The following is a 197,396-nucleotide window of genomic DNA, read 5'->3' as shown; positions in this document are numbered from 1 at the left end:
CACAAAACAAAGCTGATCCGCAACTGGTTCGTCAAGCGGCCACGCTGGCATGTTCACTACACACCCACCTCAGCGTCTTGGATCAATCAGGTCGAACGTTTCTTCGCTTTGTTGACAGATCGAGCCATCAGACGCGGCGTGTTCCGCTCCGTCGCAGAACTCGAGCGCGCCATCACAGCCTATATCGATACCAACAATGCCAATCCAAAGCCGTTCAGATGGACCAAGAGCGCCGACGATATCCTCGCCTCAATTCAACGCTTCTGCCTGCGGTCCCTCACAAAAATGCCCAAAATGAAGACAAATTCCGAATCAGGACACTAGAAGGGAGGCATGAGCTTCGTGCTTGAACGATTTGGCAATGCAATAGCCCGGGGGAAGCCCTCTCACGAAGAATACAGAGGGAGATAACCCAAATCCGTCGATTGACGGCCAGATCTGCTGGTTGGTTATGGCATGCTACCCGACCCATCCTCCTTGACGCGCATCCGCCAGCGATGTGCCCCCCTTTTGCTGCGCTGGCGCTATACTGCGCTTTTGCACCGCTTGCCCCGACGGCACCATTGGACCAGCCAATACGGTACATAAGGATGATTTACGCCCTAGGGCCCTACATTATGCGAGCTTTTCACGAACTAAATTCTAGATGTAAAAGATATTCGCTTGCTTGGTGACGGTCATCGGAACGGAAAAGTTATAACGTCTGCCTTTACTAAACTTTAAGGAGGAATCTTAAGGCGTACAAATTTCTCCGATTTTCCACGCGACTTAGTGGCTTAAATTCGCCAGCAGCACCGCTCCAAAAAAGCCAACCGCCAATGCCGGACCAAATGGAATCATGGTCTGTCGCCCCTGCCCGCGCCACAGCGCAACTGGCAGGGCAACCGCTATCCCTAAAAGCCCGGCCATAAGCAAAATACCTGGCAATGCCGACAGCCCCACCCATGCGCCAGCGGCGGCCAGCAGCTTTGCATCACCTTGCCCCAGCCCATGGCGGCCGCGCAGCCGCAGATAAAGCAAATCCAGCAACCTAAATGCGGCATAGCCAATGCCCACCGCCAACGCGTGATCATATATTGCCCAAGGCGCATTGAGCCACGTAACCACCAACCCTGCAAGCAATAAGGGCAGCGTTATCACATCAGGCAGCCAGTAATGCCGGGCGTCAATCCAGGCGGCGGCCAGCAATGCCCAGCCAAGCGCGGCATAAACCCATATCCCCCACCCCTCCGGCATAACCCAGAACACCATCAGCGCCACAAGAAGCGAAGCCAACTCGATAGCGGGATGAAACCAGCCGATCCACGCTGTACAATGAAAGCATCGGCCGCGTTGAAAAACAAAGCTCAGTAGCGGGATCAACTCACGGGCGCTCAGCGCATGTCCACAGCTTTCGCATCGTGACCGCGAAATTACCAGCGTTTTTCCCACAGGCAAACGGTTGATCACAACCCCAAGAAAACTGCCGATAACAAGCGATATCGGCAGTATTATCCAGCCGGGCGGCGCTATCATGTCATGGCGCCTCTATCTCATCCGCCTTTCTGCTTATAGCCATCGGTGAGAGTTTTCAGAAACGCTACGATATCATTAACTTCCTGGCTCGTCAGCGCAGGCTTTTCCCCCAGCTTCCTGTTCAAAGGTGGGTCGGTATGGTCGATATTTCCCCAATATTTGTGTGGCAGATCATTAAATTTCTCCACCTTGCCATTCGGCCCGGTCGGGTAAATCTTACCCGGCTCCACATCACGAAGATTGTAAAACTCCACGACATCATGAAGGTTATGATAATATCCGTTATGGAAGAATACATCGCGCGTGGCCACATTCCGTAGCGTCGGCGTTAGGAACATCCCGCAATATTGCGTCTGATTCTTCAAATCTGTGCGGTACGGTCCGCATAGGCCCATGTCGTAATAATTCGGGTTCTTGTTGGCCGGAATATGCGGATTCCGCGGCACGCCCAGGGCCTCATACTGCGTATCCGTAAATAATGGCGGCCGGTGATCAGGCGTCGGCTGGTCCAGATGGCAGGCTCCGCAATCTCCCTTCTTAGGATTATTGAACAGCATATAGCCGCGCATCTCCGCCCACGTCATCCTGGCTTTGCCTTCCAGCCAATAGTCATACTTGCTCGTGAACGGATGAAAGTCTTGATTCTCAATCTGATAACGCGCTACCGCGAACATGGCTTCCGATACCGTAAGCTGAGGGTCACTAAAAATGCCATTTCCGAAAAGTTTCTTGAACATATCCGCATAAGGCGCGGCCTGCAGCTTGGCGGCAACGGCTTGAATCGTGCCGCCATCCATTTCAAACGGGCTAGTGAGCGGCCCCATCGCCTGCTGTTGCAAGGTATTGGCACGGCCATCCCAGAACAAACCACCCGCAGGCACAAAATTAGAGACACTCTGCGCTGTATCATGCGCGGTTTTGGCAATCCGGGTAGAGTGTATTGCAGCTTTTGCCACCTGCGGTAATGTGGGCATTACATCGAAATCACCCGGCGGCTCGGGGCCGATATAAAAATTACGCTGAAAATTCAGATACGCCAGAGATGGCACGGCCCGCACGCCAGGGCTTTTCAGATCTGGGCCGCCATAAGCAACCGGGCTGGCGGTCGGCGGACCATAATGTTTCGCCGGATCGTGACAAGACGAACATGAAAGCTTTCCGGAACCAGACAGGCTTGGGTCGTAAAAAACCTTTTCCCCTAGTTCCGCCATGGCTGAAAGCTGTGTTGGCGGAACAGGGCGAACAAGCTGAATGGGATTGGGGTTTTCGCCCTGGGCAAGCTGAAAGCTCGCCGCAGGGTTGGAAAGCCAGTACGACACGGGAATGGGGCCTCGCAGAACCCACACCCCCGCAGCACAGACGCCAAGCGTCAAAACGAGAACGAGACTTGTAAAGATACGCATGGCGGCTGTGTATAACCTTGGGCTTAGATTTTAGAACTGGAAGTCATCGTGGTCGTGATGGTGATCGTGGCCGTGATGGTTGTCATCGCCATGATGCCCCCAAGCCTGACCAACAATCTCACCCGTGCTGGCACTCAGGATTAGACGATCCTCAGACGGACGGTGAGACGAGAAATTAAACATATCCATAATCGATCCAGCGTCGGCATCGAAGGAACCGCCGCCAAGACGCTCGCCATGCAGCCAGTTATCCTCGATGAATTTCACGATGGACGCCTGGGAGATCAGCGTATGAGACACAAAATCCTGACGGGCATAAGGCGAAATCACCAGGAACGGAATGCGCGTGCCAGGGCCACAACGGCCATGCACGGGCTTGCCAGACAGACCGTTCGGCTCAGTACCGGAACCGCAAACATTGGCGCCGTTCAGCTCATCCAGCGATCCGTAGGAGGAAGTGGTCGGTGTTACGAAGGCATGGTCATACCAACCGTCGGAGTCATCGTAAGAGATGATGATGGCAGTCGACTTCCACTCAGGCGACTTCATGATTTTATTAACCAGCTCCACGATGCCGGTCTGTGCGTCGAGCGGATCGGAATAGCCCGCATGTTCATCCTGATAAGCGGGCATCTTGATGTAAGATACAGCCGGAATCATGTTCATACGCAGAGCGGTTTCAAAATCCCGCAGGCCGTATTCATGGTTCGCCGGGTCAGCAGCCCCGTTCGGCTGGAAGGAGAAGCCGATATCACCGGCCCGCGCCGGACGGGCATGGGTATAGTTGGCTGTAGAAGCGTAATACTGGAACCAGTTATGGTGCGGAATGTAATCCGTAACCGTCTGGTTCACCGTGGTGGATACGGTGGAGCGCCCACACCCGGTGGTACCATTGGCGTTAGTCTGGTCCAGATTGAACCCGCCCATGAAGCCGCCCCAGGTAATCTTGGAGGCATTCAGCAGATCGCCGATATTATCGCCGGTCATCTTCACGGTTCTGGTGGTGCTGGAACACACATCATAAGCAGGATCCACGTCACCATCCAGCGTGTAGCCGCCCTGGCCGTCGGACACTTCACCAGTGGACGAGCCAAGCACCGGCACCACACCATTGGTCTGGCCGGAAACCGCTTCCAGAGCCCCAGGGGTGGAGGGGCCATAGGTATCGGTATACGCATTATCGCTCATCGCGTAATACTGCGCATAGTGCCAAAGGGCGGTAACGATATTGCCATCAAAATAGCCCATAACCTGGCCCTTGGTGCCAAACGCGCCAACGCCGCCGGAAGTGCCCGCACCCGTATATTCGGGGAACAGATCCATCTTGCCGCCGTCAAACGCCTGCTGCTCGGCCTGATAGCCATGGTTTTGGTCAGCCGTGGCGGCTTGGGTACGATCAAGACGGAACGGGTCAGCTGCGTTCGTGCCGTTGGCTGTGTTGGTCTTGTTCGGGTTATTGGTCAGCAGATTGTTGTTAGATAAGTTATTAACCGCATTTTCTTTAATGTTACCGCCAATGCTGATTGGGCGCGGACGAGGATTAAAGGCAGGCTCCCCAGCCGGATTCGTGGCATGCGGATAGGTAGCGAAATAATGATCAAAGGAGACATTCTCCTGATAGATCACGACGACATGTTTAATTGGCGTCGCTGTATGCAAGTGATCAGTATATTCAGCAGCCCGCTCAATATTCCGCGGCGCCTTCGCACCGTTCACATCGGTTGCGGCAACGGCTGGGGCAATAGCAGAAAATACTGATGATACGCAGAACGACGCGCACATAAGGGATCGGCGTAAATTCATGACTTTCACCTGTTTGATTCTTTTGGAGCGTTTAAAAAACGCGACGCCTCGTAATCGATTGAGCGGCGTTTGCGTGTGACGCAATTGTGATTTCTTAACGTTCTACAACTTTATGCAAAAGACCGTAACATGAGCGAGCTTTAGCAAGAGCTGACACGATACTGTCACTTGCAGTTCGCCGGGACGCACCTGAAAGAAGCGGGCATGGACGTTCCCGCCAGCCATTCCGCCTCTTCCACCGAATCTATACTTAACTTTCTTGCCGCCGAAGGCGCCTGTGATTCGATGGCTCTCGAACGGGCTCGCGCCGTTGCTCGGGAAGCTCGAATAAGCCCGGCGCAAGCACTCGTTCAACTCGGACTTGTATCTGAGCGCGTCTTGGCAGAAAGCTGGAGCCGCGTCCTTAATCTGCCTCTGGCCGGTCCGGAGCGTTATCCTGATTCGCCCTTATTGCCGGAGCGTTTGCGCTCGCGCTTTCTCCGCGCCGCGCGCTGCCTGCCAGTGGCGCTAGAAACCTCACCTGACGGTGCCACAACCCTTTCATTGGCAATGGCCAATCCGCAGGATGAATTTGCTGCCTGCGCCATTGGACTTGCTTGTGGTGCCAGAATCAACCGGGAAGTCGCCACTCCGATCGAACTAGAAGCGGCCCTCACCCGTCTCTACCCGGAGGAAGAACGGGATAACTCCCCCCAAGACGCTGACATAACAGTAGAAGACGACACTGAGCGGCTCAAGGACATGGCCAGCGAAGCACCAGTTATCCGCCTCGTCAACCAGATCATTGGCCGCGCGGTGGAAAGTATGGCCTCCGACATTCACGTCGAACCGTTCGAGGACCGTGTCCGCATCCGCTACCGCTATGACGGCGACTTGCAGGATGCTGAAACCCAGCCCGCGCGGCTCGCCCCCGCCATCATCTCGCGCCTCAAGATTCTCGCCAAGCTGGATATCGCCGAACGCCGCCTGCCGCAGGATGGCCGCATCCGCATCGCCGTACGCGGGCAAGAGGTTGTGTTCCGCATTGCCACTGCCCCCAGCCTGCATGGCGAGATCGTCGTGATGCGCATTCTGGACCGCTCCTCGGTAACTTTCGATTTCGCGGCCCAAGGCCACGATGAACAGGTGATCACTCGCCTGCGGACCGCTCTCGCCGCGCCCAACGGCATCCTGCTCGTCACTGGCCCCACAGGTTCGGGCAAAACAACCACACTCTACACCGCCCTGCTCTCCCTCAACGCGGAGGAAACTAAGATCATCACGGTCGAGGACCCGATCGAATATCAGCTCCCCGGCATCAACCAGATCCAGGTAAAACCCCAAATCGGGCTGGATTTCGCAACCTTGCTACGGTCCATCGTCCGGCTTGATCCCAACATCATCATGGTGGGCGAAATCCGCGATCTTGAAACAGCGGAAATCGCCGCGCGCGCGGCGCTCACGGGTCATCTCGTGCTTTCCACCTTGCACACCAACTCCGCCGCCGCCGCCATCACCCGCTTGCGCGATATGGGGATGGAGGATTACCTCATCGCCGCCGTGTTGCGCGGCATTCTGGCGCAACGCCTGGTCCGGCGGCTGTGCGAGGATTGCAAAACCCCCATGGAAACGCCAGCAGAATTCCGTACACGCTACAACATCAAAGCGGATACTATTTTCCGCCCTCATGGATGCCCCGCCTGCCGCAACACAGGCTATCGCGGCCGTCAGGCCATTGCAGAATTTCTTACGCCAGATGCCGAAATCGAACGTCTGCTCTTCGCCAAGGCTGATCAAAGTGCCATCGAGCGCGCCGCCATTCAGGCAGAGATGAAAACCATGCTGATCACGGGCATGGAGGCTGTGGCGCGCGGCGACACCACGGTTGAAGAGATTCTCCGCGCCGTGCGGGCGGACGACTAATGCCCCTCTTCACTTACCGCGCCCTAGAGCCGGACGGCACTGTACAAAGAGGCCGTCAAGACGCCCCCAGCGCCGCCGACCTCGCAACACAACTGCAAAAGCGTGGCGCCATGGTGCTTGGCATTAGCCCGGTCGGGCGCAGCGGCGGACTCCTCGCTCTGGAACTCGGCGGCACCTCCTTGCGGCGCGGAGAACTAACCGAGGCCACGCGCGAACTCGCCAGCCTTCTCACAGCCGGACAAGATATAGACCGCGCCCTGCGGCTAATGGCAGAGGAAGCCCCCAATAAACGCATAGGCGCCGTGCTTGGTCGAGTCCGCGATTCGGTACGGGACGGCATGCCCCTGGCCAAGGCTTTACAGCGCGATCCTAAGAGTTTCCCGCGCCTCTATATCGGGCTCGTCCGCGCGGGCGAAGCCGGGGGAGATCTGGCGGGTACGCTGGAACGCTTGGCCGGGCTATTGGAGCGCCAACGCAGCCTCACCGCCGCCGTGCAATCCGCCATGATCTATCCGGCCATTCTGCTGCTCGCCGCTATCGGATCCATTGTGCTGCTTCTCACTCAGGTGCTGCCGCAATTCGTACCTTTGTTCGCGGAGAACGGCCTCGCACTGCCCGCCTCCACGGCATTTCTTCTAGGAATGGGCAACGCCGTCTCCGCTTATGGCCTCTACGGCTTGCTGGCCATGGCAGCGCTCGGGCTGGGGCTGCGTCAGGCTCTCACCCGGCCTGAAATCCGACTGGTTTGGGACAGGCTGATGCTGCGCTTGCCGCTCACCGGCCCCATCGCGCAGGAAATTTTGGCCGCCCGCCTCTCCCGTACGCTCGGCATGTTGCTCATCAATGGTGTCGCGCTGCTGCCCGCCCTTGCCATCGTGCAGGAGGTTCTGGGCAACAAAGCAGCGCAAAAAGCGCTGGGCACCGCCGCAGAAAGCGCAAAAGGCGGCCACGGCATGTCCCGCGCACTAGGGGCAACGGGCATTTTTCCAAGCCGCCTCATTCATCTTCTCAAACTGGGTGAGGAAACCGCGCAGCTCGGCCCGCTTTCTCTGCGCGCCGCTGATATGTTTGAGGAACGCACCCGCCTTGCTTTGCAAAGACTGGTGGCTCTGCTGGTCCCGGCCATCACCATCTTCATGGGCGCGACGGTAGCGGGAATCGTCTCGTCTTTGCTGCTCGCCATGCTCAGTCTCAATGACGCCGCCCAGTAAAGCCACATATGGCTTCACGCTGCTGGAAATGCTCATCACCATCGCGGTCATGGGCCTCGCCATGCTGCTCATCACCTATTACGCCCAGCCCCACAGCCGCAAGCTGGAGGCTGACCGCGCGGCACAGCATGTCGCCGCCATCATGCGCCAAGACCGCGGCCTCGCCATAGCCACAGGCCAGCCTGTGCGTTTCGCCCTCCCCACTTTACCCAGTTGGCTCAGCGTCTCGGCCCAGCTACCCAAAACCGGACTGGTTTTTGAGCCAGATGGCAGTTCCAGCGGCGGCACCGTCCTGCTTTCAGCTCCAGGCATGAGCAGCCAGATCCGCGCCGATTGGCTAACCGGGCGCGTGAGTATCCATGCAGGCTGAATCAGGCTTCACCTTGCTGGAAGTGATGGTCGCCTTCATCATCGCCGCGCTGGCTTGCCTCGTGCTCTACAAAGCCGGCTTTTCCGGCGTGGGCGAGGGCCTCACCGCCGCCCGTTATCAGGAAGCCGTGGTCCGTGCGCAGTCGCATCTCGCGGCTCTTGGCCCGCTGACAAAATTGCAGCCCGAACATCTTAGCGGCAATGATGGCAGCGGGTTTCACTGGCAAATCCGCATTTCCCCTGGTCCCAGCGTCGGCACGCTGACGTTATACAATCTGCAGGTCACTGAGCGTTTCGGCAACCGCGCCGTCACGCTCTCCACCAAACGCCTTGGCCCCAACGCATGAAACGCGGTGAGGCTGGTTTCACGCTGCTGGAGATGCTGGTGGCCCTAGTGGTGTTCGGTCTGGTCATGGCCGGAATAGCCCAGGCTTTCCGTTATGGTTTCACGGCTCTAGCCACGGGACAACGTGCCATTCAGGTCCCCGAAACGCTGGCCGCAATGGATATGGCACTCCGACGGATGATCGAACAAGCCCAGCCCGACAGCATGAAAGGCGGGCCGTTTTCCCTGGCCTTCACTACCCGCCTGCCGCAGGGCGCGGGTCCGGTCGGCGGATTGCAGGATGTCGCCCTGCAACTCGCCCCCGGCGGTCTGCTGGTTTTACGTTACGCGCCGCATCCGGCAGGCTTACCGCTTAGTCCCGCCCCAGAGCCCGAAACTGACATTCTGGCCACTAACGTGAAAGGGGTGCGATTCAGCTACCTGCATGCTTCGCCCGGTTCAGCCCCTGTCTGGGAAGATGGTTGGTCCGGAACAAACCTGCCATTGCTTGTTCGGTTGCACCTGACGCTGGCCAACCGTTTTTGGCCGGACCTGGTTGCGGCACCCGCAGCCCACAAAAATTAGGGCGACGAAATGACGCCAAAGCTTCATTGTTCAAGTCCTGAAGAAATACTTAACCAGCCTGCCATGAATTTGTCATGGCCTTGCCGGGCACGAAGCTGATGCTGGCTGAATTTCTCTCATGGTGGCTCAGCCAGATGCGCCCCCTGGCCGCTAACATATTAGGTCCCGCGCAGGCGCCTGACGCCTTGATTATCAAAATCGACGAGCCAGGTCCGCCCCCCAGCGGTGCCCTGTTGCTGCGCCAAAAGGGGCAGGAACACCACTTGAGCGGTCTGCAAGCCCCGCAACGCCGCTCGGCACCGCCTGCCCTGCCGGTCTTTCTGCGCCTGCCCCAAAACCTGCTGCTAAGCCGCGACATCACCCTGCCCCTCACCGCCTCACGCGATGTACGAACCATTTTGCAGTTCGAGATGGACCAACTGACCCCCTTTTCAGCCGATGAACTTTTCTGGGGTTTATCCTCGCAATTTCAGGATCGAAAACAAAACAAATTGCATCTGCGGCTCGCCATCGTACCGCGCGCCAATCTGGCTCCCACACTCACCTGGCTGGCATCGCAAAAGCTTACCCCAGGCTGGATCGAGCATAAAGATGGACGGATCCCGCTTAATATAAGTACCTCGCGCCCGCGCCGCCAAGCCATACTTGCCGCCGCCTGCATTGGGCTGGGTGCTACATGTCTGGCGCTGCCCTTTATCCGTCAGCAGTTCGCATTGCAGGAGGCCGCATCCCTGGTCGCAGCCCGCGCTCCAGCCGCTCATATAGCTGAAAAGCTGCGCGCCCAGCTCGCCGCAACGGCATCGGGGCGCGCAGCCATTGAAGCCGCTCGCCGCCAAGGCGACGCCTTGCAGATATTAGCCGCACTCACCAAGGCCCTGCCGGACGACACTTGGTTGGCAGATCTATCCTTGAAATCAGGTATCCTCACAATGGATGGCCAATCCGCCAACGCCGCAAAGCTGATCGCCCTGCTTTCAGCTGTTCCAAAGTTGCGAAACCCCAGCTTTACAGCCCCCGTTACCAGAACCAACGATGGCAGGGCCGATTTGTTCTCCATACGCGCCGAGGTCACAGAATGACCCTCGCACCGCTTTCATTACCTGATGGGCGACGCGGCCAAATTCTGGCTTTGGGCGTCGCCCTGGCTGGACTTTTGTTGCTTTGGCTCGCCGTATTCAGTCCGCTTCTGGGATGGTATCAGCAACGCGCGGAATATTTGGCCCAGCAACGCGCCCTGGCCGCGCACATGGCAGCGCTGGCACAGGAAATTCCAGCCCTTCGCAGAGCCGTCTCCACTCAAAAGCCCGAGGATGAAAGTACAACCTTGCTTCTGCAAGGCGGCAGCGACGCCATTGCCGGTGCCAATTTGCAATCCGCATTGCAGGACCTAGCCACCAAATCTGGCGCCAGCCTGGACAGCACCTCCCTGGCACCTGTTGTGGCCCAAGGGGGGCTGCGCAAGATCGGGCTGGAAGTTAGCCTGACGGCGAGCTGGCCCGCACTGATCAAACTCCTGGCGGCTATAGAAATATCCAACCCGCGCATGGTCGTAGACGGCTTGAATCTCAGCAATGCTGGACCGCAAAGCACAGATAATGCGCCCCCCGTGCAGGCCAGCTTCACCGTCAGCGCCTTCCGGGCCGCAGGTGGCGCATGAAACTTCGTTTGCCTAATCCCCGCCAAAAACTGCCCAGCTGGATAACCCGGCTCAAACCGCTCCCAGTGCTGGCTGGGGGCCTTGCCTTACTTCTGCTGATTGAGCTGTTACCGGGTAACGCTACGTCCCCTCATTCCATCAGTCCGGCCTTGCCAGGAAAAAGCGCCCAGTTGGCAGAGGCAAACATTTCAGGCTGGACGCAAACCATTCTGGCCCGGCCCTTGTTCAACCCAAACCGACGCCCCACAGCCAGTGATGACGCGGGCGGCGATGGCCTGCCCCGTTTGTCCGCCATCATCATCGGTCAGGGCATCACCAGCGCCATTTTCGCCATAGTAGGGCAGAAGCCCTTGGTGGTGGAGATGGGAGGAACCGTGAACGGCGACAAGGTCAAGAGCATTAACGCCGACAGCGTCGTGCTGTTGACAGCCAACGGCCCTATCAGGATACGCCCGCAATTTATTGAACGCACGAAGGCCCCCGTAGCGTCGGCTATGCCAACCATACTTGTTTCGCCCAAAACCGGCCAGCCGGAAGAGTCCACTACCACCGCCGGCCCTTACGACAATGAGTGACAATGCGTAAAACCCAGCTTCCCTGTTTGTTCGGCCTGCTCGTTCTGGCCTCCTGCCACAGCGCGCCACCGCCGGTTGCATTAACGGGCGCGCCGCTGACACCCGCCCCGTTATCGGCCAAGGGCAGCACGTCCTCCGCACCTCGCGTCAGCGGCCCCGTCGCCGGACAAAGCGCACCCCCAAGTCCGGCGGCCTCCTACGGCGCACTCGCCACCGGCACTTCAACCAACCCGGGAACAGCCCAAACCAACGGGCAAGGCAATATTAGTTTCAACTTTGCCGACACAGACATACGCACCGTCGTCGCGGAAATTCTAGGGAATATCCTGCATGTCAATTACACAATCGATCCGGGTGTTTCAGGTACGGTAACCCTGCACACCGTAACACCACTCACTCTCAACCAAGTCTTGCCCACCCTGCAGACGCTGCTGGCCCAGAACAATGCGGTGCTGGTGCATACAGACGGCCTCTATCGCGTCATGCCCGCCTCAGATAGTGGCGGCGCAGCGGCACAAACACAGGTGATCCATCTGCGCTATGCCAGCGCCACCCAGCTTGCCGCCGTATTGCAGCCTTATGTCGCCAAAGGCGGAAAGCTGGCGGCAGACCCTAACAGCAACGCCATCGTGATCCAGGGCGACCCGGAAACTCGGGCAGCGCTGGCAGGACTTGTCTCCGCGTTTGACGTCGATGCCTTGGCCGGACAATCTTATGAGCTGTTTCCCGTTTCCAGCGGCGATGCCAAGGAATTCGCCTCAGCTTTCACAACTGCTTTGGGCAAACAGGCTGGCAGCAAAGGGGCAGCGGCGGTCTCGGTGGTGCCCCTAGATCGCATAAGCGCGGTGCTGGTTATCGCGAAATCAAATAACTATCTGAATGATGCCGCCCGAATTTACGCCGTGATCAACAAGGTGCAGATGGAAACGGTGCGAAGCTGGCATGTGTTCTATCTTCGCAATAGCCGCGCCAACGATGCTGCCTATCTGCTGCAACAAGCCTTCACGCCGGACAACGTAACCGCACAACCCACCGCAGCCGCGAAGCAAACCGTCTCCGACATGATGGGCAACAACAGCAACACCACCCCTCCTACAAGCACCAGCAGTGCCGAAAGCAGCAGCACCAGCATTTCAGGCGGCACGGGAGGCGGAAGCGAATCAAGCCCCCCCAACAGCGCCAATACCGGCAGCGCCAGCGCACTGTTGGGGCCGCTCACGTCCAATTCAACTAGCACGAATACAGACCAGATGCGGATTATTCCCGATACGCAGAACAACGCCGTGATGGTTTATGCCACCGCTCAGGAGGATGACCAGATCGCGGGCATGTTGAGCAAGATCGACATTCAGCCCCTGCAAGTACAGATCGACGCCACCATCGCCGAAGTTGATCTGACCGGGCAGCTTCAATACGGCACTCAGTTCTTTTTCAAATCCGGCGGTATCAACGCGGTCCTTAGTGAATCCACCACATCGGCGTTATCAACCAGCTTTCCCGGCTTTGTTCTCTCCGGCCATGGCAGCGACGCTGCCCCGTTGGCGCTCTCGGCACTGGAGGCTGTAACCAAGGTGCGGGTGCTTTCATCGCCGGAGCTCATGGTTCTGGACGGGCAGACCGCGAGCCTCAAAGTGGGCGACAGCGTGCCTTATCTCACGCAAACCTCACAGAGCACCGTCACCTCCACCTCTGATGTGATCCAGTCCATCAACTACCGCGACACAGGCGTGATCATGAAGGTCACACCGCATATCGGCGGTGACGGGCTGGTGACCATGGATATCAGCCAAGAGGTCAGCGGCGTGTCGCCAACCTTGACGACCACAGGCATCGACTCGCCAACCTTCACCGAACGTACGGTGACATCTCGCGTTGCCATTCAGGACGGACAGACAATCGGTCTCGCCGGGCTGATCTCGGACAATGATTCGAACAAAAATGAAGGTCTGCCATGGATTAAGAACGTGCCCGTGCTGGGCGCGCTGTTTGGCACCCAGACCAATAAACGTGTGCGAGAGGAATTGCTGGTTCTGATTACCCCGCATGTTGTGCGTAATCAGCAACAGGCTCTGGATCTGACACAGGACATGGAGCAACAGCTTCCCAATGCCGCGCTGGTGCCCGGCGCTCTGCAAAGCCAGCCTTTCACTGGCTCGGCCGACCCCAACCAGAAGGTACGGGCAGACCTGACCAAATGAGCCCGCCGCGCGAACGAGGGTTTGCATTGCTCATCGTGCTGTGGAGCATGGTTCTGCTGGCATTGATTCTAACCAGTTTGCTGGCCAATGGCCGCAGCGCAGTCGCGCTGGCCGCGAATATACGTAACGCCGCCATGGCCCGTGCCCGCGCGGATGGCGCCATTAACGAGGCACTGTTTCATTCTCTGGCCAACGGCCCTGCCCATTGGTCGCCGGATGGGCAATGGCATGAGCTTCCCGATAACCTGCGGGTGCGCGTGCAAACACTTGGCGGGCTGATCAATCCCAACGAGGCTTCCACCAATCTGCTAGCCGGATTTATTCAAGCCTGCGGCGCCAGTGAGACAAAAGCGCAAAAGCTGGCCGCCGCAATCATAGACTGGCGCACCCCGCCTTTAACCCCGCAAGCGGAAGCCGCTCGTCAACAGCTCTATCGCCAAGCAGGGCTGCGTTTTGCGCCGCCAGGCGCGCCATTTTCTGATCTTGCAGAATTGCAGGACGTCCTGGGCATGACGCCGTCTCTGCTGAAAACCATGCTACCTTACATGAGCCTTTACCAGACCGACGACCCGGATCCAGCATTGGCCAGTCCGCTGGTGCGGCGCGCCCTGCAACTGGCCCACGATCCCGGCAGCATCCACAAAGGCTTTACCGGAAATTTTCCCGTGGTTGAGATTGAAGCCCAGGCACATGGACCCGGACGGGCTTATGTGGTCCGACGCGGTGTGTTCAGCCTCGCCAGTCCAGAAGAGCCGCATCCTTACACCGTTTTGCAACTCACCGGCGGATGAACTCAGGCGGATATCTCGGCAGGCAACTTACCATCTGCCAAGGCTTTGGCGAGCGAGGTTCCATCCAGCTCATTGGCAATCGCGTCCCGGACACGGCGCATAACGCGCCTGATCTCACATGCTTGCTCGTCCCGGCATTCATCGCAGCGGCGATAATAATTCACTGAAACACAGGCCAGAGGGGCCAAAGCGCCGTCCATAATTCGGATAACCTGGCCAAACGTAATCAAATCGGCCGGCTTAGCCAATGCATATCCGCCTCCCCGGCCACGGCGAGAGCGCACTAAGCCGTTCCGGTTCAACTCGAGCAAAATTGCTTCCAAGAATTTTTTGGGCAGGTTTTCGCGCTCCGCGATCTCAGACACTAACAAAAGCTGGTCGGAATTCTCCCTGGCGAGGACCATTAACGCCTGCAGGGCGTATTTGCACTTCTGGGACAGCATGAATCTACTCCTCGGCCGGGCGAATTTACCATAAACATCTATATTATAGTTGTAAGATAGGAAATATACTTAAGCAAAATTTTTCTTAAACTCTATAGAGTTACAGAAGAAGGCTTAAGAACCCAATCTTTACACAGAGATGCTGTTGAAAGACACGCAACAAGCAAGCGTATTCAACCTTCATACTCTATGACAGTTCTTAAAACGGCTTTAAGCTGGCTTTTGGGAGCGCTCGAGCGGATTTATCCCTGGCCGATCAGGCTTTTCGAGACCGCTTCGGCAACCTTGATCCCATCCACACCGGCCGAGAGAATACCCCCTGCATACCCAGCCCCTTCGCCAGCGGGGTAAAGCCCTTTGACGTTGAGAGAACAGAAATCCTTGCCTCGAGTAATGCGTACTGGGGAAGAGGTCCGGGTTTCCACTCCGGTCAGCATTGCATCCGGCCTGTCAAAGCCATTGATCTGTTTGCCAAAGGCGGGCAGCGCCTCGCGGATGGCGACGATGGCGTAATCGGGCAATGTGGGCGCCAGATCCGTCAGATGTACGCCAGGCTTATAAGAAGGCAGAACCTCTCCAAGCGCCTTTGAGGGCTGGCCCGTAATAAAATCACCAACAAGCTGGCCTGGGGCTTTGTACCCGCCCCCTCCGGCAACGAAAGCGGCACTCTCCCACCGGCGCTGAAACTCTACCCCCGCCAGGACGTGGCCAGGATAATCGTCAGGGGTAATGCCGACGACAATCCCCGCATTGGCATTGCGCTCGGCCCGGGAATATTGGCTCATCCCGTTGGTCACAACGCGTTCGGGCTCAGAGGTGGCGGCCACCACCGTTCCTCCAGGGCACATGCAGAAACTATAAACGGAACGACCATTTTTAGCGTGGTGAACCAGCTTGTAATCAGCCGCGCCCAGAATGGGGTGACCCGCAAAAGCGCCAAAGCGGTATTTGTCGATCATGCCTTGCGGGTGTTCAATGCGGAACCCGACCGAGAAGGGTTTGGCTTCCATGAACACGCCACGCTCATGCAGACGGAAGAACGTATCCCGCGCAGAATGGCCGATGGCAAGAATAACGTGGTTGGTTTCAATCCGCTCGCCATTATCTAGGATCACGGCGTTGATCTGGCCGTTCTGGATGTCGAAATCATCTACTCGGCAGCCGAAGCGGTATTCACCGCCCAGAGACGTGACTTTCTCGCGGATCGATTCAACCATGGAAACCAACCGGAACGTGCCGATATGGGGCTTGGCGATGTAGAGAATTTCCTCCGGCGCACCGGCTTGGACAAACTCCTCCAGCACCTTGCGGCTCAAAAAGCGCGTGTCTTTGATCTGGGAGTACAGCTTGCCGTCAGAGAAGGTTCCGGCGCCGCCTTCGCCAAACTGCACGTTGGAGGTGGGGTTCAACTCGCCCCTGCGCCAAAGACCCCAGGTGTCCTTAGTACGTTCACGCACCACCTTGCCGCGCTCCAGGATCAGCGGGCAGAAGCCGGCCTCGGCCAGGATAAGAGCCGCCAGAATGCCGCAAGGCCCGGTACCGATGATAATCGGGCGTTTTTCCAGGCGGTGAGTGGTGGTAGCCGGGAATTTATAGCCCATGTCCGGAGTGGGTTCGCCTTTGCCGGTCTCGGCCGCCAGTGCCGCGTCGATGGTGTAAACCAGTATGATCTGCGATTTTTTGCGCGCATCCCAGGCACGGCGATGCACATGCCAAGAGAGAATGGCGGCCTCTGGCACGCCAAACCCGGCGGCGATGGCGGCTTTCAGCTCCGTGTCCGTATGGTTGATGGGTAGGCGAAGTTCTGTGAGGCGGCGCATGGGGGGAAGTTCGGAAACCATAGTGAATGTGGGCTGTAGCCTGACACAGCCTCCACGCCAATCTCCCAAGCGCCATTTTATCCACAGAGACCTTGATAACCTTGTGGATATGTGTGTGGAGCAAGTCGCAAAAGTCTGGACAAGCTGAAATTTGCGTCTTGCTGGCAGGTTCTTTCATACCGCTGTTGACCTGTGGCCCGGTCTCGGGTTTCGAAAGGGTATCAATAAGCGGAGCCGCATTCGTGAAAGTTTTTCCTTGGTGGAGTCTGTGCTTCCCCGTCATCGCTTGGCTACTGTTGGGCGCTAATTCGGCCCTGCATTTCAACGGCGCCGCCCTTCTGCTTCTGGTTTTTGCCTTAGGCGGCACGGTTTTTTCCGCGGTTCATTATGCCGAGATTGTCGCGCACAAGGTGGGCGAGCCTTTTGGTACGCTGGTTCTGGCCGTCGCGGTAACGGTGATCGAGGTGGCGCTGATCGTCTCCGTGCTGGTTTCCGACGGCAACCAGAATCTGTCAGTGGCGCGTGACACTATTTTCTCTGCGGTGATGATTGTCTGTACCGGCGTGGTGGGGCTGTGCGTGGCTGTGGGCGCCGGACGGCACATGGAGCAAGGACTGAATATCCGGGGCGCGACCGGAGCCTTGGCTGTAATGATGGCGCTTTCCGTGCTGACCCTGGTCCTGCCTGATTTCACGGCCGCTCCCGGGCCGACCTTCAATACACGGCAACTTGTATTTGTCGGCGTGGTGTCTTTGGTGCTGTATTGCATCTTTGTCTTTGTGCAGACCGTACGGCACCGGGATTACTTTTTGCCGGAAACCGGCGGGCCGGAGGCCCACCACGCACCGCCGCCTACAAACAAGACGTTGATATCCCTAGGGATATTGCTGGTTTGCCTGGTGGCCGTGGTGGCGCTGGCGAAGTCTCTTTCCCCGACGATTGAGGCACTTGTCGATCAATCCGGCGCACCAAAATCGGTGGTTGGGTTGGTGATCGCCGGTTTTGTGCTGCTGCCGGAAAGTCTGGCGGCGGTACGGGCGGCGCTGCATAACAAGCTGCAAACCAGCTTGAATCTCGCATTTGGCTCGGTCATTGCCAGTATTGGCCTGACCATACCGGTTGTGGCCGCTGTTTCCGTCTGGCTGGGCCAGCCCCTGACATTGGGACTGGACCCGAAAGAGATCGTGCTCCTGTCCTTGACGCTGCTGCTAAGCATGATGACCGTTCAGACTGGGCGTACCACCATTCTGCAAGGGGCGATCCATTTGACTGTATTCGCGGTTTTTTTGTTCTTTGCCGTGGTGCCCTGACGCCGACCCTGCAAACTAATCCGAGGATATTCAAGCTCTTATGTGCACCGTGATTTATTTGCTATGCCCATAGACACGGCGCATGATGTCCCTGGAATGACGCTGCACGTACCCAGTGTCGACGTGCAGTTATCCGCCCGCAAGAGCAATAACGCACTACCCACGCGAGCTTCCCCACCATCAATCTGATGCAAAGCGCGTCATATCAAACAAGATAGGGGAAGCCGGACATAAGATAATTAGCCTCTGGGGCGGTTGATATGATCGGCAGTGCTGACAATTTCGAGCGGGCGGCCAGCTTTGGATTTTGGTGGCATGACCGGATGGGGCGTGGTGCGGATGGAGCCATGTGGAACGTTACGGGCTGCTGGCTTACGCGGCGCCGCGGGCGCCGATGTCCTTTCCTTACCGATCTCGAAGCGACCGATCAGCGCCGCCAGTTCATCGGTCTCCTTCGCCAGACTGTGGCTCGCCGCTGTGCTCTGTTCGACCATTGCCGCGTTCTGTTGCGTCACCTGGTCCATCTGGTTCACTGCAGCGTTTACTTGATTCAGCCCCGTCGCCTGCTCCTGCGCCGAATTGGCGATCTGCACTACTACTTCGTTAATCTCGCTGATCTGCCCGACGATCTGTTCCAGCGCGCTGCCTGTCCGCCCCACAAGATCGACACCCGAACCCACCTCCTGACTGGAGGCGGAGATTAACGCCTTGATCTCCTTCGCCGCCTCCGCCGAGCGTTGCGCTAACGCCCGAACCTCAGAGGCTACTACCGCGAAACCGCGCCCGGCATCGCCCGCCCGCGCCGCCTCGACCCCCGCGTTCAGCGCCAGCAAGTTGGTCTGGAAAGCGATCTCGTCAATCACCCCAATGATGCTGCTGATCTGTTGCGACGACGCCTCGATCCGGCTCATCGCTGCAACCGCGTCGCCCACCAATGCACTGGACGTCTTGGCATTAGACTGCGCCGTCCCGAAGACCTCGCGCGCATGTGCTGCCCCTTCCGCCGTCTGGCGCACCGTAGCGGTGATCTCATCCAGCGCCGCCGCCGTCTCCTCAAGGCTAGCCGCCTGCTGCTCGGTCCGGCGGCTAAGGTCGTCTGCCGCTGCCGAGATCTCCCCAGTGCCAGAGTGGATCACCGAAGTGGCGCCGACGATTACCTTCATCGTGTCCTGCAGGCGCTCCATCGCCGCGTTGAAATCGGTGCGCAGGCGCTCGTATTCCGGAGCGAAACCCTGATCCAGACGAAAGGTCAGGATTCCTGCCTCTAGCTTCTTTAAACCCAAAGCCAATGCCTCCACCACGAGGGCAAGCTGTTTCGCACCACTTTCCCGTTCTGCTTCCCGGCGGCCACGTTCTTCCTCATTTGCACGGCGCGCCGCCGCCGCTTCATCCTCGAGCCGAACCTTTTCCAGTCCAGCATCCTTGAATACCTGAACCGCTTTGGCCATCCTGCCGATTTCGTCTACGCGGTCGGTTCCGATCACATCCACAGTCAGATTGCCTTGCGACAGCTCTCCCATGGTGTTTTCCAGTTTGTTGAGGGGCTTGATTATCCAGGCTTGCACCGCGAGGAAGCCGCCAGTCAGGACCGCTACCATGCCTAGAAGGATAATCGCAAAGGTCATGAAAATCGTATGATCTGCCGCCTTGCTTAGCCTGATGTCGGTGGAATGTATGATCGACAGCAAATGTTGGGTTGCCACTCGAGAGGTCTCAGATACATCTGCAAATTTTGGCCTGCATTCGGAGAAATAGGCTGTCTGAGCGACCGAGCGTGAGACGCTCGGATTTGATGCCAAGGCAATGGCATTGGCACATGTTGTTTTAACCAAGTCAGTTTCGGCTGCCTCGACCGCGGCGATTTCATCCGCCACGTCTGGGGCAAGATGCTCGGCTTGATTGACCAAAGCGCCGAACTGATCCTGCCTTTGGGCAATGAAATCGCTGTATTTCTTGTCCTCGGTAGCCGATGTCGCTCCAAGCATATCCCCTATGCCCGCATGAATGTCAGAAAGTCGACGATTGGCTTTCTGCATATCGATAGCCGCAGCAACATGACCTCGAAGCAAAGCTGTATATGAGCTGGACGTACGAGCAAGCTGCCCCGTCGCGTAGATAGCAATACCTATGGTAAAGGCCGCGAACACTCCGAGTACGGAGAGAAATTTTAAGTTAATGGAAACGCTCTTCACCATTTTTCTCCAACGGAATGTCTGGTTCTATTAGGCATTGAAGATTTCAATGGAGTTAAGCCTAACCGTAGGTCATCTACCGTATGCTATCGGCCACAACTTCCGCAGCCCGGTGAATGCAGCAGGTCTGACAATATAACGGCAGCCCTTAGCCGCCCCTTCTCGATGACATGGAAGATGGCGCGATGAACGCTGGCCCGCTGGCGACAAAAACGTCTTTCGGACTTGTTGAAAAAGTTGGGAAGGCGGTTCGCAGTCGTTGGTCAGGCGCAAACTGGTCTTTCCTGCCTTACCGCATAGGTCATGCTAGACGTCGCGTTCGGCACCGGTATCGGGAGCAGCACTCATCTACTGAGCATATCAGGCAGGTTAAGATGTAAGGATCCAAAGGGAACTATCCAGCTAACGAAATCGGCACCAGATTTGGTGAATTGGTCTGACCTGACATCCGGACCACTTTGCTCTTTTCCGCACCGAAGTATGGACTTTGCACCGGAAGGCGCTCTGTGATGGGCGATTTCGCTTGTCCACGTAACCGCAGCAGGAACATGTCTGCGACGTGTAGGCCGGGTTCACCTCTTCCGAGATGATTCCGAAACGATCATGGAAATCGGACAATTTGGCTCGAATGATGGAGCGGCCGCAGTTCTGGATGATGCGGTTCAGCCGCCGCGATAGCGCCGGGTTCTGGAAATTCAGTCGTTCCAGAGCGATGGCAGCAGGCCGCTTGGCGACGACGAGGACGGTCAGGACACGTCCGACTTCGGCTCTGATCCGGCCACGAAGAGATGCAACGGCTTTCCGGTATCGCGCGCTGGCACGCGGCCTGCGACCGTGTGCCGCTGCTGCCCACAAGCAATTCTGGTAATGCGTTGGTCATAAGCGCGAAGCGCCTTGAGCCAGCCCTTGCCGCGAAGTTGTCCTTCGTGCCCGGCGAACAGCGTGGACAGACCAAAATCCAGCGCCGTGATCTCGCGCTCGGGCTGGTAAGCGGCGCGGCTAGCCTCGCAGTCTGCACCGATGTCGGAGACCACGCCGAACGACAGAGTGCCGTTCTCCCTGTCCTCGGTGACGAGCACGCCATTGCACAAGCGGCCACCGCGCTGTTCGTGCCGTTCGTAGGCCAGAAGCGGAACTGCGATCTTGGCCCCCTTGGTCATGGTAGACATGTTGATCAACCAGCCGACACGATCTTGTTGAGTCGCCTTGGATGGTGGCTCTAAGCACGCAGCACGGTGGTCCAGCCGCATCGAAATATGATGCATGTCTGGGCGTCGATGCTGTCGCATGACGTGCCGCATGATCGAACGCGCTAGCTGACGGATAGCATCCGGTACAATCTCGCCCGTTTCCTTCCTGGAAACATCTCATTGAAGGCGCGAAGGGACATGGTCACACTTTGTTCTACAGCTAGTCATCTATTTAGTAAACTTAATAGTTCCGGATTCAATTACCTATGGGTCAACTACGGAAGTATTTCCGCCGCCTAGCGAACCGGCTTAGCTTACGCTTGCAACAGATATGCCCCCTTGAGAGATCGCCGTTTCATTGATTACAGCCATGCCCTCTTAAGCTGCCGATTGTGTCACCCATCCAACGCGAGCTTACGCAGAACTCATGCCCACCCCTTTTAAGCATGGCGGCGCAGATCTAGGCAGCGGGGATATTCAGGGCCTTCTACAGGCAACGGCTGAGCGCTAAGGCCCGGCGTGTGGCCAAAAGGCCAGAAACGGGAGCGGCGGCGGGCCTCGGCGGAATTGGAATTCACCGGAAAATCCTCATAAGCGCGCCCGCCCGGATGCGATACATGGTGCGTCATCCCGCCGATGGAACGGCCCGTCCATGTGTCGTATACGTCAAATATTAAAGGTGTCTGCGCTGCGATGGTGGGGTGTAGTGCCGAATATGGCTGCCAAGCCTTGAACCGCACGCCCGCGACATATTGCCCTGGCGTCTCAGTGCGCTGAAGCGGCATGGCAGCGCCGTTACAGGCTAGCACATAACGCTCATCTACCCAGCCATCCACCTTTACCTGCAGGCGCTCGACGGAGCTGTCCACGTAGCGGGCGGTGCCGCCAGAATTCTGCTCCTCTCCCAGAACGTGCCAAGGCTCCAGCGCATGACGGAGTTCAAGCTGAATATCCCGCACCGTAACATCGCCCAGTTTGGGGAAGCGGAATTCAAGATGCGGGGCAAACCATGCGGCGTCCAGCGGGAAGCCGTAACCGGCCAACTCTTCCAGGCAATCCTTGAAATCCGCCTTGCAATAATGCGGCAGCAGGAATTCATCGTGCAGGCGAGTACCCCAACGAACCATGCGGCGCTCATAAGGGCGTTCCCAGAAGGCCGCGATGGCGGAGCGCATCAGCAGCACCTGGGCAGCGGACATTTCAGCATGGGGCGGCATTTCAAAGGCGCGAAACTCGACCAGACCACGTCGACCAGAGGATGAGTCCGGAGAGTACATCTTGTCGATGCAAAATTCCGTGCGATGACCATTGCCGGTCATATCGCAGAGAATGTTGCGGAACAGCCTGTCCACCAGCCATGGCGGTGTCTGGGTCTGACGGGTGACCTGACGGAAGGCGATTTCCAGTTCGTTGATCGAATCCTCCCGCGCCTCGTCGATTCGTGGATGCTGGGATGAAGGCCCAATGAATAGCCCGGAGAACAGAAAGGAGAGGCTAGGATGGTTATGCCAGAACCCAAGCATGGATTTCAGCAGATCCGGCCGGCGCAGGAAGGGGGAGTCAGTGGGAGAGCTTGCACCCATTACCACATGGTTGCCGCCCCCGGTACCAACATGTCGCCCATCCAACATAAACTTCTCTGCCGCCAGCCCAACTTCCCGCGCGGCGTCGTAGAGCTGGCCGCTGCGTTCAACAAGCTGTGCCCAGGAGGATGAAGCCGGGATATTGCACTCAATCACACCAGGGTCTGGTGTGACCGAGAAATTGACGATGCGCTCATCCTCAGGCGGGAGGTAACCTTCCAACATCACCTTGCGGCCAAACTCAGCAGCAGTTGCTTCAATGGCTGCTGTGAGTTCCAGCCAATCCGCCGCGTCGTAGAGCGGCGGATAGAAGATGTGAAGCCGCCCGTCCCGCGCTTCCACGCAAAGGGCGGTGCGGACCACTCCGGGCTCCTCCCGTCCCACCACGGGCAAGCTCTGCGGCACGGGGCGGAAATTCTCTATGGCACCCGCTCCTTCACTAGTACCGGTGCGGTAGCGCGCGAACTGGAACGCATCGCGCCGGGGTAGATTGGTCTTGGGCGCGAACGGATCGGCTTCGTAATCCTGCTCGATATTGTCCGGGCTGGTCCAGGGCAGGCTTTCCAACGGGAGGCGCAGGCCGATAGGGCTGTCCCCTGGGATCAGGAACATCACATCGTCCTTGAAGAACCAACGGCCAGATTGCCAACAGCGCCGACCATCCATGATGACACGGCGCAGCGGCAGCACGGCACCGACACTGGACGCCAACCCTTGGCCAAAAACTTTAGCGAGACGCGCGCGTTCGAGTGGGTCGCGCAGCTTGGCGTCCTCGGTAACAACATTGGCAGGAAGGCGTTTTTCGCGCCAGAGATAATAATGGATGTCCTCGAACGCGGCGTTCACAAGGCCAGGATCTACCCGTAAACGCTCGGCCAAGGCTTGGGCGAAGGCAGTGGCGTCTTCGGCAGTGGCGTCGTCATGATCATCATCCGAGGCAAGGAAAGACGGGTCTTTCCAAACGGGTTCGCCATCGGCGCGCCAATGGGCATGAATAGCCCAGCGAGGCAGTTGTTCTCCGGGATAATGCTTGCCCATATTGTAGGTTAAAGCTGCGCCCTTGCCCCAGAGCGGCGTGAGCTTCCGGATGAGCCGCCCAGCATAAGCACGCTTAGTCGGGCCTAGCGCGTCTATATTCCACTCCGCGCCCTCATGGTCCGTGACCGAGACAAAGGTAGGCTCACCGCCCATTGTCAGGCGGACATCGTGCTGAAGCAAAGCACGATCCACCTGGGCGCCACGGGCCAGAATATCCTGCCATTGCCTGTCGGTATAAGGCTTGGTGACGCGCGGGGTTTCGGAGATGCGACGGACTTCCATGTGGAAGTCGAATTCGGCTTCAGTGCCGTCCTCTGCCGTGAAGCCACCAGAAATGGCCGCCGCGGATTGCGGGGATGGGGTCGCTGCAAGCGGGATGTGACCTTCTCCGGTCAGCAAGCCGGATGTTGCGTCCAGCCCGACCCAGCCAGCGCCGGGCAAATACACCTCGGCCCAGGCATGAAGATCTGTGAAGTCAGCATCCGGGCCGGCCGCTCCGCCATCAACGGGCTTCTGGTCCGCTGTAAGCTGAATAAGATAGCCAGAGACAAAACGCGCCGCATAGCCAAGATGGCGCAGCAGATTCACCAGCAGCCAACCGGAATCTCGGCAGGAGCCCTTGCAGAATGCCAGCGTTTCCTCAGGCGTGTAAACGCCGGGTTCCATGCGCACGACGTAAGAAATGCGTTCATGCACGACGCGGTTGATTTCAACCAACATATCGACCGTACGCGTCGGCTCGCCCGAGAATTTGGCCTTTACCTCATCAATGAGTCCGGCAAGCAACGGGCCTGGTTCGTTAAGGATACGGAAAGGCGCAAGTTCCTCCCCAAGCACGGGGTCATAGGCGAAGGGGTAAGTTTCAGCTTCGGGTTCCAGAAAGAAATCGAACGGGTTGATCGTGGCCATGTCGGCCACGACATCCACAACGACCTCGAAGCTGGTAACGCGCTCGGGAAAAACAACGCGAGCGAGGAAATTTCCCTGCGGGTCCTGCTGCCAGTTGAGGAAGTGTGGTTTGGGCAGAACCTGCAAGGAATAGGAAATGATCGGCGTGCGCGCATAGGGTGCCGGGCGCAACCGAATGGTCTGCGGCCCCAGCGAGACAGGCCGGTCATATTTATAGGAGGTGCGATGCGTGATGGCGGCGTGAATGGACATGCAAACTCCTCGGATACGCGTCTAGGCCAGCATGCGCAGGCATGTTTCCCAACGCAATAGCAACCAGAGGTGAAAGCGAGGATGAAACAGCAGTGATTGCCAGAGCATACGCGTAATGCGAACATTCTGTGGGCAGGGTGCTTTTTTAGCGGGCACAGTATGTGCCTAGTGAAATTCAAGGACTGTGCATCAACGGAGGCAAGGCGCAGTTCTTCACGGACGATACGGCCTGTCTGTCGCTCGCCTCGGTTGAGGCGCGAAGCGGGGCGGTTTTTGAAGTCTCGCTGCGTTTGAATTTCTGCACCCCATATATGGGGGCTATGGCTCGAGACGGGATTTCAGCAACATATCTCGCATTATCAGAATGTTTTAAAGCCCTGGCACCTCCCTGAATGGACCTCACGTTATGGCAAAGGGGGTGTCCAACTTTTGCCTAGGCACTCAACACCTCGTCCTGACCAGATTTCGTGACGCCGACTTTAGCCTTGGCGCAAATCGCCGGGTTTGAAACAGCTAGGGCGACGCGACATGTGTCGAAAGCTGCCCTGGCTATGCATATTGCCGACGTAACCACACCGGCACTCCACTTAAAGACCTATATACCTGCGGGATACCTGGAGGGGCTCAGGCGTTACGCAGACCTGACCCCGCTCTAAAAGAACAGTCTGGGCAAGGGCTGTTACGCTACCTTCACCAGCACATGCTGCTTCTTGCCCGCCGAGAGTTTTTGCTCCGGCTTAGGCAGGATGAGCTGTGCTTCATCAACGATCACCGCATCATCCAGCCGCGCACCACCACCGCGGATCAAGCGGCGGGCCTCACCGTTTGAACCAGCCAGACCAGCCTTCACGAACAAGGCGAAGGCTGGCAACCCCTCGCCGAATTCCGCAGTCGTGAGGGTAATGCTTGGCAGCGCTCCTGCGGCGACTCCCTCGGTGAAGAGCTTGCGGGCGGTCTCGGCGGCTTCCTCAGCGGCCGCGCGCCCATGGGCAAGGGTGGTCGCCTCGGTCGCGAGAATGATCTTGGCTTGGTTGATCTCCGCACCGCCCAGAGCTTCTAGACGCGCAATTTCATCCAGGGGAACATCCGTGAACAGACGCAGGAAGCGGCCTACATCCGCGTCCTCAGTATTCCGCCAGAACTGCCAGTATTGATACGGGCTCAGCTTCTCAGCCGAGAGCCAAACAGCTCCCGCGGCGCTCTTGCCCATCTTTTGCCCGGAGGCGGTGGTGATAAGCGGCGTAGTAAGGCCGAATACGGATTTCTGGTCCGTCCGGCGTACCAACTCGATACCGGAGACAATATTACCCCATTGGTCAGAACCTCCCATCTGCAGCACCACGTTCTGGCGCCGGTTGAGCTCGCGGAAATCATAGCTTTGGAGAATGGAGTAGTTGAATTCCAGGAATGTGAGGCCCTGCTCACGGTCCAGGCGGCTCTTCACGGAATCAAAGGAAAGCATACGGTTGACGGAGAAATGCACCCCAACCTCGCGCAGTAGGCCAATATAAGAGAGTTGGTCCAGCCAGTCTGCGTTATTTACCAGAATGGCGTCATTCGGTCCCTCACCGAAATTGATGAAGGCTTCCAGATTTTTGCGGATACCGACGAGGTTCTTGGCGATCTGCTCGTCAGACAAAAGCTGGCGGGCTTCCTCACGGAAAGATGGGTCACCGATGCGGGTGGTGCCGCCGCCCATGAGCGCTACCGGACGGTGACCATGGCGTTGGAAAAGGCGCAGCAACATGATCGGAATCATGTGGCCGACATGCAGGCTATCGGCCGTCAGGTCGAACCCGGCATAACCTGCAATGGAACCGCTCGCGCAGGCTTCGTCCAAAGCCGCCTCGTCCGTGCATTGGAAGATGAAGCCGCGGGCCTTCGCCTCGACCAGAAATTCGCTTTTCGCCATGGTTCTACTCCTGTGCCGGGGCGGGTAGCACAGGCGGACGGGCTGGCAAAGCCAAGGACGTGCTCTTGATGCCATACGCCTTGCGCGCCTACCACGTGGCACATGACAATTAACGGCGGGACGAAACGCATACGGGCCATCGGGCTGATGTCGGGCACATCGTTGGATGGGGTGGATGCCGCGTGGATTGAAACTGATGGTGAACGCATCAGCGGCTTCGGCCCGGCGGCCACGTTACTCTATGAAGAAGGATTACGAGCGGATCTGCGACGGATTCTTGATCTGGCCCCTACCCTGGCGTCGGATGATCCGTTCCTGCGCGACGTGGAAGAGCGTCTCACCCGAGACCATGCGCTGGCCGTGGCAATGATGGGGCAAACGGCTGATATCATTGGATTTCATGGTCAGACTATCCTGCATTCGCCTACGCAGCGCCGGACCTGGCAGATTGGTGATGCCGCATTGCTCTCGCGCCTTACCCGCCTACCTGTGGTGTATGATTTCCGCAGCGACGATGTGAAAGCTGGCGGCGAAGGCGCCCCGCTAGTGCCCGTGTTTCATGCGGCCCTGGCGCGGGAGATGGAAAAGCCGCTACTGATTGTGAATATTGGCGGGGTGGCGAATGCTACATGGCTGGGACCGGATGGTGAGGTACTGGCCTGCGATACGGGCCCCGGCAACGGTCCGCTAGATGATCTCGCGCAGGTGCATCTCGGCCAGCCATACGACAAGGACGGCGCACTGGCGGGCTCAGGCCAGGTTGATCTAAGTAGGCTCGACGCTCTGCTGGCTCACCCGTTTTTTGCGCGGCCCGCGCCGAAATCCCTGGACCGGCTGAGCTTCTCAGGGCTGATCGCGGAAGCAACGGAGGGGTTGGCGGCACCGGATGCGGCGGCGACACTGGCAGCGTTTATCTGCACCGCCATTGCACAAGCCCCTTGGCCCACTCCGCCAAAACAGGTTCTGGTGACAGGCGGAGGGCGGCATAACAGCACCTTGATGAAAGGTCTGGCAGAACGGTTTTCGGTGTCAGTACGCCCAGTGGAGGATGTTGGATGGAATGGCGACGCGCTGGAGGCACAATGTTTTGCCTTTCTAGCGGTGCGTTCACTACGCGGGCTGCCACTGTCTCTGCCCACCACAACCGGCGTTGCTGCTCCGCAGAAAGGCGGACGACTTTACGGAACGATCTTATAAAGCGTCCAACCATCCTGATTATGGCCAACGGCACGCAGCCAAACAGGCTTTTTACCCTTTTCCAGCGCATCCCACAACGTTACCGGCGGCAGGTCTGCCACGAGGGCGTACCGGCCCGGTTTGGGGCAAAAGAGCACATAACTTGCCTTTGTAGCGGCTACGGCAACGGGCTCTGTGGTGCTTGGCGTGGAGCGCCACGCGGCGCGATCCCTCATGAAGCCCGCGATGGCGTGATGATAAAGTGAACCGACCGTAAGGATGTGGCTGCGATAGAGCAGTTCAGGCGTATCCTCGGGTTGGGCAAGAACGACTTTTCCCGCCGCTTGGGCAAGTAACGGGCCGATATTATGCAGGCTGCAAGAGAGATGCTTGCGCCCCGTCGTCGCCATGGTGGAGGGCTTTGCCCCATGGGCGGCTAGCAGAGGGCAAAGCAGCACCAGAGCCAGCAATGCGATACGTTTCGCCATGGCCAAGGCCCCACCAGCGGCATCTATACGGCTGAGGGCGACCGGCAGAAGGGCCGTCGCAAAGAGAGCAGAGAAAGAGGTAAAGAGTAGATAACCTGCCCCTAGAGCCAATGCGATGGCGGCGCAAAAAGTGATATAAGCCCAGGCCAGAGGTATCCGAACCGGCGCCGCGAGAAATAGATCGCCCTCCAGATTAACGGCCTCTGGCTTGCTCTCCCGCCAAACGCGCCATCCGGCATAAAGCACCGCCCAGACGCCCGGGAGTAGAAACACGATCAATTCCAGCCGACGGGGGGGCTGTTGCTCTATAATTTGGCTGAAAAATGCCGCTGCTTGATTGTGAGGCAGCAGGCCGGACGGCCCTTCAATCACACCTGGAAAGGCTATGATCCACCCCAGCAACGGCACTCCCATGACCGCCAGCCCCAACGGGCCACGCCACCTTTTTGAGCGCGCCTGCACACGCAGCAGCAGCGCCGCGCTGGCCAGCAGAATAAGGCCCATTGAGACGTAAACATAGGAAAGACGGTCTATCTCGGGCACGCCATAGCCACCCGCGGGTGGATCAACGAAAAACCCGAAGCCCAGAACATCGAAACACCCGGCGGCAACCGCGAGCAGGGTGTTGGCATTAGGCGCATAAAGCCAACGCAACGCCAGACCAGCAAAGGCGAACAGCACGAAGGGCATGGTCTCCGGCGTCATCCAGATGGCGAAGCCGCCAAACACACCCGCAAGGAAGCCGAACCATGTATCCTCGCGCAAGGCGCGCAGCACGCATCCCGCCGTGAGCGCGATGAGCACCAAAAGCGCCACATGGTAATGCACTACGCCCGGCAAGGCGATGCTGGCCATGGCTGGCAGCAAAGCTGCCGCCGCCGCGGCGGCCCAGAGGTGGCGGCGCAAGGCAAACGGCTCCACGGCCCAAGCCAGGGATGTGCCAAGCGCGCCCACCCCCAACGGCCCCAGCGCCACACCCGCTGCAAACAGCGCCTTATGCCAGCCCAAAAATGGCGCCAAGGGTGCGGCGAGCAGCCAAATGATCATGTCGAGCAGTCGGGACCACTCCACCATCACCCCTGCCCCGGACTGACCGCCTGCAACCGTGGTTACAAGATGCCCGGCCCGGATTCCCTGCTCGATACGCAAAAGGCGCATATACGAGTCAGGGTCTTGCAGGTTTCCCGCCAGCACATACGGCCATTGATGCAGCCCAACCAGGATATTCAGCCCTGCTGAAAGCAGAAACAGCAGCAGATAGATCAACTGGACTGAGCCCGGAATCCAGCCACGCCATTTTCCATTGCGGTAACGTACTTGGGGGCGAACTTGCTGGCATCCGTAAGGCCGCAGCTATGGGCGATGATCTCTACCTCGTCGCGCATCTTTAACGCGTAACGCGAAACCCGCACGGCTTTATCTGTTGGGTCCAGCCCACGAATCAGGCGCGGATCCGCCGAGGTAACGCCGGTGGGACATCTGCCGGAACCGCATTTCATCGCCTGGATACAACCCAGCGCGAACATAAATCCACGCGCGGAGGACACGAAGTCCGCCCCCATGCAAAGCGCCCACGCTACCTTGTCCGGCGTAATGAGCTTGCCGGACGCGATGATACGGATGCGGTTCTGCAGGCCATGTTCATTACGCAACGCGGCGACATAAGGCAGGGCCTGGGTGATCGGCAGGCCGACATAATCGGCCAGCGATTCCGGCGCCGCACCAGTGCCGCCCTCGCCGCCGTCAATCTGCACGTAGTCAGGGCAATGCTCGGGGTTTTCGGCGCAGTCGCCGAACCATTCATCCAGAAAAGCGGGATCGCCCAGCACGAACTTCGCTCCCACCGGCTTGCCAGTGATAGTCCGCACGCGGTTAATAAATTCGCCCAGTTCCTGAATATTACTGATATCCCGGTGACGGTTAGGGGAAATGGAGTCCCGACCGGCCGCGATGCCGCGAATCTCAGCGATTTCAGCGGTCACCTTGGCACCGGGCAGAATCCCGCCCTTGCCGGGCTTTGCCCCTTGCGCGAGCTTTACCTCGAACATCTTAACCTGCTCATGGGCAGCGATCTCACGCAGCTTATCCTCTGAGAGATTCCCATCGTTATCGCGCACCCCATATTTTGCGGTGCCGATCTGCATGACGATATCCGCGCCGCCTTCCAGATGGTAACGGCTCAAACCGCCCTCGCCTGTGCTCATCCAGATCCCCGCGAGCTTGGCCCCACGGGACAACGCAGTAACCGCCGTATGACTGAGCGCGCCGTAAGACATGCCGGAAACGTTGAAGAAACTCTGCGCGGGATAAGGCGATTTGCAAGAGCCCGGACCCGTGGCGATGCCGATAAGCTTGCCGGGGTAGGTTTTCTTATCCTCATCCAGAATTGGGAAGGGGGCGTTACGGAAAACAAAAGCGGGCACCGCTTCCGAACCGAAGCTGATAAAATTCGAAACGCCCTTGGCGGAGCGGTAAACCCAGCTGCGTTCCAGGCGATTAAAAGGACGCTCTACCCAGTCCGACAGATATTGGTACTGGCGCATATATTCGCCCCAGGTTTCCGCGAAATAGCGGAAATGCCCGATAACGGGAAAATTGCGCAAAACGGTGTGGCGGGTCTGCAGCTTATCATGGATATAGACCACAATCAGGCCAATGATCAGCACCATCACAACGATGGCCAAGATGGTCATACTCTCCCTCCCCTTACTCTATCCAGCACTCTTAGCCGCGAATACCCGGTCTGTCTTTGCCTAGCGGCTTGGGCCGGGGAGCCAGACTGTAAAAACCGTGCCTTGCCCAGGCTCGCTTTCAATTACCAGCTTACCACGATGCCGGTTGACTACATGCTTGACGATGGCAAGCCCAAGCCCAGTTCCGCCAATGCTACGTGAGCGGCCTTTATCAACCCGGTAAAAACGCTCCGTGAGGCGCGGTATATGCTCACGAGGGATGCCGATGCCGTCATCAGCTACGGAGACGATGATACCGCCAGGTGGAAAGCGGGTATCGGGCTGGTCCGTGGCGACGAGTTTGATCTCTCCTCCCGGCTTGCCATACTTCAAGGCATTATCGAGCAGGTTGGTAAAGACTTGCGTAAGCTGATCGGCATCCGCCTGGATCTGCGGCAGGTCGGCGGGGGCCGCAAAAACCAGTTGCGTTCCCTGGGCTTTGAGCATCGGCTCCATACCCGCCACGATACGCTCCAGCAGAAAAGGCAAATGCTGCATTTCTTTTGGCGGGGAGTGTTCGGAGATCTCGATCTTCGACAGCGACAGCAAATCCCCAATAACGCGCTGCATACGCGCTGCTTGCTCGGCCATGATGCCCAGAAAATGCTGCTGGGCTTCTGGGTCGTCCGCCGCTGGGCCGCGCAGTGTCTCGATAAAGCCGATCAGGCTGGCCAAAGGCGTCCGCAATTCATGGCTGGAATTGGCGACGAAATCGGCGCGCATTTTTTCCAGCGCGCGTTCGCGGGTGCGATCGCTTACCAGCATGTAAAGCGGCTCGCCTACCGGGATAATGGTGATTTCAAGGTCACGCGTCACGGGCGCGGAGAGCATGATCTCCCGGCGTACCGGCTGGCCGTCCGCCTGTGCTTCGGCTAAGGCGGCACGCAGGTCCGGGTGGCGCATCAACGCCGCCATGTCACTGCCAAAGGCGGTGATCGCGCTGTTATTGCGCCAGACAACCCGCCCATGCCGATCCAGCTTCAGCAGCGGGTCGGGCAGACGCTCAACCAGGGCGCGGTCTTCAGCTGCGCTGGCTTGGTTGCGGGCACGTGAGAGACGCTCGGCATGAATCAAGCGCAACGCTTCCGCGCCAAGATCGCTCATACCCGGAACAAGCAACTGCCGGTCCACGGGCAATGCCCCTGGGGCAATCCGTAAGGCGCGCACAAGCCGGGTCATCACCGCGACATCCCGCCCCAGCAGCAGCGCGAAAGCAATAGCAACCAAGCTGCACACCGCCCAGGCGGCCAGCGCCATGAACGGCCTTAACTCGCCCAGAAACGCCAGCAGCGCGAATACCGCCGTTGGCACGGCCGCAAGCGCCAAAAATAGCGCAAAGGCGGCGGGGCCGGCTTTTTCCCATGTCTCCTCAGACCCCGCCATGATACCTCAGGGTTGCTTAAAGTTGGTCGGCGCAGGAGAGGCGATTGTAGGCTGACCATGCGCGATAGCGAACACCGCCAGACCGCGCTTCACAGTACCATCCGCCTGCAGCACCAAGAGCCCATCGGTGCCGGTGAAGCCTGAGGGGGCGGTCAGTACGTTGGTTGTATAACCACCGGAGGAGGCAGCAAGTTTTGCCAGAGCCGCGGCATCAAAGGCGATATTTGCGATACCGGGCGGCGTGCTGCCATAAGCGGCGCTGTATTTGGCCTCGAAGGCACTGGCGTTCGCCGGGTCCGGCGCGGCATAAATGGCACCGATCAATGCTGGCTGGCTTCCCATGGCGGAGGCCAAATTGGCCCACAGGGTGGGGCCCATCAGCTGCACCTGAGACGGCAGAACGGCATAATAAGGCAGGAAGTTCGCCACTTCAGCCAGAGTGTTCGCGTCTGTCGCACCAATGAACATGGCATTGAAGCTGGGAGGCGCAACCTGCTGGCGACGCAGTTCACGCGCCTTGGCCATGCCAGCCTGCGTGTCCTGATCCCGGGCGGCTTTAATCTGCGCCGTAAGGGCCTGACCGCGGGCGTCCCAGTCGGAAACCTCCCGGACCGCTCTGTTTATGCTGGAAAAGCTCTTGTCGTAATAAACGATCTGAGGCGTGGGCTCGCTAAGGTCCGACGCTTCCTGCTGCAGAGCCTGCGCCAGGCTGTGACCGAATTCAGTATCCGGCAGCAATCCGGCAAGCTGGGTATGGCCGGCATCCGCGGCGGCCTGGACCACGCGCTTCACCTGTTGGCCGGGCGTGATGCCCAACGGCCATACGCCTGGGGCCGCGACTGAACCATCGTTAGTGAATGCCAGCACATTCACGCCCGCCTGTTTAGCGATGGGCGCGACGGCTTTGGTATCCCCCGCCGTGAGAGGGCCAAGAATAATGCCATCTCCAGCAGCCAGCCCCGCTTGCGCGGCGGCGGCGGCCCCTGTGGGTGTTCCGCCAGTATCACGAACATCCAGCTTAGGCGAGCTGCCAGCCGGGAAAGCCAGCTTCGCGGCATTGGCCAACACTTGACCCACAGGGGCCAGCGGACCGCTCAAGGGCACAAGCAGCAATACGTTGCCACTGGTTTTACCGGTATTCGGTGTGCTGACGCTTCCAGGAATGAGGGCTGAAGGCAGCCCGACCTGAGGAAGTTCACCCGAACAGCTTGCCAGCGCCAAAGAGGCGCCTAAGAAAAGGCATGAACGAAGATACGGCAGAAGGCGCACGATATAATCCTCCATCGGGGGCGCCTGCATTGGCGCAAGCCGGACTGGTACTGCCAGCCCTTGTGCTGGTTTCCACGCCGATCGGCAACCTCCAAGATCTATCTGCACGTGCAAAACAGGCTTTAGCGGCTGCCGACGCCATATTGTGCGAGGACACACGGACCAGCGCCGTATTGCTGCGCGCCCATGGAATCGGCGGCAAGTGCATCGCCCTACATGAGCACAACGAAGCTGCTATTTTACCGAAATTAATCGAGTCAATGCAAAGCGGCCAGCGATTCGCACTAATTTCCGACGCTGGCACGCCCTTGGTGTCCGACCCCGGCTACAGGCTGGTGCGCGCCGCCATTGAGGCGGGGTTAAGCGTCTCAGGCGTACCGGGGCCAAACGCCGCTATATTGGCGCTGACCCTCTCGGGCCAGCCGCCGCAGCCGTTTCTGTTCACCGGCTTCGTGCCACCCAAATCCGGCGCACGCCAGGGGGCATTTGCCAAATTGCGCGGCGCGGAACTGGCGGGGCTGAGCGCGACCCATGTTTTTTACGAGGCGCCGCACAGGCTGGCAGCGTTTCTTGAGGACGCGCTAGCGGCGTTTGGCCCGCGCCAGGCAGCGGTCTGCCGGGAGCTGACCAAGCATTTTGAGGAAGTCCGGCGCGGTACCCTCGCTGAACTTACGGCGCATTATATGGCAGAACAGGCGCGTGGAGAGATTGTGGTAGTAATTGGCCCGCCCGGAGACGAAACGACAAACGCCGAGTCGCTCGACGAGGCGCTCATGACCGCGCTGAAATCCATGAGCGTAAAAGACGCCGCCGCCGCTGTAGCGGCGGCAACAGGGTTGCCAAAAAAGCAGGTCTATAAACGCGCCCTGGAGTTGGCGGGGAGTTAGGGGTAGAGACGTCCGGTTTCCCAGCTCTGGCCGTCAAGCCTAAAGATCACCCGGTCGTGCAGACGGAAATCCACACCTTGCCAGAACTCAAAATAATCAGGTTTCAACCGCCAGCCAGACCAGAAGTCTGGACGCGGCACGGGTTTGCCCGCGAAACGCTCTTCCATTTCGTGCAGCCGTTCCTCGAACATAGCGCGTGAGGCCAGAGGGCGGGATTGCTCAGACGCCCATGCGCCCAACTGAGAGGTGCGTGGGCGTGTCGCGAAATATTCATCGGCCGTGGTCGCCTCAACCTGGGTGACCTGCCCTTCGATGCGAATCTGCCGTTGCAGGCTCTTCCAATGAAACAGCAGGGCCACGTTGGGGTTTCCGGCCATGTCCCGCGCCTTCCGAGAGCCCAGATTGCCGTAGAAAACAAACCCTCGCTCGTCCCAACCTTTGAGCAGCAATGTGCGCGCCGCGGGACGCCCGCCTTCCCCGATTGTAGCCACCGTCATGGCATTTGGGTCGCTCGGCTCGGTGCGGCTTGCTTCCGCGAACCAGGTGCCGAATTGACGGAAAGGATCCTCGCTCATGTAACTTCACGCTCCTTGATATTTGCGAGCCTTGATTGGTTCACATACTCTATGCCACCAGCCCAACCCCAAGACGATAGCAGCACGGAGAATAGCCCCCATGCCCGAGACCGAGACTGAGACCGCCCTGCCCCAGGGCAACCTGATGCAGGGCAAGCGCGGCCTGATTATGGGCGTGGCGAATAACCGCTCAATCGCTTGGGCCATTGCGCGGGCCGTGGCGGCTCAGGGGGGCGAGCTTGCGTTCACGTATCTGGGTGACGCGCTGGAGAAGAGGGTGCGGCCCTTGGCAGCATCCGTCGGCTCTGACTTCGTGGTTCCTTGCGATGTGGGCGATGATGCCGCGATCGACGAAACTTTTGAGGCGATCAAGCAGAAATGGGGCAAGATCGACTTTCTGGTTCATGCCATCGGATTCGCGGACAAAAATTTCCTTCGCGGGCGGTTTGTGGATACGCCACGTGCCGTGTTCCAGCAGGCGCTGGATATCTCCGCCTACTCCTTTGCCGCCGTCTCCCAGCGCGCTTCGGCGCTGATGCCGGATGGCGGGTCGCTGCTAACGCTGACTTATCTGGGTGCTGAGCGCTGGATGCCGCACTATAACGTAATGGGCGTGGCCAAGGCGGCGCTGGAGGCCAGCGTACGCTACATGGCGGCAGATCTTGGAAAAGATAATATCCGCGTAAACGGCATCTCCGCTGGGCCTATCAAGACGTTGGCTGCTAGTGGCATTGGGGATTTCAGCTACATCCTGAAATGGAACAAGCATAACTCCCTCCTGAAGCGTAATGTTGAGCTGGAGGAGGTGGGAACCTCCGGGCTGTATCTACTTTCTGATCTGGCCAAGGGCGTGACCGGCGAGATCCATCATGTCGATTGCGGCTATCATGCCGTTGGCATGAAGCATCCCGATGCGCCGGATTTCTCGATTCTGAGCGAATAAGCCATGTCCTTCAACACGTTCGGGCAGCTTTTCCGTGTCACCACCTGGGGCGAAAGCCATGGACCAGCAATTGGTGCGGTGGTGGATGGCTGTCCGCCCGGCATCGAACTCTCGGAAGCCGATATTCAGCCTTATCTGGACAAACGCCGTCCTGGCCAGTCTCGTTTTACCACGCAGCGACAAGAGCCGGATCAGGTGCGGATTCTCTCGGGCATTTATGAGGGCAAAACAACCGGCACGCCGATCTCGCTGATGATCGAGAACACGGATCAACGTTCAAAGGATTATGCCAACATCACCGCGCGCTACCGGCCAGGTCACGCGGATGTGGCCTATGATATGAAATATGGCCACCGGGACCCACGAGGCGGCGGTCGCTCATCCGCCCGGGAAACTGCGATGCGCGTGGCGGCAGGGGCAATTGCCCGCAAGGTGCTAGGACCGGATGTCGTGATTCGCGGCGCCATGGTTGCCATGGGCGCCCACAAGATCGACCGAACCCGTTGGGATTGGGGGCAGGTGGATGAGAATCCTTTCTTCTGCCCGGATGCCTTGACAGCAACCGAATGGGAAGCCGAGTTGGATGCCATCCGCAAGGCCGGCTCTTCCATTGGCGCGGTGTTGGAGGTCGTGGTGGAAGGCGTGAAGCCCGGGCTGGGCGCGCCGCTCTATAGTAAGCTGGACGCGGATATCGCGGCAGCGCTGATGAGTATTAATGCCGTGAAAGCGGTGGAGATTGGTGACGGCTTCGATGCCGCAGCGCTCCGCGGCGAAGAAAATGCCGACGAGATGCGCATGAAGGAGGGGAAGGTAGAATTTCTCTCCAACCACGCGGGCGGGATTTTGGGCGGCATTGCGACCGGCCAACCTATTATTGCCCGATTTGCTGTAAAGCCAACGAGTTCTATTCTAATTCCCAAGCGATCTATTAGCGCGGATGGTGAGGAGGTTGAGGTGATGACCAAAGGGCGCCACGACCCCTGTGTGGGAATTCGCGCCGTGCCGGTAGGCGAGGCCATGCTGGCTTGCGTGCTGACTGACCACCTGCTGCGTCATCGGGGACAAACGGGACGTTAGGATAGTTAAGAGTCCGTTAACCAAGCGAGTTTTAAGAGCGGAATTATGACCCATTCGCAGCGTTCGGATTCGGCACAGGTTCCCTTTCATCAGCAACAAGGCGCCGCTTGGCTTAGTGTCGCCGCCATGCTGGCCGATCTGGCCTTTGAAACCGATCCACTAGGGCGCTTCACAGCCTTTGGACCTGGGCGGGTGCTCGGGCGCGCGCCTGCGGAAATGCTCGGGCAGGAGCTGGCCGGACTGATCGCGGGCGGCAAGGCAGAAGATACCTTGGTCAGCACCACTGAATTCAGGCAGATCGTCACCACAATCTGCGTGGAGTGCGTGGCTTGGCACGGGCAGATGCGTTTATCCTGGGATGGGAGCCAATCACGACTGTTCAGAGTTTCACTGGCGCCGCGCTTCTCAAACGGCAACATTGTCGGAACCTATGGCCTGCTGTTCGATCTGGAAGCAGCGGAACTCGCATTGCCCGGACGCGATAACGAGGGCAAAAACGGGCCACAAAGGGCTTCCATCCTAGATGTGGAAACCGGGTTGTGGACGGCTCCTTTCTTTGCCAATGAAATATCGCGGCGCCTTGACCGGTTGGATGTGGAAGAACGGCCGGGGACGCTGATTTATCTCGGTTTCTCACGCAGCACGTCCAAACTGCGCGCCGCGGTTGCTATGCGCCTAGCCGAGGAGTTGCGGGATATTGTCCGTCCGACGGATCTGCTGGGCAGGATCGATGAAACCACCATCGGGCTGTGGTGCGATGGCATGGACCATCTGACTGGCGGAGAGAGAGCGGCGAAATTCTGCACCACCCTGCCCTCGCTTTTGCCCGAGCAAGCTTTGTTGACAGTAGGCGTTGCACCACGCTGGTCAGGCAGCGGGGAAGATGCCGGCATAGTAATGGAACACGCGGCCGTAACGCTGCGACTGGCAGATTTTGCCTGCCAGCGTCAGGAGCCAGGGACCGAGCCAGCAAGTGCTTGGCGGGTGTGGCAAACTGACTGATGGTAGCCGGCGCCGGCATAGGCCCATTGCGCAGGAACGTCTTGCCTGGTCGCAACAGGAGCGCAATGCTGGGCAAAATGCTTCTGGAGCTTCACTTTGAAAATTCTGACCGCCGCTGCGCTGGGGTGTCTGCTCGCTGGTCCCACCTGGGCAAGGCAAGACCCTAAACCCAAGCCTTCGGGAATCGTGATCCATCTTTTCGGTCCCGCGGAGACTTCAACACCAAACGTGACGACGAATGGCAAAGGGCAAATTGCAACGGATACTAGCAGCGCATCCGACCAGAGCGGCCAGAATCCGAGCTGGGGTGATGTTCTGCACCAGATGTTCGTGACAGGGGACCCGGCACAAGATAGCAAACCGAGCTTTCCCACGGGGCGGCAGGGATCCCACTAAGGGCTGAAACGGTAAATGACTGAGCCGGGACGCTTTCACGCCCCGGCTGTTTTCAAATCATTGATCTTTGGCGCGCAACTCGTCGGCGCGCTTTTCCAGATGCTTGGCAAATTCATCAAGACGCCAAGCCTGGATGTCGTAAAATGTTACGTAGCCCTTCTTGTTGGCGTCGATCTCACTGAAATGCTCAACAACGGGTTTGAAATTGGCAGCCTTGGCCTGGGCCAGGGTCAAATGCCCATCATGAGATGTATTTGCCGCATAAAAGGCCATCAGTATCTGTTCTGGGCTCATCCAGTGATGCCTTTTGCCCTGATGTGACCAACCGGCGCCAGGGCCACCTATGCCTGAGGGCGGCAGAGGAGGATTGGCATTGTCATCCGCCCCCTGAGCAAAAGCGACGGCCGGCGCCAGAGCAAGGACGGAGGCAAGCAAAATACGGCGCATAAACAAACTCCAATTCAACGTGTAGGAGGCTGATTGGTATGCAGCGCCTGTAACGACACCATCTCGATGATGTGACAAAGAAAAACGGCACCCGAAGGCGCCGTTTCTATAATCCGCCCAAAAGCAGAGAGATTAGCGGGAGTAGAACTCGACCACGAGGTGCGGTTCCATCTGCACCGGGAAAGGCACATCCGCTAGCTTGGGCGCGCGTAGATAGCGGCCCTTCATCGCGCGGTGATCAACCTCAATATATTCCGGCACGTCACGCTCAGCACTCTGCACGGAGTCGAGCACGATTGCCAACTGCTTGGACTTCTCGCGCACTTCGATCACGTCCTCATCCTTCACGAGGTAGGAGGGGATGTTCACCTTCTGGCCGTTAACGAGCACGTGACCATGAGACACGAACTGGCGGGCAGCAAACGGGGTGATCGCGAACTTCATGCGGTACACAACCGCATCCAGCCGGCGCTCCAGAAGACCGATCAGGTTCTCGGAGGTGTCACCCTTACGACGCACGGCCTCTTCATAGTACTTGTAGAAGGTCTTTTCGGAGATGTTGCCGTAATAGCCCTTCAGTTTCTGCTTCGCCATGAGCTGCACGCCGAAGTCCGACGGCTTCTTGCGACGCTGGCCATGCTGTCCAGGGCCATACTCGCGCTTGTTCACGGGAGATTTAGCGCGGCCCCACAGATTAACGCCCAGACGGCGGTTAATCTTATACTTGCTTTCATTGCGCTTGGTCACGGCGCGTACACCTTTCTTGTTCAAATTCCGCCAGTAGTCTCTTTTCCGTTTTCACGGCAAAGAGCGGGCGCGAGCGACCACCGCCCGTCCACGTTCCCGGCAACGTCGCGGGGCTCTATAGGGTTGGAGAGGAGCCGTCAATGGCTTTGGCTTGATTTTGGGTTGGAAAAGGCAATTGGGCTCGCAGCTGGCTTTACGGCACGGCAACGATTGGCAGGCTGATAAACCATCGCGCACAGGGGCAGAAAAGTTTCGTGGGACGGTCGATCCATATGCCTTCATCACCCAAGGCGTGGCCTCCCCTCACCCCCACGCCTCCCCCCCAATACACGCCAGGAGACGACTTATCTTTCGAGTCTGGGGGGTAACGACCAGGGCCGCGGTGAGACAAAGCAGCGTGATGTGGCGACCGGGCTCTGAAGAGCTAAAGGCGGTATAGCGCCAGCGCCCCTGGAGGGTAAAACAAAACAGAATACTATAGCGGCCGCCGACCGGCGTTTCAGACCGATATCGAAAGGCTGGCGCGCAAACTGAGCAAGGATAAAAGGCTAGTTTGCCCATCAACTTCGCCAAATTTCCCGGGAACATTGATTTCTATGCCAGCAATCTCAGAAGAAGCCTCTTCTAAGCAAAGTAAACCAAAGCAATTCAAGGGGTTAATGTTAGCTCATAAGGCTTAATTAGAAGCCTCCCAACCCTCACAGCCACCGGTTACCTGAATCTAACAAACAATCAATGAGTCATACCTCCAGGAACGATATGAATGATCTAAACAGTAAGGGCATGGTCGTAAGCGCTCCTCAGCCCCATACTGGGAATTATGAAGACTAGGCATAAGCAGACCAAGCCCAAACCCCTGAAACCCGCTAAGGAAGCGCGGCGTGCAACGTTGCCCACCCGCGACGCGGTGAAGCGTTTTCTGTCTGAGGCGGAAGGCGTGCCGCATTTTCGGGATGTGGTCCGCGCCTTTTCCGTCGCGCCGGAGGACCGCAAGGCGCTGCGGGGCATCATGAAATCTCTGGAGGTTGATGGGCACGCCGAACGCGCAGGACGCAGGCGCTATGTTGAAGCGGGGCGCTTGCCGGAAAACGTCATGGTAGAAGTCACCGGTATCGACCGTGATGGAGAAGCGATCGCCCGGCCGGTGACATGGGACGCTGTTGGAAAGCCGCCCGTAATTTTCATGCAGCCGGAACGCAAGGGCGCGGCCGCGCTAGCTCCAGGGGCAAGGGTGCTCGCTCGGCTAAGACGTATTGGCCCGGACAAGTATGAAGGGCGGACAATCAAACGTGTAGAAGGCCAAAGCGGCAGCATTGTCGGGCTTTTTCATAAAACCCCGCATGGCGGACGAATCGAGTCCACAAACCGGCGGCAGAAAGGCGAATGGATAATCCCGGCCAGCGAAACAATGGATGCCGAGGAGGGCGAGATTGTCCGCGCTGAACCGCTGCCCGGCAAGCCCTTCGGCCCCAAACCTGCGCGCATCACCGAGCGTCTAGGCAATGCCAACGATGCACGCTCGGTCAGCCTTATCGCCATCGCTCAGCACGGGATTCCAATGGATTTCCCCGAAGCGGCGCTCAAGGAAGCCAAACGCGCCCGGAATGTAGCGCTGGGTAAGCGCACAGATCTGCGCGACCTGCCGCTTATTACCATCGACGGTGCCGACGCCAGGGATTTCGACGACGCTGTGTTTGCCGCCCCTGAGCCACACGGCTATCGGCTGATTGTCGCCATTGCGGATGTGGCACATTATGTAAAACCGCGCAGCGCGCTGGATATCGAGGCGCGACTGCGCGGCAATAGCTGCTACTTCCCGGACCGCGTAGTGCCGATGCTGCCAGAAGCCCTCTCCAACGGCCTCTGCTCCTTAAAGCCGGATGAGGAGCGCGGCTGTTTGTTCGTCGAAATCCATATCGACGTACATGGCACCAAGCTGAACCATAAATTCGGGCGTGGGCTGATGCGTTCCGCCGCACGCAAGACCTATGACGAGGTTCAGGCAGAGTTTGAGGATAATCCTGAAAATCACGGACATCTCTTCGCGGCGTTTCATGCGCTGAGCGAAGCACGGAAACGCCGCGGCACGCTTGACCTCGACCTGCCGGAACGCAAGGTCACGCTGGATGCGGCGGGGCAGGTGCAGAACATCGCCCCGCGCCCACGACTGGATGCGCATAAGCTGATCGAGGAATTCATGATCCTGGCGAATGTCTGCGCTGCGGAAGAGTTAGAGCGTCTGAAGCTGCCTTGCATGTACCGCGTACACGCCCCGCCCTCACCTGAGAAGCTGGACAATTTGCGGAGCTTTCTCGCCACACTCGATATTTCTTTGAAGCCCGGCGACCAGTTACATCCACGAGATCTTGACGGGATCTTGAAGCTGGTAGAAGGCACGCCATCAGCCACAATGGTCAATGAAACGATGCTGCGCGCCCAAAGCCAGGCTGAGTACGCCCCTGATAATATTGGACATTTCGGTCTTGCTTTAACGCGCTATGCGCATTTCACATCGCCCATCCGCCGCTACGCCGACCTTCTTGTGCATCGCGCGCTAATCAAGGGGCTAAAGCTGGGACGAGATGGTTTGACGGATGAAGAAATAGCTGCCTTTGCCGACACCGCCGAACAGATCACCGCCACGGAACGCCGCGCCACTTTGGCTGAACGCGATTCGATCGACCGTTATCTTGCGCTGTATTTGCAACACCGTGTGGGAGAGTTGTTCCATGCCCGGATTTCGGGGGTGACGAAATTTGGTCTATTCGCCACTTTAACGGAAAGTGGTGCAAGCGGGTTCTTGAGTATGGCGAGTCTGCCGGACGATGCGTGGGTTTATGATGAACGCGCTCAAACCTTGTCCGGCCGTCGGAGCCGCGTTGTGTTTTCCCTCACGCAGGAGATTGAAGTTCGGCTGAACGAGGCAAAACCCATAACAGGTGGGCTGCTTTTCGGCCTGACCGGGATGCCAGAAACCCAGGCCGTCCAGCGGCGCACGGGCAACCGCATGAAGCCCGTGAGACAAGCTAAAGCCCAGCAGAAGAAGCGGCGGTGAAGCGGAAGGTTATTCTCTTTCTGCTGTGCCTGTTGCTGCCGGTGGGTTTGTGCGCCCGCCCGGCAGAAGCCTCGACAACAGCTTTTGACAGCGCCGCCGCCGCCAGCGTGTGGTCTGCGGCGCTAGCCTATATTGCACCGCGCGCGCTGAACCCAGTGACCATTCCGCAAATGACATTGTGGGGACTTAATGGCCTCGCGGCGCTGGATCCCAACCTGAACACCAAGCTGCAAGATGGTGAAATTAGGCTTTATGGGCCGGACCGGCTGCTTTTGGCGGTGCCTGCCCCAGCCGCCAAGGATGCCGCTGGCTGGGGGCAAGCCGCCGGCAAGGTTGCGGCGGCGGCCTATGCGGCCTCTGTGCCGTTACAACAGGCCGGGACGCAGGGGATTATCAGCAATTTCTTCGACGAGCTGTTCAACCATTTTGACCCATACTCCCGCTATGAAGGCCCGGTGCAGGCCGCTCAGGACCAGTTGATGATTACCGGTCTGGCGGGCACAGGCGTGACGTTGACCTCGAAGGAGGGCCGGGTTGTGGTGGCAAGTGTTGCAGCAGACAGTCCGGCAGCAAATGCTGGCTTGCAACCGCAGATGGTTGTTTCCACTGTTAATGGCCGCAAAGCCTATCCTGGCATGGTAGAGGCGCTGAACAGAGGTATGGCCGGGTTGCCTGGCACCGCTTTTTCTATCTCCATCATTGATCCAACGGATGGCACCGATTCAAATCCCCAAAACTTCACGCTGAAACGCGGCTTTATTCCGCCTGAGACCGTCTTTGTGGAGCCACCTTTGGGCACGGGAATCGCGGTTCTCAAGATTGATGGATTCAATAAGGGAACAGGCGATCAATTTGCGCAGGCATTGGCCAGCGTAATGGCACAAACGCCGTCGCCCAACGCGCTGGTACTGGATTTGCGCGGCAACCGGGGTGGCGTGCTGCGCCAAGCGGTTCTCGTCGCGGATACGCTGCTGCAATCCGGCCCGATTGCCGAAACAAACGGACGCGACCCCGATGCCGACCAACACTTCACGGCAGAAGGAGCGGATTTGACCGAGGGTGCCAAAATAGCCGTACTTGTGGACGGCCAAACCGCCAGCGCGGCGGAAATCCTGTCCGCCGCTTTGGCCGATGACGGGCGGGCCGTAGTAATCGGCTCGGAAACGCTGGGCAAAGGGCTGGTGCAAACAGTCACCTCCCTGCCCGGCGGCGGAGAACTTTTTGTGACCTGGAGCCGGGTTTTAGCGCCACGCGGCTGGCCGCTGCAAGGGTTGGGGCTAATGCCGCAGGTCTGCACCAGCAATGGCCCCGATTCTCTCAACCAGCAACTTGCCGCGCTGGCAAAAGGGCATAATTTGCTGGCGCCCGTGCTGGCCAAAGCCAGGGCTATGCGCCCGCCAGTGAGCATTGACGCGATGCTGGCCTTGCGCGCGAACTGTCCAGCCGATATTGGCGGGGAGCTGGATGAGCAGGCGGCTGCCGCGATCCTGAGTAATGATAAAATGTATCAAGCTGCACTGCTGCATTGACGTCAGGCGCTTGACGAAACCTGGAAAACTGGGCCATACGGCCCGCTCTCGGAGATTCTTATTATGGCCAAATCGAACGTCGTCCAAATCAAGCTCGTGTCCACCGCCGATACCGGCTACTTCTATGTGACCAAGAAGAATGCCCGCGCGCAGACGCAGAAGCTGGAACTGAACAAGTATGACCCCGTCGTGCGTAAGCACGTGAAGTTCAAGGAAGCGAAGATCAAGTAATTCGCGGCCTTAGCTGCAAATGGCTGAAACTTCACACAAATTTCAGCCCATATGGGTCTAACATGCCCTTCAATTCAAGACTGAATTGAAGGGTTTTTCGTGCGTCTGTTTCTCTGCAAATCTTGCGGTCAGACATTGTTTTTCGAGAATAATGTCTGTGGCAGGTGCGGTTATGCCCTGGGCTTTTCAGCGGATACATTGTCTCTGCTGACATTGGAGACGCTGGAAGCGGGGCTTCAGCCGCTGGGTGGTGGACAGCTTTTTAGCTATTGCCGGAACGCGGGGCATGGCGTCTGCAATTGGTTGGTACCGAAAGCCGCGGCACACCTGGATGGGCTTTGTATCGCCTGCCGTCATAATCAGACCATTCCTGACCTTACCATTGACGAAAACCTGACGGCTTGGCGTGTCACTGAAATTGCCAAGCATCGTTTATTCTACTCGCTACTACGGCTGAAACTACCCCTGAAGAATCTTGCTGACGCGCCTGTGCTAGGGTTTGCATTCAACTTTCTATCCGACCCGCCAGAACCTGGCCCGCGCATTCTGACGGGGCATAATGAAGGGCTGATCACCATCAACCTCAAAGAAGCCGACGATGCGATGCGGGAGCGATTCCGCAAGGAGATGGGCGAGCCTTACCGTACCCTGCTGGGACATTTCCGCCATGAAATCGGCCATTATTATTGGAATCTTCTGGTCCGCGATGGTGGGCGACTGCAAGCCTGCCGGGCCGTGTTTGGGGATGATACGCTCGATTATGCCGAGGCCCTGCAAACACATTACGAACAAGGCCCGCCGCCAGAGTGGGAACAGAATTATATCTCAGCCTATGCCAGTTCACACCCCTGGGAAGATTTCGCGGAGAGTTGGGCGCATTATCTACACATTGCCGACACGCTGGAAACCGCCTCGGCCTTTGGGCTGGGGATTCATCCGTACCGGATGGATGAGAACCTGCTCCACGCTGACATCAATTTTGATCCTTATAAAGCCAAGACTGTCGGTCAGCTTATCCAAGCTTGGTTACCACTTACATTTGCCATGAATGCGCTGAACCGCTCCATGGGCCATGCGGATTCATATCCGTTTGTTCTGTCGGAAACCGTTATCGGCAAGCTCAGCTTCATTCACCACCTTGTGCAGGGGCAAATCGGCGAAGAGGCATTAAAAATGCCGCCAGCCCAAGTCTGAAAGGCGGAGCGGTTCGCCCGAACCGGACACGACCTGCACGGTGCTTCCGGCTTGAAACATGCCTATTTCCGTCACGGGCAAAACCCCACAGGCTTCGCGGAGGGCCGCGATATGTTGCGGCGGCACGGCCAGCAGCAATTCGTAATCGTCACCGCCGGTCAGGCGCGTTTCGAGATAGGCCGGGCCAAGGGCAGCCGCTTCAACGGACAGTGGGACTTTTTCAGCTTCGATAACAGCGCCAAGTCCGCTGCCGCGGCAAAGATGACCGAGATCTTGCACCAGTCCATCGGATATATCGATGGCAGCTGAAACAATGCCCGCTAGGCGGAGCCCCACACGAGGGTCCGGCAGCAAGGAGCGCCGGGTGAGCCAGCCCGAAGGGTCCGCCAGTCTACCCTGCCGCGCTTCCAGCCCCAGCGCGGCATCGCCGATAGTGCCGGTGACGAAGATCCTGTCGCCTGCCCGCGCCCCATTGCGCGGCAGGGCCTGGCCCGGCGCAACGTGGCCTATAAGGGTGGCGGTGAGGCCAATATCCGTGCGCGACGAGGAAGTGTCGCCGCCAAACAGCCCGATACCAAATATACTTTGGTCCTGCGCCAGCCCCGTTACAAACGCCGTCAGCCAGGATTCAGGAACCGTTTTTGGCAACGCCGTGGTGAGCAGGTAGCCCAGAGGCAAAGCCCCCATTGCCGCTAGGTCAGATAAATTCCGGCGAAGCAGCTTCCGGGCCACCAACGCTGGATCGTCGGCCGGAAGGAAATGCACGCCTTCCAGCATTTGATCCACTGTGAGTACCAGTTCACGCCCTGGTGGGGGAGCCAGTACCGCTGCATCATCCGCCAGCCCCCTGCCCGCTTCCGCTGCTAAAGGAGTAAAATAAGCCGCGATCCTCGCGAATTCGTCCATCAGCCGGCAGAGGAAAATTCCGCGGGGCGGAGCAGATGCGCCAGCTTGTCCAGAACACCGTTGAGCATGCGCGGCTCATCCCCGGAGAAAAAGCCGTGCGCAACGTCGAGATATTCATTGATCACGACCTTGGCCGGGGGGCCATCGGTCATCCACAACTCGGCACCGCCCGCGCGCAAGGCGGCACGCAATACAGGGTCAAGCCGCGTCATGGGCCAGGCTTCCGGCAAGGCTTTGGCAATCATGCCGTCCACCACGTCCTGCTGCTGCGCGGCCGTGCGGACGATGCGTGTGAAAAGCGGTACGTCTGCTTCTGGCATATTGCCCTCCTCCAGCCCGCCCTGCCAAGGCAGGCTGTGGATACGGTGCCGCACGAACTGGTCGATAACGATTTCCGGATTCACCTCGGCATGTTCAGCCTGATAAAGCGCTTGCACCGCCGCGACGCGGGAGAATGTGCGGGGGCGGCTCATGCTGAAAACCGGCGCTTGAGGGCGATTTGCTTCAGACACGCGACGGCAGCTTCAGCCCCTTTATTGGCCCCGGTCTCACGAGAGCGGGCCATGGCTTGGGCCAGTGTATCCACCGTGAGCAGGCCGGTGCCGAGCGCAAGACGGTCCGTGACGGCAACCCGCATCAGCGCGTCCATGGCGGAGGTGCATACAAATTCGTAATGGTCCGTCTCACCGCGCACTACGCAGCCAAGAGCAATAAAACCATCAAAAGCCTCCTGACCGGAGGCCGCGATGGCCAGCGCCTGGGGTAGCTCAAAGGCTCCCGCGACCTCAATCACGTCCAGCTTTGCCTGAACCTGATCAAAAATCTGCCTAGCGGCGTCTAACATACCCACCACCACATCGCGGTAATAAGGCGCGCTGATAATAAGGATTTTGGGGACGGGCCCGGCAATTTGCGGGGCCACGGGCAACGGTGCGTCTGCGGTGCTCATTTATGTAATAATCTTTAAAATAGGGCTAAATCAGTTGGTGCCGGAAAGGCCGCGCTGCTCAACAACGTTCAGCCCATACCCCTCCAGCCCGATGATGTTGCGCTTGTGGTTAGAGAGCAAGACCATGTTCTTGACCCCGATATCCAATAGAATCTGAGCGCCGATACCGTAATCACGCAGATCCCGGCTCTCGCCCGGCCCCTCCAGCAAGGCGCGCAGACCGGCGGACATGGCTTTGTTCCGCGTTTCACGCACAATCACGACAACGCCGCGCCCCACTTTGCCGATCTCCTGCATCGCGCCGTGGAGGGCTTCCATATGCCCATTGCCAAGTACATCGGCGATCAGATCCATGCCATGCATACGGACCAGCACAGGCTCTTCACCAGATATGTCACCTTTCACCAAGGCCAAATGCTCAACGCCATCCACCTTGCTTTCAAACGCGATCATCCGCCACGAACCGCCGTCGCGGGCGGTGACGTTGCCTTGTTCGAGGCGCTTGACCAGCTTCTCATTCGTACGGCGATAGGCAATGAGGTCCGCGATGGTGCCCAGTTTTATGTTGTGACGCTGTGCAAAAGCCACCAGTTCCGGCAGGCGGGCCATGGTGCCATCGTCGTTGATGATCTCACAAATCACACCCGCAGGGATAAGCCCTGCAAGACGCGCAATGTCCACGGATGCCTCAGTATGGCCCGCGCGCACCAACGTACCGCCATCACGCGCCATAAGCGGGAAAATATGCCCGGGCGAGACAATGTCATCACGCCCCAATTCCGGGTTGATTGCAACGGCAACGGTACGGGCGCGGTCTGCGGCGGAAATGCCTGTGGAAACACCTTCCTTCGCCTCGATTGAGATGGTGAAGGCAGTCTCGTGCCGGGTGCCGTTGGCCTGGGTCATGAGCGGCAGCCCCAGCGCCTCGCAACGGGACTTGGTCATGGCCAAGCACACCAACCCGCGCGCATGCTTGATCATGAAATTGATGGCATCCGGAGTTGCGAACTGAGCGGGAATAACAAGATCCCCTTCGTTCTCACGGTCCTCATCGTCAACCAGAATGAAAATCCGCCCGGCACGCGCTTCTTCGATAATCTCAGCCGCCGAAGATATATAGTCGTGCAACCCGTTGGTGGCGAGCGATTTCAAGCCGTCCATGATAAGCGATCCTTTCCCGCTGGAACGCCCAACCTTGGCGTTAGCGGAGTTTAAATAAGTCTATCTTACGAGTTCTTAAAGCTAAGTTGCCGCGCGAGATAGCGTGCCAGCATATCGATTTCGACATTGACACTATCACCGGCCCGCAGGGATGCGAAATTTGTATGCTCGGCGGTATGGGGAATGATGTTGATGCCGAACCTGAGGCCATCAACCTCGTTCACAGTGAGGGAAACGCCGTTGATGGCGATGCTGCCCTTCGGCGCCACAAAAGGAGCCAGCTCAGGCGGCAACTCAAACAACCAGCGGGTGGAGCCATTCTCTGGCGTGGCGGAAACAACGGAGGCCAAGCCATCGACATGGCCGGAGACAAGATGCCCGCCCAGTTCATCCCCCAGCCGAAGCGAGCCTTCCAGATTGATCTGTGCACCCTTGCGCCAGCTTGCGAGTGTGGTCTTGGACAAAGTTTCGGCGGAAACCTCAACGCTGAACCAGTCTGACCCGGCTTCGATCACGGTGAGACAGACGCCGGAACAGGCGATGGAGGCCCCGAGCTTTTTCTCAGCATTCCGCCATGTTTCATTATCCGGTGTTGCAATGGTGAAACGGGCATCCAGCCCGTTTCCGAGGGGAGTGATATCCTGAACCGTGCCAACACCTGTGATAAGTCCGGTGAACATAAAGAATCCTTATGGCAGGGCGCGAGTAAATTGGGAGAGCATGTCTGAGCCCAAATGCTGGCTGGAAACCGGCATGAATCGCGGCATTTCATTCAGGCTGGTGATGCCAAAGGCTTGAGCGGCCGGAAAGCCGTCTCCGCCAATGACGCAAGGGGCATGGAACCAAGCCAGCCTATCCACCAGCCCAGCCCGCAGCAGCCCCGCGGCCAGCGTTCCGCCGCCTTCAACGAATATTCGCGTCAGGCCATGCTCGGCCAAGGCTTTCATGCCAGCGGTCAGGTCTACACCAGCGCTTGAAGCGGGCAGTTCGATCAGCTTAACGCCCGCGCGTTCCAGCGCCTTACGGCGGAGCTTATCGGCACCGTCACGATGCAAAATCCATAGCGGATTTTGCGCCGCGCCACGCACCAGCTTGGAGAGCAGAGGCGTGCGCAAATGGCTGTCGACCACTACACGGATCAAGGGAGTTTCACGTAAGCCTTCAATTCGGCAGGTCAACTCCGGGTCATCGGCCAAAACGGTTCCAACGCCGGCTAGCACGGCATCGTGGCGCCCGCGCATGGCATGCACTGTGCGGCGGGCCGATTCACCCGTAATCCATTGTGATTCACCACTTGCGGAAGCGATCCGCCCATCCAAGGACGTGGCGAGCTTGAGCCGCACCAAGGGACGGTGCAGGCGTTGCACAGAGGCAAAGCCAGCGATAACCGCCTCACATTCCGGCCGCAGCACGCCAACTGTGACGCTCACGCCAGCTCCCCGCAACCGGGCAATACCGGCGCCGTCTACACGTGGATGGGGGTCTTCTGCACCGATGACCACGCGGCCGAGGCCCGCTGAGATTAGAGCCTCCGTGCAAGCACCTGATTTTCCGGTAAAGCTGCACGGCTCCAAAGTGACATAAGCGGTGGCGTCGCGGGCATGTTCGCCAGCCATCTTAATCGCGTTGACCTCCGCATGGGGACGCCCGCCTGGTGAGGTAAAGCCGCGCCCGATAACGCGGCCTTGTTTGACGATGACACAGCCAACAGACGGATTAGGGGCTGTCTGACCTAGACCGCGCCGCGCCAAAGCCAAGGCGCCGCGCATAAAATCCTCATCACTCATTTTTGCGGCGTCTCCGGCTGTGCCAGGGGCGCGCCTTCCATGCCTCCGAGGAAAGTTTTAAAATCACCAGCTTCACGAAAATCCCTATAAACAGATGCGAAGCGGACATAGGCCACCGCATCAATCTCTTTAAGAGCTTCCATCACCGCTTCGCCGATTGATTCGCTTTTCACCTCGCCATCGCCGCTGGCTTCCAACTTACGGACGATTCCGTTGACGATCCGCTCCTGCCGATCTTCATCCACCGGGCGTTTGTTCAGCGCGACACGGATGGAACGGGCCAACTTATCCCGGTCGAAGGCGACACGGCGGCCATCTGCTTTCAGCACGGTCAGTTCGCGCAGTTGCACGCGCTCAACCGTGGTGAAGCGTTGCCCACAGCCGGCGCAGAAGCGCCGACGGCGGATGGCGCTACCATCGTCCGTGGGGCGGCTATCCTTCACCTGGGTGTCGGAGTCTCCACAGAATGGGCAGCGCATTAAACGTTCCTTGTTACCTGTAGATCGGAAAGCGGGCGCACAGAGCCTTCACACGGGCGCCTACGGCAGCTTCAGCCGCATCGTTAGTACCGTCGTTGGACTTGGCGAGACCATCGAGGACCTCACCGATCATCTCGCCGATTTCCTTAAACTCGGCGATGCCGAAACCCCGCGTCGTGGCGGCGGGGGTCCCGAGGCGAATACCGGAGGTGATGGCGGGCTTCGCCGGGTCAAACGGAATCGCGTTCTTGTTTACTGTGATGTGGGCGTGCTCAAGCGACGCCTCAGCAGCTTTGCCGGTGGTGTTCTTGGGACGCAGATCAACCAGCATCAAATGGCTGTCCGTCCCGCCAGTCACGATGGCAAGGCCCTGCTCCACCAAGGTTTCCGCAAGCGCCTTGGCGTTCGCGGTAACGGCCTTCTGATAAGCCACGAAGTCCGGCGTCAGCGCCTCGCCAAAGGCAACAGCCTTGCCCGCGATAACGTGCATAAGCGGACCGCCTTGCAGGCCCGGGAAGGTCGCGGAGTTGATTTTCTTGGCGATGTCCTCATGGTTGGTCAGAACCATTCCTCCGCGCGGGCCGCGCAGGGTTTTGTGGGTGGTGGTGGTGACCACATGGGCGTGCTCAATAGGGCTGGGATAGATGCCTGCCGCAACCAGCCCCGCGAAATGGGCCATATCAACCATGAAGAAGGCGCCGACTTCATCCGCCACCACGCGGATACGGGCGAAATCAATGAAACGCGGATAGGCGGAACCGCCCGCGATGATCAGCTTGGGCTTATGTTCGCGGGCGAGACGCTCCAGCTCCTCATAATCCAGCAATCCATCGTCAGCACGCACGCCATACTGAACGGCGTTAAACCATTTGCCAGAAAGATTCGGCGCGGCGCCATGGGTCAGGTGACCGCCAGCGGCCAAGGACATGCCGAGAATGGTATCGCCAGGCTTCACCAAGGCCAGCAGCACAGACTGGTTGGCCTGAGACCCGGAATTGGCCTGCACATTGGCAAATCCACAACCAAAGAGCTTCTTGGCGCGCTCAATGGCCAGGGTTTCAACCTCATCAGAGGGGCCGCAGCCGCCATAATAGCGCTTGCCGGGATAACCCTCGGCATATTTATTGGTGAAAACAGACCCCTGGGCGGCCAGAACAGCGGCGGAGACGATATTCTCGGACGCGATCAGCTCGATGCCATCCTGCTCGCGCGCCATTTCGCGGCCAATGATAGCGGAAACTTCCGGGTCGATTTCCGCCAGAGGGGCGGTGAAGAAGCGTTGCAGGCGCGGGGCAAGAACCTGGTCGTTCATGGCGTGTGTTCCGTGGGCTGATAAAGTTTGGCGAGGCGGCGTTCATGTCGCCCACCTTCGAAATCCGTGTTGATGAATACGCGCAGGATATCCAGCGCGACCTCCTCACCGATGATCCGCGCGCCGAGGGCAAGCACATTGGCGTCGTTGTGCGCGCGGGTCAGGCGGGCGGTGGTGACGTCATGTACCAGCCCGCAGCGAATACCTGAATGACGGTTGGCAGCGATGGACATACCTATGCCGGTGCCGCAGACCAGAACGCCTAAATCGGCCCTCTTCTCCTCAACGGCAGTGCAAACCGCCTGAGCAAAATCAGGGTAATCGACGCTGGCCGTGCCGTCCGTGCCGTAATCTTGCACCTCATGCCCGGCTTCGACGAGTGCTGCCGCCAGCCGGTTCTTGAGTGCCACGCCACCATGGTCGGCGCCGAGCGCCAGGATCAAAGAACGAGTCATGGGGCCCCCTTATCATGTAGATACGACGGTTGAAACCATTGCTTTCTCATGTCTGACCTCTTGGAGGCGGCCAGTGGCACAACTGCCCGCTAATGGCGGCGCTCGGCCCCGTCGCCATCGGGAATAAGTTGGAGTAGCTTCTCGCCATGCTTGGACAGAAATTCCCCCTGACGCGCCTGCGCCGTAACCGCTTTGATGATGCAACCCGCCGGATGGTGGCCGAGCATAAGCTCTCGGTCGATGACCTGATCTGGCCAATTTTCATACGCGAGGGCGATGGCGCGCCCACGGAAGTCTCCGCCATGCCGGGCGTATTCCGCGTTGGCTTGAATGGACTGGCAAAGCATGTCGAGGAGGCGGCGAAGCTGAATATCCCAGCATTGGCGCTGTTTCCTGCGACGCCTGCGGACCTCAAGAACGCTGAGGGCACGGAGGCCCTGAACCCCGAAAACCTGATGTGCCGGGCAGCGCGGTTTTTAAAGAAAGAGTTTCCGCAGATGGCGCTCGTCGGGGATGTGGCGCTCGACCCTTATACGGACCATGGGCATGACGGCGTAATTCGGGATGGCTATGTCGTGAATGACGAGAGCGTGGAGATTTTAACCAAGCAGGCGCTTAATCAGGCGGCGGCGGGCATCGACATCATCGCGCCGTCGGACATGATGGACGGGCGCATTGCCATGCTGCGCGAGGCCATGGACGGGCAAGGCCTGATCCATACTCGGATTATGAGCTACGCCGCAAAATACGCCTCCGCTTTTTACGGGCCTTTCAGGGACGCCATCGGCAGCCTGGGAGCGCTGAAGGGCGACAAGAAAACCTACCAGATGAATCCGGCCAATACCGATGAGGCGCTGCGGGAAGTGGCGATGGATATTGCCGAAGGCGCCGACATGGTGATGGTGAAGCCGGGCTTGCCGTACCTAGACATCATCCGCCGGGTGAAGGACGAGTTTGGCGTGCCGGTATTCGCCTATCAGGTATCCGGCGAATATGCGATGATTGAAGCCGCCGCGCGAAATGGCTGGCTGGACCATGATAAGGCGATGATGGAAGCCCTGCTATGCTTCAAGCGGGCAGGCTGCTCGGGGATTCTCACTTATCATGCGGTGCAGGCGGCGCGGATATTGGAGGAGGAATGAGCCTCTGGCCCAACGCGCGGCTTCCTGATCTTTCCGGCCAGACGGCGGTTATCACGGGCGCTAATAGCGGCATTGGCTATTATGCGGCTTTGGAATTCGCCCGCGCCGGGGCTGATGTTATTCTGGCCTGCCGCAGCGTAGAACGCGGCAAGGCGGCCCTGGCAGGAATCGAAGTGCAGGCCCGTGGGCGCGCGCGGCTCGAATTGCTGGATCTGGCGGATTTGGAGTCGGTGCGGGCGTTTGCTGCGCGTATTGCGGCGCGACAGGAAGCCATCGACATTCTGCTCAATAATGCCGGCGTGATGGCACCGCCCACCCGGCAGACAACGGCGCAGGGGTTTGAATTACAGCTCGGGGTGAATTTTCTCGGGCATTTTCTACTGACCGCCTTGTTGATGGAGAAGCTGAGGAAGACACGGGCAACGCGAATCATTCAGGTCTCGTCCATCGCGCACCGACAGGGCCGCATGGCTTGGGAAGATTTGCAATCCGAGCGGCAGTACCGCGCCTGGAACGCGTACCGGCAAAGCAAGCTCGCCATGCTGATCTTCGCCCTGGAATTGGGGCGGCGGGCCGAGGCGGCGGGCCTGAAGGCGCTGTCACTCGCGGCACATCCCGGTATTGCGGCGACAGAGCTGGTGCGCAACGGGCCGGGGCGGAACAGCCTGATTGGTGTGCTACAAAATCTGGCGGCGCCGCTTATTCAACAGCCCGGTGACGCCGGGGCCTGGCCGCTGATTCTCGCCGGAATCGATCCCGCGGCGCGGCAGGGGGCTTATTATGGCCCTCAGGGCTGGCTGGAATGCCGGGGCCTGCCCGGTGCCGCCAAGGCCGAACCCAAAGCCCTGGATAAAGACGCAGGACAAAGACTTTGGGATGCCGCCGAACAGCTGACGGGCACGGCCTTCAGACTCTACCCGTAAGGGCGGCGCGTAATACGGACAAACGGTCCTGAACCCCCCTTGGCGCGGCGGAATGGCCTAGATCTCGCCGAACGAAGGCGGCGGGCGCCCAGGCGGCGAAGGCACCACGAGGCGGTTTGGCGTCCAGGAGCTTTCGAGCTTCGGCAATCAAATGCTCAGGCGGCGTGCCGTCGGCAGGGAGCAGCGAGCGCTCCTGGCGGGCCAGAAACGGAGCAGCGCGCAATATGCCGGAAATCGCATAGGCTGTGCCTAAATCCTCGATGACTGGGCTGTCCACGCCTAAGACCTGGCCCGCGATACGCGCCAGTTGCCCGCCTGTGCCGCGCGCATAGCTGAGAAAAGCCGGTAGATTTTGGATCCGGTCGTCAGCCTCGGTCTCGCGGGCGCCGATCAGCGCCAAAAGCGACTGACGCGGGAGCGCCCCGGCATCCAGCACTTCGGCCAGCGGAGTGGCAAGTTCATGCTTTTTATGTTGGCCCTGCACAACCTCCCGCCACCATTGCAGGCGGATGAGGGCCAGCATCGGGTTGCTTGCAACCTCACGCGCCCGGGCAAGCTCATGATTAAAAAGGTAAAGCAAGCATAAAGGCGTACGCCGGGCAGCGGGGGCGAAAAGTGTGGCGAAATGCCGGTCCGGGTCGGCACGGCGGAGGCGGGATAAAAAGCTGTCATCGCTTGACGGAGGCATGAACACTCCATAGCTAATCGAGGCGGCGAAACAAATTGGAGTGTGCCAACATGGCGTTCGAACTGCCTACCCTCCCCTATTCCACCTCCGCTCTGGCCGAAGCCGGCATGTGCCAGGAAACGTTGGAGTTGCACCACGGCAAGCACCACCAAGCCTATGTGACAGCGCTAAACGGCTTTGTTGAAAAGAATGCCGACCTGCAGGGCAAATCGCTCGAGGAGATTGTGCAGCTTGCTTATAACAAGCCGGACATGGCTGGGGTGTTCAACAATGCCGGTCAGCATTGGAACCACATTCTGTTCTGGCAGAATCTGACCCCCACCGGCGGCAAGCTGCCTGGCAAACTGGAAAAGAAGATCACGGAGGATTTTGGCTCCGTTGATGCCTTCAAGGACGCCTTCAAGGCAGCGGGCATTGGCCAGTTCGGCTCTGGCTGGGCTTGGCTTGTTCTAGCTGCTGACGGCAAACTGAAAGTAACCAAGACCCCGAACGGCTCTAACCCGCTCGCCACCGGCGAGGGCAAGGTGCTGCTGGCGCTGGATGTGTGGGAGCACAGCTACTATCTGGACTTCCGCAACCGCCGGCCGGATTACATCACCAACTATCTGAACAAGCTGGCGAATTACGAATACGCTGAAGCGCAGCTCTAAGCTGAGTTTTTCTAGAAAACCCCCGGCGCCCCTGGCTAGGGGGTTTTCTTTTAAAGCTCCTTGACGAAATAGCGGACCGTTTTACCGGTCCCCTGCAATGAGGCGCTGCCCGCTTGCACGAAGCCGAGCCGTGCGTGGAATGCATCCGACGCCGGATTGGGGGGGCGCTCATTCACCTCACAGACGGCAAGCGTATGGCCCGCCGCGCGAGCGGTTTGAAACAGGGCCCCATACAGAGCTGCGCCATAGCCACGCTCCCGCGCGGCGGGAGCCGTGACGACGCGGTCAATATAGACGAACTTCAGGAACCTGTCCCGAAACCAGAGAAAATTCGGTGAATCATAGTCAGCATCCTGATCGAAGGCGATGAGAAACGCCTCGTCCTCATAGATTGAAGCCGCGAAAAAAGACCGCTCAAGCAACAGGCTGAAACGGTCTTCATCAGCATACGAAAGCTCCTGCGCGTGGTCATTATTGAGCTTGCGCAAAGCCTCAAAAGCGGGGGCTGCGGCGGACAATCTGGTTAGCATGACCGTTCCGTCGCATAGCTGCCGGATGCTTGCAAGGCGGGGATTTCTCAGCCGTAAGGAGTCACCTCAACAATCAAGGGTGACCAGCCGCTCCCACTCGGACAAGTGAGCGGCATAGGCATTCCACTCGCCATGTTTGAGCTTGGTGTAGGCACTGACAAAAGACTGCCCCAGAATGGAGGTCAGGGTTGCCGAAGCTTCCAGGGCGCGAAGCGCGTCCAGCAGATTGAGTGGCAGACGCTTAGCGTTGGTGACCGTATGGCCATCAATGTACATGTTAATGTCCAGCCGCTTGCCTGGGCTTATCTTCTTCGCAATGCCGTCCAAACCGGCCGCAAGAATCGAGGCTTGCAGCAGATACGGGTTCACCGCGCCGTCCGCGAGGCGCATCTCAAAGCGTCCCGGTTCAGGAATGCGGATCATGTGCGTGCGGTTATTGCCGGAATAAGTCACCGTGTTCGGTGCCCAGGTAGCGCCCGAGATGGTGCGCGGGGCATTGATGCGTTTATAGCTGTTCACAGTGGGGTTGGTGATGGCCGCGAGCGCATCAGCATGCTGTATAACGCCACCGATAAAATTATAGCCCAGCGCCGAGACTCCCAGCTCACCCGCCTCATCCTCGAAGAGATTTTCCTCGCCCTTCCAGAGCGAGACATGGCTGTGGCAGCCCGAGCCCGTCAGGCCAAGGAACGGCTTGGGCATGAAGGTGGCGCGTAAACCGTGTTTTTCAGCAATCGATTTGGCCATGAATTTGAAAAAAACGTGACGATCCGCCGTGATCAAAGCGTCGTCATAATTCCAGTTCATTTCAAACTGACCGTTCGCGTCCTCATGGTCGTTCTGGTAGGCGCCCCAGCCCAGTTCCAGCATGGAATCGCAGATTTCGGTGATGACATCATAGCGACGCATCAGCGCACCGGCATCGTAACAAGGTTTGGCGGCGGTATCGAGCTTGTCCGAGATCTCGGTGCCATCTGGCAGGGTCAGGAAGAACTCGCACTCAACGCCGCTTTTCATCTGGAACCCAGCTTGGACCGCCTGCTCCATGACGCGCTTCAGTATGTTACGCGGCCCCTGCTCGACTTTCTGTCCGTCCATATAAAGATCAGAAGCCAGCCAGCCGACGTCTTTTTTCCAGGGCAGCGGCGTTAGGCTCGCCGGATCCGGAACCGCGAACATATCAGAATCGGCCGGCGACATGTCCAGCCATGTCGCGAAGCCCGCAAAACCGGCGCCGTCTTTCTGCATTCTCGTAATAGCGGAAGCCGGCACCAGTTTGGCGCGTTGGCTGCCGAAAAGGTCCGTGTAGGAAATCAAGAAATATTTTAGTCCGAGTTCTTTTGCCTTTTCGGCCAGCTCAATCGCCATCTTCGTGCCTTTTGTCCTATTAGATCTTGTTGAAGCATGCCGTGTGCGATGTTGTTTCCGTTTCGTCTTTTTGGTTTTGCCGTGTCAGAATGTCTTACCCGGTATCCAGTTCGTTCCGGCCAAGGGTACCTGGGCCATGGCGGAAGCCTCCAGCGTCAGCGCCACCAGATCCTCTGGCTCAAGATTATGCAGATGGCTCTTGCCACAGGCCCGCGCGATGGTTTGCGCCTCCAGCGCCAGTACCGAGAGATAATTGGCGAGACGGCGCCCGGCTTTTACCGGATCAAGCCGCGCGGCGAGGGCCGGGTCCTGGGTGGTGATACCGGCGGGGTCGCGGCCCTCGTGCCAGTCATCATACGCGCCCGCCGTGGTGCCGAGCTTTTTATACTCGCCTTCAAACTCAGGCGCATTGTCCCCCAGCGCGATAAGCGCCGCCGTGCCGATGGCCACGGCGTCCGCGCCCAACGCAATCGCCTTAGCCACGTCCGCCCCGGTACGGATGCCGCCGGAAACAATAAGCTGTACCTTGCGGTGCATCCCCATATCCTGCAACGCCTGCACGGCAGGACGGATCGCGGAGAGAATGGGAATGCCCACCTGCTCAATAAACACCTCCTGCGTGGCAGCTGTGCCGCCTTGCATTCCATCCAGCACCACCACATCAGCGCCTGCTTTCACCGCCAGGGCAATGTCGTAGTACGGGCGGCTTGCTCCGACCTTCACATAGATCGGCTTTTCCCAGTTGGTGAGTTCGCGCAGTTCAAGGATCTTGATCTCAAGATCGTCCGGGCCTGTCCAGTCCGGGTGGCGGCAGGCGGAGCGCTGGTCAATACCTTCCGGCAGATTGCGCATCTGGGCCACGCGGGCTGAAATTTTTTGCCCCAGAAGCATACCGCCACCGCCCGGCTTGGCCCCCTGCCCCACAACCACCTCAATGGCGTCAGCCTTGCGCAGGTCTGCCAGATTCATACCGTAGCGGGAAGGCAGATATTGATAAACCAAGGTCTGTGAGTGCCCCCGCTCCTCCGGGGTCATGCCGCCATCCCCCGTGGTGGTGGACGTGCCGACCGCGGTGGCTCCACGCCCCAGCGCCTCTTTAGCATTGCCGGAAAGCGCGCCAAAAGACATGCCCGCGATGGTGACGGGGATTTTCAGATGAATCGGCTTTTTGGCGAAACGGGTGCCGAGCACAACGTCTGTGCCGCATTTTTCCCGGTAGCCCTCCAACGGATAGCGTGACATGGACGCGCCCAAGAACAGCAGATCATCAAAATGCGGCAGCTTGCGTTTGGTACCGCCGCCCCGGATATCATAAATGCCCGTCGCGGCGGCGCGCTGGATCTCGGCGATTGTGTGTGGGTCAAAGGTTGCAGAGAAGCGGGGCAAGGTCTGCGGGATATGGGAAACGGGTGTGTCGTTCATGGTCAGTACGCACCTGCGTTATCGACATGGAAATGATAAAGCTTACGGGCGGAGCCGTAGCGGGTAAACTCCTCGACATTGGCATCCACCCCGGATTTATCGAGAAGATCCGCCAGGATGAGTTTATCTTCCGCCGTCATCTCCTTTTTTTCACAATCCGCGCCGAGGCTTTTCACGCTGCCTTTCACGAAGATGCGCGCTTCGTAGAGTGAATCACCGAGCGCATCGCCAGCATCGCCGCAGACAACAAGGCTGCCTGATTGCGCCATGAAAGCGCCCATGTGACCGACATTGCCTTTCACAACGATGTCTATACCTTTCATGGAAATTCCACAGCGGGCGGAGGCATTCCCGTCAATCACCAAAAGCCCGCCATGGGCTGTGGCACCGGCCGACTGGCTGGCGTCGCCTTTTACATGCACATAGCCAGACATCATGTTTTCAGCCACACCCGTTGCGGCATTGCCGTTGATGATGATGTTTGCGCCATCATTCATGCCCGCCGCATAATAGCCGGCGTGACCGTCTATATTGACCCGTACCGGCGTGGTAATTCCAACTGCCAGAGCATGTGCGCCACGCGGATTTTTCACGACCCAGCTGGTCTGATTAGTCTCGGCGGGCAAACTCTGAAGCATGGCGTTCAAGTCCCGCAAGGACGATGTGGAAAGGTCAAAAACAGAAGATTTTTCCATGGATTTTTGTAACATCGCGCTCATTCCGCGCGCTCCCAGAAATAGACACGGCTTGGCTCAGGCTCAAACAAATGCGCAGCTTCAATCCCCGGCAATTCTGCTAGAGCGCGATATTCTGAAGCGAAAGCCACATAGTCATTCGTTTCGGCCATGACCGCGGGCTTGCACGAAACAGGATCACGCAACACGCCAAAGCCATTTTCCGTTCCGACCACAAAATTGTAGAAGCCGTCCAGATCTTTGAGCGCGGCTTTGAGGGCTTCATCCAACTTCGCGCCCTCGCGCAGCTTATGAGACAAATATCCGGCGGCGACTTCGGTATCGTTCTGGGTCGCAAATTTAATGCCCTCGCGGATCAGGGTGCGGCGGACATCATTGTGATTGGAAAGCGAGCCATTATGCACTAGGCACTGGTCTGCGCCGGTGGAGAATGGATGCGCCCCATCGACAGTTACAGCGGATTCGGTGGCCATCCGGGTGTGGCCGATCGCGTGTGTTCCTGCCATGCCGGAGAGACCAAAGCGCCTGCCAACATCATCCGGCAAGCCGATGCCCTTGAACATCTCAATGCGTTTGCCAACAGATACGATCACGATTTCCGGCAGAGCTTCCAGCTTGGCCTTGAAGGAAGCCGCCCTGCTTTCAGCCACGCTGACAACAGAATGGTCGCCATACAGGGCCGCGCTGCCACCGAATGTCTCAGCAAGGGCCAGGAAATCGAATGCCTTAGAGCTACGCAGTGTAAATTTTACTTGATCAGGCTTGCCCGCACCATAAATCGCAAACCCGGCTGAATCTGGACCGCGCTCGGTCAAAACATTCAGCATCGTGCTCATCAGCACGCCCAGTTGCGGCTCCAGAGCTGAACTTTTTAGGAATAATCCGGCAATCCCACACATGCTGCGTCCGCTCTCCTCTCGACTTCAGGCAGATTAGCGAAGCTCCGTTTGTCTTGTCAACTAATAAGAATAAAGATTTCTTTTTAGGAAACACACTGCACATCGTGACAATGGCTATCACTACCCGTTGAAACCCCGCCGAGGCTGCCAATATGGTTGACGCGTTTAAAATCCTGGAGACTTCCATGTTAATTTGTACAGGTTATGGTGCCACCAGCCCTTCGGCTGACTTGGCTCCTCTCACTTTTAACCGCCGCGATGTTGGCCAGAATGACGTTGAAATTGAGATCTTGTATTGCGGGGTCTGCCATTCAGACATCCATTTTGCCCGCGATGAATGGCATTTCACGCAATATCCGGCCGTGCCAGGGCATGAAATTGTTGGCAAGGTAAAGAGTGCAGGCTCAGGCGTTTCCAAATATAAAGTTGGGGACCTCGTTGGGGTTGGCTGCATGGTCAATAGCTGCCGCACCTGCTCCGCCTGCCAGGAGGGATTGGAGCAATATTGCGCCGACGGCCTGACCGGGCAAACCTATGGCGGCACCGATAAGGTAATCAACGAACCGTCCAAGGGCGGTTATTCAGACCGAATCGTCGTGGATGAAAATTTCGTCCTACGGATGCCGGAGAATCTTGATCCCGCCGCCGCAGCACCTTTGCTCTGCGCCGGAATCACCACCTACTCCCCTTTGCGCCATTGGGGCGCTGGCCCGGGCAAGAAGGTGGGTATTATCGGACTCGGCGGACTCGGTCACATGGGTTTAAAACTGGCGCACGCGATGGGGGCACAGACCGCATTGTTCACCACTTCCGCCAGTAAGGTCGAGGATGCCAAGAAACTCGGTGCGGACGTCGTTATTCTCTCGAAAGACGAAGCCCAGATGGCCGAGCATGCCGAGACCTTCGATCTAATTATCGACACGGTTTCAGCCTCGCATGACCTAGCGCCGTATTTTGGCCTGCTGAAGCGAGATGCCACCATGGTGCAGGTTGGAGCGCCTGAGCATCCTCTGCCGATCTCAGTCTTTCCTCTGCTGATGCGCCGGCGCAATTTTGCTGGTTCGATGATTGGCGGTATCAAGGAAACGCAAGAAATGCTGGATTTCTGCGGTGAGCACGGAATTACCGCTGATGTTGAGATGATCCCAATCCAGAAAATCAATGAAGCTTATGAGCGGATGCTCAAGAGCGATGTGAAGTATAGATTCTGCATCGATATGAAGAGCCTACAGGCTGAAGCCGCCTGATCCTGAAAACTCCTCCCTCAGTCGGGGGGAGTTTTTTATTGCAAACCATTTCAGCGCGGTGCGCTAAAATCTTCTTACAGAAATCGGCCGTACCACGCTTGACTTCAACCCGTGAAAAATGGTTTTTGCAGCCTCACCGAGACGCGGCTTGCCGCTAACGGTCGCTTGGAGAGAGCCTGTAGCTCAGTGGTAGAGCAACCGACTTTTAATCGGTTGGTCGTGGGTTCGACCCCCACCGGGCTCACCAAGCCAAAGCCTGCTTGATTTATCCCTCTGGAACTTTAAATGAATCGTGCCAGGATCGGCATTGTTACAGGCTTGCAGGCGGAAGCCAAGTGGCTGGACCGGGCAGGCTTCATGGTTAAAGCCGGTGGCGGCTCCCCAAATGGCGCATCGGAAGCAGCTAACACCCTGGTTGCCGCAGGGGCACAAGCCCTCATTAGTTTTGGGTTGGCTGGCGGATTGAAGCCTGGTTTGAAACCGGGAACCCTGCTGGTGCCTTCAGCAGTTATTTATGGCACCCGTACTTTCCCTTGTGACTACCGACTGATGGAGTTTCTGGGCGGAAGCACGTCTGAGACAATTCTGGCAGGCCAAAAAATCGCAGCCTCGACGCAGGATAAATCTCTTTTATATCAACGCAGTCACCCCGCCGCGATCGACCTTGAGTCAGGAGCGGTTGCTGAGGTGGCCAAAATGCATAAATTGCAGTTTGCTGTATTGCGGGCTGTGGCGGATTCTGCCGAGCGCAACCTCCCTCCCGCCGCGCTGGTGGCACTGAAGGACGATGGGAGGCTAGATATTCCTAGCCTCATCAGTTCCATTGCCAGCCGCCCTTGGCAAATACCTGCGTTGATCGCCGTAGGTCGTGACGCAAAAGCAGCCCGCAAAGCCCTTATGGAAAGGGTGGCAAAGCTGCCCCCCAGGCTTTAGGCGCCTGGGAGGGCGTGTTTCTTACTCCGCGGGAAGCGCAGGCTGCCGGGCCGCTTTGGCCTCATGGATTTCTGCCATCTTGCTCTCCACATGCCTGGAGAACACGTATTCCGCCTTACGCGCTTTATCGAGCGGAATGTCTTTGGCCATAGCACCTTCTGTTTTAATGCCGCCGAGAGCCACTTTAGCGATCTTCCAGGGATTCTTGATGGAATCCATCACCGCTGTGGCTTCAAAGCCGGAATGCACCATGCAATCGGAGCATTTTTCGTAATTGCCCACACCGTACTTATCCCAGTCAGTGGTTTCCATGAGCTCCTTAAAGCTCCCGGCATACCCTTCACCCAGCAAATAACACGGGCGCTGCCAGCCAAACACGTTGCGCGTTGGGTTACCCCAAGGGGTGCAAGCATAGGTCTGGTTGCCAGCCAGGAAGTCTAGGAACAGCGGAGACTGGGTAAATTTCCACTTTTTACCGCGCTTCGCACTTTCCTTACCACGGCGGAAGATGGCGCGGAACAGCTCCTTGGTGCGCTGGCGGTTGAGGAAGTGTTCCTGATCCGGGGCACGTTCGTAAGCATACCCTGGTGAGGTCATCACGCCTTCAATATCTAGATCTGCAACCGTATCTAGGAAGGCGGCAACCCGATCCGGATCCGCGCCGTCGAACAAGGTGCAGTTAATGGAAGTGCGGAAGCCCTTGGATTTGCTGAGCTTGATAGCGTCCACCGCGCGCTCATAAACGCCCGCCTGGTCAACAGAGCGGTCGTGCATCTCCTTGTCACCGTCAAGATGGATGTCCCAGCAGAAGTTTTTGTGCGGCTTATACTGCTCGATCTTTTTTTCAAGCAGCAACGCATTGGTGCACAGGATCACGAATTTACCCATCTTCAGATAAGCTTCGACGATCTGCGGCATTTCTTTATGTAGCAACGGCTCACCGCCAGCGATGGCGATAATGGGCGCGGGACATTCCTCAGCGGCGTGAATAGCATCCGCCACTGAGATGCGCTGGTTCAAAATCTCATTTGGATAGTCAATCTTGCCGCAGCCCTGACAGGCCAAATTGCAGCGGAATAGCGGCTCCAGCATGAGCACAAGCGGGTAACGCTTATTGCCCTTTAAGTGCTGCTTGAGAATATAGCCCCCAACGCGGAGAGCCTGATTCAGCGGTACACCCATTCTGTGTTTATCCTTAAACTTCAGCTACTTCAGCGGGCAGCTTGAATTTGACATCTTCCGGCGTACCGGAGAGCAGCTCGATATCGACACGACCGAACTGCTTCAGTCCTTCGATCACGCCCTGCACCAGCACTTCCGGCGCCGAGGCACCTGCGGTCAATCCAACCTTGGTAACCCCGTGAAACCACTCAGCCTGAAGTGCGCTGGCATCGTCGATAAGATAGGCCGGACGGCCTAGCTCGGTGCCGATCTCACGCAGCCGATTGGAGTTTGAGGAATTTTTGCTTCCAACGACCAAAATCAAGTCCACCAGAGCAGCCAAATGATGCACGGCCTCTTGGCGATTTTGGGTCGCATAGCAGATATCTTTGACATCCGGCCCCACGATCTCAGGGAAACGCAATTTAAGGGCAGAGATGATGCCCCGCGTGTCATCCACTGACAAAGTCGTCTGGGTAATGTAAGAAAGCTTTGCAGGATCTTGGACTTGCAGCTTTTCCGCGTCTTCAACCGTTTGCACGAGATATACGGTGCCGTCGATCTGGCCGATTGTCCCTTCTACCTCTGCGTGTCCCGCATGACCGATCAGCACAATCTCTCGACCTTGGCTGGCATAACGCCGCCCTTCGGCATGGACCTTGGCCACCAGAGGGCAAGTAGCATCAATCACGGGCAAGGTGCGGTCTGCAGCGGCCTGCACCACCTTGCGCGCGACACCATGCGCAGAAAACACGGTCCAAGCGCCCTCTGGCACCTCGTCCAGTTCATCCACGAACACCGCGCCGCGGGCCCGCAAATCCTCGACGACATGGCGATTATGCACGATTTCATGGCGCACATAGATCGGCGGGCCAAACTTGTTCAGTGCCCGTTCGACAATGTCGATTGCTCGCTCCACCCCAGCGCAGAAGCCGCGCGGCTGCGCCAGAATAACCCGCAATGCTTTGGGGGGCTGTGAACCGTCCATTCTATCTCAATCCTGTTGCCTGTGCGTCACGGTGGAGCGCATTTCTATAGCAGCAATAGGTCATTGCTTCTACAATTCGCAAGGTTAGGTATAAGGTAATCCTTACATTAAGCGAAAACATAGGTGCCCAGCAGGCATGCGTTGGCCGCTCGCTTCTGGCTTTTCCGGTTATGGTCGCCTATGTGTGCAGAATGAGCAGCTTATCGGCCATAAGCCGAATCGGGTGTTGGCGTATATGAATAGTTTAGATCGGATGACGGGGGCAAAAATGGGGGCAAAAGCAATGCGGCACAATGGAGAACGCATCTGATGCCGTCGAAGACCCCTCTGCTGGATAGGGTTAATATCCCTGCTGATCTGCGTAATTTTTCCACGGATCAGCTGAAGCAGGTGGCGGACGAACTGCGTGCTGAGACCATCGACACAGTTTCTGTCACGGGCGGACATCTTGGCTCCTCGCTTGGCGTGGTGGAGCTTACGGTTGCCATTCATGCCGTGTTCGACACACCGCGTGACCGATTGATCTGGGATGTCGGCCACCAATGCTACCCGCATAAAATCCTCACCGGCCGACGTGACCGGATTCGGACCCTGCGCCAGCCGGGAGGCCTTTCAGGCTTCACCCGCCGTTCGGAAAGTGAGTATGACCCGTTTGGAGCGGCGCATTCCAGCACCTCGATTTCCGCAGGGCTGGGCATGGCTGTTGCCCGGGATCTGAAGCAAGAAGAGCCCGCGCGTAATGTGCTTGCAGTGATCGGTGACGGCTCGATGAGCGCCGGCATGGCTTATGAGGCAATGAACAATGCCGGGGCAATGAAGTCCCGGCTGATTGTTATCCTCAACGATAATGACATGTCCATCGCCCCACCCGTGGGCGCAATGAGTGCCTATCTCTCTACGTTGATCTCCTCGCGCAGCTTCATGTCACTGCGGGACTTCGCCGCGAAAATGGCCAAGCGATTCCCCCGGCCGATTGAGCGCACTGCCCGCAAGGCGGAGGAATATGCACGCGGCATCCTCACCGGCGGGACGCTCTTTGAGGAGCTGGGGTTCTATTATGTTGGTCCAATTGATGGTCACAATCTGGAACATCTGCTGCCGGTTTTGCGCAATTTGCGTGATTCGGATGCGGCGGAACCGGTGCTTCTGCATGTCGTGACGCAGAAGGGCAAGGGCTATGCCCCGGCCGAGGCCGCAGCGGACAAGTACCATGGGGTACAGAAATTTAATGTTATCACTGGTGAGCAGAAGAAAGCCCCTCCAGGACCACCCTCTTATACTTCTGTTTTCGCCAAGGCCCTGATTGCCGAAGCCGAGGTCGATGAAAGTATTGTGGCCGTGACTGCCGCCATGTCTCCGGGCACGGGCCTCGATAAGTTCGAAGCCAAATTCCCCAGCCGGATGTTCGATGTCGGTATTGCGGAGCAGCACGCCGTAACCTTCGCCGCCGGCATGGCGACCGAGGGGCTAAAGCCGTTCTGCGCCATCTACTCCACCTTTCTCCAGCGTGGGTACGATCAGCTGGTGCATGATGTTGTGTTGCAAAGCCTGCCCGTGCGCTTCGCCATGGACCGTGCTGGCCTAGTTGGCGCGGATGGTGCGACACACGCAGGCGCATTCGATCTTTGCTATCTAAGCCCGATGCCCCGCATGGTGATCATGGCCCCCTCAGACGAAGCAGAATTGATGCATGCCGTGGCCACTGCCACAGCCATCGATGACCGCCCCTCCGCGTTCCGTTATCCGCGCGGGGAAGGTGTTGGGGTTGAGCTGCCCGCCCGTGGCACGCCTTGGGAAATCGGCAAGGGGCGGATTGTACGTGAAGGTGGCAAGGTTGCCATTTTGGTACTTGGAGCCCGGCTGCGCGACGCGTTAACCGCCGCCGATGAGCTGGCCGCGAGGGGCTTCCCAGCTACGGTGGCCGACGCTCGCTTCATGAAGCCGCTTGATACCACCTTGGTGGACCAGTTGGCCAAGGACCATGAAGTGCTCATCACGATTGAGGAAGGAGCCGCCGGTGGCTTTGGGGCTGCCGTTGCGCATCATCTCTCCTGGAGCGGCGCTTTTGATAAGGGGCTAAAATTTAGGCCGATGACGCTGCCCGACCGGCTGATCGACCATAATACACCCACCGCACAGCTTATCGAAGCGGGACTTTCCGCTCAGCATATTGTCAGCCACGCGATTACGGCACTCGGCGTCCAATCGCTCCGCGATTTTGTCGCAGTTCCGGCACAATAAGGAGCTTATATAAGGAGCATGAAACACCATCCTCTTCGCTCCCCCGCTCTGGCGCTTGCCGTCAGCCTGATGCTCGTACCGGCGGCATGGGCTGACGGCACAGCCGCCAGCGCGCCCGTGGCCGCACTTGACAATGCCTTGATCGCTACCATGAAGTCAGGCTCCGCTGGGCAGGATTTCCAGGCTCGGTATAAGGCCCTTGCCCCCGTAGTGGAGCAGTCTTACGACTTGCCCGAAGTGACAAAGAACTCGGTCGGCTTTCTCTGGTCCACACTCCCGGCGAGCCAGCAAAATGAACTGATCAACCTTTTCACGACCTTCACGGTTTCCAGCTACGTCTCACAGTTTGACAGCTATAATGGTCAAAGCCTGACCATTATGCCGAAAGAAAAAGTGCTGGGACAGAAGAAGATCATCGAAACCAAGCTGACCCCTAAGGATGGCGGCGGCGTGGTGATTGATTACGTTGTCTCAAATGAGAAAAACGGTTGGAAAATCAATGATGTGCTTTTGAACGGCACAATCAGCCAAGTAGCTATCCATGCTTCCGATTTCGCGTCCTTGGTGAAATCCGGCGATGCCTCGCAGCTGATTGCCGCGCTCAAAACCAAGATTAATACACTGCAAGGTAGCTAAGCCTTGTCGGGCCATCCCTTGCTTTATAATTGCCGCTGATCCTTGCAGGTATTGATTATCCTTTTTGCTGTGCTGGCCCTTATAGGGGTGATCCAGCAGCTTTATGGCGCTCATCTGGTGGAGCGGTTTTGCGCCGCTTCACCTGCCACGCCAAAGCAAAGGCCGAGCGTCAGCATCCTTAAGCCGCTGCACGGTGTTGAGCCGTTAACTGAACTGGCGCTCGAATCCTTTTTTCTACTGGATTATCCAGACTATCAGCTTGTGTTTGGCGTGCAGAATGAAAATGACCCCGTGTTGGGGGTTATTGCCCGGCTGCGCGCCCGGTATCCTGAACGCGATACGGCATTGATGGTGAACGACACACCGCATGGCAGCAACCGCAAAGTTGCCAACCTTATCAATATGCGCCCGTTGGCCAAGCATGAGATTCTCGTCATCGCTGATGCCGACGTGCATGTTCCCCCTTATTATCTGGAGCGCGTGGTCGCGGCTCTGGAGACGCCTGAGACTGGCCTGGTCACCAGCCTTTACACAGGCTTGCCTGGGACGGCTGAGTTGCCTGCGCGGCTTGGCGCCATGCAGATCAATCAGACCTTCCTGCCCGGCTTTCTGATGGCGCGGCAGCTAGGGCGACAGGATTGCACGGGTGCTACCATGGCGATTCGGAAGCTACTTCTAACCCAGCTTGGGGGGCTAGAGGCATTGTCCGGTCATCTAGCTGATGATCAGGTGCTTGGGCGTCTGGTTTTGAAGGCAGGGCTCAAAATAAAGCTCGCCAACGTTATTCCCGCGACCACGATACCAGAAGCCGATTTTGCAGCGCTTTTCAGGCATGAATTGCGGTGGGCCAGAACCATCCGCGCGCTGGTGCCGCTTGCTTATGCGGGCAGTATCTTGCAAATTCCGCTGCTCTGGGCCGCTCTGGCGCTGGTTTGTTCGGGCTTGGAGCTTTGGAGCGTGTTTTTGTTCCTAGGCGTCTGGGCCGTGCGGGTCGTGGCGGGCTGGCGTACCGAAACCTCGCTGCGCCTACCCCGCACAGGAGAGTTCTGGCTTTTCCTGTTGCGCGATTGCTTCTCCGCGATCATTTATATCGCAAGTTTTACGGGCAACCGGGTCAATTGGCGCGGGCAGTCCATGACGGCCGATTCAGGTCGGTCTGACCCTGGTTGAGAGAGTGAGTGACAACATGACGATGAAAACCCTGTTTCTGCAGCCTCCCTCATTCGATGGGTTCGACGGCGGTGCTGGCTCCCGCTATCAGGCACGGCGTGAAATCAAAAGTTTCTGGTTTCCGACCTGGCTGGCTCAACCGGCCGCGTTGCTGCCTGATTCCACTCTAATCGACGCCCCCCCTGCCCGCCTGACCATGGCGGATGTACTGCCGCACGCGAAAACCCACCAACTGCTTATTATTCACACCTCCACCCCTTCCTTCGGGAATGACGTGAAAGTGGCCGAGGAGTTCAAGAAGCTGAACCCCTCCATGAAGATTGGCTTTATCGGCGCCAAGGTGGCTGTGCAGCCGGTGGAATCCCTGGAACGCGCGGCAGTGCTGGATTTCGTCTGCGGAAATGAGTTTGACTTCACCATCAAGGAAATCGCGGAAGGCAAGCCACTTGCCGAGGTGCAGGGCATTTGGTGGCGTAACGAAGCCGGTGAGGTTGTCAAGAACGAGGACCGGCCGCTGCTAATGGATATGGATCAGCTGCCCTTCGTTGTGGATGTTTATAAGAAACATCTGAAGATGGAGGATTACTTCATCGGCTATCTGAAGCATCCTTATATCTCCATCTATACCGGTCGTGGCTGTAAGTCCCACTGCACCTTCTGCCTCTGGCCGCAGACCGTAGGCGGGCATAAATACCGCACCCGCTCAGTTGAAAACGTGATCGCCGAGGTAAAGCGCGCCATTGAACTGTTCCCGACCGTGAAGGAAATTATGTTCGATGATGATACCTTCACCGATAACCTTCCGCGCGCCGAGGCTATCGCGAAGGAGATGGGCAAGCTTGGTATCTCCTGGTCATGCAACGCCAAGGCAAATGTGCCTTATGAAACGCTCAAGGTCCTGAAGGAAAACGGGCTGCGGCTGCTGTTGGTTGGCTATGAGTCCGGCAACCAGCAGATTCTACACAACATCAAGAAGGGCATGCGTATTGAGGTCGCCAAGCGCTTCACAGCGGACTGCCACAAGCTTGGTATCATGATCCACGGCACCTTCATTGTCGGCCTGCCTGGCGAGACCCGCGAGACGCTGAAGGAAACGATCGCCTTCGCCAAGGAGATCAACCCGCACACTATTCAGGTTTCTTTGGCTGCACCTTACCCCGGAACCTTCCTGTATAATCAGGCCGTTAAGGAGGGCTGGCTGGATATTGAGCACGCGGAACTGATCGACGATCATGGCGTGCAGATTGCGCCGCTACATTATCCGCACCTCTCCCATCAGGAGATTTTTGATGCAGTGGAAGAAATCTACCGACAGTTCTATTTCCGCCCATCGAAGATTCTGTCAATTTTGAAGGAAATGGCGCTTTCCCCGCAAATGCTGGTGCGTCGCTTGCGTGAAGGCGTGGAGTTCTTTGCATTCCTGAAAGAACGCCAGACCACTAAGGCAGCGTAATCAACGCCCGACATTTACCATAAAAAACCCCAGAAAGCGTTGAGCCTTCTGGGGTTTTTTGTGCCGCCTCGGAGAGACCACACCCATTTTCATAAAGCTTTAGGCGACGACCATCTTGATGATGGAATCCGGATCCTGAACAACACCGCCTGAGCCAGAGCCTTTTTTGATCTGCTGCACTGCATCCATGCCTGCCGTCACTTGGCCAACGATCGTGTATTGGCCATCCAACCAGCTGCACGGATCAAAACAAATGAAAAACTGGCTATTGGCGGAATTAGGGTCCTGCGTACGGGCCATGCCGACCGTGCCTGTCAGGAAGCTGGCATCGTTGGTGAATTCCGCTGGCAGATTCGGCAGAGAGCTACCGCCAGTGCCGGTGTTTGTCGGGTCGCCGGTCTGCGCCATGAAGCCCGCAATCACACGGAAGAACTTGCAGCCATCATAAAAACCCTGCGCCGTCAAAACCCGCAGGCGTTCTGCGGCCAGCGGTGCAAGGTCAGGACGCAGCGTAATGGTTACTTCACCATATTTCAGCGTCATTTTGAGAGTGTTGGAGGCCGGTGTGTCGGCCGTAGCTTCGCTCATGGTAGCTCCCGTTAGCAATGTGGCAGTGGCGGCAGTTATGAAGGTGCGGCGGTTTGTCATGCGTTCCCTTTCAGTTTCGCCTTGGTTTTCTCGTTAGTGAGTTGTGGGACGAAAGAAGAGATATCACCGCCAAAAGCCGCGATATCTTTCACAAAGCGCGATGAAATAAACTGGTGACGCTCGGTAGCCATCAGAAATACCGTTTCGATTTCAGAATCTAATCGGTAATTCATCCCAGCCATCTGGAACTCGTAATCAAAGTCTGAAACGGCACGCAGACCACGGACGATCATTTTTGCACCAACATCCCGCGCAAAATCGATGAGCAAGGTTGAGAAAGGATGCACCTCAACTGTGATGCCCGCTTTCGCGGCGACGGGGGCAACTTCCGCCTGAACGAGCTCGACACGCTCCTCCAGGGAAAAAATTGGCCCCTTTCCAACATTCACGGCGACACCAATGACCAGCTTGTCCACCAGCCTGGCGGCGCGGGTAATGATATCGATATGTCCGTTGGTGATAGGGTCAAATGTTCCCGGGTAAAGCGCGATTCGCTCAACCATCTTCATTCGCCTCGGGCTCCTGGTCATCCTCAAGCACCGGAAACACGCTCGTCACGCGCTCATCATCATCGAGTCGGAAAAGCGTGACGCCCATGGCCGCACGCCCCGTGAGACGGACCTGATCCGCGGGCACGCGAATAAGACGGCCGCCATCGGTAACCAGCATCACATCATCACCGGGCCGCACCGCAAAGCTTGCAGCCACGGCTTTTCCATTACGGCGCGGGTTGAGGGTGATGTTGGCAACACCTTGGCCGCCGCGCCCGGTAACGCGATATTCGTAAGCCGAGCTGCGCTTGCCAAAGCCGGAATCCGTGACTGTGAGAATGATCTCTTCCCCATCGGCGAGCTCACTGACACGACCTTCGGACAGGGTCACTTCATCCACAGCTTCTTCGGCGTCTTCCGCTGCTGCGTCATCTTCATCCGCGCCGCTATTACGTTGCTTGAGATAAGCACTGCGTTCTTCCATGCTGGCTTCCACATGGCGTAGCACACATAGGCTCATCACCTCATCATCCTTACTCAGTTTGATGCCGCGCACGCCTGTAGAATCACGACCGGAGAACACACGGAGCGTCTCGTCCGTAATTTGGAAACGGATGCAACGCCCGAGCTTAGTTGCGAGGAACACGTCATCTCCATCACGGCAGGTTGCAACGCCAATGAGATGATCGCCCTCATCCAGCTTCATCGCAATCAGGCCGGAAGCGCGGACATTCTTAAAGTCCGCCAGCCGGTTACGGCGCACATTGCCTGACGAGGTGGCAAACACGAGATGTAGGTTCTCCCAAAGCGTTTCATCCTGGGGCAAAGGCAACACGGTGGTGATTTGATCGCCCCCTAGATCCGGCAGGAGATTCACCAACGCCCGGCCTTTCGTATTGGCGGCCGCCTCCGGCAAACGCCATACTTTTTCACGATAAACCTTGCCGCCTGAGGAGAAGAACAGGACGAATTGATGCGTATGAGCATTAAAGCTGCGGGTGACAATATCATCCCCGCGCGTTGCCGCCGCTGAGCGCCCACGCCCACCCCGATTCTGCTGTCGGAAAACTTCCAGCGGCGTGCGCTTGATAAAACCATCACGCGTCAGCGTGATTACCATCTGGCCGGGTTCAATCAGGCTTTCATCGTCAAGGTCAGCGTCCACATCCTCAATGGAAGATTTGCGTGGGCTTTCGATCTTGGCTTTGGCCGCGACGACCTCCGCCTGCATCACCTCAAGACGGCGGATGCGGCTGCCAATGATCTCCAGAAACTCCTTGATCTTTTCAGAGACTTCCGACAGCTCAGCCTGAATTTTCTCACGCTCGAGGCCAGTCAGACGAGCTAGGCGCAGTTCCAGAATACCACGCGCCTGCGCATCTGTTAGTTTGATGGTGTTGTCTTCGGAAACAATATTGCCTGCATCATCCACCAACGCGAGCAATGGCAGAATATTCTCAGCCGGCCAGTCGCGTTCCATGAGAGCTGCACGAGCGCTGTTGGAGTCCGGGGCACTGCGGATGATCCGAATCACCTCGTCTATATTCGCAACCGCGATTCCCAGACCGATTAACAAATGCGCACGATCACGGGCCTTGTTGAGATCAAACCGCGCCCGGCGGAGAACCACCTCTTCGCGGAACTCAATGAACAGACCAAGTAACTCTTTCAGCCCCATCTGACGGGGCTTGCCGCGGTCCAGCGCGAGCATGTTGATGCCGAAGCTCTGCTGCAACTGGGTTAGACGATAGAGCTGGTTGAGAACGACCTCCCCCGTGGCATCGCGCTTTAGCTCGATAACAATGCGCATACCTTCACGGTCAGATTCGTCACGCAAGTCCGCGATGCCTTCGATATCCTTGGCACGGACAAGTTCCGCAATACGCTCCAGCAGCGTGGATTTGTTCACCTGATACGGAATTTCCGTAACGATGATGGCGTCGCGGTCTTTACGAATTTCCTCAATCGTCGCCCGTGCCCGCATGATGATGGAGCCCTTGCCCGTCTCGAACGCATTACGGATGCCAGAGCGCCCCAGGATAATGCCAGAGGTCGGAAAATCCGGCCCGGGCACGATCTTCATCAGCTCTTCCAAAGAAATTTCCGGATTGGCGATCATCGCCAACACCGCGTCCATAATCTCTGTTGGATTATGCGGCGGAATATTCGTGGCCATACCCACAGCAATACCGTTGGAACCATTGATCAGCAGGTTTGGAAACGCGGCAGGGAGGACGCGCGGCTCCTGCTCGCTTTCATCATAGTTCGGCTGGAAATCGACAGTATCTTTGTCGATATCCTGCAACAGCAGCATTGCTGCAGGCGCCAGACGCATTTCCGTATAACGCATCGCAGCGGGCATATCGCCGTCGATGGAGCCAAAATTCCCCTGACCGTCGATCAGCGGCAAACGCATGGAGAATTCCTGCGCCATACGCACGGCTGAAAGATAAATCGCGCTGTCACCGTGCGGATGGTAGGTACCCATCACGTCACCGGTCATTCGCGCGGATTTACGATAAGGCTTTTCCGGTGTGTTACCGGCTTCATTCATCGCATAGAGAATACGACGATGGACCGGCTTCAGCCCGTCCCGCGCGTCCGGCAAGGCGCGCGAAACAATGACCGACATGGCGTAATCCAAATAGGATTTACGCATCTCCTGTTCGATGGAAACAGGCTCCTGCCCGCGTGGAACCAGAGGACCCGCACCGGGTTCGTCAGTAATATCGGTCATATCAGCTCAAAGAGTCGCGGTTATGGCTTGCGGCGAGCGCCGCATACAGCCCCAATAGATTGATTTTACAGGCAAAAAAAATCCGCATTCTAAGCGATTTATAGCATGCGTACAGGGGCTTTACAAATCACGACCCCGCGCTGGAATGCTTACCCTTCGACTGTCTGGCGTTTAGTTTGCAATCGGCTGGCTCGCAGGATGGCACGAATATCCGCGAGAGCTATATCAAGGTCACGGTTTTCGACGATATAGTCGAACTCCCCGGCATGGCTGATTTCAGCCTCTGCGTGAATCATGCGGTTGGCGACTTGTTCAGCGCTGTCTCCGCGCTTGACCAAACGGTTATGCAAAACTTCCAGGGAGGGCGGCCTGATAAATACGCCGACCACATCATCCCCCAAGGCAGCGCGCAACTGCCTAAACCCCTGCCAGTCGATATCGAACATCACGTCCCTGCCAGCCTTTAATGCCTCTTCAACAGGGCCACGGGGCGTGCCGTAAGAGCGGCCAAACACACGCGCATATTCCAACAGTTCGCCTTGTTCCACCATCTCGTCAAATTTTTCCTGTGAGATGAAGAAGTAATGTTTACCCTCTTTTTCCCCCGGCCGACGGTCGCGCGTGGTGACGCTGACCGAAAGGGAAAGCTGATCATCAATCTCCAGAAGGGCCCTGGAAAGGGTGGTTTTACCGGCCCCCGAGGGGGCGGCCAGCACCAAGCAGAGCCCGCGCCTACTCAACGTTCTGCACCTGTTCGCGCAGCTGCTCGATAGCGGCTTTGAGGGCAAGCCCCAGGTTGGTGAGTTCCGTGGACGCTGATTTGCTGCATAACGTGTTCGCTTCGCGATTAAATTCCTGCATCAAGAAGTCGAGCTTTCGGCCGACCCCAGCACCATCAGCCAGCAAGGCTTTCGCGGTAGCAATATGGGCCGCCAACCGGTCTAGCTCCTCCCGCACATCGGATTTGGTGGCCAGCATAGCGATCTCCTGTGCCAGACGGTCTTCAGGGAGCCCCTGGGTGTTTCCGAGCAGATCCGCAAGCTGGGCGGTTAGCCGAGCGCGATGCAATTCAGGCTGCCTCGCGGCCTCGGTGCAGGCCCGACAGTATAAGTCTCCGATTTCGTCCAGGTTGATTTTGGCAATCGCGGCTAGTTTTTGGCCTTCGGCCGCGCGCGCCTTCGCCAAGCCATCCAAGGCTTGTGCAAAAGCCTGCTTTACCGCATTCGCCATGGCTGTGCGTTCGTCTTCGCTTTCATCCTGAGTACAGGCGGTGCGCATCACCCCTGGCAGTCCCAAAAGCAACTCCGCCCGGGGCGGCAAAGCGCCGGGAATTGAAGCCGCCAGCTCAACGGCCAACCGTTTGACCTTCTCCAGCACCTCCAAATCAGGTTGAATCGCACCCGCCACCTCACGCTTGAGCGTGAGGGAGCCGGAGATGTTTCCGCGTTTGAATATCTTCGCCGCCATCTCGCGCAAGGGAAATTCCAGCCCCTCGAGCCCCGAGGGCAAGCGCAGCTTCACATCCAGCCCACGCCCATTTACGCTACGCAGCTCCCAGATGAAGCTATTGGGGCCATACTCCCCCTGTGCACGGGCAAAACCCGTCATCGAGACAATCCGCACTAAACCTGTCATGGGCCAGCTTCTTAGCAGTTGAATGGTAAAGTCACCATATGCTCCCTCTTCCTTCGAAGCGCTGGCTGACTTGGTGCATAGCCAAGTATACCAGCGGCGCGACATGGTTGTTCAACGCAATCCGGGACGTAGCTGCGGAGTTATCTCCAACACAGCCCCTGCAAAGCGCCTTTGTTGAAACATGCTCACATCTAGCAAAGCTGCCTGCCGGCAGGGCTATTATTAATTGCCATGCCCGCTCACCAGGGCTGGCGAGGCTTCTTGAAATCTAGTCAGCGCGACTCATGGTCAGGATTCGCGAACCCAAAGATGCCGTCACCTCGCTCATGCAACATATGAGAAAAATTTTAAGAACACCCTGGAACGAGTGGAACATTCCGCCTGCTTTTGCAGCCGGTATACAGCGCATGTGAGAGCGCTCTTAATTGCCTTACGAGACCGGGTTTACCAAAGCCAACGAGGTTTTCGATCAAATTGTGGGATGTTTTGGTCATCACTCTCCACTGCACGCCGGAATAGGCTTTTCACCGCCACAAGGCGGGGGTAGCCATCGAAAGTCATATTTCTCAGCTCGACAAGCTGGTTCAACCCCAATAATGGCGAGCTGCTCGACAAAAGCACTCAATGGCGTTCGCACCATGCCCGCCGGACTGGCGAGACGGGCAGATGGCGCCAACACGGTTAAATTGCGGAATCAAAGCAAAAACTCTGATCTCGCAACCCGATTTAAAGGCAAAAAATTTCCATATTTTTTAACAATCACCGGCTAACTTAGAATAAATTTACTCCATAAAAGAGAATTTAACATTTCCGTCTATATTCCAGCCAGATGAAATCCCCTATTACGCAGGGAACGCGCACAACTTTAGGGTTAGAGAGGCAGTTTTCATGAATAGCCACGCTTTAAATGGCTTAACCCTTTGGGCCGTGCCACGGTTCCGGCGGGTAGACCATACGGTCACTCTCCGTGACCCACGAAGCTCAGCCCCCAACTCAACCGGTCAAACTGAGGCACAACCCCAGGCTGAAGCCGGAAAAAGGGAAAAAGCTGACAATGCGCTTGCTCTAACGAAGACGCATTGAAAAGGTTTGCCGACGTGGGCGGGGCTACTTTTAGGCAACCCCTGCCCGCAACAGGTCATGAATATGCAACAAGCCGATTGGCTTGCAGTCCTGAACAACGAACATACAGGTAATTTGAGAATCGCTCATGCGAGCCAAGCCCTGAGCGGCCATGCTATCCGCCGTAATCGTCTGGGGAGCGTGGCGGCGCCCCATGGCATTATCAACAATCATATCGTGAAAGCCTGCCTGAAAGGCGCGTCGTAAATCACCGTCCGTGAGCACCCCAATTAAGGCGCCCGAGCTATCGACAACCCCAGCGATACCAAAGCGTTTTGATGTCATTTCCACTATAGCTTCGCTGAGCATCGTGCCCAAACGCACAAGAGGAATCTCTTCCCCTTTATGCATCAACTGACGCACCGTCAAAAGCTGAGCGCCAAGTTTACCGCCCGGGTGATAGCGGCTAAAATCATGCGCTGAAAACCCCCGGCGTTCCAGCAGCAAAACCGCCAGGACATCACCCGCGACAAGCTGCATGGTTGTGCTCGTTGTGGGCGCCAGACCATTCGGGCAGGCTTCCTTAGCCTTTGGCAGGAAAAGCCCGATATCCGCCGCACTTCCCAGCGCTGACTCGGGCTGGGCCGTTATGGCAATCAGCTTATTCCCAAACCGGCGTGTATAGGTAATGATATTGGCCAGCTCCGGCGCCTCGCCGGACCAGGACAATGCGAGCACGACATCCTGCGGGGCAATCATCCCCAGATCACCATGGCTGGCTTCAGCTGGATGCACAAAATGGCTGTGCGTGCCCGTGCTGGCCAAGGTAGCTGCGATTTTACGGGCGATATGACCAGACTTGCCCATGCCCGTCACCACAACCGAACCACCGCTTTGCTCAATGGCCAGAACAGACTGCAGGAAAGCATCGGCCAGACCGGAATGCAGCGCTTGGCGCAAGGCGGCGAGCCCAGCCTGCTCAGTGTCGATGGTCTTGAGCATCCGTTCTAAGGCAGCTTGTTTGTCTGATGCGTTAACTCCAAGCTCGATAGTTGTGCCGCTCAAGCCTGCAGCCCCTTGGCAATACGGTCAAAGGCCATCAATCCTTTTACCAAGGCTTCAAAGTCTTTGAGCGCGATCATGTTCGGACCATCCGAGGGGGCATTGTCGGGGTCGGGGTGCGTTTCAATGAATAATCCAGCAACGCCAACCGCCACGGCGGCGCGCGCTAGTACGGAAACAAACTCACGCTGCCCACCGGAAGACCCGCCCTGCCCTCCCGGCTGCTGCACGGAATGAGTAGCGTCAAAAATCACCGGCGCGCCGTAAGACGCCATGACCGGCAAACCTCGGAAATCAGAAACAAGCGTATTATAACCAAAGCTGGTACCGCGTTCAGTCAACATCACGCGCGGATTGCCTGAGCCTGTGATCTTGGCCACGACATTCTTCATGTCCCATGGGGCCAAAAACTGCCCCTTTTTCACATTCACAACGGCGCCTGTTTCAGCGGCAGCAATCAGCAGATCCGTCTGGCGGCAGAGAAATGCGGGAATTTGAAGAATATCAACTACCTCCGCCACAGGAGCACATTGCTCGCGCTCATGCACGTCAGTCAGAAGCGGTAGGCCGAGCTTTGCTTTAATGTCAGAAAATATTTGCAGCGCCGCATCAAGCCCTACGCCGCGGGCGCCGGAGAGGCTAGTGCGGTTGGCTTTGTCAAAGGAAGATTTAAAGACCAGCCCAATACCCAGCCGCTCTCCAATCTCTTTCAGGGCGCTTGCACATTCAAAAGCATGGGCCGAGCTTTCAATCTGGCAGGGACCGGCAATTAACGCCAGGGGTAAAGCGTTGCCGAATCGAACACCCCCCACAGTCGCAATCGACTCGGGCGCGGTTGGCATTTTGCTCATCTCAGTCCTTAACGGGCTATAGCCAGCCCGGTTACTTCATCCGGCATGACTATTCCGGGTTAGTGGGTCCAGTTCTCCTTGCGGCCAGCCCGGAAGTTATCCGCATAGGATTTTGGCTTTTTAATACGAGCCGAAGGAATTTCCACATCATAGGGAATTCCTTCCGCCTCGGCATAAGCAATCGCCGCTTCTCTAGTCTCGAAAGTCAGCCGAATCTGCTGGCGCATGTCATCAGACCCCGTCCAACCCATGAGAGGGTCGCGGATCTTTGCCCTTTCCGGCTCATACTGGAGAACCCAGCGATGAGTCCTGGCCAAGCCTGACTGCATGGCCGATTTGGGAGGAAGAAAGATACGAGCCCGCATACATAACCACTCCAGACTGGTCGGGGCGCCCGGATTCGAACCGGGGGCCTCTTGTACCCAAAACAAGCGCGCTACCAGGCTGCGCCACGCCCCGAATTGCCTTGGGATTAGCTCCCCGAGAAGGGCTTGGCAATCACCTGATCACCAACATTTATGTTGTATTTAGCTGTTATGCCCCCTTGAAGCTCCAAAGTCGCCTTAACGGGCACGCCAGAAGAAATGTTTTTAAGCGAGTAAGGAACGGTATTTTCCGCGATTGCGACAATTTTTCCATCCGCGCCGATAAAGACCATGTCTTCAGGCACAGGACAGTTTTTCATCCACATCTGCGAGACTTGCGGCTTGGTCCAGACAAACAGCATCCCCTCGTTGGCGGGGATAGATGTACGGAACATCTCGCCCGTCGCCTGCTCCTGCGGAGTCGTGGGCAGTTCCACGGTGAAGTCGTACGTCTTCCCAGTGACGGTTTTAATCTGAAGGGGCTCGGTTGGCAGCTTGGGCTGCGGACCTGTGGGATCGTCATTCACCGTTTGCGCAAAAGCCAGATGCCCAACGAACAAACCGGCCACAAGGGCCGGAGTAAAAATCTTCATGCCAGTCCTCCGTGCCGTGCCTATGTGCCGAAGGGCACCTAGCAAGGCAAGCGTAGATCGAGCGCAGTTGCTATTCTCTACGCTTAATGATTCAACTTATAATGTTGATTTAAAATGTTTTTATAGAAATTGCACTAGATAAATACACAGTTCATTCTTTTTCAGACTGAACCGACATCAAAGGGTCTCGCAGAATGTCCTCCAACTTATAAAAGGCCGACTCAGCATTCTCCGCAGCTGTACGGAGGCCGCTATGCGAGAAAAAATTTCTTTCTCTCAGAGCCGCGATACCAGCTAGCAAGCACCTTGCGCGGATGGAGTGAGCAATTTCAACCATTTCCTGTGAAGCTTCGGCAGAAACAAGCTGCTCCCCCACAAACTCTAACCCAACCTTACTGCCAGCGGACCAACGCTGCTTGGCTTTTCGGGCAACGCCACCAAAAAGCTGCAAAATTACGTCTTCTGGCAGGCTGCACGCCATGCCGAGGTCAACCAACGCACCATCATTCGACTCATCCAGCACGAGGCAATTATAGACAGCTTGGCTATATCCCTGGCCCACAAGCAGCTTGGCGCTCTTGATAACCGGTGTTCGAACAGTCCCACGTCGTTCCGCCAGCATGGCGCTTGTCATCTCCCCGGCTTTAAAAGCTGACGGCGGTAATTTGCTGGAGAGCATCAGCCTTCCTTTGAGACCTTACGTTAAACACCAAACCAAGCATCAAGCCTCGGCAAGACGCCAACCCATTCTTGGCCACAAAACAGTTAAGGAAGATTGAAGGACTTCACGCATTACATGCGGAGCCTTGATGCAGGTCAATGAAGAATAGCCGCGAAACGCCCAAGCGGAACCTGTTTAAAGGGAATTTTGAGCATGCCAATTCTGGACCTGGGGGCTTTCCGGCGTACAGCCATAACCGCAACGCCGTTTAAACATATGGTTGTCAGCGGATTCATAGCACCAGACCGGGCGGCGGATACGTCGCGGGACTTTCCCACTATTGAACATGCCGGTTTACTGCCCGTTGAAGCCACCCGGCCGGGGCCCGCATTCAAAGAACTTATCCGTGAATTAACCAGTCCAGAAATGACAGACGCATTTTCTGAAAAATTTGGCCAGGATCTGAGAGGCCGCCCCACAATGGTCACGCTTCGGGGCCGAGCGCAGGAGAAAGATGGGCGTATCCACACTGACAGCGAAGCCAAGCTGGTAACCGCCCTGCTCTATTTTAATGAAGACTGGCAAGCCCAGGGCGGACGGCTCCGCTTACTGCGTAACGGCACGGACCTGAATGACATGATTACCGAAGTGCCGCCCGCCTTGGGCACTCTGGTGGCCTTTCAACGTTCAAACAATTCCTTCCATGGGCATGAGCCCTATGTCGGGGTTAGGCGCTATGTAATGATTAATTGGATGGCAAACACCTTGGCTGCTCAACGCGAATTGATGCGACACCGGCTATCCGCCCAAGCCAAGAAGCTTTTGAACTATGCCTGATTCACTTTCCACACAGAACGCGCTACTCGCCAGCCTTGAGGCTGCCAGCGCCGATACCACCCCATATCCGCATTGGTTGCTGAATGATGTTCTGCCCAACGCGATGGTGGATGAGATCACAGCCCTGCCCCTGCCAGTTCCCGCCATTGCGGACACCAAAGGACGGCGGGAGACGCATAATTCCACCAGACTGTTCTTTAACCTGGATACACAGGAAAGCTTCCCAGCTTGCGCTGCTTTAGCTAAAGCGCTGCAAAAACAAAGCACTATTCAAGCCCTAAAGGCCCTGACTCAAGCCAACCTCACCGGCAGCTTTCTAAGGATCGAGTATTGCCAGGACACGGAAGGATTTTGGCTGGAGCCTCATACGGATATTGGCGCCAAATTCTTTACCATGCTGATTTATCTAAACGATCCCCCTGCTGGCGAGAATTGGGGAACAGACATTTACGAAACCCCGCAACGCCACCTTGGCCCAACCAGTGCGGGCCGTAATCACGGGCTTATCTTTGTACCGGGGCAAAATACCTGGCATGGCTTTGAGAAAAGACCCATTACCGGGGTAAGGCGCACTTTGATCGTGAATTATGTGACGCCAGAATGGAATGCCCGGCATGAATTGGCTTTTGCGGACACGCCCGTGGCCTGAACTCAATTGCCGCGTAAATATGCCTCACGGTGGATAGCGGTCCAGAGCACGCCCTCCTCATCTGTATACCCGCGATACATGCCGGAACAGTTGAAGACCAAGACGGGCGCACCTTCAGCGCCGACCGTGATCATTCCCCCTTCCCCATCCCGCGCGCCCAGCTCAGCAATCAGCCGGGATGCGGCTTCGTCCAATTTTTCTCTGCCCAGCCGGACGCGTGCCGCCAGTTCAGCCGAGGCCGTATAGCGGATAAAAACCTCTCCGCTACCTGTGCAGGAGACCGCACAGCTTGCATCATCCGCGAAGGTACCCGCGCCGATAACCGGCGCATCCCCTACGCGGCCCGGCCGCTTTGCGGTGTAGCCGCCTGTTGAAGTTGCCGCCGCCAAGCCGCCATTCACGTCACGGGCCACCGCCCCCACCGTGCCATGACGGTCAGCGTCAGTACGTATATCCGGCGCACCACTGGCGCGGCGCGCCAACTCCAACTCAAGAGCGGCACGGCGGCGTGCTGTCTCAAAATAAGAGGCAGGAAGAAATTCCATTCCCACTTCACGCAAGAAAGCCTCAGCCCCCTTGCCCATCATCAGCACATGGCCGGATTGCTCCATAACCAGACGAGCGGCCTCTACCGGGTTGCGCGGGCCGCATATACCAGCCACTGCCCCCGCAGCGCGGTCACTGCCACGCATAATTGCCGCGTCCATCTCAGGGCGGCCGGCGGATGTCAGTACCGCACCGCGCCCGGCATTAAAGAGAGTATCATCCTCGAGCGCCTTAACCGCAGCCATCACTGCGTCAAGGGCGGGCGCACCGGCGTGAAGCAACTTCCAGCCTGCACGAAGTGCTGTACGCAGACCTTCATGATAAGCGGCACGGCTTTCATTATCGAGCTGATGGGCCGGAACGGTGCCAGCACCACCATGAATGGCCAAAGCAGGGAGTGTTTTCGTCATAAGGGTCTTATGCCTGTAGTACCAGATTTCAGGACAAGTGCGGCGCAACCTGATGCCAGCCTTCCCAAATCATATGGAGGGCCACATAGAACACGATGGCAATGCCAATCCAGGCCACCCAGGGGTAACGCTGCATAAGGCGGGCCACCAAGCTGGCGGCAACTCCCATCAAGCCAACCGAGACAATAAGCCCGATGGCCAGCAATACAGGGTGGTCGCGGGCCGCTCCGGCAACGGCCAGCACGTTATCCAGGCTCATGGACACGTCCGCCACGACGATTTTCCAAATCGCTGAACCCAGGCTGGCCGGGGCTGCGGTGTTACCTTGGTCTTCCTCCCCCGCCTTGCTTTGCGCATAAAGTTCCCGCGCAGATTTCCAAACCACCCAGAGCAAGAGAATACCGCCCGCAAGCATGAGGCCCACAATGGCCAGCAACTGCAGGGCGATGATGGCGAACGCCACCCGGATAACGGTGGCGCCAATAACGCCGACCAATATGGCCTTACGCCGTTGCTCCGGCTGGAGCCGGGCAACGGCCAACCCAATGACAATGGCGTTGTCGCCAGCCAGTACCAGATCGATCAACAGGATCTGGACCAGAACAATGGCAAAGCTGAGAATGTCCATGAGTTTGAACTGTCCCGCCCTGCTCTGGCTTGTCAATGAGGCCACAGTTGATTAGGCGAAGCGACAGAATTTTGCCGCCAGGAGTACCCGATGATCCCCCGCTATACCCGTCCCCAGGCCGCCACCATCTGGACTCAGGAAAATAAATACCGGATCTGGTTCGAGATCGAAGCCTGCGCTTGCGAAGCCATGGCGGAATATGGGGCAATTCCGGCTGAGGCAGCAAAGGTGATCCGCGAGAAAGGCGACGTGGCGATGGCCGCCTTCACCGAAGCCGACACCGCCGAAATTGACGCCATCGAGGCCGAGACGCGCCATGACGTTATTGCCTTCCTGACTTGGCTCGCCAAGCGAGTGGGTGAGGAAAGCCGTTTCGTGCATCAAGGCCTTACCTCCTCTGACGTGCTGGATACCTGCTTTGCCGTTCAACTCACCCAGGCCGCCGACCTGCTGCTGGAGGATTTGGATCGGGTGCTGGCCGCGCTGAAGGCCCGGGCTATCGAGCATAAATACACGCTGACCATCGGCCGTAGCCACGGTATCCACGCCGAGCCGACTAGCTTTGGCCTCAAGCTTGCCGGGCATTATGCGGAGTTCGCCCGCAACAAGCAGCGTTTGATCGTGGCGCGCGCCGAAATCGCGACCTGTGCGATCTCCGGCGCGGTGGGTACGTTCGCGCATGTTGATCCGCGCGTGGAAGAGTCGGTTGCGAAAAAGCTGGGGCTGGCGGCTGAGCCTGTCTCCACCCAGGTGATTCCACGTGACCGGCACGCCGCGTTTTTCGCCGCTCTAGGGGTGATTGCCTCCGGGGTTGAGCGTCTGGCAACCGAAGTGCGGCATCTGCAGCGCTCCGAGGTCCGCGAGGCGGAAGAGTTCTTCCATGCAGGGCAGAAAGGCAGCTCCGCCATGCCGCATAAGCGCAACCCTGTGCTTTCTGAGAATCTCTGTGGCCTTGCCCGGCTGGTGCGCGCCGCGGTGATCCCGGCCATGGAAAACGTGGCGCTCTGGCATGAACGGGATATCTCCCACTCCTCCGTGGAACGCGGCATCGGGCCTGATGCAACCGTGACCCTGGACTTCGCCCTGGCCCGCTTGGCAGGGATGATGGAGAAACTGACTGTTTATCCTGAACAGATGGCGGCGAATGTTGAAAGCCTGGGGGGTGTAGTGCATTCCGGCGAAGTCCTGCTGACCCTCACCAAAGCGGGTATTTCGCGCGAAGACGCTTATAAGATTATACAGCGTAACGCGATGGCAACCTGGACCAAGCTTGGTCAGCCGGATGCCAAGAACTTCCGCGATAATCTGCTGGGCGATCCGGAGGTGGCTGGCCGCGTCTCCGAGGCCGTGATCGACAAGGCGATGAGCGCAGAGATGCATCACGCCCATGTGGACACCATCTTCCGCCGCGTCTTCGGCTGAGGCGCAGGACTGTTTTGTCAAAAAAGGACTGGCAACATTTAGCAGACTGGAGTTTAGGAGGGGCCATGCGCTTGCCTCTTCTCGCCACTCTGGCCGCTTTCATCGCCCTGGCTCTCGGTTTGGGCTTCGCCGGTATGCCGGTTGTTCCCGCCGGCGCGGATAGCCCTTTCCGAGTATTGGCTGGCTCGTCCTTGCTTGGGCGCGGTATGCTACCTGCCTTGCTTTTTGGCGGCAGCTTCGTGGCGATACCAGTGGCTCTGATTATCGGCGGCGTTCTGGGGATGGCCCGTAATGCAGCCCCACGCACGCCACGGGCGAAACGCCGCCTGAGCCGCACCAAAACCGCTCAGACCGAGACCAAGCAACTGCAGACGGTTTGACGCACCGGCCCCACCAGATATGGTCGGGATATGGATGAGATATTCATAGACCATATGCTGGCCGAGCCGGAATTGCAGGCTGAAATCATAGCTCGCTGCGCGGCTGGCCATTTTCCGGATGAACCCACGGACGTCGCCAATAGTCTGGGCGATTTACGCCTTCCAAACGGGCGTGAGGTTGGCGTGTGGCTGGTTCATGCGGCGGATAGCGTTTTGCTTGATGATCTGGGCCAGACCATTCTGATTACCCGGCTGCATAATCCGGGGCGAGGCAAAATGGCGTTGCCCGGCGGCCTTTTGGATGCTGCCAACGGGGGCGTAGAAGCCTCCCAGTCTGCCGCTCTGCGCGAGGCCACAGAGGAAACAGGGATCGATCCGCTTTTATTGTCCAAGGCTAAAGTGATCCAGCTTGGACATCGGCAGCACCTTCGTCCTTTTGATATCCGCCGTGCGTGGAACAACCTGCCAGGCACACCAGTGCGCAAAGGCGAGCTGTTTACGGTTTCAACGTTGGGCTTCCTGGTCAGGCTCCACGGCAACCTGCACGATATCGCCTTCAAAGCCGGAGATGACGCTACTGCGGTGAATATCGTCCAGGCCCGATCGGTCCAGGCGAACGATCTAGCGGTACCGGACCATCTCGACATGATACACGCCGCTCTAAATGTGTAGCATCATTCTGCATATAGCCGCCGACGGTGTATTCATCGCCGCAAACCGGGACGAAATGCTGAACCGCGCTTGGGACGCGCCCGCTGAATATTGGCCCGGAATTTTTGGCGGCAGGGACAGGCTGGCTGGGGGCACCTGGGCAGCGTTGAATCGGTATGGCGTGTTTGCTGCCTTGCTGAACAGGGAAGGCACGCTTGGCCCAGAAGCAGGCAAGCGCAGCCGCGGCACCCTGCCGTTGCGTGCCTTGGCACTTGAGGAGGCAGCGACCGCCGCAAATTCTTTGGCGGGGCTGGATACGAGCCAGTATCGCAGCTTCAATCTGGTTATCGCCGATGCCACCAGCGCTTTTCTTTTATACGGGCAAGAACAAGGTCAGCCGCATATTGCCCAACTCGATGCTGGTGTGACGATGATTACTTCCGGTGCGCCAAACGACATGAAGATACCGCGCATTGCCCGGCACTTGCCGCGCTTCCGAGCAACGCCTGTATCCGAGTGGGCACGTCTGCTGACTGATAACAGCGGCAGCCGGGCTGAGCAGCTTAACCTATCTCCGCCAAATAAGGGGTTTGGCACTGTTTGCTCGCTCTTGGTGCGCTTGCCAAAAGCCGGGATAATTCAACAGTGGTTCGCGAAAGGAGCCACCAACATAGAGCCGTTCACACCGCTCGACTGGTAATTTCCGCATATTATCCCGTTACAATATCTTGCAAAACAGCTTGCGCAAGATCATCTCTCCGCCTGCTTCATGGAGGGAGTTTCATGATCAGAATTTTATTCCTGATCGTATTCGCTATTTCGCTTTGGGTTCCCGCGTTTAACCGGATCAACCCAACTTTTTTCGGCTTTCCATTCTTCTACTGGTATCAGATCCTGGTCGTGCTGATCGCCTCGGTTCTCATCTGGATTGTTTACAAAGTTGAAGACAAAAAGGCGGCAAGAAAATGAAACATCTTGTTGCTATCATCGTTTTTCTCGTTCTTATTGCCGCTGTCATCGTCATGGGATTCATGGCGGGCCGCTGGAAGGGCGGAGATCTGGCACATATTGAGGAATGGGGTCTCGGCGGGCGCCGCTTTGGAACTCTGATCTCCTGGTTTCTTATTGGCGGTGACGCTTATACCGCTTATACTTTTATCGCGATTCCAGCGCTGATGTTCGGTGCCGGTGCTATTGGCTTTTTCGCAGTACCCTACACGGTTGTTTGCTACCCTATCCTTTATCTGGTGTTTCCGAAGCTGTGGAAAGTCGCCCATAAATACGGCTACATCACTGGGCCGGAATTTGTGCGGGGACGCTATGGTAACCGCTGGCTGGCACTGGCTGTTGGCGTGACCGGCATCGCCGCGACCATGCCTTACATCGCACTGCAGCTTATTGGCATGCAGGTTATCATTGGCGCTCTGGGCATCCCTGGACATCTGCCGCTGATTGCGGCATTTGCGGTTCTGGCCGCCTTTACCTGGACATCCGGCCTGCGTGCGCCAGCGATGATTTCCATCGTCAAGGATCTGCTGATTTACCTCACGGTTCTGGTGGCCATTATCGTCATCCCTGTGGAACTGGGGGGATTTGGGCATATCTTCGCAAAAATTCCATCCAGCAAGTTACTGCTGGCCGTACCACCTTCAGGCAGCTTCGGGGCTTATTCCGGCTATGCCACTCTGGCACTTGGTTCAGCCATGGCGCTGTTCCTGTACCCGCATACCACGACCGGTATATTGTCTTCCGCTGGCCCAAAAGTGCTACGGCGTAATGCCGCCTTATTGCCTGCCTATACGGTGCTTCTCAGCCTTCTGGCGCTACTTGGCTTTATGGCAGTGGCCACCGGGGTTGATAAACTCCCGCAGTTTGCGGCTGGATTTGCGCAATATAAATCCAGTTTCGCCGTACCGGCCTTGTTCCTGCACGAGTTTCCGGACTGGTTTGTGGGGATCGGATTTGCCGCCATTGCAATCGGCGCTCTGGTGCCCGCAGCGATCATGGCGATTGCTTCCGCCAATATTTTTACGCGCGATATTTATGAGCCTTTCGTCAGCGGCTCTAAAGGCAGCGCAGAAACTCTGGTGGCCAAGCTGTTTGCGATGGTCATGGTAATGGGGGCGCTGGTCTTTATTGTCGCCATCCCGACAAAGTTCGCGGTTCAGCTGCAGCTTCTTGGTGGCATGTGGGTGATTCAGACCTTTCCAGCCATCGCCTTTTCGGTCTTTACCCGCTTCTTCAATGGCTGGGCGCTACTCATCGGCTGGCTAGTTGGAGTTGTGTCCGCCACCTGGTTGGTGGTCCACAACATTTTTGGCGCGGTCTGGGCTTTTCATGTCTTTGGCTACACCGTGCCCAGCTATATCGCACTGGCAACCGTGGTGTTGAATGCTGTCGTGGCCTTCCTGCTCAGCATCCCGCTGAATGCAATGGCCAATGACCGCCATAAAGACGAAACCGAAGCCGCTGACTACGCCTGATTTCAACCGGTGCGGGAAAATGTGTCCCGCACCGCCAAATAATCTGTTGGGTGAACTTAAAACAGCCGGTCGATGACTTCCTCACCGATACCGAACCCCGCGCCCATTTCCAACGCGCGGCCAAAGCCGGAATTGAGGAAATTGCCCAGAATGCCACCGCTCTGCTGCTGCGGATACGCCGGATAAGCTGGCTGCGGCGCGTAGCCTGGCGCGTTCCCCCATGGGGACGGCTGGGCCTGATTTGCGACGAAGCCATGCAATGCCTGCAGCAGGTTCGCCACCTGATTTTGTTCCGCCTGGATCGCCAAGGCGATGCTCTTCAAATCCAGGAACCACTCCCTGGCATTCTGATCCCCAGCTTGGCTCGCGGCTTGCAGCTTACGGGCCAGGGTTTGCAATTCCGTTATGGTCTGCTGTGCCTGGGACTGAAGCTGATTATATTGATTATCAATGGTCTGGATGTCCATTTAACCCTCCTTCTACCGGCGAGGATATAAGCCGTTTAAGGTGACATATCGACCGGCGACAGCACCCTAAGCGGCTCTTGTTGCAATAAATAACGAAAGAGGGCCTGCGCTCCCTTGCCTTAAGCCGCCATTCTGGCAACGTGCGCCGCCGCACAAGCCTCACCGAACGCCTGGAACAAGCGCAACCGGTCAGGGAAATGGATTGCCTCCCATTCGGGATGCCACTGCACCGCGATGGCAAAGCTTCTCGCCGCCTCAACCCGTACAGCCTCAATGGTGCCATCCGGCGCAACAGCCTCCACCACCAAGCCCGGAGCCAGTTGGTCGATCGCCTGACCGTGTAGGGAATTTACCTGAATGCTAGATGCTCCTGAAATGCGCGCAAGTTCCCCAGAAAGCTGAACCTCATGCTGCAGCCTGAAACGGAATTCATTGTCTCCCTCCCCGGAACGGTGGTCCATCCGGTCGGGGAGTTTATGGACCTCCTGGAACAATGTACCACCAAGGGCAATATTGAGTTCCTGCATCCCACGGCAAATGCCGAGCATGGGGATGCCGCGCTCCAGGGCTGCGCGTATCATGGGGATGGTCGTGGCGTCCCGGTCCATATCGTGTTCGTCCGGCGTTGCGTCATAATCAGCGCCGTAGAGTGTCGGCATGATATTGGAGGGAGACCCGTTGAACAGGATTCCGTCCACACGCTCCAGCAAAGGCAGCATCCGCTCGCCTTCCGGCGGAATCAGGACCGGTACGGCATTGGCGCCTTGGATTAGAGCCTGGCTATAACGCGCAGGGGTTGCGTGCTGGATGTAGCCTGAAATCAGTTTCGTACAGGCCGGAATTCCGACCAATATGGGATTTTGCATTGCTTGTTCACTCCGATACCCTGAATTCTAGCCGTGGGCGATATTTCGCGGCAACCAAGGCGATTGCAGCGCAGACCAGCATTACAAGCGCCATGGGGCGTGCTGTGCCATCGGCCAGAACACCAACCCCAAGCCCAGCAATGGCACCGCCGCCATATTGCAGCGTCCCGAGCAGCGCCGCGGCTGAACCGGCATGGGCCTGGTGGCGGGAAAGTGCCCCGACCATGCAGCAAGGAAGCAACAAGCCAAACGCCGCCTCACAAAGTAGCAAGCCCCCCGCCAAGGGCAAACCGCCTTTGGGAAACACCGCCAGCGCAACCAGCAGAACAGCGCAAAGCATCTGCCAGACCACCATCGCGGTAATCACCGGCGCGATGCCAAAGCGACTCACCAAAATGGGGTTGAGTTGGCTGTAACCAATGTAAGCCATTGAATTCAATCCAAAAAATATAGCATATTGCGTGCTCGACCATCCAAAGGAGCCCTCAAAAATCTGTGGCGAACCGCTGAGATAAGCGAAGAGACAGGCGGCTACGCAGGCATTGATAACCGCATGGGACAGAAACGCTGGCTCACGAAAAATATCGACATACCGGGCCAGAACCCTAACGGCGCCAACCCTAGAGCGTTTCTCGGACGGCAGCGTATCGGGTAAATACACCCACGCAAATCCCAGCGCGACAACACCATACAATGTGCAAAGCCCGAATATGAAACGCCAGCTGGCGAACATCACGCAAACAGCGCCAAGCATCGGCGCGCAAATTGGCGCCACCCCCATCGCCAGCATCAATTTGGACATTAATTTGGCCGCTGCCGGGCCATCAGCTAAATCCCGTACCACCGCCCGGGGGATCACCACGCCGGCAGACGCCCCTAACGCGGCCAGGAACCGGAACACAACGAGGGATGACGTACTCCAGCTCGCAACACATCCCAAAGAAGCGAAAATATAGAGCACCAGCCCCGCCAATAGCGGTGTACGGCGGCCGAGCGCGTCGGATAAAGCGCCTTGTGTCATTTGGCCAATCGCCAGCCCCAGGAAGTAAGACGCGAGGGAATATTGGGGCGCGGCCTGATTATGAAGATCTTGCGCCAAAGCCGGAAAGGCGGGCAGATACATATCCGTGGAAACCGGCCCCACCGCGATAAGAAATCCCAGCAGAATCGGCAATGTAGGCGTAATTTGTTGGCGCATCAGCCAGATTTAACTGTCCCTCCGGGGGCGTGATAGCCACTTAACAGCATTGGTGCATTGCCAGAGCGGATATCTGCGGATTCAGTCTTTTGCGCTGCAAGTCTCTGGTGTAGGGCAGCATTATGACACGCATTACCTCTCTGAGCCGCAAGACAAACGAGACCGACATTATCGTCACCGTCAATCTGGACGGTACCGGTAAGACAGACATCGATACCGGGGTCGGTTTCTTCGATCATATGCTGGAGGCTTTCGGGCGCCATGGGTTATTCGACCTGAGCGTTATCGCCAAAGGAGACGTGCATATCGACGCCCACCACACTGTTGAAGATGTGGGGATCGTACTTGGCCAGACCATTGCCAATGCGTTGGGTGATAAGCGTGGCATTCAACGTTTTGGCCAAGCGGCCGTTCCAATGGATGAAGCGTTGGTGGAGGCGGTTATCGACCTGTCCGGCCGCGCGTATGTTGCGTGGGGCGTGAATTTTGAGCGCCCAATGCTGGGCGAGATGGACACGCAGCTTGTGGAAGAGTTTTTTCGTGCCTTTGCAGGAAATGGGTTTTTTAACCTGCATGTCAGACAGCTTGCCGGGCATAATGCCCACCACGTTGCAGAAGCCAGCTTTAAGGCCGTCGCCAGGGCGTTGCGGGCTGCCGTGGCACCGGAGCCGCGTATCGCAGGGCAAATTCCGTCCACCAAGGGTACGTTATGAGCCTTCGGGTCGCCGTTATCGATTATAAGAGCGGCAATCTCGCCTCGGCGGCCAGGGGGTTGCAACTCGCGGCCTCTCGGAATGGCATCGCTGCGGATGTCTTTATCACGTCGCGCCCTGAAGAACTGAGGCAGGCGGACAAAATTGTTTTGCCGGGCCAAGGCTCCTTTGCTGATTGCGCCGCCGGTCTTGCAGGGGTGGACGGGCTGGAAGCCGCCTTGATGGAACGTGTTGAAGCTGGCGCGCCTTTCCTGGGCATCTGCGTCGGTATGCAGCTGATGGCTGAACAAGGGTTGGAGCATGGTATAACCCCCGGCTTTGGCTGGATTCATGGCGAGATTTCCAAGATCCCCGCAAGCACGCAGCGCCTGCCCCATATGGGGTGGAACGAGCTTCACTTTGAACCGGGGCGCCACAAACTGCTCGATGGTTTGAAGCCTGGAGACCATACTTATTTCGTCCATTCTTACGCGTTGTCCGGCGGGTGGCCTGAGGAAATTCTGGCAACCACGGATTATGGCACAGAGATTGTCGCCATGGTCGCAAAGGGAAACCGTGCGGGCACGCAGTTCCATGTTGAAAAGAGCCAGGAGGTTGGCCTGACGATCCTGGGCAATTTCCTGTCTTGGTCCCCTTGATCCGCCGCGCCTGACGCGCGATGAGGCAGGCGTGAAACAGGCTCTTCCTACCCCTACCAGCATAACGGCCGAACTTGTTGAGACCTTTGCTGATGAGAACGACGTCCATGCTCTGGCTGAAGCGGCAACAGCAGCGGTTTTGGACGGAGGCGGCTTTGGCTGGATAAAGCCCCCCACCGCCGCGGCTGTGGAACAGTATTATCGTGGCGTGCCCCTGGTGCCTGAACGCGAACTTATCGTTGGCCGGATGGATGGCGTGATTTATGGCGCTGCCCAACTGCAAATGCCCTCACGCAATAACGAGGCGCAGTCTTTCGCCGTGCAGTTGATGCATCACTTCGTCGCCCCTTACGCACGCGGACATGGGCTTGCGCGGTTGATTCTAAGAAAATCGGAAGAGCGGGCAAAGTCTCTTGGGTTCCACGTGCTCAATCTGGATGTGCGATCGACCCAAAAAGGTGCCATATCACTCTATGAGGCTGAAGGTTTTGTGCATTGGGGTACACACCCCGCCTATGCCCGCGTGAAAGGACAGCTTATCTCCGGCCATTTCTTCTATAAGGCGCTGAAATGACTCTAACCCTCTACCCTGCCATTGATCTAAAAGACGGGAATTGCGTTCGGCTGCTGCGCGGTGAGATGGATCAGGCCACCGTTTTTGGAACGGATCCTGGCGCGCAGGCTGCGGCATGGCAGGCAGCGGGGTTTGGATGGATTCATGTCGTGGATCTTAACGGCGCCTTCGCGGGCCGCACCGTAAACCAAGAAGCCGTGAAAGGCATTCTTTCGTCCGTCTCCGTTCCCGTGCAACTTGGCGGCGGACTACGGGACATGGCGGGCATTGAAAGTTGGCTTGAGGCTGGAATCACCCGCGTGATTTTAGGTTCCGCCGCAGCCAAGAACCCTGCTTTGGTGAAAGAGGCGGCGAAGGCGTTTCCGGGTAGGGTTGCCGTTGGCATCGACGCCAAGGGCGGCATGGTGGCAACAGAAGGTTGGGCGGAGACCTCCGACATCGCCGCGACGGACCTTGCCCGGCGCTTCGAAGATGCCGGCATAGCCGCCATCATCTACACGGACATCGCCCGTGATGGCATGAAGACCGGCCTTAACCTGGATGAGACAACCGCCCTAGCGAAAGCGGTTTCCGTGCCCGTGATTGCCTCTGGCGGCGTGGCTTCGGTCGCTGATATCATCGCGCTCAAAGCGGCTTCTGCTGCGCAGTCCAATTTGAATGGCTCTATTCTCGGCCGCGCCCTCTATGATGGTAGCCTGAACCCGAAGGAGGCATTAGCCGCATGTTGAAGCTGCGTGTTATTCCTTGTCTCGACGTCAAAGACGGGCGGGTTGTGAAGGGGGTAAATTTCGTCTCTCTGCGGGACGCCGGAGACCCCGTGGAGCAGGCCGCGTTATACGACCAAGCGGGCGCTGATGAGCTAACCTTTCTTGATATCACTGCCAGTTCCGATAATCGCGATACGATTCTGGACGTGGTTCACCGCACGGCTGAAAAGGTTTTTCTGCCGCTTACCGTAGGGGGTGGTATCCGTAGCGTGCAGGATATGCGCCGCTTGCTACTGGCTGGTGCGGATAAATGCTCTGTCAACTCCGCCGCTATCTCTCGCCCGGAGCTCATTTCCGAAGCGGCGGAGAAGTTTGGTAGCCAATGCGTTGTGGTGGCCATCGATGCACGGCAAACCGCCCCCGGCAAATGGGAAGTATTCTCCCATGGCGGACGCACGCCAACTGGGCTGGATGTGTTGCAATGGGCCAAACAAATGGAAGAGCGGGGGGCCGGTGAGATCTTGCTGACATCCATGGATCGGGACGGAACCGGCCAGGGCTTTGATTTGGAGTTATTGCGCTTCGTGTGCGGGGCAGTGAAACTCCCTGTTGTTGCATCCGGTGGGGTTGGTGAGTTGCGGCATTTCGTTGAAGGCGCACAGGCTGGTGCCACCGGCTTGCTGGCCGCAAGCGTCTTTCATTTCGGCCAATTCAGCATCGCACAGGTCAAACAGGCATTAGCTGAGGCCCGCTTGCCGGTGCGGCTTGCACGCGCGATATAGCAGCAGTTCCAAGGAGTCTGATTGCGAATCATGGCAAAGAAAACGGCCAAAACCCCCATTGCTGCGCCTAAGAAAAAACCCGCCGCCAAAAAAGCCACGACGACGCGCCGGACTATTTCTGTCCCGCCGCCGGTTCATGAAGCGCCGGATGCACGTGTGCTGGATAGACTTTGGGGAACCGTGCTCTCGCGCGCGTCCGCCAACCCAAATGAGAGCCATTCAGCGCGACTGCTCTCCCGTGGGACTGAGAAGGTTGCGCAGAAATTCGGCGAAGAATCTGTGGAATGTGTGATCGAGGCCGTCGCCAGGAACAAAACCGCCCTGATAGGCGAGAGCGCCGATGTACTCTACCACTTGATGGTGCTCTGGGTTGATGCCGGTTTGCGCCCCGAGGAAGTCTGGACAGAATTGACCCGGCGCGAGGGCATGAGCGGCATTGCCGAGAAAGCTTCCCGCAAACAAGCTCTCCCTGGTTTTCCGACCAAAAAAATCCCGTGAGCAGGTGGCAGCCATGAACTATGATGACAAAAACATCTTTGCGAAGATTCTCCGCGGCGAAATTCCCACCAAAACCGTCTATGAAGATGAATATGCCCTCGCCTTCCCAGATATTAACCCTCAAGCACCCGTGCATATTCTTGTCATCCCCAAAGGCCGCTATGTTTCCGCCGCCGATTTCGGCGCAACAGCCAGCCCTGAGGAGATCACGGGATTCTATCGGGCTGTTTCGCATGTGGCAAAGCAACTGGGCGTAGAAGATAGCGGCTACAGAATCATCTGCAATATCGGCCCTGACAGTCAACAGATGGTGCCGCATTTCCACGTGCACATCCTGGGTGGCCACAAAATGGGCCATGTTCTCGCACCTTCGGACTGAATAAGATCAAGAAGGCAGGGGTCAGGCAGAAAACTGAATAACCTCCCGTACCAAGGGATATATCTCATTTTCCCAACGTCGGCCTGAGAACACGCCGTAATGTCCAACACCGGTTTGAACGTGATGGCGCTTTAGCACTGGCCGAAGATTGGAACACAAATCCAACGCCGCGGCGGTTTGGCCAAGCCCGCATATATCGTCACGCTCCCCTTCTACCGTGAACAAGAAGGTCTTACGAATAGCCGAGGGGCGAACTGGTTTGCCCTTATAGGTCAGTTCACCAACCGCCAGTTGATGCTGCATGAAAATCTTCTCGACCGTTTCCAGGTAAAACTCGGCTGGCAAATCCATAACCGCGAGGTATTCATCGTAAAAATTGCGATGCGCCTCGGCTGACGATCCATCCTGCACCGCCAGATTTCTATATTGGCGCATATGGGCACTGATATGCTTGTCGAGATTCATCGAGACAAACGCGGTTAATTGCATAAATCCTGGATAAACGCGCCTGCCGCCCCCTTTATAGCGCCAAGGCACAATGCCAATCATCTTTTCTTCAAACCAATCAATTTTTTTGGTTTTAGCTAAAACATTGACGTGGGTTGGATTACGGCGAGTATCGATCGGCCCGGCCATCAACGTCATGCTGCGCGGCGTTGCGGCGTCATCCTCTTCAGCCATTACCGATACGGCGGCCAAAACGGCCACAGTTGGCTGGCACACGCCAACGATATGGCTGCGCGGCCCCAGAACGCGAATAAAATCAATCACATGCTCGACATATTCATCAAACCCAAAGCGGCCCGCAGATACAGGCACATCGCGGGCATTGGCCCAGTCCGTGACGAAAACATCATGGTCGCGCAGCAAAACTTCGATTGTATGCCTCAGCAAGGTGGAGAAATGCCCGGATAGCGGCGCGACCACCAAAACCTTAGGTTGCTTCCGATCACTATCTTTTTTGAAGTGCAGCAGATTTGCGAAAGGAGTGGAGTGGACCACCTCCTCCGTCACAGGTACTAAACTGTTCCCTATTGGGACACCTTTGATCCGATAGCTGGGCCGCTGATGGGAGGTTCCCGAATGGCCAAACACTTCCAGGGCCGCGTTGAAGTGACGAAGAAAGATACCATAAGGAGTCTGAGGCGTTACAATACGCAATAAGCGACTGGTATTGCGAGCTATTGTCCGCAACGGGTCAACAAAGTCCGCCTGCGCCTGGTAGATCTGATAAAGCATGACTAAATCTTAACCCTAAGCCCCCTGCAAGTCCCCAAAAATATCACAACGCTCCAAAAGTCATCAATTCGTTGTGCATAGAGCACTGTTTTGATAAACTTGGGGTGATTTCCAAAAAATGAAAGGGTGAACATGACCGAAGCGACCCTGTTAATAAGCAGTAAGAATTATTCTTCTTGGTCACTTCGGGGTTTTCTACTCGCCAAAATTTCCGGCATCACTTTCAAGGAAGAGCGCGTTTCTCCGGATGACCCGCGCGCTAAGGAAGAGTTGTTGATGCGCACGTCATCAATCCTTGTTCCTTGTCTTCTTCATGGCGATATCAGCATCTGGGATACGATCGCCATTGCCGAATATCTCAATGAAAAATTCCCCGAGGTTGGAATGTTGCCGCGCGATCCGCACGCTCGCGCGCGCTGCCGTTCAATTTCCGGTGAAATGCATTCCGGCTTTGCCGCGTTACGCTCTTCGCTGCCGATGAATTTGCGGTTCCGTAAGCCCGGTTTTACCGTATGGTCATCTGCTCAGGCTGATATTGACCGTATCACCTCGATTTGGCGGGACTGCTTAAGCACATGGAAAGGCCCATTTTTATTTGGGCGGATGCCAACAATCGCGGATTGCATGTATGCCCCCGTTGTTACGCGCTTCCAGTCTTACGACGTCAACGTTGGCCCTCTATGCCAGGAATATTGCAACACCATCCTCTCCTGGTCACCCATGAAGGAATGGATATCCGAGGCGAAAGAAGAACCTCAAGAGATCATCGAACTCGACTTGGATTTCTAAGGTCCGGGAGGCTGGCTTTACCTGGGCACCGGAGCCATGCGCCACCTCAATAATCTAAGCCGTTTTCCATGGCGTTGGGTTGGGTACCACACAAGGCCCATCAACATCGACAGTGCCAAATGCCGCCGGTGACGTTATTTCAAGATATTCCATATCAGGAGAATAATCGAACAGATAATGGGTAATTCCCGGCTGCTGGTGGACACAATCGCCAGCGGAGACAAGATGTTCCTTGTCTCTATACATAAAGCGCGCCCAGCCTTTCGTCATATAAACAATATGGAACTCAGCAACATGCTGGTGCCAGCCTGTCCCCGCCACGGGCGGGAAATCTGGGTTGGCTTTGACAAGTTGAGCAATGACGCGGCCACCAGTTGCATCAGCTACACCAAGGTCCCGATAAAAGAAGAAGTTTCTCAACCCATCTGTGCGCCAGCCAGTATCCTCCGGTTTGATATGGGAGAAAAGATTCACAAACGGCGGTTCAAGCATTGGTACAATCCTTTTCTGTCCGTGGAGAAGAACGAAAGGTTGCCACAAACTATATAAAAATCACTAGACAAATTTTGCGCTGCACAAATTTATGCGAAGCGCTACTCGTCGTCCCTTTCCGCCCGAACCAGAACCTCGCGCTTACCCACATGGTTGGCCGGCGAAACCACCCCTTCTTTCTCCATCTGCTCGATCAATTTGGCCGCCCGGTTATACCCAATGGTCAAGCAGCGCTGGAGGTAGGAGGTACTTGCTTTACGATCCCGCGCAACAATGGCAACCGCTTGATCATAGAGGGCATTTTCGCCAGTCGTGTTACCGCCGATGGCCCCACCCCCGGCGGATGGGCTTTCCTCATCGTCAGAAGGTTCAGTCACCTCATCGAGATAATTCGGCTCACCCTGCTCGCGCAGATAATCGACGACCGCTTCCACCTCTTGATCTGAAACAAACGGGCCATGAACGCGGGTAACGCGACCGCCCCCCGCCATGTAAAGCAGATCGCCCTGTCCCAAAAGCTGCTCAGCACCCTGCTCACCCAAGATAGTCCGACTATCGAACTTTGAAATCACCTGGAAGGAGATACGGGTCGGGAAGTTGGCTTTAATTGTGCCCGTGATCACGTCCACAGACGGGCGCTGTGTGGCCATGATCACATGAATCCCGGCCGCGCGGGCTTTTTGAGCCAAACGCTGGACACAAATTTCAATCTCTTTACCGGCCACCAGCATCAGGTCGGCCATTTCATCGATAAACACAACAATGAAAGGCAAAGGCTCAAGCGCCAAGGGCTGTTCTTCAAAGACCGGCTTTCCGGTCTCGGAATCAAACCCAGTTTGAACCCGACGGGTGACAACTTCGCCACGGGCACGCGCTTCGTTCACACGGTCGTTATAGCCACCGATATTCCGCACAGAGAGTTGGCTCATGGCGCGATAACGGCGGTCCATCTCGCGGACAACCCATTTCAATGCCGCGACTGCCTTTGGCGGTTCCGTCACCACCGGCGTTAAGAGATGCGGAATGCCGTCATATACAGACAATTCTAGAATTTTTGGATCAATCATGATCAACCGGCATTGTTCAGGCGAAAGCTTGAACAAAAGGCTCATGATCATGGCATTCACGCCAACGGACTTACCCGAGCCTGTCGTACCCGCAATCAGCAAATGCGGCATACGCGACAGGTCGGCAATAACAGGGGCACCCGAAATATCTTTTCCCAAAGCCAAGGACAAGGCGCCAGTCTGAGCGCCCCAATTAACCGCCCCGATCAGTTCAGACAGATAAACAGTTTCCCGCCGAGCATTTGGCACCTCAATACCGATTACATTCCGTCCCGCCACAACGGCAATGCGCACCGATATGACAGAAAGCGACCGTGCTATATCTTCCGCCAATCCAACGACTCGGGCGGAGCGGATTCCGGGTGCAGGCTCAAGCTCGTAAAGCGTGACAACGGGGCCTGGTCGAATTTCGACGATCTTGCCCTGCACGCCGTAGTCTTGCAGCACCGTCTCCAGCAAACGGGCGTTATTTTGGAGTGCATCGGCACTTGGCCCCGCCTCTGCACGAGGGGGCGCTAGACGTAGCAAATCTAAGGAAGGAGGCTCCCAACCAATTTCCGGCAACGGCAATCTTTGCTGTTGCGGGGCGGAAGGTCTTGTTGCCACAGCCGGTTTAACAGTGGGCTTGCCACGCGATGGCAAAGAAGGGGCTGAGACAACCGGCTGTAAGAACTCATCATCCGCATCGGAGGCCGCGCCGCGAAGAGGCACCCAAGCCTGTGACGTGTCGTTAGATTCGATCTCGGGGGCCGAGGCTGAAACGGTCTGCAATAACGGCGCCAACCAAGAGGACATAGCTTCAGCACCGCGCTTGCCATGCTGCACAGAGGCGCTGGCCGCCAAAATGGCCCGACGCCCGCCGGTCCGCCATTCACCTGGCGTGAAACCCAAGGCAAAGCCAAAGCTGCCCAGCGCCAGCAACAAGGTTAATAGCAAAACGAGGCCGCGGCCCAGCTTACCCAAAACAGAGCTACCCGCCCCTGTAGCGAAGCCTGACAGAATATCACCCGCAGCGCCGCCAGGGCCAGCGGGAACAGGCCAAGCTAGGCTTCCGCCCGGAATAACATGGAATGCCATGGCCAAAGCAGCGGCAGTTAAGGGCATTGAAACAGCCGCCAGCACGATTCTGCCCCGTAGATGACCAATTTGACCACGAACCCCAAGACGATAGGCCCAGGCCAGCAGCACAAGAACGGGTATAAATCCAGCCATGCCAAAGGTTTGCAGCATCAAATCGGCAATCGCCGCGCCTGTCATTCCGGCGAAATTATGGACCGGCCCCGAACCTATCGTGTCAAAAGACGAATCCGCGGGATGGTATGAAACCAGCGCCAAGGCCAACGTCAAAGCGACCAGGGCAATTAGAATGGCTGATAGCTCGCCTGCCCTCCGCCGCATTTGCGCGCGAATAGCTGGAGAAATAAAACGCCGTGCTCCCAGATCGACTGCCATGCCATAAACTATAGATGGGAGCGACTGATTTTCAAAGTTTTTTACTCTTCATTCAAGCCCGCCAAAATGAGCGGCCAAAGGCCGCTCAGAGACAAATCGTACTCACTACGATTTATTAAAGTACGGCAATCGCCGCGGTCGCCTTAGTAAGCGCAGGCGCCTTGTTATCCGGCAGCGCCAGCCCCTCGGCGCGGATGAAAGTTACATCCGTCAAGCCAATGAAGTTCAGCAATGCTGTCAGATGCGCTTCCTGATGGTCCAACCCGGCCGCCGGATTTCCGGGGGTATAAAGACCACCACGGGAGGACGCGACAATGACCTTCTTACCCGCGGGCACCAACCCGACAGGCTGACCGTTCTCTCCATATTTGAATGTCTTACCCGCCACCAGCAGGCGATCGAACAGGGCCTTGAGCTGGCTGGGCACACCAAAATTATACATCGGCGCGCCGATAACGATGATAGCGGCGGCAAGCAGCGTCTCAACAAAGGCCGCGCCCCGCGCAATATCAGCCTTGGTAGCCTCGTCCTCAGGCGGATGGCCGAACATCGCGCCCACATGCGCAGAAGACAGATGCGCCAGGGGATCTGCAGCCAGATCCAGATACGACACTTCAAGCGCAGGATTCTTGGCCTTTTCATGTGCCACAATCTCAGCCGTCAACTGACGCGAAGCGGAATTACCCCCGAGAACACTCGAGTCGATTTGCCAAAGTTTCATCTTAAAGCTCCTATTAAGGGCGCGCGTTGCAGCGCGTTTCGCTGCCACAAATAAGGCTGTCACTGTCCGGCCAAAAGACTATATATAAAGATGGATACCATCTTTATTTTCGATGGATTGAAATGCTTGAAGGGGTAACATTCGACCAACTCCGCTTCTTTGTAGCGGCCGCCGAAGAAAAGAGCTTTTCTGCGGCCGGACGGCGTTTGAGCCGGGCACAATCCGTTATCAGCCAGGGCATCGCCAATCTTGAAGGGCAGTTGGGCGTTGAGCTTTTCAAGCGCGAAGGTCGCTACCCTGAACTGACCCAGGCTGGCACATTATTGCTGGGCGACGCAAAGGCAATGCTAGGCGGCATGTCGTTGATGAAGTCACGGGCGCGCGGCATGGCCGCTGGACTGGAAACGGAGCTATCCGTCGCTGTTGACGTTATGTTCCCCATGTCGATTCTCACACGCGCCGCCGCCGGCTTCGGCGAGAAATTTCCACTGACGCCGTTGCGCCTTTATGTCGAAGTTCTGGGCGGGGTGGCACAGTCGGTTCTTGATCAGCAATGCCAGATCGGTATCATGGGGAGCCTGCCCCTGTTGACCGATGACTTGCTCAGTGAACGGCTGCTGGCCGTGGAAATGGTGTTCGTGGCGGCGCCTGAGCATCCTTTGAGCCTGAAGAAGACACCTTTGACCGATTGCGATCTAGCGCAACATGTTCAACTGGTTTTAACCGACCGCACCGAACTTTCAGTCGGGCGAGAATTTCGTGTTTTATCCCCCCGCAACTGGCGGTTGGCTGATTTGGGGGCCAAACACGCTTTTTTACTAGCGGGGTTGGGATGGGGAAGCATGCCTGTTGAAATGGTCGAGCGAGACCTCAAAGAAGGACGTTTATGTGAACTACAACTTTTGGACCTGCCAAAACGCGAACAGATGACGATGTCCGCGACATATCGGATAAACGCGCCACCAGGACCGGCGGGGCGTTGGTTTGTCGAACAACTCAAATATTTTACAGGTACTATGCCCGCTTTAACGAGTCAGGATTAACCCCATGAAAACGCTGATTGTTCAGATAAAATGCGAACTAGGGCAGGCATATGATGTAGCCGCTTACATCATTGATAACGTCACCCCCTGCCATATTTACTCGATCTCAGGAGCCTATGATCTGCTGGCGATCATCAATTTGGAAGACGAGATGGACCCTGGGGTTTTTGTAACCAAACATTTGCATAAGGTACCGGGGATCAGAGACACATCCACCATGATTGCCTTCAACGCCTTTACCCCTGGAGGGCAACCCCCAGCTTAGCCACCATCAGCATCCAGTCCAGCAGCCGTAATACCAGCAACTGCCGCCGCTTCATCATTGTCCGAAGTGTCACCGGAAATACCGACGGCCCCAATCACTGACCCCGCTTGCCTGATGAGAACCCCGCCCGGCACAGGGATCAAGGACCCGCCAACGGCCGCACCAACCGCATTGATGAAATAGGGCTGCTGTTCGGCCCGCTTCATCAACGCCCTAGTTCCCAAGCCAAGGGCCAAAGCACCATTCGCTTTCCCAAGAGCAATTTCCCCACGCCTCAGAGATGTACCATCCTGGGCGATAAAAACCTTGAGAGCACCACGCGCATCCACAACAGAAATCGCCAACGGTTTCAAGCTTTGTGCTTTGCCATAGGCAAGCGCGGCAGCAAGAATTTTTTGAGCAACATCAAGAGACAGAGCCACGCTCATCCTTCCAATTCCGAATCCCAATATAAAAAGTCACGCCAGCTTTCATGCAGATAGTTTGGTGGAAAATGCCGGCCGCGTTCCTGCAGCTCAAAGCTGGTTGGGCGGCGCGGTTCTTGGCGCGGGATCATATTACAATCGCGTGGCATTTTCGAGCCTTTGCGAAGATTACAGGGCCCGCACGCTGTTACGACGTTTTCCCAACTAGTACGCCCACCCCGGGCACGAGGAATCACGTGGTCAAACGTGAGTTCTGGCGTTGCGCGGCGATGGTTGCAATACTGGCAGGTAAAGCTATCGCGCAGGAACACATTAAAGCGCGTGAAGGCTGGCGTCCGCACCGAGGGGATGAAATCCCGCAAGGCAATGACACTTGGCAGACGCATGGAAAAGCTTGGCGACCTGACTTCCTGCTCATACTCCGAGAGAACGGAAACGCGGTCCAGAAACACCGCTTTCACGGCATCCTGCCACGTCCAAGTCGACAACGGAAAATAGGATAGCGGGCGGAAATCCGCATTCAATACAAGCGCGGGGAAGTGCAACCCGCCGTCAGGCATTACTTTGCCTGCCCCACATGGGAACAAGATTTTGAGGGGCAGCCACGAAACTCTGCCACATGATGTAGGCTGTTCGAGTCATGCCAACTTTATGACAAAGACGAGCAGGGCCTACAAGCTTCATGCACCGCTTGTCGCTCATTTGTCATGTTCCGGCGACGTTTCGCACTCTCTGGCTTTGCTCTTAACAACAGCCTATTGCAAGTGACTTGACATGACTATCATCTCCCGTTTCGCTCCCAGCCCCACGGGCGAACTGCATTTAGGCCACGCTTATTCCGCATGGCTTGGCCGTCAGCGTGCCGACATATGGCATCTTAGACTCGAAGATATCGATACAATACGTTGCAAACCCGCCTTTTCCGCCGCCATTCAGGAGGATCTTTCCTGGCTGGGACTTGCCTGGGACGGGGACATCCGAATTCAATCAAATCATTTCCCTGACTATACGGCGGCGCTGGAAACACTCCAGGCGGACGATTTGCTTTACCCATGCTTCTGCACCAGGGCAGAAATTGCCCGTGCACAGTCAGCTCCCCATGCCGTAGAGGGTGTTTACCCTGGAACATGCCGACATTTACCCCCGCAAGACCGGAAAAAACGCATAGAGTCGGGCCAAACCTATGCACTCCGACTGGACACTACTTTCGCAAGCCACAAGACTGGAAATTTAAGATTTTTCGATGAAAGCCTTGGTTGGGTCACGGCGGAGCCGCAACGCCTGGGAGACGTTGTGCTGGCCCGGAAGGATACGCCCAGCAGTTATCATCTCTGCGTTGTTCATGACGACGCCCTCCAAGGGGTGACGCACGTCGTCCGGGGGGACGATCTGCGCGAAGTAACGCATATCCAGGTACTGTTGCAAGCGTTGCTGGGCTACGCAACTCCTGTTTATGTCCACCACAAACTTCTCCTCGACGCTGCGGGTAAACGCTTAGCAAAGCGAGATAAATCCCGAACCTTGCGACATTTGCGCCAGCAGGGCGCCGATCCTGCGGCGCTGTTGCGGCAGTTTGAAAACATATAGCTGCCTCGCCTTGGCTATTACCGAATGGGTAATTTGGCAGGCGGGCATGTTTTGGAGTAAACTTAGCAGACTATCGGGTTGGAGATGAGTTCATGGGTGGTTTAAGCATCTGGCATTGGCTGATTGTTCTGGTTGTGGCCTTGCTGTTGCTCGGCGGCCGGGGCCGCGTAAGTTCAATGATGGGGGATCTCGGCAAGGGCATTAAGAGCTTTAAGCAGAGTATGGCCGAAGACGAGCCGGCAAAGCCGGAGCAGGACGCCAAAATGAGCGAACCGGGCGCTCTAAATGCTCCGCTTCCAGAGCAGAACAGCAAGACGACCGTCAATCACCAGGGCTGAGCATGGTTCCCGCTGATGTGGCTGAGGCGCTGGCGGAAGCCGGGCGGCGAATGGATTCGCATGGTTGGGTGCCGGGTTCCGCCGGCAACCTTTCTGCGCGTCTGGACGATAAACATATCGCCATTACCCGCAGCGGTGTCCATAAAGGAAGGATGGTCCCCCATACCGACATTATTGCTGTCGATTTTGAAGGTCAGCCTCTAGTCGATGACCAAAAGCCTAGCGCGGAAACATTGCTGCATTGCCAGCTTTATCGCCTGTTTCCTCCAGTGGGAGCTGTTCTGCACGGGCATTCCATTGCTGCGACCGTCCTTTCCCTCGAGGGGCCAATTACGTTCTCTAATTATGAGTTGTTGAAAGCCTTTGGCTTCACCACCCACGAACTTGATATCCCCTTGCCCGTTTATAACAACGACCAGGATATTGCCCGTTTGGCGCAGCTGATAGAACCTGACCTTCAAGCTGCTCCACCAATTGGGTATGTCATTGCTGGGCACGGCGTTTATGCCTGGGGTACGAATGTTGAGCACGCTTATTGGCGCCTTGAGGCATTGGAATTTCTGATCTCTTGCGAGCTGGAGCGGAGGCAAATGAAATGAGCCGTTTAATCGTTTACGAAGACCAGAATCCCGGTAAACCGATTTTTGACAGTACGGACCCTGCTCTGGTAGCCACCGAACTGAAGCAGATTGATGTTGGCTTCGACCGTTGGGAAAGCCCCGTTCAGCTTGCACAGGATGCGTCGTCCGATGCTATTTTGGAGGCTTACCGCCCTTACCTGGACGCTCTTATGGGTGAGACAGGCGCTGGCTCGGCTGACGTTATCAAGCTAACCCCTGATCATCCCCAGGCAGCTGCGTTGCGGGAAAAGTTCCTATCAGAACATACACATAGCGAACCTGAAATCCGCTTTTTTGTCGCGGGCTCAGGCCACTTTGTGATGCATGCCAGGGGCCGCGTCTATGATGCGTTCTGCGAGCAGGGCGATCTGATCCATGTGCCAACCGGCATCAAGCACTGGTTTGACGCCGGCCCCAAGCCCAGCTTCACGGCCTTGCGCGTATTTACCGATCCCTCCGGATGGGTCGCGGAATTTACCGGCGATGACATCTCCAGTCGGTTTCCGGTCGCGTGATTCACTCAATCATCACAGACATTGAGGGCACCACAACACCAATCAGCTTTGTGCATCGTGTTCTGTTTCCCTATGCGCGGGAGAGACTGGCGGGATTTCTTGCACAATCGCCTGACCATCCCGCTCTGGCGGACGTACCTGCGCCCAAGCTTGAAACACTGCTGGGCTGGATCGACCGCGACGAGAAGATTACTTCTCTCAAAACCATACAAGGCGAAATCTGGAAGCAGGGCTATGAATCCGGTGAGCTGCAAGGCGAAATTTACCCTGATGTCCCCCCTACCTTGCGGCGCTGGGCCCGTGCCGGAATCAGGCTTTTTGTCTACTCATCCGGCTCCGTCCCGGCCCAAAAGCTGCTTTTTGGACATACGCCGGAGGGGGACCTCACGCCCCTCTTTCAAGCTTATTTCGATACCCGTGTCGGGCAAAAGCGCGACTCTTCAAGTTACGCAGCAATAGCCCGCGCCATTGGCGGCACCCCTAAAGAAACGCTGTTCCTGTCAGATGTCGAGGCTGAACTCGACGCTGCCGCCTCTGCAGGTTTGGCCACATGTCAGTTGGTGCGCCCGCAAGATGCCCCCGTCCCAAGCAAACAGCACAAAACAGCCTCCGACTTCGATGGCGTTGCAAAGGCATTTGGACTGCCCGGCGCCTGAGAAACGCAAAAGGCTTCTCAGCCGTTTGTCTGAAAAGCTGAAAAACTCCCCGCTGATGCGGGCTTTTTTATGGGGCGCCCTTGCCGCCGCGGCCCTACCGCCCGTGCATCTGCTGCCGGTGCTTTTATTTTCTGTCCCTGCGTTGCTGCGCCTTACAGAAGAAGCGCCAAACTGGAAACGCGCAGCTTTTATTGGCTGGTTTTATGGGTTTGGCCTAGGGATGGCGGGGCTCTATTGGATTACGGAACCGATCCTCACAGAAGCCCAAACCTTCTGGTGGCTCGTGCCTTTCGCCGCACCACTGCTCTCAGCTGCAGTGGCTTGCTATACCGTGATTCCAGTTCTCGCTGCGCGGCTTGTGCCGGCTGGCCTGGGGCGCATCTTGGTGTTTGCCGGAGCCTGGCTTGCCTCCAACCTTGCTCAACAATTTCTATTTACTGGCTTTCCTTGGAATTTCTGGGGCACTGATTGGGCCATCCCCGGAGTTTTGGGAAATATTTTCCTGCAACCCGCTGCAACTATTGGCGTTTATGGGCTCACCCTTCTCACTGTGCTTCTCTCCGCCATGCCACTTTTCGGCAAGCGCGGGCTTGTCATCCTGGTTTTCGGCGTGGCTGCCTGGGGAGGTTACGGCTACCTCAGATTGCAGATCCCTGAACAAAATACCGCGCTCAAAGTTGCTCTGATTCAACCCGACTTTCAGGAGCCGCCTGACTATTCACGCCCCGCCCTTATCGCAAATTGGCGGCGCCTTCTAGAAATGAGTCACGCCGCGCTTCTCAATGGAGCGGGCGCTATCATCTGGCCCGAGGCTGCAAGCCCCTGGCTTTTGGCGTCCGACCCTGTCGCGCGCCAGCAACTTGCCGCCGTTACAGGCACCACCCCTGTGATTGCCGGCAGTTTGCGGATGGTCAGCCCCACTGATTTTCGGAATTCCATCGTTGTAACCGCGGGCCCGCAACCGCCTCTAGCCACTTATGATAAATGGAAGCTGGTTCCTTTTGGCGAGTACATGCCCAAATGGATCCCGATAAAAATCATTCCCAGCATGGTTGGCCGTGGCTTTACCCCTGGCACCGGCCCTAAAACCATTTCCAATATCCCCGGCGTCCCCCCTTTCGGGGCAACGATTTGCTACGAAGCAATTTTTACTGGGCAAATTATCAACGAACACGACCGGCCAGACTGGATTGTTAACGTAACTGACGACGCTTGGTTTGGTAATACCGCCGGGCCCCGCCAGCATTTCGCGGACGCAAGGCTGCGCGCGGTCGAAGAAGGGTTGCCACTTGTACGCAACGCCAATTCCGGCATCTCAGCGGTAATTGACCCCTTTGGGCGCGTGGTCGCCTCTATGCCCTTGAACTATCAAGGTGTTTTAGTCGCCAATCTGCCCAATCCACAGCCAGTTACAGTTTACGCGCGATGGGGGCTGCGTATCCCGTTTATGCTAGCGCTGACCTTTGTCTTGTTGGGTTTGATCTATGGAAACACGCGCCGGTTGTCTAACAAGTGATCACCCAACATTTGCGTCTATTTAATAATCCAATTTCAAAAGTTTTGTATTGCGTCGGTAGTTAACGCCTGTTAACTTGATCATGGGTATTGTGAATCAGCCTTTTTGATATTGTAGGTTGTTCATGGGAGCTTCCCCTCCGATGATCGGCGCAAAACAAATGGCGGATAAGATACCAGATGCTGGAGAGTTGAAGTTTTATGACTGTAGAGAAAGCTGAACGTCCGGAACGCGAAAGCCGCCCCAGTCCAATTGATATTCATGTAGGCTCCCGCATCCGTCTCCGCCGCACGCTGTTGGGCATGTCGCAGGAGCGGCTTGGTGATGCACTTGGTCTGACATTTCAGCAGGTCCAGAAATATGAGCGCGGTATGAACCGCGTTGGGGCATCGCGATTGTTTGATATTTCCAGAGTGCTGGATGTTCCCATCTCCTATTTCTTTGATGATATGCCCGAGGGCATGTCTGAAAGCCCGATTTCGGGCCCCCGCGGTCGGACTTATGGCTTTTCTGAACAACAAGAACCCTTCAACGCTGGCATTGATGATCAATTGACCAAACGTGAAACGCTTGAATTGGTCCGCGCTTATTATCGGATTTCCGATCCGACCATGCGTAAACGAATGTTCGATTTGATGAAATCCCTCGCAACTCCGGAGCCAAGCTTCGAGGCAAGCTAAGCACAAACAGGAGCTAGAAAATGGATCGGGGCTGAATTTTCAGCCCCTTTTCTATAGCCGGCAGGCCTTGCTCTGCCCAGCTCTCTTCTTAAAACGAGAAAAATTTGCTTTATTTATAAATATGAAACGCCATAGCGAGGAGATCTGACCCATGGGCAACCAAGAATTGAACCTGCCCATGCTGCAAGCCATGGCTGAGCGCGGCGAGATCGACACAATCATCATGGCGGCTCCTGATATGCAGGGCCGCCTTCAGGGAAAGCGTGTCATGCCCCGTTTTTTCTTCGAGTCCGTGGCACAGGACGCACTCGAAGGATGCGCCTACCTCTTAGCTACGGATGTCGAGTGCCAACCCATCCCTGGCTATAGTTTAATGTCCTGGGACCAAGGGTTCGGTGATTTTATTCTAAAACCTGATTTATCAACGCTGCGCTTGGCGGCATGGCAGGTTGGCGCCGCTATTGTACTTTGCGACATTGAACTATCCGGCCATCAACCAGCGCCCATGGCGCCACGAACAATTCTGAAGAACCAGCTTAACCGTCTCAAAACACATGGATTTACAGCCTGGGCAGCGACTGAGCTAGAATTCATCCTATTCAAGGACAGCTATGAGAGCGCTTGGGGCAATGCCTATCGAGACCTGACTCCTGCCAACCAATATAATAATGACTACTCGATCCTAGGTACAGCACGGGTTGAACCACTCATCCGCCGTATTCGTAACACGATGGAAGCGTCTGGCATCCAGGTCGAAAATTCAAAAGGTGAGTGCAATCTCGGTCAGCATGAAATCAATTTCCGCTACGGCCCCGCACTGACAGCTTGTGACAAACATGTAATTTATAAGGAAGCTGCCAAGGAAATTGCTGCTGAGGCCGGACAAGCCCTAACATTCATGGCAAAATTTAATGAACGCGAAGGGAATAGCTGCCACACTCACCTTTCCTTATGTGATGAGCAAGGGAGTTCTGTTTTTTTGGATTCCGACGGCCATTCGCCGTCCCGGCTGTTCCAGCAATTCATGGCCGGAATGCTACGCCATGCCGCGGAAATCATGCTGTTTTTTGCACCCAATATTAATTCTTACAAGCGCTATGTTGCGAGCAGCTTTGCCCCAACAGCTCTTGCCTGGGGAATGGACAACCGAACCTGTGCTTTTCGCGTCATGGGGCACGGAAAATCTATCCACATCGAGAACCGTCTCCCTGGCGGCGATGTAAACCCCTACCTCGCCCTTGCCGCAATGATTGCCGCTGGACTTGCCGGTATAGAGGGTGACTATGACCCCGTGCCTTTATTTATAGGAAATGCTTATGAGGCAGACCTTCCTAGAGTACCGCACACCCTAAGTGACGCGAGGCAACTGTTTGCCTCGAGTAAATTTGTTTGTACCGCATTTGGCGCGGATGTCGTTGCCCATTATTCCAACATGGCAAAGGTTGAAATAGACGCCTTCAACGCAGCGGTTACCGATTGGGAACGCTTCAGGTCGTTTGAACGCATGTGAGGCACGCCCAACCATCAGCGGCTCATGTATAACGAAACTGTCTTACAAAGGTTTTTGCATAATCACGACATCAAGCTCTCGATCAAATTTTGAACCGACTTTTCTGAGTGTGCCCGCGTGCTGGAACCCCAGACTGGCATGCACCCCGATAGAGGCCGTGTTCTCCGAATCGCCAATGAGAGAGAGCATCTGGCTAAACCCAAAGGCCGTCGCGGCCTCCAGCAGAGCTGCGACGATGGCCTTGCCAACCCCCTGCCCCCGGACATCTTCCCTGACATAGACGCTATCCTCAACGATTTTGGCGTAAGCAGCCCGGGCTCTGAAGGGACCGTAGTAGCCAAATCCCAGAATGCGCCCTCCTTCCTCTGCCACCACCCAAGCAAAGCCATCGGCTTGATTGGATAAAAAACGCCGATTCATTTCCTCAAGCGAAGGGGGGATATATTCAAAAGAGCCTGTGCCGTGGAGGACATGATAAGCGTAGATCGCCTGCATCTGCGCCAGATCATCAGCTGTTGCGTTTCGTATATTCATGCCCTGCCCTGTTACTCCATATTGAGGCCGCTAACCGCCAAAGCTTTGCCTCCAAAGGGGAAGCCGCGGGAGAGTAACAGAGTTTCATAAAAAGTTATAATTTAACGTTTTTTTGATTAACTCTTCTGCAATCGAACCCTGCCCCATAAAGTTGTGTTATAGGACGTTTTTAAGGCATAACCGTTTTGGGTCTCATGGGTAAAACCAGAAATCCGAGGCCGCCGCTTTTATAGAGGGTTGAGACCAAATGAACGATTCGCCGCACCCCCCAGAGTCTGGGCCTGAGGACATGCGGGAAACAGCCAGTCCTGATGTCGCTGTTCTTCATGACGCTCATCTCCACCTTAACCCACCAGATGAAGCCCGCTTGGCGGCTATTCTGAATGTAGCCAGATATCACGGCATAGAAATGGATATAGAGGCGCTCAAACTGCGCTCAGGTGATCCAGCCCCCAACCCGCCTGAATTAGTTCAGTGGCTACGTGAAGCGGGTCTCTGGGCCCGTGGCGTGAACATGAATTTTAGGCAGTTGATGAAAGTTAACACGCCTGATCCTATTATTCTCCTCTTGGAAGATGGTGGCGCTGCGCTCGTGGTCGGCCGAGATCTCAGCCGGCAAGTGCTGGTTCTCCGGGACCCCAGAAAACCAGCGTCCGCCGTTCCGGTGCTGGTTGACGAGCTACGGTTAAAGCAAGTCTGGAATGGCGCCACATTGCTTATCCGAGCAAGCCGTAAAGGCGCGATTGAAGAACAGCCATTCAGCCTCGGCCTTATCTCTCGGCTTGTGTGGAGCGACCGCAAAATTTTGCGTGATATCGCTATTACATCGGTAACACTGACTATTTTGAGCCTTGTCCCAATCCTTGTGGTGATGCGCACCATTGGGCAAGTACTCCAATATCACGGAACCGCAACGCTTAATCTCATCATTCTGTTGCTTTCTGTATCCATTATTTTTGAAGCGATCCTAACGTGGTCACGGAAAATGATGGAGGTGATACTGGCTACAAAGCTAGACGCCAGATTGAATCTCATGGTCTTTGACCGTCTGGTGTCGCTGCCGATTGATTACTTTGAACGCGAACAATCCGGTAAGGTGGCTTATCAGATAGCCCAGACTAACCTTATCCGTGAGTTTCTAACGGGCAAGTTGATGAATGCTTTCATTGACGTGTTCATGCTCATTTTTCTACTACCGATCCTTTTTTATATGAGCGCCACCCTTGCGTGGACTGTCTTGATCGCCGCGGCTTTAATTGCCGCCATTATTGCTGTCTTCCTGCGCCCAATGGCGATCATGACCGGCAGAATTATCGAAGCTGAATCTTCAAAGAGCTCTGTTTTGATTGAAACCATTTTCGGCATTCGTACGGTTAAGGCGCTAGCCTTGGAAAACACACGGGCCGCTCAATGGGACACCAGAGTTGCTGAAGTCGCCGATTTAAAAGTAGCGCAAAGCCGTTTGGCGAATTGGCCGACAACCCTGGCTTTGCCTCTTCAGAGATATTGTATGTATGGCGTCATAGTGCTCGGTGCCTACATCGCCCTACATTCACAAAACCCAACAGAAGGCTCAACGCTGTTTGGTTTCATGCTGTTGAGCGGCCGCGTTGCCGGGCCTCTCATCAGTTTGGCTGGGCTTCTTGAAGAAGTCGACAAAACCCGTGCCGCCGTTCTGATGGTTGGACAAGTACTTAATCGTTCAAATGAACGGCACGCTCTTACAAATGGTCTACGACCTCGTTTTGAAGGCTCAATCGAGTTCAACGATGTAACCTTCCGTTACGAAGGGTCTAAGACGCCTGCGCTCGACAAAATGTCGTTCAAAATTCCGGCAGGAACGATGCTCGGCCTCGTTGGTCGTTCAGGCTCGGGCAAGTCAACGGTCACCCGTCTTCTGCAAGGCATCAACAGAGACTACACTGGAGCGATCCGTATTGACGGTACCGATATGCGCGAGATCAACCTTCGGCACATCCGCAAAAATTTTGGCATGGTGCTTCAGGATAATTTCCTGTTCCGCGGCTCTGTCCGGGATAACATCATTGCCGGCCGCCCAGGCCTTTCATTCGAAGATGCTGTCCGAGCCGCAAGACTGGCCGGGGCGGAGGAGTTTATCGAACGCCTGCCGAATGGCTATGATACGTTTATTCAGGAAGGATCACCTAATCTTTCAGGCGGACAGAAGCAACGCTTGGCGATTGCGCGCGCTCTGATTTCAGATCCGAAAATCCTAATTCTTGACGAAGCGACCAGCGCGCTTGATCCGGAAAGTGAGGCGTTGGTGAACGCCAATATCAAACGCATCGCTGCTGGACGAACGATGGTCATCGTTTCTCACCGCCTCTCGTCCCTGCTAGACTGTAATCTGATTATGGTCCTCGATCGCGGTCAGACAATTGATATTGGTACACATTATGAATTAGTCGAGCGTTGTGCCATCTACCGCCATCTATGGTTCCAGCAGAACCGCCACCTTGCGCCTGAAGGGTTTGACGATGCCGAAGCTCAGCAAGCTATTACCTAAACCCTCCAGGAAGTCGCTTGCCGCAGCGAGTTCTAACGAAGGTTTGCCCTTGCCGGCTTTAGAGTTCCAGTCTCCAACATCAGCGGTGATCGCAACACCGCTGCCTCCTATCGCTCGTTCAACTAGCTATATCCTGGCTGGACTTGTTTTCTCCCTTTTGGTGATCGCTGCGATTGTCAAAGTAGACAAGTTGGTCGTGGCAACAGGCGTGCTCAATGCGGCAACACCCAATATTAGCGTGCAGGCCTTTAATTCGTCGTCCATTGTGCAGGATATAAAGGTCAGTTCCGGTGAAGTTGTAAAAAAGGGACAAATCCTGGCGACTCTGGATCCCACTTATACAGCTGCCGATCTAGCATCTCTAACACAACAGGAGCAAAATTACTCTGCTCAGGTTGCTCAGCTACAGGCACAGGAGGAAGACAAGCCCTACGTTCCTGACCCGTCTAATCCCTCGTCTGCTTTGATGCAGCAAACTTATAATCAGCAGATGGGGCAATATCACTACACGCTTGAGAACTATGATCAGCAGATCAAGCAGTTAGAAGCCCAAATTAAAGGGTATCAGCAGCAGGCCGATTATTACCAACAACGGTTGAAGATTGCCACCAAAGTTGAGGATATGCGCAAAAGGCTTCAGCAGCTTCAGGTTGGCAGTCAGCTCGACACAGAAGCAGCGACGGATGACCGCGTTAATATTCAGGCTCAGCTGGCTTCGGCGACATCACAAGCCGCTGCTGATGAGCGTCAGCTTGCTTCTGTGCAAGCTCAAAGAGATAGCTTTGCTCAACAATTCAAAGCCCAAACCTCTACTGATTTGGCAACAGCCCTCAATAACTTGGCGCAGGCGCGCCAAGGTCTGGCCAAAGCGCGTCTGAATCAGAATTTAGTTGATCTTCAGGCACCTCAAGATTCTATCGTCCAAAGCATCGCGCCTGTATCGATCGGTTCCGTTCTTCAGGCCGGCCAGGAGTTAATGGAACTTGCACCAATTAATGCTCCCTTTGTTGTTGAAGCCGATATTGATGCCGATGAATCCGGCTTTGTTCACGTTGGTGACAATGTTAACGTTAAGTTCAACACGTTAGACCCTCTCGAATATGGATCAGCCAAGGGCACGGTGGTTTCAATTAGCCCTGAAAGCATCAATCCGCTTGATCAACAGAGCAACTCTGCCATGAATGCCCCCCTGCCAACAACGCCGAGAGCGCTTTACTATAAGGCCAAAATCTCCCTGGACGTAATCAATCTACACAATGTACCTCAGGGCTTTCGGCTAGTACCAGGAATGCCTTTGGAAGCCGATATTGTTGTTGGCAAGCATTCCATTCTTTCTTACTTCTTCTCTCGCCTTGCACCCGTGGCCTATGAGAGTCTGCATGAGCCTTGAGATAAAATGAGCGCCAAATTTTCCATTACCGACAAGTTCTCGGCCCGCACACCCCAAAAAGCCCTTGAGCGCGCCAACGAATTGGCCGCCCAGGGAGAGCATGAACGTGCATTCAAGCTTTATGCTATAGCTGCGGAGAAAGGCGTGACCGCTGCTCAGCGTGAGCTGGGCCTGTATTACCTGCGCGGTGATGTCTCGGGCTTCCGGAGCGCGGTGGATGCTGCGCAATGGCTTACAAAAGCCGCTGAAAAAGGCGACACCAAGTCACAAAGTGAGCTAGCCGCGCTTTATGCTGGCGGCTTTTCGGCCAAGTCCGCCGATGAACTTTTTTCTGAAGCAAAAACTGAAAATACTGATTTTAAAACCGCGTTAAAATGGGCTTTATTAGCGGCGGAAGCGGGCAATGCTGATGCTCAAGCGCTGGCAGGCTTTCTGTACACAACCGGCCCTCAAGACATTAGGGATATCGACCGCGCCAAACATTGGTACAGCAAAGCAGCTGAAGCAGGCATACCACAAGGGCATCTCGGGATCGGCACAATTCGACTGCTTGAAGCAACGACGGATGAACTTACCTTTTCTGCCGTTGAACATATTCGTTTTGCCGCTGAGGCTGACCTCGCAACCGGCCATTATTACCTCGGCCTGATCTATGAAAAAGCCATTGGCGTTCACGCGAATCTCGGCAAGGCAGCTTCACATTATGAGCAAGCTGCTCAAAAAGGTATTCGTGACGCCAAATTCCGCTATGGCATAATGCTGTTCAATGGCATTGGCGTTTCAGAGAATAGAACCGAAGGTGAAACTTGGCTGCGGCGCGCCGCGCTTGAAGGCGAACCTGAAGCAGCCGCACTAATTGGTGAACTTTATGCCCGAGGCAGTGATGGATTGCCGCCCAATTACGCTGAAGCCACAAGTTGGTATAAAATTGCCGCTGATGCAGGGCACCAGCAATCCGCCAGGACGCTAGGTCTTCTGTACATGACCGGGGTTGGCGGTGGCGCTGTTCCACGCGACCCGGATGAAGCGGCAAAGTGGCTGAAAATTGCGGCAGAGAAGGGCGACAACGTCGCTCAGTCCGACCTCGCCACTTTGCTTCTGAGGAAAAAGACTAACCCCAACATAACTAAGGCACCTCCAATCCAGGATTGGTTCGAAAAAGCTGCCGAATCAGGTGATGCGATTGGCGCCTATAATTTTGCCGTGTGCTTATCCGAAGGCATAGGTGTGGAACGCGACGATGCCCGGGCAGCGTATTGGTTCCGCCGCGCGGCAGATAACATCGTTAATGCGCAATATCGTTATGGGCGCCTTCTCGCCGAAGGAAAAGGCGTTCAGCAGGATCTAGAAGAAGCTCGGCGTTGGCTGCAGGAAGCTGCCGACAAAAACATGCCGGAAGCGCTGCTTGACCTTGCGTCCTTGAGTCTACAAGGCCTTGGAGGACCAAAAGACGATGATATTGCCCGGCAGCTATTCGAACGCGCAGCCGCTCAAGGAAATGCAGAAGCCATGTTTGCGCTTGGGGCTCTTTATGGCGGCGGGCATGGAATCGAAACTGACCGTGAAAAATCATTGGCATGGTATCGGCAGGCTGCATCTCTTAAACACCCAAGGGCGACGCTTATGCTTGGGAGGTATCTCCGCATGGGCATTGCGACTGAGCAGAACATCGAAGAAGCCCGGAGTTGCTTTAATTTCGCAGCCAAAGCCGGTTTAGCTGAAGCCGAAGCTGAATTATCAAGTCTACCTCCACCTGCCGAAGCCGCAGAATAAGGCCAACTCGGCCTTATGACATTGTCGAATCGCACCAACTATATTGGTTCAGCAACTGAAGCCTATTTACGCGGACTGGAAGATGGTCCCGACAGTCTATTTTGGCTTAAGCGCGCCCGTAGACTGGCACCTGAAGATCCGCGCATCTTGTTGGATATAGCCCGCAGGGAATTGTCCGCCGGCTATCCAAAAGCTCAATCCGCATATGAGAATTTTCAGCATCTATCCGAACAGTATGACATCGCGCCTGTATGGATTGGTCTGGCCATCGCTGCGCAAATGCTCGGTGACGCCGCCTCCGCTGCCCGGGCTCTACACTCTTTCCTGACGCGCCACTGTTTACCAGACGACCCGAGTTTTCCAGGATTTGCTCGCGATATTGCCATCTCTGCGGGCTATGATGGCTGGCAAGGCTATGAAGCTGACTGCACTTTGGTTTCTGAAGGCAGCGGCCGCCTGCTGGGTTCAAACCCAGACTTAACGGCCTTGACGCAGGTGGAAGGGCTTGTTGAATGGAAAAAATCTGGTCTCCGCGGCTGGGCAGCACGCACTGCATGCCCTGACTATCCACCACACCTGATACTCACAGATGAATGCGGCGAGACCCTAACGGTGAAATGCGGCAGCCCATTACCGTCGGACGAGACAGCACCTTTCCTTGTCCGATACAAATTCAACATTCCCTTCACCAGGCTCAAGGATCTAACACCTCCTTTCAAGCTTTCTGGGGTTAAGGGAAAGCCTTTTATGGGCTCGCCCATAGATCCTCGGTCATACCAAACTATTCCTGTTGCTGCTGAAAAAAGAGGTCCCTCACTTAGAAAGCGTCCACCCAAAGCTCCTCTCGCTCTTGTTATGCCTGTCTATCGCGGGCAGGAAGAAACGCAGGCTGCGATCAAATCTGTTCTTAAATACGCCCCACCTGAAACACGTTTTATCGTGGTAGAAGATGCTTCTCCGGACCTCAGTTTGCGCAACTGGCTTCAGCGCCTCGCCCAAACCAAGAAGATCGAACTTCTTCAGCACGCTGAAAACCAAGGATTTTGCGGCGCTGCAAATACTGGCCTTTCTGCGGCTAAGGGCCATGATGTTCTTCTTTTGAACAGTGATATTTTGATGTCTGAGTCCGCGATTCAGACAATGCGTGAGGTTGCTTACGCTGATCCCGCCACAGGAACCGTAACACCTCTCTCAAATGAGGCGACAATTTGCAGCTATCCAGATCCACGCAAAACCAACCCAATGCCAGATCAGGCACAGACCAATCTTCTGGATAGATTGGCAAAAAAGGCAAATGGCTGTGCCGCTGTGGAAATTCCAACCGGCGTAGGTTTCTGCCTTTATATCAGACATGATTGCTTGGACCGCACTGGGCTTTTCCGGAAAGACCTCTTTGCCCAAGGTTATGGTGAAGAGAATGATTTTTGCCTGCGCGCCCGGCATATAGGTTACAACCATAAGGCAGCCATGGGCGCTTACGTTGCGCATAAAGGCGGCGTCTCCTTCAAAAGTGCCACAAAAGCTCTCAACCATCGAAATTTGACGATCTTGAACAATCTGTTTCCGGGTTATCAGGATTTGGTCATGGCCCATATAGACAGCGACCCCGCCAAGCCCTTCCGCTCAACCTTGGACAAAGCCAGGCTGCTCCATCAGCAGGGCAAACGCTCGTCGGTACTTTTGATTAGTCATGCTCATGGCGGTGGTGTGGCTAGGCAAGTTGATCGCGTTGCTCAGAACTACCGCGCTAAAGGAATTACGCCGCTTATTCTGACAACCAAATTTCCTGCTAATCCATCGCGTACTAAATACCCTTGGCCTTCTCTGCTCTCTGCTGGGGAAGCTGGCGATTTCCCGAACTTGTCATTTGTCCTCCCAGAGGCCATGGTAGAATTGCTGACGTTGTTACGGCAACTCAAAACCACCAAGGTGGAACTCCACCACATGCTCGGCCAACATGAGACAGTACGCGGCATTGCTTCTGCGCTCGGCGTTCCCATGGACGTAGTGGGACATGACTACGCCAGCTTCTGTCCTAGGGTAAATCTACTGGCTCCCCCAAGTGGCAACGCCCCACGGCGCTACTGCGGCGAACCCGACATCTCAGGATGCGAAACCTGCTGCCGGCAAAGCAAGGTCGACCTACATGAACGCATCCCGGTCAAGCGTCTGCTGGCGCGTTCAGAACATGAATTCGCATCAGCAGACCGTATTATTGTGCCATCAACCGATATGGCCCGGCGCCTTTCTCGTCACTTTCCTAAAATTCATCCACAGGTAATACCGTGGGAAGACGATACGCTCCCCATGACTTTAAACAAGCCTCGCTCTGGTCCACGGCGCATCGGAATATTAGGAGGCATAGGCTATTCTAAAGGTTTTGATGTCCTACTTGAGTGCGCTCAAGACCAACAAAGGCGGCAACTTCCGTTAGACTTCATTGTTATCGGCAGTAGCGCCGATGACGCTAAACTTCTAAAATGTGGCGTCAAAGTGACGGGTTTTTATAAGCCTCATGAATCTGAACTATTAATCCGTGAAAGTGCCCCTGACTTGATTTTCCTGCCTTCAATTTGGCCGGAAACGTGGTGCTTTGTTCTTAGTGAGGCTTGGCGAGCGGGGCTTTATACCGTGGTATTTGACCTTGGCGCCCAAGCTGAACGCGTTCGCGCAACCGGACGTGGTGCCATTTTACCCTTGGGCCTGCCACCAGAACGGATAAACAACTCTTTGTTAAGCGTAACATTTTAAGTCTCGAACCCCGGAAATGGTCTGGCAACTTTTTGCAACTTAAGTTACTTGTTCTCCGGTTTGCCTGCGCAGTTGCTTTTGCTGCAATATGAGCAAACAGGTAGATAAACCGCCCGCTAAGGAAATAAGATGGCCGCTGCTAAAACCGCCTCCGCTCTCTCCAATAAGGCACCGGAGACAGCGCCCAACAGGCGAAACCAAGCGCCCAGGTTCAGGAGTTGAAGGTTACCGGCCATCTGATGGCTCTGCCCCCCGGCCTTTTCTGTTTTGTAAACGAGATGAACCACAACGCTGCTTTGCATAACGGCTTACCGGGCGTGCGTGTTTCCCCTCCTCCCATCGGCGGGCAAAATGTTGAAATTTCAGGATTTCGTTCGGATGGTTGGCTCAATGCGGAAGGGGATGCGGTACTTGTCCGCATCAAGAACCAGCCTTCACAGGTCCTGGTAACCATTTACCAGCTCGCTAACCTGCCGGACGCCTCGCCTAAGCTCCAGGTTCGTCAGCTATTGGGTGAACCCAATATCGCCGCAAACTCCGGGCCGACGACCAAAAACGATACCTCCAATCCTTCCTCTGCTAAAAACGCGAACATTGTGGCGCACATCCAAACGCGCGGCGATGTCGGAGGAGCGTTTGGCGAGTGGATTGGTGAAAAAGGCAGCAAGAACTGGATTGAAGGTTTTACCGTTACCTCCCCCGAAGGCATTGCTGCTGAAGATCTGACATACCAGGCTGTTCTTGGTCGCGGGTGGCTATCCCCCTGGGTGGAAGCCGGTCAATATTGTGGTTCACGCGGCATGGCCCTCCCCTTGCTTGGCCTGCGCATTCGCCTGAGCGGTGCGGCAGCGGAGAAATACGACATTAGCTATTCGGCCAGCTTTGTCGGCGGTGCCTCATCCGGGCCAGTTAGTAACGATGAAACCTGCGAAGCTGAGACCTTAGCGCCGCTCGAAGCATTCCAGGTTACCCTCACCCCGCGCGGACGAAAAACCGGTAAGTCCAGGAAGTAATAGCGTAGAGGCAGCCGTGAACTTTCTGTTCGTTCACCAGAACTTTCCTGGGCAGTATATCCATTTGCTGAGAAACCTCCTGGCCGATAATGCGGCTAGGCCGGGAACTCACGAAATCGTCTTTATGACGGAGCCTAACCAAAACTATATCGAGGGTGTCAGGAAGGTTACTTATTCCCGCCCGCCGCCGCCGCCTCAGGCCCTGGTTGCTACGGCACGGGAATTCGAAATGGCATCGGTGCGCGCTCAGGCTTGTTATAATGGCGCGCTTCAAATCAAGGCGCTTGGCTTTAAGCCAGACATAATCATCGGACATCACGGCTGGGGTGAAATGCTGAATTTGTGCGATGTCTTTCCTGGCGTTCCAATCTTGGGATATTTTGAATTCTACTATCGCATTCATAACTCAGACGTGAATTTTGATCCTGAATTCCCGATGGAAGAATCGCGGTTCGGGGTTGTTAGAGGCAAAAATACGATCAACCATTTGGCGATCGGCCTTGAGCAATGGGGGCAAACGCCTACTCGCTGGCAATATGATACGTATCCAGAATGGGCCCGGCAAAAAATCAAGATTATCGAAGAGGGTGTCGATCTTGATATCTGCTCACCTGACGCTGCGCTCTATAAAAAGACCGTTAAAGTTGGCCCATTAAGCGTCAGCCCCAGACAAAAACTGCTGACATTCGTCTCACGGAATTTGGAGCCCTATCGCGGGTTCCATACCTTGATGCGCGCCTTGCCGGAAATTTTGAAAGAACGGCGTGATCTCCTCGTTTCCATCGTTGGAGGAGATGAGGTGAGTTACGGTGCTCCACCTCCTAATGGCGGCTCATGGAAAGACGTTCTGCTTAAAGAGGTCGGTAACAAGATCGATCTTTCCCGCGTGCATTTCATGGGCAAGGTCAAGTACGATGACCATTTGACACTTTTGAAGCGTTCAAATGCGCATGTTTATCTTAGCTACCCATTTGTCGCGTCTTGGTCACTGCGTGAATCTTTAGCTTGCGGCTGCCCGATTATTGGCGCTGATAGCGTTACGGTCGCTGAGTTCATCCAGAACGAGCAAAACGGCATCCTCACACCAACCTTGGACTCGAATAAATTGGCGAAGAATGTCCTGCGCGTTCTCGGTGATACCAAACTGGCATCCAAACTAAGAAAAGGTGCCAGGGCATATGCTGAGGCAAATCTCGGCATGGACAACTATATCCAGCGATACCGCGCTTACATTGAGGAAATTGTCGGCAAGAAGATGCTGCCCAAGACGAGGCCCACACCCGCTTCCGCCCGGGCTACACGCAAGCCTGAAAGGGCGGCAAAAGCGGGCTAAAACTCCGCCTGCGGCGTCTTTTGGCGCCGCAGTTCCCTATTAGCGGCAATAATCGCCGCCAGAGTAATGACAGTTGCGATAATAAGGTACAAAGCTGGACTGCGCGGATCACCCGTAAGAGCAATCAGCCACGTAAAAATGAAGGGCGCCGTGCCGCCAAACAGTGCAATACCAATTGAATAGCCGGTTGAAAGACCAACTCCCCTTCCGCGTATTGGAAAGACCAGCCCCATAAACCCATTCAGTGGCGCTATATAAGGCAGTGCCACTAGGTTGAAGAGAACCGGCAGGCAAAACAACGTAATACCCCCTGGCCAATGCTCCAAAATCGCAAAAGCCGGGTAGCTTAGCGCCGCCATCAATACGCAAGACAGCACCATATAAAGACTGTTTTGCCCTGCATCGAATAGCCTGGCAAAAAGGAGCCTGAATGGGACAATGGCCATCAAAATCATATAAAGCAAAAAGATATCCGCCAATGCGGTATGGGCCTGCATATGTAGCTGATTGGTCGCATAGGTCGGCAAATAGAGCGCCAGATAAGTTTGGACCGTACCAATTGCCACCATACCCGCGGCAATAATAATCGGTCCGAAGGGCACTGGATCCCGCTTCAGCGATACTTTTTTCTGTTCTTTAAAAGAAGGCGCATCCTCGAGCTTTCTGCGGAGAATCAAAACAGCCAGACCTGCGACAGCTCCAAGTCCAAATGCAATGCGAAAATTCTGAATTCCAAACCAGCCTTCTGTATGGAAGGATAATATCCAAGCAACACCCGTCGCAAGCAAACCTGCTACATTCTGGCTGACGCCTTGGAAACTGGCAGCATGGGCCTCTTGGCCCGCTGAATGTTCAATCATCAAAGCCGTGGAACTGCCAAACTCGCCACCAAGAGCGAAGCCCTGCACCAATCTGGCAACCAAAATACCTAGAGGTGCCACCAGACCAATCTGATTATAGCCAGGCCACAATGCCATCATCAGCGAGGCAAAACTCATCAGACAAACAGCCACGATCATGCAGAACGCCCGCCCCTTGGTGTCAGCGAGCTCGCCAAGAAGCAGCGCACCAACCGGCCGGGCAAAAAACGAAACACCAAACGCGCCAAAGGTCAGCAGCAAACGGCTTGTCTGATCGTGTCCTGGGAAAAACGCTTGCGCCAAAGCGTTTGCAAAAAAGCCGTAAACAATAAAATCGTAAAATTCTAACGCATTTCCCGCCGAAGCCGCGGCAATCATTTTTACGCGTGCCCAACCACTTTGCTGCATCACCATCAAACCATGTTCCTTGTTGGCTCATTGATATATGGCAATGGAACAGTTTGGATGCAAAAACGGCGCCTTACAGCGCCGTTTCCAATTTGGCTAAACTGAAAGATCAGGCTTCAGCCTGCGCCTCTTTCTTGCCCTTGTTGGTACCGACCTTATCGGTAATGTCCTCACCAGTCTCCTGATCGACAACGCGCATAGAAAGCTTCACCTTGCCGCGATCATCAAAACCAATGACCTTCACCTTCACCATGTCGCCCTGCTTCACCACGTCCGTGGTCTTAGCTACGCGGCCCTGTGCCAGCTCGGAGATGTGGACGAGACCGTCCTTAGCACCAAGGAAGTTGACGAAAGCGCCAAAATCAGCGGTCTTCACAACCTTACCGGTATAGATCACGCCCACTTCCGGCTCCGCCACGATGCCTTTGATCATGTCCAGCGCGGCCTGGATCTTCTTGTCATCGGAGGCGGCAATCTTCACCGTGCCATCATCACCGATATCCACCTTGGCGCCGGTCTTCTCGACAATATCGCGGATCACCTTGCCGCCAGTGCCGATCACGTCGCGGATCTTCTCCTTCGGTACGGAGGTGGTCACGATCTTCGGCGCGTTGGACGAAACGCCCTCGCGCGAACCGGTGATGGCCTTGGCCATCTCGCCCAGAATATGCAGACGCCCACCCTTCGCCTGCTCCAGAGCAATCTTCATGATCTCCGGCGTAATGGAGGTGATCTTGATGTCCATCTGTAGCGAGGTCACACCATTCTCTGTACCGGCCACCTTGAAATCCATGTCGCCGAGGTGATCCTCGTCGCCCAGAATATCGGAGAGCACGGCGAAGCCCTTATCTTCCTTGATCAGCCCCATGGCGATACCCGCCACCGGCTGCTTCAGCGGCACACCGGCATCCATCAGAGCCAGCGAGGTGCCGCAAACAGTCGCCATCGAGGAGGAACCGTTGGACTCGGTGATCTCAGAAACCACACGCAGCGTGTAGGGAAAGCTCTCCTTGGTTGGCAGCAGCGGATGAATCGCGCGCCATGCCAGCTTACCATGGCCGATTTCACGGCGGCCTGGGGAGCCCATGCGGCCGGTCTCACCAACGGAGAACGGAGGGAAGTTATAATGGAGCATAAAATGCTCTTTGAACTCACCCTCTATAGCATCCACCACCTGCTCGTCCTGAGCAGTGCCCAGCGTGGCAACAACCAACGCCTGCGTTTCACCACGGGTGAAGAGCGCAGAACCATGGGTACGTGGCAGCACGCCCACTTCAGCCAGGATGGGGCGCACGGTCTTGGTGTCGCGGCCATCAATGCGTAGGCCAGTGTCCAAAATGGAGTTGCGGACGATGTTTGCTTCGAGCTCTTTAAAGAGCCCTTTGGCAGCGTCAGCATTCAGCCCTTCCTCGATCAGCTTCTCAGAGGCAGCCTTTTTGGCTGCGGCCAGCTTCTCGTAACGGACCTGCTTCTGGGTTTCCTGATACGCTTCAGCCAAGGCTTCCCGGGCCAGCGCATCAACGCGCGCCTTCAGGGTCTTGGTTTCCTCGGTTTCCTCCGGCAGGTCCCAAGGCTCCTTAGCAGCGACTTCCGCGAGCTCGATGATCGCCTGGATCACCGGCTGGAAGTTTTCATGACCAAAAGTCACCGCTCCCAGCATTACCTCTTCAGAGAGCTCAGATGCCTCGGACTCAACCATCAGCACGCCTTCAGTCGTACCGGCGACAACGAGATCTAGCACACTGTCAGAGCACTCGCTCACGGTTGGGTTAAGGACATACTGGCCGTTAATATAGCCAACGCGCGCTGCAGCCACAGGGCCGAAGAACGGAATACCAGACAGGGTCAGCGCCGCAGACGCGGCAACCATCGCAACAACATCTGGGTCGTTATCCAAATCGTGGCTCAGCACGGTCACGATCACCTGAACCTCATTGCGGAACCCTTCCGGGAATAGCGGTCGGATCGGACGGTCAATCAGACGAGAAACCAGAGTCTCGCGCTCAGTCGGGCGGCCTTCACGCTTGAAGAAGCCACCGGGAATACGACCCGCGGCGTAGAACTTCTCCTGGTAATTCACGGTCAGTGGAAAGAAATCCTGCCCTGGCTTAGCGGTCTTGGCGCCAACCACAGTGGCCAGCACAACGGTGTCACCATAAGAGGCAACAACAGCGCCATCAGCTTGGCGTGCAACCTTACCCGTCTCCAGAATCAGGGTCTTGCCACCCCATTCCATCTCTTTGCGGAAAAATTTATCGAACATTCATGTACTCCGAAGCGGCAAAACGGAGCATGGCTAAAAGGATGAGGCGCGAACTGCCGGGTTTTCGGGCGGCGCCTCGGGCGGCATGGGTCTGGCTGGGGATTGGGACCCGCAACCACGGACCATGTGGCCGGAAACGCCGCAAAGGTTCAAAACCGGCGGCGGCGCGGAACATCCCGATGGCTTTTGCCACGGTCTGACGCTTTATCTATACCGCGCCACCATGGCGCGGTGCAGTGTCTTACTAGGTTTTCGCCTTTATGGCTAGAAGCTAAGCATCTTGCAGGCTTTAGCCTGGGCTCCGCGCCAACGGCGCCACAAACTGTGGTTCCGTGTCCCAGGGAAATAAAATCCAGGTATCCTGGCTGACCTCGGTAATAAAGGTATCCACAACCGGCTTCCCCTGCTCCTTCGCATAGATCGTCGCGAAATGCGCCTTCGGTAGAAGGGCACGCACATGCCGGGCGGTTGTGCCGGAATCCACAAGATCATCAATAATCAGCCAGCCTTCACCATCGCCCGCAGCGACGGCAGGCTTGGTAACCTGTGGCTCGCCACGCTTTTCGTCATCATAAGTGACGACGCAGATGCTCTCAACCAGCCGGTTTTCCAACTCCCGGGCAATAATGGCGGCCGGAATCAACCCACCGCGCGTAACCGCCACAATGCCTTTCCAAGGCCCCTGAGTATGCAGGCGCCAAGCCAACGCCTTGGCGTCTCTGTGCAACTGGTCCCAGGTAACGGTGAAGTAATGCTTTGCCATGGCGCATGCCATTACTGAAGCACGCCCCTTGCGTCTACTCTCGCAATCGCAGGAAAGCCATCGAAAGACAGCTAAAGCCACACAAATCAGACAGTAAACTGCTCTGAGATAATGCGTTCGGACAAAGCGCGATCAGGGTCAAACAACACGGTTCCCCCCACACTTCTATCCTCATTCACAGCCACGGATATCACGTCCCTAACTTCCGTGAAGTCAGCCACCGCCGCCACGGGCCGTTTATCCGGCTCCAGAACCTCAAACAGCACATCAACATTGGACGGTAACAGCGCCCCCCGCCAACGCCGCGGCCGAAAGGCCGATATTGGCGTCAAGGGCAGCAAATTAGCGGTAAGCGGCACAATCGGGCCGTGGGCTGAAAGATTATAGGCCGTTGACCCTGCAGGTGTCGAAATCAGTACGCCATCACAGATCAGCTCACTCAACCTTTCTCGATGATCCACCGAGATGCGAATTTTCGCAGCCTGACGTCCCTCACGTAACAGGGAAACCTCATTCAAGGCCATTGCCTCTTCCACCACCCCCGAGGCAGTGACGGCGTGCATCCTCAAAGGATGCAAAATCGAAGGCAAAGCCTTGCCAATCCTGACAGGCAAGTCGGCTTCATTATATTCATTCATCATAAAGCCGACTGATCCACAATTCATGCCGTAAACAGGCATGGAACTGCCCAGAACCTGATGCAAACATTCTAGCATCAAGCCGTCGCCGCCCAGAGCGACGATAACCGCCGCTTCTTTTACCGGGCAGTCACCATATCGTTGGACAAGCCGTTGCCGTGCGGCCGAGGCTCCAGCCGTTTGCGCTGCGATAAATGCGAGTTTCATACCAATTTACGATGTTCAAGCACCGGCATATTCGCACGCACTCTTTCGGTCACACCGTGATCTATAATGGCTGAGGCCCAGCCCGTCCCATCCGATGCCTTGGCCACAACATGCCCCCACGGATCAACAATCAAGGAATGACCGTAAGTATAACGCGGCTCCCCATCTGGCTCCCGATGCATACCGGTACAAGCGGCCGCCGCCACCCAGCATTGCGTCTCAATTCCCCGTGCACGAAGCAGCACCTCCCAATGATCCTTGCCCGTCTGCAAGGTGAAGGCCGCCGGAAGCAGAATCAATTCAGCCCCCTGCCGGCGTAGCTGTAAAAACAATTCCGGGAATCTGAGATCATAACAAATGGCAAGCCCAACCTTCAAGCCGTTAATCTCACACGTCACCACCTGCTCACCAGCCCCGTAAATGGCGCTTTCTCGGTATCCTTGTCCGTCTGGCGTCACAATGTCGAACAGATGAATTTTACGGTAACGCGCCAACTCCTCGCCTTTTGAGCTAAACACAAGGCTGGTGTTGAACAGCTTATCGCCCGCCAGTTCACCAATAGACCCGCCATGGATGTGAATGCCATTCCGCACCGCCACTTCGCGCAAGAATTCATAAGCCTCCCCCCCAGCCATCCCACGTCGAGGCAAAGTTTCGGCCGCGGCAAATTTCTGGGCACGCGTCCCACCCAGGCAGGTCCAGATTTCAGGTAAAACAATAAGATCAACCGCTTCCCTGGAGGTCACAGCCTCTATCAAGGCGCGCGCCTGGGCAATATTACGCGCCTTATCGGCGCCCGGCGACATTTGAATTACAGCAACGCGCATTTCGGCTCCTTCGCTAGCGGCCAGCTAACACCAACGTTACAGTGCTTTCAATTCCAGCCTTCAGAAGAAGGCGCTCAGCATCAATTCTAAGGCAAAGACGGAACAGAATAGATGCTCGCGCCGTCCATGAATTTGACTGGCCATTGAAGCGAGCGGAGACCATCCACCAGCCGTTGATCAGTGCCCGGCATAACGATCAGGTCGTCCACATGAGTGGTCTGGCAGTACACGGCCAACGCCTCAACCACACCAGGGTCGATAAACCCAAAAAACAGCCGCATTATTTTTGAATTGGTTTGTACACGCTTGGGCGGGAAGCCGAGATACCCGCCCGCCTGAGAGAAAGCAAAACCGCTCTCCATTTGCCAGAACATTGACGGACTAAATATGCCAAATGGTAGAATTAGCACATTCTTATCGTGACCAATGGCCTTTTGGATCTGCCCCGGCTGAAACAAAGGCTGAAACGGAATCACTTTTACCGCCGACTGCGCTGGCCAAAGGAACAATACCGCCAACGTCGCCACGACCCAACGCCAGTGCCGCGTTGTTTCGGCAAGCCAGAGCGAGACAATGATTGCCGCGACCAAACTAGCATAAGCCATCAAACGGGCAGGAAGCGCGTTGCCGATCAAAGGCAACCGCATCATGAGCCCCCAAGGCAGGGGGATTCCCATTTCTCGCCCACCCCAAATGAGCTCAGGTCCACAGCTTGCAAGCAATATCCCACCAAACAAGAGAGGCAAAAACCAGCCGCCTTGCCTAAGATAACGCCACAAAATAAATAGCAGAGGCAGTCCCAAATACGCCCCTTGCTCGCATACTAATCCAATATAACGGCTGCTGACGGGTAAAAAGAAATGCCCCCCAAGCCAGGTTGCCTCGGTTGGAATGAAGAAATTCAAGGGAGTGGTAACATAAAACGCAGGCCATAATTTGGGCAGGTGCATATCATGCGGCTGTCCGAACATTGCGAAAAGCATTGGCACCATCAAAACAAACGTAATGGGGGCCGCAAGGGTAATGTCTGCCGCAATAACAATTAAGCGGGGACGCATTGGCCTTACAGTAAACCACGCCAAACCCCAGGCAAAAGCAGCCATAACAATCAGCGTCGCAAAAACTTCCAAAGAAAACCCAGATTGAGCAACGAGGAGCAAACTTAAAGCCAGAACCGTAAACAAACATCCAGAATGATCGTTTATACGCCTCAACCCCACCCAAACCAAAAGGGGCAGCAATGCGGTCCATTCCAAATTCAGCTGCTGGTTGAGATGAGCCGCCGCAAAGCTGGAAAAGCCAAAGAGCCAGCCGCCAATTATTGCGGCCATTGGCCTACGGGAAATATATAGACATAGCCCATACGCCCCCATACCGGCACAAACAGGCGCCATAAGCATTAGCACATCATATGCTAAAACCGGCCCGGCCGTGACCGTTAAAGGCAAAGCTACCAGTGCTAACGTCGGTATGGATGTGGTCCAGCCTAAATTCAGCCCTCCAGGCGTCCATACCAGATGTGTAAAGAAGGGATTGAGATGGTGCTGAAGCGCGTAAGGCCACCAAGCCAAAAACCAAGTATATGCGATAGGATCAGATCCTTCGCCCAGCAAACGGGTACGCAAATTCGTGCCATGCCAGGATACCGCCAAAGCCGTACCCAGATAAAACAGAAAAGCCAGAACATGCCATGGCCAGGCTTCCACTTTCCAGACAGCTTTCCCGGCAGGCCTAATGTCCATCATCGCCTTATCAGCCGCGTGGCAAGTCCAACCCGGCTGCCCTAATTCTGGCAGCTTCCTCATCCCAGCCTGGCCGTTCAACAACGCGCAGGAAGAGATCCACCTTTGTATCCAAAAGCTTTTCCAACTCCCGCCGCGCCCTACTACCGATTTCCTTGATTCTTGCCCCTTTGGCACCAATCAGAATCGCCTTATGCCCTTCACGCGCAACATAGATCACCGCGTCAATCCGAATGGCACCGTTTTTCTGCTCTTTGAAACTCTCCGTTTCAACAGTGGTGCCATAAGGCACCTCATCACGCGTTTGCAAAAAAATCTGTTCGCGCACAATCTCCGCGGCCAGTTGCCGGTCAGGCAGATCAGTCATCTCATCTTCTGGATAGAGGAACGGGCTTTCCGGCAAACGGGTCGCGCAGAAATCCAATAATTCCTCAATCCCGTCGCCCGTCTGCGCGGAGATCATGAAAACCCGCTCGAAAGGCGCCAACTTTGCCGCTGCCTCGGCAAGAGGCAAAAGTTGCTGACGCTCCACAAGGTCGACTTTGTTCAGAATCAAGGAAAGCTTGGCGCCTGTCTCCACCAACTGTGCCGCAATCTCACGCACCGCATCGGTGAGTCCCAGCTTGGCATCAACCAGCAAAAACCGCAGATCCGCTTCCCCAGCCCCATTCCATGCGGCTTCAACCATGGCCCGATCCAGGCGTCGCTTAGGGGCAAATATCCCTGGTGTATCAACAAAAATGATCTGCGCCTCATCACGCACCAGAATACCGAGTACACGCGCCCGGGTCGTCTGTGCCTTGGGGCTGACAATGGAAATCTTGGCGCCGGTCAACCGGTTCAACAGCGTCGATTTTCCAGCATTGGGAGCGCCAACAAGCGCTACAAAGCCGCATTTGGTCATTCGGGCAAGGTTCCCAGTAAATTCCGCGCCGCTTCTTGTTCCGCGGCCCGCTTGGCGCCCGCGGTCGCGATGGCGCTGGATTTGCCCACACTCACCCGCACAATAAATTGTGGAGCGTGAGAAGGGCCAGATCGATCCAATATTTCATAGAGAGGCAACGGCAAGGCGCGCTTGAGCGCCCATTCCTGCAAAGCTGTTTTGGGGTCTTTTGGTGGTGCCGCCTGCGCATCAACCACATCAGCCAAAACGCGATGCACAAACGCTCTGGCGGCTTCCAGGCCGCCATCAAGATACAAGGCGCCAATCATCGCCTCAACCGCATCGGCCAAAACGTTTGGTTGAGAACTTACCCCTCGTTTAGCCTCGCCCGGCGCAACACTCAGCATCGCGCCTACATTATGAGCTTCAGCAACCGCCGAGAGAGCCGGCTTTGAAACCAGCGCGGCTAAGCGCGGCCCCAACTTCCCCTCTTGCTCATTCGGGAAACGCTCGATCAGCCACTCCGCGACAATTAGACCCAACACCCGGTCGCCGATAAACTCCAGCCGTTCGTTAGACCCAACTCCCTTGGCACCGGCAGCTGAGCGGTGCGTGAGCGCCTCGGCCAGCAACGCAGCGCTTTTGAAATCGTGCCCCAGGAAAGCGGACGCCTCTTCAATCCTGCTCAATGGATGATCTTGAACATCCGCCCCCAGCGGATTTCGAACGGCCACTCCCAAACCTCCCAGAACGGATGCGTCAAATTAATGGAGAAAAAGATTATATCGGCTGGCCCAACGACATTCTCAATCGGCACATAGCCAACCGGACCATCCAGAAAACGTGAGTCCTCAGAGTTATCCCGGTTATCGCCCATCACGAACAAATCACCCGGCGGCACGGTGTAGATAGGGGTATTGTTCGGATCCAACCCGCCTACATCCTCAGGTCCGTTCGTGACCTTGATAATCGAATGTACCACGCCCCCAGGCAGGCTTTCCTTGTAGGCGTGCGTTACCACCGGCGCTCCCGAGCTGGTATCGACATAATCACCTTCAGCGACTCGGGGTACTTCCTTGCTGTTGATATACAGCTGGCCGCCGATCATCTGCACCGTATCCCCCGGCAGGCCAATCACACGCTTGATATAATCCTCGCTCGGATCTCCCGGCGGACGAAACACAATAACCGTACCGCGCTTGGGCGTGCTGCCAAAAATACGGCCCGAGAACCAGTCCGGCGAAAAAGGCAACGAATAATGGGAATATCCATAGGCAAACTTATTAACAATAATATAGTCGCCCACGAGAAGCGTCGGCACCATTGAACCCGACGGGATATAAAACGGCTCAAACAAGAAGGTATGAATACCCACCGCAATCAAGCCAGCATAAACGATTGTCTTAAAGAACTCGATAAGCCCGCCTGCATTTTGATCGCGCCGTGCCATTTAACCTCTATTCCCTGCAGATTGGCTGCATCAAACCCGCATAAGGCCCGTTGTCAAGAAAGCCGCCAATTGTAACCGTAAAACCACCTGCCCGTTACAAGCCGTTAATCGATACCAGCTTGCGGTCTGGCCGCAATCGGGTGCAGAGAGACCGCATTATTCAGCCTGGAGTATAGAGTCGCCCATGATGAAAATGTCTGGCTTGTCACGGATCGCTCTCGTTGCCTCCCTGGCACTAGCCTCTCCTGCCTTGGCCGCAACGCAACACCATACCGCCGCCGCGGCTTCAGGAGCAAATACCGGGAAAATCGGGGCCACCCCAGTGCCAACAGCCCCAACCCCTGTTCCGACAAGCCCGGCGGGCGACAAATCAACCCCTACGCCGCCCACTCTGCCGGATATGACCGCCTATGTGCTGATGGACGCAAAAACCGGTGCCATCCTGGCTGAGGCCGCCCCGCATCTGCAGCTTCCCCCCGCCAGCCTGACCAAGCTGATGACCGCACATCTCGTCTATCAGGCCATCCACCATGGCTCTCTTAAGATGGATCAGGTTGTGCCTGTCTCGGTCAAAGCCTGGCACCAGCCTGGTTCGACTATGTTCATCCAGCCGAACTCAGTGGTCACCGTAAACCAGCTTCTGCACGGGCTGATTATCGATTCCGGTAACGATGCCGCCGTGGCTCTGGCTCAGCAAGTCGCTGGCAGCACGGATGTTTTTGTTCAAATGATGAATAGCGAGGCCAACAAACTCGGGCTTTCGGACACCCACTACGCCAACCCTACCGGCCTTCCTAACCCGGATCTTCATACCTCGGCGATGGATGTAGCCAAGCTGACGCGCACCATCCTGCACGATGAGCCAGAAATTCTGGATATCTCGAAGCTGAAAACCTATACTTATGACAAAATCACCCAGCGCAGTTGGAACCCTGTTCTGTTCAAGGACCCCACTGTTGACGGGCTTAAAACCGGCCTGACTGACGAAAGCGGCCATTGCATCGACGCAACCGCCTTGCGTGGCAATATGCGTCTGATTGCCGTTGTCACCGGCGGACCAACCTGGCCGGCAAGTACCGCCGCGATTGAAAGCCTACTGGATTATGGACAGCGCTTCTTTACTGACGCGCAAATCACCACCGCTGGCCAGCAGATCGACACCTTGAAAAGCGACGCTCTGAATAGCGGCGAAGTGCCCGTTGGGGTCAGCAAGGATGTGACCGTTACCCTGCCCGTCGACGCTGAGAAAGCAATCACGCACAACATAACCTACACGGCCGACCTCACTCCCGGCGTGACCAAGGGCGAGGTTCTGGGTACCGTAACCTACAGCGCAAAAGGCAAGACGCTGGCGACAGTGCCTGTCATCGCTCTGGCTGACTCGCCCCGCGCGACCTTCTTTACCAAACTCAAGAACAAATTGCGGAAAATGCTATGACCGACACGCCGCCCGATCGCCTCTCCATTGACCCCGCCAGCAAGTTCTTTGATGAACCTCTGCTGGAACGCGGCATTGGCATCCGTTTCAATGGCACGGAAAAGAACAATGTCGAGGAATATTGCGTTTCCGAAGGCTGGGTTCGGGTTGCAGCTGGCAAAGCCGTTGACCGTAAAGGCAAGCCGCTGACGGTCAAGCTGAAAGGAACTGTGGAAGCCTATTTCCGGGATCAGCCGGAATAAAAACTCTCGATCCTAAGACCAACGGAATAGGCCCGGATGCATCAATCCGGGCCTATTCCGTTTTGGCTGCATGCCTCTGCCACCAAAGGTGCCAACGTTCTATATTCTCCGCTTCTCGGGCTTCCAGCCCTCCAGGCCAAGCCTAAGCTGCGCCAGCCTTCCGCGCCTTCCAGGCGGCGTATCTCAACATCAGTACCGGCTGCCAAACCGGCATCAACAGCCAATCTCGGGACAAGCGTTACCCCCAGCCCGCCAGCGACCATCTGAATAAGGGTATGCAAAGACGTGGCCGCGAAACGCTGTTCTCTTTCCCGCGCTAAGGACGTGCCGCAAACGGACAAAACCTGATCGCGAAGACAATGACCGTCCTCCAAAAGCAAAAACTGTTCGGACGCCAAATCCGCTAAAGGAATAGCCTCCCGACTGGCCAACACATGCCCTGGCGGCAACGCGACAAGAAAATCATCTCTTGCCACATTCAGCACTTCCGCTTCACCGCAAGCGCAAGGATGCGCAAGAATTAAAATATCCAACTGCCCGGCATCAAGCTGATCCAAAAGCCGCTCTGTCTGGTCTTCTCTCAAGAACAACCGCAAGGCCTTATAGCGTTCACGCAACGCAGGCATCAGGCGCGGCAGCAAAAACGGCCCGATCGTCGGAATAATCCCCAGTCTTAACGGCCCGGACATTGGGGCCCGCGCCGCATCGGCTGTTTCTGCCACATCCGACAAAGCCGACAAAGCCGACCGCGCCTTCGCAACCAGTTCCAACCCCAGAGGCGTGAAAACCGGATGCTTTGCTGCGGCACGATCTAGAATCTGTGCATCCAGAGCTCTTTCAAGCGCCAGAATACCAGCGGAAAGCGTCGATTGCGAAACAGCGCAGGCCGACGCAGCCCGGCCAAAATGCCCCGTCTCAGCCAGCATAACCAAATAGCGAAGCTGTTGAGGCGTTGGCAAATAGGCCATGGCGTTCCCTTACGCGGCCTGCGCGTCTGCAGGCTGCAGGCGAATAAGATAGTCAAACGAGGAGAGCGCCGCCTTGGCCCCCTCACCCGCCGCGATGATGATCTGCTTATACGGCACCGTGGTCGCGTCACCGGCCGCAAACACACCCGGCAAGGATGTTTCACCGCGCACGTCAATTTCAATTTCACCACGCTGGGTCAGAGCCACGGCGCCCTTCAGCCATTCCGTGTTCGGCACCAGACCGATCTGGACGAACACGCCATCCATCGGCACTTTATGGATCTCATCGTTTTTGCGGTCCTCATAAGAGAGCCCCGTGACCTTCTCACCATCGCCATGCACTTCCGTGGTTTTCGCGGACACGATAACGCTAGCATTCGGCAAGCTCCTGAGCTTGGCCTGCAGCACCGCATCAGCACGCAACTGGCTATCAAACTCAATCAGCGTGACATGAGACACCACGCCCGCAAGGTCGATCGCCGCCTCAACGCCAGAGTTACCGCCACCAATCACCGCCACGCGCTTGCCCTTAAACAGCGGGCCGTCGCAATGCGGGCAATAAGCCACCCCCTTATTCCGATACTCCTCCTCACCCGGCACATTCATGGTGCGCCAACGGGCGCCGGGCGAAAGCACCAGCGATTTAGACTTCAAAGATCCGCCATCGGCCAGCTTCACCTCATACAAACCGCCTTTATAAGCCGGGGGCACAATGGCGGACGCTTTCTGCCCCTTCATGATATCCACATCATATTCCCGGGTATGCTGTTCCAGCGCCGCGCCCAGCTTGGGGCCCTCGGTATGGGCGACGGAAATAAAATTCTCGATGGCCATTGTGTCCAGCACCTGCCCGCCAAAGCGTTCAGCCACCATACCAGTACGAATCCCCTTGCGCGCAGCATAAATCGCCGCCGCCGCACCCGCGGGGCCAGCGCCAACCACCAGCACGTCAAAAGCTTCCTTGGCTGACAGTTTCTCAGCCTCACGGGCAACCGCGCCGGTGTCGATCTTAGACAGGATTTGCTCAATCTCCATCCGCCCCTGACCGAATGGCTCGCCATTCAGCAGCACCGTTGGCACCGCCATCACTTTCTCCTTCTTCACCTCATCCTGGAAAGCCGAGCCATCAACGGCGACATGGGTGATGCCAGGGTTCAAAACCGCCAGCAGATTCAACGCCTGTACAACATCCGGGCAGTTCTGGCATGACTGTGAGAAATAGGTGACGAAATGGAACTCGCCATTCAGTTCTTTTATCTGAGCGATAATCTCCGGGGCGACTTTCGGCGGGTAGCCGCCAGTCTGCAACAGCGCCAGCACCAAGGAAGTAAATTCATGCCCCATTGGCAGCCCGGCGAAACGCACGCCACGGGTAGCCCCCACCTTGCGGATCTCGAAGGAGGGCACGCGTTTATCCGCGCCATCCAACTTCAGGGTAATCTTATCACTTTGGGCCGCGATATCTTCCAAAAGCCCCTGCATTTCCTTCGACAACGAACCGGCATCCAAAGAAGCCACCAGTTCAATCGGCTCCGCCATGCGGGCAAGATAGGTATTCAACTGGCCTTTCAGGCTGTCGTCCAACATAAGAGCTCCATTTTTTTCAAAATAAAGCGCTGCCTGCCAGGAATCATGCACGAGGCCAGGTAGGCGCTTGATAAAATAAGGGGATACTTCCGCCAGAGGACTGGCGGAAGCGAAAAAAGTCTTAGATCTTGCCTACGAGGTCCAGAGACGGCGCAAGCGTCTTCTCACCTTCCTGCCACTTGGCGGGGCAGACTTCGCCCGGGTGCGCGGCCACATACTGGGCAGCCTTCACCTTGCGCAGCAGTTCCTTGGCATCACGGCCAATGCCGCCAGCGGTGATCTCAACGATCTGGATCTTGCCTTCCGGGTCGATCACGAAGGTGCCACGATCAGCCAGACCGGCTTCCTCGATCAGCACTTCAAAATTGCGCGAAATCGCCTGGTTCGGGTCGCCCACCATCACATAATCGATCTTGTTGATCGCATCGGAGGTGTCGTGCCAAGCCTTGTGACAGAAATGCGTGTCAGTGGAAACAGAGAAAATCTCAACCCCGAGATTTTTGAACTCAACATAATTGTCGGCCAGATCTTCCAGCTCCGTCGGGCAGACAAAGGTGAAATCAGCCGGGTAGAAAAACACCACAGACCACTTCCCCTTGAGGTCAGCCTCGGTCACGGTGACGAACTTGCCGCCATGATAGGCTTGCGCGGTGAAGGGCTTCACTTCGGTGTTGATGAGAGACATTAACGAACTCCTCTTAAGTATGTTGCGCCGCAACGAGCTTAGTTAGCCACATTATGGCGATCAAGGAAATTGATTTTATTTAAATTGCTGATCGATAAATTCGATCACGCACTGCACAAAAAAGGCCCGGCGAACCGGGCCTTTTTCATACCATTGATCTAGCTTAGCCCTGACGTTCCAGCATCAACTGCTTCACCTTACCAATCGCCTTGGCGGGGTTCAGGCCCTTGGGACAGGTCTGGGTGCAGTTCATGATCGTATGGCAGCGATAGAGCTTGAAGGGGTCCTCCAACGCATCCAGACGCTTGCCAGTGGCTTCGTCGCGGGAATCTGCAATCCAGCGATAAGCCTGCAACAGCACGGCTGGGCCAAGATAGCGGTCGCCATTCCACCAATAGCTTGGGCAAGATGTGGAACAGCAGAAGCACAGAATGCACTCCCACAGACCATCCAACTCCGCACGCTCTTCCTTGGACTGCAGGCGCTCACCGTCAGGCGGCGCTACGGTTTCGGACTGCATCCACGGCTCGATGGAGCGCAGTTGGGCATAAGGCTGGGAGAGATCAGGTACCAGATCCTTCACCACCGGCATGTGCGGCAGCGGGTTGATCTTCACATCGCCCTTCACCTCCGCGATGGGCTTGAGGCACGCCAGCGTATTGGTGCCATCAATATTCATCGCACAGGAACCGCAAATGCCCTCACGGCAGGAGCGGCGGAAGGTCAGCGAGCTGTCGATCTCATTCTTGATCTTGATGATCGCATCGAGAACCATCGGCCCGCATTTATCGAGATCGATCTCATACGTATCCATCACCGGATTCTTCCCATCATCCGGGTTCCAGCGATAAACCTTGAACGACTTCACACGCTTGGCGCCAGCCTCGGCCTTATAGGTCTTGCCCTCGCCAATCTTGGAATTCGCAGGAAGTGAAAATTCAGCCATTGTTCAGCCTCCTTCCTTAGTAAACGCGCTTCTTGGGCGGGAACACAGAGACCTCGTTGGTGAGGGTCTGCATCTTCACCGGACGATAGCTCAGATTCACCTCGCCATTTTCGGCCACAGTAGCAACCGTGTGCTTCATCCATTCATGGTCGTCACGGTCAGGATAGTCGTCATGCGCCTGGGCACCGCGGCTTTCCTTACGGGCTTCCGCGCCAACCATGGTGGCAACGGCATTCCCCATGAGATTCTGTAGTTCCAACGCTTCCATGAGATCGGAATTCCAGATCAGGGACTGGTCGGTCACGTTAATGTCCTTCAACCCACCCCAGATCTTCTCCATCTTCTGCACACCTTCGGTGAGAGATTTGGAGTTACGGAACACAGCCGCATGGCTCTGCATGGTGCGCTGCAACTGGTCGCGCAATTCGGCCACTTTGGTGCCGCCCTTGGCGTGACGGGTCGCGTCAAACCGCCCAAGCGATGCTTCACCGGCCCCTGCGGGCAACGGCGCCTGCGTCGCGCCCGGTTTTACCACCTCAGCCGCGCGATGCGCGGCCGCACGACCAAACACCACGAGGTCGAGCAGCGAGTTGGTACCAAGACGGTTGGCGCCATGCACTGAAACGCAGGCCGCCTCACCGACAGCCATCAGGCCGGGCACCACCGCATCCGGGTTCTCAGCCGTTGGGCGCAGCACCTCAGCCTTATAGTTGGTCGGAATACCGCCCATGTTATAATGCACGGTCGGCAGAACAGGGATCGGCTCCTTGGTCACATCCACCCCCGCGAACACGCGCGCGGTCTCGGAAATGCCCGGCAGACGCTCATGCAGAATATCCGCACCCAGATGCTCCAGATGCAGCAGGATGTGATCCTTATTCGCCCCAACGCCACGGCCTTCATTGATCTCGATAGTCATCGAGCGGGAGACCACGTCACGGGAGGCCAGATCCTTCGCCGTCGGCGCATAACGCTCCATGAAGCGCTCGCCCTCGGAGTTGGTCAGATAACCACCCTCACCGCGCGCCCCCTCGGTAATGAGGCAACCAGCGGGGAAAATACCGGTCGGGTGGAACTGCACAAACTCCATATCCTGAACAGGCAGGCCGGCACGGATCACCATGCCGCCACCATCACCTGTGCAGGTATGGGCGGAGGTGCAGGAGAGATAGGCGCGGCCATAACCGCCGGTGGCCAACACCACCATCTGCCCGCGGAAGCGATGGATCGTGCCATCTTCCAGGCACCAGGCCATCACGCCACGGCAGACACCTTCCTCGTCCATGATCAGGTCGAGGGCAAAGTATTCCACGAAGAACTCAGCGTCGTGCTTCAGGCACTGCTGGTACAGCGTGTGCAGAATAGCATGGCCAGTACGGTCTGCGGCAGCGCAGGCGCGCTGGGCCGGTTCCTTACCGTATTCTTTCATGTGGCCGCCGAAGGGGCGCTGATAGATCTTGCCGTCTTCCGTACGGGAGAAAGGCACACCGAAATGTTCCAGCTCATAAATCGCTGGAACCGCCTCGCGGCACATATATTCGATGGCGTCCTGGTCACCCAGCCAGTCAGACCCCTTCACGGTGTCGTACATATGCCAGCGCCAGTTATCCTCGCCCATATTACCGAGCGAAGCGCCGATGCCGCCCTGCGCCGCCACTGTGTGGGAGCGTGTAGGGAACACCTTGGTGATGCAGGCCGTCTTCAGCCCGGATGCCACCATACCTAGCGTAGCGCGCAGGCCGGAGCCACCCGCACCAACCACAACCACATCGTAGGTATGGTCGATAATATTATAGGCCCCGTTAGAGGGCTTGGAGATCGCGTTCATTGGACCCCTCGTTCAGGAGAAAGCGAGTTTGAGGACGGAGACGGCAGATGCCAGCGCCAGGAAGATAATCACGCCTTTAATCACCAGCAACGTGATCAGGCGCTTGGCTTCATCCGGCACATAATCCTCGATAACCACCTGCAACCCCATGGAAAGGTGGTAGAACATGATGGCGATCAGCGCGAGGAACAGCGCGCTGTTCCAGGGCTCAGCCATATAAGCTGCCATATGCGCTTGGTCTGCGCCAAGCAGAATAATGACTGAAACCACGAAATAGAGCGACAGCGGCAGCAAAGCCGCGGCAGTCATCCGCTCAGCCCACCAATGGGCGGACCCGGATTTCGCAGACCCCAAACCACGTGCACGGCCAAGCGCGCTGCGGCGAATTTTAATCGAGAGATCTTTATCTTGCGTGCTCATGTCTCTCACCACACCAGAAGAGCAATGACCCAGAAAGCGACGGTCAGAACGATCGTCGCCGCGAAAACCAGCTTGCCGCTGCGGTGCATGTCGGGAAGCTCAAATCCCTTGCCCGCATCCCAAGCCAAGTGCCTGATGCCGTTGCAAAAATGATAAAACAGGGCGATCGTGAACCCGAACAGGATCAGCATCCCAATCCAGGAGGCGAAAAACGCCTGAATCACGGAGAAAGCCGCATCCCCGGACGCCGCGCAAATCAGCCACAACGTCATCAGGATTGTTCCCACGCTCAGAGCAACGCCCGTGATGCGGTGAAAAATCGAAGTTGCGGAAGAAATTTGAGGTTTATAGACCTGCAAATGCGGGGAAAGCGGCCGGCGGACAAGCTTGCCCTCGGAATTATGCCCTATCATCAGGGCCTCGCGGACATCCTTCATAGGAAACCTTTCTGTCAGGTCATTTCAGCCATTATGTTGCAGGTGCTTAGTCCGCGCGGATGAGCCGGTCAACGATTCGGAATGAAACTCTGCCCTGCTCAAACGCTTCGGTTAGAAATTGCGTATAACCCTACTTGCCTTTGTTTTGTGTCTTCTAGCTCCAAGCTCGTAGGGACGATGTATTGCCCTATTTCCTGTTCTGACAGGTCAGGTCTGTATTTGCGGCCTGGGTCCGCCAAAAGAACTATACTGCATTCCGACTGCTGTTGGAGCCACGGAACAATCAGCCCGGCCATCTTCTGTTCATAACATATGTCCCCCGCGAAAATTACATCCCATCCACCTTTCCGCCCAACAACGTCCCCTTCTGTTACCGAAAGTGACACACCATTCAATTCAGCATTCAGTCTGATGGCTTCAGTCGCCAGCGGATCAATTTCCGCTGCTTCCACAAACGCCGCCCCCGCGCGCGCCGCCGCAATGCCCGCCAAGCCACAGCCCGCGGCAAAGTCCAGCACGCGCTTTCCCCGGACCAAGGACGGATTATCCGTGATATAGCGCGCCAACGCCTCTGATCCCGGCCAAGCAAAGGCCCAGTATGGCGGAGCCACGTTATGCCGGCCCAGATAATCTTCTGTCGCCAGCCATAGCGGCGTCAGTTCAGAAGCCAAATACAGCCTGATTTCAGTTACTAATAAAGAACGCCCTACAGCGGTCTGCGTTATAATAAATTGTTCTTTGTCCATAAAAACGCCGAGCGTCTCACGCTAGCTGCCAAGACGTCTTGGCTCTGGCGGAAGGGGCTATCCCATCCACAACGTCCTCCATAGGCCGGTATCTCTCGAACAATGTCTCGAGCGTTTTCTGGGCGCTTTCCTGCTCCCGCGCTTTTCGCGCCCAACCGGCCGCCATCGGCCAGAAAAACAGAGATATCTGCATCCCCAGTGTCAAAACGCCCAGTGCCGAACGTCCCAGTGAAAAAAACGTCATACACGGCGCGATATAAGTTAAACCTTGGTATCTCATACCAAACTCCCACCGGCCGCCAAAGTTGAGCGTCGATTAACCTTGCGTCAAGAACAACCTTTCTATCGGCGCTAAAAAGAGCTTTTATCGCAATAAGTTCGACAAAGGCTCTTTCCCATTGCACATGCTGCGTTAGGGCTGATCCGTCACAAAGTTAGAAGCCCCCGGTTACCACCGGCTTAATTTTACGCTTTTTCACCGCCTTGCTGGGTCTGGACTTTTTCAAGTGCTTCCACACGCCGTTCCAGCGCCTCGGCCTGTTCCCGAGCGCGACGGGCCAGTTCAGCCATCGCGTCAAACTCTTCCCGAGACACCAAATCCAATCGCCGCACGGCTTCTTCCACGCGCGCCTTCACCAAGGACGAAACCTCGTCCTTTAGTCCAGCCAAGGCTGAAATGGCGCCCCCCGCAACCCCGGCAATGTCATCAAAAAATTTCGGACGTTCAGTCATCTGGCAGGCCTTCTCTGTTCGACTGCTTCTCCATATAACGCCACCCATGATATTGGTCACGGGCGGCTCCGGTTTCATCGGCTCCAATCTCCATGCTGCGCTCGCAGCTGAAGGGCGAGAGGTCATTATTGCTGACTGGCTTGGCCAGGAAGGGCAGAAATGGCGGAATTTGTACCATCACCCGCCCTTTATGGTCATTGCACCCGAGGACCTGGAGACATGGCTCGCCAGTTCTCCGCCTCTATCCGCCATTATTCACCTGGGCGCAATTTCTGAAACAACGGCCCGCGACGCGGATCTTGTCTGGCGGACCAACGTGACGCTTAGCCAAATGCTCTGGAACTGGTGCGCCAAACATCAGGTCCGGTTCATCTACGCCTCCTCCGCTTCCACTTACGGCAATGGCGGCTCTGGCTTTGACGACGATTACGCCTTGTCCGCATTGCTGAAACTCCAGCCTCTTAATCTTTATGGCTGGAGCAAACATGCTTTTGACCTCTGGGCCACGCGTCAAGCCACGGAACACCAGAACGCGCCGCCAAACTGGGCTGGCGTAAAGTTTTTCAACGTCTTTGGGCCGAATGAATACCATAAAGGCAAGATGATCTCGGTCGTGAAGGTCAAACATGACGAGGTCATGGCTGGCGGTCCGGCGCGTCTTTTCAAATCCGACCAGCCCGGCCTGCCCGACGGTCAGCAGAAGCGCGACTTCATATATATAGACGACGTCACCGCTGCCCTAAAATTTCTACTCTCCGCCCGGAATCTGGCAGGCATCTTCAATCTCGGCACCGGCACAGCACGCTCTTATGCGGATCTGGCGCGCGCCGTATGCACTGCCAACGGACTGCCAGAACGTATTGAATTCGTTGAAATGCCCACGGCCCTCCGGGGGCAGTATCAATCTTTTACACAAGCCCCTATGGCGCGGCTCCGCGCGCTCGGCTTTAACCACGACTTCCTGACGCTGGAGGAAGGTGTGACCACTTATATCAAAAATCATCTGCGCCAGCTGGACCCTTACAGATGAATCCTATCATTCTCCCGGTCTTTCCAAAGGGCTTTTATATCGGCCCGGTATTCATCCATTATTATGCGCTGGCCTACATAACCGGGCTGCTCATCGGTTGGCGTTTAGTCCGGTACATGGTCTCGCGCCCTCCCGTGGCCGCGACTGGTGAGCAGGTTGATGATTTTCTGACTTGGGCCGTTCTGGGCGTTATTCTGGGTGGACGCACAGGCTATGTGCTATTTTACCAGCCGGTCTATTTTTTTACCCATCCCCTCGCAATCCCGCGCGTATGGGATGGCGGGATGAGCTTTCACGGCGGTTTTCTAGGTGTTACCGTCGCAATTTTGGCATTCTGCTGGAAGCATAGGCTCAACCCGCTCCGCTTCGCTGACCGTATTTCCGTAGCGGTTCCAATCGGGCTGTTCCTGGGCCGGTGCGCCAATTTCATCAATGGCGAATTATGGGGCCGCCCAGCCCCGGCGGGCTTTCCCCTCGCCATGGTGTATCCGGGTGACCCTTATCAGCTGCCGCGTTACCCCTCAGAGCTGATAGAAGCCTCCCTGGAGGGGATCGTACTGCTCTGCGTCATGTTGCTATGCGCCCGCTCAACTGCCATTCGCAGCCGCCCTGGCATGCTCTCTGGCATTTTTGTTCTGGGCTATGGCGTCGCACGCATTACCGGCGAGTGTTTCCGCGAACCTGACCCGTTCCTGGGTTTTTTGCCATTCGGCACCACCATGGGCCAGCTCTTGTCAATTCCCATGGTCATCGCCGGTTTTGCGCTGATTCTCTATGCAAGGCGCAGGCGTGTCAGCTGAACGCTTCGACCATTTCATGGCCCGCGCCAATGCGGCTTATTACGCAAACCGGAAATTTGGGCAGGATTTCATAACATCTCCTGAAATCACCCAGGTTTTCGGTGAACTGCTGGGCGCCTGGGCTAAGATCGTCTGGCAAATGGCAGGCGCGCCGGAAGATATTATCCTGGCTGAGGCCGGGCCAGGGCGCGGTTTATTGATGGAAGACGCCCTTCGCGTCTGGCCGACGCGGAAGGTCCATTTCATCGAGACCTCCCCTGCCTTGCGAGCTGAACAAGCATCACGCGTCCCGTACGCCCAATGGCACGATAATTTGGCCAGCATCCCCAGCGGCCCGATGATTCTGCTGGCAAACGAGTTTCTGGACACTTTACCCGTCCGCCAATTTATCCGCCGCGAATCGGGGTGGATGGAGCGTTATGTCGAGCATGGCGCCTATGTGGAATTACCCGCCGACTATAATCTGCCTGACGATCCTGTCGGCAGCGTACGAGAGGTTAACGAAGCGGCTTTGGCGTTTGTCCGCACTCTCTCAGCACGCGGCGCCATTGGTCTGTTCATTGATTACGGTCCCTCTGAAAGCGCCGCCGGGGAAAGCGTGCAGGCCATCCGCAACTGCGCTTACGCCGACCCACTGACCGCCCCCGGCGAGGCGGATCTGACAGCGCATGTTGACTTCGCCGCTTTAAAACGGGCCGTTCACGCCCAAGGGCCGATAAAGCAGAATCATTTTCTGACAGCTTTGGGCCTCTACCAACGCAGCGACCGTCTAGCCCAGCGCCATCCCGAGAAGGCCATGGACCTCCGCCTGTCCGTTCAACGCTTGACGGCGCCGGAAGCAATGGGCAGCCTGTTCAAGGTGCTGGCTGTTTGCCCGCCTGGTCTGCCACCCTTGCCAGGATTTGAATGACCCGCTTCATCGCATCCCATCTGCCCGTCAGGCATGGCTTTTTCACCCGCCTGGGAGGCGTCTCCTCAGGGGTCTATGACAGCCTGAATTGCGGCTTTTCGTCTGACGAACCGTCTCTGGTGCAGGAAAACCGGGCACGGGCGGCCTCCGCTATGGGAATGCCGAGAGACGCGTTACTGGGGGTGAAGCAAATACACGGCCCGCATGTCGTGACCGTTACCACCCGATGGGCAGAAGGTGCCGGACCACAAGGAGACGCGCTGGTGACCCAACAGCCCGGCTTGGCCCTGGGCATCATCACGGCGGATTGCGCGCCGGTGCTCTTTCTTGGCGATAACGGAGCCGTCGGTGCCGCCCATGCTGGGTGGCGGGGGGCGCTTGCTGGCGTGCTGGAGGCAACAGCGCAAGCGTTGCAGGCTATGGGTGCGCAAAACATCCAGGCCACCATCGGCCCTTGTATCCATCAGCCTAGCTATGAAGTTGGGCATGAAATGCGCGCCGCGCTTATTGCGGAAGCCACCTCCAGCGCGGCATTTTTCACGAATGGAAAGCTTGGCCATTTTTGGTTCGATCTGCCCGGCTACTGCGCCGCGCGGCTCACGCGGGCCGGAATCACCGCTGAGATTCTGCCGCACGACACCTGCGCTGACGAAGCCCTCTTTTTCTCATATCGCCGCAAAACCTTGCGCCAGGAAGCTGCCACAGGACATCAGATTTCCATCATATGTTCATGAAACGCACCCCTCTCCTTATCGCCTTGCTGCTTTCAGGTTGTGGCACACTGCCCCAGCCTTTTTACGGCAACCCGGGCCCCGTGGCCGCCAAGCTGGCCATGCCACCCGCCCCCGTGCTAATGGTACCACCTCCCGCAGGAACGCATCTGGCGGACAAAACAGCAGGTTTATACGCCCATGACCTGGCAAGCGAACTTGCTGCCTATGATGTTCCCAGTGTTGCCGGGCCAATTCAAAAAGATAACTGGCATCTGCAAATCACTGCCAAATCAGCCGGTGATATGGTCACACCTGTTTACGACGTGATCGGCCCAGACGGAAAATCCTACGGCAAACAAACCGGCTTGCCGATCCCGGCGCAAGGCTGGGAGACTGGAGACCCAACTGCATTACTCAATGCGGCCAAAGCTGATGCCCCTGCCCTTTCCAAGCTGATGACCAAGATCAACGCGGAAATTCAACAGAGCAACCCGCAATCGCTTGAAAACCGCACGCCTCGCATCTTTATCGGCACGGTCATAGGAGCACCGGGAGACGGTGACACCTCCTTGCCAACGGACCTCGCCCGGTCCTTGCCCAGCCCCAATTTAGAGCTGGCCAAAACCGCTCAGGAAGCGGATTTCACAGTCACCGGCAAGGTTAAAACCACGCCCGCCCCAAAAGGTCAGGTTACGGTCGAACTGGACTGGGTCGTGCGTGACCGCAATAACCGAATCGTCGGTCAGGTCACCCAAATTCATGACTTAACACCTTCCGATATGTCACCTTACTGGGGCGATGTCGGCACGGCAGCCGCGCAGCAGGCAGCTGGCGGGATTCAGAGTGTCGTACAGAATGAAATTCTGAAGAAAGCCAAAAAAACCGAGGCTGCCAAGAAATAACCGAGCGGCTTACTCGCGCCTCAGCAGCTTGCCATTAATAAACTCGGCCACCCGCCCAGCATGAAACGCCGCGCGCAGCTCCGCTTCATCATAATCCTCCCGGACCCAGTCCAGAAACGGCTTACGGCCTTCTCCCGTCTGCTGATACAGCTTGAAGAACGCATCTAAAACACCTGTTTTTGAATGTTTTATATGACCAAACCGCAGAGAGAGCTGGTTCATGGCCTCCGCCGCGCTGCCACCGCTGATCAGAACGTAAAGCCCCGCCACAAGACCGGCCCTGTCCGCGCCGGACTTGCAATGGATCAAGGCGGGCGCCTTCATATGCTCAAAAATCCCGGCCAGCCGCAGAATTCTGTCCTTATGCGGCGCGCCACGGGATTCAAAAGCCATATCGTAAAAATCCAACCCCAACCGCCGCGCCTCATCGCGCGAGAGCGCATCGGAGCCATTCTTGGCCTGCCCACGCAGATTTATGAGCGATTTCAGCCCCACCTTACCCGTAAACCGCCTGAGATTGCCCGGCGTGGGGTGGTTGGAACGGTACAGAACTCCCGGCACCACAGGCGCAAAATTCGTCCAGAAAAACCGCAAAATGGCGTGATCCACAAACAACGCATCAACCCATGCGTTCCGCCGCCCGCGTGGGGTGGAAAGGTCACCTTTGTAAATCGTATCCATGGCAGCGCCTGTAGCGCATTTTTGCTTGGCCCCAAACTGTGCTTAACCACGCTGGCATGACTCAAACCGCTTCCACGCCTGCCCTCATCAAGCGCCTCTGGCATGACCATGTTCGCCATTATAAGTGGCGGATTGCGCTCATCGTTGTCGCCACATTAATTATGTCGGGCGCAACAGCGCTTTACCCGGTCCTCATTGACTGGGCCTTCACCATGTTTGCCCGCAAAGACCCTCGGATTCTCTACCAAGTGCCCGTGCTGGTGCTTGCCGTGACCACGGTCAAAGGCCTGTCCATGTATTTCCAGGCCGTGCTAACGCAAGACATGGTGTTGCGTGTCATCCGGCGGTTGCAGCTGGCCATGTTTGGGCACCTGACCATGGCCTCACTCTCGCGCGTGGAACGCGAGGCCCCGGCTCAGCTCGCTGCCCGCTTCACAACGGATGCCACGGTTATCCGTGAAGCCATGACCCGCGCCGTGAACGCCGTGGCGGACGCCGCCACTGTTATTGGCCTCATTGTCACGATGATCACCATCGACTGGAAGCTAAGCCTGATCGCGGCCCTGGTTTATCCGATCGCCGTTATCCCGGTTCAAAAAATCGGCAAACGCATGCGCCGTGCTTCTGGCGGTATGCAAGAGCGGATGGGCGAAGCCGCCGCGATGCTGAATGAAAGCTTCTCCCAGGCCCGCACGGTCCGCGCCTACAGCCTGGAAGCCCACGAACGGACCCGTGCCGAGACAAACTTTACCGAGCTATATAACGCCTTGCTCCGCATGACCCGCGTCCGCGCAAGACTGGACCCGATGCTGGAGGTTTTGGCCGGTGTCGCGGTGGCGGGCGTTATCGGGCTGGAAGGTTGGCGCAATGCCACGGGCGGTGCTGGCGTTGGCAATTTCATGGGGTTTGTCTCGGCCCTGCTCATCGCCGCCCGCCCATTGCGCGCCCTCGGCACCATGAATGCCGCCATACAAGAAGGGCTGGCCGGGCTTGTACGCGTTTTTCATGTCATCGATGAACCGCCCGCCATTGCCGACGCCCCCGGCGCCACAGCTCTACCTCCAGGGCCGGGTGAGGTGGAGTTCGCGCAGGTTGCTTTTGCTTATCCTGACGGACGTCCCGGCCTTAAAAACCTTAACTTTCGTGCCGCGCCGGGCAAGATGCTTGCCCTGGTCGGCAGCTCCGGCGCAGGCAAATCCACTGCCCTTGCGCTGATCCCAAGGCTCTATGACCCCGATGCCGGTCACATCCGCATCGATGGCACGGATATTGAGAACGTGACGCTGACCTCTCTGCGCGGCGCCATTGCCTATGTCGGGCAGGAAGCGCTGCTGTTTGACGACACGATCAGCGCCAATATCCGCCTCGGCCGCCCAAATGCGACAGACGCCGAGATCGCCGCCGCCGCTGAAGCCGCGGCCTGTAATTTCATCAAGGACATGCCGGAGGGCTTCGGTACCCGCGTGGGCGTGAACGGCCAACGCCTCTCCGGCGGGCAACGCCAGCGCGTAGCCATCGCCCGCGCGATCCTTCGGAACCCTCGGATTTTGCTGCTGGATGAAGCCACCAGTGCGCTGGACACGGAAAGCGAAGCGCTCGTGCAGGCAGCCCTGGCGCGGCTGCGCGAAGGCAGGACCACAATCGTCGTCGCGCACCGGCTTTCAACCGTGCGTGACGCTGATAAGATCGTCGTAATGTCTGATGGTCAGGCCGTGGAGACCGGCACGCACGAGGACCTTCTGGCAAAAGACGGCGCCTTCGCCCGCCTAGTCAGGGCGCAAGCCTTGGCGGCCTGATCCCATGCTCATCCGCCTCAGCATCGTTATCGCTTCAGCCTTTTTCGGGTCCGGCGCGTTCTGGATGTTCCTGCCGCTGCTTTCGGTGTCTTTGCGCGGTGAAGGAGTGGGTGATTTCTGGGTCGGCGTCATCTCCGGCCTGCCCTGGGTAGGGCTATTGGCCATGTCCAGCTTTATTCCGGCCATTATCCGGCGGGTTGGGCTGAAGCGCATGATCCTTATTGGCATGAGCGCCTGCACTTTGGTGTTTATGTGCTTCGCGATGACCCGGGATGTCCGCCTCTGGAGCCTGCTCTGCCTTGTCATGGGCGCTGCTTTGTCATTGCGCTGGGCCGGGATGGACACCTGGATGAATGGCAGCTTCCCAGCCCATCTACGCGGCCGGCTGACAGGGCTTTACGAACTGATCCTTAGCGGCTCCATGGCCGTTGGGCCCGGTATTCTGGCGCTGTCCGGTAGCTCCGGCAGCACGCCGTTCCTAGCGGGGGCCGCGGTCACGGCCTGCGCCGCCATCACGCTGGGGATTGCCGGAAAGGAGGCCCCTCATGCCACGGCTCCAGGCACCAACCCCGCCCGGCAGCGCGATATTCTGCTGCACGAGAAAGCCGCCTTTATCGGCATTTTCGTCGTGGGCCTCACCGAGGCCTGCAATCTCTCACTTCTGCCGCTCTTCGGCTTGTCGCGCGGGCTGTCCGTGCATCTCTCGGCATTATTGGTTGTTGTGGTGCAGTCCGGCGTAGCGGCTGGCGCCCTGGTGATCGGCAGCTTAGCGGACCACATGGACGTAACGCGGCTCCGCAATATCAGCGCCTGCGCCATGATTGTACTGCCTCTGGGGCTGGTCTTCGGGCTGAAAACAGAGCCTTGGCCCTGGCTGATTGTATGGGGCTTGGCTCAGGGTGGGGTGTTCACGCTGGGCATTGTGCGTTTGGCCTCACGCCATACAGGACTTGGGCTAGCCAGCGCCATGTCGCTTTCAATGGTTATTTATACGCTAGGCGGCATTGCCGGACCGCCCGCCTTAGGACTTTGCATGTCTTTGCTTGGCCCCAGGGGCTTTGCCTTTGGCTTGGCTGGGGCAGCATTGGCGAGCACGTTTGCCATTCTGCTCATCCGCTCTACCCCACGCCCGGCCGGAACCGGTTAGCCCAGCAGCGCGCGCCGCCCGATATCGCGGCGGCAAAAGCCATCCTCCCAATCCAACTGGTCAATCGCCTGATAAGCCCGGGAGAGTGCTTCCTTCAGGTCCGCCCCCACCGCGTTCACGGCCAGAACACGCCCGCCATTCGCCAAAATGCCACCCTGCTCAGCCATTGTGCCCGCATGGAAAATGGTTGCCCCAGGCACCTGCCCGGCTTCTTCTAACCCATGGATTTCGCTGCCCGTGGCATAAGCCCCCGGATAACCCTTAGCGCACATCACCACCGTCGCTGAACCACCTTGCTTCCAAACCGCCTGCGCGTCCGACAACCTGCCCTCAGCGGCAGCTTTCAGCGTAGCCAGAAGGTCTGATTCGAGCATCGGCAGCACCGTCTCACATTCAGGATCACCAAACCTGACGTTGAACTCAATCAGCATCGGCCCATCAGCTTCCACCATCAGCCCGGCAAACAGAAAGCCCCGGAACGGCGTACCGCGCCGGACCATCTCTTTCAAAGCGGGCCGGACAATCTCTTCCATACTACGGCGAATCGTCTCGTCCGTAGCCCAGGGAGGATTGAAAATCGCGCCCATGCCACCGGTATTGGGGCCAGTATCCCCTTCACCAACCCGCTTGTGATCCGCCGCCGCGCCAAAGAATAGCGCCTCCTCGCCATCGCATAGGGCAAAAATGGAAATCTCTTCACCCACCAGGCACTGCTCAATCACAACCGACGTCCCTGCAGCGCCGTGGACCTTGTCCTCCATGATAGCGGTCACGGCGTCATGGGCTTCATCCAGTGTCGCTGCCACAACCACGCCCTTACCCGCCGCTAGGCCATCGGCCTTAATCACAATCGGCGCGCCCACTTCCTCAAGATAAGCATGGGCGGCATTGGCATCAGTAAATTTTTCCCAGCGCGCGGTGGGGATACCCGCCGCGTCAGCAATCTCCTTGGTAAAAATCTTGCTACCCTCAAGCTGCGCCGCCGCCGCCGAGGGGCCAAAGCAGGCAATCCCCGCCGCCGCGAGTGCATCCGCAATCCCCGCCACAAGCGGCGCTTCCGGCCCAGGCACCACCAAATCGATTTTCTGCTCCTGCGCGAATTTCACGATACTGGGGATATCCGAGGTCCGCAGGGCGACGCTCTCAGCCAGTTGCGCGGTACCCGGATTGCCGGGGGCGACAAATAATTTTGTCAGCAGCGGGCTCTTGGCAATCGCCCAGGCCAGCGCGTGTTCCCGTCCGCCTGAACCGATAATCAATACCCGCATGTCTTCAACCCCTCTGTTACCGGCGCGCGCTGTATCATAACCTGCGCCCATGAGTGAAACCCCGACCAATACCCCTGAATTTACAGTCTCTGAACTCGCAGGCGCGGTGAAGCGCACGCTTGAGGGCTCTTTTGGCAGGGTCAGGGTGCGCGGCGAGATTACGGAATTCAAGGCCTACGCTTCAGGCCATCAATATTTTGCTCTGAAAGATGAAAGCGCCAAAATTCGCGGCATTATCTGGAAAGGGGTAGTCTCGCGCGTTGGGCTGAAGGCCGAAAACGGGCTCGAAGTCATCGCCACCGGGCGAATTACCTCCTACCCTGAACGCTCTGAATACCAGCTTATTGTCGAAAAGCTGGAATATGCCGGCGCCGGCGCGCTTCTGGCGCGAATCGAGGCGCTGAAGGCGAAGCTCCAGTCTGAGGGGCTGTTTGCCCGCCGCCGCACGCTGCCTTTGTTGCCGCGCGTCATCGGTGTGGTCACCTCCGCGCAGGGGGCCGTGCTGCAAGACATTAAAACCACTATCGCCCGGCGCTTCCCCCGGCTTATTCTATTATGGCCGGTGCCTGTGCAGGGCGACGGCGCGCCCGAAAAAATCGCCGCCGCAATTACCGGCTTCAACAGTCTACCCAGCACGTTTCCCCAGCCCGAGGTGCTGATCGTCGCCCGTGGAGGCGGCAGCCTAGAAGACCTCATGGCCTTCAACGAAGAGATTGTGGTGCGCGCCGCCGCCTCCAGCCGCATCCCACTAATCTCCGCCGTTGGGCACGAAACCGATACAACGCTGATCGACTTCGCCTCGGACCGGCGCGCTCCCACCCCCACAGCCGCCGCTGAAATGGCCGTGCCCGCCCGACTGGAATTGCTGGCTGATCTGGCCCAACGAGCCGCCCGGCTGGAAGGGGCAATGGCACGGCATACAACCCAGGCCGCCGCATCGCTGGAACGGACCGCCGCCAAGCTGCCAGACCTGCCCACTATGCTGAACACCGCCCGCCAGCGGCTGGATGATAGAACCGAACGTCACGCCCTGGCCCTGCCGAACTATATGTCCAACCGCCGGGCCCGGCTGGACCGGCTGACATTGCGGCACCCGCGTGAAATTCTGGTCGGGCTAAAAGGCCAGGTCGATCTGCTGGGCCACCGGCTGACTATCGCCCTGCCCAATTTGCTGCGAGTCGCTCAAAGGCGACTGGATTCGACCAGCCACCGCCTGCCCCTGCCGACAGGTGAAATCCAGAAACGCCAATCCGCCCTGATACTGGCCGCTCACCGGTTGCACGCTCCTTTGCCCGCCCGCTTAAAAGAGTCCTCCATCCGGCTCTACAACGCCACGGCCCGGCTGGAGAGCGCGTCTTACGAACGCGTGCTGGCGCGCGGATTTGCCCTGGTCACAACGACCAGAGGTACGCCCGTGACCTCAGTCGCCGCGGTTAAACCCGGCGCCTCGCTACAGCTCCGCTTTGCAGACGGTAAAGCGGATGTGAAAGCAAACAGCGCCACAAAAACCGCGCAGCTGGACCTGGGTTTGTAACAATACACCGGAACAGCTTGATCTAAAGACACGCCGAGGCCAAATTTTCGATGATGAACCAGAAGCATCCGGCACGTTAATGTCTCACTCTACCCAGGCCCTGTCAGGCGTGGAGTGGCGTGAATGTCCGCATTGCGGGCTGTTCAGCCAACTGCCACAGCATCAGCCTGGCTTGGTTGCCGAGTGTCCACGCTGCGGCTACGCGCTGTGGCACATGCGCCGGGCACATCTTCAGTTCCCCCTCGCTTGCGCGCTGGCGGGGGCACTTTTTTATATCTTCGCACTCCTCGCACCATTTATTGAGGTTACGGCCTTTGGCCGCTTTGCGATGGCGCGGCTGGAAACCGGCCCCGTGCAGCTCATAAATGCGGGCTGGGGGTCTGTGGGCGCTCTAGTTTTTGCCGTGACCATGATCCTGCCCGGCATCAAGCTCGGCATCGTCGCCGCCACCCTGCTCGGCCTTGAGATGAAATTTCCACGGCGGCCTTTACGCGCCCTCTTTCGCTGGTACGCCCCCCTCTCCCCCTGGGCCATGATCGACGTTTATTTACTGGGCTTCATGGTCGCCTATACGCGGCTGACGGGCATGTTCAGCGTCCATCTCGATACCGCGCTTTATGCCTTAATTTGCTTGATGATCGCCCTGGCCTCGGTCGATGCCAGCCTCGATCAGGAAATGGTCTGGCGCCGCCTTGGAAAGCGCAATTATACCCCGACATCCCTGGACCCGGATAAAGCCGTGGGATGCAAGACCTGCGGTTCAATCAATCCGGCGGAAAATCAACGCTTCTGCCGGCGTTGCGACGCTCCCCTGCAACCACGCAAGCCCGCCAGCTTCTCGCGTGCCTGGGCGTTCACCATCGCCGCCGCCTGCCTCTATATTCCGGCGAATATTTATCCTTTTATGAATCTGACAAGCTTGGCGCAAACCCAATCCTACACAATCATGGGTGGAATTGTTGAGCTGGCTGATGTCGGGCTCTGGCCGCTGGCACTTCTGGTGTTCTTTGCCAGCATCACCATCCCGCTGCTCAAGCTGGCTGGCATGGCCTATATGCTAGTCAGCGCCCAGCGCGGCAGCAAGCGCTTGCTGAATGGCCGGACCGTAACCTATCGGATCATCGACTTCATTGGACGCTGGTCAATGATCGACATTTTCATGGTGTCCATCCTCGTCGCGCTCGTGCATTTTGGCCGGTTCGCGAATGTGTCCGCGAACACGGGTTCCCTTTGCTTTGCAGCGGTTGTTGTTCTCACCATTTTTGCAGTTAATGCATTTGATCCCCGTTTGATGTGGGACCACAATAAGGAGCCCGAGGCATGACCGAATCACCCGCCCCGGGAAACCCCATACCGCCGCCGCAGGCCAAGCTCCGCCGCCAACGATTTCAAATTGTCTGGCTGGTGCCAATCCTGGCCGCAATTATCGCGGGCTATCTCGGCTACCGGACAATCATGGAACGCGGCCCCTTACTCACGCTGGTCTTCACCAACGCGGACGGGCTGCAAGCGGGCCAGACCCAACTAAAATATAAAGCCGTCGCCTTAGGAACAGTTGAGAGCATCGATCTCGCCAAAGATAACAGCCATGTCATTGTCAAGGTTCGGATGAACGATGTTGGCAGAAGGTTCCTCAATTCCAACGCGCGTTTCTGGGTGGTCCGGCCCCGGCTGAATTTCTCAGATTTCTCTGGCTTTGAAACAATCGTCTCCGGCGCCTACATAACGGTTGATCCCGGAAAACCGGGCGGTCATTACGAAAGTCACTTCACGGGCCTAGAACAACCGCCTGGCGTTCGCTCAGACGAACCCGGCCGCACCTACACGCTCACCGCATACAAGCTTGGGTCGATTTCATCCGGCTCCCCCATCTTTTACCGTGACGTCGCGGTTGGTGAGGTACTCGGCTATGACATCGGCAGTGGCCTCGGCCCGATCAAGATCAGCATCTTCATTCGCGCCCCGTTCGACAATCTCGTACGTAACGGCAGCCGGTTCTGGAACTCCTCCGGCATTGCCTTCGGCATCAAGGGTGGGGTGTTACAACTTCAACTGCAATCAATCCAGGCTTTGTTTGCCGGCGGCATCACATTCAGCCTGCCGCCCTCCGCACGCAACGAAGCCGCCAGCCCGGACGGCGCCCATTTTCGTCTCTACGCTTCGCAACAACAAGCGGAATCCGCCGCCTTCGACACGCAAATTCAAGCCGTCTCATACGTGACCACAAATGTCAGCGGGTTGACGCCAGGCGCGCCAGTAACCGCAATGGGCATCGAAGTTGGCGACGTAACCGGCGTGGACCTCATGGTGGACCCCAAACAGGGCACAGCCAAAATCAAGATCAGTATGCAGCTTCAGCCGCAGCGTATTCTGAACCTCGATAAAGCCTGGAATGTCCCCGACGCTGTCAGCCTTTTCCAGAAATTCGTGAATAATGGCATGCGCGTGGAAATTGGAACCGCCAATTACGTCACCGGGCAAAAAGAGATTAACCTCGTTGTGGTGCCTAAAGCCTTACCTGCGAAGGTGGTGCAGCAAGGCAAAGTCATCATCTTGCCCTTCCAAAAGAGCGGCCTTGATGAAACACTTGCGAACGCGGCCGAGATCACAGCAAAGATCAACAAGCTTCCGTTCCAGGAGCTCGGCAAAAACCTGAACAAGCTGTTGCTAACCGCCAACGGCGCACTGGGCGGACCGCAAACCCAACTACTGATCAAACAGCTGACCACTACGCTGCAAACAGCCGACACAACTTTGCAAACTCTGGATCGGGGTTTCGGCCAGGATTCAAACTTCCAGAGAAGCCTGCAACAAATTCTGAGCCAAACAAACTCCACCCTGCTATCGCTGCAGGCCTTGACGACATATCTTAATCAACACCCGCAATCTCTGATTTTTGGCAGGAGCGGCCGATGAAGCGGCGCCTTATCCTTGTATCGTCCTGTGCGGCGTTGTTGTCCGGCTGCACGTCGGCCCCGGTTTATAGCTGGCAAATCGCGGCTGAAACCGGTCCTGTTCGCGGTGGAACAGGCATACGGGTTGGCGTCCGCAGTATTGGTCTGCCAAGCGCACTTAACCAGTCCGGCGTACCAAAGCCGGGCATAGCTTATGCGGCCAACACGTTTACCAACGATTCATGGGCCGCGCCCTTATCCGCCATGCTCCAAACAACACTGGTGCGGAACCTGACGCAGCGTTTGCCCCGCGACACCATCCTGTCGGATGGCGGCGCGATTGGCGCGGCGCCCGATAAAATTGTTGAAGTTCAGGTATTGACCTTCGCCCCCGACGCATCCGGCACCATCACGCTCACCGCACAACTCGCCTGCCGCCCAACCACCAGTCAGAACTGGCAACTGCAAAACTTCAACGCCAGCACGGCCGGCGGCAAGACAGCAGAGACAATAACCGCCGCTATGAGCAAACTTTGGGGACAAATGTCGGACCAGCTCGCAACCATGCTGAGCTAAGATTCAAATGGCTTGTACCTGCATTGAAGCCACCTCCAGTTCAAAACTGCCATCGTCTGAAATCATGAAATAATCCCGCACGCTCTCAGGCGCACTGTTCTGAAGCTGTCGGATAGCCGCCACTGTCACCTCCGGCGTCCTAGTGCGGTGTGTCCAGCTTTTAAACTCCATCCGCAAACGCCGAACAGTGCAGTTTCTCATGGAAAACCCGGCTTCAGCCAATGCGCAGCACCACTCCACAACGCTGTAATTGCGCACATGTGACGGGTCACGCAAAACCTCCATGGCCTGCAAATGCGTGTCCAGCACGCGCTGCACAGGCGCAAGCGTGTCAATAAACAAGGCCGTTCCCCCAGGCTCGATAACCCTGCGCGCCTGCTTTAACCCGGCCAGAAAATCCGACCAATGATGAGCCGTAAAGCGGCACAAAACCACGTCGAAGTATCCCGCTTCAAACGGCAGATCCTCAGCGGCGGCTTGCTTTGTCTCGATATTCTCCAGCCCTTTGGTAGCCGCTTCCTTGGCAACGGCCTCCAACATGCCGTGCGTAATATCGCATGCAACGACGTTGCGGGCATATTTGGCAGCCCGATAACTGACATGCCCACCACCGCACCCTAAATCCAGAACGCGCTCCGGCTTTAACGCGCGTAACATCGCTTCCATCTCATCCAGATCTTCCCCTGCGGCATGAACCTGGCTTTGCACATAAGCTTCCGTCCTGACGCCATAATGGTCAGCGGTAAAATTCCGTTGATTCATTTGCTATCCCCTTTCACCCCACATCTATTTGGTGAATTAAGCTGGTATAAGAAGCAAAAATATACTGGTATAAATTCAACCATGACGCCTTCACCAGCAAGACGCGAACTCGGCGCCTTTATCCGGGCCAAACGTGAAGCCATGCCGCCCGTGGAAACCGCCGGACGGCGCCGCACGCCCGGGTTGCGGCGTGAGGAAGCCGCATCACGCTGCGGCCTCAGTGCCACATTATATACATGGCTCGAACAAGGCCGTGATATCTCCCTCACCGCCCGGACCTTGGCTCTCCTGGCTGACGGACTGGACCTTACCCTAGCCGAGCGCGCCTATCTCTTTGAGCTAGGCCAGCGGCATGACCCGGAAAGCCCACCACCGCCCCCCATCCCTGCACCAGTGCCGGAGATTGTTCTAAAGTCCCTTTCAGCAATCCAAACGCCCGCCTATTTGCTTGATTCCAGCTTCACCGCCCGCGGCTGGAACCAACCTGCCATCAGCCTTTTCACGCCCTGGCACGAAAGCCGCGAGCCCAACCTCCTACGATTTGTGTTTCTGATCCCTGCCGCAAGAACCTTCATCTGTGATTGGGAGCAAAGTGCCCGCAGATTGGTTGCGGAGTTTCGGGCTGAAACCGGCCACACCCAAAACAACCCGAATCAACTGCATCTTCTGGACCAGTTACGCCAGGAAAGCAGGGAGTTTCTGGCGCTCTGGAACGCCCGCGACGTCCAGGCCAAAAAGGGGGGGGAGCGCAGCTTTCAACACCCCGAAAAAGGCGTTCTGCGCTACACCCAGCTTAATTTTCTATATGAAGGCCAGGAGCGTCACCGCCTGATCATGCTCCACACCTCAGCCCAGCCAGGCAATTAAAAGCGACACCGTGGCCAAAGACAGCACAGTCGAAACCAAAATGGCCCGCGAAGTAACCGCCGCCTCACGATCATAAAGCTTCGCCAGCATAAAAGGGCCCGTCCCCGTTGGCAGAGCTGCCATAATCACAGCTGTTTTCGCCCAAAGAGCCGGCATGGCCCAGAGCTTATAAGCTAATAGAAACGTAATCGTAGGCTCAACAATAAGCTTGAGCCCAACCAGCCGTAACAGCACACTCGACTCAAGCGCCACCCCGCTGGATTGCGCCAAAAACAACCCAATCGTCACCAGCGCGCAAGGACTAGCCGATGCCCCTAATAATTTCGTCAGATGAAAAACGGGGGCAGGCAAAACGAAGCCCGTTTCGCCCTTCAGCAAGGCCACCATCACACCAAGAAGCGGTGATAGAATCAGCGGGTTCCGCAACAGGGAGAGTAGCACCTTGCCGATTGTAGCATGCCAGCTCGGCAGTTCCTGCAAATCAAACTCGATAAGAACAATCGCCCCGGCGAATAAAACGCACGCAATAATAATTGTGGCGATAATGGACGGCACCAGGCTCCCCTGCCCGAATGCCGCAATGCAAAGAGGTATCCCCATATAGCCGGTGTTCGAATATGAAGCATTCAGGCCATCAATGCTCCTGTCTGCCAACCTATGCGCGGCAGGGCGCTTCCCACCACCAAGTACAAATGAGAGGCAGAACGTACTCAGCGCCCCTATGGTGAACGCCCCCACATAGCCAGGATGATCCACCTGAACCCAGCTAATCTGCGCCATTGCCTGAAACAGTAGAGCCGGCAAGGCCAGCCAAACTACGTATTTATTCAGGCTATCCGTAGCCGCAATGCCCAGAATCCCCCGTCGGGCCACAATATAGCCCAGAAAAATCAGCCCGAAAACTGGGAACACCGAGGCTATAACGTGATACATGCTGTCCTAATTTCAGATTGGGCATCAAACAGCAAGACCGCGCTTGCGTTTACTCCTGCCCCGCAGGATGATTTTACTCGCAATATTGATCAAGAGCGACAACAGGAGAAGGTTATGTCCGAAATCGTGGTCACGACGGAAGGTGCGATAGGCCATATCCACCTCAACCGGCCAATGACTATCAATGCACTGACCCCGGAAATGGTGCACAACATAGCCAAAGCCCTTGACCAATTCGCCAACGCTTCTGAAATCGCCGCCGTATTGGTAACGGGAGCCGGTAAACGCGGCCTCTGCGCAGGGGGCGATATCCGCGCACTCTATGAGCACCGCGCTTCTGGACCAGAATTCGGCATGGCGTTTTTCAGGGATGAGTACCGGCTGAATGCCCAAATAGCCAAATTTCCGAAGCCCTATATTGCCTTCATGAACGGCATCACCATGGGGGGCGGAGTTGGTATATCGTCTCATGGCTCCGTGCGGATTGTGACTGAAACCACCAAGCTCGCCATGCCCGAAACCGGCATCGGGTTTTTCCCGGACATTGGCGCATCATGGATGCTCTCGCACGGCCCCGGTGAGGTTGGCACCTACCTAGCTCTAACGGGGCAAATCATAGACGGCGCGGATGCAATTTTCAGCGGCCTAGCGGATTATTTCATTGAAAGTACTCACCTCCCCGCTTTGCGGGAAGAGCTAACCACCCTGCCCCGCACCGCCTCGCCAGAAGATATGCATAGCCTTGCCCGAAAATTTGCCCAGCCGCTGGCCGCGCCCCTTGCACAACATAAGGAAGAAATTGATGAATGCTTCCACTTCAATGACGCAAAACAAATCGTCTCAGCATTAGAAAAATCCGGAACTTCCTTTGCACAACAAACGCTGGAAACATTGAAGCAAAAATCACCAACCGGTATGCAGGTTGCTCTTAGGCTTTTACGCCAAGCCAAAACTTCGGACACTTTGAAAACTTGCCTGCAACGCGAATACGACGCTTGCGAACAGGTCCTCCGTAGTGACGAGTTTTACGAAGGTATCCGCGCCGCGGTTATTGATAAAGACCGCCGCCCGAACTGGAATCCGGCGTCGCTCGATGAAGTTACAGAAGCAGTCATCGCCTCGTATTTTTTTTCCTCAAAAACTCATATTTTTTGAATCAAACGAACTGTCCCAACATCACTTTTCTCCTTGCCGCGTTTCAGAAAGGCGGATTAGGCTAGCCCAATGAAAACAATCTTCTCCCCCGACCATGAATTGCATCGTAGCCCCGGCGAGTTAATCTTAGGCGAATTTAGCGAAGCCTTTGAGAAACCAGAGCGGGCGCAGCTTATTCTGGATAGGGTTGAAGACGTTAAGCTTGGACCGGTCTTGCCGCCTGAAGCTTTCTCCCTGGAACAAATTACCCGCATACACACACCCGGCATGGTGGATTGCCTGAAAACCGCCCATGCTGAATGGCTGGCCAGCGACCGCAGCGGCGCCGCCTACCCCTATACCTGGCCAGCACGCGGCATGAGAACAGACCGCGTCCCAAGGGAAATAGACGGTAAACTAGGCTTTTACAGCTTTGATTGCGGAACGCCTATAACAGCCACAAGCTGGCAAGCCATCAAATCCTCTGCAGATGTCGCTTTAACCGGCGCAAAATTGATAAATGAAGGCGAATCCGCCGTCTTTTCTCTTTGCCGTCCGCCAGGGCATCATGCCTCAACGAGTCAGTTTGGTGGCTATTGCTTTTTAAACAACGCCGCTATCGCAACACAAAAACTTCTCGACGACGGCGCGAAGCGTATTGCCATTCTCGATGTCGACTACCACCACGGCAACGGCACACAAGACATTTTCTACAACAGAGACGATGTTCTCTTTATCTCCTTGCATGGCGATCCTGATCAAGAATTTCCTTATATGCTTGGATTCGCAGATGAATTTGGCCTTGGAAAAGGCGAAGGTTACAACCTCAATTTCCCCCTTCCCTGGGGAACAACCTGGGATAAATGGTCAGCGGCATTAGATGTAGGCCTAAAACGGATCATAAAATTTAGCCCCGACATTGTCGTTGTTTCCCTTGGTGTGGACACCTACAAAAAAGACCCTATTTCGCAATTCAAGCTGGAACATGAGCATTTTTCAGCCATGGGAGAGAAAGTCAAAACCCTCGGCAAGCCAACGCTCTTTGTTATGGAAGGCGGCTACGCAGTCGCGGAAATTGGCATAAATGCCGTAAATGTTCTCACTGGATTTGAAGGCCGCTAATCAACCCTAAAATCACCATAGAGAACATGATAGGTCACGGAAAATCCGTTTTCCGTGACCTTCAATAGATTTTTCATAACGGATGAAGTTATCGGTTTGTAGTCAGCACGCGGCGTTGCCGCTCCAATCAGCTTCAATGACTTCAGAAACGCCGCGCCACTAGCGTGGCGCTCTTTTAAAAACATCTCCTCAAACTCCCCCTGCCCTCCAGAAGGCCAAGGGAAATGATCTGGATCAGGATAATGATGCAAACCAGAACAAAAACCAAACTGCTCTGATAGAATCTTCCATTCTTTGAAATTTCGCTTTCCAAGAGTTGAAAAAACCAGCCTACCACCTGGGCGTAACATCTCAACCAATCGCCCAACAGCCGCCGACAAATCGCCAAACCATTGCATGCATAGGCTGGACACAATAAGATCAAACCTCCCCAGACTTCGATCCGGGAACTCCCCATCCATCTGTCGAAACTCAGCCCGTCCCCCAATACGATGACGACAAACGCTCAACATCTCGATTGAAATGTCAGACAAAACAATCTCAGACCCTTGAAATTTTTTTACCAGATGCACACTGAGCCCACCTGTTCCGCAGCCAACTTCCAAAATTCGTGAAGGCAAACCGTTTAATTTTTTAACTAAAACATCAGCAACTATAGGCTGAACACGCGCAGCCTTATCATAGTTAACAGCCGCAGAAGAAAAGCTTTTCTCAACAGCACTCATCAAACATTACCAATAATAGCTTCTGCCAACGCGGCAACATCTTCCTTTTTATGCAAAACAGACAAAGCCAACCGAAGGCGGCTTGTTCCCGCCGGAACCGTTGGCGGACGAATGGCAACAGCGCAGAAACCCTCCACCTCCAACCGTGCCGACAAAGATAAAACCGCCTCTTCCTTGCCCAAAACCAGCGGCACAATCTGTGTTGTTGACGCCCCGGTATCCAACCCCGCCGCGTTAAGACGCAGCCTCAGAAAACTTCCTAAATCCGCTAGATAGGCCCGCTGCTTGTCCATAAAAGGAATAAGATCCAGCGCTGCATTCATCGTCCCCAAAACCGCCGGAGGCAGAAACGTGGTGTATATCAAACCACCACACCGATTGATTAGATATTTTCTTAGCTTATCCGAACAAACCGCATAAGCGCCAAACCCACCCAACCCTTTGCTAAAAGTGCCCATGACAAGCGCATTTTTCAAACCACAAGCCAGCCCAAAGCCGCTTTCCCCTAAAACACCAGTTGCATGCGCTTCGTCAATATAGAGAAAAGCATTGTATTTTTTGGCTACTTCAGAGAGCTTTTTTAAATCTGGCCCGTCACCATCCATACTAAAAACGGACTCTGTGATAATAAAGCGAGGCCGAGAAAGGCCTTCATCACGTTTAAGAAGTTCCTCAAGATGATTGAGATCGTTATGGCGGAAACGTATCTGCCTGACACCCGCTCCAATGCAACCTTGAATTAAACTGGCATGATTAAGCCGGTCCGCATAAACCAAAGGCTCAGCCCCAAGCATACGCGCATCCAAAATAGCCGGCAACAACGTAAGATTAGCCTGGGCTCCGGTAGCAAACACAAGTGCAGCCTCCATACGCTTCCCAACGGCTAATTTCCGCTCAATCTTTTCAGTCGGCAGCAGATTTCCAGACAGCAGCCGGGAAGCCCCAGCGCCAGCCCCAAAACGCTCAGCATAGTCCTGAGCACCCTTTATAAGGGCCGGATGGTGGGACAGGCCGAGATAGTCGTTTGAAGAAAAATCAATAAGCTCAGGCCCACCATCAAACCTTATACGAGCCCCTTCCAAGCGCTCTGAAAGGCGTAAACGCCGAAAGCGTCCTTGCGCCTTCAAACCGGCAACAGCATTTTCCCAAAACCACTCATGATCTGGCATAATACCAAACCTTTAGCTTAAATTACTTATTCGACAAAATCAAGTCCAATATCAAGGACTTTTGAGCTATGAGTCAGCCATCCCGCGGAAATTATATCAACCCCAGCCTCTGCAATCGCAGGTGCTGTATCTTTGTTAATCCGGCCTGAGGCTTCAGCTATCAGCCTGCCATCGATCATTCGCACAGCCTCACGAAGCATCTGCGGCGACATATTATCAAGCAGCACCGCATCAGGCTGAAATTCCAGCGCTTCTTTTAGTTGGTGCAGATTATCGACTTCCACTTCAATCTTAATCAGATGTCCCGCCATTTTCTTGGCGCGCGAGATTGCCACACCAACGCCACCCGCAATCGCAATGTGGTTGTCTTTAATCAGAATCGCGTCATCAAGGCCAAACCGATGATTGCTTCCACCGCCTGACCGCACCGCATATTTTTCAGCAAAGCGTAAACCCGGCGTCGTTTTACGTGTACAGGCAATTTTGGCCTTCGTATGCGAGATTGCTTTTGCGATAGTTGCGGTTGAACTGGCAATTCCCGACAAACGGCCTAAAAAATTCAAAGCCACGCGTTCGGCCGTGAGAATACTCCGCGCTGAACCAGATGCCTCCGCCAACACTGTTCCTGGCTCGACATCCTCACCGTCAGTCAGCACAGGTTCAAACTTAACCCGCTGGTCTATGAGAGAAAATGCTAGGCGCGCAAAATCTAAACCAGAAACCACACCATATTCTCTGGAAGAAAAAACAACGCGCGTACAAATGTCCGGCCCAATAATTGAGTCCGAGGTAATATCCCCAGCCCTTCCCAAATCTTCAAGAAGAGCCATGCGAATGACCGGCTCAATCATAACATCCGGCAGGGCGGGCAAAGGAATTTTAGACATATTAGGCTGCCTTTTCCATCGAGAATTCAACTCTCATATGTGAACCAACAGAGTCTTTTCTCTCCAGAGCAGCTTCAACGATCTTAAGAGACAAAGCAGCTGCAGGATTATTTATCGCCAATGCTTCCAGCAGACCAGACGCTATTTCCAGAGCTTTTCCAGACCGCAAAACACCACAGTAATCCGACATAATATCTCTGACTTCCGTTGCGTCCGCTTTTGCCGGAAACGTAATCTCTTGCAAAGCACCAGTCCGTCTTGCACCCTGCGCCGCCATAAAGCGTCCCGAAACTTGTCCGCAAACAACAGCCTCAAGCAACGAGTTGCTGGCCAAACGATTTGCCCCATGCAGCCCCGTGCAAGCCACCTCTCCCGCCGCAAAAAGCCCGTCTATGTTCGTCCGCCCCATCTCATCAACCTTAACCCCACCCATGTGATAATGAGCTGCCGGCTTTACCGGTATAAGATGAGATGACAAATCTATATCAGCGTTATTGCAAGCGGCACTGATTGACGGAAACCGATCTGAAAACCTTTCTGAAAAACCACTGATATCCAAAAACGTCTGATGACCATTCGCTCTATGCAGAAACACATGGCGCGCAACAACATCGCGGGGCGCCAGATCCTTGCCGTTCATGAAGTAGTTTCCAGCCTCATCAACCAGTCTGGCTCCTTCGCCACGCACTGCCTCAGACACCAGGGGCAAAGAAGACTCTTTAACTGCAAGAGCCGTCGGATGAAACTGGACAAACTCCAAATCTTTAAATTCCGCGCCTGCTTCCATCGCAAGAATCAGCCCTTGCCCCACGGCAGAAGGCGGATTGGTCGTATCCCGGAAAAGCCCACCGATTCCCCCGGTGGCAAGCAAAACCCGGTCAGTCTTCAAACTCAGCCTGTGGCCATCGCGCTGAATCTGAATTCCTGAAACACCGTTATCATCAACAAATATCCGCTCAGCAGAAGCCTTTATGATATTGATGGATGGACACCGCTGCACTTTTTCAATTAGAGCTTTCATGATGGTGGCCCCGGTTCTATCACCACCACCATGAAGAATACGCCTACGTGAATGAGCTGCCTCCAGTCCCAGAGCTCGAGCACCGCTTCCGGTACGGTCAAACGTCACGCCATAAGCAAGAAGCGTGTCTATTACGGCCGGGCCAGCGGAAATTATCCGCGCGACAACATCAGGGTTACACAGCCCGGCGCCTGCCTCCAACGTGTCTTTAATATGCAGGGATACGTCATCATCATCGCCCACAGCTGCCGCAATGCCACCTTGTGACAGCCAACTCGCGGCGCCCGGTCCAAGAGTAGTTGGATTCACAAGTGTTACAGGGTGAGGCGCCGCAGCAAGAGCGGCCATCAATCCCGCGACGCCACCACCGATAATGATCATTTGACGGCCAGCATCCTCTCAACTGAACGCCGCGCAGGCGCAAACAACTCGGCGGGAATCTCCACGCTTGTCTGCATTTCTTCGAGAGCTTTGCGGATATTCGATAAAGTAATCCGCTTCATATGCGGGCAAAGATTGCAGGGGCGTACAAACTCTGTCCCTGGGTTGGATTGCGCGACATTATCGCTCATCGAGCATTCAGTAATCAACGCAACACGAGCAGGCTTAAGGTCCTTCACATAATTCGCCATAACCGCCGTGGAGCCAGAAAAATCAGACACCGCGACAACCTCGGGCGGGCACTCAGGATGCGCCAGCACCACAACACCAGGATGTTGCTGTCGCAGCGACAAGATATCATCCGGCGTGAACCGCTCATGAACCTCGCAATGCCCTTTCCAGGCAATGATTTTGACATCTGTCTGCGCCGCGACATTTTGCGCAAGGAACTCATCCGGCAGCATTATCACTTCAGGAACCCCTAGAGATTCCACAACAACCTTTGCATTGCCTGACGTACAACAGACATCACTCATGGCCTTCACGGCCGCCGAGGTATTCACATAAGCCACTACCGGGCGGTCAGGATATTTCTGGCGCAGCAAAGCGACGTCTTCAGAGGTGATGGATTCAGCAAGCGAGCACCCCGCCGCCGCATCAGGTATCAGCACAACCTTGTCAGGATTCATCAACTTGGCTGTCTCAGCCATGAAATGCACGCCCGCCAAGAGAATCACGTCGGCATCGGTATGTTGCGCCTCACGCGCCAGGGCCAAGCTGTCCCCAACAATGTCCGCAACGCCATGGAAAATTTCCGGCGTTTGATAATTATGCGCAAGAATAACCGCATTCCGGCTTTTCTTGAGTTCAAGAATTATCCGTGCATCCTCCTCCATGACCGCCCACTCAGCCGGCGGAATAACACGGGAAACGCGATCAAAAAGCTGAGCTAGCGGCATAAGCATTCTCCATTTATACTCAAAACGAGTATAATCTGAGCAGTTTTTATACTCAGAGAGAGTATAAGGAATCAAGTCATTTATTTTACAATTGGTAGTTTGGTCCCGGTAAAGCTGCGTTCGGCCAAAACCGCGGGTCTGAACCTGAACAACTTAGCTGGCCGCCCCGCCAAGCCTGAGGCAAGCCGCCCGGTTTCCTCCACGAGATCTGACTGCTCGATAAAGCGTCTGAAATTAGGCTTGTGGAAAGTCCTGCCCGCAATTGCCTCCATTGTTTGCTGTAGGTCCAACAGAGTGAACTCACGTGGCAAAAGCTCAAACACAACAGGCCGGTATTTAATCTTGGATCGTAAACGGGCGATCGCCGTTGCCAGAATCCGGCGGTGGTCATGCGTCATTTCTAGCCCTGGCGCCAACCACCCTTCCGTTGTTGGCTCTTTGCGCTGCGCCTCGGGCACCAACCCTGCTTCCCAAAGCAACTCATATCTCGGCAAGACAAGATCTTCATTCCACCCTTGCCCGTCCTTGCCTAATAGCCCGGCCACCCTGGCCCGTTTACTAGGCGCTCCCCCAGCCCATCCTTCCAACGCCTCCATTATAGGCGCCAGACAAGGGCGATCAGTGCGTGTATCTTCCCACGGGAAGTACTCATACCAACCATGCCACGCGGCGCCCGGATATTCCGCCGCACCTTCGCGGCTCAACCCGAGATAAGAAATGGAAATGCTCCGCCTGGCTCCCGGCTGCTGGTCTGCGAATGTATATAACTGCTCGACATAACCCAACGGATGGTGGGTTTGCTGCTCAACCCATGCTCGCAGGCCAGATTGCAGGCTTCTATGCCCTGTTTGCAGCGGGCCAGAAGGCAGAGCGGAACCTTCTTCAATGGTCAAAACACGCGGCTGCCCAGCTGTTACGGCAACCAAAACAGCGATCAAATCCGTCTTAATAACACCGTCAACCATGAACAATACAACCCTCGATGCTCGCGGAGCGTATAAGCTAATCGCACCCAAAACACGACATAACCAAGGATCGCCTCATCATTTCCTGGCCCATTGGGTGGGGCAGACTTTTAGTTTCAAGCAGAATTTAAAGCACAAGCCACTTAAAATTGAAAATCATATTTAAAAATTCTATCTAAGATTTTATATCCTTGACTTTCTCTTGAAATTCCTCAAACTGCCGAATTGAGTCCAGCACTCCATTGAGCGGCGGATTAATCCGCTGCTCAATGGTTCCCGCACTCAGAACAGAAAATAACGCTGCGCCATCGGCAGTGTTTCAGCGGGCTGACAAACCAGCAACTCACCATCCACGCGAACCTCATAGGTTTCCGGGTCCACCTCAATAACCGGCGTTGCGTCATTATGGATCATCGATTTCTTGCCAATTCCGCCGCGAACATTTTCAACGGCAGCCAAAGGCCGCGTTAGTCCTAACTTCGTATCAATCCGATCTTCCAGCGCCGCCTTGGACACAAACAAAATGGAAGATTCAACAAGCGCTTTCCCATAAGCTCCAAACATTGGCCGATAATGCACCGGCTGCGGCGTGGGGATAGACCCGTTAGGATCTCCCATCTGCGCCATGGCAATCGAGCCGCCCTTGATCACCAAATCCGGTTTTACGCCAAAAAATGCAGGGCTCCACAAAATAAGATCCGCTAGCTTCCCGCACTCAACAGACCCAACATGCGCTGAAAGACCATGAGCAATCGCCGGGTTGATTGTGTATTTGGCAATGTAACGCTTAATCCGGTCATTATCCGCCAAACCGCTCCCCGCCAAAGAGCCACGCTGGAGTTTCATTTTATGCGCCGTCTGCCAACAACGTATAATGACCTCGCCAACCCGTCCCATCGCTTGGCTGTCTGAGGAAATCATCGAAATCACCCCGAGATCCTGCAAAATATCCTCGGCAGCGATTGTCTCTTTACGAATCCGCGATTCCGCAAACGCAATATCTTCTGGAATCGAACCGTCAAGATGATGACAAACCATGAGCATGTCGAGATGCTCATCGAGCGTATTCACTGTGTAAGGTCGCGTGGGATTCGTAGAGCTGGGCAACACATTCGGCAATCCCGCAACCCGTATGATATCCGGCGCATGACCGCCACCCGCCCCTTCAGTATGGAAAGCGTGGATTGTACGGCCTTTGAAAGCGGCGATCGTATTTTCAACAAACCCGCCTTCATTCAACGTATCGCTATGAATCATTACCTGTATATCGAACCTGTCCGCGACATTCAGGCAGGTATCAATCGCCGCTGGCGTTGTTCCCCAGTCTTCATGAAGCTTTAACGCACATGCACCCGCCCTCACCATCTCCTCAAGCGCCGCGGGCTCGCTGGCATTTCCCTTGCCCGCAAAGGCAAGATTTATTGGAAAAGCCTCAGCGGCCTGCAACATCCGCGCGAGATGAAACGGTCCTGGCGTGCACGTCGTCGCCGCGGTTCCAGTGGCGGGTCCCGTGCCGCCGCCCAGCATGGTCGTGATTCCGGCGGCTAAAGCTTCCTCAATCTGCTGCGGACAGATAAAATGGATATGTGCATCAATCCCGCCGGCCGTCAGAATTTTGCCTTCACCCGCGATAATCTCCGTACCTGGCCCGATGATAATATCAACACCCGGCTGCACATCTGGGTTTCCGGCCTTGCCGATTTTCGATATCCGTCCGGCTACAATCGCAACATCGGCCTTCACAATGCCCCAATGGTCGATAATCAGCACGTTGGTGATAACCGTATCAGCCGCGCCATCGGCATTACAAATCTGCGACTGCCCCATGCCATCACGAATCACCTTGCCCCCGCCAAACTTCACTTCATCGCCATAAATCGTGAAGTCTTTTTCAACCTCAGCAAAAAGCTCAGTATCAGCAAGGCGCACACGGTCTCCCACTGTGGGGCCAAACATATCCGCGTAAGCTGCACGAGAAATTTTGGCCATCAGTCAATCTCCCCCATGGTCAAGCCACGGAAACCATAGACTCTACGCGCACCGCGATAAGGCACCAAAGTTACCTCACGGCTCTGCCCCGGCTCAAACCGAATCGCTGTTCCCGCCGCAATATCCAGCCTCTTGCCCTGTGCCGCCTCACGGTCAAACGAGAGTGCCGCGTTTGTTTCAGAAAAATGATAATGACTCCCTACCTGAATCGGCCGGTCTCCTGTACTCGTAACAATCAAAGTGGTTGTTTCGAGGCCCGCATTCAGCTCAATCTCCCCCTCCGGGGTCAGCACCTCGCCTGGAATCATCTGATCGGCTCATGAACAGTGACAAGCTTGGTACCATCCGGGAAAGTGGCTTCTACCTGTACGTCGTGAATCATTTCCGCAACGCCCTCCATGACTTGGTCTCGCGTAATCACATGCGCGCCCGCTTCCATCAACTCCGCCACGCGCCGTCCGTCGCGCGCGCCTTCCACCACAAAATCCGTAATCAGTGCCACGGCTTCCGGGTAGTTCAGCTTTACGCCGCGCTCCAGCCTTTTGCGGGCGACCATCGCGGCCATGGCCACGAGCAGCTTATCTTTCTCGCGTGGTGTAAGATTCACGGTCTCCCCCCTTAACTTAGCCAGACACGCGGCAGTGTTTTTCTGCCGAATGTAGATAAGGCCGCCATAACGGCAAGCCGTAATGTTATGGTATCCTCAGCCAGCAGCCGAACGAATACAATACCGCCATGGCTACTGACCCCGGCAACATGCCCCTCAAGGCGCTGCCTCAATTGCGGCATCATCTCTGAGAAACCTTGCCCTACCGCAAACAAGCTCGCCGCCACCCGCGCCGCGCCGCCAACCCCCGGCAGGTTAAGGCAGGAAAATATATGTCCTTTAACCGTGGCAACGTCCCGCCAGATCAACCGCCCATTGCAACGGATATTGATCTTGTCACGCAACAAGCCTCTCTGAACTACCTCCCCCATGGCCAGTCTGCCAAACACCAAGCTCTCCACCCCAATGAACGTGGCTCCTTCCGACAGATCAATCTCCAACGATCTGTCCAGGCTGAAGCCATCAAACAAAATCGTTTCCTGCGGCAGATAAGCCAAAGACGCGCCAGATGCTGCAAACAACTTTGTTGAAACGTAAGCCGGATCCCCAAGGGAGCGGTAAATCCGCTCCGCGGCCTGAGTCGTGAATACAGCCTTCGCGTTTTCTCCGAGTTCAAACGCCATGCTGATCGAATCCCCACCTGCAATACCGCCGGAGATATTCATGGCGACCAGTTCCGGCGTGTCTCCATGCCCCACACGCCGTGCCTTCAGGCATCCCTGCTGGTAAAACCGCGTCAACCGGGTTTGCCCCGCTTTATCCGCCAGAGCGATGTCCAGTTGCCCGGCAGCGCGTTGATGCGCCTCCATTTTTGACGTCATGTAAGGCGGCGAGAAATCCATGCGCCAGAGATTGCAACCCCATCCAACACGCCGCAAGGCAAAACTAGCCACAACGGGGCAAATGACGTAACTTGGATAGAATGTCATCTTAAAATTCGCTTGAATGGACTGTGCGTGCCAATTCTCCGCCAGCATCGCGGAGTAATGCGCGGAAATCAGCCATTTCTCCCGCCCAACCTCCAGCCCTCCCCCCGCCTGACCGCTCACCGGGGACAAATGCCGGGGGATGAATGTAAAGCCTGTTCCATCCTGCGTTGTCAGGGCAAGATCCGCCCCAGGACTTGTGGCATTCACAGTCATGCCCAGCATAATGGCCGGGGTGATGACAAACCCGCCGCTGGTCGGAAAACGGCGCGCCGCGATCATAAGCAAATAAGGCGCCACATATGTTCCGGTCATGGCCTGCGTTCTCACCGCCAAAACCTGATTGGCCGCCGCCTCCGGCAAACCGCCCAAAGATAGATGTCGAATCTCTACACCCTCCGCATGGCCAAGCAATATCTGGCTCAGCGCCACGCCTTCCAACACCGTGGCCTGACCGCATTGGCAAACAAAGTCTCATCGGCAGGCGCCACAATAAGCTGTTTTGACATCGTCAAAGCCGCAACCGGCCCTTCCGCCGCCACGGATTGCGCGGCGCTTACCGTAGCGGCGGAAACATTCTGGCTATGCTGAGAGGCTTTGCTGGTTTCCACCGTGGCAAAATCCCTACTCCCCCCACCCGCAGCGGTCAGAAATTGATAGCTTCCCGGGCGTATATACCGGGCAGCTATACATAAGAGAGCGTCCCCGCCAGATGCGCGGTGCCTAAGACAATCAGATGTTTCATGCCGGCCGGTGTCACCAGCACCCGCAACATGCCCGTGGAGGTTTGCGTATAATCGCCGGTAATGGTCGGCGGCGTCCCCACGAGCCCCGCGGTCAACGTCCCCGCTCACCACCTGACCCACAGCCCAATTCCCGCTGACGGTCCAAATCGCCCCCTGCTGCACGCTCTACTGCACAGCCTGCAAACCCGTAATATCCCCTGAGAGGCTTCCGTGATCCGTCAGGTCAATAAGGCTGGCAGTTTCAATCTCCGCAATCGCCCCCGTAATCTGCGTGCCTATATCGAGTGTGACTGTACTAATACCGCCATTCAGGCTGATAGTGTCTCCACTTGCGGTAATCGCGCCGGCATTATCAATCGTGGCGTCACCATTGACCTGAATCCCGGTAAGCCCCGTAATAATACCATCATTGGTAATCACGTCGCCCGATCCAGCCACGACACCTGCATCAGCTCCGGTGATAACGCCTCCCGCCTCATTCACCAGAACACTCTTCGCGCCAAGCTTCATGCCATTAACACCGCCGGAGATACTGCCCTCATTATTCAGGCGCCCACCTTAGGCAAACTGAATCCCTGTCTGCCCGCCATGGATAACCCCGGTATTGTCCACCATGCCACCCTGGCCAATATCGATCACACCATCTGTTCCACCCGCCAGTGTGCCGCTATTGGTAATCGAGGAATCGCCCATCAGATGAGCACCAAAAAGCGGCCCTGAATTCGTGACGGTGCCACCATGATTATGGCGGGGGCTGACACCGTCAGCCCCCGCCATAATCTGGCCCGCATTCGCAACCATCCCCGCCGCACCGTGGGTGCGCACGCCGTAAGTCCCAGCCTGGATCACACCGCTATTCGCAACGCTCCCCCCTGCCCAAGCGTGACGCCAATACCCGTTACATCGTCCACCTGCCCGGCATTGCTCAACTGCGCCTGCAAGCTGGCGCCCACCGCCGCCGAACCGCTGGAACTAACTCTCACGCCTGACTATCTCCACCGGACCAGCCAGCCCATCCAACACCAGACCATTGGCCTGGGTGGCATCTATAATCGTCTGTGCCAAAACCGCCCCCCAAGAGACAATGCCTTGGGCAAGGCCAGCAGCGGCGCGGTTCCGGCAATAGACACATGGTGCGCGGGAGATTTGGTGTGGGACTTGATCCGGGCAATCCTAAGAAAGTGCCCCATTTTGCGGTATATACTCGACCATAGGTTGTGAAAACATTACCCACCGTATGCTGAACGGTCCGTTAATCCTACCCCTGAAAGATAAATGCGCCATTTACCAAACTGGCCGCGCAACCGGGCCTGGGGCCAAAACGGCTTGCCTCTAGCCTCTTGGCATCGTAAGCCCCGGCCTTACGATCATTCAGTATTCAATCCGCAAGGCAGTATTATGAAGCAGCAGGCAAACCTTATCCGCGCTGGCCAGGTTATTGAGCACGAGGGTGCGCGCTGGACCGTGCTGAAGCAGCAGATCATCACCCCCGGCAAGGGTGGCGCTTTCATCCAGGTGGAAATGCGTAACCTGAAGACCGGCAACAAGACCAACGAACGCTGGCGCACCGCAGACACCGTTGAGCGCCTGACTACAGAGGACCGCGACTACACCTATTCTTATACGGATGGCGAGAACCTCGTGCTGATGGACCCCGAGACCTTCGAGCAGATCATGGTGCCCGTCTCCATCCTGGGTGAGTCCGCCCCCTTCCTGCAGGACAACATGCCCATCGTGCTGGCGCTGGTTGAAGGCGACCCGGTCGGCATCACCCTGCCGCCGCAGGTCACGCTTGAAATTGTCGAGGCCGACCCGGTCGTGAAGGGGCAAACCGCCTCCTCTTCTTACAAGCCCGCCAAGCTCTCCAACGGTGTGAAAACGCTGGTCCCGCCCTTTATTGAGGCTGGCGAGCGCGTGGTGGTCCGCACCGAGGACGGCTCCTATGTTGAGCGCGCCAAGGGCTAATTTCCGCCGGGGCTATCCGCCTCTTTGCTGATCAATTCCGGGCGGAGGGGCGACCCGCCGCCCGGAATGCAGTTATAGCCTCATTTCTCAGGATCTTTTCATCATGATGCCTCGTCTCTCTGCGCACATGACGGTCATGCACAACGCCGCCAACAAGGCCGCCAAGCGCTTGCTGCGCGATTTCATGGAGGTCGAAAACCTACAGGTCTCTATCAAAGGCCCGGGGGATTTCGTCAGCCAGGCGGATATGCGCGCCGAAGCCACCCTGCGTGAGGAGCTTGAAAAGGCCCGCCCGGGCTATGGCTTTCTGATGGAGGAAAGCGGCGCCTCCGGCTCCGACAAATGGTCCTGGCGCTGGATCGTGGACCCGCTCGACGGCACCACCAACTTCCTACACGGCATCCCGCACTGGGCCATCTCCATCGCGTTGGAGAAACGTCTGCCGGACGGCGCCACCGAGATCGCCGCCGCCGTGGTCTATTGTCCCGTGAATGGTGAGCTGTTCTGGGCCGAGAAAGGTGTCGGCGCCTATTTGAACGACAAACGTCTGCGCGTTTCAGCCCGGCGGGAGCTACACACGGCACTGTTCGCCACCGGCATCCCCTTCGCCGCCACATCTTCGAGCAACCGCCTTGCCTTCGCCCGCACGCTGGGAGCGCTAATGCCCGCAACGGCGGGTGTGCGCCGCTTCGGCTCCGCCGCCCTGGACCTCGCCTGGGTCGCGGCCGGGCGTTATGACGGCTATTGGGAAATGGGCATCAAACCGTGGGATATCGCGGCGGGTATGCTCATCGTCCGCGAAGCTGGCGGATATGCCACCGATGGTGAAGGCAAGGACAATGTGGACAATGTGGTGGTCGCGGCCAACCCGCATCTTCACCCCAAGCTGCTTGAACTGGTTCAGGACGGTCTGGCGGCCAAGCGGGGTTGAGGCTAGTTTGCCAGGCGTGAAAACCTCAGTCTGGCTTCCCGGCCTCCTCGCCCTTATTCCGGCCTGCGGCTTTGCCCAGGTCACGGTCAATCCGGCAGCCCTGCGGCAATTGCAGGGCTTGCCTCTGATCGCACCTGCGGTCCAGCCCGCCGTGGCCAAGCCTCACGTTAAACTGCCACCTGCCAAGCCTTTCCACCATACAAAGCCGGCCAAGCCAGCGCCGCTGCCTCTGCCGCCTCCAGCACCACCTTCGGTGCCAGCACCCAAGGTTCCTCCCATGGTGCCCGTGGCGCCCAAGCCCGTAGCGCCAAAACCCATTATTCCAACCCTTGCCCGAATCCAGTTTAGCCCCGGCAGCGCCACCCTACCCGCCAGCGCCGCAGATACGTTAAAGCCATTCTGCGCCTCTCAACGCAGCGTTCCCGTCGTCACCCGCGCTCCTGCCGACCCGTCGGACCCATCCAGCGCCATGCGGCTTTCCATGGCGCGGGCCTTCGCCATCCGCGATGCACTGATCGCCTGCGGCGTGCCTGCCCAAAACATCATTCCCCGCGCCGCCGGGACCGTCCCCGGAGCCGACAATAACGAAGCCCAGATCGGAGCCAGCGCGAAGCCATGACCAAGCCAACCAATTATCTCATACGCATGATCCTGTTCTGTGTGGTGATCTACGGTGGCGCGGCGGCGCTCGCGCCTGTTCTAGCTCATTTCTTCATGGCCAACCCGGTCATCAACTCGATCATTTTCGCGGTCGAGCTATTTGGCGTATTCTGGAACATCCGCCAAGTACAGCGCCTCTACCCCGAATCAGCCTGGGTGGAGGATTTTCGCCGCAACCGCCAGAAACTGGTGGAAGCCACGCCCCCCACTCTGCTCGCGCCCATGGCCCGTATGCTGCACGGCCGAGCGGATGGCGAACGCCGCATCACCCTTTCCGGCCAGTCCATGCGCACCATCCTGGATGGCGTGTCCTCCCGGCTCGACGAATCCCGCGAACTCTCCCGCTACATTACCGGCGTGATGATCTTCCTTGGCCTGCTCGGCACGTTCTGGGGACTACTGCACACAGTTTCCGCCGTGGCTGACGTGATCAATGGCATGAACCTCGCTGGCAGCGGGGATGTGAACGCCATGTTCGCGCAACTCAAAGCCGGGCTGGCTAAGCCGCTGGCAGGCATGGGCACAGCGTTTTCCGCCTCCATGTTTGGCCTCTCCGGCGCTCTGGTCCTTGGCTTTCTGGACCTCACGGCGGGTCAGGCGATGAACCGCTTTTTCAACGAGCTCGAAGAATGGCTCGCCTCCCTCACCCGTCTCGGCTCTGGCGGGCTGGTCGGCGATGGCGAGGCCAGCGTGCCGGCCTATGTTCAGGCCCTCTTGGAACAAACAGCCGAGAACATGGACCAGCTCCAGCGCGTTCTCGCCCGTGGCGAGGAAGGCCGCGTCCAGAGCAACAACGCCCTGCGCACACTCGCCGACCGCATGGCGGATCTCGGTGACACGCTGCGCCTACAACAGCAACTCATGGAAAAGGTTGCCAGCGCCCAACTCTCCTTGACCCCGCTTTTGAGCAAGCTGTCAGACGCCCGGAATGAGGGGGATGATGTTTCACGCGCGCATCTGCGCAACATTGAATTGCTGCTGAACCGCTTTATGACCGAGAGCGAGCAAGGCCGTACCCAAAGCCTGAGCGACTTGCGCAACGACCTTAAAATTCTAACCCGCACCCTTTCGGCACGGCTGGATGAACCGCGATCATGAGCCGGCGGCGCAACAATGGCAATAACGGGCTGGAGGGCTGGCCGGGTTATGTGGACGCGCTATCGACCCTCCTCATGGTCACCATCTTCGTCCTGCTCGTATTTGTGCTGGCTGAAGCGTTTTTGTCCTACGCGCTGAAAGGCTCGGACAACACAATCACCCAGCTCAAGGAGCAAATCGCGGAGCTGACCCAAAGCCTCTCCATGGAAAGCTCGAAAGACGCCACCCTCTCGCAGGAACTGGCGGCGTTAAACGCGCAGCTTGCCTCTGCGCAGGCGGCCAATGCCACCCTCACCCAACAGCTTTCCACCGACACCGCCACCATTTCCAGCCTGCAGGATTCGCAGAAATCCCTCCAGGCCCAGCTATCCGACACCCAGGCCCAGGCTGCCGCAGCCACAGGGCGCATCGCCACATTACAAGCCCAGATGCAGGCCGTGGGCGGAAGCGATCTACAATCCAAACTCTCCGACGCCCAAAAGCTGAACAAGCAGGATGCCGCGCAGATCGCCCTGCTCAATCAGCAAATGGCCGCCCTGCGCGCCCAGCTTGCCGCCTTACAAGTGGCGCTAGACGCCGCCCAATCGGCGGATAAACAAGACAAGGTGCGAATCGCCGATCTCGGCAAACAACTCAACGAAGCCCTGGCCCGCAAGGTCGAAGAACTCCAGAAATATCAGAGCGTTTTCTTCAAAACCCTGTCCGAAAGCCTGAAGGGCGAAAAAAACATCCGCGTGGTCGGCGACCGCTTCGTGTTCGAGAGCGACGTGCTTTTCCCTGTTGATGAAGCCACCATCACCCCGGCCGGCAAGACTGAAATCGCTCAGGTGGCCAAGGCCATCAATAAAATCGCCGCGAAAATCCCCTCCAACGTCAACTGGGTTCTCTCCGTGGACGGCTATGCTGACGCCCAGCCCATCAAAGGCGGTCCCTATAAGACGAATTTCGACCTTTCCACGGCTCGCGCGCTGGCTGTCCTGGATTTGCTGCTGGCCGATGGCGTGCCCAAAAATCGGCTCATGGCCTCCGGCATGGGGTCGAACAATCCAATCGCATCAGGCAATACCGCGGCTGACTACGCGCAAAACCGCCGTATCGAATTCCGCCTGACTACCCCATGAATGAGGCTGAAACAAAACTACTGGCACACCAAAAAGCAGCTTTACGGAAAGAGATGCTGGCCAAACGCAAAAGTCAGAATCCCGCGCTGGGACACAGGCTGGCCATGCATGTTCTGCAATCCGGCCTGGTGCCGCGCCACGCAACCGTTGGCGGCTTCATGCCGATGCGCGGCGAAATTGATATCCTGCCCTTGTTGAACGCCCTGCATGAGCACGGACACCGCCTCGCCTTGCCGGAAACACCACCGCCCGGCCATGCGCTCATTTTCCGCGCCTGGACGCCCCACACCCCAATGCTGCCCGGCCGCTACAACACCCAGCACCCAGAGGCCCCACACCTCACACCCGATTTTCTCTTGATCCCTCTCCTGGCGTTCAATTCAACCGGACATCGTCTTGGCTATGGTGGTGGCTATTACGACCGGACCTTAGCTGCCCTGCCCGCCGCTTTCCGTCTGGGCTGCGCCTTTGCCGCCCAACAAACTCAAGCCATCCCCACTGAACCCACAGACCTGCCCCTGAATGCCATTGCCACCGAAAATGGCATCACCCTCATTCAACACAACTGATTTGAAACTTGCCGCCTCCCCGTCCAGCGCGCAAAATGAAATGCCAAAACCAAGAAAGGATGAGGTCATGCCGAAACTCCTTGGCCCAGAGGCATTCACGAATTTGCCGCCCAAATGGCATCTCAGCTGCGACCAGAAATCGATCTGTCAGGAGTTCACATTCAAAAGCTTCTCAGAAGCATTTTCCTTCATGACGCATGTTGCCATGCTGGCTGAAAAGCTAGACCACCACCCGGACTGGTCCAACTCCTACAACAAGGTCAGCATCTCTCTTTCAACCCACAGCGCGGGCGGACTGACAGACAAAGACCTCAGCCTCGCCAAAGCCATCAGTGCCTTCGTCTGGCTGCCGCAATAGCTTTATTTATTCGGCTTCACCGCCACCCAGCGCGGGCCGGGGTTTCCGCCCCCCTGCGCTGGCCCGCTGATCAGAAACACCGCTGGCGCGTCACCCAAAGCATCCACCTGCTTACGCACATCCGTCGCCGTGGCCACAACAACGCCATTCACCTGCTGGATGATATTACCCGCCACAATCCCCGCCTTTGCCGCGGGCCCCGTGGCCGATGTGACGGAAACACCATTCTCCGCGGGGTTACCCGCCAGCCCCAGCCCATAAGCTGAAAGCGTCACCGGCTTGGGTTTGGGCTCGTGAGTCTGCTCAATATTTTCGTCCCGCGCGGGCGGCGACGCGGTTATGGTCAGCTGCGTATGCGCCGCTACACCATTGCGTACAAAATCAACCTTCACACTCTGCCCGGTCTGAAACTCCGCCGTGCGGATAAACAACGCGCGCGGATTATCAATCGGCGTCCCGCCCATGGCTGTAATTACATCCCCCGGCTGCAACTTGCCGCTTGCCGGGGACCTCGCGGAAACCGCCCCCACCAAGGCTCCCTTGGGGCTCTGAAGCTTTAGAACCCCTTGAATACTTGGTGTCACCTCTTCGGTTGCCACGCCCAGCCATCCCCGGACCATTTTACCGCTATGGGCCAACGCCTCGGCCACCGGCTCCGCCATGGCGGAGGGAATCGAGAACCCGATCCCGTCAGAGGCGCCCGAAGGCGCATAGATGGCCGAATTCACGCCAATCACCTGCCCTTGCAGATTAAATAAAGGCCCACCCGAGTTGCCTTTATTGATGGCCGCATCGGTCTGGATGAAATCATCATATTTCGTGTCATCAATCTGCCGGTGCAGCGCGCTGACAATTCCTGCCGTGTTGGTCCCCGGCATTCCGAACGGGTTCCCAACGGCCAGCACCCAATCACCCACCCGCATCTTGTTTGAGTCACCAAACGGCACGAAAGGCAGCTTATGCCCGGCATTGATTTTCAGCACGGCAAGGTCGGCATCGCGGTCCCGCCCGGCGATAATCGCCGGATAAACCGTGCCATCCGGGAACGTCACGGTAATATTACTGGCGCCATTCACCACATGATTATTGGTGAGAATGTACCCGGCCGGGTCGAACACAAAACCAGAGCCCAGGGACTCTATCGTCTTGGGCGGCGGCACTACCGTGCTCGCGGTGTCACTAGGCTTATCGGAGGCCGGATGATAGGCGCTGCCATCGCCGCTCCCGTCATCACTCCCATCATCCTGCGCGGAGTTTTTATTCACCGGCGCCATGGAGGCAATGCTGACCACCGCCGGCGCCACCTTCGCCGCGAGGTCCGCCAACGCGGGCGGCAAATCCGCCGCGTGCGCCACCGCCGCAGCCAACAGGAACAGAACAGAAAATGAGCGCGCCAAAAGCTTCATGAAGCCAACAGTGACGAGCCAGGACGATCTTCGCAAGAGGGGCATGGCGTTCTATCTTTGACTTATGACTGAAGCTGAGATTCGTACCGCCCTCGCCCCCTTCAATATCGGCCACCGCATAGACGGCGTGCATGTTCAGGAAGGATTGGTGCAAGTAAGCCTTCGCGCAACACGGGAGGAAGCCGCCGGGCTAGAGCCCCTCCGGCGAGACATTGAATCGCGGCTGAAAACCCTAGCTGGTGTTAAATCCGCCATCGTAATCCTCACCGCCCACGCCGCCAATAGCACCCCCCAACCGCAAGCTGAACTGCCCTTGCTGCCTAACGTCAAACACATCATCGCCGTAGCCTCCGGCAAAGGCGGGGTCGGTAAATCCACCGTGGCCGTCAACCTCGCCGTGGCGCTGGCCCAGCGCGGCCTGAAGGTCGGGCTGCTGGACGCCGATATTTACGGCCCCTCCTTGCCTAAAATGCTTGGCCTCCACACCAAACCCTCCGTGCTGAACGGGCGCATCCAGACGCTGGACGCCTATGGCGTGAAATCCATGTCCATCGGCTATCTGGTGCCGGAAGACAAAGCGATGATCTGGCGCGGCCCAATGGTCATGGGCGCATTGAACCAGATGCTAGGCCAGGTGGATTGGGGGCCGCTGGATATTCTTGTGGTGGACATGCCCCCCGGCACCGGCGACGCCCAGCTCACCCTGGCACAGAAGGCCAAGCCCTCTGGCGCGGTCATCGTCTCCACCCCTCAGGATCTGGCACTTTTGGACGCCCGGCGCGGCGTGCAGATGTTCGAGCAGGTAGGTGTGAAGGTGCTGGGCGTAGTTGAGAATATGTCTTTCTTCTGCTGCCCGAATTGCGGCCACCGGAGTGAAATTTTCGGCCATGGCGGCGCCCAGGCCGAGGCTAAGAAAATCGGCGTGCCTTTCCTGGGGGAAATCCCGCTTGAACTGGCCATCCGCCAAGCCGGGGATACAGGTCAGCCAGTCGCGGCGCTGGATGAAAACGGTGTTGTGGCCAACAGCTTCCTCCATGTGGCTGCCAGCGTGGCAAAGGCGCTGGATCTGGGATGAGCGAGATCGGCTTCTATCACCTGACCCGCACCAACCTAATGACGGCCCTGCCCGCTTTGTTGGGCCGCACACTGGCAGCAGGTGAAAAAGCCGTGATTGCCTGCCCTGACGAGCATTTCATGAAAATGCTCGATGACGGACTCTGGCAATGCCAAACCCCTGACTGGCTCCCTCACGGCACGTTAGCACTTCCCCACCCTGAATGGCAGCCAATCTACCTGACCACCGGCACGGAAAACCCCGCCAACGCCCATTTTTTGTTCCGCGTCGGCGGCGTGGACGCGGAACCCGGCGCCTACACCCGCGTGTTCGACCTATTTGACGGCAATAACGAACAAGATGTTCTGGCGGCCCGCCAACGCTGGCGCGCCGCCAAGGATGCAGGGCACAATCTAACTTATTGGAAGCAAGAGCAAACCGGCTGGGTCAAGGCAGGCTGACCCCGCCTTTAATGCGCCCGGTGAACCGGCCGCACCCAGTGGCGGATATGCGGCCATAATTCATGATCCGGCACCTTGCTCAGATCCTTATCCAAAACCTCTTTCAGCTTTGCTTGCGCCGGTTTGCCAAGATGCAGTCTGACTTCATTCAGCGTCCGAGACGGGGCGGCAATATAAAGCTCATCATAACTCTCCACATTCTTGTTGAGCTGTGTCGCCACCCAGATTGGCAACACCCGAAACGGCTTGGCGTGAGTGTCTTTAGTCTCACCCAAGTGCCCCACCCCGGCATCCACCTGCGAGAAGGAGTGCAACGTGTTATCTGCCCGCTCCGGCCGCACAAACCGTGCATGCTCTGAGTCAGCCAAAACGATTAATGGTTTAACGTGGACCGGCATGATGCAGCCTTCCTTCCTTTCTACTCCGGAAGGAAATCTGCCTGATTTCAACTAGACTTTCATTGATCCCGATCAACGCCCACAACTTCATTCAAGCCATCCAGCGCCAAGAACCCCATGGCTGTGCGCGTCTCTACCGTCGCGCTGCCGATATGCGGCAACAGCACGGCATTCTCCAGCTCGTAATAGCCTTGGTGAATATCGGGCTCATTCTCGAACACATCCAGCCCCGCGGCAGCAATATGGCCGGAACGCAAAGCCGCGATTAGCGCCTCGTCATCCACCGTGCTACCGCGCCCGGTATTCACCACAAAGCTGCCGAGACGCATCATCCCGATTCGCGCTTCATTCAACCAATGATAAGTGCTCGGCCCGCCTGGCGCGTTGATGGACAGAAAATCAATCGCTTCCAGGAAGCTTTTATCATCCGCATGATAAATCGCACCTTCCTCCTGCTCGGCCGGCAGGCGATTCCTGTTGTAATAATGAATGGTCATATTCAGCCCGCGCGCCATTCTGGCTAGGCTTTGCCCAATGCGCCCCATGCCGAAAATACCCAGCGTTTTGCCAAACACATCACGGCCCAGATGAAAAGTCGGGCTGATGCCCTGCCATTTACGCGCACGCAGCAACCGCTCGCCTTCACCGGCCCGCCGTGCCGCCATCAACATCAGCGTCAACGCCAATTCCGCCGTGGCGTCAGACAGCACGCCCGGCGTGTTACGAATCTCAATCCCGCGTGCCTTGGCGGCGGCCAGATCAATATGCTCCAGCCCCACGCTATATGTCGCAATAACCTTAATCTGGGGCGGCAAGGCGTTGATGAGCGCGGCATTGAATATATCGGAACTATTGCACAGAATCGCATTAACTCCCTCCAGGCTGATCAACAGCGCTTGAGGGTCAAACGCGCCTTCCATGCGCAGCTCTCTCACCTCATGCTCGCGCTTCGCACGTTCCAGCACTTGCGGCATCACATCTCGGGTGATCAACAGCATCCAGGGTTCTCCTCCATGTCCTTCAGAACCCTATCAGCTTTCGGCATGGCGTCCTCCCCCCCCCTCCGCAGCCGCACAGGGGCATTCACCACACCAAAAGCCTTTACTTTTACTTTCCTGTCCAGCCCGCCTTACGCTTTTCAATAAAGGCGGTCATGCCTTCCTGCTTATCCTGCGTGGAGGCAAGGCCGAAAAAGATTCGCCGCTCAAAATGCACACCTTCTGAAAGGCTGGTCTCGAAAGCGGCGTTCACCAGTTCCTTATTCGCTTTCACCGCCAGCGGCCCCAGCCCAGCGATGGTCCTGGCCTGGTTCAGCGCCTCCTCCAGCAGCTTGCCCGCCAGCACAACCTGGGCAACCAAGCTGGCACGTTCAGCCTCTTCGGCGCCCATCATCCGTCCGGTCAAGCACATCTGCATCGCCTTAGCCTTGCCCACGGCGCGGGTCAGGCGCTGAGAGCCCCCCATGCCTGGCGCAATACCAAGCGTAACCTCCGGCTGACCAAATTTCGCGGTTTCAGCGGCGATAATATAATCCGCCATCATCGCCAGTTCGCATCCTCCCCCAAGCGCGTAGCCGGCTACGGCGGCGATCCAGGGTTTTCGGGTTGAACGACTCAGCGCGTCATAGCCGGAAAACTTATCCACCCCGTACATATCGGCAAAATTCTGCGGCTGCATTTCCTTAATGTCAGCCCCTGCCGCAAAGGCCTTTTCAGAGCCGGTCAGCACCAAGCAGCCCTGGCTGTCATCCGCCTCATAAGCGGCAAAGGCCATCTGCAACTCAGCCAAAACCTGGGAATTAAGCGCATTCAGCGCTTTTGGCCGGTTGAGGGTAACAAGCGTCACCGCCTCATGCTGTTCGACGAGGAGTGTTTCATAGGCCATGTCTTCGGCTCCCTTCATTGTGAATGGCGCGTGCGTTCTATCACGCTTTACGGAAATCAGGCTTACGCTTGCTCAAGAATGCAACAACACCTTCCCGCCCCTCCGCGCCGCGCAATGCTGCCGCTATGGAGCGAGCTTCCCATTCCAGCTGTTCTTCCAGTCCGGTTGTCTGGCTTCGCGTCAGCAAGGCCCGCGTGCCGCCCAACGCCGCCACCGGCCCCTCGGCCAGCGCGCTTGCCACCATTTCAGCCTCCGCCAGCACATTGTCCGCCACACGGGTAATCAGCCCGATTTCCGCCGCTTCCTGAGCCGGAACACGGCGGTTGGTCAATGCCAGCTCCTGCGCCCGGCGCACTCCCACCAAACGCGGCAACAGCCAGCTTGTACCCAGATCCGGCGTCAGGCCAATCGCCGTATAAGCCACGGTGAAATGGGCATCGGGCGCCGCAATCACGATATCCCCCAGCATTGCTAGGGCAAGTCCCGCTCCCGCGGCCGGGCCATTCACCGCCACCACCAACGGCTTGCCCATCCGCGCGAACCGCGAGACAGCGCCATGCAAAATCGTTGTCAAATTCTTGGCCAGACGGGACACATTCTCCCCCGCCGCGGCAAAGCCGTTAATATCCCCTCCGCCGCAAAACAGCTTCCCCGCGCCGGTCAGCAGCACAGCGCGTATGGCCTCATTTTCATCACATTCAATCGCGGCTTCAAACAGCGCCCTGGACAATGCCGTGTCCAATGTATTCGCCGCCTCCGGGCGGTTGAGGGTCAGCCGGGCCAAACCGCCCTCACGGGTAAAAAGCAAAGGAGAATCGGCGCTCATAGACAACCTTGCGGTAAATTATTTACTCAAGCGTAGCTCTCATGCTTCATTTACGGCGTCAAGACGAATATCATAGCCTCATGGATAAGACCGCCACACCGCAGCCCCCCTTCCGCAACGCCTCGGAGCGCGAGCAGGAACGCGCGGCCAAACGTGATGCGGTGCTTCGCGCGGCTGTCCGCATGTTCAACCAGCGCGGCTACCACACCACCTCTCTGGACGATGTCGCTGCCAGCCTCGGCATCTCAAAACCATTGATCTATCATTATCTCGGCGCCAAGGAACAAGTGCTGTTCGAGTGCCTGCGGATCGGACTAAAACGCCTGCACGAGGCAGCCAACGAAGCCTCAGCAGCGCCCGGCACGGGGCTGGACCGCCTGAAGATCTTTCTCTGCCGCTACGGCGAAGTTATCATGGACGATTTCGGGCGCTGCGTGATCCGCACCGGCGACGAAGTACTGGCCCCCGAAAGCCGCGCCCAATTCCGCGCCATGAAACGCGAAATCGACCTAGCTTTGCGCCGTTTCATGCAAGACGCATCGGACGATGGCTCCGCCAACGTATCAGACATAAAATTGACCTCTTTTTCTTTCGTCGGCGCGCTGAACTGGTCAACACGCTGGCATGATCCGGAAGGCGATCTACCACCTCAGGAAATCGCCAAACGGCTCGTGGATATTCTCGTCCGGGGTATTGAGCCTCGGGCTTAGCCTTCACTTGCCTTGCGCAGATACAATGTGAGTCCCAGCGCGCCCAGCACAACCGCCGCCCCTACCACAAACACCGCCGGATACCCCAAATGACCGCCAACCACCCCCGCCAAGGGGCCGGTTATGCCCAGCGCCACGTCGAGAAACACGGTATAAATCGCAATCGCCGCCCCCCGGCTGCCCGCCGCCACGCTCCGCAACGCCTCCACCGCCAGCGCCGGAAAAATCAGCGAAAACCCCAGCCCAGCCAAAGACGCACCTAGCATGGCAACCAGCGGCGCCGGTGCCAACCACAGCAGCAACAGCCCCACAACCTCAACGGTAAATGAGACCAGCGCAGACCGGAACCCACCAAACCGCCCGATAGTGTCCGCGAAAAGAATCCGCACCGCCACGAAACAGCCGCCAAAGCTGGTGAGCGCATACGCGGCCCCTTGCCAGCCATGCGCCGTATAATAGAGGGCCATGAACGCCACGATGACCCCAAACCCGAACGAGCCCCCCGCCAGCGCGAGCCCGTAAGGCACAATCTGCCGGGCGACGCTCAACATGCTCATCCGCTTTGCCCCGGTAACGAGGGGCGCGGCCTTTTTGAAAATGGCGCCCGACAGCCCCAGCAGCGGCAGAATAATCGCAACCCCGGCCAGCGCCTGCAGCCCGCCCCAATGCACCAAGGCCACCCCCGCCGGGGCGCCAGCGGCAATCCCGCCATAAGAGGCCACGCCGTTCCAGGAGATCACCTCCGCCGTGGCCGTCCCACCAACCCAGCCAATCCCCCAAGTGATGCACCCCGTCCCCGTTCCGCTTTCGGCGGAACCAAGCAGCAGGCGACTCAGCAGCAGGAATCCCAACACCGCCAACGGCGCATGAAAAAACGTGGCCGCCAGGATGCAGGCGCCATTCAAAGACGCGCAGACTAGCCCGCCCAGCACCACGACCTTGCCGCCGCGCATGTCCGAGATCCGACCGACAACCGAACGCGTCAGCAAAGTCGCCGCATATTGCAGGCTGATCACCGCCCCCGCGAGGGCCGCGCTGTATCCCAACTTGAAATGCACCAATCCTGGAAATACCGCTAAGGGCAGACCAATGAGGAAGTAGGTAATGGCGTTAAACACGACGATTGAAAGAATCTGCGCCGTATTTTTACCCGCCACCTCACCACCGCCCACCGTCATACACCCAGAGCCCCCCATTACGGGGGCAATCTAGGGGGCTTGAACCATACAGTACAATCCCGATAGCCATGCGGCTGACACAGCCTTACTCTGCGAAAGCAGCCTCAACCTCCGCCCATTCCGCTACCCATGCGGGCAACGCCTCTTTGCCGAAACCGGGTGATACAGCCTGCAAAACCGGCTCCGGCGGTACAAGCTTACCTTTTTTCACAAAGGCGGCGCGCATAACCGCTGTGCAGGCCAAACCGTCAGGACCAGAAACAACCTGCATCACATAAAGCCAGCGTTCATCGCAGCCGATCAACTTTGTCGCCAGTGTAAATCGCGCGAATGGCGCTAGAGGCCGGCGGAACCGCAGCGCCGACCCCGCCAGCACCACCCCCAGCCTTTGCCGCCGCATCTCCTTCCACGCGCCAGAGCGCAGGATCAGATCCGTGCGCCCCAGATCCATTAGTGACAGATAGCGTGAATTGGTTAAATGCAAGTTCAGGTCCAAATCTAACGGCCAAACCCTGAACCTCAGTTCGGACGTCTCATTCATCCTCATCCGGGGCCGCCACCAAGCGGCAAGAATAACGGCCAACAGCCGGAAGATCAGATTCATGTGTCCTGCTTGGCCTGTTCTTCCGCTACCAGCTCCTTGCGCGAGAGTTTGCCCACAACGGTCTTCGGAAGCACGTCCCTAAATTCAATCTTCTTTGGCCGCTCAACAGGAGAAAGATAATCCGCGAGGAAACTCTGCAACGCCTCCTCGGTCATCTGCATACCTTCATGCAGTTTCACATAGGCTTTCGGCACCTGCCCACGTTTGGCATCCGGTATGCCGATCACCACCACCTCCAGCACCGCCGGATGCTTATAAAACGCTTCCTCCACCATACGTGGATAAACGTTGTACCCGCCTGAAATAATCAGATCCTTGATCCGGTCCACCAGGAAAATATAGCCATCTTGATCCTGATACCCGACGTCACCGGTCCGCAGCGCGCCGTCCACAAACACTTTCGCGGTTTCATCCGGCCGGTTCCAATAGCCCAGCATCACTTGCGGGCCGCGCACGCAAACCTCGCCAAGCTCTCCCTGCGGCACAATGCGCGATGGCTCATCCAGCGCGCGGATCTCCACCACGGTATCATCCACTGGAAGGCCAATAGACCCATCGCGCACGCCGCCGAATAAATTGCATGCCACCACCGGCGACGCCTCGGAAAGCCCATAGCCTTCCACAAGCTGACAACCTGTAATCTGCTCAAACCGCGTGCGTATTTCAGCAGGCAGCGGCGCCGCGCCAGAAACGCAATACCGAATGGAGGACAGCTCCCATATCTCCTTGGCAGCAGCTTCGTTGATATTCGCATAAATGGTCGGCACACCAGGAAAGAAAAGCGGCTTCGTGCGCGCCAATGTTTTCCGCAACAACGTTTTGTCGTAGCGGGGCAGCAAAATCATCTCCAGCCCCAGCATGACTGAGAGATTCATCGCCACTGTCATGGCGAACACATGAAACAACGGCACCAGGGTCAGCATGCCACCCCCTGGCGTAATCTCCGGCAAGCGCCTCACCACCTGCGCGCAATTCGCCGTGAGATTAGCGTGGCTCAACATCGCAGCTTTCGGAATTCCCGTCGTACCGCCTGTATATTGCAGCACCGCCAGATCCTTCACAGCCTCGCACGGCACCGGACGCGGCGATGCCCCTGGCGCCACCAGCGCGCTGAACCTAACATATCTGGAATCAACGGGGACCACCGCAAGGATCTTACGCCGCGTCAGCCAGAATCCCACCCGCTTCACAGGGTCGAGAATCTCCAGCATCGACCCCACGATGAGATGGTCAAGCGCGCCATCCGCCACAATCGGCACGAATTTATCGTACAACTCCTTCACATCTAACGTCACCGCAATCCGCGCGCCGCTATCCTTCAGGAAATGCCGTATTTCGTTTTCAACATAAAGCGGGCTCAGATTCACCACAACGCCGCCCGCGCGCAGAATGCCGTAATAACAAATCACATAATACGGTGTGTTGGGCAGGCACAACGCCACGCGCGCGCCTTTTTCAACCCCCAGCCGCTGAAAACCCGCCGCCGCGCGCTCAACCAAACGGCCCAACTCAGCATAGCTCGTGCGTTTACCCAGGAAATCCATGGCCATAATGCCAGGAAACCGGGCCACCGCATCCGCTAACAGTTCATGCACCGGCAGAGTTGACACGCTTCCACTTTTTTGCCGCGCATCCATCATCAACTTCCCGTGCAAGGCGTCAATGGCGCAGCCGGGCGCGTCCACACTTCCGAGCGCCCAAGCAAAGGAATACCCACATACCCCCGCACATGCAACGTGCCATCGGAGGCTAAATGCATAATCGATTTATAGGTTTTTCCATTTTCAGGATCATAAATCCAGCCCTCTTTCCAGTGCCCCTCGCCTTCCGGCACAAAACGGCCCAGAATCGGCAGCCCACAAAGCGGCCTATTTTGCAGGGCAGCATTTTTATTATGAATATCTGTCTTAGGCTTCCCGGCCGCATCCAAAGGCACTTTCAACCATTCAATCTTTCCGCATAAATCGCCGCCGCATGGCGAAATCAAAATGCCCGCTTTGCCGGTCTGGTCCATCCACCACCCTGCCGGACTCGTTTGCGCCATCGCCATTCCGGAAACGGAGGATAAACCAATAGCAGTCAAAAGAATTTTCATGTGACGTTTAAAAGCGAATGCTTGCATTTCCATCCCTTTTTGGTATTTACCATACACAATACGTCAGGTAACAACTCTATTCAACAACAAAGATCAGCCAAAACCCCCAGGCTGTGACATACAAGCTCAGGAGGACGTCCCGACCATGAAAAAGACCGCTTCGCAAAAAGCTAAACTTCTCGCGGCGACAGCCTGCGGCGCATTGAGCGCATTTGCCTTTACCCAAAGCGCTCACGCCTCCGGCTTTGGCCTGCGCGAAGGCGCCGCCGACTGGCTGGGCAATGCTTTTGTCGGCGGCGAGGCCAAGGCTTACGATGCCAGCACGGCCTGGACCAACCCCGCCGGCATGGCACTGCTCAACCAGAATGAGGTTGAGGGTAACATCAGCTATATCTCTCCGTCCGCCACGTTTTCCGGCTACAATACCAACCCACTCACGGGGGGAACGGTTAGCGGTACGCAAGGTGGAAATGCCGTTACACCAGCCGCCTCGGGTGCGCTTTTTGGCGTCTTCGCCCTGGCACCGGACTGGCGTCTCGGCTTCAGCGTCACGAACCCCTATGGTGAGCGCACCTCTTACCCTGGTGACTTCGTCGGTCGCTATCAGAGCCTTGTTTCCAGCATTACCGCGGTGGATTTCGGCATCGCGCTTTCATACAAATTTAACAACCATATCTCCGTAGGCGGCGGCCCGGTCGTCGAGTATTTCGACGCCCGACTTACCCAGGCGCTGAACATCCCCACACTTAGCGCCCTGACCGGGCAGGACCCAATTGCCGATGTCCACGGCAGCAATGTCGGTGTCGGCTACAATATCGGTGCACTCTACCGCTTTAACAACGTCACCCGAATCGGTATCGACTACCATTCGCGCATTCGCCACAGCATCTCCGGCACGCAAAGCATCTCGGTTCCCGCAATCTACTCCGCCCTTAGCCCCTCCACCGCCGCGTTGCTAGCAGAGGGCAACAGCAGCGCCACCACTTCCATCACGCTGCCGGACTCGGTGGGTATTGGCATTTACCACCAGATCACCCCCGCCTGGGCGGTTATGGGCAGCTTGCAATGGACCCATTGGGCCCTGTTCAACAGCCTGCACGTTACCCCCACCAACGGCAGCCCAAGCACCGTCATCAACGAGAACTGGCGCAACACGTGGTTCGCCGGTATCGGCACCAACTACCAGTTAACCGACAAGATCATGCTGCAAGCGGGCTTTGCGTACGACCAGTCTCCTGTCACGGACTCCAACCGTACCTCCCGCGTGCCTGACGCCAACCATTACGACCTTGGGTTCGGCGCCAAATATAAGCTCACCCCGACAACAAGCTTTGACCTTGCCTACGGGCACGTCTTCACGCCCGGCGGCAGCATTCACTCCACCGCCTCCACCACAAGCGGCACCCTCATTGGCAACTACAGCGCCTCGGACAATTCCATCACCGCCGGTATGACCATGAAGTTTTAACTCACGAAAATTGTGAATGGTCGGGCCGCCATCCTAATGCACAAGGTGAATAAAATGACCTAATAGTAAGCCAAAAGACCAGCCTCACAGGAGTCTCCCATGTCGCACAACGACCAGCTCTATACCGTTACACAGCTCGGCGCCGAGCTAGGGATCACTGTGCGCACCCTGCACTTCTATGAAGCGCAGGGCCTTATCTCCCCGCGCCGCGCGGGTACAACGCGCGTCTATTCCCAACGGGACCGGGCGCGTATGATCCTTATTCTGCGTGGCAAACGGCTGGGTTTTTCAATCAAGGAGATCAAGGAGTACCTTGAGCTTTACGACATTGACCCCTCCCACGGGCAACAAACAAAGGCGTTGTTGAAAGCGGCACAAAACCGCATCCACAAACTGGAAGAACAACGCCACGCCCTGGAACAGACCTTAACCGAACTCCGCAGCATTGAGCTGCAGTGCGAGGAGGCGCTGGAGAAAATGGGCCACCCGTCCCCTCCAGCGCTGAACACCAAACCCAAAACCGGCCAGGCGAAAAAAGCCGCCGCCAAACCGATCGGGAGATCACCGTGACCCAAGCCGTTATCGCGGGCTATGCCCGTTCCCCCTTCACCCTCGCCAACAAAGGCGCCCTTGCCCGCACCCGCCCGGACGATATTGCCGCTGAACTCATCGCCGGTCTCGTCGCCCGCACGGGCGTTACCCCTTCCGACCTTGAAGCCGTCATCCTCGGTTGCGCCTTCCCCGAGGGCGAACAGGGCCTGAATATCGCCCGGCTGGTCGCCCTTCATGCTGGTCTGCCGCAATCCGTTGGCGGCTATACTGTGAATCATTTCTGCGGCTCCTCCATGCAATCCATCCACATCGCCGCCGGGCATATCGCCACCGGTGCGGGCGAGGCGTTCATCGCCGCGGGTGTTGAGAGCATGAGCCGCGTGCCGATGATGGGCTTCAACCCGCTGCCCAACCCCGCCCTCTACGCCAAAATTCCCGCTGCCTATATGGGGATGGGCGAAACCGCCGAGAACGTGGCGGCGAAATGGAACATCTCCCGTGCCGAACAGGAGGCATTCGCCGTGGAGAGCCAGCGCCGCGCCGCGGCCGCCATCAAGGCCGGACATTTCAAGGACGAGATCATCCCCATAACCACCAAAGCTGGCCAGATTGAGGCGGATGGCTGCCCCCGCCCCGAAACCACTGCTGACGGCCTGGCCGGGCTGAAACCCGCCTTCAGCACAGACGGCTCCGTCACCGCCGGCACATCCTCCCCGCTGACGGACGGCGCCTCCGCTGTGCTGGTCTGCTCCGCCGATTACGCCGCAAAGCACGGCCTCAAGCCGCTGGCTCGCATCGTCGCCTCCGCCACAGCGGGCTGCTCGCCGGAGATCATGGGCATTGGCCCCGTCACCGCCACCAAAAAAGCCTTGGCCCGCGCAAACCTCTCAGTGTCGGATATCGACGTGGTCGAGCTTAACGAGGCCTTTGCTTCCCAGTCCCTCGCCTGCATCCGTGACCTAGGGCTGGACTTGGCGAAGGTGAATATAGACGGTGGCGCCATCGCGCTCGGCCATCCGCTCGGCGCCACCGGGGCACGCATCACCGGCAAGGCAGCATCGCTGCTGGCTCGCACCGGCGGGCGCTATGCGCTGGCCACGCAATGCATCGGCGGCGGTCAGGGCATCGCCACCATTCTGGAGCGTGTGTGATGGAAACCATCCGCAAAGCCGCCGTTATCGGCGCCGGAACCATGGGGGCGGCCATCGCCGCCCAATTCGCCAATGCGGGCGTGCCAGTATTGCTGCTGGACATCGTGAAGCCAGACGCCCCCAGCCGCAACGCGCTGGCCGAAGGCGCCATCGCCAAAATGCTCAAAACCGAGCCCGCGCCCTTTATGTCCAAACGCGCGGCCAAGCTGGTCACGCCAGGCAATATCGAGGACGACCTTCCCCAGCTCGGCTCCTGCGACTGGGTGGTGGAAGCCATCATCGAACGTCTGGACCTCAAGCAGGTCCTCTACCGCGAAATCGACGCCGTACGCCGCCCCGGCACGGCGGTGTCCTCCAACACCTCCACCATTCCGCTAGCCAAACTTACCGAGGGACTGCCGGAAAGCTTCAGACGCGACTTCCTGATCACCCATTTCTTTAATCCGCCGCGCTATATGCGCCTGCTGGAGTTGGTGACAGGCCCGGAGACCGACCAAGATCTTGCCGCAAAGGTGGCAAATTTCGCCGACCTCATGCTCGGCAAGAGCGTGGTAAAAGCCAAGGACTCCCCGGGCTTCATCGCCAACCGTCTCGGCGTGTTCTGGCTGCAGACCGGCGTGATCGAGGCCATGGATGCGGGCCTCACGGTTGAAGAAGCCGACGCCACCATAGGCCGCCCCTTCGGCATCCCCAAAACCGGCGTATTTGGGCTCATCGACCTCGTAGGGCTGGATCTGATGCCCCACATCAACGCCAGCCTTGCCGCCACCCTGCCGCAAGGCGATGCCTTTCACGCTACCAACCGCGACCTGCCGCTCATTAAAAAAATGATTGCGGAAGGGTATATCGGCCGAAAAGGCAAAGGCGGGTTCTACCGCAAAGGGGCCAAGGGCCGCGAAGCCATCGACCTTTCAACCGCCGATTACCGCCCAGCACAAAAAGCCAAGGCACCGGATGGGCGGGATTTGCGCAAGCTGCTCACCCAATCCACCTATGCTTGGCGCGTCATGGGCCAGACGCTGGCCTACGCCATCTCCTTGGTGCCGGAAGCGGCGGAAGATGTGCACGCCATCGATGAAGCAATGCGCCTTGGCTATAACTGGAAATTCGGCCCGTTCGAGCTGATCGACAAAATCGGCGCAGACTGGCTGGCCGAGAAGCTAGCGGCGGACAATTTCCCCGTCCCCGCTCTGCTCACCGCCGCCAAGGGCAAGAGCTTCTACCGTCAGGAGGGCGCCAACCGTGACTATCTCGGCACGGACGGCGCCTACCACAAGCTCACCCGCCCGGAAGGCGTGTTGATGCTGGAAGATATAAAACTCACCGCCAAGCCGCTGCTTAAAAACGCCTCGGCGGCCGTGTGGGACATTGGAGACGGCGTGCTCTGCTTCGAGCTGACTTCCAAGAGCAACAGCTGGGACCAGCAGAATCTTGAACTCCTCGACAAGGCCATCGACTTCGTACCGCAAAACCACAAGGCGCTGGTGATTTATAACGAGGGTTCACATTTCTCCGTCGGCGCCAATCTCGGCCTCGCCCTCTTCGCCGCTAACATCGCGGCCTGGAGCGAGATCGAAAAGCTCGTCGCCTCCGGCCAGCAGATTTTCAAGAAGCTGAAATACGCGCCCTTCCCCAGCGTCGCCGCTCCGTTTGGCATGGCGGTTGGCGGCGGCTGCGAAATTCTCCTGCATTCTTCAGCCATTCAGGCCCATGCGGAAGCCTATATAGGGCTGGTGGAATGCGGGGTGGGTCTGGTTCCCGCCTGGGGAGGCTGCTCGGAAATGCTCGCCCGCTGGGCCGCCAACAAGGCCATGCCGCGCGGCCCCATGCCCGCCGCATCAAAAGTATTCGAGATGGTCAGCACCGCCACGGTCAGCAAATCGGCGGCCAACGCCAAGGAACTTCTCTTCCTGCGCGAATCAGATGGCATCACCATGAACCGCTACCGTCTGCTGACGGACGCCAAAGCCAAGGCTCTGGCTTTGGCCGTGTCCTACGCCCCGCCCGAAGCCCCTACCTATCAGCTTCCCGGTGAGGATGGCAGCGTGGGCTTTGCAATGGCGGTTAAGGATTTCCGCAAGAAAGGCCTTGCCACGCCTTATGACGAGGTCGTGGCCGGGGAACTTCGCCGCGTACTCTCCGGCGGAGACGCTGATATCATCGACCGCCCGACGGAACAACAAATCCTGAACCTCGAACGTGCCGCCTTTACGCGGCTCATCAAACAGGACGGCACCCTGGCGCGCATTGAAACAATGCTCACCACCGGCAAGCCGCTTCGCAATTAAGGAGAAAAGGCCATGCAAACCTATACCGCGCCCCTGCGGGACATGCGCTTTGTTCTGCACGAGTTGCACCCCGCCAAGCCGCTGCCCGGCACCGAGGAGTTCACGCCCGAACTTCTGGACACGGTTCTGGAGGAAGCCGGCAAATTCTGCGCCGAGATGCTGCTGCCCCTCAACGCCCCCGGCGATGAGGAGGGCTGCCATTACGAGAACGGCGTCGTCCGTACCCCAAAGGGCTTCAAGGAGGCCTATAAGGCTTTCAACGAAGCTGGCTGGGGCGCCCTGAACGCCGACCCGCAATATGGCGGCCAGGGCCTGCCTGAAACTGTGGCGAAGCTGGTAGAAGAGATGATCTGCGCCTGCAACATCTCCTTCGGTCTTTATCCCGGCCTCTCCCACGGCGCCTATTTGGCCCTCAAAAGCCACGGGTCCGATGAGCTGAAAGATTTTTACCTACCCAAGCTAGTCTCTGGCGAATGGTCGGGCACCATGTGCCTTACCGAGCCGCATTGCGGCACGGATCTCGGCCTGCTGCGCACCAAGGCGGTGCCGCAGGAGAATGGCAGCTACAAACTCACCGGCTCCAAAATCTTCATCTCCGCCGGTGAGCACGACATGTCGGAGAACATCATACACCTCGTACTCGCTCGCCTGCCAGACGCGCCGCCCGGCATTAAAGGCATCTCGCTCTTTCTAGTGCCAAAATTCCTGTCGGACGAAAGCGGCAAACCTGGTGCACGCAACGGCGTGAGCTGTGCGGCCATCGAGCACAAAATGGGCATCAAAGCCTCCGCCACCTGCCAGATGAATTTTGATGACGCCACCGGCTGGCTCGTCGGCACACCCCATAAAGGTATGCAGGCAATGTTCGTGATGATGAATTCCGAACGCCTCTCGGTCGGCACACAAGGCTTGGGCATTGGCGAAGCCGCTTATCAAGGCGCCGTCGCCTACGCAAAGGACCGCCAGCAAGGCCGCTCCCTGGCCGGTGCCAAATACCCGGACAAACCAGCGGACCCGATCATCGTTCACCCCGATATCCGCCGCAATCTTATGACTATGCGCGCGTATAACGAGGGCTGCCGCGCACTCGGCGTTTGGGTCGCGGGCATCATGGACGTGGCAGAGCGGAGCGAGAACCCGAAGGAAAAGGCTGAGGCGGAAGAGTTCATCGCCGTGCTTACCCCGGTGGTGAAGGCACTGTTCACGGATCTCGGCTTCGAGAGCGCGAACCTCGCCGTGCAGACTTATGGCGGCCATGGTTATATCCGCGACCACGGCATGGAGCAGCTGGTGCGTGATTCGCGCATCGCCATGATCTATGAAGGCACCAACGGCATCCAGGCTCTGGATCTTGTGGGCCGCAAGATGCCCGCCAATATGGGCCGCAATCTCCGCCGCTTCTTCCATCCAGTAGCGGAATTTATTGAGGCCAACCAGAACGACCCAGCCATTGGCAAGCTGGTCCAGGGCTTCGCCCGCGCCTTCGGCGCCCTGCAGCTCGCCACCGGCTTCATCGCCGAAAAGGCGCTGAAGGATGCCGAGGAGGCTGGCGCCGCCGCCACCGATTATCTGCGCCTGTTCGGTCTGGTAGCGCTCGGTTTCATGTGGATGCGCACCGCCAAGATCGCGGCGGAAAAAGCCATGCAACCCGGCCCGGACCATGAGTTCTACCAAGCCAAGCTTGCCACCGCGCGCTTCTTTGCCGAGCGTATCCTGCCGCAAGCGGGCGCGCTGCTATTCACCATCAAATCCGGCAAGGCATCGCTAATGGCCCTTGAGGATGACGCGTTCTAACCTTTCCCCTCAGCGCAACTTGAGTCCCGGTGGTATCATCTGCCGGGTTTTTTTATCAATAAGCCAGCCGGCCATTTGTTATTCGAAAAGCGATAACCAATAATCTCTTATGAGACCTGTGCGCGGGTTGTTGTAGGGCACTGAAACGTATTGTTTTTTTGTTTTGCGGTGGCGATTGGCCTATGTCGCCACCGCCCTGGTCAGAGCGGTGGCTGCTTTCATACTTGGGCCGCGAGAATGTTCATGGCACGCTTGAGGTTGTAGGCGATGGCGGTGAGGTGGACTTGGACGGCGGCTTTGGCGAGACCTCGCCATCGCATGCGGCGCGGCCATAGCAGCGCTTCCATGTTCCGAATACCTTCTCGATCCGGCCTCGCACCCGATGGATCGGTTGGTTCCATTCTTTAAGCTTACGCAGCGTTTCCTTTTCATCGCGCCCCCAAATGCCGGTAACGACGATCCGCGGTATGCCGCCCTTTGCACGCACAGCATCACGGAAGTGATTACCGCGATAGGCGCTGTCGGCAAATATCTCGCCGGGATTGTCGGGCAGCGCTTCGGGGCCTGCTCTGCCATCATTGATATTAGCAGATGTGACCGACACTTCCTCGACCAATGCAGCATCGGCATCTGCCCCAACATACGCCTTGAAGCCATGAACGCTCGGTTTTCCCTTGTGTTTGACCCAGCGTGCATCGTCTTCGGCGGCGGAGGCAATGATCATAGCATCGACCAGCGTACCGGTCTTGACGGTCACTGCCTTTGATTTGAGCCTAATGGTCACACTGTCAAACAGCGGCCGATCACGCTTGTGCGTGACCATCAGCCTACGA

General features: G+C 56.8%; 195 protein-coding genes, 2 tRNA genes and 1 pseudogene. 95 read left to right on the top strand and 103 right to left on the bottom strand.

Annotated features, from left to right (window positions below; translation table 11 throughout):
* Nucleotides 1-324: pseudogene (locus tag BUB54_RS02050) on the top strand (IS630 family transposase); the annotation flags it as partial.
* A 444-nt stretch (nucleotides 325-768) separates the two neighbouring features.
* Here the strand turns inward: BUB54_RS02050 and BUB54_RS02045 are convergent.
* Genes BUB54_RS02045 through BUB54_RS02035 form a run of 3 tightly spaced genes read right to left on the bottom strand, consistent with a single transcriptional unit; the run spans nucleotide 769 to nucleotide 4,721 of the window.
* Nucleotides 769-1,515 (bottom strand): prepilin peptidase, encoded by a 747-nt coding sequence (locus BUB54_RS02045; protein WP_048877849.1) that lies wholly within the window; start codon nucleotides 1,513-1,515, stop codon nucleotides 769-771.
* Between the two features lie 17 nt (nucleotides 1,516-1,532).
* Nucleotides 1,533-2,918 carry a cytochrome-c peroxidase gene (locus BUB54_RS02040; protein ID WP_052948302.1) on the bottom strand — a complete coding sequence of 462 codons (1,386 nt, stop codon included), beginning with the start codon at nucleotides 2,916-2,918 and terminating at the stop codon, nucleotides 1,533-1,535.
* A 30-nt stretch (nucleotides 2,919-2,948) separates the two neighbouring features.
* Nucleotides 2,949-4,721 (bottom strand): phospholipase C, encoded by a 1,773-nt coding sequence (locus tag BUB54_RS02035; RefSeq protein ID WP_048877848.1) that lies wholly within the window; start codon nucleotides 4,719-4,721, stop codon nucleotides 2,949-2,951.
* Between the two features lie 285 nt (nucleotides 4,722-5,006).
* Here BUB54_RS02035 and BUB54_RS02030 point away from each other — a divergent pair, with 285 nt between their 5' ends.
* The 10 genes from BUB54_RS02030 to BUB54_RS01985 all read left to right on the top strand — a co-directional run bounded on the left by BUB54_RS02030 (nucleotide 5,007) and on the right by BUB54_RS01985 (nucleotide 14,334).
* A complete protein-coding gene (locus tag BUB54_RS02030) occupies nucleotides 5,007-6,623 on the top strand; it encodes a GspE/PulE family protein (protein WP_244890740.1) in 1,617 nt (538 codons plus the stop codon).
* On the top strand, nucleotides 6,623-7,834 hold the full coding sequence (locus BUB54_RS02025; protein ID WP_048877847.1) for a type II secretion system F family protein: 1,212 nt from the start codon (nucleotides 6,623-6,625) through the stop codon (nucleotides 7,832-7,834). The genes BUB54_RS02030 and BUB54_RS02025 overlap by 1 nt, the downstream gene beginning before the upstream one ends.
* Nucleotides 7,818-8,204 carry a prepilin-type N-terminal cleavage/methylation domain-containing protein gene (locus BUB54_RS02020; protein ID WP_048877846.1) on the top strand — a complete coding sequence of 129 codons (387 nt, stop codon included), beginning with the start codon at nucleotides 7,818-7,820 and terminating at the stop codon, nucleotides 8,202-8,204. The genes BUB54_RS02025 and BUB54_RS02020 overlap by 17 nt, the downstream gene beginning before the upstream one ends.
* Nucleotides 8,194-8,550 carry a type II secretion system protein gene (locus BUB54_RS02015; RefSeq protein WP_048877845.1) on the top strand — a complete coding sequence of 119 codons (357 nt, stop codon included), beginning with the start codon at nucleotides 8,194-8,196 and terminating at the stop codon, nucleotides 8,548-8,550. Before BUB54_RS02020 ends, BUB54_RS02015 begins: the two co-directional genes overlap by 11 nt.
* On the top strand, nucleotides 8,547-9,113 hold the full coding sequence (locus BUB54_RS02010) for a prepilin-type N-terminal cleavage/methylation domain-containing protein (RefSeq protein WP_048877844.1): 567 nt from the start codon (nucleotides 8,547-8,549) through the stop codon (nucleotides 9,111-9,113). Before BUB54_RS02015 ends, BUB54_RS02010 begins: the two co-directional genes overlap by 4 nt.
* 98 nt (nucleotides 9,114-9,211) lie before the next feature.
* On the top strand, nucleotides 9,212-10,192 hold the full coding sequence (locus tag BUB54_RS02005; protein WP_139284752.1) for a PilN domain-containing protein: 981 nt from the start codon (nucleotides 9,212-9,214) through the stop codon (nucleotides 10,190-10,192).
* A complete protein-coding gene (gene gspM / locus BUB54_RS02000) occupies nucleotides 10,189-10,770 on the top strand; it encodes a type II secretion system protein GspM (protein ID WP_048877842.1) in 582 nt (193 codons plus the stop codon). Before BUB54_RS02005 ends, gspM begins: the two co-directional genes overlap by 4 nt.
* The gene (locus tag BUB54_RS01995) at nucleotides 10,767-11,345 is read left to right on the top strand and encodes a hypothetical protein (protein WP_048877841.1); all 579 of its coding nucleotides are present in this window, start codon (nucleotides 10,767-10,769) and stop codon (nucleotides 11,343-11,345) included. The genes gspM and BUB54_RS01995 overlap by 4 nt, the downstream gene beginning before the upstream one ends.
* A 2-nt stretch (nucleotides 11,346-11,347) precedes the next feature.
* Nucleotides 11,348-13,543, top strand: coding sequence for a type II secretion system secretin GspD (gspD, locus tag BUB54_RS01990; RefSeq protein WP_048877840.1), 2,196 nt, complete (start codon nucleotides 11,348-11,350; stop codon nucleotides 13,541-13,543).
* Complete coding sequence (locus tag BUB54_RS01985; RefSeq protein WP_048877839.1) at nucleotides 13,540-14,334, top strand: type II secretion system protein GspK; 795 nt, start codon at nucleotides 13,540-13,542, stop codon at nucleotides 14,332-14,334. The genes gspD and BUB54_RS01985 overlap by 4 nt, the downstream gene beginning before the upstream one ends.
* 2 nt (nucleotides 14,335-14,336) lie before the next feature.
* On the opposite strand, the gene BUB54_RS01980 is transcribed toward BUB54_RS01985, so the two are convergent.
* Nucleotides 14,337-14,777, bottom strand: a complete 441-nt coding sequence (locus BUB54_RS01980) for an RrF2 family transcriptional regulator (protein ID WP_048877838.1) — start codon at nucleotides 14,775-14,777, stop codon at nucleotides 14,337-14,339.
* Nucleotides 14,778-15,019: 242 nt separating this feature from the next.
* Entirely contained in the window at nucleotides 15,020-16,597 is a 1,578-nt protein-coding gene (locus BUB54_RS01975) for an NAD(P)/FAD-dependent oxidoreductase (RefSeq protein ID WP_048877872.1), read from the bottom strand.
* A 242-nt stretch (nucleotides 16,598-16,839) separates the two neighbouring features.
* Here BUB54_RS01975 and BUB54_RS01970 point away from each other — a divergent pair, with 242 nt between their 5' ends.
* Complete coding sequence (locus BUB54_RS01970) at nucleotides 16,840-17,907, top strand: calcium:proton antiporter (RefSeq protein ID WP_139284751.1); 1,068 nt, start codon at nucleotides 16,840-16,842, stop codon at nucleotides 17,905-17,907.
* Between the two features lie 239 nt (nucleotides 17,908-18,146).
* Here BUB54_RS01970 and BUB54_RS01965 read toward each other — a convergent pair whose 3' ends face one another.
* From BUB54_RS01965 to tyrS, 5 genes are all read right to left on the bottom strand, one after another.
* A complete protein-coding gene (locus BUB54_RS01965; protein ID WP_052948301.1) occupies nucleotides 18,147-20,102 on the bottom strand; it encodes a methyl-accepting chemotaxis protein in 1,956 nt (651 codons plus the stop codon).
* Nucleotides 20,103-20,501: 399 nt separating this feature from the next.
* Nucleotides 20,502-20,717, bottom strand: a complete 216-nt coding sequence (locus BUB54_RS21980) for a zinc ribbon domain-containing protein (RefSeq protein WP_073211141.1) — start codon at nucleotides 20,715-20,717, stop codon at nucleotides 20,502-20,504.
* A 128-nt stretch (nucleotides 20,718-20,845) separates the two neighbouring features.
* On the bottom strand, nucleotides 20,846-21,259 hold the full coding sequence (locus BUB54_RS20135; RefSeq protein WP_139284750.1) for a hypothetical protein: 414 nt from the start codon (nucleotides 21,257-21,259) through the stop codon (nucleotides 20,846-20,848).
* Nucleotides 21,260-21,729: 470 nt separating this feature from the next.
* On the bottom strand, nucleotides 21,730-25,071 hold the full coding sequence (locus BUB54_RS01950) for a transglutaminase family protein (RefSeq protein WP_048877836.1): 3,342 nt from the start codon (nucleotides 25,069-25,071) through the stop codon (nucleotides 21,730-21,732).
* Nucleotides 25,072-25,750: 679 nt separating this feature from the next.
* Nucleotides 25,751-26,983 carry a tyrosine--tRNA ligase gene (gene tyrS, locus BUB54_RS01945; RefSeq protein WP_048877835.1) on the bottom strand — a complete coding sequence of 411 codons (1,233 nt, stop codon included), beginning with the start codon at nucleotides 26,981-26,983 and terminating at the stop codon, nucleotides 25,751-25,753.
* A 129-nt stretch (nucleotides 26,984-27,112) separates the two neighbouring features.
* On the opposite strand from tyrS, the gene BUB54_RS01940 reads away from it, so the two are divergent.
* Entirely contained in the window at nucleotides 27,113-28,180 is a 1,068-nt protein-coding gene (locus BUB54_RS01940; protein WP_048877869.1) for an anhydro-N-acetylmuramic acid kinase, read from the top strand.
* Here the strand turns inward: BUB54_RS01940 and BUB54_RS01935 are convergent.
* From BUB54_RS01935 to BUB54_RS01920, 4 genes are read right to left on the bottom strand one after another with little or no spacing between them, the layout of a single operon-like run.
* The gene (locus tag BUB54_RS01935; RefSeq protein WP_048877834.1) at nucleotides 28,162-29,913 is read right to left on the bottom strand and encodes a hypothetical protein; all 1,752 of its coding nucleotides are present in this window, start codon (nucleotides 29,911-29,913) and stop codon (nucleotides 28,162-28,164) included. The genes BUB54_RS01940 and BUB54_RS01935 overlap by 19 nt on opposite strands.
* Complete coding sequence (locus BUB54_RS01930) at nucleotides 29,910-31,340, bottom strand: FMN-binding glutamate synthase family protein (protein ID WP_048877833.1); 1,431 nt, start codon at nucleotides 31,338-31,340, stop codon at nucleotides 29,910-29,912. Before BUB54_RS01930 ends, BUB54_RS01935 begins: the two co-directional genes overlap by 4 nt.
* A gap of 60 nt (nucleotides 31,341-31,400) precedes the next feature.
* Complete coding sequence (locus BUB54_RS01925) at nucleotides 31,401-32,762, bottom strand: ATP-binding protein (RefSeq protein WP_052948300.1); 1,362 nt, start codon at nucleotides 32,760-32,762, stop codon at nucleotides 31,401-31,403.
* 6 nt (nucleotides 32,763-32,768) lie between these two features.
* Complete coding sequence (locus BUB54_RS01920; RefSeq protein WP_244890741.1) at nucleotides 32,769-33,866, bottom strand: penicillin-binding protein activator; 1,098 nt, start codon at nucleotides 33,864-33,866, stop codon at nucleotides 32,769-32,771.
* A gap of 137 nt (nucleotides 33,867-34,003) precedes the next feature.
* Between BUB54_RS01920 and rsmI the strand changes: the two genes are divergently transcribed.
* Nucleotides 34,004-34,918, top strand: coding sequence for a 16S rRNA (cytidine(1402)-2'-O)-methyltransferase (rsmI, locus tag BUB54_RS01915; RefSeq protein WP_048877831.1), 915 nt, complete (start codon nucleotides 34,004-34,006; stop codon nucleotides 34,916-34,918).
* On the opposite strand, the gene pdxH is transcribed toward rsmI, so the two are convergent.
* Complete coding sequence (gene pdxH / locus BUB54_RS01910) at nucleotides 34,915-35,493, bottom strand: pyridoxamine 5'-phosphate oxidase (protein WP_048877830.1); 579 nt, start codon at nucleotides 35,491-35,493, stop codon at nucleotides 34,915-34,917. The genes rsmI and pdxH overlap by 4 nt on opposite strands.
* 100 nt (nucleotides 35,494-35,593) lie before the next feature.
* On the opposite strand from pdxH, the gene fabI reads away from it, so the two are divergent.
* From fabI to BUB54_RS01895, 3 genes are read left to right on the top strand one after another with little or no spacing between them, the layout of a single operon-like run.
* Nucleotides 35,594-36,436: an enoyl-ACP reductase FabI gene (gene fabI, locus BUB54_RS01905; RefSeq protein ID WP_048877829.1), complete on the top strand. Its 843-nt coding sequence runs from the start codon at nucleotides 35,594-35,596 to the stop codon at nucleotides 36,434-36,436.
* A 3-nt stretch (nucleotides 36,437-36,439) separates the two neighbouring features.
* Nucleotides 36,440-37,513, top strand: coding sequence for a chorismate synthase (gene aroC / locus BUB54_RS01900; protein ID WP_048877828.1), 1,074 nt, complete (start codon nucleotides 36,440-36,442; stop codon nucleotides 37,511-37,513).
* 45 nt (nucleotides 37,514-37,558) lie between these two features.
* On the top strand, nucleotides 37,559-38,515 hold the full coding sequence (locus BUB54_RS01895; RefSeq protein WP_048877827.1) for a GGDEF domain-containing protein: 957 nt from the start codon (nucleotides 37,559-37,561) through the stop codon (nucleotides 38,513-38,515).
* A 453-nt stretch (nucleotides 38,516-38,968) separates the two neighbouring features.
* Here BUB54_RS01895 and BUB54_RS01890 read toward each other — a convergent pair whose 3' ends face one another.
* Both BUB54_RS01890 and rpsD read right to left on the bottom strand, forming a co-directional pair.
* Nucleotides 38,969-39,358 (bottom strand): EF-hand domain-containing protein, encoded by a 390-nt coding sequence (locus BUB54_RS01890; RefSeq protein ID WP_052948299.1) that lies wholly within the window; start codon nucleotides 39,356-39,358, stop codon nucleotides 38,969-38,971.
* A 132-nt stretch (nucleotides 39,359-39,490) separates the two neighbouring features.
* Nucleotides 39,491-40,105 (bottom strand): 30S ribosomal protein S4, encoded by a 615-nt coding sequence (rpsD, locus tag BUB54_RS01885; protein ID WP_048877866.1) that lies wholly within the window; start codon nucleotides 40,103-40,105, stop codon nucleotides 39,491-39,493.
* An 820-nt stretch (nucleotides 40,106-40,925) separates the two neighbouring features.
* Between rpsD and rnr the strand changes: the two genes are divergently transcribed.
* From rnr to BUB54_RS01865, 4 genes are all read left to right on the top strand, one after another.
* Entirely contained in the window at nucleotides 40,926-43,160 is a 2,235-nt protein-coding gene (gene rnr, locus BUB54_RS01880) for a ribonuclease R (RefSeq protein ID WP_048877826.1), read from the top strand.
* On the top strand, nucleotides 43,157-44,689 hold the full coding sequence (locus BUB54_RS01875; RefSeq protein ID WP_052948298.1) for a S41 family peptidase: 1,533 nt from the start codon (nucleotides 43,157-43,159) through the stop codon (nucleotides 44,687-44,689). Before rnr ends, BUB54_RS01875 begins: the two co-directional genes overlap by 4 nt.
* Before the next feature lie 63 nt (nucleotides 44,690-44,752).
* Nucleotides 44,753-44,920 (top strand): 50S ribosomal protein L33, encoded by a 168-nt coding sequence (gene rpmG, locus BUB54_RS01870; protein WP_048877824.1) that lies wholly within the window; start codon nucleotides 44,753-44,755, stop codon nucleotides 44,918-44,920.
* Between the two features lie 99 nt (nucleotides 44,921-45,019).
* Nucleotides 45,020-46,114 carry a zinc-binding metallopeptidase family protein gene (locus BUB54_RS01865; protein WP_048877823.1) on the top strand — a complete coding sequence of 365 codons (1,095 nt, stop codon included), beginning with the start codon at nucleotides 45,020-45,022 and terminating at the stop codon, nucleotides 46,112-46,114.
* Here BUB54_RS01865 and thiL read toward each other — a convergent pair.
* The 9 genes from thiL to rpiB form a co-directional block, all read right to left on the bottom strand.
* Nucleotides 46,088-47,020, bottom strand: coding sequence for a thiamine-phosphate kinase (thiL, locus tag BUB54_RS01860; protein ID WP_073211138.1), 933 nt, complete (start codon nucleotides 47,018-47,020; stop codon nucleotides 46,088-46,090). The genes BUB54_RS01865 and thiL overlap by 27 nt on opposite strands.
* Entirely contained in the window at nucleotides 47,020-47,493 is a 474-nt protein-coding gene (gene nusB, locus BUB54_RS01855) for a transcription antitermination factor NusB (protein WP_048877821.1), read from the bottom strand. Before nusB ends, thiL begins: the two co-directional genes overlap by 1 nt.
* The gene (gene ribH / locus BUB54_RS01850; RefSeq protein WP_048877820.1) at nucleotides 47,490-47,969 is read right to left on the bottom strand and encodes a 6,7-dimethyl-8-ribityllumazine synthase; all 480 of its coding nucleotides are present in this window, start codon (nucleotides 47,967-47,969) and stop codon (nucleotides 47,490-47,492) included. The genes nusB and ribH overlap by 4 nt, the downstream gene beginning before the upstream one ends.
* 30 nt (nucleotides 47,970-47,999) lie before the next feature.
* A complete protein-coding gene (gene ribB / locus BUB54_RS01845; RefSeq protein ID WP_048877819.1) occupies nucleotides 48,000-49,130 on the bottom strand; it encodes a 3,4-dihydroxy-2-butanone-4-phosphate synthase in 1,131 nt (376 codons plus the stop codon).
* Nucleotides 49,131-49,195: 65 nt separating this feature from the next.
* Complete coding sequence (locus tag BUB54_RS01840; protein ID WP_048877818.1) at nucleotides 49,196-49,810, bottom strand: riboflavin synthase; 615 nt, start codon at nucleotides 49,808-49,810, stop codon at nucleotides 49,196-49,198.
* Between the two features lie 9 nt (nucleotides 49,811-49,819).
* Entirely contained in the window at nucleotides 49,820-50,917 is a 1,098-nt protein-coding gene (gene ribD, locus BUB54_RS01835; RefSeq protein WP_048877817.1) for a bifunctional diaminohydroxyphosphoribosylaminopyrimidine deaminase/5-amino-6-(5-phosphoribosylamino)uracil reductase RibD, read from the bottom strand.
* Nucleotides 50,914-51,396 (bottom strand): transcriptional regulator NrdR, encoded by a 483-nt coding sequence (gene nrdR, locus BUB54_RS01830; protein ID WP_048877816.1) that lies wholly within the window; start codon nucleotides 51,394-51,396, stop codon nucleotides 50,914-50,916. The genes ribD and nrdR overlap by 4 nt, the downstream gene beginning before the upstream one ends.
* A gap of 13 nt (nucleotides 51,397-51,409) precedes the next feature.
* Nucleotides 51,410-52,708, bottom strand: coding sequence for a serine hydroxymethyltransferase (gene glyA / locus BUB54_RS01825; RefSeq protein ID WP_048877815.1), 1,299 nt, complete (start codon nucleotides 52,706-52,708; stop codon nucleotides 51,410-51,412).
* Nucleotides 52,705-53,163, bottom strand: coding sequence for a ribose 5-phosphate isomerase B (gene rpiB, locus BUB54_RS01820; RefSeq protein ID WP_048877814.1), 459 nt, complete (start codon nucleotides 53,161-53,163; stop codon nucleotides 52,705-52,707). The genes glyA and rpiB overlap by 4 nt, the downstream gene beginning before the upstream one ends.
* Before the next feature lie 146 nt (nucleotides 53,164-53,309).
* Between rpiB and hemB the strand changes: the two genes are divergently transcribed.
* Entirely contained in the window at nucleotides 53,310-54,305 is a 996-nt protein-coding gene (hemB, locus tag BUB54_RS01815; protein ID WP_048877813.1) for a porphobilinogen synthase, read from the top strand.
* A complete protein-coding gene (locus BUB54_RS01810; RefSeq protein WP_048877812.1) occupies nucleotides 54,302-55,228 on the top strand; it encodes an oxidoreductase in 927 nt (308 codons plus the stop codon). The genes hemB and BUB54_RS01810 overlap by 4 nt, the downstream gene beginning before the upstream one ends.
* On the opposite strand, the gene BUB54_RS01805 is transcribed toward BUB54_RS01810, so the two are convergent.
* Entirely contained in the window at nucleotides 55,212-55,916 is a 705-nt protein-coding gene (locus BUB54_RS01805) for a phytoene/squalene synthase family protein (protein WP_048877811.1), read from the bottom strand. The genes BUB54_RS01810 and BUB54_RS01805 overlap by 17 nt on opposite strands.
* Nucleotides 55,917-55,966: 50 nt before the next feature.
* Between BUB54_RS01805 and BUB54_RS01800 the strand changes: the two genes are divergently transcribed.
* Nucleotides 55,967-56,566 (top strand): superoxide dismutase, encoded by a 600-nt coding sequence (locus tag BUB54_RS01800; RefSeq protein ID WP_048877810.1) that lies wholly within the window; start codon nucleotides 55,967-55,969, stop codon nucleotides 56,564-56,566.
* Between the two features lie 50 nt (nucleotides 56,567-56,616).
* Here BUB54_RS01800 and BUB54_RS01795 read toward each other — a convergent pair whose 3' ends face one another.
* The 5 genes from BUB54_RS01795 to BUB54_RS01775 all read right to left on the bottom strand — a co-directional run bounded on the left by BUB54_RS01795 (nucleotide 56,617) and on the right by BUB54_RS01775 (nucleotide 61,480).
* Nucleotides 56,617-57,096: a GNAT family N-acetyltransferase gene (locus tag BUB54_RS01795; protein WP_048877809.1), complete on the bottom strand. Its 480-nt coding sequence runs from the start codon at nucleotides 57,094-57,096 to the stop codon at nucleotides 56,617-56,619.
* 66 nt (nucleotides 57,097-57,162) lie between these two features.
* Nucleotides 57,163-58,464, bottom strand: coding sequence for a type III glutamate--ammonia ligase (glnT, locus tag BUB54_RS01790; RefSeq protein WP_048877808.1), 1,302 nt, complete (start codon nucleotides 58,462-58,464; stop codon nucleotides 57,163-57,165).
* Between the two features lie 84 nt (nucleotides 58,465-58,548).
* A complete protein-coding gene (locus BUB54_RS01785) occupies nucleotides 58,549-59,886 on the bottom strand; it encodes an FMN-binding glutamate synthase family protein (protein WP_048877807.1) in 1,338 nt (445 codons plus the stop codon).
* A gap of 2 nt (nucleotides 59,887-59,888) precedes the next feature.
* Entirely contained in the window at nucleotides 59,889-60,605 is a 717-nt protein-coding gene (locus tag BUB54_RS01780) for a GltB/FmdC/FwdC-like GXGXG domain-containing protein (RefSeq protein WP_082075586.1), read from the bottom strand.
* A complete protein-coding gene (locus BUB54_RS01775) occupies nucleotides 60,602-61,480 on the bottom strand; it encodes a class II glutamine amidotransferase (RefSeq protein WP_048877806.1) in 879 nt (292 codons plus the stop codon). The genes BUB54_RS01780 and BUB54_RS01775 overlap by 4 nt, the downstream gene beginning before the upstream one ends.
* 185 nt (nucleotides 61,481-61,665) lie before the next feature.
* On the opposite strand from BUB54_RS01775, the gene BUB54_RS01770 reads away from it, so the two are divergent.
* From BUB54_RS01770 to BUB54_RS01760, 3 genes are all read left to right on the top strand, one after another.
* The gene (locus BUB54_RS01770) at nucleotides 61,666-62,727 is read left to right on the top strand and encodes an NAD(P)-dependent alcohol dehydrogenase (protein ID WP_048877864.1); all 1,062 of its coding nucleotides are present in this window, start codon (nucleotides 61,666-61,668) and stop codon (nucleotides 62,725-62,727) included.
* A gap of 172 nt (nucleotides 62,728-62,899) precedes the next feature.
* Nucleotides 62,900-62,974 (top strand) — tRNA-Lys (locus BUB54_RS01765).
* Between the two features lie 38 nt (nucleotides 62,975-63,012).
* Nucleotides 63,013-63,660 (top strand): phosphorylase family protein, encoded by a 648-nt coding sequence (locus BUB54_RS01760; protein ID WP_048877805.1) that lies wholly within the window; start codon nucleotides 63,013-63,015, stop codon nucleotides 63,658-63,660.
* 21 nt (nucleotides 63,661-63,681) lie between these two features.
* Here the strand turns inward: BUB54_RS01760 and hpnH are convergent, their stop codons facing one another.
* Both hpnH and ispH read right to left on the bottom strand, forming a co-directional pair.
* The gene (gene hpnH, locus BUB54_RS01755) at nucleotides 63,682-64,842 is read right to left on the bottom strand and encodes an adenosyl-hopene transferase HpnH (RefSeq protein ID WP_048877804.1); all 1,161 of its coding nucleotides are present in this window, start codon (nucleotides 64,840-64,842) and stop codon (nucleotides 63,682-63,684) included.
* A 13-nt stretch (nucleotides 64,843-64,855) separates the two neighbouring features.
* The gene (gene ispH / locus BUB54_RS01750; RefSeq protein ID WP_048877803.1) at nucleotides 64,856-65,809 is read right to left on the bottom strand and encodes a 4-hydroxy-3-methylbut-2-enyl diphosphate reductase; all 954 of its coding nucleotides are present in this window, start codon (nucleotides 65,807-65,809) and stop codon (nucleotides 64,856-64,858) included.
* 309 nt (nucleotides 65,810-66,118) lie between these two features.
* On the opposite strand from ispH, the gene dxs reads away from it, so the two are divergent.
* From dxs to hpnJ, 4 genes are read left to right on the top strand one after another with little or no spacing between them, the layout of a single operon-like run.
* Complete coding sequence (gene dxs, locus BUB54_RS01745; RefSeq protein WP_048877802.1) at nucleotides 66,119-68,050, top strand: 1-deoxy-D-xylulose-5-phosphate synthase; 1,932 nt, start codon at nucleotides 66,119-66,121, stop codon at nucleotides 68,048-68,050.
* An 18-nt stretch (nucleotides 68,051-68,068) separates the two neighbouring features.
* A complete protein-coding gene (locus BUB54_RS01740; protein ID WP_048877801.1) occupies nucleotides 68,069-68,686 on the top strand; it encodes an ABC transporter substrate-binding protein in 618 nt (205 codons plus the stop codon).
* A 51-nt stretch (nucleotides 68,687-68,737) separates the two neighbouring features.
* A complete protein-coding gene (gene hpnI, locus BUB54_RS01735) occupies nucleotides 68,738-69,856 on the top strand; it encodes a bacteriohopanetetrol glucosamine biosynthesis glycosyltransferase HpnI (RefSeq protein ID WP_241869316.1) in 1,119 nt (372 codons plus the stop codon).
* Between the two features lie 22 nt (nucleotides 69,857-69,878).
* The gene (gene hpnJ / locus BUB54_RS01730; RefSeq protein WP_048877863.1) at nucleotides 69,879-71,309 is read left to right on the top strand and encodes a hopanoid biosynthesis associated radical SAM protein HpnJ; all 1,431 of its coding nucleotides are present in this window, start codon (nucleotides 69,879-69,881) and stop codon (nucleotides 71,307-71,309) included.
* Nucleotides 71,310-71,408: 99 nt separating this feature from the next.
* Here the strand turns inward: hpnJ and BUB54_RS01725 are convergent, their stop codons facing one another.
* The 11 genes from BUB54_RS01725 to BUB54_RS01675 form a co-directional block, all read right to left on the bottom strand.
* Nucleotides 71,409-71,897, bottom strand: a complete 489-nt coding sequence (locus tag BUB54_RS01725) for a peptidylprolyl isomerase (protein WP_048877862.1) — start codon at nucleotides 71,895-71,897, stop codon at nucleotides 71,409-71,411.
* A 56-nt stretch (nucleotides 71,898-71,953) separates the two neighbouring features.
* Nucleotides 71,954-72,460: a pantetheine-phosphate adenylyltransferase gene (gene coaD, locus BUB54_RS01720; protein WP_139284755.1), complete on the bottom strand. Its 507-nt coding sequence runs from the start codon at nucleotides 72,458-72,460 to the stop codon at nucleotides 71,954-71,956.
* A complete protein-coding gene (gene gyrA / locus BUB54_RS01715; RefSeq protein WP_048877798.1) occupies nucleotides 72,453-75,185 on the bottom strand; it encodes a DNA gyrase subunit A in 2,733 nt (910 codons plus the stop codon). The genes coaD and gyrA overlap by 8 nt, the downstream gene beginning before the upstream one ends.
* A gap of 149 nt (nucleotides 75,186-75,334) precedes the next feature.
* The gene (gene gmk, locus BUB54_RS01710; protein WP_082075585.1) at nucleotides 75,335-75,925 is read right to left on the bottom strand and encodes a guanylate kinase; all 591 of its coding nucleotides are present in this window, start codon (nucleotides 75,923-75,925) and stop codon (nucleotides 75,335-75,337) included.
* A complete protein-coding gene (locus tag BUB54_RS01705) occupies nucleotides 75,918-76,820 on the bottom strand; it encodes a YicC/YloC family endoribonuclease (RefSeq protein WP_048877860.1) in 903 nt (300 codons plus the stop codon). The genes gmk and BUB54_RS01705 overlap by 8 nt, the downstream gene beginning before the upstream one ends.
* A 1,113-nt stretch (nucleotides 76,821-77,933) precedes the next feature.
* Nucleotides 77,934-78,884 (bottom strand): KpsF/GutQ family sugar-phosphate isomerase, encoded by a 951-nt coding sequence (locus BUB54_RS01700; RefSeq protein WP_048877797.1) that lies wholly within the window; start codon nucleotides 78,882-78,884, stop codon nucleotides 77,934-77,936.
* 59 nt (nucleotides 78,885-78,943) lie between these two features.
* A complete protein-coding gene (kdsA, locus tag BUB54_RS01695) occupies nucleotides 78,944-79,786 on the bottom strand; it encodes a 3-deoxy-8-phosphooctulonate synthase (RefSeq protein ID WP_073211155.1) in 843 nt (280 codons plus the stop codon).
* Nucleotides 79,787-79,854: 68 nt separating this feature from the next.
* Nucleotides 79,855-80,160, bottom strand: coding sequence for an ETC complex I subunit (locus BUB54_RS01690; protein ID WP_048877795.1), 306 nt, complete (start codon nucleotides 80,158-80,160; stop codon nucleotides 79,855-79,857).
* 17 nt (nucleotides 80,161-80,177) lie between these two features.
* A tRNA-Pro gene (locus tag BUB54_RS01685) sits at nucleotides 80,178-80,254 on the bottom strand.
* A 13-nt stretch (nucleotides 80,255-80,267) separates the two neighbouring features.
* Complete coding sequence (locus tag BUB54_RS01680; protein ID WP_048877794.1) at nucleotides 80,268-80,753, bottom strand: DUF192 domain-containing protein; 486 nt, start codon at nucleotides 80,751-80,753, stop codon at nucleotides 80,268-80,270.
* 151 nt (nucleotides 80,754-80,904) lie between these two features.
* On the bottom strand, nucleotides 80,905-81,276 hold the full coding sequence (locus BUB54_RS01675; RefSeq protein WP_175556448.1) for a hypothetical protein: 372 nt from the start codon (nucleotides 81,274-81,276) through the stop codon (nucleotides 80,905-80,907).
* A 564-nt stretch (nucleotides 81,277-81,840) separates the two neighbouring features.
* Here BUB54_RS01675 and BUB54_RS01670 point away from each other — a divergent pair.
* Nucleotides 81,841-82,251 carry a 2OG-Fe(II) oxygenase gene (locus BUB54_RS01670; protein ID WP_244890739.1) on the top strand — a complete coding sequence of 137 codons (411 nt, stop codon included), beginning with the start codon at nucleotides 81,841-81,843 and terminating at the stop codon, nucleotides 82,249-82,251.
* Nucleotides 82,244-82,900 (top strand): 2OG-Fe(II) oxygenase, encoded by a 657-nt coding sequence (locus BUB54_RS01665; RefSeq protein WP_048877791.1) that lies wholly within the window; start codon nucleotides 82,244-82,246, stop codon nucleotides 82,898-82,900. The genes BUB54_RS01670 and BUB54_RS01665 overlap by 8 nt, the downstream gene beginning before the upstream one ends.
* A 2-nt stretch (nucleotides 82,901-82,902) precedes the next feature.
* Here the strand turns inward: BUB54_RS01665 and BUB54_RS01660 are convergent, their stop codons facing one another.
* Together BUB54_RS01660 and BUB54_RS01655 are read right to left on the bottom strand one after the other, a co-directional pair.
* Nucleotides 82,903-83,856: an isoaspartyl peptidase/L-asparaginase family protein gene (locus BUB54_RS01660; protein WP_048877790.1), complete on the bottom strand. Its 954-nt coding sequence runs from the start codon at nucleotides 83,854-83,856 to the stop codon at nucleotides 82,903-82,905.
* Nucleotides 83,857-83,884: 28 nt separating this feature from the next.
* Nucleotides 83,885-84,484 (bottom strand): TerC family protein, encoded by a 600-nt coding sequence (locus BUB54_RS01655; RefSeq protein WP_048877789.1) that lies wholly within the window; start codon nucleotides 84,482-84,484, stop codon nucleotides 83,885-83,887.
* Nucleotides 84,485-84,574: 90 nt separating this feature from the next.
* Between BUB54_RS01655 and purB the strand changes: the two genes are divergently transcribed.
* The 6 genes from purB to mctP all read left to right on the top strand — a co-directional run bounded on the left by purB (nucleotide 84,575) and on the right by mctP (nucleotide 89,420).
* Nucleotides 84,575-85,906, top strand: coding sequence for an adenylosuccinate lyase (gene purB, locus BUB54_RS01650; RefSeq protein ID WP_048877788.1), 1,332 nt, complete (start codon nucleotides 84,575-84,577; stop codon nucleotides 85,904-85,906).
* Nucleotides 85,907-85,971: 65 nt separating this feature from the next.
* Entirely contained in the window at nucleotides 85,972-86,286 is a 315-nt protein-coding gene (locus BUB54_RS01645) for a hypothetical protein (protein WP_048877787.1), read from the top strand.
* A 30-nt stretch (nucleotides 86,287-86,316) separates the two neighbouring features.
* Complete coding sequence (locus tag BUB54_RS01640) at nucleotides 86,317-86,958, top strand: NUDIX domain-containing protein (RefSeq protein WP_082075584.1); 642 nt, start codon at nucleotides 86,317-86,319, stop codon at nucleotides 86,956-86,958.
* Nucleotides 86,951-87,637 (top strand): NRDE family protein, encoded by a 687-nt coding sequence (locus BUB54_RS01635; RefSeq protein WP_048877785.1) that lies wholly within the window; start codon nucleotides 86,951-86,953, stop codon nucleotides 87,635-87,637. Before BUB54_RS01640 ends, BUB54_RS01635 begins: the two co-directional genes overlap by 8 nt.
* 83 nt (nucleotides 87,638-87,720) lie before the next feature.
* Entirely contained in the window at nucleotides 87,721-87,906 is a 186-nt protein-coding gene (locus BUB54_RS01630) for a DUF3311 domain-containing protein (protein WP_048877784.1), read from the top strand.
* A complete protein-coding gene (mctP, locus tag BUB54_RS01625) occupies nucleotides 87,903-89,420 on the top strand; it encodes a monocarboxylate uptake permease MctP (RefSeq protein WP_048877783.1) in 1,518 nt (505 codons plus the stop codon). Before BUB54_RS01630 ends, mctP begins: the two co-directional genes overlap by 4 nt.
* Nucleotides 89,421-89,476: 56 nt before the next feature.
* Here mctP and BUB54_RS01620 read toward each other — a convergent pair whose 3' ends face one another.
* From BUB54_RS01620 to BUB54_RS01610, 3 genes are all read right to left on the bottom strand, one after another.
* A complete protein-coding gene (locus tag BUB54_RS01620; protein ID WP_048877782.1) occupies nucleotides 89,477-89,887 on the bottom strand; it encodes a hypothetical protein in 411 nt (136 codons plus the stop codon).
* A gap of 119 nt (nucleotides 89,888-90,006) precedes the next feature.
* Nucleotides 90,007-90,753 (bottom strand): gamma-glutamyl-gamma-aminobutyrate hydrolase family protein, encoded by a 747-nt coding sequence (locus BUB54_RS01615; RefSeq protein WP_048877781.1) that lies wholly within the window; start codon nucleotides 90,751-90,753, stop codon nucleotides 90,007-90,009.
* A 7-nt stretch (nucleotides 90,754-90,760) separates the two neighbouring features.
* Nucleotides 90,761-91,951, bottom strand: coding sequence for a multidrug effflux MFS transporter (locus BUB54_RS01610; RefSeq protein ID WP_048877780.1), 1,191 nt, complete (start codon nucleotides 91,949-91,951; stop codon nucleotides 90,761-90,763).
* 122 nt (nucleotides 91,952-92,073) lie between these two features.
* Here BUB54_RS01610 and hisB point away from each other — a divergent pair, with 122 nt between their 5' ends.
* The 7 genes from hisB to BUB54_RS01575 are packed head-to-tail and all read left to right on the top strand — an operon-like array spanning nucleotide 92,074 to nucleotide 96,242.
* The gene (gene hisB / locus BUB54_RS01605; protein WP_048877779.1) at nucleotides 92,074-92,664 is read left to right on the top strand and encodes an imidazoleglycerol-phosphate dehydratase HisB; all 591 of its coding nucleotides are present in this window, start codon (nucleotides 92,074-92,076) and stop codon (nucleotides 92,662-92,664) included.
* Complete coding sequence (gene hisH, locus BUB54_RS01600; protein ID WP_048877778.1) at nucleotides 92,661-93,302, top strand: imidazole glycerol phosphate synthase subunit HisH; 642 nt, start codon at nucleotides 92,661-92,663, stop codon at nucleotides 93,300-93,302. The genes hisB and hisH overlap by 4 nt, the downstream gene beginning before the upstream one ends.
* 31 nt (nucleotides 93,303-93,333) lie before the next feature.
* Nucleotides 93,334-93,876: a GNAT family N-acetyltransferase gene (locus BUB54_RS01595; RefSeq protein WP_048877777.1), complete on the top strand. Its 543-nt coding sequence runs from the start codon at nucleotides 93,334-93,336 to the stop codon at nucleotides 93,874-93,876.
* The gene (hisA, locus tag BUB54_RS01590) at nucleotides 93,873-94,604 is read left to right on the top strand and encodes a 1-(5-phosphoribosyl)-5-[(5-phosphoribosylamino)methylideneamino]imidazole-4-carboxamide isomerase (RefSeq protein WP_048877776.1); all 732 of its coding nucleotides are present in this window, start codon (nucleotides 93,873-93,875) and stop codon (nucleotides 94,602-94,604) included. The genes BUB54_RS01595 and hisA overlap by 4 nt, the downstream gene beginning before the upstream one ends.
* On the top strand, nucleotides 94,598-95,365 hold the full coding sequence (gene hisF, locus BUB54_RS01585) for an imidazole glycerol phosphate synthase subunit HisF (RefSeq protein WP_048877775.1): 768 nt from the start codon (nucleotides 94,598-94,600) through the stop codon (nucleotides 95,363-95,365). Before hisA ends, hisF begins: the two co-directional genes overlap by 7 nt.
* Nucleotides 95,366-95,395: 30 nt before the next feature.
* Nucleotides 95,396-95,863 (top strand): phosphoribosyl-ATP diphosphatase, encoded by a 468-nt coding sequence (locus BUB54_RS01580; RefSeq protein WP_048877774.1) that lies wholly within the window; start codon nucleotides 95,396-95,398, stop codon nucleotides 95,861-95,863.
* Nucleotides 95,864-95,876: 13 nt separating this feature from the next.
* Nucleotides 95,877-96,242, top strand: coding sequence for a histidine triad nucleotide-binding protein (locus tag BUB54_RS01575; protein ID WP_048877773.1), 366 nt, complete (start codon nucleotides 95,877-95,879; stop codon nucleotides 96,240-96,242).
* A 21-nt stretch (nucleotides 96,243-96,263) separates the two neighbouring features.
* Here the strand turns inward: BUB54_RS01575 and BUB54_RS01570 are convergent, their stop codons facing one another.
* Nucleotides 96,264-97,481 carry a polyhydroxyalkanoate depolymerase gene (locus tag BUB54_RS01570; protein WP_048877772.1) on the bottom strand — a complete coding sequence of 406 codons (1,218 nt, stop codon included), beginning with the start codon at nucleotides 97,479-97,481 and terminating at the stop codon, nucleotides 96,264-96,266.
* A gap of 132 nt (nucleotides 97,482-97,613) precedes the next feature.
* On the opposite strand from BUB54_RS01570, the gene BUB54_RS01565 reads away from it, so the two are divergent.
* On the top strand, nucleotides 97,614-98,270 hold the full coding sequence (locus BUB54_RS01565; RefSeq protein ID WP_048877771.1) for a glutathione S-transferase: 657 nt from the start codon (nucleotides 97,614-97,616) through the stop codon (nucleotides 98,268-98,270).
* 54 nt (nucleotides 98,271-98,324) lie between these two features.
* On the opposite strand, the gene BUB54_RS01560 is transcribed toward BUB54_RS01565, so the two are convergent.
* From BUB54_RS01560 to BUB54_RS01550, 3 genes are all read right to left on the bottom strand, one after another.
* A complete protein-coding gene (locus tag BUB54_RS01560) occupies nucleotides 98,325-98,762 on the bottom strand; it encodes a cupin domain-containing protein (protein ID WP_048877770.1) in 438 nt (145 codons plus the stop codon).
* 101 nt (nucleotides 98,763-98,863) lie between these two features.
* Nucleotides 98,864-101,281, bottom strand: a complete 2,418-nt coding sequence (locus tag BUB54_RS01555) for a DNA translocase FtsK (RefSeq protein WP_048877769.1) — start codon at nucleotides 101,279-101,281, stop codon at nucleotides 98,864-98,866.
* A gap of 115 nt (nucleotides 101,282-101,396) precedes the next feature.
* On the bottom strand, nucleotides 101,397-102,002 hold the full coding sequence (locus BUB54_RS01550; protein WP_048877768.1) for an FMN-dependent NADH-azoreductase: 606 nt from the start codon (nucleotides 102,000-102,002) through the stop codon (nucleotides 101,397-101,399).
* A gap of 122 nt (nucleotides 102,003-102,124) precedes the next feature.
* Between BUB54_RS01550 and BUB54_RS01545 the strand changes: the two genes are divergently transcribed.
* On the top strand, nucleotides 102,125-103,045 hold the full coding sequence (locus tag BUB54_RS01545; RefSeq protein ID WP_048877767.1) for a LysR family transcriptional regulator: 921 nt from the start codon (nucleotides 102,125-102,127) through the stop codon (nucleotides 103,043-103,045).
* A gap of 4 nt (nucleotides 103,046-103,049) precedes the next feature.
* Nucleotides 103,050-103,310: an Lrp/AsnC ligand binding domain-containing protein gene (locus BUB54_RS01540; protein ID WP_048877766.1), complete on the top strand. Its 261-nt coding sequence runs from the start codon at nucleotides 103,050-103,052 to the stop codon at nucleotides 103,308-103,310.
* On the opposite strand, the gene BUB54_RS01535 is transcribed toward BUB54_RS01540, so the two are convergent.
* Entirely contained in the window at nucleotides 103,307-103,738 is a 432-nt protein-coding gene (locus tag BUB54_RS01535) for a GlcG/HbpS family heme-binding protein (protein WP_048877765.1), read from the bottom strand. The genes BUB54_RS01540 and BUB54_RS01535 overlap by 4 nt on opposite strands.
* Nucleotides 103,735-104,295 carry an HNH endonuclease gene (locus tag BUB54_RS01530; RefSeq protein WP_048877764.1) on the bottom strand — a complete coding sequence of 187 codons (561 nt, stop codon included), beginning with the start codon at nucleotides 104,293-104,295 and terminating at the stop codon, nucleotides 103,735-103,737. Before BUB54_RS01530 ends, BUB54_RS01535 begins: the two co-directional genes overlap by 4 nt.
* A 214-nt stretch (nucleotides 104,296-104,509) precedes the next feature.
* Between BUB54_RS01530 and gluQRS the strand changes: the two genes are divergently transcribed.
* The 8 genes from gluQRS (at nucleotide 104,510) to BUB54_RS01490 (ending at nucleotide 111,157) form a co-directional block, all read left to right on the top strand.
* A complete protein-coding gene (gluQRS, locus tag BUB54_RS01525; protein ID WP_048877763.1) occupies nucleotides 104,510-105,322 on the top strand; it encodes a tRNA glutamyl-Q(34) synthetase GluQRS in 813 nt (270 codons plus the stop codon).
* A 92-nt stretch (nucleotides 105,323-105,414) separates the two neighbouring features.
* Nucleotides 105,415-105,660: a twin-arginine translocase TatA/TatE family subunit gene (locus tag BUB54_RS01520; RefSeq protein WP_048877762.1), complete on the top strand. Its 246-nt coding sequence runs from the start codon at nucleotides 105,415-105,417 to the stop codon at nucleotides 105,658-105,660.
* 2 nt (nucleotides 105,661-105,662) lie between these two features.
* Nucleotides 105,663-106,259, top strand: a complete 597-nt coding sequence (locus tag BUB54_RS01515; protein ID WP_048877761.1) for a methylthioribulose 1-phosphate dehydratase — start codon at nucleotides 105,663-105,665, stop codon at nucleotides 106,257-106,259.
* Nucleotides 106,256-106,795 (top strand): 1,2-dihydroxy-3-keto-5-methylthiopentene dioxygenase, encoded by a 540-nt coding sequence (locus tag BUB54_RS01510; RefSeq protein WP_048877760.1) that lies wholly within the window; start codon nucleotides 106,256-106,258, stop codon nucleotides 106,793-106,795. Before BUB54_RS01515 ends, BUB54_RS01510 begins: the two co-directional genes overlap by 4 nt.
* The gene (gene mtnC, locus BUB54_RS01505) at nucleotides 106,792-107,451 is read left to right on the top strand and encodes an acireductone synthase (RefSeq protein ID WP_048877759.1); all 660 of its coding nucleotides are present in this window, start codon (nucleotides 106,792-106,794) and stop codon (nucleotides 107,449-107,451) included. The genes BUB54_RS01510 and mtnC overlap by 4 nt, the downstream gene beginning before the upstream one ends.
* Before the next feature lie 55 nt (nucleotides 107,452-107,506).
* A complete protein-coding gene (gene lnt / locus BUB54_RS01500; RefSeq protein ID WP_073211152.1) occupies nucleotides 107,507-108,967 on the top strand; it encodes an apolipoprotein N-acyltransferase in 1,461 nt (486 codons plus the stop codon).
* Between the two features lie 200 nt (nucleotides 108,968-109,167).
* Entirely contained in the window at nucleotides 109,168-109,647 is a 480-nt protein-coding gene (locus BUB54_RS01495; RefSeq protein ID WP_048877757.1) for a helix-turn-helix domain-containing protein, read from the top strand.
* A gap of 151 nt (nucleotides 109,648-109,798) precedes the next feature.
* Nucleotides 109,799-111,157 (top strand): glutamine synthetase family protein, encoded by a 1,359-nt coding sequence (locus BUB54_RS01490; RefSeq protein ID WP_048877756.1) that lies wholly within the window; start codon nucleotides 109,799-109,801, stop codon nucleotides 111,155-111,157.
* Nucleotides 111,158-111,199: 42 nt separating this feature from the next.
* On the opposite strand, the gene BUB54_RS01485 is transcribed toward BUB54_RS01490, so the two are convergent.
* Nucleotides 111,200-111,691: a GNAT family N-acetyltransferase gene (locus BUB54_RS01485; protein WP_048877755.1), complete on the bottom strand. Its 492-nt coding sequence runs from the start codon at nucleotides 111,689-111,691 to the stop codon at nucleotides 111,200-111,202.
* Between the two features lie 247 nt (nucleotides 111,692-111,938).
* Here BUB54_RS01485 and BUB54_RS01480 point away from each other — a divergent pair, with 247 nt between their 5' ends.
* The 6 genes from BUB54_RS01480 (at nucleotide 111,939) to BUB54_RS01455 (ending at nucleotide 122,478) form a co-directional block, all read left to right on the top strand.
* A complete protein-coding gene (locus BUB54_RS01480) occupies nucleotides 111,939-114,218 on the top strand; it encodes a peptidase domain-containing ABC transporter (protein ID WP_241869313.1) in 2,280 nt (759 codons plus the stop codon).
* Nucleotides 114,190-115,608, top strand: coding sequence for an HlyD family type I secretion periplasmic adaptor subunit (locus BUB54_RS01475; protein ID WP_073211135.1), 1,419 nt, complete (start codon nucleotides 114,190-114,192; stop codon nucleotides 115,606-115,608). The genes BUB54_RS01480 and BUB54_RS01475 overlap by 29 nt, the downstream gene beginning before the upstream one ends.
* Nucleotides 115,609-115,614: 6 nt before the next feature.
* Entirely contained in the window at nucleotides 115,615-117,381 is a 1,767-nt protein-coding gene (locus BUB54_RS01470) for a tetratricopeptide repeat protein (protein ID WP_073211132.1), read from the top strand.
* A gap of 15 nt (nucleotides 117,382-117,396) precedes the next feature.
* Complete coding sequence (locus BUB54_RS01465) at nucleotides 117,397-120,132, top strand: glycosyltransferase (RefSeq protein WP_048877753.1); 2,736 nt, start codon at nucleotides 117,397-117,399, stop codon at nucleotides 120,130-120,132.
* A 218-nt stretch (nucleotides 120,133-120,350) separates the two neighbouring features.
* Complete coding sequence (locus tag BUB54_RS01460; RefSeq protein WP_052948296.1) at nucleotides 120,351-121,145, top strand: hypothetical protein; 795 nt, start codon at nucleotides 120,351-120,353, stop codon at nucleotides 121,143-121,145.
* 16 nt (nucleotides 121,146-121,161) lie between these two features.
* Entirely contained in the window at nucleotides 121,162-122,478 is a 1,317-nt protein-coding gene (locus BUB54_RS01455; protein ID WP_082075583.1) for a glycosyltransferase, read from the top strand.
* On the opposite strand, the gene BUB54_RS01450 is transcribed toward BUB54_RS01455, so the two are convergent.
* From BUB54_RS01450 to lepB, 9 genes are all read right to left on the bottom strand, one after another.
* On the bottom strand, nucleotides 122,475-123,752 hold the full coding sequence (locus tag BUB54_RS01450; protein WP_048877752.1) for an MFS transporter: 1,278 nt from the start codon (nucleotides 123,750-123,752) through the stop codon (nucleotides 122,475-122,477). The genes BUB54_RS01455 and BUB54_RS01450 overlap by 4 nt on opposite strands.
* 103 nt (nucleotides 123,753-123,855) lie before the next feature.
* Nucleotides 123,856-126,009, bottom strand: coding sequence for a polyribonucleotide nucleotidyltransferase (gene pnp / locus BUB54_RS01445; protein ID WP_048877751.1), 2,154 nt, complete (start codon nucleotides 126,007-126,009; stop codon nucleotides 123,856-123,858).
* A 289-nt stretch (nucleotides 126,010-126,298) separates the two neighbouring features.
* Nucleotides 126,299-126,772 (bottom strand): xanthine phosphoribosyltransferase, encoded by a 474-nt coding sequence (gene gpt, locus BUB54_RS01435; protein WP_048877749.1) that lies wholly within the window; start codon nucleotides 126,770-126,772, stop codon nucleotides 126,299-126,301.
* Between the two features lie 86 nt (nucleotides 126,773-126,858).
* Nucleotides 126,859-127,617: an NAD kinase gene (locus BUB54_RS01430; protein ID WP_048877748.1), complete on the bottom strand. Its 759-nt coding sequence runs from the start codon at nucleotides 127,615-127,617 to the stop codon at nucleotides 126,859-126,861.
* A complete protein-coding gene (locus tag BUB54_RS01425) occupies nucleotides 127,614-128,444 on the bottom strand; it encodes a carbon-nitrogen hydrolase family protein (protein WP_048877747.1) in 831 nt (276 codons plus the stop codon). The genes BUB54_RS01430 and BUB54_RS01425 overlap by 4 nt, the downstream gene beginning before the upstream one ends.
* A gap of 86 nt (nucleotides 128,445-128,530) precedes the next feature.
* The gene (locus BUB54_RS01420) at nucleotides 128,531-130,267 is read right to left on the bottom strand and encodes a hypothetical protein (protein WP_175556447.1); all 1,737 of its coding nucleotides are present in this window, start codon (nucleotides 130,265-130,267) and stop codon (nucleotides 128,531-128,533) included.
* The gene (era, locus tag BUB54_RS01415) at nucleotides 130,197-131,090 is read right to left on the bottom strand and encodes a GTPase Era (RefSeq protein ID WP_048877745.1); all 894 of its coding nucleotides are present in this window, start codon (nucleotides 131,088-131,090) and stop codon (nucleotides 130,197-130,199) included. Before era ends, BUB54_RS01420 begins: the two co-directional genes overlap by 71 nt.
* Nucleotides 131,087-131,758 carry a ribonuclease III gene (gene rnc, locus BUB54_RS01410; protein WP_048877744.1) on the bottom strand — a complete coding sequence of 224 codons (672 nt, stop codon included), beginning with the start codon at nucleotides 131,756-131,758 and terminating at the stop codon, nucleotides 131,087-131,089. The genes era and rnc overlap by 4 nt, the downstream gene beginning before the upstream one ends.
* Entirely contained in the window at nucleotides 131,755-132,519 is a 765-nt protein-coding gene (gene lepB, locus BUB54_RS01405) for a signal peptidase I (RefSeq protein WP_048877743.1), read from the bottom strand. The genes rnc and lepB overlap by 4 nt, the downstream gene beginning before the upstream one ends.
* A 184-nt stretch (nucleotides 132,520-132,703) precedes the next feature.
* Between lepB and BUB54_RS01400 the strand changes: the two genes are divergently transcribed.
* Nucleotides 132,704-133,957 carry a D-alanyl-D-alanine carboxypeptidase family protein gene (locus BUB54_RS01400; RefSeq protein WP_241869312.1) on the top strand — a complete coding sequence of 418 codons (1,254 nt, stop codon included), beginning with the start codon at nucleotides 132,704-132,706 and terminating at the stop codon, nucleotides 133,955-133,957.
* The gene (locus tag BUB54_RS01395; protein WP_048877742.1) at nucleotides 133,954-134,199 is read left to right on the top strand and encodes a DUF3297 family protein; all 246 of its coding nucleotides are present in this window, start codon (nucleotides 133,954-133,956) and stop codon (nucleotides 134,197-134,199) included. The genes BUB54_RS01400 and BUB54_RS01395 overlap by 4 nt, the downstream gene beginning before the upstream one ends.
* Nucleotides 134,200-134,240: 41 nt before the next feature.
* Here BUB54_RS01395 and BUB54_RS01390 read toward each other — a convergent pair whose 3' ends face one another.
* From BUB54_RS01390 to BUB54_RS01345, 9 genes are all read right to left on the bottom strand, one after another.
* Complete coding sequence (locus BUB54_RS01390; RefSeq protein ID WP_048877741.1) at nucleotides 134,241-135,167, bottom strand: hydrogen peroxide-inducible genes activator; 927 nt, start codon at nucleotides 135,165-135,167, stop codon at nucleotides 134,241-134,243.
* Nucleotides 135,168-135,176: 9 nt separating this feature from the next.
* Complete coding sequence (gene ahpF, locus BUB54_RS01385) at nucleotides 135,177-136,754, bottom strand: alkyl hydroperoxide reductase subunit F (protein WP_048877854.1); 1,578 nt, start codon at nucleotides 136,752-136,754, stop codon at nucleotides 135,177-135,179.
* A gap of 121 nt (nucleotides 136,755-136,875) precedes the next feature.
* Nucleotides 136,876-137,439, bottom strand: a complete 564-nt coding sequence (gene ahpC / locus BUB54_RS01380; protein ID WP_048877740.1) for an alkyl hydroperoxide reductase subunit C — start codon at nucleotides 137,437-137,439, stop codon at nucleotides 136,876-136,878.
* A 163-nt stretch (nucleotides 137,440-137,602) separates the two neighbouring features.
* Nucleotides 137,603-138,385, bottom strand: a complete 783-nt coding sequence (locus BUB54_RS01375; protein WP_048877739.1) for a succinate dehydrogenase iron-sulfur subunit — start codon at nucleotides 138,383-138,385, stop codon at nucleotides 137,603-137,605.
* A gap of 16 nt (nucleotides 138,386-138,401) precedes the next feature.
* A complete protein-coding gene (gene sdhA, locus BUB54_RS01370; protein WP_048877738.1) occupies nucleotides 138,402-140,213 on the bottom strand; it encodes a succinate dehydrogenase flavoprotein subunit in 1,812 nt (603 codons plus the stop codon).
* A gap of 12 nt (nucleotides 140,214-140,225) precedes the next feature.
* On the bottom strand, nucleotides 140,226-140,633 hold the full coding sequence (gene sdhD / locus BUB54_RS01365) for a succinate dehydrogenase, hydrophobic membrane anchor protein (protein ID WP_048877737.1): 408 nt from the start codon (nucleotides 140,631-140,633) through the stop codon (nucleotides 140,226-140,228).
* 5 nt (nucleotides 140,634-140,638) lie between these two features.
* Nucleotides 140,639-141,070: a succinate dehydrogenase, cytochrome b556 subunit gene (gene sdhC, locus BUB54_RS01360; RefSeq protein ID WP_048877736.1), complete on the bottom strand. Its 432-nt coding sequence runs from the start codon at nucleotides 141,068-141,070 to the stop codon at nucleotides 140,639-140,641.
* A gap of 98 nt (nucleotides 141,071-141,168) precedes the next feature.
* Nucleotides 141,169-141,816 carry a class I SAM-dependent methyltransferase gene (locus tag BUB54_RS01355; RefSeq protein WP_048877735.1) on the bottom strand — a complete coding sequence of 216 codons (648 nt, stop codon included), beginning with the start codon at nucleotides 141,814-141,816 and terminating at the stop codon, nucleotides 141,169-141,171.
* 465 nt (nucleotides 141,817-142,281) lie between these two features.
* Nucleotides 142,282-142,548, bottom strand: a complete 267-nt coding sequence (locus tag BUB54_RS01345) for an accessory factor UbiK family protein (protein WP_048877733.1) — start codon at nucleotides 142,546-142,548, stop codon at nucleotides 142,282-142,284.
* Between the two features lie 46 nt (nucleotides 142,549-142,594).
* Here BUB54_RS01345 and rfaD point away from each other — a divergent pair, with 46 nt between their 5' ends.
* From rfaD to BUB54_RS01320, 5 genes are read left to right on the top strand one after another with little or no spacing between them, the layout of a single operon-like run.
* Nucleotides 142,595-143,578 (top strand): ADP-glyceromanno-heptose 6-epimerase, encoded by a 984-nt coding sequence (gene rfaD / locus BUB54_RS01340; RefSeq protein WP_048877732.1) that lies wholly within the window; start codon nucleotides 142,595-142,597, stop codon nucleotides 143,576-143,578.
* The gene (gene lgt / locus BUB54_RS01335) at nucleotides 143,575-144,378 is read left to right on the top strand and encodes a prolipoprotein diacylglyceryl transferase (RefSeq protein WP_048877731.1); all 804 of its coding nucleotides are present in this window, start codon (nucleotides 143,575-143,577) and stop codon (nucleotides 144,376-144,378) included. The genes rfaD and lgt overlap by 4 nt, the downstream gene beginning before the upstream one ends.
* On the top strand, nucleotides 144,353-145,288 hold the full coding sequence (locus BUB54_RS01330; RefSeq protein ID WP_048877730.1) for a class I SAM-dependent methyltransferase: 936 nt from the start codon (nucleotides 144,353-144,355) through the stop codon (nucleotides 145,286-145,288). The genes lgt and BUB54_RS01330 overlap by 26 nt, the downstream gene beginning before the upstream one ends.
* On the top strand, nucleotides 145,285-146,022 hold the full coding sequence (gene pgeF, locus BUB54_RS01325) for a peptidoglycan editing factor PgeF (protein WP_048877729.1): 738 nt from the start codon (nucleotides 145,285-145,287) through the stop codon (nucleotides 146,020-146,022). Before BUB54_RS01330 ends, pgeF begins: the two co-directional genes overlap by 4 nt.
* Nucleotides 146,019-146,903 carry a hypothetical protein gene (locus BUB54_RS01320; RefSeq protein WP_241869311.1) on the top strand — a complete coding sequence of 295 codons (885 nt, stop codon included), beginning with the start codon at nucleotides 146,019-146,021 and terminating at the stop codon, nucleotides 146,901-146,903. The genes pgeF and BUB54_RS01320 overlap by 4 nt, the downstream gene beginning before the upstream one ends.
* Before the next feature lie 9 nt (nucleotides 146,904-146,912).
* Here BUB54_RS01320 and BUB54_RS01315 read toward each other — a convergent pair whose 3' ends face one another.
* The gene (locus BUB54_RS01315; protein WP_048877853.1) at nucleotides 146,913-147,575 is read right to left on the bottom strand and encodes a tyrosine-protein phosphatase; all 663 of its coding nucleotides are present in this window, start codon (nucleotides 147,573-147,575) and stop codon (nucleotides 146,913-146,915) included.
* A gap of 65 nt (nucleotides 147,576-147,640) precedes the next feature.
* On the opposite strand from BUB54_RS01315, the gene BUB54_RS01310 reads away from it, so the two are divergent.
* Together BUB54_RS01310 and BUB54_RS01305 are read left to right on the top strand one after the other, a co-directional pair.
* Complete coding sequence (locus BUB54_RS01310) at nucleotides 147,641-149,380, top strand: ABC transporter ATP-binding protein (protein ID WP_048877852.1); 1,740 nt, start codon at nucleotides 147,641-147,643, stop codon at nucleotides 149,378-149,380.
* Between the two features lie 4 nt (nucleotides 149,381-149,384).
* Complete coding sequence (locus BUB54_RS01305; RefSeq protein ID WP_048877727.1) at nucleotides 149,385-150,527, top strand: MFS transporter; 1,143 nt, start codon at nucleotides 149,385-149,387, stop codon at nucleotides 150,525-150,527.
* On the opposite strand, the gene purD is transcribed toward BUB54_RS01305, so the two are convergent.
* Nucleotides 150,524-151,795 (bottom strand): phosphoribosylamine--glycine ligase, encoded by a 1,272-nt coding sequence (gene purD / locus BUB54_RS01300; protein WP_048877851.1) that lies wholly within the window; start codon nucleotides 151,793-151,795, stop codon nucleotides 150,524-150,526. The two genes, BUB54_RS01305 and purD, sit on opposite strands and share 4 nt — an antisense overlap.
* A gap of 49 nt (nucleotides 151,796-151,844) precedes the next feature.
* Here purD and xseA point away from each other — a divergent pair, with 49 nt between their 5' ends.
* The 4 genes from xseA to BUB54_RS01280 all read left to right on the top strand — a co-directional run bounded on the left by xseA (nucleotide 151,845) and on the right by BUB54_RS01280 (nucleotide 156,799).
* Complete coding sequence (xseA, locus tag BUB54_RS01295) at nucleotides 151,845-153,329, top strand: exodeoxyribonuclease VII large subunit (RefSeq protein WP_048877726.1); 1,485 nt, start codon at nucleotides 151,845-151,847, stop codon at nucleotides 153,327-153,329.
* Between the two features lie 79 nt (nucleotides 153,330-153,408).
* Nucleotides 153,409-154,653: a paraquat-inducible protein A gene (locus tag BUB54_RS01290; RefSeq protein ID WP_082075581.1), complete on the top strand. Its 1,245-nt coding sequence runs from the start codon at nucleotides 153,409-153,411 to the stop codon at nucleotides 154,651-154,653.
* Nucleotides 154,654-154,784: 131 nt separating this feature from the next.
* Nucleotides 154,785-156,245 carry a PqiB family protein gene (locus tag BUB54_RS01285; protein ID WP_158320071.1) on the top strand — a complete coding sequence of 487 codons (1,461 nt, stop codon included), beginning with the start codon at nucleotides 154,785-154,787 and terminating at the stop codon, nucleotides 156,243-156,245.
* Entirely contained in the window at nucleotides 156,242-156,799 is a 558-nt protein-coding gene (locus tag BUB54_RS01280) for a PqiC family protein (RefSeq protein ID WP_048877723.1), read from the top strand. The genes BUB54_RS01285 and BUB54_RS01280 overlap by 4 nt, the downstream gene beginning before the upstream one ends.
* 3 nt (nucleotides 156,800-156,802) lie before the next feature.
* Here BUB54_RS01280 and BUB54_RS01275 read toward each other — a convergent pair whose 3' ends face one another.
* Complete coding sequence (locus tag BUB54_RS01275) at nucleotides 156,803-157,561, bottom strand: class I SAM-dependent methyltransferase (protein ID WP_048877722.1); 759 nt, start codon at nucleotides 157,559-157,561, stop codon at nucleotides 156,803-156,805.
* Between the two features lie 81 nt (nucleotides 157,562-157,642).
* Here BUB54_RS01275 and BUB54_RS01270 point away from each other — a divergent pair, with 81 nt between their 5' ends.
* On the top strand, nucleotides 157,643-158,428 hold the full coding sequence (locus tag BUB54_RS01270; RefSeq protein WP_048877721.1) for a helix-turn-helix transcriptional regulator: 786 nt from the start codon (nucleotides 157,643-157,645) through the stop codon (nucleotides 158,426-158,428).
* Here the strand turns inward: BUB54_RS01270 and BUB54_RS01265 are convergent.
* Nucleotides 158,408-159,361 carry an AEC family transporter gene (locus BUB54_RS01265; RefSeq protein ID WP_048877720.1) on the bottom strand — a complete coding sequence of 318 codons (954 nt, stop codon included), beginning with the start codon at nucleotides 159,359-159,361 and terminating at the stop codon, nucleotides 158,408-158,410. The two genes, BUB54_RS01270 and BUB54_RS01265, sit on opposite strands and share 21 nt — an antisense overlap.
* 114 nt (nucleotides 159,362-159,475) lie before the next feature.
* Between BUB54_RS01265 and BUB54_RS01260 the strand changes: the two genes are divergently transcribed.
* A complete protein-coding gene (locus tag BUB54_RS01260; protein WP_048877719.1) occupies nucleotides 159,476-160,516 on the top strand; it encodes an enoyl-CoA hydratase/isomerase family protein in 1,041 nt (346 codons plus the stop codon).
* 69 nt (nucleotides 160,517-160,585) lie between these two features.
* Nucleotides 160,586-161,617, top strand: a complete 1,032-nt coding sequence (locus tag BUB54_RS01255; RefSeq protein WP_048877718.1) for a histone deacetylase family protein — start codon at nucleotides 160,586-160,588, stop codon at nucleotides 161,615-161,617.
* On the opposite strand, the gene BUB54_RS01250 is transcribed toward BUB54_RS01255, so the two are convergent.
* From BUB54_RS01250 to BUB54_RS19850, 10 genes are all read right to left on the bottom strand, one after another.
* A complete protein-coding gene (locus BUB54_RS01250; RefSeq protein ID WP_073211123.1) occupies nucleotides 161,614-162,342 on the bottom strand; it encodes a methyltransferase domain-containing protein in 729 nt (242 codons plus the stop codon). The genes BUB54_RS01255 and BUB54_RS01250 overlap by 4 nt on opposite strands.
* The gene (locus BUB54_RS01245; RefSeq protein WP_048877716.1) at nucleotides 162,342-163,511 is read right to left on the bottom strand and encodes an aminotransferase class I/II-fold pyridoxal phosphate-dependent enzyme; all 1,170 of its coding nucleotides are present in this window, start codon (nucleotides 163,509-163,511) and stop codon (nucleotides 162,342-162,344) included. The genes BUB54_RS01250 and BUB54_RS01245 overlap by 1 nt, the downstream gene beginning before the upstream one ends.
* 26 nt (nucleotides 163,512-163,537) lie before the next feature.
* Nucleotides 163,538-164,398: a carboxylating nicotinate-nucleotide diphosphorylase gene (nadC, locus tag BUB54_RS01240; RefSeq protein WP_048877715.1), complete on the bottom strand. Its 861-nt coding sequence runs from the start codon at nucleotides 164,396-164,398 to the stop codon at nucleotides 163,538-163,540.
* 1 nt (nucleotide 164,399) lies between these two features.
* A complete protein-coding gene (locus BUB54_RS01235; protein ID WP_048877714.1) occupies nucleotides 164,400-165,800 on the bottom strand; it encodes an L-aspartate oxidase in 1,401 nt (466 codons plus the stop codon).
* The gene (nadA, locus tag BUB54_RS01230) at nucleotides 165,797-166,759 is read right to left on the bottom strand and encodes a quinolinate synthase NadA (protein WP_199444661.1); all 963 of its coding nucleotides are present in this window, start codon (nucleotides 166,757-166,759) and stop codon (nucleotides 165,797-165,799) included. The genes BUB54_RS01235 and nadA overlap by 4 nt, the downstream gene beginning before the upstream one ends.
* An 80-nt stretch (nucleotides 166,760-166,839) precedes the next feature.
* Complete coding sequence (locus tag BUB54_RS01225; RefSeq protein WP_048877850.1) at nucleotides 166,840-167,724, bottom strand: NUDIX hydrolase; 885 nt, start codon at nucleotides 167,722-167,724, stop codon at nucleotides 166,840-166,842.
* Nucleotides 167,725-168,006: 282 nt separating this feature from the next.
* Entirely contained in the window at nucleotides 168,007-169,713 is a 1,707-nt protein-coding gene (gene ureC, locus BUB54_RS01220; protein WP_048877712.1) for an urease subunit alpha, read from the bottom strand.
* A complete protein-coding gene (locus BUB54_RS01215; protein ID WP_048877711.1) occupies nucleotides 169,713-170,021 on the bottom strand; it encodes an urease subunit beta in 309 nt (102 codons plus the stop codon). The genes ureC and BUB54_RS01215 overlap by 1 nt, the downstream gene beginning before the upstream one ends.
* Complete coding sequence (locus BUB54_RS01210) at nucleotides 170,018-170,320, bottom strand: urease subunit gamma (RefSeq protein ID WP_048877710.1); 303 nt, start codon at nucleotides 170,318-170,320, stop codon at nucleotides 170,018-170,020. The genes BUB54_RS01215 and BUB54_RS01210 overlap by 4 nt, the downstream gene beginning before the upstream one ends.
* Before the next feature lie 11 nt (nucleotides 170,321-170,331).
* Nucleotides 170,332-171,561 (bottom strand): urease accessory protein UreD, encoded by a 1,230-nt coding sequence (locus BUB54_RS19850; protein ID WP_139284746.1) that lies wholly within the window; start codon nucleotides 171,559-171,561, stop codon nucleotides 170,332-170,334.
* Nucleotides 171,562-171,624: 63 nt separating this feature from the next.
* Here BUB54_RS19850 and BUB54_RS20125 point away from each other — a divergent pair, with 63 nt between their 5' ends.
* Nucleotides 171,625-171,837 carry an NAD-glutamate dehydrogenase gene (locus BUB54_RS20125; RefSeq protein ID WP_139284745.1) on the top strand — a complete coding sequence of 71 codons (213 nt, stop codon included), beginning with the start codon at nucleotides 171,625-171,627 and terminating at the stop codon, nucleotides 171,835-171,837.
* 94 nt (nucleotides 171,838-171,931) lie between these two features.
* Here BUB54_RS20125 and BUB54_RS20645 read toward each other — a convergent pair whose 3' ends face one another.
* From BUB54_RS20645 to BUB54_RS20640, 4 genes are all read right to left on the bottom strand, one after another.
* Nucleotides 171,932-172,087, bottom strand: a complete 156-nt coding sequence (locus tag BUB54_RS20645; RefSeq protein ID WP_158320070.1) for a hypothetical protein — start codon at nucleotides 172,085-172,087, stop codon at nucleotides 171,932-171,934.
* A 70-nt stretch (nucleotides 172,088-172,157) separates the two neighbouring features.
* A complete protein-coding gene (locus BUB54_RS01195; protein WP_048877707.1) occupies nucleotides 172,158-172,502 on the bottom strand; it encodes a hypothetical protein in 345 nt (114 codons plus the stop codon).
* A gap of 48 nt (nucleotides 172,503-172,550) precedes the next feature.
* Complete coding sequence (locus BUB54_RS01190) at nucleotides 172,551-172,841, bottom strand: hypothetical protein (RefSeq protein WP_073211120.1); 291 nt, start codon at nucleotides 172,839-172,841, stop codon at nucleotides 172,551-172,553.
* Nucleotides 172,838-172,975: a hypothetical protein gene (locus BUB54_RS20640; RefSeq protein WP_158320055.1), complete on the bottom strand. Its 138-nt coding sequence runs from the start codon at nucleotides 172,973-172,975 to the stop codon at nucleotides 172,838-172,840. The genes BUB54_RS01190 and BUB54_RS20640 overlap by 4 nt, the downstream gene beginning before the upstream one ends.
* A gap of 415 nt (nucleotides 172,976-173,390) precedes the next feature.
* Here BUB54_RS20640 and efp point away from each other — a divergent pair, with 415 nt between their 5' ends.
* The 7 genes from efp to BUB54_RS01155 all read left to right on the top strand — a co-directional run bounded on the left by efp (nucleotide 173,391) and on the right by BUB54_RS01155 (nucleotide 178,694).
* A complete protein-coding gene (gene efp, locus BUB54_RS01185) occupies nucleotides 173,391-173,957 on the top strand; it encodes an elongation factor P (protein WP_048877185.1) in 567 nt (188 codons plus the stop codon).
* Nucleotides 173,958-174,084: 127 nt separating this feature from the next.
* Nucleotides 174,085-174,888 (top strand): inositol monophosphatase family protein, encoded by an 804-nt coding sequence (locus tag BUB54_RS01180; protein ID WP_048877186.1) that lies wholly within the window; start codon nucleotides 174,085-174,087, stop codon nucleotides 174,886-174,888.
* Nucleotides 174,889-174,904: 16 nt separating this feature from the next.
* On the top strand, nucleotides 174,905-175,507 hold the full coding sequence (locus BUB54_RS01175; protein ID WP_139284744.1) for an OmpA family protein: 603 nt from the start codon (nucleotides 174,905-174,907) through the stop codon (nucleotides 175,505-175,507).
* Nucleotides 175,504-176,646 (top strand): MotA/TolQ/ExbB proton channel family protein, encoded by a 1,143-nt coding sequence (locus tag BUB54_RS01170; protein WP_048877188.1) that lies wholly within the window; start codon nucleotides 175,504-175,506, stop codon nucleotides 176,644-176,646. Before BUB54_RS01175 ends, BUB54_RS01170 begins: the two co-directional genes overlap by 4 nt.
* Entirely contained in the window at nucleotides 176,643-177,767 is a 1,125-nt protein-coding gene (locus BUB54_RS01165; RefSeq protein ID WP_048877189.1) for a peptidoglycan -binding protein, read from the top strand. The genes BUB54_RS01170 and BUB54_RS01165 overlap by 4 nt, the downstream gene beginning before the upstream one ends.
* A complete protein-coding gene (locus tag BUB54_RS01160) occupies nucleotides 177,764-178,336 on the top strand; it encodes a 5-formyltetrahydrofolate cyclo-ligase (protein ID WP_073211115.1) in 573 nt (190 codons plus the stop codon). The genes BUB54_RS01165 and BUB54_RS01160 overlap by 4 nt, the downstream gene beginning before the upstream one ends.
* A gap of 67 nt (nucleotides 178,337-178,403) precedes the next feature.
* On the top strand, nucleotides 178,404-178,694 hold the full coding sequence (locus tag BUB54_RS01155) for a 4a-hydroxytetrahydrobiopterin dehydratase (RefSeq protein ID WP_048877192.1): 291 nt from the start codon (nucleotides 178,404-178,406) through the stop codon (nucleotides 178,692-178,694).
* A gap of 2 nt (nucleotides 178,695-178,696) precedes the next feature.
* Here the strand turns inward: BUB54_RS01155 and BUB54_RS01150 are convergent, their stop codons facing one another.
* Entirely contained in the window at nucleotides 178,697-180,100 is a 1,404-nt protein-coding gene (locus BUB54_RS01150) for a trypsin-like peptidase domain-containing protein (RefSeq protein WP_048877193.1), read from the bottom strand.
* Nucleotides 180,101-180,164: 64 nt separating this feature from the next.
* On the opposite strand from BUB54_RS01150, the gene BUB54_RS01145 reads away from it, so the two are divergent.
* Nucleotides 180,165-181,175 carry an Mrp/NBP35 family ATP-binding protein gene (locus BUB54_RS01145; protein WP_048877194.1) on the top strand — a complete coding sequence of 337 codons (1,011 nt, stop codon included), beginning with the start codon at nucleotides 180,165-180,167 and terminating at the stop codon, nucleotides 181,173-181,175.
* Nucleotides 181,172-181,615, top strand: a complete 444-nt coding sequence (locus BUB54_RS01140; RefSeq protein WP_048877195.1) for a DNA polymerase III subunit chi — start codon at nucleotides 181,172-181,174, stop codon at nucleotides 181,613-181,615. The genes BUB54_RS01145 and BUB54_RS01140 overlap by 4 nt, the downstream gene beginning before the upstream one ends.
* An 8-nt stretch (nucleotides 181,616-181,623) precedes the next feature.
* On the opposite strand, the gene BUB54_RS01135 is transcribed toward BUB54_RS01140, so the two are convergent.
* The 4 genes from BUB54_RS01135 to BUB54_RS01120 all read right to left on the bottom strand — a co-directional run bounded on the left by BUB54_RS01135 (nucleotide 181,624) and on the right by BUB54_RS01120 (nucleotide 184,723).
* Nucleotides 181,624-182,013 carry a baeRF12 domain-containing protein gene (locus tag BUB54_RS01135; protein WP_048877196.1) on the bottom strand — a complete coding sequence of 130 codons (390 nt, stop codon included), beginning with the start codon at nucleotides 182,011-182,013 and terminating at the stop codon, nucleotides 181,624-181,626.
* Between the two features lie 59 nt (nucleotides 182,014-182,072).
* On the bottom strand, nucleotides 182,073-183,011 hold the full coding sequence (locus BUB54_RS01130; protein WP_048877197.1) for a 2-hydroxyacid dehydrogenase: 939 nt from the start codon (nucleotides 183,009-183,011) through the stop codon (nucleotides 182,073-182,075).
* 109 nt (nucleotides 183,012-183,120) lie between these two features.
* A complete protein-coding gene (locus BUB54_RS01125; protein ID WP_048877198.1) occupies nucleotides 183,121-183,897 on the bottom strand; it encodes an enoyl-CoA hydratase-related protein in 777 nt (258 codons plus the stop codon).
* Nucleotides 183,898-183,937: 40 nt separating this feature from the next.
* Complete coding sequence (locus BUB54_RS01120; RefSeq protein ID WP_048877199.1) at nucleotides 183,938-184,723, bottom strand: enoyl-CoA hydratase/isomerase family protein; 786 nt, start codon at nucleotides 184,721-184,723, stop codon at nucleotides 183,938-183,940.
* 80 nt (nucleotides 184,724-184,803) lie between these two features.
* Here BUB54_RS01120 and BUB54_RS01115 point away from each other — a divergent pair, with 80 nt between their 5' ends.
* Nucleotides 184,804-185,433, top strand: coding sequence for a TetR/AcrR family transcriptional regulator (locus tag BUB54_RS01115; protein WP_048877207.1), 630 nt, complete (start codon nucleotides 184,804-184,806; stop codon nucleotides 185,431-185,433).
* Here the strand turns inward: BUB54_RS01115 and BUB54_RS01110 are convergent.
* The 4 genes from BUB54_RS01110 to BUB54_RS01095 form a co-directional block, all read right to left on the bottom strand.
* Entirely contained in the window at nucleotides 185,430-186,611 is a 1,182-nt protein-coding gene (locus BUB54_RS01110; RefSeq protein ID WP_139284743.1) for an MFS transporter, read from the bottom strand. The genes BUB54_RS01115 and BUB54_RS01110 overlap by 4 nt on opposite strands.
* 85 nt (nucleotides 186,612-186,696) lie before the next feature.
* Nucleotides 186,697-187,215 carry a thioesterase family protein gene (locus BUB54_RS01105; RefSeq protein ID WP_052948261.1) on the bottom strand — a complete coding sequence of 173 codons (519 nt, stop codon included), beginning with the start codon at nucleotides 187,213-187,215 and terminating at the stop codon, nucleotides 186,697-186,699.
* Complete coding sequence (locus BUB54_RS01100) at nucleotides 187,212-188,900, bottom strand: long-chain-fatty-acid--CoA ligase (protein WP_241869278.1); 1,689 nt, start codon at nucleotides 188,898-188,900, stop codon at nucleotides 187,212-187,214. Before BUB54_RS01100 ends, BUB54_RS01105 begins: the two co-directional genes overlap by 4 nt.
* Nucleotides 188,855-189,337, bottom strand: coding sequence for a DUF2147 domain-containing protein (locus tag BUB54_RS01095; protein ID WP_158320056.1), 483 nt, complete (start codon nucleotides 189,335-189,337; stop codon nucleotides 188,855-188,857). Before BUB54_RS01095 ends, BUB54_RS01100 begins: the two co-directional genes overlap by 46 nt.
* A 118-nt stretch (nucleotides 189,338-189,455) precedes the next feature.
* Between BUB54_RS01095 and BUB54_RS01090 the strand changes: the two genes are divergently transcribed.
* The 5 genes from BUB54_RS01090 (at nucleotide 189,456) to BUB54_RS01070 (ending at nucleotide 196,563) form a co-directional block, all read left to right on the top strand.
* The gene (locus BUB54_RS01090; protein WP_048877202.1) at nucleotides 189,456-190,778 is read left to right on the top strand and encodes an OmpP1/FadL family transporter; all 1,323 of its coding nucleotides are present in this window, start codon (nucleotides 189,456-189,458) and stop codon (nucleotides 190,776-190,778) included.
* A 99-nt stretch (nucleotides 190,779-190,877) separates the two neighbouring features.
* Nucleotides 190,878-191,348 carry a MerR family transcriptional regulator gene (locus BUB54_RS01085; protein ID WP_048877203.1) on the top strand — a complete coding sequence of 157 codons (471 nt, stop codon included), beginning with the start codon at nucleotides 190,878-190,880 and terminating at the stop codon, nucleotides 191,346-191,348.
* The gene (locus BUB54_RS01080; protein WP_048877204.1) at nucleotides 191,345-192,481 is read left to right on the top strand and encodes a thiolase family protein; all 1,137 of its coding nucleotides are present in this window, start codon (nucleotides 191,345-191,347) and stop codon (nucleotides 192,479-192,481) included. The genes BUB54_RS01085 and BUB54_RS01080 overlap by 4 nt, the downstream gene beginning before the upstream one ends.
* Nucleotides 192,481-194,769 carry a 3-hydroxyacyl-CoA dehydrogenase/enoyl-CoA hydratase family protein gene (locus tag BUB54_RS01075; protein WP_048877205.1) on the top strand — a complete coding sequence of 763 codons (2,289 nt, stop codon included), beginning with the start codon at nucleotides 192,481-192,483 and terminating at the stop codon, nucleotides 194,767-194,769. Before BUB54_RS01080 ends, BUB54_RS01075 begins: the two co-directional genes overlap by 1 nt.
* A gap of 12 nt (nucleotides 194,770-194,781) precedes the next feature.
* Complete coding sequence (locus tag BUB54_RS01070; RefSeq protein ID WP_048877206.1) at nucleotides 194,782-196,563, top strand: acyl-CoA dehydrogenase C-terminal domain-containing protein; 1,782 nt, start codon at nucleotides 194,782-194,784, stop codon at nucleotides 196,561-196,563.
* Nucleotides 196,564-196,804: 241 nt separating this feature from the next.
* Here the strand turns inward: BUB54_RS01070 and BUB54_RS20635 are convergent.
* Nucleotides 196,805-197,396: transposase (locus BUB54_RS20635; RefSeq protein WP_244890738.1), on the bottom strand; the 592-nt coding region annotated here is incomplete at its 5' end.

The organism is Acidocella aminolytica 101 = DSM 11237 (assembly GCF_900129125.1).
GTDB classification, from domain to species: Bacteria; Pseudomonadota; Alphaproteobacteria; order Acetobacterales; family Acetobacteraceae; genus Acidocella; species Acidocella aminolytica.
The sequence above is the reverse complement of the archived record's forward strand: the minus strand, read 5'-3'. Positions and strand labels throughout refer to the sequence as shown.

Excerpts from the sequence above, each read along its gene's own strand:
- sdhA (WP_048877738.1), bottom strand. The coding sequence starts at position 140,213 with ATGAACGCGATCTCCAAGCCCTCTAACGGGGCCTATAATATTATCGAC.
- BUB54_RS01290 (WP_082075581.1), top strand. The coding sequence starts at position 153,409 with ATGTCTCACTCTACCCAGGCCCTGTCAGGCGTGGAGTGGCGTGAATGT.
- gyrA (WP_048877798.1), bottom strand. The coding sequence starts at position 75,185 with ATGACCGATATTACTGACGAACCCGGTGCGGGTCCTCTGGTTCCACGC.
- BUB54_RS01355 (WP_048877735.1), bottom strand. The coding sequence starts at position 141,816 with ATGGACAAAGAACAATTTATTATAACGCAGACCGCTGTAGGGCGTTCT.
- gluQRS (WP_048877763.1), top strand. The coding sequence starts at position 104,510 with ATGACTATCATCTCCCGTTTCGCTCCCAGCCCCACGGGCGAACTGCAT.
- BUB54_RS01075 (WP_048877205.1), top strand. The coding sequence starts at position 192,481 with ATGGAAACCATCCGCAAAGCCGCCGTTATCGGCGCCGGAACCATGGGG.
- BUB54_RS01105 (WP_052948261.1), bottom strand. The coding sequence starts at position 187,215 with ATGAATCTGATCTTCCGGCTGTTGGCCGTTATTCTTGCCGCTTGGTGG.
- ribD (WP_048877817.1), bottom strand. The coding sequence starts at position 50,917 with ATGAGTGATGAGGATTTTATGCGCGGCGCCTTGGCTTTGGCGCGGCGC.
- BUB54_RS01950 (WP_048877836.1), bottom strand. The coding sequence starts at position 25,071 with ATGTCCATTCACGCCGCCATCACGCATCGCACCTCCTATAAATATGAC.
- BUB54_RS01485 (WP_048877755.1), bottom strand. The coding sequence starts at position 111,691 with ATGAATATACGAAACGCAACAGCTGATGATCTGGCGCAGATGCAGGCG.
- BUB54_RS01520 (WP_048877762.1), top strand. The coding sequence starts at position 105,415 with ATGGGTGGTTTAAGCATCTGGCATTGGCTGATTGTTCTGGTTGTGGCC.
- ispH (WP_048877803.1), bottom strand. The coding sequence starts at position 65,809 with ATGGACGGTTCACAGCCCCCCAAAGCATTGCGGGTTATTCTGGCGCAG.
- BUB54_RS01090 (WP_048877202.1), top strand. The coding sequence starts at position 189,456 with ATGAAAAAGACCGCTTCGCAAAAAGCTAAACTTCTCGCGGCGACAGCC.
- rpmG (WP_048877824.1), top strand. The coding sequence starts at position 44,753 with ATGGCCAAATCGAACGTCGTCCAAATCAAGCTCGTGTCCACCGCCGAT.
- lepB (WP_048877743.1), bottom strand. The coding sequence starts at position 132,519 with ATGGCACGGCGCGATCAAAATGCAGGCGGGCTTATCGAGTTCTTTAAG.
- BUB54_RS01280 (WP_048877723.1), top strand. The coding sequence starts at position 156,242 with ATGAAGCGGCGCCTTATCCTTGTATCGTCCTGTGCGGCGTTGTTGTCC.
- BUB54_RS01985 (WP_048877839.1), top strand. The coding sequence starts at position 13,540 with ATGAGCCCGCCGCGCGAACGAGGGTTTGCATTGCTCATCGTGCTGTGG.
- BUB54_RS01575 (WP_048877773.1), top strand. The coding sequence starts at position 95,877 with ATGAACTATGATGACAAAAACATCTTTGCGAAGATTCTCCGCGGCGAA.
- BUB54_RS01795 (WP_048877809.1), bottom strand. The coding sequence starts at position 57,096 with ATGCTAACCAGATTGTCCGCCGCAGCCCCCGCTTTTGAGGCTTTGCGC.
- BUB54_RS01570 (WP_048877772.1), bottom strand. The coding sequence starts at position 97,481 with ATGCTTTATCAGATCTACCAGGCGCAGGCGGACTTTGTTGACCCGTTG.
- BUB54_RS01180 (WP_048877186.1), top strand. The coding sequence starts at position 174,085 with ATGACGGTCATGCACAACGCCGCCAACAAGGCCGCCAAGCGCTTGCTG.
- hisB (WP_048877779.1), top strand. The coding sequence starts at position 92,074 with ATGACACGCATTACCTCTCTGAGCCGCAAGACAAACGAGACCGACATT.
- BUB54_RS01665 (WP_048877791.1), top strand. The coding sequence starts at position 82,244 with ATGCCTGATTCACTTTCCACACAGAACGCGCTACTCGCCAGCCTTGAG.
- BUB54_RS01610 (WP_048877780.1), bottom strand. The coding sequence starts at position 91,951 with ATGCGCCAACAAATTACGCCTACATTGCCGATTCTGCTGGGATTTCTT.
- nadC (WP_048877715.1), bottom strand. The coding sequence starts at position 164,398 with ATGTCTAAAATTCCTTTGCCCGCCCTGCCGGATGTTATGATTGAGCCG.
- BUB54_RS01680 (WP_048877794.1), bottom strand. The coding sequence starts at position 80,753 with ATGAAGATTTTTACTCCGGCCCTTGTGGCCGGTTTGTTCGTTGGGCAT.
- lgt (WP_048877731.1), top strand. The coding sequence starts at position 143,575 with ATGAATCCTATCATTCTCCCGGTCTTTCCAAAGGGCTTTTATATCGGC.
- BUB54_RS01895 (WP_048877827.1), top strand. The coding sequence starts at position 37,559 with ATGACCCATTCGCAGCGTTCGGATTCGGCACAGGTTCCCTTTCATCAG.
- BUB54_RS01450 (WP_048877752.1), bottom strand. The coding sequence starts at position 123,752 with ATGGTGATGCAGCAAAGTGGTTGGGCACGCGTAAAAATGATTGCCGCG.
- BUB54_RS01430 (WP_048877748.1), bottom strand. The coding sequence starts at position 127,617 with ATGAAACTCGCATTTATCGCAGCGCAAACGGCTGGAGCCTCGGCCGCA.
- BUB54_RS01635 (WP_048877785.1), top strand. The coding sequence starts at position 86,951 with ATGTGTAGCATCATTCTGCATATAGCCGCCGACGGTGTATTCATCGCC.
- BUB54_RS01545 (WP_048877767.1), top strand. The coding sequence starts at position 102,125 with ATGCTTGAAGGGGTAACATTCGACCAACTCCGCTTCTTTGTAGCGGCC.
- pdxH (WP_048877830.1), bottom strand. The coding sequence starts at position 35,493 with ATGAGCGAGGATCCTTTCCGTCAATTCGGCACCTGGTTCGCGGAAGCA.
- BUB54_RS01700 (WP_048877797.1), bottom strand. The coding sequence starts at position 78,884 with ATGCTCAAGACCATCGACACTGAGCAGGCTGGGCTCGCCGCCTTGCGC.
- BUB54_RS02005 (WP_139284752.1), top strand. The coding sequence starts at position 9,212 with ATGCTGGCTGAATTTCTCTCATGGTGGCTCAGCCAGATGCGCCCCCTG.
- BUB54_RS01150 (WP_048877193.1), bottom strand. The coding sequence starts at position 180,100 with ATGAAGCTTTTGGCGCGCTCATTTTCTGTTCTGTTCCTGTTGGCTGCG.
- BUB54_RS01130 (WP_048877197.1), bottom strand. The coding sequence starts at position 183,011 with ATGCTGTTGATCACCCGAGATGTGATGCCGCAAGTGCTGGAACGTGCG.
- BUB54_RS01805 (WP_048877811.1), bottom strand. The coding sequence starts at position 55,916 with ATGCCTCCGTCAAGCGATGACAGCTTTTTATCCCGCCTCCGCCGTGCC.
- BUB54_RS01115 (WP_048877207.1), top strand. The coding sequence starts at position 184,804 with ATGGATAAGACCGCCACACCGCAGCCCCCCTTCCGCAACGCCTCGGAG.
- ribH (WP_048877820.1), bottom strand. The coding sequence starts at position 47,969 with ATGAGCACCGCAGACGCACCGTTGCCCGTGGCCCCGCAAATTGCCGGG.
- BUB54_RS01310 (WP_048877852.1), top strand. The coding sequence starts at position 147,641 with ATGACTCAAACCGCTTCCACGCCTGCCCTCATCAAGCGCCTCTGGCAT.
- BUB54_RS01225 (WP_048877850.1), bottom strand. The coding sequence starts at position 167,724 with ATGGTTGACGGTGTTATTAAGACGGATTTGATCGCTGTTTTGGTTGCC.
- fabI (WP_048877829.1), top strand. The coding sequence starts at position 35,594 with ATGCCCGAGACCGAGACTGAGACCGCCCTGCCCCAGGGCAACCTGATG.
- BUB54_RS02015 (WP_048877845.1), top strand. The coding sequence starts at position 8,194 with ATGCAGGCTGAATCAGGCTTCACCTTGCTGGAAGTGATGGTCGCCTTC.
- BUB54_RS01320 (WP_241869311.1), top strand. The coding sequence starts at position 146,019 with ATGAAACGCACCCCTCTCCTTATCGCCTTGCTGCTTTCAGGTTGTGGC.
- BUB54_RS01285 (WP_158320071.1), top strand. The coding sequence starts at position 154,785 with ATGGAACGCGGCCCCTTACTCACGCTGGTCTTCACCAACGCGGACGGG.
- nadA (WP_199444661.1), bottom strand. The coding sequence starts at position 166,759 with ATGCCGCTAGCTCAGCTTTTTGATCGCGTTTCCCGTGTTATTCCGCCG.
- BUB54_RS01490 (WP_048877756.1), top strand. The coding sequence starts at position 109,799 with ATGGGCAACCAAGAATTGAACCTGCCCATGCTGCAAGCCATGGCTGAG.
- BUB54_RS01215 (WP_048877711.1), bottom strand. The coding sequence starts at position 170,021 with ATGATTCCAGGCGAGGTGCTGACCCCGGAGGGGGAGATTGAGCTGAAT.
- BUB54_RS01245 (WP_048877716.1), bottom strand. The coding sequence starts at position 163,511 with ATGCCAGATCATGAGTGGTTTTGGGAAAATGCTGTTGCCGGTTTGAAG.
- BUB54_RS01615 (WP_048877781.1), bottom strand. The coding sequence starts at position 90,753 with ATGCAAAATCCCATATTGGTCGGAATTCCGGCCTGTACGAAACTGATT.
- BUB54_RS01975 (WP_048877872.1), bottom strand. The coding sequence starts at position 16,597 with ATGCGCCGCCTCACAGAACTTCGCCTACCCATCAACCATACGGACACG.
- rpiB (WP_048877814.1), bottom strand. The coding sequence starts at position 53,163 with ATGACTCGTTCTTTGATCCTGGCGCTCGGCGCCGACCATGGTGGCGTG.
- gpt (WP_048877749.1), bottom strand. The coding sequence starts at position 126,772 with ATGGCAAAGCATTACTTCACCGTTACCTGGGACCAGTTGCACAGAGAC.
- BUB54_RS01995 (WP_048877841.1), top strand. The coding sequence starts at position 10,767 with ATGAAACTTCGTTTGCCTAATCCCCGCCAAAAACTGCCCAGCTGGATA.
- ribB (WP_048877819.1), bottom strand. The coding sequence starts at position 49,130 with ATGGACGGCTTGAAATCGCTCGCCACCAACGGGTTGCACGACTATATA.
- mctP (WP_048877783.1), top strand. The coding sequence starts at position 87,903 with ATGAAACATCTTGTTGCTATCATCGTTTTTCTCGTTCTTATTGCCGCT.
- BUB54_RS02030 (WP_244890740.1), top strand. The coding sequence starts at position 5,007 with ATGGCTCTCGAACGGGCTCGCGCCGTTGCTCGGGAAGCTCGAATAAGC.
- BUB54_RS01645 (WP_048877787.1), top strand. The coding sequence starts at position 85,972 with ATGCGCTTGCCTCTTCTCGCCACTCTGGCCGCTTTCATCGCCCTGGCT.
- hemB (WP_048877813.1), top strand. The coding sequence starts at position 53,310 with ATGCTTGGACAGAAATTCCCCCTGACGCGCCTGCGCCGTAACCGCTTT.
- BUB54_RS01155 (WP_048877192.1), top strand. The coding sequence starts at position 178,404 with ATGCCGAAACTCCTTGGCCCAGAGGCATTCACGAATTTGCCGCCCAAA.
- BUB54_RS19850 (WP_139284746.1), bottom strand. The coding sequence starts at position 171,561 with ATGACCGGAACATATGTGGCGCCTTATTTGCTTATGATCGCGGCGCGC.
- BUB54_RS01810 (WP_048877812.1), top strand. The coding sequence starts at position 54,302 with ATGAGCCTCTGGCCCAACGCGCGGCTTCCTGATCTTTCCGGCCAGACG.
- BUB54_RS02040 (WP_052948302.1), bottom strand. The coding sequence starts at position 2,918 with ATGCGTATCTTTACAAGTCTCGTTCTCGTTTTGACGCTTGGCGTCTGT.
- BUB54_RS01125 (WP_048877198.1), bottom strand. The coding sequence starts at position 183,897 with ATGGCCTATGAAACACTCCTCGTCGAACAGCATGAGGCGGTGACGCTT.
- BUB54_RS01740 (WP_048877801.1), top strand. The coding sequence starts at position 68,069 with ATGAAACACCATCCTCTTCGCTCCCCCGCTCTGGCGCTTGCCGTCAGC.
- BUB54_RS02010 (WP_048877844.1), top strand. The coding sequence starts at position 8,547 with ATGAAACGCGGTGAGGCTGGTTTCACGCTGCTGGAGATGCTGGTGGCC.
- dxs (WP_048877802.1), top strand. The coding sequence starts at position 66,119 with ATGCCGTCGAAGACCCCTCTGCTGGATAGGGTTAATATCCCTGCTGAT.
- BUB54_RS01480 (WP_241869313.1), top strand. The coding sequence starts at position 111,939 with ATGAACGATTCGCCGCACCCCCCAGAGTCTGGGCCTGAGGACATGCGG.
- glyA (WP_048877815.1), bottom strand. The coding sequence starts at position 52,708 with ATGAACGACCAGGTTCTTGCCCCGCGCCTGCAACGCTTCTTCACCGCC.
- BUB54_RS01270 (WP_048877721.1), top strand. The coding sequence starts at position 157,643 with ATGACGCCTTCACCAGCAAGACGCGAACTCGGCGCCTTTATCCGGGCC.
- BUB54_RS01375 (WP_048877739.1), bottom strand. The coding sequence starts at position 138,385 with ATGGCTGAATTTTCACTTCCTGCGAATTCCAAGATTGGCGAGGGCAAG.
- glnT (WP_048877808.1), bottom strand. The coding sequence starts at position 58,464 with ATGGCGATTGAGCTGGCCGAAAAGGCAAAAGAACTCGGACTAAAATAT.
- BUB54_RS01425 (WP_048877747.1), bottom strand. The coding sequence starts at position 128,444 with ATGCGCGTTGCTGTAATTCAAATGTCGCCGGGCGCCGATAAGGCGCGT.
- BUB54_RS01640 (WP_082075584.1), top strand. The coding sequence starts at position 86,317 with ATGGATGAGATATTCATAGACCATATGCTGGCCGAGCCGGAATTGCAG.
- BUB54_RS01495 (WP_048877757.1), top strand. The coding sequence starts at position 109,168 with ATGACTGTAGAGAAAGCTGAACGTCCGGAACGCGAAAGCCGCCCCAGT.
- BUB54_RS01800 (WP_048877810.1), top strand. The coding sequence starts at position 55,967 with ATGGCGTTCGAACTGCCTACCCTCCCCTATTCCACCTCCGCTCTGGCC.
- pgeF (WP_048877729.1), top strand. The coding sequence starts at position 145,285 with ATGACCCGCTTCATCGCATCCCATCTGCCCGTCAGGCATGGCTTTTTC.
- BUB54_RS01770 (WP_048877864.1), top strand. The coding sequence starts at position 61,666 with ATGTTAATTTGTACAGGTTATGGTGCCACCAGCCCTTCGGCTGACTTG.
- BUB54_RS01930 (WP_048877833.1), bottom strand. The coding sequence starts at position 31,340 with ATGACCATCTTGGCCATCGTTGTGATGGTGCTGATCATTGGCCTGATT.
- hpnJ (WP_048877863.1), top strand. The coding sequence starts at position 69,879 with ATGAAAACCCTGTTTCTGCAGCCTCCCTCATTCGATGGGTTCGACGGC.
- hisF (WP_048877775.1), top strand. The coding sequence starts at position 94,598 with ATGTTGAAGCTGCGTGTTATTCCTTGTCTCGACGTCAAAGACGGGCGG.
- ahpF (WP_048877854.1), bottom strand. The coding sequence starts at position 136,754 with ATGTTGGACGACAGCCTGAAAGGCCAGTTGAATACCTATCTTGCCCGC.
- BUB54_RS01345 (WP_048877733.1), bottom strand. The coding sequence starts at position 142,548 with ATGACTGAACGTCCGAAATTTTTTGATGACATTGCCGGGGTTGCGGGG.
- pnp (WP_048877751.1), bottom strand. The coding sequence starts at position 126,009 with ATGTTCGATAAATTTTTCCGCAAAGAGATGGAATGGGGTGGCAAGACC.
- lnt (WP_073211152.1), top strand. The coding sequence starts at position 107,507 with ATGCGGGCTTTTTTATGGGGCGCCCTTGCCGCCGCGGCCCTACCGCCC.
- rsmI (WP_048877831.1), top strand. The coding sequence starts at position 34,004 with ATGAACGAAGATACGGCAGAAGGCGCACGATATAATCCTCCATCGGGG.
- BUB54_RS01785 (WP_048877807.1), bottom strand. The coding sequence starts at position 59,886 with ATGAACGACACACCCGTTTCCCATATCCCGCAGACCTTGCCCCGCTTC.
- BUB54_RS01085 (WP_048877203.1), top strand. The coding sequence starts at position 190,878 with ATGTCGCACAACGACCAGCTCTATACCGTTACACAGCTCGGCGCCGAG.
- BUB54_RS01400 (WP_241869312.1), top strand. The coding sequence starts at position 132,704 with ATGATGAAAATGTCTGGCTTGTCACGGATCGCTCTCGTTGCCTCCCTG.
- hpnH (WP_048877804.1), bottom strand. The coding sequence starts at position 64,842 with ATGGGTGTACCGCTGAATCAGGCTCTCCGCGTTGGGGGCTATATTCTC.
- BUB54_RS01925 (WP_052948300.1), bottom strand. The coding sequence starts at position 32,762 with ATGGCGGGGTCTGAGGAGACATGGGAAAAAGCCGGCCCCGCCGCCTTT.
- BUB54_RS01070 (WP_048877206.1), top strand. The coding sequence starts at position 194,782 with ATGCAAACCTATACCGCGCCCCTGCGGGACATGCGCTTTGTTCTGCAC.
- BUB54_RS01250 (WP_073211123.1), bottom strand. The coding sequence starts at position 162,342 with ATGAGTGCTGTTGAGAAAAGCTTTTCTTCTGCGGCTGTTAACTATGAT.
- BUB54_RS01165 (WP_048877189.1), top strand. The coding sequence starts at position 176,643 with ATGAGCCGGCGGCGCAACAATGGCAATAACGGGCTGGAGGGCTGGCCG.
- BUB54_RS01465 (WP_048877753.1), top strand. The coding sequence starts at position 117,397 with ATGACATTGTCGAATCGCACCAACTATATTGGTTCAGCAACTGAAGCC.
- BUB54_RS01780 (WP_082075586.1), bottom strand. The coding sequence starts at position 60,605 with ATGAGCGCGATGTTACAAAAATCCATGGAAAAATCTTCTGTTTTTGAC.
- BUB54_RS01550 (WP_048877768.1), bottom strand. The coding sequence starts at position 102,002 with ATGAAACTTTGGCAAATCGACTCGAGTGTTCTCGGGGGTAATTCCGCT.
- BUB54_RS01555 (WP_048877769.1), bottom strand. The coding sequence starts at position 101,281 with ATGGCAGTCGATCTGGGAGCACGGCGTTTTATTTCTCCAGCTATTCGC.
- nrdR (WP_048877816.1), bottom strand. The coding sequence starts at position 51,396 with ATGCGCTGCCCATTCTGTGGAGACTCCGACACCCAGGTGAAGGATAGC.
- BUB54_RS01395 (WP_048877742.1), top strand. The coding sequence starts at position 133,954 with ATGACCGACACGCCGCCCGATCGCCTCTCCATTGACCCCGCCAGCAAG.
- BUB54_RS01890 (WP_052948299.1), bottom strand. The coding sequence starts at position 39,358 with ATGCGCCGTATTTTGCTTGCCTCCGTCCTTGCTCTGGCGCCGGCCGTC.
- rnr (WP_048877826.1), top strand. The coding sequence starts at position 40,926 with ATGAAGACTAGGCATAAGCAGACCAAGCCCAAACCCCTGAAACCCGCT.
- BUB54_RS01305 (WP_048877727.1), top strand. The coding sequence starts at position 149,385 with ATGCTCATCCGCCTCAGCATCGTTATCGCTTCAGCCTTTTTCGGGTCC.
- BUB54_RS01475 (WP_073211135.1), top strand. The coding sequence starts at position 114,190 with ATGCCGAAGCTCAGCAAGCTATTACCTAAACCCTCCAGGAAGTCGCTT.
- BUB54_RS02035 (WP_048877848.1), bottom strand. The coding sequence starts at position 4,721 with ATGAATTTACGCCGATCCCTTATGTGCGCGTCGTTCTGCGTATCATCA.
- BUB54_RS01330 (WP_048877730.1), top strand. The coding sequence starts at position 144,353 with ATGCAAGGCGCAGGCGTGTCAGCTGAACGCTTCGACCATTTCATGGCC.
- BUB54_RS01145 (WP_048877194.1), top strand. The coding sequence starts at position 180,165 with ATGACTGAAGCTGAGATTCGTACCGCCCTCGCCCCCTTCAATATCGGC.
- BUB54_RS01980 (WP_048877838.1), bottom strand. The coding sequence starts at position 14,777 with ATGCTGTCCCAGAAGTGCAAATACGCCCTGCAGGCGTTAATGGTCCTC.
- sdhD (WP_048877737.1), bottom strand. The coding sequence starts at position 140,633 with ATGAGCACGCAAGATAAAGATCTCTCGATTAAAATTCGCCGCAGCGCG.
- BUB54_RS01565 (WP_048877771.1), top strand. The coding sequence starts at position 97,614 with ATGACCGAAGCGACCCTGTTAATAAGCAGTAAGAATTATTCTTCTTGG.
- BUB54_RS02020 (WP_048877846.1), top strand. The coding sequence starts at position 7,818 with ATGACGCCGCCCAGTAAAGCCACATATGGCTTCACGCTGCTGGAAATG.
- BUB54_RS01530 (WP_048877764.1), bottom strand. The coding sequence starts at position 104,295 with ATGCCTGACGGCGGGTTGCACTTCCCCGCGCTTGTATTGAATGCGGAT.
- BUB54_RS01160 (WP_073211115.1), top strand. The coding sequence starts at position 177,764 with ATGAATGAGGCTGAAACAAAACTACTGGCACACCAAAAAGCAGCTTTA.
- BUB54_RS01660 (WP_048877790.1), bottom strand. The coding sequence starts at position 83,856 with ATGACGAAAACACTCCCTGCTTTGGCCATTCATGGTGGTGCTGGCACC.
- era (WP_048877745.1), bottom strand. The coding sequence starts at position 131,090 with ATGACCAAATGCGGCTTTGTAGCGCTTGTTGGCGCTCCCAATGCTGGA.
- BUB54_RS01120 (WP_048877199.1), bottom strand. The coding sequence starts at position 184,723 with ATGAGCGCCGATTCTCCTTTGCTTTTTACCCGTGAGGGCGGTTTGGCC.
- kdsA (WP_073211155.1), bottom strand. The coding sequence starts at position 79,786 with ATGCCAACCGCGCCCGAGTCGATTGCGACTGTGGGGGGTGTTCGATTC.
- BUB54_RS01170 (WP_048877188.1), top strand. The coding sequence starts at position 175,504 with ATGACCAAGCCAACCAATTATCTCATACGCATGATCCTGTTCTGTGTG.
- BUB54_RS01540 (WP_048877766.1), top strand. The coding sequence starts at position 103,050 with ATGAAAACGCTGATTGTTCAGATAAAATGCGAACTAGGGCAGGCATAT.
- BUB54_RS01255 (WP_048877718.1), top strand. The coding sequence starts at position 160,586 with ATGAAAACAATCTTCTCCCCCGACCATGAATTGCATCGTAGCCCCGGC.
- purD (WP_048877851.1), bottom strand. The coding sequence starts at position 151,795 with ATGCGGGTATTGATTATCGGTTCAGGCGGACGGGAACACGCGCTGGCC.
- BUB54_RS01110 (WP_139284743.1), bottom strand. The coding sequence starts at position 186,611 with ATGACGGTGGGCGGTGGTGAGGTGGCGGGTAAAAATACGGCGCAGATT.
- BUB54_RS01840 (WP_048877818.1), bottom strand. The coding sequence starts at position 49,810 with ATGTTCACCGGACTTATCACAGGTGTTGGCACGGTTCAGGATATCACT.
- BUB54_RS01235 (WP_048877714.1), bottom strand. The coding sequence starts at position 165,800 with ATGATCATTATCGGTGGTGGCGTCGCGGGATTGATGGCCGCTCTTGCT.
- sdhC (WP_048877736.1), bottom strand. The coding sequence starts at position 141,070 with ATGAAGGATGTCCGCGAGGCCCTGATGATAGGGCATAATTCCGAGGGC.
- BUB54_RS01580 (WP_048877774.1), top strand. The coding sequence starts at position 95,396 with ATGGCAAAGAAAACGGCCAAAACCCCCATTGCTGCGCCTAAGAAAAAA.
- BUB54_RS01515 (WP_048877761.1), top strand. The coding sequence starts at position 105,663 with ATGGTTCCCGCTGATGTGGCTGAGGCGCTGGCGGAAGCCGGGCGGCGA.
- BUB54_RS01630 (WP_048877784.1), top strand. The coding sequence starts at position 87,721 with ATGATCAGAATTTTATTCCTGATCGTATTCGCTATTTCGCTTTGGGTT.
- BUB54_RS02025 (WP_048877847.1), top strand. The coding sequence starts at position 6,623 with ATGCCCCTCTTCACTTACCGCGCCCTAGAGCCGGACGGCACTGTACAA.
- gspM (WP_048877842.1), top strand. The coding sequence starts at position 10,189 with ATGACCCTCGCACCGCTTTCATTACCTGATGGGCGACGCGGCCAAATT.
- BUB54_RS01260 (WP_048877719.1), top strand. The coding sequence starts at position 159,476 with ATGTCCGAAATCGTGGTCACGACGGAAGGTGCGATAGGCCATATCCAC.
- BUB54_RS01470 (WP_073211132.1), top strand. The coding sequence starts at position 115,615 with ATGAGCGCCAAATTTTCCATTACCGACAAGTTCTCGGCCCGCACACCC.
- hisA (WP_048877776.1), top strand. The coding sequence starts at position 93,873 with ATGACTCTAACCCTCTACCCTGCCATTGATCTAAAAGACGGGAATTGC.
- BUB54_RS01775 (WP_048877806.1), bottom strand. The coding sequence starts at position 61,480 with ATGTGTGGGATTGCCGGATTATTCCTAAAAAGTTCAGCTCTGGAGCCG.
- BUB54_RS01670 (WP_244890739.1), top strand. The coding sequence starts at position 81,841 with ATGACAGACGCATTTTCTGAAAAATTTGGCCAGGATCTGAGAGGCCGC.
- BUB54_RS01725 (WP_048877862.1), bottom strand. The coding sequence starts at position 71,897 with ATGAGCGAAGCTACGGCCGACACACCGGCCTCCAACACTCTCAAAATG.
- BUB54_RS01275 (WP_048877722.1), bottom strand. The coding sequence starts at position 157,561 with ATGAATCAACGGAATTTTACCGCTGACCATTATGGCGTCAGGACGGAA.
- BUB54_RS01095 (WP_158320056.1), bottom strand. The coding sequence starts at position 189,337 with ATGCAAGCATTCGCTTTTAAACGTCACATGAAAATTCTTTTGACTGCT.
- ahpC (WP_048877740.1), bottom strand. The coding sequence starts at position 137,439 with ATGTCTCTCATCAACACCGAAGTGAAGCCCTTCACCGCGCAAGCCTAT.
- efp (WP_048877185.1), top strand. The coding sequence starts at position 173,391 with ATGAAGCAGCAGGCAAACCTTATCCGCGCTGGCCAGGTTATTGAGCAC.
- BUB54_RS01705 (WP_048877860.1), bottom strand. The coding sequence starts at position 76,820 with ATGACAGGTTTAGTGCGGATTGTCTCGATGACGGGTTTTGCCCGTGCA.
- BUB54_RS20125 (WP_139284745.1), top strand. The coding sequence starts at position 171,625 with ATGTCGAATCTCTACACCCTCCGCATGGCCAAGCAATATCTGGCTCAG.
- BUB54_RS01620 (WP_048877782.1), bottom strand. The coding sequence starts at position 89,887 with ATGGACATCCAGACCATTGATAATCAATATAATCAGCTTCAGTCCCAG.
- aroC (WP_048877828.1), top strand. The coding sequence starts at position 36,440 with ATGTCCTTCAACACGTTCGGGCAGCTTTTCCGTGTCACCACCTGGGGC.
- BUB54_RS01135 (WP_048877196.1), bottom strand. The coding sequence starts at position 182,013 with ATGCCGGTCCACGTTAAACCATTAATCGTTTTGGCTGACTCAGAGCAT.
- BUB54_RS20135 (WP_139284750.1), bottom strand. The coding sequence starts at position 21,259 with ATGACCAAGGGGGCCAAGATCGCAGTTCCGCTTCTGGCCTACGAACGG.
- thiL (WP_073211138.1), bottom strand. The coding sequence starts at position 47,020 with ATGGACGAATTCGCGAGGATCGCGGCTTATTTTACTCCTTTAGCAGCG.
- BUB54_RS01560 (WP_048877770.1), bottom strand. The coding sequence starts at position 98,762 with ATGCTTGAACCGCCGTTTGTGAATCTTTTCTCCCATATCAAACCGGAG.
- xseA (WP_048877726.1), top strand. The coding sequence starts at position 151,845 with ATGAGTGAAACCCCGACCAATACCCCTGAATTTACAGTCTCTGAACTC.
- gspD (WP_048877840.1), top strand. The coding sequence starts at position 11,348 with ATGCGTAAAACCCAGCTTCCCTGTTTGTTCGGCCTGCTCGTTCTGGCC.
- BUB54_RS01690 (WP_048877795.1), bottom strand. The coding sequence starts at position 80,160 with ATGCGGGCTCGTATCTTTCTTCCTCCCAAATCGGCCATGCAGTCAGGC.
- rfaD (WP_048877732.1), top strand. The coding sequence starts at position 142,595 with ATGATATTGGTCACGGGCGGCTCCGGTTTCATCGGCTCCAATCTCCAT.
- BUB54_RS01390 (WP_048877741.1), bottom strand. The coding sequence starts at position 135,167 with ATGGCCTATTTGCCAACGCCTCAACAGCTTCGCTATTTGGTTATGCTG.
- BUB54_RS01140 (WP_048877195.1), top strand. The coding sequence starts at position 181,172 with ATGAGCGAGATCGGCTTCTATCACCTGACCCGCACCAACCTAATGACG.
- nusB (WP_048877821.1), bottom strand. The coding sequence starts at position 47,493 with ATGAGCCGCCCCCGCACATTCTCCCGCGTCGCGGCGGTGCAAGCGCTT.
- BUB54_RS01195 (WP_048877707.1), bottom strand. The coding sequence starts at position 172,502 with ATGAAGCTTGGCGCGAAGAGTGTTCTGGTGAATGAGGCGGGAGGCGTT.
- coaD (WP_139284755.1), bottom strand. The coding sequence starts at position 72,460 with ATGGTTGAGCGAATCGCGCTTTACCCGGGAACATTTGACCCTATCACC.
- BUB54_RS02045 (WP_048877849.1), bottom strand. The coding sequence starts at position 1,515 with ATGATAGCGCCGCCCGGCTGGATAATACTGCCGATATCGCTTGTTATC.
- BUB54_RS01760 (WP_048877805.1), top strand. The coding sequence starts at position 63,013 with ATGAATCGTGCCAGGATCGGCATTGTTACAGGCTTGCAGGCGGAAGCC.
- BUB54_RS01510 (WP_048877760.1), top strand. The coding sequence starts at position 106,256 with ATGAGCCGTTTAATCGTTTACGAAGACCAGAATCCCGGTAAACCGATT.
- ureC (WP_048877712.1), bottom strand. The coding sequence starts at position 169,713 with ATGGCCAAAATTTCTCGTGCAGCTTACGCGGATATGTTTGGCCCCACA.
- tyrS (WP_048877835.1), bottom strand. The coding sequence starts at position 26,983 with ATGGCGAAAAGCGAATTTCTGGTCGAGGCGAAGGCCCGCGGCTTCATC.
- BUB54_RS01535 (WP_048877765.1), bottom strand. The coding sequence starts at position 103,738 with ATGAGCGTGGCTCTGTCTCTTGATGTTGCTCAAAAAATTCTTGCTGCC.
- BUB54_RS01655 (WP_048877789.1), bottom strand. The coding sequence starts at position 84,484 with ATGGACATTCTCAGCTTTGCCATTGTTCTGGTCCAGATCCTGTTGATC.
- hisH (WP_048877778.1), top strand. The coding sequence starts at position 92,661 with ATGAGCCTTCGGGTCGCCGTTATCGATTATAAGAGCGGCAATCTCGCC.
- purB (WP_048877788.1), top strand. The coding sequence starts at position 84,575 with ATGATCCCCCGCTATACCCGTCCCCAGGCCGCCACCATCTGGACTCAG.
- BUB54_RS01265 (WP_048877720.1), bottom strand. The coding sequence starts at position 159,361 with ATGTATCACGTTATAGCCTCGGTGTTCCCAGTTTTCGGGCTGATTTTT.
- BUB54_RS01965 (WP_052948301.1), bottom strand. The coding sequence starts at position 20,102 with ATGGTGAAGAGCGTTTCCATTAACTTAAAATTTCTCTCCGTACTCGGA.